This is a genomic window from Streptomyces sp. NBC_01092 (genome assembly GCF_045039535.1).
Lineage (GTDB): Bacteria > Actinomycetota > Actinomycetes > Streptomycetales > Streptomycetaceae > Streptomyces.
Genome location: NZ_CP108659.1, coordinates 3359661 through 3590346 on the forward strand (window position 1 = coordinate 3359661; position 230686 = coordinate 3590346).

General features: G+C 70.6%; 200 protein-coding genes, 4 tRNA genes, 1 pseudogene and 1 riboswitch (2 of these 206 only partly in view). Of the genes and pseudogenes, 117 read left to right on the forward strand and 88 right to left on the reverse strand.

Translation table 11 applies throughout. The annotated features are described in order from the left end of the window. Positions 1-1854: the 3' end of an FxSxx-COOH system tetratricopeptide repeat protein gene (gene fxsT / locus OG254_RS15040; protein ID WP_405581782.1), read on the forward strand. Its footprint begins 2208 nt before the window's first position; the window shows 1854 of its 4062 coding nt (coding positions 2209-4062); its start codon lies beyond the left edge, outside the window; its stop codon occupies positions 1852-1854. 79 nt (positions 1855-1933) lie between these two features. Here the strand turns inward: fxsT (OG254_RS15040) and OG254_RS15045 are convergent, their stop codons facing one another. Beyond that, on the reverse strand, positions 1934-2857 hold the full coding sequence (locus tag OG254_RS15045) for an alpha/beta fold hydrolase (protein WP_405581785.1): 924 nt from the start codon (positions 2855-2857) through the stop codon (positions 1934-1936). A 552-nt stretch (positions 2858-3409) separates the two neighbouring features. Next, positions 3410-3544, forward strand: a riboswitch (cobalamin riboswitch). A gap of 115 nt (positions 3545-3659) precedes the next feature. Between OG254_RS15045 and OG254_RS15050 the strand changes: the two genes are divergently transcribed. The 6 genes from OG254_RS15050 (at position 3660) to OG254_RS15075 (ending at position 10118) form a co-directional block, all read left to right on the forward strand. Further along, on the forward strand, positions 3660-4877 hold the full coding sequence (locus OG254_RS15050; RefSeq protein ID WP_405581788.1) for a prenyltransferase/squalene oxidase repeat-containing protein: 1218 nt from the start codon (positions 3660-3662) through the stop codon (positions 4875-4877). Continuing rightward, a complete protein-coding gene (locus OG254_RS15055; protein WP_405581791.1) occupies positions 4874-5539 on the forward strand; it encodes an SCO2322 family protein in 666 nt (221 codons plus the stop codon). The genes OG254_RS15050 and OG254_RS15055 overlap by 4 nt, the downstream gene beginning before the upstream one ends. Continuing rightward, the gene (locus tag OG254_RS15060) at positions 5532-6761 is read left to right on the forward strand and encodes an energy-coupling factor transporter transmembrane component T (protein WP_405581793.1); all 1230 of its coding nucleotides are present in this window, start codon (positions 5532-5534) and stop codon (positions 6759-6761) included. Before OG254_RS15055 ends, OG254_RS15060 begins: the two co-directional genes overlap by 8 nt. Beyond that, positions 6758-8533: an ABC transporter ATP-binding protein gene (locus OG254_RS15065; protein WP_405581796.1), complete on the forward strand. Its 1776-nt coding sequence runs from the start codon at positions 6758-6760 to the stop codon at positions 8531-8533. Before OG254_RS15060 ends, OG254_RS15065 begins: the two co-directional genes overlap by 4 nt. Then, positions 8530-9366, forward strand: coding sequence for an ECF transporter S component (locus tag OG254_RS15070; RefSeq protein WP_405581798.1), 837 nt, complete (start codon positions 8530-8532; stop codon positions 9364-9366). Before OG254_RS15065 ends, OG254_RS15070 begins: the two co-directional genes overlap by 4 nt. A gap of 335 nt (positions 9367-9701) precedes the next feature. Beyond that, positions 9702-10118, forward strand: coding sequence for a transglycosylase SLT domain-containing protein (locus tag OG254_RS15075; protein ID WP_405581800.1), 417 nt, complete (start codon positions 9702-9704; stop codon positions 10116-10118). An 81-nt stretch (positions 10119-10199) separates the two neighbouring features. Here OG254_RS15075 and OG254_RS15080 read toward each other — a convergent pair whose 3' ends face one another. Continuing rightward, on the reverse strand, positions 10200-10670 hold the full coding sequence (locus OG254_RS15080) for an RICIN domain-containing protein (RefSeq protein ID WP_405581802.1): 471 nt from the start codon (positions 10668-10670) through the stop codon (positions 10200-10202). A gap of 274 nt (positions 10671-10944) precedes the next feature. On the opposite strand from OG254_RS15080, the gene fxsT (OG254_RS15085) reads away from it, so the two are divergent. From fxsT (OG254_RS15085) to OG254_RS15105, 5 genes are all read left to right on the forward strand, one after another. Next, the gene (fxsT, locus tag OG254_RS15085) at positions 10945-13086 is read left to right on the forward strand and encodes an FxSxx-COOH system tetratricopeptide repeat protein (RefSeq protein WP_405581804.1); all 2142 of its coding nucleotides are present in this window, start codon (positions 10945-10947) and stop codon (positions 13084-13086) included. A 165-nt stretch (positions 13087-13251) separates the two neighbouring features. Further along, on the forward strand, positions 13252-14034 hold the full coding sequence (locus tag OG254_RS15090) for an SDR family NAD(P)-dependent oxidoreductase (RefSeq protein WP_405581808.1): 783 nt from the start codon (positions 13252-13254) through the stop codon (positions 14032-14034). A gap of 25 nt (positions 14035-14059) precedes the next feature. Beyond that, positions 14060-15301, forward strand: a complete 1242-nt coding sequence (locus OG254_RS15095; RefSeq protein ID WP_405581811.1) for a PAS domain-containing sensor histidine kinase — start codon at positions 14060-14062, stop codon at positions 15299-15301. Beyond that, positions 15302-15796: a hypothetical protein gene (locus OG254_RS15100; RefSeq protein WP_405581814.1), complete on the forward strand. Its 495-nt coding sequence runs from the start codon at positions 15302-15304 to the stop codon at positions 15794-15796. Beyond that, positions 15783-16595 carry a hypothetical protein gene (locus OG254_RS15105; protein WP_351187682.1) on the forward strand — a complete coding sequence of 271 codons (813 nt, stop codon included), beginning with the start codon at positions 15783-15785 and terminating at the stop codon, positions 16593-16595. Before OG254_RS15100 ends, OG254_RS15105 begins: the two co-directional genes overlap by 14 nt. Here the strand turns inward: OG254_RS15105 and OG254_RS15110 are convergent. Both OG254_RS15110 and OG254_RS15115 read right to left on the reverse strand, forming a co-directional pair. Beyond that, the gene (locus tag OG254_RS15110; protein WP_405581817.1) at positions 16571-17221 is read right to left on the reverse strand and encodes a 2OG-Fe(II) oxygenase; all 651 of its coding nucleotides are present in this window, start codon (positions 17219-17221) and stop codon (positions 16571-16573) included. The genes OG254_RS15105 and OG254_RS15110 overlap by 25 nt on opposite strands. 183 nt (positions 17222-17404) lie before the next feature. Further along, positions 17405-18640 (reverse strand): cytochrome P450, encoded by a 1236-nt coding sequence (locus tag OG254_RS15115; protein ID WP_405581819.1) that lies wholly within the window; start codon positions 18638-18640, stop codon positions 17405-17407. A gap of 248 nt (positions 18641-18888) precedes the next feature. On the opposite strand from OG254_RS15115, the gene OG254_RS15120 reads away from it, so the two are divergent. Further along, a complete protein-coding gene (locus OG254_RS15120; protein WP_405581821.1) occupies positions 18889-20058 on the forward strand; it encodes a steroid 3-ketoacyl-CoA thiolase in 1170 nt (389 codons plus the stop codon). A 100-nt stretch (positions 20059-20158) separates the two neighbouring features. Here OG254_RS15120 and OG254_RS15125 read toward each other — a convergent pair whose 3' ends face one another. Further along, entirely contained in the window at positions 20159-20404 is a 246-nt protein-coding gene (locus tag OG254_RS15125) for a DUF397 domain-containing protein (protein ID WP_405595003.1), read from the reverse strand. Between the two features lie 58 nt (positions 20405-20462). Next, positions 20463-21311 carry a helix-turn-helix domain-containing protein gene (locus OG254_RS15130; RefSeq protein WP_405581824.1) on the reverse strand — a complete coding sequence of 283 codons (849 nt, stop codon included), beginning with the start codon at positions 21309-21311 and terminating at the stop codon, positions 20463-20465. 92 nt (positions 21312-21403) lie between these two features. Here OG254_RS15130 and OG254_RS15135 point away from each other — a divergent pair, with 92 nt between their 5' ends. Beyond that, positions 21404-21907 carry an ATP-binding protein gene (locus OG254_RS15135; RefSeq protein ID WP_405581827.1) on the forward strand — a complete coding sequence of 168 codons (504 nt, stop codon included), beginning with the start codon at positions 21404-21406 and terminating at the stop codon, positions 21905-21907. Here OG254_RS15135 and OG254_RS15140 read toward each other — a convergent pair. The 7 genes from OG254_RS15140 to OG254_RS15170 all read right to left on the reverse strand — a co-directional run bounded on the left by OG254_RS15140 (position 21848) and on the right by OG254_RS15170 (position 28592). Further along, positions 21848-23224, reverse strand: coding sequence for a tryptophanase (locus OG254_RS15140; protein ID WP_405581829.1), 1377 nt, complete (start codon positions 23222-23224; stop codon positions 21848-21850). The two genes, OG254_RS15135 and OG254_RS15140, sit on opposite strands and share 60 nt — an antisense overlap. A gap of 89 nt (positions 23225-23313) precedes the next feature. Then, positions 23314-24450 carry a tryptophan dimethylallyltransferase family protein gene (locus OG254_RS15145; protein WP_405581831.1) on the reverse strand — a complete coding sequence of 379 codons (1137 nt, stop codon included), beginning with the start codon at positions 24448-24450 and terminating at the stop codon, positions 23314-23316. A gap of 298 nt (positions 24451-24748) precedes the next feature. Continuing rightward, positions 24749-26086, reverse strand: coding sequence for a cytochrome P450 (locus OG254_RS15150; RefSeq protein ID WP_405581833.1), 1338 nt, complete (start codon positions 26084-26086; stop codon positions 24749-24751). Continuing rightward, the gene (locus tag OG254_RS15155; protein WP_147996256.1) at positions 26083-26688 is read right to left on the reverse strand and encodes an ATP/GTP-binding protein; all 606 of its coding nucleotides are present in this window, start codon (positions 26686-26688) and stop codon (positions 26083-26085) included. Before OG254_RS15155 ends, OG254_RS15150 begins: the two co-directional genes overlap by 4 nt. Then, a complete protein-coding gene (locus tag OG254_RS15160; protein WP_147996255.1) occupies positions 26663-27040 on the reverse strand; it encodes a DUF742 domain-containing protein in 378 nt (125 codons plus the stop codon). The genes OG254_RS15155 and OG254_RS15160 overlap by 26 nt, the downstream gene beginning before the upstream one ends. After that, positions 27037-27438: a roadblock/LC7 domain-containing protein gene (locus OG254_RS15165; RefSeq protein WP_147996254.1), complete on the reverse strand. Its 402-nt coding sequence runs from the start codon at positions 27436-27438 to the stop codon at positions 27037-27039. Before OG254_RS15165 ends, OG254_RS15160 begins: the two co-directional genes overlap by 4 nt. Beyond that, positions 27435-28592, reverse strand: a complete 1158-nt coding sequence (locus tag OG254_RS15170; protein ID WP_405581836.1) for an ATP-binding protein — start codon at positions 28590-28592, stop codon at positions 27435-27437. The genes OG254_RS15165 and OG254_RS15170 overlap by 4 nt, the downstream gene beginning before the upstream one ends. Before the next feature lie 285 nt (positions 28593-28877). On the opposite strand from OG254_RS15170, the gene OG254_RS15175 reads away from it, so the two are divergent. Then, a complete protein-coding gene (locus OG254_RS15175; RefSeq protein ID WP_405581839.1) occupies positions 28878-30548 on the forward strand; it encodes a hypothetical protein in 1671 nt (556 codons plus the stop codon). Here the strand turns inward: OG254_RS15175 and OG254_RS15180 are convergent. Next, a complete protein-coding gene (locus OG254_RS15180; RefSeq protein ID WP_405581841.1) occupies positions 30502-32556 on the reverse strand; it encodes a bifunctional glycosyltransferase 87/phosphatase PAP2 family protein in 2055 nt (684 codons plus the stop codon). The genes OG254_RS15175 and OG254_RS15180 overlap by 47 nt on opposite strands. Positions 32557-32855: 299 nt before the next feature. On the opposite strand from OG254_RS15180, the gene OG254_RS15185 reads away from it, so the two are divergent. Next, entirely contained in the window at positions 32856-33974 is a 1119-nt protein-coding gene (locus OG254_RS15185; protein WP_405581843.1) for a DUF2330 domain-containing protein, read from the forward strand. A gap of 92 nt (positions 33975-34066) precedes the next feature. Further along, on the forward strand, positions 34067-34738 hold the full coding sequence (locus tag OG254_RS15190; protein WP_405581846.1) for an O-methyltransferase: 672 nt from the start codon (positions 34067-34069) through the stop codon (positions 34736-34738). A gap of 12 nt (positions 34739-34750) precedes the next feature. Here OG254_RS15190 and OG254_RS15195 read toward each other — a convergent pair whose 3' ends face one another. Beyond that, complete coding sequence (locus OG254_RS15195; protein ID WP_147996248.1) at positions 34751-35143, reverse strand: hypothetical protein; 393 nt, start codon at positions 35141-35143, stop codon at positions 34751-34753. Positions 35144-35241: 98 nt separating this feature from the next. Here OG254_RS15195 and OG254_RS15200 point away from each other — a divergent pair, with 98 nt between their 5' ends. Together OG254_RS15200 and OG254_RS15205 are read left to right on the forward strand one after the other, a co-directional pair. Then, positions 35242-35691 (forward strand): DUF1992 domain-containing protein, encoded by a 450-nt coding sequence (locus OG254_RS15200; RefSeq protein ID WP_405581849.1) that lies wholly within the window; start codon positions 35242-35244, stop codon positions 35689-35691. Positions 35692-35810: 119 nt separating this feature from the next. Continuing rightward, the gene (locus OG254_RS15205; protein WP_405581851.1) at positions 35811-36464 is read left to right on the forward strand and encodes a dihydrofolate reductase family protein; all 654 of its coding nucleotides are present in this window, start codon (positions 35811-35813) and stop codon (positions 36462-36464) included. Between the two features lie 197 nt (positions 36465-36661). On the opposite strand, the gene OG254_RS15210 is transcribed toward OG254_RS15205, so the two are convergent. Next, the gene (locus tag OG254_RS15210; RefSeq protein ID WP_405581853.1) at positions 36662-38719 is read right to left on the reverse strand and encodes a DHA2 family efflux MFS transporter permease subunit; all 2058 of its coding nucleotides are present in this window, start codon (positions 38717-38719) and stop codon (positions 36662-36664) included. A 326-nt stretch (positions 38720-39045) separates the two neighbouring features. On the opposite strand from OG254_RS15210, the gene OG254_RS15215 reads away from it, so the two are divergent. Beyond that, on the forward strand, positions 39046-39894 hold the full coding sequence (locus tag OG254_RS15215) for a peptidoglycan-binding protein (RefSeq protein ID WP_405581855.1): 849 nt from the start codon (positions 39046-39048) through the stop codon (positions 39892-39894). A gap of 193 nt (positions 39895-40087) precedes the next feature. On the opposite strand, the gene OG254_RS15220 is transcribed toward OG254_RS15215, so the two are convergent. Together OG254_RS15220 and OG254_RS15225 are read right to left on the reverse strand one after the other, a co-directional pair. Further along, positions 40088-40759 (reverse strand): HAD family hydrolase, encoded by a 672-nt coding sequence (locus OG254_RS15220; RefSeq protein ID WP_405581858.1) that lies wholly within the window; start codon positions 40757-40759, stop codon positions 40088-40090. Between the two features lie 192 nt (positions 40760-40951). Further along, positions 40952-41539 carry a TMEM165/GDT1 family protein gene (locus OG254_RS15225; RefSeq protein ID WP_405581861.1) on the reverse strand — a complete coding sequence of 196 codons (588 nt, stop codon included), beginning with the start codon at positions 41537-41539 and terminating at the stop codon, positions 40952-40954. A gap of 411 nt (positions 41540-41950) precedes the next feature. On the opposite strand from OG254_RS15225, the gene OG254_RS15230 reads away from it, so the two are divergent. The 5 genes from OG254_RS15230 (at position 41951) to OG254_RS15250 (ending at position 47993) form a co-directional block, all read left to right on the forward strand. Beyond that, positions 41951-42595 carry an HNH endonuclease family protein gene (locus OG254_RS15230; RefSeq protein ID WP_405581864.1) on the forward strand — a complete coding sequence of 215 codons (645 nt, stop codon included), beginning with the start codon at positions 41951-41953 and terminating at the stop codon, positions 42593-42595. Between the two features lie 109 nt (positions 42596-42704). Further along, positions 42705-44348 (forward strand): alkaline phosphatase D family protein, encoded by a 1644-nt coding sequence (locus tag OG254_RS15235; protein ID WP_405581867.1) that lies wholly within the window; start codon positions 42705-42707, stop codon positions 44346-44348. 323 nt (positions 44349-44671) lie between these two features. Beyond that, positions 44672-46612 (forward strand): FAD/NAD(P)-binding protein, encoded by a 1941-nt coding sequence (locus tag OG254_RS15240; protein WP_405581869.1) that lies wholly within the window; start codon positions 44672-44674, stop codon positions 46610-46612. 89 nt (positions 46613-46701) lie between these two features. Continuing rightward, positions 46702-47139, forward strand: coding sequence for a DoxX family protein (locus OG254_RS15245; protein ID WP_405581871.1), 438 nt, complete (start codon positions 46702-46704; stop codon positions 47137-47139). 248 nt (positions 47140-47387) lie between these two features. Further along, entirely contained in the window at positions 47388-47993 is a 606-nt protein-coding gene (locus OG254_RS15250) for a DedA family protein (protein WP_405581874.1), read from the forward strand. 113 nt (positions 47994-48106) lie between these two features. Here the strand turns inward: OG254_RS15250 and OG254_RS15255 are convergent, their stop codons facing one another. Continuing rightward, entirely contained in the window at positions 48107-48346 is a 240-nt protein-coding gene (locus tag OG254_RS15255; protein ID WP_147996239.1) for a DUF2277 domain-containing protein, read from the reverse strand. A gap of 94 nt (positions 48347-48440) precedes the next feature. Between OG254_RS15255 and OG254_RS15260 the strand changes: the two genes are divergently transcribed. Together OG254_RS15260 and OG254_RS15265 are read left to right on the forward strand one after the other, a co-directional pair. Continuing rightward, positions 48441-49346, forward strand: coding sequence for a ketopantoate reductase family protein (locus OG254_RS15260; protein ID WP_405581877.1), 906 nt, complete (start codon positions 48441-48443; stop codon positions 49344-49346). Between the two features lie 112 nt (positions 49347-49458). Beyond that, positions 49459-49899 carry a VOC family protein gene (locus OG254_RS15265; RefSeq protein WP_405581880.1) on the forward strand — a complete coding sequence of 147 codons (441 nt, stop codon included), beginning with the start codon at positions 49459-49461 and terminating at the stop codon, positions 49897-49899. A gap of 41 nt (positions 49900-49940) precedes the next feature. Here OG254_RS15265 and gap read toward each other — a convergent pair whose 3' ends face one another. Beyond that, entirely contained in the window at positions 49941-50939 is a 999-nt protein-coding gene (gene gap / locus OG254_RS15270) for a type I glyceraldehyde-3-phosphate dehydrogenase (protein WP_351187738.1), read from the reverse strand. A gap of 97 nt (positions 50940-51036) precedes the next feature. Beyond that, on the reverse strand, positions 51037-51993 hold the full coding sequence (locus tag OG254_RS15275; protein WP_405581884.1) for a GlxA family transcriptional regulator: 957 nt from the start codon (positions 51991-51993) through the stop codon (positions 51037-51039). Positions 51994-52149: 156 nt separating this feature from the next. On the opposite strand from OG254_RS15275, the gene OG254_RS15280 reads away from it, so the two are divergent. Both OG254_RS15280 and OG254_RS15285 read left to right on the forward strand, forming a co-directional pair. Further along, the gene (locus OG254_RS15280) at positions 52150-52488 is read left to right on the forward strand and encodes a hypothetical protein (protein ID WP_405581886.1); all 339 of its coding nucleotides are present in this window, start codon (positions 52150-52152) and stop codon (positions 52486-52488) included. Between the two features lie 113 nt (positions 52489-52601). Then, a complete protein-coding gene (locus tag OG254_RS15285) occupies positions 52602-53054 on the forward strand; it encodes a VOC family protein (protein WP_351187744.1) in 453 nt (150 codons plus the stop codon). A 97-nt stretch (positions 53055-53151) separates the two neighbouring features. Here the strand turns inward: OG254_RS15285 and OG254_RS15290 are convergent. Then, a tRNA-Val gene (locus OG254_RS15290) sits at positions 53152-53223 on the reverse strand. Positions 53224-53428: 205 nt separating this feature from the next. Here OG254_RS15290 and OG254_RS15295 point away from each other — a divergent pair. Then, complete coding sequence (locus OG254_RS15295; protein WP_405581889.1) at positions 53429-54202, forward strand: DUF4097 family beta strand repeat-containing protein; 774 nt, start codon at positions 53429-53431, stop codon at positions 54200-54202. Between the two features lie 74 nt (positions 54203-54276). After that, the gene (locus tag OG254_RS15300) at positions 54277-55716 is read left to right on the forward strand and encodes a hypothetical protein (RefSeq protein ID WP_405581892.1); all 1440 of its coding nucleotides are present in this window, start codon (positions 54277-54279) and stop codon (positions 55714-55716) included. Positions 55717-55760: 44 nt separating this feature from the next. Here the strand turns inward: OG254_RS15300 and OG254_RS15305 are convergent, their stop codons facing one another. From OG254_RS15305 to OG254_RS15315, 3 genes are all read right to left on the reverse strand, one after another. Then, positions 55761-56927, reverse strand: a complete 1167-nt coding sequence (locus OG254_RS15305; RefSeq protein ID WP_405581895.1) for an amidase domain-containing protein — start codon at positions 56925-56927, stop codon at positions 55761-55763. Positions 56928-57015: 88 nt separating this feature from the next. After that, complete coding sequence (locus OG254_RS15310) at positions 57016-58305, reverse strand: hypothetical protein (RefSeq protein ID WP_405581898.1); 1290 nt, start codon at positions 58303-58305, stop codon at positions 57016-57018. Between the two features lie 50 nt (positions 58306-58355). Continuing rightward, positions 58356-60527 carry a transglycosylase domain-containing protein gene (locus OG254_RS15315; RefSeq protein WP_405581900.1) on the reverse strand — a complete coding sequence of 724 codons (2172 nt, stop codon included), beginning with the start codon at positions 60525-60527 and terminating at the stop codon, positions 58356-58358. A gap of 252 nt (positions 60528-60779) precedes the next feature. Here OG254_RS15315 and OG254_RS15320 point away from each other — a divergent pair, with 252 nt between their 5' ends. Further along, a complete protein-coding gene (locus OG254_RS15320) occupies positions 60780-60998 on the forward strand; it encodes a zinc ribbon domain-containing protein (RefSeq protein WP_405581902.1) in 219 nt (72 codons plus the stop codon). A 3-nt stretch (positions 60999-61001) separates the two neighbouring features. On the opposite strand, the gene OG254_RS15325 is transcribed toward OG254_RS15320, so the two are convergent. From OG254_RS15325 to OG254_RS15335, 3 genes are read right to left on the reverse strand one after another with little or no spacing between them, the layout of a single operon-like run. Then, the gene (locus OG254_RS15325) at positions 61002-61814 is read right to left on the reverse strand and encodes an HAD family hydrolase (RefSeq protein WP_351187766.1); all 813 of its coding nucleotides are present in this window, start codon (positions 61812-61814) and stop codon (positions 61002-61004) included. Continuing rightward, a complete protein-coding gene (locus tag OG254_RS15330) occupies positions 61814-64396 on the reverse strand; it encodes a phosphoribosyltransferase domain-containing protein (protein WP_405581906.1) in 2583 nt (860 codons plus the stop codon). Before OG254_RS15330 ends, OG254_RS15325 begins: the two co-directional genes overlap by 1 nt. A gap of 50 nt (positions 64397-64446) precedes the next feature. Then, positions 64447-65616 carry an HpcH/HpaI aldolase/citrate lyase family protein gene (locus OG254_RS15335; RefSeq protein ID WP_405581909.1) on the reverse strand — a complete coding sequence of 390 codons (1170 nt, stop codon included), beginning with the start codon at positions 65614-65616 and terminating at the stop codon, positions 64447-64449. Between the two features lie 187 nt (positions 65617-65803). On the opposite strand from OG254_RS15335, the gene OG254_RS15340 reads away from it, so the two are divergent. Continuing rightward, positions 65804-66616, forward strand: coding sequence for a TerD family protein (locus tag OG254_RS15340; RefSeq protein WP_405581912.1), 813 nt, complete (start codon positions 65804-65806; stop codon positions 66614-66616). A gap of 45 nt (positions 66617-66661) precedes the next feature. Here the strand turns inward: OG254_RS15340 and OG254_RS15345 are convergent, their stop codons facing one another. From OG254_RS15345 to OG254_RS15370, 6 genes are all read right to left on the reverse strand, one after another. Next, positions 66662-67399: a Tellurium resistance gene (locus OG254_RS15345; protein WP_405581914.1), complete on the reverse strand. Its 738-nt coding sequence runs from the start codon at positions 67397-67399 to the stop codon at positions 66662-66664. A gap of 96 nt (positions 67400-67495) precedes the next feature. Further along, positions 67496-68644, reverse strand: coding sequence for a DUF475 domain-containing protein (locus OG254_RS15350; protein WP_351187776.1), 1149 nt, complete (start codon positions 68642-68644; stop codon positions 67496-67498). 123 nt (positions 68645-68767) lie between these two features. Next, positions 68768-69343 carry a TerD family protein gene (locus tag OG254_RS15355; RefSeq protein WP_147996227.1) on the reverse strand — a complete coding sequence of 192 codons (576 nt, stop codon included), beginning with the start codon at positions 69341-69343 and terminating at the stop codon, positions 68768-68770. A gap of 141 nt (positions 69344-69484) precedes the next feature. Next, a complete protein-coding gene (locus OG254_RS15360) occupies positions 69485-70060 on the reverse strand; it encodes a calcium homeostasis/redox stress adaptation protein (RefSeq protein ID WP_147996226.1) in 576 nt (191 codons plus the stop codon). Between the two features lie 150 nt (positions 70061-70210). Next, positions 70211-70669 (reverse strand): peroxiredoxin, encoded by a 459-nt coding sequence (locus OG254_RS15365; protein WP_351187779.1) that lies wholly within the window; start codon positions 70667-70669, stop codon positions 70211-70213. 118 nt (positions 70670-70787) lie between these two features. After that, the gene (locus OG254_RS15370) at positions 70788-71225 is read right to left on the reverse strand and encodes a DUF3052 domain-containing protein (protein ID WP_405581918.1); all 438 of its coding nucleotides are present in this window, start codon (positions 71223-71225) and stop codon (positions 70788-70790) included. A gap of 353 nt (positions 71226-71578) precedes the next feature. Between OG254_RS15370 and aceE the strand changes: the two genes are divergently transcribed. After that, positions 71579-74326: a pyruvate dehydrogenase (acetyl-transferring), homodimeric type gene (gene aceE, locus OG254_RS15375; protein WP_405581921.1), complete on the forward strand. Its 2748-nt coding sequence runs from the start codon at positions 71579-71581 to the stop codon at positions 74324-74326. A gap of 94 nt (positions 74327-74420) precedes the next feature. Continuing rightward, positions 74421-75176, forward strand: a complete 756-nt coding sequence (locus tag OG254_RS15380) for a potassium channel family protein (protein WP_405581924.1) — start codon at positions 74421-74423, stop codon at positions 75174-75176. A gap of 214 nt (positions 75177-75390) precedes the next feature. Here the strand turns inward: OG254_RS15380 and OG254_RS15385 are convergent, their stop codons facing one another. Both OG254_RS15385 and OG254_RS15390 read right to left on the reverse strand, forming a co-directional pair. Continuing rightward, positions 75391-75555 (reverse strand): hypothetical protein, encoded by a 165-nt coding sequence (locus OG254_RS15385; RefSeq protein WP_405581927.1) that lies wholly within the window; start codon positions 75553-75555, stop codon positions 75391-75393. A gap of 202 nt (positions 75556-75757) precedes the next feature. After that, positions 75758-77377 (reverse strand): MFS transporter, encoded by a 1620-nt coding sequence (locus OG254_RS15390; protein WP_351187785.1) that lies wholly within the window; start codon positions 77375-77377, stop codon positions 75758-75760. Between the two features lie 66 nt (positions 77378-77443). Between OG254_RS15390 and OG254_RS15395 the strand changes: the two genes are divergently transcribed. From OG254_RS15395 to OG254_RS15405, 3 genes are all read left to right on the forward strand, one after another. Next, the gene (locus OG254_RS15395; protein ID WP_351187787.1) at positions 77444-78070 is read left to right on the forward strand and encodes a TetR family transcriptional regulator; all 627 of its coding nucleotides are present in this window, start codon (positions 77444-77446) and stop codon (positions 78068-78070) included. 93 nt (positions 78071-78163) lie between these two features. Then, positions 78164-79381, forward strand: a complete 1218-nt coding sequence (locus OG254_RS15400; protein ID WP_405581931.1) for an alpha/beta hydrolase — start codon at positions 78164-78166, stop codon at positions 79379-79381. 57 nt (positions 79382-79438) lie between these two features. After that, positions 79439-80302, forward strand: a complete 864-nt coding sequence (locus OG254_RS15405; RefSeq protein ID WP_405595005.1) for a DUF4429 domain-containing protein — start codon at positions 79439-79441, stop codon at positions 80300-80302. A 46-nt stretch (positions 80303-80348) separates the two neighbouring features. On the opposite strand, the gene OG254_RS15410 is transcribed toward OG254_RS15405, so the two are convergent. Next, a complete protein-coding gene (locus OG254_RS15410) occupies positions 80349-81362 on the reverse strand; it encodes an aldo/keto reductase (protein ID WP_405581933.1) in 1014 nt (337 codons plus the stop codon). After that, the gene (locus tag OG254_RS15415; protein ID WP_405581936.1) at positions 81359-81832 is read right to left on the reverse strand and encodes a MerR family transcriptional regulator; all 474 of its coding nucleotides are present in this window, start codon (positions 81830-81832) and stop codon (positions 81359-81361) included. The genes OG254_RS15410 and OG254_RS15415 overlap by 4 nt, the downstream gene beginning before the upstream one ends. 152 nt (positions 81833-81984) lie before the next feature. Between OG254_RS15415 and OG254_RS15420 the strand changes: the two genes are divergently transcribed. Continuing rightward, the gene (locus tag OG254_RS15420) at positions 81985-82800 is read left to right on the forward strand and encodes a serine hydrolase domain-containing protein (protein ID WP_405581939.1); all 816 of its coding nucleotides are present in this window, start codon (positions 81985-81987) and stop codon (positions 82798-82800) included. Here the strand turns inward: OG254_RS15420 and OG254_RS15425 are convergent. Both OG254_RS15425 and OG254_RS15430 read right to left on the reverse strand, forming a co-directional pair. Then, positions 82772-85033: an MMPL family transporter gene (locus OG254_RS15425; RefSeq protein ID WP_405581942.1), complete on the reverse strand. Its 2262-nt coding sequence runs from the start codon at positions 85031-85033 to the stop codon at positions 82772-82774. The genes OG254_RS15420 and OG254_RS15425 overlap by 29 nt on opposite strands. A gap of 85 nt (positions 85034-85118) precedes the next feature. Beyond that, positions 85119-85772 carry a pirin family protein gene (locus OG254_RS15430; protein ID WP_405595007.1) on the reverse strand — a complete coding sequence of 218 codons (654 nt, stop codon included), beginning with the start codon at positions 85770-85772 and terminating at the stop codon, positions 85119-85121. Positions 85773-85859: 87 nt separating this feature from the next. Here OG254_RS15430 and fasR point away from each other — a divergent pair, with 87 nt between their 5' ends. The 5 genes from fasR (at position 85860) to fabF (ending at position 90821) form a co-directional block, all read left to right on the forward strand. After that, the gene (gene fasR, locus OG254_RS15435; protein ID WP_405581945.1) at positions 85860-87065 is read left to right on the forward strand and encodes a fatty acid biosynthesis transcriptional regulator FasR; all 1206 of its coding nucleotides are present in this window, start codon (positions 85860-85862) and stop codon (positions 87063-87065) included. Positions 87066-87154: 89 nt separating this feature from the next. Continuing rightward, on the forward strand, positions 87155-88066 hold the full coding sequence (locus OG254_RS15440; RefSeq protein WP_351187800.1) for an ACP S-malonyltransferase: 912 nt from the start codon (positions 87155-87157) through the stop codon (positions 88064-88066). A 15-nt stretch (positions 88067-88081) separates the two neighbouring features. Then, positions 88082-89113 (forward strand): ketoacyl-ACP synthase III, encoded by a 1032-nt coding sequence (locus OG254_RS15445; protein ID WP_405581948.1) that lies wholly within the window; start codon positions 88082-88084, stop codon positions 89111-89113. Between the two features lie 102 nt (positions 89114-89215). Beyond that, on the forward strand, positions 89216-89464 hold the full coding sequence (locus tag OG254_RS15450) for an acyl carrier protein (RefSeq protein WP_361477659.1): 249 nt from the start codon (positions 89216-89218) through the stop codon (positions 89462-89464). Between the two features lie 85 nt (positions 89465-89549). Then, positions 89550-90821 carry a beta-ketoacyl-ACP synthase II gene (gene fabF, locus OG254_RS15455; RefSeq protein WP_405581951.1) on the forward strand — a complete coding sequence of 424 codons (1272 nt, stop codon included), beginning with the start codon at positions 89550-89552 and terminating at the stop codon, positions 90819-90821. A 66-nt stretch (positions 90822-90887) separates the two neighbouring features. On the opposite strand, the gene OG254_RS15460 is transcribed toward fabF, so the two are convergent. Beyond that, positions 90888-91382 carry a DUF3145 domain-containing protein gene (locus OG254_RS15460; protein WP_030955030.1) on the reverse strand — a complete coding sequence of 165 codons (495 nt, stop codon included), beginning with the start codon at positions 91380-91382 and terminating at the stop codon, positions 90888-90890. A gap of 269 nt (positions 91383-91651) precedes the next feature. Here OG254_RS15460 and OG254_RS15465 point away from each other — a divergent pair, with 269 nt between their 5' ends. Both OG254_RS15465 and OG254_RS15470 read left to right on the forward strand, forming a co-directional pair. After that, the gene (locus tag OG254_RS15465) at positions 91652-92533 is read left to right on the forward strand and encodes an SGNH/GDSL hydrolase family protein (RefSeq protein ID WP_405581955.1); all 882 of its coding nucleotides are present in this window, start codon (positions 91652-91654) and stop codon (positions 92531-92533) included. Positions 92534-92543: 10 nt separating this feature from the next. Next, positions 92544-93521 carry an aldose epimerase family protein gene (locus OG254_RS15470; RefSeq protein ID WP_405581957.1) on the forward strand — a complete coding sequence of 326 codons (978 nt, stop codon included), beginning with the start codon at positions 92544-92546 and terminating at the stop codon, positions 93519-93521. Positions 93522-93597: 76 nt separating this feature from the next. Here OG254_RS15470 and OG254_RS15475 read toward each other — a convergent pair whose 3' ends face one another. Next, positions 93598-96072 (reverse strand): glycoside hydrolase family 3 protein, encoded by a 2475-nt coding sequence (locus OG254_RS15475; protein WP_405581959.1) that lies wholly within the window; start codon positions 96070-96072, stop codon positions 93598-93600. A 102-nt stretch (positions 96073-96174) separates the two neighbouring features. Here OG254_RS15475 and OG254_RS15480 point away from each other — a divergent pair, with 102 nt between their 5' ends. Then, a complete protein-coding gene (locus tag OG254_RS15480) occupies positions 96175-96756 on the forward strand; it encodes a TetR/AcrR family transcriptional regulator (protein ID WP_405581962.1) in 582 nt (193 codons plus the stop codon). Here OG254_RS15480 and OG254_RS15485 read toward each other — a convergent pair. Then, complete coding sequence (locus tag OG254_RS15485) at positions 96728-97129, reverse strand: RidA family protein (protein ID WP_405581965.1); 402 nt, start codon at positions 97127-97129, stop codon at positions 96728-96730. The two genes, OG254_RS15480 and OG254_RS15485, sit on opposite strands and share 29 nt — an antisense overlap. 49 nt (positions 97130-97178) lie before the next feature. On the opposite strand from OG254_RS15485, the gene OG254_RS15490 reads away from it, so the two are divergent. Next, complete coding sequence (locus OG254_RS15490; protein ID WP_405581968.1) at positions 97179-98126, forward strand: LysR family transcriptional regulator; 948 nt, start codon at positions 97179-97181, stop codon at positions 98124-98126. Positions 98127-98207: 81 nt separating this feature from the next. Beyond that, positions 98208-99467, forward strand: coding sequence for a pyroglutamyl peptidase (locus tag OG254_RS15495; protein ID WP_405581971.1), 1260 nt, complete (start codon positions 98208-98210; stop codon positions 99465-99467). Positions 99468-99705: 238 nt separating this feature from the next. On the opposite strand, the gene OG254_RS15500 is transcribed toward OG254_RS15495, so the two are convergent. Beyond that, entirely contained in the window at positions 99706-100542 is an 837-nt protein-coding gene (locus OG254_RS15500) for an EI24 domain-containing protein (RefSeq protein ID WP_405581974.1), read from the reverse strand. A gap of 208 nt (positions 100543-100750) precedes the next feature. Here OG254_RS15500 and OG254_RS15505 point away from each other — a divergent pair, with 208 nt between their 5' ends. Next, on the forward strand, positions 100751-103336 hold the full coding sequence (locus OG254_RS15505; protein WP_405581977.1) for a M14 family zinc carboxypeptidase: 2586 nt from the start codon (positions 100751-100753) through the stop codon (positions 103334-103336). A gap of 9 nt (positions 103337-103345) precedes the next feature. After that, positions 103346-104497: a serine hydrolase domain-containing protein gene (locus tag OG254_RS15510; protein WP_405581980.1), complete on the forward strand. Its 1152-nt coding sequence runs from the start codon at positions 103346-103348 to the stop codon at positions 104495-104497. A gap of 91 nt (positions 104498-104588) precedes the next feature. On the opposite strand, the gene OG254_RS15515 is transcribed toward OG254_RS15510, so the two are convergent. Next, positions 104589-105008 (reverse strand): organic hydroperoxide resistance protein, encoded by a 420-nt coding sequence (locus tag OG254_RS15515; RefSeq protein WP_405581983.1) that lies wholly within the window; start codon positions 105006-105008, stop codon positions 104589-104591. Between the two features lie 107 nt (positions 105009-105115). Further along, positions 105116-106114, reverse strand: a complete 999-nt coding sequence (locus OG254_RS15520) for an NADP-dependent oxidoreductase (protein ID WP_405581985.1) — start codon at positions 106112-106114, stop codon at positions 105116-105118. 102 nt (positions 106115-106216) lie between these two features. On the opposite strand from OG254_RS15520, the gene OG254_RS15525 reads away from it, so the two are divergent. Beyond that, positions 106217-106660: a MarR family transcriptional regulator gene (locus OG254_RS15525; RefSeq protein WP_351187826.1), complete on the forward strand. Its 444-nt coding sequence runs from the start codon at positions 106217-106219 to the stop codon at positions 106658-106660. Between the two features lie 349 nt (positions 106661-107009). Beyond that, the gene (locus OG254_RS15530; RefSeq protein ID WP_405595009.1) at positions 107010-108383 is read left to right on the forward strand and encodes a diacylglycerol/lipid kinase family protein; all 1374 of its coding nucleotides are present in this window, start codon (positions 107010-107012) and stop codon (positions 108381-108383) included. Between the two features lie 10 nt (positions 108384-108393). On the opposite strand, the gene OG254_RS15535 is transcribed toward OG254_RS15530, so the two are convergent. Further along, positions 108394-109296 (reverse strand): hypothetical protein, encoded by a 903-nt coding sequence (locus OG254_RS15535; protein ID WP_405581989.1) that lies wholly within the window; start codon positions 109294-109296, stop codon positions 108394-108396. A gap of 397 nt (positions 109297-109693) precedes the next feature. On the opposite strand from OG254_RS15535, the gene OG254_RS15540 reads away from it, so the two are divergent. The 8 genes from OG254_RS15540 (at position 109694) to OG254_RS15575 (ending at position 120016) form a co-directional block, all read left to right on the forward strand. Continuing rightward, positions 109694-110857 (forward strand): mandelate racemase/muconate lactonizing enzyme family protein, encoded by a 1164-nt coding sequence (locus OG254_RS15540; RefSeq protein ID WP_405581992.1) that lies wholly within the window; start codon positions 109694-109696, stop codon positions 110855-110857. After that, entirely contained in the window at positions 110854-111858 is a 1005-nt protein-coding gene (locus tag OG254_RS15545) for a zinc-binding dehydrogenase (RefSeq protein ID WP_405581995.1), read from the forward strand. The genes OG254_RS15540 and OG254_RS15545 overlap by 4 nt, the downstream gene beginning before the upstream one ends. Before the next feature lie 123 nt (positions 111859-111981). Then, complete coding sequence (locus OG254_RS15550; protein ID WP_405581997.1) at positions 111982-112944, forward strand: hypothetical protein; 963 nt, start codon at positions 111982-111984, stop codon at positions 112942-112944. 142 nt (positions 112945-113086) lie between these two features. Then, positions 113087-114199: a multiple monosaccharide ABC transporter substrate-binding protein gene (chvE, locus tag OG254_RS15555; protein ID WP_405582000.1), complete on the forward strand. Its 1113-nt coding sequence runs from the start codon at positions 113087-113089 to the stop codon at positions 114197-114199. A 33-nt stretch (positions 114200-114232) separates the two neighbouring features. After that, complete coding sequence (gene mmsA / locus OG254_RS15560) at positions 114233-115783, forward strand: multiple monosaccharide ABC transporter ATP-binding protein (RefSeq protein WP_405582003.1); 1551 nt, start codon at positions 114233-114235, stop codon at positions 115781-115783. Next, positions 115780-117024 (forward strand): multiple monosaccharide ABC transporter permease, encoded by a 1245-nt coding sequence (mmsB, locus tag OG254_RS15565; RefSeq protein WP_405582006.1) that lies wholly within the window; start codon positions 115780-115782, stop codon positions 117022-117024. The genes mmsA and mmsB overlap by 4 nt, the downstream gene beginning before the upstream one ends. Positions 117025-117083: 59 nt before the next feature. Beyond that, a complete protein-coding gene (locus OG254_RS15570) occupies positions 117084-118229 on the forward strand; it encodes an aldose epimerase family protein (RefSeq protein ID WP_405582009.1) in 1146 nt (381 codons plus the stop codon). A 182-nt stretch (positions 118230-118411) separates the two neighbouring features. After that, entirely contained in the window at positions 118412-120016 is a 1605-nt protein-coding gene (locus OG254_RS15575; RefSeq protein WP_405582012.1) for a pyridoxal phosphate-dependent aminotransferase, read from the forward strand. 19 nt (positions 120017-120035) lie between these two features. On the opposite strand, the gene OG254_RS15580 is transcribed toward OG254_RS15575, so the two are convergent. Further along, on the reverse strand, positions 120036-121004 hold the full coding sequence (locus OG254_RS15580) for an arabinan endo-1,5-alpha-L-arabinosidase (RefSeq protein ID WP_405582015.1): 969 nt from the start codon (positions 121002-121004) through the stop codon (positions 120036-120038). 114 nt (positions 121005-121118) lie between these two features. After that, a complete protein-coding gene (locus tag OG254_RS15585; protein WP_405582017.1) occupies positions 121119-121553 on the reverse strand; it encodes an ATP-binding protein in 435 nt (144 codons plus the stop codon). A gap of 130 nt (positions 121554-121683) precedes the next feature. Here OG254_RS15585 and OG254_RS15590 point away from each other — a divergent pair, with 130 nt between their 5' ends. Together OG254_RS15590 and OG254_RS15595 are read left to right on the forward strand one after the other, a co-directional pair. Beyond that, a complete protein-coding gene (locus OG254_RS15590) occupies positions 121684-122523 on the forward strand; it encodes a helix-turn-helix domain-containing protein (protein WP_405582020.1) in 840 nt (279 codons plus the stop codon). Continuing rightward, entirely contained in the window at positions 122520-122765 is a 246-nt protein-coding gene (locus tag OG254_RS15595; protein WP_405582022.1) for a DUF397 domain-containing protein, read from the forward strand. The genes OG254_RS15590 and OG254_RS15595 overlap by 4 nt, the downstream gene beginning before the upstream one ends. Here the strand turns inward: OG254_RS15595 and OG254_RS15600 are convergent. Both OG254_RS15600 and OG254_RS15605 read right to left on the reverse strand, forming a co-directional pair. Beyond that, the gene (locus tag OG254_RS15600) at positions 122747-125947 is read right to left on the reverse strand and encodes an NACHT domain-containing protein (RefSeq protein WP_405582025.1); all 3201 of its coding nucleotides are present in this window, start codon (positions 125945-125947) and stop codon (positions 122747-122749) included. The genes OG254_RS15595 and OG254_RS15600 overlap by 19 nt on opposite strands. After that, positions 125944-126282 carry a trypco2 family protein gene (locus OG254_RS15605; RefSeq protein WP_405582027.1) on the reverse strand — a complete coding sequence of 113 codons (339 nt, stop codon included), beginning with the start codon at positions 126280-126282 and terminating at the stop codon, positions 125944-125946. Before OG254_RS15605 ends, OG254_RS15600 begins: the two co-directional genes overlap by 4 nt. 138 nt (positions 126283-126420) lie before the next feature. On the opposite strand from OG254_RS15605, the gene OG254_RS15610 reads away from it, so the two are divergent. Further along, entirely contained in the window at positions 126421-127203 is a 783-nt protein-coding gene (locus OG254_RS15610) for an intradiol ring-cleavage dioxygenase (protein ID WP_405582029.1), read from the forward strand. Between the two features lie 72 nt (positions 127204-127275). Here the strand turns inward: OG254_RS15610 and OG254_RS15615 are convergent, their stop codons facing one another. Continuing rightward, positions 127276-127935, reverse strand: coding sequence for a DUF4360 domain-containing protein (locus tag OG254_RS15615; protein ID WP_405582032.1), 660 nt, complete (start codon positions 127933-127935; stop codon positions 127276-127278). Between the two features lie 270 nt (positions 127936-128205). Between OG254_RS15615 and OG254_RS15620 the strand changes: the two are divergent. Then, a pseudogene (locus OG254_RS15620) lies at positions 128206-128490 on the forward strand (protocatechuate dioxygenase); the annotation flags it as partial. 13 nt (positions 128491-128503) lie between these two features. Here OG254_RS15620 and OG254_RS15625 read toward each other — a convergent pair. From OG254_RS15625 to OG254_RS15645, 5 genes are all read right to left on the reverse strand, one after another. Continuing rightward, positions 128504-129388 carry a sulfite exporter TauE/SafE family protein gene (locus OG254_RS15625; RefSeq protein ID WP_405582035.1) on the reverse strand — a complete coding sequence of 295 codons (885 nt, stop codon included), beginning with the start codon at positions 129386-129388 and terminating at the stop codon, positions 128504-128506. Between the two features lie 70 nt (positions 129389-129458). Then, on the reverse strand, positions 129459-130985 hold the full coding sequence (locus tag OG254_RS15630; protein ID WP_405582038.1) for an alpha-N-arabinofuranosidase: 1527 nt from the start codon (positions 130983-130985) through the stop codon (positions 129459-129461). A gap of 102 nt (positions 130986-131087) precedes the next feature. Next, a complete protein-coding gene (locus OG254_RS15635) occupies positions 131088-131921 on the reverse strand; it encodes a carbohydrate ABC transporter permease (RefSeq protein ID WP_405582041.1) in 834 nt (277 codons plus the stop codon). Then, positions 131918-132856, reverse strand: coding sequence for a carbohydrate ABC transporter permease (locus OG254_RS15640; RefSeq protein ID WP_405582044.1), 939 nt, complete (start codon positions 132854-132856; stop codon positions 131918-131920). The genes OG254_RS15635 and OG254_RS15640 overlap by 4 nt, the downstream gene beginning before the upstream one ends. Next, positions 132853-134208, reverse strand: a complete 1356-nt coding sequence (locus tag OG254_RS15645) for an extracellular solute-binding protein (protein WP_405582047.1) — start codon at positions 134206-134208, stop codon at positions 132853-132855. Before OG254_RS15645 ends, OG254_RS15640 begins: the two co-directional genes overlap by 4 nt. A gap of 269 nt (positions 134209-134477) precedes the next feature. On the opposite strand from OG254_RS15645, the gene OG254_RS15650 reads away from it, so the two are divergent. The 7 genes from OG254_RS15650 to OG254_RS15680 all read left to right on the forward strand — a co-directional run bounded on the left by OG254_RS15650 (position 134478) and on the right by OG254_RS15680 (position 141937). Beyond that, a complete protein-coding gene (locus OG254_RS15650) occupies positions 134478-135095 on the forward strand; it encodes a toxin-antitoxin system, toxin component family protein (protein ID WP_405582050.1) in 618 nt (205 codons plus the stop codon). Further along, on the forward strand, positions 135092-136327 hold the full coding sequence (locus tag OG254_RS15655) for a DUF6545 domain-containing protein (protein ID WP_405582053.1): 1236 nt from the start codon (positions 135092-135094) through the stop codon (positions 136325-136327). Before OG254_RS15650 ends, OG254_RS15655 begins: the two co-directional genes overlap by 4 nt. 395 nt (positions 136328-136722) lie before the next feature. Continuing rightward, positions 136723-137313 carry an XRE family transcriptional regulator gene (locus OG254_RS15660; RefSeq protein WP_405582056.1) on the forward strand — a complete coding sequence of 197 codons (591 nt, stop codon included), beginning with the start codon at positions 136723-136725 and terminating at the stop codon, positions 137311-137313. Between the two features lie 132 nt (positions 137314-137445). Beyond that, complete coding sequence (locus OG254_RS15665; RefSeq protein WP_351187872.1) at positions 137446-137946, forward strand: toxin; 501 nt, start codon at positions 137446-137448, stop codon at positions 137944-137946. After that, entirely contained in the window at positions 137943-139178 is a 1236-nt protein-coding gene (locus OG254_RS15670) for an MAB_1171c family putative transporter (protein ID WP_405582059.1), read from the forward strand. The genes OG254_RS15665 and OG254_RS15670 overlap by 4 nt, the downstream gene beginning before the upstream one ends. Continuing rightward, positions 139175-140359 carry an MAB_1171c family putative transporter gene (locus tag OG254_RS15675; RefSeq protein WP_351187876.1) on the forward strand — a complete coding sequence of 395 codons (1185 nt, stop codon included), beginning with the start codon at positions 139175-139177 and terminating at the stop codon, positions 140357-140359. The genes OG254_RS15670 and OG254_RS15675 overlap by 4 nt, the downstream gene beginning before the upstream one ends. A gap of 177 nt (positions 140360-140536) precedes the next feature. Beyond that, positions 140537-141937 (forward strand): NAD(P)/FAD-dependent oxidoreductase, encoded by a 1401-nt coding sequence (locus OG254_RS15680; RefSeq protein WP_405582062.1) that lies wholly within the window; start codon positions 140537-140539, stop codon positions 141935-141937. A gap of 38 nt (positions 141938-141975) precedes the next feature. On the opposite strand, the gene OG254_RS15685 is transcribed toward OG254_RS15680, so the two are convergent. Together OG254_RS15685 and OG254_RS15690 are read right to left on the reverse strand one after the other, a co-directional pair. Next, positions 141976-142824 (reverse strand): SMP-30/gluconolactonase/LRE family protein, encoded by an 849-nt coding sequence (locus tag OG254_RS15685; protein WP_405582065.1) that lies wholly within the window; start codon positions 142822-142824, stop codon positions 141976-141978. Beyond that, positions 142821-143594: an IclR family transcriptional regulator gene (locus OG254_RS15690; RefSeq protein WP_147998857.1), complete on the reverse strand. Its 774-nt coding sequence runs from the start codon at positions 143592-143594 to the stop codon at positions 142821-142823. Before OG254_RS15690 ends, OG254_RS15685 begins: the two co-directional genes overlap by 4 nt. 262 nt (positions 143595-143856) lie before the next feature. On the opposite strand from OG254_RS15690, the gene OG254_RS15695 reads away from it, so the two are divergent. Then, positions 143857-145923, forward strand: coding sequence for a TerD family protein (locus OG254_RS15695; RefSeq protein ID WP_405595011.1), 2067 nt, complete (start codon positions 143857-143859; stop codon positions 145921-145923). Between the two features lie 12 nt (positions 145924-145935). Here the strand turns inward: OG254_RS15695 and OG254_RS15700 are convergent, their stop codons facing one another. Continuing rightward, positions 145936-146412, reverse strand: coding sequence for a hypothetical protein (locus OG254_RS15700; protein ID WP_405582068.1), 477 nt, complete (start codon positions 146410-146412; stop codon positions 145936-145938). Between the two features lie 176 nt (positions 146413-146588). On the opposite strand from OG254_RS15700, the gene OG254_RS15705 reads away from it, so the two are divergent. Then, on the forward strand, positions 146589-147173 hold the full coding sequence (locus OG254_RS15705; protein ID WP_405582071.1) for a DUF2269 domain-containing protein: 585 nt from the start codon (positions 146589-146591) through the stop codon (positions 147171-147173). A 7-nt stretch (positions 147174-147180) separates the two neighbouring features. Here the strand turns inward: OG254_RS15705 and OG254_RS15710 are convergent, their stop codons facing one another. From OG254_RS15710 to OG254_RS15720, 3 genes are all read right to left on the reverse strand, one after another. Then, positions 147181-147444: a hypothetical protein gene (locus OG254_RS15710; protein WP_405582074.1), complete on the reverse strand. Its 264-nt coding sequence runs from the start codon at positions 147442-147444 to the stop codon at positions 147181-147183. Positions 147445-147510: 66 nt separating this feature from the next. Then, positions 147511-148758: a PucR family transcriptional regulator gene (locus tag OG254_RS15715; protein WP_405582077.1), complete on the reverse strand. Its 1248-nt coding sequence runs from the start codon at positions 148756-148758 to the stop codon at positions 147511-147513. Positions 148759-148760: 2 nt separating this feature from the next. Further along, on the reverse strand, positions 148761-148913 hold the full coding sequence (locus tag OG254_RS15720; RefSeq protein WP_405582080.1) for a hypothetical protein: 153 nt from the start codon (positions 148911-148913) through the stop codon (positions 148761-148763). Positions 148914-149151: 238 nt separating this feature from the next. Between OG254_RS15720 and OG254_RS15725 the strand changes: the two genes are divergently transcribed. The 10 genes from OG254_RS15725 to OG254_RS15770 all read left to right on the forward strand — a co-directional run bounded on the left by OG254_RS15725 (position 149152) and on the right by OG254_RS15770 (position 161555). Continuing rightward, positions 149152-150138, forward strand: a complete 987-nt coding sequence (locus OG254_RS15725) for a DUF3068 domain-containing protein (RefSeq protein WP_405582083.1) — start codon at positions 149152-149154, stop codon at positions 150136-150138. Positions 150139-150356: 218 nt separating this feature from the next. After that, positions 150357-151511, forward strand: coding sequence for a glycosyltransferase family 4 protein (locus OG254_RS15730; protein WP_405582086.1), 1155 nt, complete (start codon positions 150357-150359; stop codon positions 151509-151511). Between the two features lie 41 nt (positions 151512-151552). Next, positions 151553-152341, forward strand: coding sequence for a class I SAM-dependent methyltransferase (locus OG254_RS15735; protein ID WP_405595013.1), 789 nt, complete (start codon positions 151553-151555; stop codon positions 152339-152341). Beyond that, complete coding sequence (locus OG254_RS15740; RefSeq protein WP_405582089.1) at positions 152338-156804, forward strand: alpha-(1->3)-arabinofuranosyltransferase family protein; 4467 nt, start codon at positions 152338-152340, stop codon at positions 156802-156804. The genes OG254_RS15735 and OG254_RS15740 overlap by 4 nt, the downstream gene beginning before the upstream one ends. Beyond that, positions 156801-158243: a condensation protein gene (locus OG254_RS15745; RefSeq protein WP_405582092.1), complete on the forward strand. Its 1443-nt coding sequence runs from the start codon at positions 156801-156803 to the stop codon at positions 158241-158243. The genes OG254_RS15740 and OG254_RS15745 overlap by 4 nt, the downstream gene beginning before the upstream one ends. Then, positions 158240-158977 carry a methyltransferase domain-containing protein gene (locus OG254_RS15750; protein ID WP_405582095.1) on the forward strand — a complete coding sequence of 246 codons (738 nt, stop codon included), beginning with the start codon at positions 158240-158242 and terminating at the stop codon, positions 158975-158977. Before OG254_RS15745 ends, OG254_RS15750 begins: the two co-directional genes overlap by 4 nt. Positions 158978-159001: 24 nt before the next feature. Continuing rightward, positions 159002-159937 (forward strand): hypothetical protein, encoded by a 936-nt coding sequence (locus OG254_RS15755; protein WP_405595016.1) that lies wholly within the window; start codon positions 159002-159004, stop codon positions 159935-159937. Continuing rightward, on the forward strand, positions 159934-160164 hold the full coding sequence (locus tag OG254_RS15760; protein WP_405582098.1) for a Trm112 family protein: 231 nt from the start codon (positions 159934-159936) through the stop codon (positions 160162-160164). The genes OG254_RS15755 and OG254_RS15760 overlap by 4 nt, the downstream gene beginning before the upstream one ends. 13 nt (positions 160165-160177) lie before the next feature. Continuing rightward, positions 160178-160981 carry an FkbM family methyltransferase gene (locus OG254_RS15765; RefSeq protein ID WP_405582101.1) on the forward strand — a complete coding sequence of 268 codons (804 nt, stop codon included), beginning with the start codon at positions 160178-160180 and terminating at the stop codon, positions 160979-160981. After that, the gene (locus OG254_RS15770) at positions 160947-161555 is read left to right on the forward strand and encodes a hypothetical protein (protein ID WP_405582104.1); all 609 of its coding nucleotides are present in this window, start codon (positions 160947-160949) and stop codon (positions 161553-161555) included. Before OG254_RS15765 ends, OG254_RS15770 begins: the two co-directional genes overlap by 35 nt. Here the strand turns inward: OG254_RS15770 and OG254_RS15775 are convergent. Beyond that, complete coding sequence (locus OG254_RS15775) at positions 161536-162411, reverse strand: RimK family alpha-L-glutamate ligase (protein ID WP_405582106.1); 876 nt, start codon at positions 162409-162411, stop codon at positions 161536-161538. The two genes, OG254_RS15770 and OG254_RS15775, sit on opposite strands and share 20 nt — an antisense overlap. Before the next feature lie 129 nt (positions 162412-162540). On the opposite strand from OG254_RS15775, the gene OG254_RS15780 reads away from it, so the two are divergent. The 3 genes from OG254_RS15780 (at position 162541) to OG254_RS15790 (ending at position 168485) form a co-directional block, all read left to right on the forward strand. Further along, positions 162541-163620, forward strand: a complete 1080-nt coding sequence (locus tag OG254_RS15780) for a MerR family transcriptional regulator (protein WP_405582108.1) — start codon at positions 162541-162543, stop codon at positions 163618-163620. 243 nt (positions 163621-163863) lie between these two features. Next, entirely contained in the window at positions 163864-167103 is a 3240-nt protein-coding gene (locus OG254_RS15785; protein WP_405582111.1) for a PQQ-binding-like beta-propeller repeat protein, read from the forward strand. 74 nt (positions 167104-167177) lie between these two features. Beyond that, entirely contained in the window at positions 167178-168485 is a 1308-nt protein-coding gene (locus OG254_RS15790; RefSeq protein ID WP_405582113.1) for a hypothetical protein, read from the forward strand. Between the two features lie 46 nt (positions 168486-168531). Here OG254_RS15790 and OG254_RS15795 read toward each other — a convergent pair whose 3' ends face one another. The 4 genes from OG254_RS15795 to OG254_RS15810 form a co-directional block, all read right to left on the reverse strand. Beyond that, positions 168532-168978, reverse strand: coding sequence for an NUDIX hydrolase (locus tag OG254_RS15795; RefSeq protein ID WP_405582116.1), 447 nt, complete (start codon positions 168976-168978; stop codon positions 168532-168534). Further along, positions 168956-169207: a hypothetical protein gene (locus tag OG254_RS15800; protein ID WP_405582118.1), complete on the reverse strand. Its 252-nt coding sequence runs from the start codon at positions 169205-169207 to the stop codon at positions 168956-168958. Before OG254_RS15800 ends, OG254_RS15795 begins: the two co-directional genes overlap by 23 nt. Positions 169208-169318: 111 nt before the next feature. Next, positions 169319-169792 (reverse strand): hypothetical protein, encoded by a 474-nt coding sequence (locus OG254_RS15805; RefSeq protein ID WP_405582120.1) that lies wholly within the window; start codon positions 169790-169792, stop codon positions 169319-169321. A 10-nt stretch (positions 169793-169802) separates the two neighbouring features. After that, the gene (locus OG254_RS15810; protein ID WP_405582123.1) at positions 169803-170990 is read right to left on the reverse strand and encodes a helix-turn-helix domain-containing protein; all 1188 of its coding nucleotides are present in this window, start codon (positions 170988-170990) and stop codon (positions 169803-169805) included. 473 nt (positions 170991-171463) lie between these two features. Here OG254_RS15810 and OG254_RS15815 point away from each other — a divergent pair, with 473 nt between their 5' ends. After that, the gene (locus OG254_RS15815; protein ID WP_405582125.1) at positions 171464-171829 is read left to right on the forward strand and encodes a hypothetical protein; all 366 of its coding nucleotides are present in this window, start codon (positions 171464-171466) and stop codon (positions 171827-171829) included. 411 nt (positions 171830-172240) lie between these two features. Here OG254_RS15815 and OG254_RS15820 read toward each other — a convergent pair whose 3' ends face one another. The 3 genes from OG254_RS15820 to OG254_RS15830 form a co-directional block, all read right to left on the reverse strand. Then, positions 172241-173500 carry an acyltransferase family protein gene (locus OG254_RS15820; RefSeq protein ID WP_405582128.1) on the reverse strand — a complete coding sequence of 420 codons (1260 nt, stop codon included), beginning with the start codon at positions 173498-173500 and terminating at the stop codon, positions 172241-172243. Next, complete coding sequence (locus OG254_RS15825) at positions 173497-175854, reverse strand: glycosyltransferase (protein WP_405582130.1); 2358 nt, start codon at positions 175852-175854, stop codon at positions 173497-173499. The genes OG254_RS15820 and OG254_RS15825 overlap by 4 nt, the downstream gene beginning before the upstream one ends. Positions 175855-176040: 186 nt before the next feature. Then, positions 176041-176748 (reverse strand): FadR/GntR family transcriptional regulator, encoded by a 708-nt coding sequence (locus tag OG254_RS15830; protein WP_405582132.1) that lies wholly within the window; start codon positions 176746-176748, stop codon positions 176041-176043. Between the two features lie 220 nt (positions 176749-176968). Here OG254_RS15830 and OG254_RS15835 point away from each other — a divergent pair, with 220 nt between their 5' ends. The 4 genes from OG254_RS15835 (at position 176969) to OG254_RS15850 (ending at position 182765) form a co-directional block, all read left to right on the forward strand. Further along, positions 176969-178351, forward strand: a complete 1383-nt coding sequence (locus tag OG254_RS15835; RefSeq protein ID WP_405582135.1) for an SLC13 family permease — start codon at positions 176969-176971, stop codon at positions 178349-178351. A gap of 69 nt (positions 178352-178420) precedes the next feature. Continuing rightward, complete coding sequence (locus OG254_RS15840) at positions 178421-179893, forward strand: acyl-CoA synthetase (RefSeq protein WP_405582138.1); 1473 nt, start codon at positions 178421-178423, stop codon at positions 179891-179893. Beyond that, positions 179890-181365 (forward strand): carboxyl transferase domain-containing protein, encoded by a 1476-nt coding sequence (locus OG254_RS15845; protein ID WP_405582141.1) that lies wholly within the window; start codon positions 179890-179892, stop codon positions 181363-181365. The genes OG254_RS15840 and OG254_RS15845 overlap by 4 nt, the downstream gene beginning before the upstream one ends. Before the next feature lie 338 nt (positions 181366-181703). After that, positions 181704-182765 carry a rod shape-determining protein gene (locus tag OG254_RS15850; protein WP_405582144.1) on the forward strand — a complete coding sequence of 354 codons (1062 nt, stop codon included), beginning with the start codon at positions 181704-181706 and terminating at the stop codon, positions 182763-182765. Between the two features lie 6 nt (positions 182766-182771). Here OG254_RS15850 and OG254_RS15855 read toward each other — a convergent pair whose 3' ends face one another. The 3 genes from OG254_RS15855 to OG254_RS15865 form a co-directional block, all read right to left on the reverse strand. Beyond that, a complete protein-coding gene (locus OG254_RS15855) occupies positions 182772-184136 on the reverse strand; it encodes a hypothetical protein (RefSeq protein ID WP_405582146.1) in 1365 nt (454 codons plus the stop codon). Positions 184137-184255: 119 nt separating this feature from the next. Next, complete coding sequence (locus tag OG254_RS15860) at positions 184256-185500, reverse strand: sensor histidine kinase (protein ID WP_405582147.1); 1245 nt, start codon at positions 185498-185500, stop codon at positions 184256-184258. An 18-nt stretch (positions 185501-185518) separates the two neighbouring features. Beyond that, positions 185519-186196 (reverse strand): response regulator transcription factor, encoded by a 678-nt coding sequence (locus tag OG254_RS15865; RefSeq protein WP_405582150.1) that lies wholly within the window; start codon positions 186194-186196, stop codon positions 185519-185521. Positions 186197-186616: 420 nt separating this feature from the next. Between OG254_RS15865 and OG254_RS15870 the strand changes: the two genes are divergently transcribed. Then, a complete protein-coding gene (locus tag OG254_RS15870; RefSeq protein WP_405582153.1) occupies positions 186617-186913 on the forward strand; it encodes a DUF1876 domain-containing protein in 297 nt (98 codons plus the stop codon). 183 nt (positions 186914-187096) lie between these two features. Here the strand turns inward: OG254_RS15870 and OG254_RS15875 are convergent, their stop codons facing one another. Next, a complete protein-coding gene (locus OG254_RS15875) occupies positions 187097-187777 on the reverse strand; it encodes a response regulator (RefSeq protein WP_405582156.1) in 681 nt (226 codons plus the stop codon). Beyond that, positions 187774-189447 (reverse strand): ATP-binding protein, encoded by a 1674-nt coding sequence (locus OG254_RS15880; protein WP_405582159.1) that lies wholly within the window; start codon positions 189445-189447, stop codon positions 187774-187776. The genes OG254_RS15875 and OG254_RS15880 overlap by 4 nt, the downstream gene beginning before the upstream one ends. Positions 189448-189544: 97 nt before the next feature. Between OG254_RS15880 and OG254_RS15885 the strand changes: the two genes are divergently transcribed. The 10 genes from OG254_RS15885 (at position 189545) to OG254_RS15930 (ending at position 200882) form a co-directional block, all read left to right on the forward strand. After that, positions 189545-190555 carry a Bug family tripartite tricarboxylate transporter substrate binding protein gene (locus OG254_RS15885; RefSeq protein ID WP_405582161.1) on the forward strand — a complete coding sequence of 337 codons (1011 nt, stop codon included), beginning with the start codon at positions 189545-189547 and terminating at the stop codon, positions 190553-190555. Beyond that, complete coding sequence (locus OG254_RS15890) at positions 190552-191088, forward strand: tripartite tricarboxylate transporter TctB family protein (protein ID WP_405582164.1); 537 nt, start codon at positions 190552-190554, stop codon at positions 191086-191088. Before OG254_RS15885 ends, OG254_RS15890 begins: the two co-directional genes overlap by 4 nt. Positions 191089-191095: 7 nt before the next feature. Next, positions 191096-192601: a tripartite tricarboxylate transporter permease gene (locus tag OG254_RS15895; RefSeq protein ID WP_405582167.1), complete on the forward strand. Its 1506-nt coding sequence runs from the start codon at positions 191096-191098 to the stop codon at positions 192599-192601. After that, positions 192598-192993, forward strand: a complete 396-nt coding sequence (locus tag OG254_RS15900) for a universal stress protein (RefSeq protein ID WP_405582170.1) — start codon at positions 192598-192600, stop codon at positions 192991-192993. The genes OG254_RS15895 and OG254_RS15900 overlap by 4 nt, the downstream gene beginning before the upstream one ends. 1 nt (position 192994) lies before the next feature. Continuing rightward, on the forward strand, positions 192995-194152 hold the full coding sequence (locus OG254_RS15905) for a DUF475 domain-containing protein (protein WP_405582172.1): 1158 nt from the start codon (positions 192995-192997) through the stop codon (positions 194150-194152). Positions 194153-194284: 132 nt separating this feature from the next. After that, complete coding sequence (locus OG254_RS15910; RefSeq protein WP_405582175.1) at positions 194285-196024, forward strand: VanW family protein; 1740 nt, start codon at positions 194285-194287, stop codon at positions 196022-196024. A gap of 187 nt (positions 196025-196211) precedes the next feature. Next, a complete protein-coding gene (locus OG254_RS15915; RefSeq protein ID WP_405595018.1) occupies positions 196212-197018 on the forward strand; it encodes an SDR family oxidoreductase in 807 nt (268 codons plus the stop codon). A 6-nt stretch (positions 197019-197024) separates the two neighbouring features. After that, positions 197025-198365 carry an NAD(P)/FAD-dependent oxidoreductase gene (locus tag OG254_RS15920; RefSeq protein ID WP_405582178.1) on the forward strand — a complete coding sequence of 447 codons (1341 nt, stop codon included), beginning with the start codon at positions 197025-197027 and terminating at the stop codon, positions 198363-198365. Positions 198366-198393: 28 nt separating this feature from the next. Then, positions 198394-199842: a cytochrome ubiquinol oxidase subunit I gene (locus OG254_RS15925; RefSeq protein ID WP_405582180.1), complete on the forward strand. Its 1449-nt coding sequence runs from the start codon at positions 198394-198396 to the stop codon at positions 199840-199842. Continuing rightward, positions 199842-200882 carry a cytochrome d ubiquinol oxidase subunit II gene (locus OG254_RS15930; protein WP_405582182.1) on the forward strand — a complete coding sequence of 347 codons (1041 nt, stop codon included), beginning with the start codon at positions 199842-199844 and terminating at the stop codon, positions 200880-200882. The genes OG254_RS15925 and OG254_RS15930 overlap by 1 nt, the downstream gene beginning before the upstream one ends. Positions 200883-200887: 5 nt before the next feature. On the opposite strand, the gene OG254_RS15935 is transcribed toward OG254_RS15930, so the two are convergent. From OG254_RS15935 to OG254_RS15950, 4 genes are all read right to left on the reverse strand, one after another. After that, positions 200888-202468 (reverse strand): GMC oxidoreductase, encoded by a 1581-nt coding sequence (locus OG254_RS15935; RefSeq protein WP_405582184.1) that lies wholly within the window; start codon positions 202466-202468, stop codon positions 200888-200890. Between the two features lie 96 nt (positions 202469-202564). Further along, the gene (locus OG254_RS15940; RefSeq protein ID WP_405582187.1) at positions 202565-203071 is read right to left on the reverse strand and encodes a gluconokinase; all 507 of its coding nucleotides are present in this window, start codon (positions 203069-203071) and stop codon (positions 202565-202567) included. A gap of 7 nt (positions 203072-203078) precedes the next feature. Further along, positions 203079-204023 carry a cyclase family protein gene (locus OG254_RS15945; RefSeq protein ID WP_405582189.1) on the reverse strand — a complete coding sequence of 315 codons (945 nt, stop codon included), beginning with the start codon at positions 204021-204023 and terminating at the stop codon, positions 203079-203081. Positions 204024-204026: 3 nt separating this feature from the next. Further along, complete coding sequence (locus tag OG254_RS15950) at positions 204027-205844, reverse strand: glycoside hydrolase family 15 protein (protein WP_405582191.1); 1818 nt, start codon at positions 205842-205844, stop codon at positions 204027-204029. Positions 205845-206003: 159 nt separating this feature from the next. Between OG254_RS15950 and OG254_RS15955 the strand changes: the two genes are divergently transcribed. From OG254_RS15955 to OG254_RS15985, 7 genes are all read left to right on the forward strand, one after another. Next, positions 206004-206948: a DUF389 domain-containing protein gene (locus OG254_RS15955; RefSeq protein ID WP_405582194.1), complete on the forward strand. Its 945-nt coding sequence runs from the start codon at positions 206004-206006 to the stop codon at positions 206946-206948. 22 nt (positions 206949-206970) lie between these two features. Next, the gene (locus tag OG254_RS15960) at positions 206971-208752 is read left to right on the forward strand and encodes a cation:proton antiporter (protein ID WP_405582196.1); all 1782 of its coding nucleotides are present in this window, start codon (positions 206971-206973) and stop codon (positions 208750-208752) included. A gap of 218 nt (positions 208753-208970) precedes the next feature. Beyond that, positions 208971-209732 (forward strand): DeoR/GlpR family DNA-binding transcription regulator, encoded by a 762-nt coding sequence (locus OG254_RS15965; RefSeq protein WP_405582199.1) that lies wholly within the window; start codon positions 208971-208973, stop codon positions 209730-209732. Between the two features lie 80 nt (positions 209733-209812). Further along, positions 209813-211168: an ABC transporter substrate-binding protein gene (locus OG254_RS15970; RefSeq protein WP_405582202.1), complete on the forward strand. Its 1356-nt coding sequence runs from the start codon at positions 209813-209815 to the stop codon at positions 211166-211168. 93 nt (positions 211169-211261) lie between these two features. Then, positions 211262-212221 carry a carbohydrate ABC transporter permease gene (locus OG254_RS15975; RefSeq protein ID WP_147999062.1) on the forward strand — a complete coding sequence of 320 codons (960 nt, stop codon included), beginning with the start codon at positions 211262-211264 and terminating at the stop codon, positions 212219-212221. Next, positions 212218-213105 (forward strand): carbohydrate ABC transporter permease, encoded by an 888-nt coding sequence (locus tag OG254_RS15980; RefSeq protein WP_405582204.1) that lies wholly within the window; start codon positions 212218-212220, stop codon positions 213103-213105. Before OG254_RS15975 ends, OG254_RS15980 begins: the two co-directional genes overlap by 4 nt. Further along, a complete protein-coding gene (locus OG254_RS15985) occupies positions 213102-214091 on the forward strand; it encodes a zinc-dependent alcohol dehydrogenase family protein (protein WP_405582207.1) in 990 nt (329 codons plus the stop codon). Before OG254_RS15980 ends, OG254_RS15985 begins: the two co-directional genes overlap by 4 nt. Positions 214092-214158: 67 nt before the next feature. Here the strand turns inward: OG254_RS15985 and OG254_RS15990 are convergent. From OG254_RS15990 to OG254_RS16000, 3 genes are all read right to left on the reverse strand, one after another. Beyond that, positions 214159-214235, reverse strand: a tRNA-Ile gene (locus OG254_RS15990). A 179-nt stretch (positions 214236-214414) separates the two neighbouring features. Continuing rightward, positions 214415-214487 (reverse strand) — tRNA-Asn (locus OG254_RS15995). Positions 214488-214492: 5 nt separating this feature from the next. Further along, a tRNA-Asn gene (locus OG254_RS16000) sits at positions 214493-214565 on the reverse strand. Between the two features lie 159 nt (positions 214566-214724). Between OG254_RS16000 and OG254_RS16005 the strand changes: the two genes are divergently transcribed. From OG254_RS16005 to OG254_RS16020, 4 genes are all read left to right on the forward strand, one after another. After that, a complete protein-coding gene (locus tag OG254_RS16005; RefSeq protein ID WP_351187982.1) occupies positions 214725-215033 on the forward strand; it encodes a YtxH domain-containing protein in 309 nt (102 codons plus the stop codon). Positions 215034-215184: 151 nt separating this feature from the next. Continuing rightward, entirely contained in the window at positions 215185-216639 is a 1455-nt protein-coding gene (locus tag OG254_RS16010; RefSeq protein WP_405582209.1) for an FGGY-family carbohydrate kinase, read from the forward strand. 174 nt (positions 216640-216813) lie between these two features. Beyond that, positions 216814-218547, forward strand: a complete 1734-nt coding sequence (locus tag OG254_RS16015; protein ID WP_405582211.1) for an ABC transporter ATP-binding protein — start codon at positions 216814-216816, stop codon at positions 218545-218547. Further along, positions 218547-220475 (forward strand): ABC transporter ATP-binding protein, encoded by a 1929-nt coding sequence (locus tag OG254_RS16020; RefSeq protein ID WP_405582213.1) that lies wholly within the window; start codon positions 218547-218549, stop codon positions 220473-220475. The genes OG254_RS16015 and OG254_RS16020 overlap by 1 nt, the downstream gene beginning before the upstream one ends. Positions 220476-220597: 122 nt before the next feature. On the opposite strand, the gene OG254_RS16025 is transcribed toward OG254_RS16020, so the two are convergent. The 5 genes from OG254_RS16025 to OG254_RS16045 all read right to left on the reverse strand — a co-directional run bounded on the left by OG254_RS16025 (position 220598) and on the right by OG254_RS16045 (position 227710). Beyond that, positions 220598-221908, reverse strand: a complete 1311-nt coding sequence (locus OG254_RS16025; protein ID WP_405582215.1) for an RNA polymerase sigma factor — start codon at positions 221906-221908, stop codon at positions 220598-220600. Between the two features lie 113 nt (positions 221909-222021). After that, positions 222022-223926: a DNA primase gene (gene dnaG / locus OG254_RS16030; protein ID WP_405582218.1), complete on the reverse strand. Its 1905-nt coding sequence runs from the start codon at positions 223924-223926 to the stop codon at positions 222022-222024. A 43-nt stretch (positions 223927-223969) separates the two neighbouring features. Continuing rightward, positions 223970-225235, reverse strand: a complete 1266-nt coding sequence (locus OG254_RS16035) for an NAD(P)/FAD-dependent oxidoreductase (RefSeq protein WP_405582220.1) — start codon at positions 225233-225235, stop codon at positions 223970-223972. Between the two features lie 155 nt (positions 225236-225390). Further along, positions 225391-226644: a deoxyguanosinetriphosphate triphosphohydrolase gene (locus OG254_RS16040; RefSeq protein WP_405582223.1), complete on the reverse strand. Its 1254-nt coding sequence runs from the start codon at positions 226642-226644 to the stop codon at positions 225391-225393. A 193-nt stretch (positions 226645-226837) separates the two neighbouring features. Further along, positions 226838-227710: a sirohydrochlorin chelatase gene (locus OG254_RS16045; protein WP_405582226.1), complete on the reverse strand. Its 873-nt coding sequence runs from the start codon at positions 227708-227710 to the stop codon at positions 226838-226840. A gap of 223 nt (positions 227711-227933) precedes the next feature. On the opposite strand from OG254_RS16045, the gene OG254_RS16050 reads away from it, so the two are divergent. The 3 genes from OG254_RS16050 to OG254_RS16060 form a co-directional block, all read left to right on the forward strand. Continuing rightward, a complete protein-coding gene (locus OG254_RS16050; protein WP_405582228.1) occupies positions 227934-228620 on the forward strand; it encodes a vancomycin high temperature exclusion protein in 687 nt (228 codons plus the stop codon). A gap of 422 nt (positions 228621-229042) precedes the next feature. Then, a complete protein-coding gene (locus OG254_RS16055) occupies positions 229043-229345 on the forward strand; it encodes a hypothetical protein (protein WP_405582231.1) in 303 nt (100 codons plus the stop codon). A 183-nt stretch (positions 229346-229528) separates the two neighbouring features. Next, positions 229529-230686 carry the 5' portion of a molybdopterin oxidoreductase family protein gene (locus OG254_RS16060; protein ID WP_405582234.1) on the forward strand. It continues 1011 nt past the right edge of the window, so the window shows 1158 of its 2169 coding nt (coding positions 1-1158); the start codon lies at positions 229529-229531; its stop codon lies beyond the right edge, outside the window.

Here is a 230686-nt window from a genome sequence, read left to right on the forward strand (position 1 = left end):
GCCGACACGGCCGGCCTGAGCCCCGACGACCGGCTCCTCGACGTCTCCAAGACCTGGAGCGTGGCCATCGGGCAACTCAACAAGAACTTTCCTCCGGCGGTTCAACTGCTCAAACTGGCCGCCTGGTTCAGCCCGGAGCCGATCTCCATGGATCTGCTGCAAAGCACGCAGATCGCGCAGTCCCTCACCGGTCAGAACAGCACACGTGATCAGGAGTTCCGGCCGCGCGCCTTCGACAGCACGGAAATGATCGCGCGCGCGTTCCAGGAACTGAGTCGACTCTCGCTCGCGACGGTGGACCGCAAGTCACGCAGTCTCCGCGTGCACCGCCTGGTGCAGATGTCCGTGCGCCTGAACATGACGAAGGAAGACCAGGAGGCCACGCGGGACGTCGTCTTCCGCACCTTGGTGGCCGCCCGTCCCGAACAGGACGACCCCGAGGACCACAACACCTGGGAGCGCTACCGCATCATCTGGCCTCACCTGGGAACCTCGTGGGCCCTGGCAGCACCCGACTACGGCATCCGCAAGCTGATCGTGGACCGGGTTCGCCAGTTGCGCCGCCGCGGCGAGCTGAAGCAGGCGTACGACCTGAGCACGCGCGTGCATCAGGGCTGGCGCGAACACAGCGGGCCCGACGAGCGCTGGGTGCTCCACATGGGCTTCCAGATCGCCAACATCCTTCGTGCCCAGGGCAGATACCAAGAGGCCCTGGAGCTGGACACGGACGTACTGCACCGCCAGGAAGCGGCCCTGGACAGCCCGCACGACCTTCACATCCTCATGACGTCCGGCGGTGTGGCTGCCGACCTGCGCGGTCTGGGCCGCTACAGCGAGGCACTGGACCGCGACCGGCTCAACCACGAGCAGTTCCTGGAGTTGTTCGGCGAAGACCATCCGCGCAGCCTCATGGCGGCCAACAATTACGCGGTGTGTCTACGAGTGTTGGGGCAGTACACGGATGCTCTGCGGCTGGACCGCAAGACAATGGAGACTCGAAACAAGATCCTCGGCCCGGAGCATGCCTACACCCGGGCATCAACCATCAGTTACGCCCGCGATCTGCTCGACTGCGGCGACTACGCCGGATCCGAGCTTCCGTTGCGGCGCACCTACGACCAATGCCTCTCCCATCAGCAGTTCGGCGCGTCCGCTCCCACCACCATCAACGCAGGCAAAGCGCTGTCGGGTGCCCTGCACCAGATGGGCCGGGCTCAGGAGGCGGAGGTCCTGACACGCACAGTGCTGTCCAACCTGCCCTCCGAGGAAGGGTCGGCCTCGCCCAACAGGTTGCTGCTCCACCTGGGCCTGGCCGGGATCCTGGGCGCGCAGGGTCGTACCGAAGAGGCCCTTGAGCTGGCCCGCCGGGTCCTGGACGACTGCCGTCGGTTCTTCCAAGACCAACACCCCTACACAGCAGCCTGCTACGCGAACCTGGCCGTGCTGCTCTACACGGCCAACGAGGCGGCTTCCTCCCTGGCACACGCCGAGCAAGCCGCAAGGGTCTTCGCGGCGATCTTCGACGACGACCACCCGTTCACCCTGATGTGCCGGGTGAACCTGGCCAATGCCCAGGCCGCACTGGGGCAGCGCGGACGGGCCCGCGCTACCTACGAGGAGGTACTGGACCGGCTTCGCGATGTCCTCAACGACGACCAGCACCCCGCCCCACTGGTCTGCGCGGCCAACCTCGCGGTGGTATTGAACGAGTTGGGAGAGAGCGAGGCGGCCGAACGGCTGCGCGAGGAGGTGCTGGGCGCGATCACTGCGCGGCTCGGGGCCGATCATCCCCGCGCTCTGGCCCTGCGCGAGTGGAGTCGGTCGGGCTGGGAGTTCGACCCGCACCCGATCTGATCTGCGATGTGCTCGCCGACGTCGGCGAGCACATCGCAGCGAACCACTTTCGCGGACACGGAGGGGCTGCCGAAACCCGCTACACGGCGGCCCCGAACCGCTCGCGAGCACGGTCACGCAGCCAAGCGAGTATTTCCGGTACGGCCGGCAGCGCGGCGAAGTGAGCCGCCCCCGGCTTCAGCACGGCAGTCGCTGAGGGAATGCGTTCGGCTAGCCATCGGAAGTGACCGACGGGCGAGAAGGTGTCGTGCTCACCGTGCCACAGCAGCAGCGGGACTTCGACGATCTTGCCTGGCTCGAAGCCCCAGTCCCGCCGGAAGGACAGCACGTCATCGAGCCACCCGAACGAGGAACGCACCACACTGGTCTCGTAGTTGGCGAGGAGCAGGCCTCGGATCCCACCGTGTCCCACCACAGCCTTGTCTGCCGTGGGCATCTCCGGAGTCAGTAGCCCCAGTAGTGATTCCGGCTTGTCACGAATGGCATCTGCATTGCTGGCAAGGTTGGCCTTGAGCCTTTCCAGGCACTCCTCGGAACCATCGCGGAGAGCCGCCCTGGCGGCCTTGTAGGCGATGACGTTGGACGGGGCCATCCCCTCGAACCAGTCGAGCCCATCTGCATCGGGAGGAGCGATGCTGACCAGCACGGCAGCACTGGCGACCCTGTCCGGAAGCAGCGCCGCACACGCCAACGCGTGCGGTCCGCCGCCGGAACGGCCGAGCACGGAAAACGGCCCGAGATTCAGCTGGTCGGCGATGGCCTCCACGTCCGCGGCGGCGTGACACACAGCGCGGCCTTTTAACCGCTGCGACTCCCCGTACCCCGGCCGGTCATAGGAGATGAGCCGGATGCCCAGCTTGTAGAGAACGCTGGTCCGTGGACGCGGCCCGACCCTGCTGCCCGGAGTGCCATGCAGCAAGAACACCGGGTGGCCCTTCGGGTCCCCCGACGTCTCGAAGAAGAGCAGCCTCTTGCCGTCGCCGCTCTTGACACTTCCCAACACCAGGTGTGCCTCCCGTCGCCAGCGCCGCGGCCGCCCGGAGCAGGACCCAGAGAATCAGCATCCCGCCCGTCAGAGCGCCAGTCGACACACAAACCAGCCGTCATTCGCGACGGACCAAGGGTTTTTCGAAAGACGCAATGTCATGGGGTGACGGTTGCGCGTCCCGAAGGGCCGCTCGCACCGACCAAACGGTAGAGGATTCCCACCCTCCGGCAGGTCATTCCAGCCACACCGATAGCCATTCGGCGCAAAATACATGTTTGGTTTGACACTTCAGTGATCACACCGCCGCACGGCGGCGATCATGCAGACCGAGGGCAGTACCCACATGATGGGGTCCCCCGACACGGCTCGCATCCTGACGTCGGCCGATACCGATCCGTCCGCAAGGAAGGGCCGACATCCCGGCCGGGATCATGCACACGCCCATCACGAAGCTCGGCAACCCCCTGCAACATCCATGGGCGAAATCCAGCCGAACCGGCCACCCTCGACCTCGCTCACCACCGGCCCGCCTCCGCCGCCCACCGCCCCCTCTCGGCCCCCGCCTACCCCCGGGTAGAGTGTCGCCGTCGTCATCACACCCGTACGTGGGAAAGCCGGTGCAAATCCGGCGCTGACCCGCAACCGTGAACCGGTCGTCGTCGAAGGCCGGTGAGCCGGATCGCCGCGTACGGGAAGTGACCGGCTCACGTGCCCCGGCAGTCCGCCGGAGTGCGGCACCGTCGAGGTATACGGAGCCGAGCCGCCGGGGGTCTCCCCTGTGCTGCCCGGTCCCCCTAGGGAAGGGCACCCGCCGATCATGAACGTCCGTCACAGCGCCGCGGTCCTGGCCGCCGCCGTCGTGATCGGCGCGGCCGCGCCGGCCATAGCCGCCGACTCCTCCCCCTCCGCCTCGCCGAAGCCGGCGTACCCCGCCGAGCTGTACGGCACCACCGACCCCACCTACGACGGTGTCTGGCGGCAGTCCCTCGCGATGCTCGCTCAGGACACCGTCGGGGTGAAGCCGGCCCCGAAGGCCGTGGACTGGCTGCTTGGGCAGCAGTGCGCGAACGGGGCCTTCGCGCCCTACCGTGCCGACGCCTCCGCCGACTGCGATGCCAAGACCCTCGTCGACACCAACAACACGGCCGCCGCCGTCCAGGCGCTCGTCGCCCTCGGCGGGCACGACGCCGCCACCTCCAAGGCCGTGACCTGGCTGAAGTCCGTCCAGAACAAGGACGGCGGCTGGGGGTACATGCCGGGCGGGGCCAGCGACACCAACTCCACGTCCGTGGTGATCGGTGGACTCGCCGCCGCCGGTGAGAAGCCTGCGTATGTCCGCAAGGACGGGCAGTCGGCGTACGACGCACTCAAGCAGCTCGCCCTGTCGTGCAAGGACGACGACGGCGGCGCCTTCGCCTTCCAGCCCGACAAGAAGGGCAAGCTGCTCGCCAACGCCGACGCCACCGCGGCCGGTGTCCTCGGCTCGCTCGGCAAGGGCCTCGTCGTGAGCCCCGGCAAGGAGACGCCCACTGCGGACTGCACCGACGGCGGCTACCCGTCCTCGCTTCAGGCCGCCGTCAACGGCGCCGCCTACCTCACCGACGCCCTCGCCAAGGACGGCCACCTCACTTCCGCCCTCCCCGGCGCCGAGGACCAGCCCGACTACGGCAACACCGCCGACGCGGTCGTCGCACTGGCCGCCCTCTCCGGTGCCGACGCCGCCGAGAAGCCGCTGCGCTGGCTGGAGCAGAACTCCGCGAAGTGGGCGAAGCAGAGCGGCCCGGCCGCCTACGCCCAGCTGATCCTCGCCGCCCACGCCACCGGCACCGACCCCCGCGACTTCGGCGGCGCCGACCTGGTCAAGCAGCTCAACGCCACCGGCCCCGCACCGCAGGCCGCGGCAAAGGCCACAAACGAGGAGAAGACCAAGGACGACAGTCCCTTCGGTGTCTGGTGGTACGTCGGCATCTTCCTCGTCGTCGGCGTCGGCATCGGCTTCCTGCTGAGCGGCCGCAAGAAGGGCCCCCAGGCGTGATCCGCCGCGTGCTCGCCCCGCTCCTGGCCGCGCTGGTCCTGCTGACCGGCGCGGCCCAGGCCGCTCAGGCGGCCGGCTACCGCTACTGGTCCTTCTGGGAGCGGCAGGGCGACACCTGGATCTACGCCACCCAGGGCCCCTCCCTCGCCCGCCCCTCCGACGGTGACGTCCAGGGCTTCCGGTTCGCGGTGAGCGAGGACTCGAAGGACGCGACGCAGCCCAGGGGCGCGGCCGAGTTCGCGGTGATCTGCGCCAGGACGCCCGCCGAGGACGGCAGGAAGCGGGTCGCCCTGGTCATCGACTTCGGTACGGCGGCCGACGCCCCGTCCGGCGAGACGCCCCCTGCCCGCCGTACGGCCTGTGCCCGGGTGGCTCCCGACGCGACCACGGCCGAGGCCCTCGCGGCCGTCGCCAAGCCCCTGCGCTACGACAGCAACGCCCTGTTGTGCGCGATCACCGGGTATCCGCAGAAGGGCTGCGGCGATCAGGTGTCGGGCGGCGGCGGGGAGACCGGGAAACCGACTGCGGCCGGACGGACCGCCACCGCGGCCGAGGACGACTCGGACGGCGGGCTCTCGCTGGGCCTGGTCGCGGGCGTCGCCGTGGTGGTGGTGCTCGGGGCTGCGGCGGTCTGGCAGGCACGGCGGCGCGGGGATGCCTGAGCGCGCCGCCGGCTCTGACGATGTGCGCCGCCTCGGGACGGGGACGGGAGGTTGGTCGTCCGCGGCGCCATCGTGGCTGGTCGCGCCCGCGCGGCGGAGCCGCACATGTCACGGCCCCGCGCCCCTTCGGGACGCTGCCGCCCCTCCCCTGCACCCCGGCGCCTGGTGGCTCTGGGCCCTCGCCCTCGGTACCGCCGCCACCCGCACCACCAACCCGCTCCTCCTCGCCCTCCTCATCGCGACCTCCGCGTACGTCGTGGCGGCCTGCCGCCCGAACGCCCCCTGGGCCCGCTCCTACTCCGTCTTCTTCAAGCTGGCCCTGGCCGTCCTCTTCATCCGGCTCGTCTTCGCCGTGCTCCTCGGCTCCCCGCTCCCCGGCACCCACGTGATCGTCACGCTCCCCGAGATCCCCCTCCCCGACTGGGCGCAGGGGATCCGGCTGGGCGGCAAGGTCACCGTCGAGACCGTCCTCATCGCCTTCTACGACGGCCTGCGCCTCGCGACGCTCCTCATCTGCGTGGGCGCGGCGAACTCCCTCGCCAACCCCACCCGCCTGCTCAAGTCCCTGCCCGGCGCGCTGTACGAGATCGGCGTGGCGGTCGTCGTCGCCCTCACCTACGCCCCCAATCTCATCGCCGACGTCCAGCGGCTGCGCGCCGCCCGCCGGCTGCGCGGCCGGCCCGACACCGGCGTCCGCGGCCTCCTCCAAGTGGCGCTCCCGGTCCTGGAGGGCGCGTTGGAGCGGTCGGTCGCCCTCGCCGCCGCGATGGACGCGCGCGGCTACGGCCGTACCGCCGACGTCCCGCGCCGCGTCCGCCGTACGACCACCGCGCTCACCCTCGGCGGCCTGCTGGGCGTCTGCGCCGGGACGTACGGGCTGCTCACCGCCGACGGCGGCACCTACGGTCTCCCGGTCCTCCTCGCCGGAGTCGTCGCCGCCCTCGCGGGCCTGCGCCTGGGCAGTCGGCGTTCCCCGCGCACCCGTTACCGCCCCGACCGCTGGGACGCCCGCGCCTGGCTGGTCGCAGGTTCCGGCGCGGCGGTCGCCGCCCTGCTGACCCTGGCCGCGGACCGCGCCCCTCAAGCCCTCAACCCCGGCGTAATCCCCCTCGTCGCCCCCACCCTCCCCCTGTGGCCCGCGGCGGCAGTCCTCCTCGGCCTCCTCCCGGCCTTCATCAGCCCCACAGCTCGCACTCCCGCCGCCCCCAAGGAGCCGTCGTGATCCGCTTCGAGAACGTCTCCGTGACGTACGACGGTGCCGCCGAACCCACCGTCCAGGGCGTCGACTTCGAGGTCCCGGAGGGCGAACTGGTGCTGCTGGCAGGCCCGTCCGGCGTCGGCAAGTCCACCGTGCTCGGCGCGGTGAGCGGGCTCGTGCCGCACTTCACCGGCGGCACTCTGCGCGGCCGCGTCACGGTGGCCGGCCGGGACACCCGTACGCACAAGCCCCGCGAACTCGCCGACGTGGTCGGCACGGTGGGCCAGGACCCCCTGTCCCACTTCGTCACGGACACGGTCGAGGACGAGCTCGCCTACGGCATGGAGTCGCTCGGCCTGGCCCCGGCCGTGATGCGCCGCCGCGTCGAGGAGACCCTCGACCTGCTGGGCCTCGCCGATCTGCGCGACCGTTCCATCGCCACCCTCTCCGGCGGCCAGCAGCAGCGCGTCGCGATCGGCTCGGTCCTCACCCCGCACCCGAGCGTCCTGGTCCTGGACGAGCCGACCTCGGCCCTGGACCCGGCCGCCGCGGAAGAGGTCCTCGCGGTCCTCCAACGCCTGGTCCACGACCTCGGCACGACGGTCCTGATGGCCGAGCACCGCCTGGAACGGGTGATCCAGTACGCCGACCGGATCGCCCTGATGCCCTCCCCCGGCCAGGCCCCGCTCCTGGGCACCCCGGCGGAGATCATGGCCGTCTCCCCGGTCTACCCACCGGTCGTCGCCCTGGGCCGCCTGGCCGGCTGGAGCCCGCTCCCCCTGACGGTCAGAGACGCCCGCAGAAGAGCGTCCGACCTGCGCGAACAGCTCGAGAACCGCACCACCGCAGCCCCTCAAGGGCCGGCCGGCCCACGGCAACAGCTCGACGAACAGGACAGCATCGCCGCTCAGGGGCGCGGGGAACTGCGCGACCAGCCACAACCGACGCGCAGCAGCCGGCAGCCCGCACCACCCACCCCGTCGGGCGTCCCCACCCCCCACCGCTGGTTCCGCCGCAAACAGACCCCCACCGCCCCGGCATCTCCCCATGCCGCCGAAGTACAGGCCCTCTCCGTAACCCGCGACCAGATCCGCGCCCTGCGCCACATCGACCTCACCGTCACCCCCGGCGAGACCGTCGCCCTCATGGGCCGCAACGGCGCCGGCAAATCCACCCTGCTCAACACCCTGGTCGGCCTGGTGGAACCCACCACCGGCTCGGTAGCCGTAGGCGGCACCGTCCCCCACCGCACCCCACCCCGAGACCTCGTCCGCCGAGTCGGACTCGTCCCGCAGGAACCCCGCGACCTCCTCTACGCCGACACGGTCGCTGCCGAGTGCACGGCCGCCGACGCCGACGCCGGCGCCGAACCCGGCACCTGCCGCGCCCTCGTCTCGGAGCTCCTCCCGGGCATCGCCGACGACACCCACCCCCGCGACCTCTCCGAGGGCCAGCGGCTGACGCTCGCCCTGGCTGTCGTCCTGACCGCCCGCCCTCCGCTGCTTCTCCTCGACGAGCCGACCCGCGGCCTGGACTACGCGGCGAAGGAACGCCTCGTAGCCCTGGTGCGCGATCTGGCCGACCGCGGCCACGCGATCGTGCTGGCCACCCATGACGTGGAGCTCGCCGCCGAGCTCGCCGACCGGGTCGTCCTGCTGGCCGAGGGCGAGGTGATCGCCGACGGCTCGACCGCGGACGTCGTCGTCTCCTCCCCCTCCTTCGCGCCGCAGGTCACCAAGATCCTCGCCCCGCAGGAGTGGCTCACGGTCACACAGGTGCGAAAGGCCCTGGCATGAGCGTTTCGAAAAGCCCGCGCCGAACACCCCGACCCGTCGACCTCGGCCCCCGCTCCATCGCCGCCCTCGCCCTCGTCAGCGCCGTAGGGATCGCCGCCCTGATGTGGCCCTTCCTCGCCCCGCCCGAGTCGGCCGTCATCGCGCACAGCGAGGACGCCCCCTGGTTCTTCGCCTGCCTGCTGGTGCTGCTCGTCGCGGTCGTCGGGGCGACGATCTCCGAGTCGGGGCTCGGTCCGAAGGCGGTCGCGATGCTCGGGGTGCTGGCCGCGACGGGCGCTGCGCTGCGGCCGATCGGCGCAGGCACCGCCGGTCTGGAGCCGATGTTCTTCCTCATGGTGCTGAGCGGCCGCGTCCTCGGCCCCGGCTTCGGGTTCGTGCTCGGCTCGGTCACGATGTTCGCGTCGGCGCTGCTCACCGGCGGGGTGGGCCCGTGGATGCCGTTCCAGATGCTCGCGATGGGCTGGTTCACCATGGGGGCCGGGCTGCTCCCTGACCGCGACCGGCTGCGTGGCCGGGGCGAACTCCTGCTCCTGAGCGCTTACGGCTTCCCGGCGGCCTTCGCCTACGGCGTCGTCACGAATCTGGCGGGCTGGACCTTCATGAAGGGGCAGGCCTCGTCCATCGCCTTCTCCGCGGACGCCCCCGTGTCCGTAAACCTGGCCCGCTTCGTCGCGTACTGCCTGGCCACCTCCCTGGGCTGGGACCTGGGCCGGGCCGTCACCACCGTCGTACTGACCCTGTTGCTCGGCCCGGTGATCCTCCGGGCCCTGCGCCGGGCCACTCGGCGGGCCGCTTTCGAGAGCCCCGTCACGTTCGACGCACCCGCACGGTGAGGGCCCACGCGCGGACCGTCACTCGCACGGTGAAGCACCCCACATGACCCACGTCACCTACGATCCACCCTAGTCGGACAAATCGGATGTCATGCACGCGTCCGCACCGCTCCTGACCTGCGAATAGAGAGCCACGTCACACGAGCCCCCCGCACCCCTCATACGACCACAACTAGCAAAAGCACTCATTGCGGACACCTTCCCGGGCTGTTTCTCTGGATGACGTCGCACGGCGCCGACGAGCCCACAGGGCCTCGGCGCCGACGCATGCCACCGCCTCGCATCGCGTGGTTCCGGCTTGCCCGCGACGCCCTGTCCCCGAAGAAAGGCTCCCCGTGTCCGCTGTTTCTCTCTTCCGCCGCACCTCCGCCCCGAAGAAGACCCTCGCCGGTGTCGTGCTGGCCGCCGCCACCGCCGGCACGCTGTTCGCCGCCGCGCCCTCGCAGGCCGCGACGACCGGGTCCTCCTCGGCGCAGACGGTCGCGAAGAAGATGATCTCGGACTCGGCCCAGTACCAGTGCTTCTCGAAGATCGTCGACCACGAGAGCGACTGGAACGTCAACGCCACCAACGCCTCGTCCGGCGCCTACGGCCTGGTCCAGGCCCTGCCGGGCAACAAGATGGCCTCCGCCGGCTCCGACTGGAAGACCAACCCGGCCACCCAGATCGAGTGGGGCCTGGACTACATGAAGGACCGCTACGGCAGCCCGTGTGGCGCCTGGGGCTTCTGGCAGTCCAACGGCTGGTACTGAGCCGAGCAGCCGACCTGAACCGAAGGCGGCGACCCCCGATCCCCGGGGTCGCCGCCTTCACTCATGAGGTCAGCCGATCCCTCACACCTGGTCGATCACCCAGCGGGACGCCGTCCCGATGGTGGGCTGGAAGACGACCTGGGCCCCGACCGTCCCGTTCGCGTCCAGGTACTTGCCGCTCTCGTTGTGCTTGATGGACTTCGCGGTGCCGGACGTGGTCGTCCACTTCTGGTACGCGCCACCGTTGCACGGGAACGTGTAGACATCCGCGCCGTTCCCGTCGAGGCAGTGGCCCGATGCCGGGTTCCTGAAGACGCCGCCGGCGATCTGCCACACCTGCTTCGCGCTGCGGTCACACCGGCCGAGGACAAGGTTTCCCTTGCCTCCCGAGATGTTCACCTGGAGGCAGGAGTTGCTGCTGTTGCCGTTGATCACCTGGTAGTTCACCGGCGCCGCCTGCGCCGAGGTCGCGCCGCCGACCAGCAGCGTCGAGCCGAATGCGATCGCCGCGCCCGCACCGGCGAGTCGAGTGAGGCTCCCCTTGAATTCCATGATTGATCCCCTCGTTTTCAGGACGACGCTCGTGTTCGTCACCGGAAGTGCTCCGGAAGTGCTGTGGCATCTGTGCCGCCGTATACGTTGAGGGGTAGCGCCGCTCGGGTACGGCAGTCTCGGAGGAGTCCGGATCCGCTGGGCTCCCCCGCTGGTCGAGCTACGTTTTTGGACTCCGAAGTCCGGACGACTCCGGAGAGCTGGACGGGGGAAAGCGGCGTACATGAGGGGACCGGGCTCACCGCAGAGCTGGTTTGTCGACCGGTTGCAGCGCTTGCGCACGTCTTCGGGGTCACCCACCCAGGCGCAACTGCTGGCCTACGACGAGACCAAGGTCCTCACTCGCTCGTCGCTGTCGGACCTGCTGGCGGGCAAATTCACCAAGCCGCCCCCGTGGGAGCGGATCGCGGCCTACGTGACCGCCTGCGTCCGCGCCGCGCACGCCGGCCGGATCGACCTCTCCCCCGAGGAAGAGCTCGCGCGACTGCGGGGCGACCATGCCACGCTCACCGACCTGTTCGAGACCGCCGTCAGGGAGGTCCGCGCACCGGCGGCGCGTCGCTCGGGCTCGCGGCCCCGTCCGGCGACCTATCGGCTGCCGCCGCGCAACACCAACTTCACCGGCCGCGACGCCGCATTGCGGGAGTTACGGCGGCGTCTCACCTCGGGCGATGACGGCGCGATGCAGGTCGTGCACGGGCTGGGTGGTGTCGGCAAGACGCAGCTTGCGGTCGAGTACGCCTACGTCTACCGGTCGGAATACCGGTTCGTGGCGTTCGTGGACGCCGAGGATCCCGATCTGGTGGTGTCGCAGTTCGCGTCGCTGGCCAGGGAACTGGGACTGGCGGAGGTGAGCTCCGATCAGGTCGTCCCGAGGGTGTACGGCAAGTTGCTGGAGCACGGGCCCTGGCTGATCATCTTCGACAACGGGGAGAGACCTGGCCCGCTCTTGGACGCGCTGCCGTCGGGTGACCTGGGGAGCAACGGCCACGTCATCGTCACCACCAGGCTGCGCGGCTGGTCGAGCAGAGCCGGCGTCATCGACCTGGAGGTGTTCACCAGGCCGGAGGCGGTGGAGCTGCTGGCCCGGCGGGTGTACGGCATGACCACCGTGGTGGCGGACCGGATCGCCGAGCACCTGGGGGACCTGCCGCTGGCGCTGGAGCAGGCGGCCGGGTACATGGACTACAACCAGACTGCGCCCGAGGACTACCTGGCTCTGCTGACGTCGCGGCTGGAGGACATGATCGCCCTGGGCGAGCCCCCGGACCGGCCGGCGGTGGTGGTTGCGACCCTGTGGCAGCTCAGCGTGCGAAAGCTGGAGATCGCGCAGCCGCAAGCGATGAGGCTGCTGGAGCTGTGTGCCCTGCTGGCGCCGGAGCCGATCCCGCTGGGCCTGTTCCGCGGCAGCGCGGAAACACTGGTCGCGGCCGCGGCCGACCCGGTGGCGTGGGACACGACGGTCGGTGCTCTGGCCGGCCTCGGGCTTGCGAGGCGCGGGGCCTCCTCCCTGGTGCTGCACCGGCTGATGCAGGCCGCCATCCGCGCCGCGATGCCGGACGACGTGCGCACCGAGGCCCGGGTGCGACTGTGCCGGGCGATGCTCGCGGCCGTGCCGCACGACATCCACGGTGACCCGGATGCACGCTCGCGCTGGCAGGAACTCCTCCCGCACGCGCTCGTGTTGACCAAGGACGACGAGCCGCCGGCCGAGTGCGCCGCGGAGACGGCGACGCTGCTGAGGCTGGCGTCGGCGTTCCTCCTCTCGATCGGCGACCACTCGGTGGCGCTGCCCCTGTGTGAGCGTGCCTTCGCGATCGACGAATCGCTCGAACAGAGGGACGCGGAAATCGGCTTCGACCTGATCACCTTGGCGCAGATCCACCGTGACCGCGGCGCGCCGGAGCGAGCGCGTCCGATGGCGGAACGTGCTCTGAGCCTGCACGAGTCCTGTCTGCCGGCGGACAGTCCCGCCATCGCGACGGACCTGGCCACCCTGGCGCGAATCCGACAACTTCTCGGTGATCAGAAGGCGGCGGTGCCCTTGGCCGAGCGGGCGCTGCGGATCGACGAGGCGGCGTACGGGCCGGACGACCCGTACGTGAGCTTCGACTTGATCGCACTGGCGAGTGTCCACCTCGACCTGGACGACCACGCCGTGGCCGTGCCACTCATCTCTCGGGCGCTACGGATCCGCGAGGCCAGTTACGCGCCGGACCACCTGTACATCGGGTACGCCCTGCTGCTCAAGGCCCGAGCCGTGGCCGCGTTGAACGACCCGACCGCGGCGAACCTCGCACGCCGGGGCGCGCTGATCCTGAACACCCGGCTGGGCAGCACCCACCCCAAAACCGAAAATGCCTTCGCTCTGACCAACGAGCTCGCGCTCACCCGTTTGACTCCCGAGATCATTTAATTCGCCGGACCGAACCGGAGGCAGTTGGAAGATTCCAGTCCGTTTCTCGCATGCCGAGAGTCCGGGAATTGACGCTAACCTGAGATGAGCTACCAGACGGGGGCGCATCGGTGAGCTCTCCGTCCGGCGGTCCAGCCCGAAGTCCGGCCTCCCAGCGGAGATGTGATGAACAGTCCACTCACGGTAGTGGTCACCGGTGCGGCGACCCCGGGAATCGGCGAGGCGGTCACCCGTCGCCTGCTCAGGGATGGCTATCGAGTGATCGGCACCTACGGGAAACAGGACAGCCGAAGCGCCGAACGGCTGCGCAAGGACCTGCGGGAGCTGGAGTGGGACTGCAAACTGATCCCCGTCGATCTGAGTGACCGAAGTGCTCTGGACGACTTCGTGAACGACCTCCACGAGGAGGCGTGCAGCGAGAAGTGGAACATCCACGCACTGGTCAACACCGAGTATTACTTCACTCGTGAGGATCCCGACAAGTTCGATCACGAGGAGTGGGACCGGAGCATGGCCGTCAATCTGACGGCACCCAACTTTCTTGTGCGGGAACTGGGTCTGAAGCTCGCGGATCAAGGCGCGATCGTGACGGTGACGAGCACCGAGGCTTTCGTCGGTTCGTATGGTGCTTCCGCCTACGCCGCATCGAAGGCCGCCATTCACAATCTGACCAAATCCTGGGCCAATACGATGCCCCGGGACATCAGAGCCAACGCGGTAGCCGCAGGGTGGATCGATGGGGCCCTGGACGAACAGGTAAACGACAAATCGAGCGAAGTCACCCCCCTGCGTCGTCCGGGTAAACCGGACGAGGTGGCCGCTGCGGTCGCCTTCCTTCTTTCCGAACAGGCAAGTTTTGTGAACGGCACCGTGCTGACGGTGGACGGCGGCTACACAGGCACCGACACCGTGTCGAAATTCGAGTATGAGCTGATGCGCAAGCCGTAGACCGATCGGGGCACATGGGGGTGGGGTGGCGGAAAACGTCAGTGCTCAGGGCCTTTCGGACGAGGGTGCGGAGCTGATCCATGCCCTGCTCGACCAGGTCCCGGTGAGCTTCTGGATGTCCCGCGGTCGAGACGGTGATTACGAGATCGTCCTCTGGAATGCCGCAGCCGGCCGTATCTACGGCTACAGCAAAGAAGAAGCGATCGGCACCAGCTTTCTCGACCTGTTCGTGGACGAACCTCAGAAGGACCAGGCCCGGGAAGACGCGGATCGCATCATCGCCGGCGTCCCCCTCGTCGTTCCGGCCGTGAACTGCATCGCGATCGACCGGGACAGGCAGGGCAACCCCGTCGCCCTGCTGACCAACGCCTTCCGGGTGGAGTTCCTGGGTGAGCTGTTCCAGGCCGAACTCGCCGTGGACCTCACTCCAAGCAGGTTCCTGCAGCACACCGATGCCTACTACCGGGCCAAGCGTGAGGGCCCCAACCACGCTCCGCTGCGTACCCTCGACGCATTCCTGGACCACATCACCGAACTGAACTCTCGCCAGCTGGCCCTCTGGGGCCGTACTTTCGCACACGAGATCCGCAGCGAACTGGTTCCCCTGCGCCAGGCGTTGTGGCAACTGGCGTCGGACAATCCGGCTCTGTCGGAGACGGACGAGTTCCGGGACATCGAGCGGTCGGTGAGAAGCCTGCGCCTGCTGTCGGACAACTTCCTGTCGTTCCAGGCAAGTTTCCAGCCGGACCTACGGACAGGCAGGACACAGGACTTCGCCCGTCGTGGCGGCTTCGATCTCCTCCGCACCGTGCGCGAGGTCATTTCTGAGTTCGCCTACTCCGCGACACAGCTCGACACGGACATAGCCCTACTGCCCGGGGATGCGAGTCTGCTGACACGCACAAGGCTGCTCGGCACCCGTGAAGCCTTCACCAACACCCTGCGCAATGTCCTGAGTAACAGTGTCAAGCACTACGACAGTTCGGGCACGGCCGACGACATGCGCATCACCGTCTCCCTGACACGCGGCAGGAGCTTCACGGAGATCACTGTCCGAAACCCCGGCCAGATTCCGCAATCCCAGCTCGACCACGGCTTTGAGCCGTTCTACAAGGACGCGCAGAACCCGTCGGAGGGCATGCACCTCGGGCTGTCCATCGCACACCAGTGGACCGAGGAGGTCGGCGGAAGGATCTCCATCGCCAACGAGGCCGACCAGGTTCTTGTCAGCATCATGTGGCCATGCGACTCCCATGGAGACGCGTAGATGTCGACACCGCAGACTCCACTGGCCGGAAAGACCGTCGCCTTCATCGACGACAGGTACGACATCAACCGGTACTTCTTCGCCGCCATCAGACGGGCCGGGGCACACCTGCGCCACTGCAACTCGCTGCGCCAGGCGTGTGTCCTGTTCGAGTCGCGCTCCGAAATCGATGCGGCGGTGCTCGACCTGCACATGAGCCTTCCCGAGCCGGTGCCCGAGGCTCTGGACACCTATGCCGCCATCTTCCGCGGAAATCACGCCGGTTACCGACTGGGCGTACAAGATCTCAATGCCGGCCAGGTACTGGGCATGTACCTCAGCGCCCAGAACGGCTCCCGCCGAATACCCTTCATCTATCTGTCGGCGGTAGCGGACTCGTTCGTCGCCATGGATGAGGCCCGCCCATGGGAAGGTCGACCCGCGTTCGACAAGTACGAGACAAGTCCACAGCAACTCGTCGCCGTACTCGAGGAGATGCTGCGTGCCGATCCTTGACGCATCGGCCACTGCCCGGGCGGCCGAACCGGCCTATGACTTCGTCTGGCTCGGGGAGAGCGAGGCCTGGTACACATTCCTCTGGCTGGCGTCGCTGGTTGTCACGGCTGTGCTGTGGAGATCCACGCGTGAACGCCTCGTGCCCCGGATTCTCCTGACGGTCTGCGGAACCTTCGGAGTCACGCTCGCCGCGCCGGCCCTGTACGGCATGGTCGTCAGGTTCACTGAATCGAAAGCCGGCGCGTCTGACCTTTCCATGGCCATTTTCAGCGTGGTGGCCACCCTGATCTCCGGGTACTCCCTCTATGTCGTCACTGTGGTGGATCGTAAGCGGGACGAGGTCGAGCAAAGCATCCGTGACGTGAACAGACTGATCGACGAGCTGAGCGCCCAGAACAGCGAACAGCAGCAGGACCTGGAGAACACTCGCCGACAGCTGGCCCTGCAGGACCTGCGCATCGCGCTCTTCCTCGCCGTGACCGACGAGATCGAAACTCTCGATGAGGACGGGGCCGCTCAGTCACGCAACCGGGCCATGACCCTGCGGCTCGTGCAACGGCTCCTGGCCCGGCACAACTTCTCCGAGATCGTCTTCGACCTGCGGGAACTGACGTCCGTCCTGCACCGCCGTCCCACCATGGTCTCGCCCGAGGTGAAGGCCCGGATCCGCTCCTACCTCGACCTCCTGATCCAATGCTCGGCGGCGACGGACGCCGAGCATGTTCCCTCCATCCGAGAACTGTCCGGTCGGCTGAACCGCCCGGACGAAACCCGTCAGCCCACGACGGGACTGCCGTAGAGGTAATCGTCGAGATCCTCCGGGCGCGTGGATTCCGGGCATTCCTCGGTGTAGTAGTTCATGGCTACGACGATTCGCGTGGCGCCACCCGTCACAGCACGCACATAATGCGGATTCGACCTGCCGTCGAAGAAGACTAGATGGCCCTTCTGCGGATAGATCACCGAGCAGTCTCGGTCCACTTCGGCCACGCTCCGCGACCGCACATCATTCGCGATGGCCAACTCACCGCCGGTTTCGGGCCGGTGGCTGGTCGCGTAGAGCAAGCACGCGATCGGATTGGTATCGACATGGCATTCGCTCCTGTCGCCACCCGGATCCTGAACGTTGAGGACGACTGCGTAGCGGCGATCCGTCGCCGCGATCACTGTACGCCGGGCAAAGTATTCCCCCAGCTCCCTGAACCAGCCGCGATAGAGGTCGACAATCCAGGGAAGCTCCTCCCACATCACGGCGCCCCGGACCGTGCTCGTCCGCAATGCTGGGGTTCCGTTCTGTTCCCGAGAGGTGGAATGCGGAGGCGTGAGGATCCTGTCTTTCTGATGCTTACGAACGACCTCCGCGAAGTCGGTGTCCCAGTGGACGGGAAGCTGCGAGGTCACATCGAAAGTCGTCCACCCGAACATGTCCCCCACCCTTCATGACCGCCGTATCTCCCCTACGGCCGCATGTTCAGGGTAGCCGGGCAACGTGGATGAAGTTCCCGTTCTCGGCGCGGTTGTCACGTATTTTCCGATGCAGAGTGCGTCGCGGGGGAGGCAGGAACGGGGCGTAGGGACAAGGGGTGCTCCTGCCTCCCTCGGGACGGGTCAGCCGGTGCTGACCCGGAGTTCCTTCACGCCGTTGATCCACGCGGAGCGCAGCCGGCGCGGGTCGCCGACCAGGCTCAGGTCCGGCATCGCGTCGGCCACCGCGTTGAAGATCAGGTCGATCTCCAGCACCGCCAGGGACTTGCCCAGGCAGTAGTGGGGGCCTCCGCCGCCGAAGCCGAGGTGGGGGTTGGGGTCACGGGTGATGTCGAAGGTGTCCGGATTCTCGAAGACCTCGGGATCGTGATTCGCCGAGGCATAGAAGATGCCTACCCGGTCTCCCTTGTTTATGCGCTTTCCGCCCAACTCCGTGTCCTGAGTGGCCGTGCGCTGGAAGGAGACCACCGGCGTCGCCCAGCGGACGATCTCCTCCGCGGCCGTCCCGGGGCGCTCCCTCTTGTACAGCTCCCACTGTTCGGGATGGGTGAGGAAGGCGTGCATGCCGTGGGTGATGGCGTTGCGGGTCGTCTCATTGCCGGCCACGGCCAGCATCAGTACGAAGAAGCCGAACTCGTCCGAGCCCAGGTTGCCTTCGTCCTCGGCCGCCACCAGCGTGCTGACGATGTCCTTCGCCGGGCACGCCTTTCGGTCGGCGGCCATGTTCATCGCGTAGGCGATGAGCTCGGTGGCCGACTCGGCGCCGACCTCCTCGGTGATGGCGTACTCGGGGTCGTCGTACGAGATCATCTTGTTGGACCAGTCGAAGATCTTGGCCCGGTCGTCCTGCGGGATGCCGATGAGCTCGGCGATGGCCTGGAGGGGCAGTTCGCAGGCGACCTCGGTCACGAAGTCGAAGGGGCCGGAGTGTTCCCGGGCGTTCGCGGCGATGTTGCGCGCCCGCGTCCGCAGGCGTTCCTCCAGGGCGCGGATGGCGCGTGGGGTGAACACACGCTGGACGATCTGGCGGACCCGGGTGTGCTCGGGCGGGTCCATGTTCAACAGAATCAGCCGTTGCGCGTCGATGGCGTCGCGCTCGATGTGTTCGTTGAAGCGGATGATCGCGGTGTTGAGGGTGGACGAGAACAACTCCGGGTGCGTCGACACGTACTTGACGTCCGCGTGCCGGGTCACCGCCCAGTAGCCCTCGTCCTGGAATCCGGCCACGTTGGCCGGCTGCGGGATCCAGCGGACCGGTTCGGCCAGGCGCAGCTCGGCGAACTCCGGGAGGGGTACGCGGTGGTGCAGCACATCGGGGTCGGTGAAGTCGAACCCGTCGGGAAGCGCTGGACAGGACATCGGCAGCTCCAGCCGTCTGACGGACCATCAGAACAGGGTTGCCGCGAAGGTAGTAACGGGTTCTACAAGTCGCAAGAGGCGCGGCACCCCCAATCCCGTGCGGAATTCGTGCAGATCTCCGCAGATCAAGACTCCGGAACGTGCACGACCCTTGCGGTGACGGAGGTCACGTCAGCAGACTGCGAAGGGAACTAGAACACGTACTAGTTCTGGCGGAAAGCCAGGAGAGCCGAGAGGACCCCGCACCCATGGCTGCCGAACCCGTGATCGTCGAAGCAGTGCGTACCCCCATCGGCAAGCGCGGCGGCGCGCTCGCCAACCTCCACCCCGCCTATCTCCTGGGCGAGACCTACCGTGAGCTCCTCGGCCGCACCGGCATCCCCGCCGACTGCGTCGAGCAGATCGTCGGCGGCACGGTGACCCACGCCGGCGAACAGTCCATGAACCCCGCGCGCACGGCCTGGCTGACCATGGGCCTGCCCTACGAGACGGCGGCGACGACCGTCGACTGTCAGTGCGGATCCTCTCAGCAGGCCTCGCACATGACGGCCAACATGATCACGGCGGGCGTCATCGACGTCGGGATCAGCTGCGGCGTCGAGGCCATGTCCCGGGTGCCGCTGGGATCGGGCTCCAAGCACGGGCCCGGCAAGCCCTTCCCCGACGAGTGGAACGTCGACCTGCCCAACCAGTTCGAGGCGGCGGAGCGGATCGCTCGCCATCGGGGGCTGACGCGGGAGAACGTCGACTCACTCGGGCTGATCTCGCAGGAACGGGCCGCCGCCGCCTGGGCCGAGGAGCGGTTCAAGCGGGAGACGTTCGCCGTCCAGGTCCCGACGACCGAGGAGGAGCAGCGGGCCGGGCAGGGCATGTGGCGACTCGTCGACAAGGACGAGGGCCTGCGCGACACGTCCATGGAGGCACTGGAACGGCTGAAGCCGGTCATGCCGACCGCCGTCCACACGGCGGGCAACTCGTCCCAGATCAGCGACGGGGCGGCGGCGATCATGTGGGCGTCCAAGCGGATGGCGCGGGCGCTGAAGTTGCGGCCGAGGGCGCGCATCGTGGCGCAGGCACTCGTGGGCGCCGACCCGCACTTCCACCTCGACGGACCGATCGACGCGACCAAGGCCGTGCTGGGCAAGGCCGGGATGTCCCTGAAGGACATCGACCTGGTCGAGATCAACGAGGCTTTCGCGTCAGTGGTGTTGAGCTGGGCGCAGGTCTTCGAGCAGGACCTGGAGAAGGTGAATGTGAACGGCGGCGCGATCGCCCTCGGGCACCCGGTGGGGGCCACCGGGGCCCGCCTGATCACGACCGCACTTCATGAACTGGAGCGGGCGGACAAGGAGTTCGCGCTGGTGACGATGTGCGCGGGTGGGGGGCTTGCCACCGGCACGATCATTCAGCGGCTGTAGCCTCGGGTCCCGTCTCGTTCGGCTGCGGCGCCGTCGTGGCTGGTCGCGCAGTTCCCCGCGCCCCTGGGCGGCGCTGCCGAACCGCAGTTCACCAGTCCGCTTAGTTGTCCGCCGCCCAGTCGATGAACGTGGTGAACGCGGCGGGGTCGAGGGTGATGATCGGCCCCGCCGGGTTCTTGGAGTCACGGACGGCGATGGTGGTGTGGGGGGTCTCGGCGATCTCTATGCACTCGCCGCCCTGGTCACTTCTGTGCGAGGACTTGCTCCAGGTCAGGGAACCTGTGGGCGCACACTCGACACAACTACCGCCCTGATCACCGCTATACGGCGATTTCCGCCACGCCATGGCTCCGAGGGGTACGCATTCGACGCAGGATCCGCCTTGATCGCTGCTGTAGCTGGACTTACGCCACTGGATCCCCGCCGGAATCGCGTTGCTCGCCATAGCGTTCCTCCATTACCCGCCGGATCAACTCCGCCGAGTCCTTGAGGGAGAGCGCGGCGGCTTGAAGATGATCGTAACGGAGCGAGCAGTCTCTGACGGTGTCCGGATTGGCGGTCGGATGCCCGCTGCCGTAGCCCTCGGTATAGACGATGGACGGGTCGCTCCCGAAGCGGAAGAGGTCGAACGGGCCTGTCAGTCCGGCGTGCGCGCCGACCGAGAACGGCAGCACCTGGATGTTGATCCGGGGATCATCCTCAAAGGACAGGAGGTGCACCAGTTGTTCCCGCATGGTCTGCGCGTCGCCGATCTGCTGGTGCAGGGCAGCCTCGCCAACGATCGCCCAGAAGACCGGGGGCTCCGCCTTCTCGAAGATGCGCTGACGTGCCAGTCGTACGGCGGTCCGGTCCTCCAGGTTGCTCTGATCCAGCACGCCGAGAACGGAACGCGCGTACCCGGGAGTCTGCAGCAGACCATGAACCATGTGCGTATGGAACGTACAGATCTCGATCGCCCGCGACTCCAGCTCCGCCACCTGCTGAAACCAGGCCGGAAGTTGACTACGCATCACCAGCCCATGCAGCCGGGACAGCAACCCACCCGTCCCCAGCGCGATGTCCGCCCGCTCACTGAACTGCAGTGTGGGCAGTTTGCGGGCGGTCTCGATCTGGCCGACCAAGGAGCCGGTGCAGTAGACGATGCCCCCCAGCTGTTTCTGGGTCAGGTCGGCGGACTCGCGATAGCGTCGTAGCTCGAAGCCGTAGTAGTCGAGTGGCGAGGCTCCCGGGTCGAGGGTGTTGATGTGGGTCACTCAGAGCTCCCTCTCACGCAACTGGGCCCACTCCGGGACCCGTTGTATCCGTTCCGTAGCCCAAAGTAGTCGCGCCAGGTCACGCTCGTACCGTGAACGGATACATTCCCCCCACCTACCTGGCGCCCCTGCGCCGCCAGTACCGCCTGCGCCTCACCGTCGGTGAGCACTCGGCCCGGCACATCCGCGCCATCGCGCGCTCGCTGCTGGACGAGTGGGAGATGCGCGAACTGTCCGACGCCGTGGAACTGGGCGTGACCGAGCTCGTCGCCAACGTCGTACGGCATGTTCCGGACCGGCGGTGCGAGGTGCTGATGGTCCGGCAGACGTCCGGGGTGCGGGTCGAGGTGTCGGACGCGTGTGCCCAACTGCCCAGACCGTCGCTGGAGTTGTCGACGGACGCCGAGAACGGTCGCGGGCTGCTCCTGCTGGATGCCGTGGCCGACAAGTGGGGTGTGGACGCCGCCGGGCGACGGGACGGAAAGACCGTGTGGTTCGAGTGCGGAACCACACGGTCGGGACTTACCGGCGCTGCGTCAGGACCCGTCGGCCCTGGCCGGCTCCAGCTTGATGCTGAAGTGGCGGAGGATCGGTGACTGCTCGGTGATCCGGTAACCGTGCACCGAGCTGGGGTCCTTGGCTATGTCCGCCAGGGTCTGGGCGACGTGGTCGTAGTGGCTGCGCGTGTAGACCCGGCGGGGCAGGGCGAGGCGTACGAGTTCGTACGGCGCCGACTTGATCGGGTTGCCGTGCTCGTCCTCCTCACCGAGGTAGAGGGAGCCCAGCTCCGCCGAGCGGATGCCGCCGCGGAGGTAGAGCTGGCAGGCCAGGGAGTGGCCGGGGTACTGGTGGGGCGGGATGTGGGGCAGCAGGCGCCCGGCGTTGAGGTAGAGGGCGTGCAGGCCGGCCGGCTCGACGATGTCGACGCCCGCGTCCCGGATGCGCTGGGCGAGGTGGCCGGCGATGTCGGCCCGCTCCGCCAGGTAGGAGGGCTCGGTGACCTCCAGCAGGCCCTGGGCCATCATGTCCAGGTCGCGCCCGGCGAGGCCGCCGTAGGTGGCGAAGCCCTCGGTCGCGATGAGGAGACGCTCGCACTTCTGGGCGAGCTCGGGGTCCTTGACGCCGATGAACCCGCCGATGTGGACGATGCCGTCCTTCTTGGCGCTCATGATGCAGCCGTCCGCGAGGCGGAAGGCCTCCTCGGCGACCTGGCGGGGGGTGCGGTCCTGGTAGCCGGGCTCGTGACGGGTCACCAGCCAGGCGTTCTCGGCGAACCGCGCGGCGTCGAGGATCATCGGGACGCCGTGGCGGCGGCATAGGTCGGCGGTCTGCCGCAGGTTCTCCATGGAGACGGGCTGCCCGCCTCCGCCGTTGTTGGTGATCGTCATCACCACCGCGGCCACCGGCGACTCGTTCGCGCTTCGCAGCACCTGCTCCAGCGCCTGGAGGTCGATGTTGCCCTTGAAGGGGTGCGGGCTGTCGAGGTCCTTGGCCTCGGGGCAGGGCAGGTCGCGGGCCTGGCAGCCGACCAGCTCCACATTGGCGCGGGTGGTGTCGAAGTGCGTGTTCGACACGACGGTGCTGCCCGGGGTGAGCAGCGAGGTGAACAGGATGCGTTCGGCCGCGCGTCCCTGGTGGGCGGGCAGGAGGTGCGGGTAGCCGGTGAGTTCGCTGACGGTCTCGTGCCAGCGGTAGAACGACCGGGAGCCGGCGTAGGACTCGTCGCCGTTCATGCCCGCGGAGAGCTGGGCGGCGGAGATCGCGCCGGTTCCCGAGTCGCTCAGCAGGTCGATGGTGACCTCGTCGGCGCGCAGGTCGAACAGGTTGTAGGAGACCCGTCGCAGGGCTTCCTCACGCTGCTGGGGGGTGGTGAGGGGGATGGGCTCGACGACCTTGATCCGGTAGGGCTCCACGGCTCCTTCTTTCTGATGTGCTCGGGCATTGCCGATACTGCGCGGGCGGCCTTGTGACGCTGCGCGGGCTTTTTCTCAGGACGCGCGGATCACTGAGCGGGAGGACGCACCGCATAGGCCTCCGAGGAGACGTACGCGGTGATGCGGGGTCGGCGGTCGCGCTCGTGCGCCAGAGCCAGGTACGCGATCAGGCCGGCGCCCTCGGAGAGTTGCCGCGTACTGAGGGCGGCGAGGGCGCGGCGCAGTACCGAGGGGTCCATGCCGAAGCGGGTCAGCACGGCCGTGGCGCGGGCGAGCGCCTCCTCGTCGTCCCTGACGTAGTCACGGACCGGGACGTGCAGGGTGAACCCGCTCGGCCGGCCGGACGTGGTGTCGGTGAAGGAGTGGCAGGTCAGCGCGGGACGCCGCGCCAGTCGTGGCTCCGGCCTGCCTCCCGACCCGGTGGGCGGGCGCCCTTCCGCGGCTAGGTGGAAGAAGGCCTCCACGTCCTCGCGTGCCGGGCCGGGCTGCGCGCGGTTCAGTGCGTACGCCTCGGATGCGGCGAGGCTCGGATGCGCGGTGTAGACCTTGACCCGGGGTGTGTCCCAGGTACCGAGGTCCAGGGCGAGGAAGGGATAGCCGGTTGTGTCGGGAAGCGCTTCGAACGCCTGCCGGTGACCGAGCCGGTGCAGTGCTTCCCGCACGGTGGCCGTGGCGTGCTCGGGTCCGGAGGCGGCGGGATTCAGGTAGACCTTGACGCCGGGGACTCCACCGGGACGTAATTCCAGCGCGTACCACAGGGCCAGGTCACCCTGCGGGGACGCGGGCAGGAACAGGTCCTCGATGCGGTCCAGCTGGGTGGTGGAGAAGTCCCAGCGGCGGGCCATGTCCCGGATGGCGGCGAGCCCTTGGCGCCCGTTGTCCGCCAAGTCGCCGGCCGTGCAGCCGGGTTCGACCAGGACGCGCAGGCCGGGAGCCGCGCCCGGCCGGAAGGCCAGGGAGAACTCGACCGGCGTGTGGTCGTCGGAAATGAAACTCGGCGTGGCGGGCGGCAGCGACAGTGAACGGCCGCACGCGTCCCCGAGGGACTCCAGGACGATGTGCGCGTACAGCGCCGACTCCGCTGGCGACGAGCCCACGACCGAGCCCAGGCGCAGCAGTTGGCCGACGACGTGATCGGCGAGTGTGGGGCTGTACTCGTAAGTGACCGGCGCGTCGGTGACCTGCGCCGTACTCGCCGTACTCACCGGACCTCCCGGGCAGGGGCAAAAAGATACCCGCCGGTGAAGGCGGGTATCCGGCCGTTGGGCCATTGCGCGTGGACGCCTATGCGGCCTATGGGGAAGGCCGACTCCTGAACGAACGTGTGGAGCGAGCGGGTGACGGGGCGCTGGGCACGAGTGGCAGCGGGGTTGAACTCCACAGCCCCTCCTTCATCATGTGACGACTCAGATACCCTGCGCAGTCATACCCTGGCGCTTTAACGTTCATGCAGTTGCCAGCGGCAGTTGCCTGTTACCTGTGTCACGCATGCGGAACCGGGGCTTACGCCCTGACCCACTTCAGGAAGGAACTCCAGAGCCCTCCGCGTTCCTTGTTCGAGGCAGTCGCGTCGGCGGCGGCTTCCTGTTCCGTCCGAGTCGGCTGGGGCTGCACCGAACGCCGCGGCGTGGTCGGCGTGAAGCGGGCCGGCAGCTGCGCCAGGGCGCGGTTGAACGGGCCGGGCCGCCAGGTCAGGCTCTCCTCCGGGACGGCGAGTTCGACGTCGGGCAGCTCGTTGAAGAGGTGCTCGATGGCCGCCAGGGTGATGAGCCGGGCCGGCTCCTTGGAGGGGCAGGCGTGCGGTCCCGCGCTCCAGGCGAGGTGCGCCCGGTTGCTGGTCTGCCCGCCCGCCGCCCGCGCCGAGGCGGCGTTGGCGGCCTGGAAGCCGACCAGCACCAGATCGCCGGCGCTGAGCTTGCCGCCGGCGAACTCCATGTCCCTGGCCGGGTAGTGGGGCGCGTAGTTGGAGATGGGCGGGTTGTGCCACAGGGTCTCGTCGAGGGCGTCTTCCAACAGCCCGTTCTGTGCGTACCGGTCGTTGGTCAGCAGCAGGTGCACGGTGTTGGCGATGAGGTTGCGCAGCGGTTCCGCGCCGGCGCCGATCAGCAGCACCAGCTGGTGGATCATCTCCGCGTCGTCCAACTTGGCCGGGTGCTGCATCAGCCATGAGGTGACGTCGTCGCCGGGCCGGGACCGCTTCAGCGCGACCAGTTCGGCCACGGCCTGGATGAGGACCTCGTTGGCCCGCTCGGCGTTGATGCCGTCGAAGATGCCGGAGACGCCGAACATGACCCGGTCGCCGATCTCCGCCGGGCAGCCGAACAGTTCGTTGAAGACGAACAGGGGGAGCTGCTTGGCGTAGTCGTTGAGCAGGTCGGCGGAGCCGCGGGTGCTGAACTGGGCGAGGAGGTAGTGGGCGATCCGGTCGACGTTCACGCTCAGCCGGTGGCTGTCGACCCGGGCGAAGCTCTCGGTGACGGCCTGGCGCAGCCGCAGGTGCTCGGCGCCGTCGGTGAACATGCAGGTGGGCCGAGGGCCGAGCAGCGGAAGGACGGGGCTGTCCGGGCTGATGCGGCCCTCGTTGAGGTCGCGCCAGCGGCGGGGGTCCTTGCGGAAGTCCCCCGGGTTCTGCAGGAGGTCGAGCGCCGCCGCGTAGTCCGTGACGAGGGTCGCCTCCACGCCCGGGGCCAGCTCGACGGGGGCCGTCGAGCCGTGGTGGCGCATGTAGTCGAAGTAGGCCTGGGGGTCGGCGGCGAACTCCGCCGTGTACATGGGTATCCGTTGGCCGCTGCCGTGCGCCGGGCAGCCCGGCGGCGGTGCGGGGAAGTCTTCGCTGGTCATGCGTGCTCCAGAGCGGCGCGTTCCTGTAGGTAGCGAACGAGAGTGATCAGCGCCTGCGCCGATGAGTTCTCGTCACGTGCGTCCATTACGACGACTGGGGTGTCCGGCAGCAGGTCGAGCGCTTCCCGCAGCGCCATCTCGGTGCGTTCCGGCGTGTGGTCGAAGCGGTTGACGGCGATGGCGTAGGACAGGCCGTACTGCTCGATCAGGTCGATCACGGCGAACGAGTCCGCCAGCCGTTCGGGGTCCACCAGGACCAGGGCGCCCAGGGCGCCGCGCGCCATGTCCTCCCAGATCTGGATGAACCGCTGCTGGCCCGGGGTGCCGAACAGATAGAGCACCACGTGGTCGCTGATCGTCAGCCGCCCGAAGTCCATGGCGACCGTGGTGGTGGTCTTGCTCCGCACGCCCTTGAGATCGTCGACCGCCTCCGCCACCCGCGTCATGTTCTCCTCGGTGGAGAGCGGGGGGATCTCGGAGATGGTGCCGATGAACGTGGTCTTGCCGACCGCGAAGTGCCCGACGACCAGGATCTTCACCGCTGTCTGCGCGGCGCCGCCCCGGACGTAGGCGTCCTCATCCAAAACGCGCTTGGAGTCCATCCAGCACCTCCTGGAGAAGCTGTTGGTCGACGAGACGTGCCCGGGGCACGGGCGCTCGGGTGATCAGGTATCCCCCCTCTGCCAGCGAGCTGAGGAGGATCTTCAGCACACCCAGGGGGAGCTGGGTGTGCCCGGCGAGCTCGGCGACGGAGAGGTAGCCGCCGGAGCACATGTCCAGGAGGTGTTGCTCTTCGGGGGAGAGCCGGGTCGGGCGCTGCCGTTCGTCGCTGACCGTCGTCACGAGGGTGATCAGGGAGAACTTGTCCTCGGCGGGCAGATCACGCCCGCGTGTGATGACGTACGGCCGTACTAACTCGGCGGCTTCCGACTCGTCGGGGGTGTTGTCAGTCATGAGCGGTGGCCGATGTCCTCACGGGGTGATGTGGCCAGTTCCTTGCCCAACTGGCCGACCAGCTGCTGCATACGGAAGGTGATGTCCGCCATGTCGATGTCGGGGGCCGCCGAGACGGCGAGGTAGGCGGCCTCGCCGGCGGAGATCAGAAAGACCCAGCCGCCGTCGAACTCCACCAGCGTCTGGCGCCACTGCATGTTCTCGCCGTCGCAGAAGAAGCCCAGGGACCGGCTGAGCGACTGCACGCCGCTCATCGCGGCGGCCACGGTGTCTGCCGAGTCCCGCCCGAGATCCTTCGTGCGGGCCATCAGCAGACCGTCGGCCGAGACCAGGACAGCGTGCAGGGCCCCGGGAATCTCCAGGGCACTGTCCAGCATCCATGACAGGTCGTTCTTCACGAGGTCGTCTCCGGTCCCTTGCGTCCGTCAGCGTGGCTCCCGCGCATCGCGTCCAGCGGTGCGGCGCGGCCGGTCTGGGTCCCCCGTTGGAAGGCGCTCATGATCGACGCCGTCTCCTCGGTGGAGCGGGCCGGTGAGCGCGCGGCGCCCGGACTGCTCGGGACGACGGCCATGGGCCGCTGCTTGCGCCGGCGCTTGGGCAGTCCGTCGGCGGTCGTCGCCGACGCGTCCGCGCCGGCGGCGTCCGCAGTTGCGTCGGCGTCGAAGGCCTCGGTCGGCTTCTTGGGCTCCGGCATGCTGGTCAACAGCTCCTCCGGCACGAGTACGACCGCGCGGACACCTCCGTAGGGGGAGGTGGAGTCGACGGAGACGGTGAAGCCGTAGCGCTCGCAGAGCGCGCCGATCACCGCGAAACCGAACTGCGGAGGGTTGCCCAGGTCGGAGACGCTCGCCGCGCGTTCCCCGGACAGCAGCTCCCCCGCCCTGGCCTTCTCCTCCTCGTTCATGCCGACACCCGCGTCGTCGACGACGATGCAGATGCCCTTGGGCACGGACCGGACGTTGATCTCGACCACGGTCTCGGGCGCCGAGTAGCTGGTGGCGTTGTCGAGGAGTTCCGCGACCGCGAGGGCGACCGGTTCGACCGCCCTGCTGGTGACGGCGTAGTCGACCTGCGAGAGGATCTCGACCCGCTGGTAGTGGCGGATCCGCCCCTGCGCGCTGCGGATCACGTCGTAGACCGAGGCGGGGTCGCGCTGCCGGCCGAGCCAGCCCTGGCACAGGACGGCGATGGACTGCGCCCGCCTGCCGAACTGGGAGTTCATGTGGTCGATCTCCAGCAGATCCCGGAGAATCGGTGAATCTCCGTATTTGGTCTGCAATTTGGAGATGACGAGTTGCTGTTCGGCAGCAAGGCCCTGAAGTGTCCGCATCGCGGACTTCAGCACGGTTTTCGTCTCTTCGCCGGCCCGTTCCTCGGTCTGCCGGACGATCGCGTCGTATCCGCCCTCCAGATCGACGTACGAGGACTTGAGCTCGTCGTTCCGCTTGCGTAACTTTCGTATCGCCTTCTGCTGGCGAACAATGATCGTGGCAGCAGCAGGGGCACCGACTACGAGCCCCCAGATCGCCGGATCCATCACGTATTGCGTCATAAGACTCTCTTTGAGCGACTGAAGCCCCGTTGCTGAAAACCCCCCGGTCGCTTCCGGGAGGCGGCAGTACACGCGGACTCACCGACAGGGACTCGCCCTTACTGCCGAGACGTTTCATCTCGGAGCTTGTGGCCTGCCTGGCAAGTGCTCGGAGCATATCACCGGACCTGGCTGACGATTCGTCAAATACCTTGCGAATGCCGCGAGTTGGCGGAGATTCGGGTGCCCCTCGATGAAGAATGTGTGTACTCGGCGGGCTCACCCGGACCGCGGCCGGTGCCGCCGATGAACGAACCGGCCCGATTCGGCGTCTTGGGTCACGTGGTCCCTGCCGAACTCACCCGTACAAGACCCGCGCCGCCGGCCGCTCCCGCCGAGCGCGGGCTCGCGCGCACGCTGTGGAACCGTCACCGGGTCCCGCTGCTCGCGACGCTCCCCGCCCTGCCCCTGTACGCGATCTGGTGGGCCTTTCTGGCCACCGGCGGCGGCGACCTCGCGGCGCAGTACGCCTGGGCCGGGTTCGCGGCGCGGCACGGCGATTCCGCTTACAACCTCTTCTGGTACGGCGGCACCCATACCGCCAACTACAGCCTGATATCCCCGTATCTGATGGCCGCCGTGGGCGTGCGCGCGCTCACCGTCGTCTCCGGTCTCGCCGCCGCCTGGCTGGCGGCCCTGCTCATCGAGCGGACGGGCCTGCGAAGACCCCTGGGGCCGGCCCTGCTCGCGTCGTTCGCCCTGTGGTGCAACGTGGCCTCCGGGCGCACCACCTTCGCGCTCGGCGTCGCCTTCGGACTCGCCGCGTGCCTGATGCTCACGCGGGAGCGCCGGGTCGTCCTCGCCGCCGCCTACGCCGCCCTGGCGACCATGGCCAGTCCCGTGGCCGGGCTGTTCCTGGTGGTCGTCGGAGCCGCGTACCTCGTCAGCCGCGACTGGTCCCGCGCCCTCGCCCTGCTCCTGCCGCCCGCCGTCGTCGTCGGCGTGACCACCCTGGTGTTCCCCTTCAAGGGCGAGCAGCTGATGTTCGCCGGGCGAATATGGCCGCCCTTCTTCCTGGGCCTGGCCGTCACCCTCCTCGCCCCGCGCACCTGGCGGGTCGCCCGCATCAGCGGTGCCGTCTACGCGGCGGGGACCGTCCTGACGTATCTCGTCGCCTCCCCCATCGGCACGAACGTCGAGCGCTTCGCCGAGCTGTTCGCGCCCGCCGCGCTGCTCGCCGTGCTGCTCGCCCAGCCACAGCTGGCGAAGCTGCGCCGGAACCTGCTGATCGCCGCCCTCGTCTTCTCCGTCGCCTGGGTGACCAAGAAGACCGCCGACGACCTGTACGTCTCCACGAAGGTGCCGGCCTGGGCCGCCGAGACCCACGGAGTGGTCCGCGCCCTGGACCACCTCGGCGCCGACCGCACCCGCGTCGAGGTCGTCCCGGCCCGCAACCACCGCGAGGCCAGCGGGCTCGCCCCGCACGTGAACATGGCCCGCGGCTGGAACCGGCAGCTCGACATGGAGCGGGCCCGGCTGTTCTACGACGGGTCCTTCTCGCCCGCCACCTACCGGGCGTGGCTGGACCGCTGGGCCGTCGGGTTCGTGGTGCTGCCGCTGGGCAGGCCCGACGGGTACGCCAAGGACGAGGCGCGGCTGGTGCGGGACCACCGTCCCGACTGGCTGGAGCCGGTGTGGCAGGACGCGCACTGGCGGGTGTTCCGGGTGAAGGACGCGCGGCCGCTGGTGAGCGACCCCGCGACCGTCGTGTCGACGTCCAGCGCCGACATCGTCATCCGCATGGCGCGGGCGGGCAGCGCCACCGTGCGCGTCGCCTACTCGCAGTGGCTGCGCGCGGACGGCGGCGGATGCCTCACCCCGCAGGGCGAGTTCACCCGGCTCACCGTCTCCGCGCCCGGCGAGTACCGGATCAGCTCGGAGTACGGTCCCTCACCGGAGCCGGGGAGTCGCTGCTGACCTTCTCGGCCTGTGCCGTCACCACCTTGGCGCGCGGGCCCTGGAAGAGGTACGTCACCCCGAAGCCGGCGCCCACGACGGCCGCGCCGCCGACCGCGTCCAGCACCCAGTGGTTGCCGGTGACGACGATCGCGGTGACCGTGAAGAGCGGGTGCAGCAGGCCCAGCGCCTTCATCCACCACCTCGGCGCCAGCATCACGATGACGATGCCGCACCACAGGGACCAGCCGAAGTGCAGGGACGGCATCGCCGCGTACTGGTTGGTGAGCTCGGTCAGCGTGCCGTAGTCGGGCTGGGAGAAGTCCTGCACGCCGTGGACCGTGTCGATGAAGCCGAGGCCGGGCATCAGGCGGGGCGGGGCGAGCGGGTAGAGCCAGAAGCCGATCAGGGCGAAGACGGTGGCGAAGCCGATCGCGGTGCGGGCCCAGCGGTAGTCGGTCGGGCGGCGCCAGTACAGGACGGCGAGGATCGCGAGCGGGACGCCGAAGTGGAACGACTCGTAGTAGAAGTCGAAGAAGCTCCGCAGCCAGTCGACCTTCACGACGGCGTGGTTGGCCCAGTACTCGATGTCGATGTGCAGGGCGCGTTCGACGGAGTGGATCTCCTCGCCGTGCTCCTCGGCGGTGACCCGGCCGGCCGAGTTGGAGCCGCCTGCCGCGGCGAGCCGGATCTGGGCGTAGGCGTAGTAGGTGACGCGGATCAGCAGCAGCTCGAAGAGCAGGTTCGGGCGGGAGACGACCCGGCGCAGGAACGGCACCAGCGGGATGTGCCGGAAGCGGGAGGGGACCTTGTCGGCGTACCGGGTCGGGACCGGTGTCTGCCAGTACGGCGAGGTGCGCGACAGGAACGGCACGACGGCGGCCGTGACGACGGCGGCCAGCAGCACCAGGTCGGCCCGCAGCGGATGCAGGATCACCTTGTCCGGCACCATCATCCGCGCGGGCAGGGTCATCACCAGGATGATCGCGACCGGCCAGACGTACCGGTCGGAGGTCCGTCTGCCGACCTGGCCGACGACCGCGAGCAGCACCCACAGCAGCTGGTGCTGCCAGGCGGTGGGCGACACGACGATCGCCGCGCAGCCGGTGACGGCGACGGCCAGGAGGAGCTGTCCGTCGTGGGCGTAGCGCACGGCCCGGCGCAGCGCGAGGACGGCGACGGCGGCGCCGAGGAGCAGGAAGAGGGCGATCTCCAGCGGGCCGGTCAGCCCGAACCGCAGCAGGGCGCCGTGCAGCGACTGGTTGGCGAGGTCGTCGGCCCGCCCGCCGAGGCCGACGCCCGCCATGTGGTGCACCCAGTAGGTGTACGAGTCACCGGGCATCGCCGCCCAGGCGAGCAGCGTGCACGCGGCGAACGTGGCGCCCGTGGAGAGCGCGGCCCGGCGCCGGCCGGTGAACCACAGCAGCGGGGTGAACAGCAGCAGGGTCGGCTGCAGGGCGGCCGCGACGCCGATGAGCACGCCGCTGGTGCGCTCGCCGCGCACGGCGAAGCAGCCGAGCAGGACGAGCAGGACCGGCATGATGCTGGTCTGGCCGAGGTAGAGGGTGTTGCGCACCGGCAGCGACAGCATCAGCAGGCTGATCGCGACGGGCGCGGCGAGCAGCGAGGTCCTGCGGCTCACGGGCTGGGGCAGGGCGCGGGCGGCGATCAGGCCGAGGGCGACGACGAGCAGGAGGGTGCCGAAGGTCCAGCCCCAGCCGAGGGCCTGCTCGGCGGCGCGGGTCAGCGGCTTGAGGACGAGCCCGCCGAACGGCGTACCGGTGAACTGCGTGGAGTCGTACAGCGAACCCTTCACATGCAGCACGCCGTCCGGCCCGACCCAGGTCTCCAGATCCGTCAGCCGCTCCCCGCGCGGCGTACTGAGGACGACGGCCACCTGCCGTACGGCGAGGATCGCGGCGACCAGCCACAGCCCGAGCCGCGCCACGCGGACGCGTGCCTGGACCGCGCCGACGGCCGTCGCGCCGAGCGCATCAGCCGTTCGCCCACCATGTTCCGCATTCGCCACGCCTCGTCGGCCTCCCGCCCCGATTCGTCCCACGCGTCCCATGCGTCATGAATCTTTTCGAACCCAGTGGGCCCGCACCACCCCGGGGAGGAGACGCCGGCCACCCCGGATTCACCTGACGTCCGCCCTCCTTTTGTCCGGATGACGATAGTCGGAGGGGGATTCGGCCGCCTCCGGTGGGGCGCGGCATGTCTCACATCGCGCCGCCCCGCCCCCGGATGGAGGATCACCGCCGTACCGTCTGAAGCTCTGGCGTCGGCCACGGCGGCGGGGCTCGCGGGACGGAGGGGCTGCACGCGATGGCGGACTTACTGCGCGGAGGGGTTCGGAGGCGGGCGCTCACCGTCGTCCTGGCGCTGCTCGCCCTCCAGCTCGGCCAGCTCGCGGCGCCCGCGTGGGCGTGCGGCTGCGGGGCCATGGTGCCCGGTGACGCGCGGCGGGTGGCCGTCGGCCGTGAGGAGTCCGTGGTCCGCTGGGACGGGACGAACGAGCAGGTCGTGATGCGGCTGACCGTCGACGGGGATGCCGAGCGGGTCGCGTGGATCATGCCGGTGCCACGGCGGGCGACGGTCCGGCTCGGCGACCCCGGGCTCTTCGACGAGCTGCACGAGGTCACCGCCCCCGTGCACCGCACGCGGTACCACTTCTGGCCCCAGGACGGTGACTGGCCCCTGGTGACCGGCGACGGCACGGTGGGCGCCCCGCGCCCGCCCGGCGCTGCCGGCGGACCTCCCGTGAGCGTCGTCGGCCGGCAGCGGCTCGGCCCCTTCGACGTGGCCCGGCTGACGGCCACCGACCCCGGCGCGCTGGACCGCTGGCTGGACAGCAACGGCTTCGCCCTGCCGCCCCGCCTGGCCGGGGCCCTGCGGCCGTACGTGCAAAAGCGCTGGGAGTACGTGGCCGTGAAGCTGGCCCCGCAGACCACCGGAACGGCCCTGACGGGTGCCCTGGACCCGCTGCACCTCACCTTCCGCACCGACGAGCCGGTCTACCCGATGCGCCTGTCACGCCTGGCCGGCACCCCGCAGTCCCTGGGCCTGTACGTGCTCGCCGCGCACCGGATGGAACCGGCGTCCGGGATCGGCGGCGAACGTCCCCGCGTCACCTACGCCGGACGGGTGACGGCGAGGACCGGCCCGCTGGCCGAGCTGGCGGCGGGGGCGCCGTTCCTGACGGCGATCGGCCAGGAGTTCCCGTACCCCGAGCGCATCCGGGGCGACCACGAGCTGCGCCGGGCGAGGGCCGACGACACCTTCCAGCAGGTGATCTACGAGGACCGGCTGCGCACGGTGGCCGGCGTCCCGGTCTGGCTGGTGACGGTGACCGCGGCACTCGCCGCGGCGATGGCCACGGCCGCGGTGCTCGCCGTACGACGCACCCGGCCCCGGCCCGGGCAGCCGCCTGCGCCGACCGGCTGAATCCACGATCCTGGAATTCCGGGAGTCCATCGGGGAACGGATAGTTGGCGGTGTTACTTAGCGCTTTAACCAGCCATACGAAAGGCAAGGCGATGAGCGAGTCGCAGGTCTGGGACGACGTCGACGAGTACTTCTCCGCCCACCTCTCCCCCGACGACGACGCCCTCCAGGCGGCCCTGCGCGACAGCGACGCGGCCGGACTGCCGAGCATCAGCGTCACCGCGACCCAGGGCAAGCTGCTGCGGCTCCTCGCCGAGATCCAGGGCGCCCGCAACATCCTGGAGATCGGCACCCTCGGCGGCTACAGCACCATCTGGCTGGCCCGCGCCCTGCCCGACGACGGCCGCCTGATCTCGCTGGAGTACAGCGCCAGGAACGCCGAGGTCGCCACCCGCAACATCGCGCGCGCCGACCTGGACAGGATCGTCGAGGTCCGGGTCGGCCCGGCCCTGGAGTCGCTGCCCAAGCTGGCCGACGAGAACCCGGCCCCCTTCGACCTGGTCTTCATCGACGCCGACAAGGCCAACAACCCCCACTACATCGACTGGGCGCTGCGGCTCACGAGCACGGGCAGCCTGATCATCGTCGACAACGTGGTGCGCGGCGGCCTGGTCGTCGACGCCGACAGCGACGCGCCGGACATCCGGGGCACCCGCGCCGCCATCGAACTGATCGGCAGCCACCCGAGGTTGAGCGGCACGGCGATCCAGACGGTGGGCGGAAAGGGCTACGACGGCTTCGCGCTGGCGCGGGTGCTGGCGTAGCCCTCCCGGGGCTCAGGCCTCGTGGTAGAAGCCGACGTTGACGCTGCGGGGCGCGGTGCGGTCGTGGATGACGATCTCGCCGCTGCCGCCCCTCGGCAGCGGTACGGTCCCGCCGTAGCCGATGGGCTGGGCGTACTGCCCCACGGTGAGCCGCACGTCGGAGGACGGGTCGGCCTGCGAGCCGCGCAGCCAGGACACCTGCCAGCTGCCGTCGGGCCCGCACAGGAACTCCAGATGGACCCGCGACACGAACAGCCAGTCGTCCGGCGTCGAGAGCCGGCACACCGCCTTGTCGCGGCCCACCCGCAGTACGGCGCCCGGCTCGCTGGGCGCGTCGGCCATGAGCATGCCGGCCGTGGCACCCTCGTCCGCCGCGGACACGGCGGCCATCGTGAGTTCGAGCACTGGCGCCCCTCCTGAAACGTCCTTGTACAGCGGCCGTTTTGGCCGCCGACGCCGCATGATAAATCGCCCGGCACCGCCGCGTCCGGCACAATGAACTCATGACCGAGCGAAAGCCTCCCGGTGTCCCGTTCGAGTCCTGGGTCGACAAGCAGATCCACGATGCGCAGGTCCGGGGCGACTTCGACCGGCTGCCCGGCGCGGGCGAACCGCTGCCGAACGACCTGGAAGCCCCGTACGACGAACTGTGGTGGGTCAAGCGCAAGATGGCCCGCGAGGGCCTGTCCGTCCTCCCCCCGGCCCTGGCCCTGCGCAAGGAGGCGGAGGACGCGCTGACAGCGGCGTACGCGGCTCCCACGGAACGGACCGTCCGGAAGATCATCACGGACGTCAACGCCAAGATCCGCGACATGCTCCTGAAGCCACCGCCCGGCCCTCCCCTGGGCCGCAAGCCCTACGACGTGGAAGAGGTCGTACGGGAGTGGCGGGAGAGGCGCCGGACGACGGGCGGGACGCATGTGCCGGACGCGTCGGGTGCGTCGGACACGTAGCAGCCTCGAACGGCGCCCACATCGCCCGGCCCGGCGTGTCGATTCGGCGGCTCCCCGATCGACGTCATGGTGAAAGCCCGCGCATGACGTAACCGACACACGGAAGGGATGGGGCACCCATGTCACTGGTCCGCGTCCACAACTTCGCCATCTCACTCGACGGCTTCGGCACCGGCGAAGGCCTGAGCCAAGAGGCTCCGTTCGGCCACGCCGGCGAAAGGCTGCACGAGTGGATGTTCGCCACCCGGTGGTGGCACGAACTGACCGGCCGCCCCGGCGGGAGCGACGGCCTCGACAACGCCTTCGTCCAGCAGTTCACGCCCGGAGTCGGCGCCGAGATCATGGGCGCCGGAAAGTTCGGCCACCCCGGCTGGCACGAGGACCCGCAGTGGAAGGGTTGGTGGGGCCCCAACCCGCCCTTCCACACACCGACCTTCATCCTCACCCACCACCCGCGCCCGTCGATCGAGATGGAGGGCGGCACGACCTTCCACTTCCTCGACGCCTCACCCGCCGAGGCCCTGGCTCAGGCCCGCAAGGCCGCGGGCGACCAGGACGTACGCATCGGCGGAGGCCCCACCGTCGTCCGCGACTTCCTGGCCGCCGGGCTCATCGACCACATGCACGTGGTGGTGGTCCCGATCCTCCTGGGCCGAGGCGCCCGCCTCTGGGACAACCTGGAAAGCCTCGAAGAGGCCTACGAGATCGAGACCGTCTCCTCACCCACCGGAGTGACGCACCTGACGTTCACCCGCTCCCCGGAGCACGACTAGCCGCGGGCGGCGCGAAGGGGACGTGCCGGGGGGTGTCCGCCCGCAGCGGCGGGCGTCAAAAAACAGTACCTCTCTGAGGCACAGCAACCGCCCGACCGAGGACGGACACCCCCGGCACGGCCCCGACCCACCCCACAACCGTTGGGCGCTACGCGCACCCTCACCGAACAGCAACGGGCCGCCGCAGGCACCCCCGCTCACCCACCGGACGCACCCGGCCGCTCCCGCTCCGACCCGCACAACTCCGAGTTCAGCTCCGTCACCAGCTGAACCAGATCGGTAGGCCGGTCCGGCCCCCACCAGTCCCCCAACAACTCCGCCAGCGACTCCTCCCGAACCCGGGCGAGCCGCTCGGCGACCTCCCGCCCCCGATCCGTCAGCACGAGATCGAGCCCCTCCCGGACACCGAGCCCCCGCCCCTCCACCTGCCGAGCCGCGTCCAGGATCACGGTCAGCGGCACGGTACTGCGCTCCGCGAGCACCCCCGGCTCCACCCATCCGTACCGCTTGATCCGCAGCAGCAGCCAACTGGCCGCGGGCAGCAGGTCGTACCCCGCCCGCTCGGTGATCGTCCGGTAGACCTCCCGCCGCCCCTCCCGCGTACCGAGCACGGACAACGCCCGGCACACCTCGTCGTACGACGACCGCTCGACGGGATTGCTGGCCAGCGTCTCGGTGACATCGGGCGCGGTGACCGACCCGCGCAGCTTGTCCTCCCGCAGGAACCAGGCCAGCGCGAACCCGAGCAGCGCGACCGGCGCGGCGTACAGGAACACGTCGGTGATCGCGGAGGCGTACGCCTGCAAGGCCGCCGGCCGTAGCGACCCCGGCAGTTCGCCGATCCCCCGCGGATCCGACTCCAGCCCCGCCAGCGAGACCCCCTCCGGCAGTTTGACCCCCCGGTACGCCTGCACGAGCTTGTCGTCGAGCCGGCTCGCGAAGATCGTGCCGAAGATCGCCACCCCGAACGAGGCCCCGATCGACCGGAAGAACGTCGCCCCTGAGGTCGCGACGCCGAGATCCTCGTACGGCACGGCGTTCTGCACGATCAGCACCAGCACCTGCATGACCAGCCCGAGCCCCAGCCCGAAGACGAAGAAGAACAGGCTCATCTCCCAGGTGGAGCTGTCCACTTCCAGCTGATGCAGCAACAGCAGACCCAGTACGGTCACTCCGGTCCCGGCGATCGGGAAGACCTTCCAGCGCCCGGTACGGCTGACGATCTGCCCGGACCCGGTGGACGCCAGGAGCATGCCGACGACCATCGGCAGCATGTGCACACCGGACATGGTCGGGCTGACGCCCTGCACGACCTGGAGGAACGTCGGCAGATAGGTCATCGCGCCGAACATGGCGAACCCGACGATGAAGCTGATGACCGCGGACAGCGTGAAGGTCCGCACATGGAACAGCTTCAGCGGCAGCACGGGTTCGGGAGCCGACCGCTCCACCGTTACGAACACCACCGCGAGCACCACCCCCAGCAGGGCCAGCCCGACGATCTGCACCGACCCCCAGCCCCATGTCGTCCCGCCGAGGGACGCCACCAGCACGAGACAGGTGGCCACGGACGCGATGAGGAACGTGCCGAGGTAGTCGATGACATGACGCGTCGACTTGTGCGGGATCCGCAGCACGGCGGCGATGACGGTGAGCGCGACGGCCCCGACGGGAAGGTTGATGTAGAACACCCACCGCCAGCTCAGATGCTCCGTGAACACCCCGCCGAGCAGCGGCCCGAGCACACTGCTCGCCCCGAACACGGCGCCGAACAGCCCCTGGTACCGGCCCCGTTCACGCGGCGGGACGATGTCCCCGACGATCGCCATGGACAGCACCATCAGCCCGCCGCCGCCGACGCCCTGAACGGCCCGGAAGGCGATGAGCTGAGCCATGTCCTGCGCCATGCCGCACAGCACGGAACCGACCAGGAAGATCACGATCGCGATCTGGAAGAGCCGCTTGCGCCCGTACTGGTCACCGAGCTTGCCCCACAGCGGGGTGGCGGCGGTGGACGCCAGCAGATACGCCGTCACGACCCAGGACAGATGCTCCAGTCCGCCGAGGTCGCTGACGATGGTGGGCAGCGCGGTGGACACGATCGTCTGGTCGAGCGCGGCGAGCAGCATCCCGAGGAGCAGCGCGCCGATGGAGACGAGGACGTTGCCGGGCACGTTCTCGTGCGCCGCGGCGCGCCGCTCCGGGGGCTGCGCGTCACGCACATTTCCCGTCATACCGTGCGCGTCCCCGGCCATGAAGACCTCCCGAAGGTCTCGTTACATCCTCCATCGTGATCGCTATGTGCCGTTACGGCCTGTCGAGTCCGATTGGAAGCACCCCTTCCGGGGGCTTGCGGAGAGAGCGTGAGGGACGTCTGCATAATCTGGGGAGTTCGCGAGGGAGGGACGAACGCGTGACAGAGCCGAGGGGCACCGAGGGGCCGGGGGGCCCTCAGAACCCGGGTAGCCCGAATGGTCACCTTTGCCCGCAGTGCGGTGCGCCGCGGGCCGCCGACAACACCCCGTCGTGCGGCTGCGGCGAGCGCGCGTCCGAGGCCCTCAGAGACGCCCGTACGACACAGGTGGCAGCGGCGGAGGACTTCGATCCGCTGCGCATACGGCCATACGTGGAGCTGGAGCGCGACAACCCCGCCGAGACGATGCAGCTGCGGCCGATAGACCCGCAGCAGCCGGCCCCACAACCCCCGACTCCGCCGGCGTCCGCGGCGACGACACCGAGCGCGCAGGACCTGAACCTGTTCGAGCTCGACACGGCGCCGGACGACGAGGACGACAGGGACGAGGTGCGCGGCACGGCTTCCCGGCACCGCCGCACGATCCTGCTCGGCGTGGGCGGAGGGCTCGTGGCCGTGATGACGGCGGCGGGCCTGGCGAGCGGCCTGTTCAGCTACGAGGCGCCGTCCCGGAAGACGGCACTCCCGGACGACGTACGGGCGAGCGTCCCGGCCGCGTCGAGCAGCGAGACGGAGGCCGGCGCTACGCCGACCGAGAGTGCGACGCGGCCGGAAGTGCCCCCGGCCTCCGCGTCACCGACCGAGAGGTCGACGCCCTCGCCGTCCCCGTCCCGGTCGACGGCGTCCCCGAGCGAGAGCCCGACCCCGTCGACGCAGCCGACGAACTCCCCCTCGCCCAGCGAGGCGGCGACCGGTTCCCAGCAGGAGTCCGCCGCTCCGCGCGAGCCCGCGCCGACGGTGCTGAGCCGGGGCGACCGGGGTCCCGAGGTCACCGAACTCGAACTCCGCCTCACCCAACTCGGCCTGTACACGAGGCAGGCCAAGGGCAACTACAACGAGGGCGTCGAGGACGCGGTCGCCCGGTATCAGTGGGCGCGGGGGGTCCAGCCGGAGGAGTACGGGGTGTACGACCTGGAGACCAGGGAGAGCTTGGAGTCGGAAACGACCGAGCCGTGACGCTGCGCTGCGGGGGCGGTTCGCCGTAGAGCTCGGGACCTCGGGTCCGTCGGCGGCTGCGGGCCGTCTGTGGCCGTTCGCGCAGTTCCCCGCGCCCCTGGGTCGGCGGCCGCGAGGCCGACCTCCAGGGGCGCGGGGAACTGCGCGACCAGCCGACACAACCCGCAGCCGCCATCGAACCGTCAGTCCCGAGCTATTGGGCGATGACCAACCGGATCCCGCCACCCGCCGCGGCCTCGACCCGCACCTGCCGCAAATCCGTCACCAGCACATCCGGCCCGTGAAAACCGGCCCGCGCCCCGACCCCCACAACCCGCATCCCCGCGGAGCGCCCCGCCTCGATACCGGCCGCGGAGTCCTCGAACACCACGCAGTCCGCGGGCGCGACGCCCAGCTCGGCGGCCCCCTTCAGGAAACCCTCGGGGTCCGGCTTGCTGGCGCCCACCGACTCCGCGGTGACCCGCACTCCCGGCTGCTCCAGCCCGGCGGCAGCCATCCGTGCCGTGGACAGCGGGACATCGGCCGACGTCACCAGCGCGTGCGGCAGTCCCTGCAGGGAAGCCAGGAATTCCGACGCCCCGGGAATCGGCACGACGCCGTCCACGTCCGCCGTCTCCTCGGCGAGCATGCGCGCGTTGTCCGCGTAGTTCTGCTCCATCGGCCGGTCGGGCAGCAGCAGCGCCATCGAGGCGTACCCCTGGCGTCCGTGCACGACCTTCATCACCTCGTCCCCGTCCAGCCCGTGCCGCTCGGCCCAGCGACGCCAGATCCGCTCGACGACGGCGTCCGAGTTGACGAGGGTGCCGTCCATGTCGAGCAGGAGGGCACGGGCGGTGAGCACGGTGGGCACGGTGGTGGCCGTCATCGGCAGCTCCAAGGCGAGGGGCACGGGGGTACAGGTGGCCCCCGGTGGAACAAGGTGGCCCCGCCCGCCGGTCAGGGAAAACAGGCGGGAACCACTTTGTTCCTCCACGGTACAAAACAGAACCCCGATCGCGCCACCGCCTGCGGGAACCGTTCACCGACCGTTCAGCTCGCACCGGGCCGGGCGCGAGGCTCAGCCGACGATCGCCTCCCACAGGCTCCACAGGCCCAGGGCCAGCATCAGCAGCGCGGCCACCTTGGTGATCAGCTTCAGCGGCACGCGCCGCATCAGCGCCTTCCCGCCGACGATGCCGAGCCCCGCCACGGCCCACAGCGCCAGCACCGCACCGATGCCGACCGACAGCGGATCGTCGTAGCGCGCCGCGAGGTTCGCCGTCATGATCTGGGTCAGATCACCGAACTCGGCGACCAGGATGAGCATGAACCCGGCCCCGGACACCTTCCAGAAGGACTGGTTCTCCGGCTTGCGGACCTCGTCGCCATCGTCGGCCCCGCCCTTCGTCATGAGCAGCACAGCCGCGCCGCCCAGGAAGAGCACACCGGTGAGCGCGTGCACGATCTGCTGCGGCAGCAGCGTCAGCACACTTCCGGCCGCCACGGCCAGCGCCACATGCACCGCGAACGCGGCGGCGACACCGGCGAAGACGTACGAGGCGCGATAGCGCGTACCGAGGACGAGCCCGGCGAGCGCGGTCTTGTCGGGCAGTTCGGCGAGGAAGACGACGCCGAAGACGACCGCCGTCACGGTGAAGCTGATCAAGGTTCCTCAATCGGTCGGGGCTGCCCCACCGAGAGCGATGTCACTGCGCTACGACACCTCGGCACGGCAGCACACTCGGCACCCGTGCCATACGGCACGGGCGTGCACTGCTTGCCGAAGGTCTCGCTGGCCGACCTCGGATACGAGGTCCGCCTCCGGGCGCCGGCTCAGACGAGCTGAGCAGTATGTCGACGGTCCGGCGAAGAGCTACTCCCCTTCTGCGCCGTCCATCGTACGCGACGGAGTCGAACGAGCCATCGACCGATTCACAGGAAGAAAGTCACACCCTCAACCTTGTCGTGTCATGAACGCGTCACTAGTTTCTTACCGCACGCACACCTCCCGGCAATGCGGCGCCGCGAGCATTCCTTAGCTCGCTCGCCAACACCCCCACTCCTCAAGGGAGTTAGCATGTCGAAGTTCTACGCGCGTCGACGGGTCAGCATACTCGCGGCCCTCAGCGGTCTCATAGCCTCTGTCGCGCTTTTCAACGCTCCGACCGCCTCCGCCGCGCTCCCCACCCCCGTCAGCGGCGCCACCGCCCGTAGCTACCTCGCCCAGCTCACCGTGGCCACCGAGGACCGCACCGGCTACGACCGCGACCTCTTCCCGCACTGGATCACCCAGTCCGGCTCCTGCAACACCCGCGAGGTCGTCCTCAAGCGCGACGGCACGAACGTCGTCCAGGACTCCGCCTGCGCCGCCGTCAGCGGCAGCTGGTACTCCGTCTACGAGGGCGCCACCTGGACCGCCGCCTCCGACGTCGACATCGACCACCTCGTCCCGCTGGCCGAGGCCTGGGACTCCGGAGCCGACAGCTGGACGACCTCGCGGCGCCAGTCCTTCGCCAACGACCTGACCCGCCCGCAGCTCATCGCCGTCACGGACAACGTGAACCAGGCCAAGGGCGACCAGGACCCGGCCACCTGGATGCCGTCGCGCACGGCCTACCGCTGCACCTACGTCCGCGCCTGGGTGCAGGTGAAGTACTACTACGGCCTCTCGGTCGACTCGGCCGAGAAGTCCGCCCTCACGAACTACCTCGCGAGCTGCTGACAGCCGCCTGACGCGGTACCGCCGGAGTTCGGCAAACCGTGATCTGCGGAACCTCGCCGTTCCCCTCCGTCGTTCCGTACCGTACGGGGCGACGGAGGAGGGCGATGACGTGGCGGAACTGCGCCTGGGGCCACTGCTGAGGTACGTCGACGACTCGGCCGCGACCGTGTGGGTCGAGGCGAGCCGCCCGTGCGCCGTCCAGGTGCGCGGGGCGGACGGGCTCGGCGGCGAGGCCCGTACCTTCCAGATCGCCGGCCATCACTACGCCCTGGTGCCGGTGACCGGTCTCACGCCGGGGACGACGACGCCGTACGAGGTCCTTCTCGACGGCGTGGGCGTGTGGCCGCTTCCCGGCTCCCCCTTCCCGCCCTCCGTCATCCGCACCCCGGCCGAGAGCGACCCCGTCCGGCTCGCCTTCGGCTCCTGCCGCTGGGCCGCGCCGCCCGCCGACGAGAAGGACCCGGTGGGGCCCGACGCGCTCGACACCCTCGCCGCCCGGATCGCGGCCGACCCCGGCGCCGAGCGGCCGGACGTGCTGGTGCTGCTGGGCGACCAGGTGTACGCGGATGAGACCTCCAACGCGACCAGGCGCTGGCTGGCCGCCCGACGCGATCTGAGCGAGCCGCCGGGCAACGAGGTCGCGGACTACGAGGAGTACACCCGCCTCTATTACGAGTCCTGGCTCGACCCCGAGGTGCGCTGGCTGCTGTCCACCGTGCCCAGCTGCATGATCTTCGACGACCATGACGTCATCGACGACTGGAACACCTCCGCCGCCTGGCTCGCCGACATGCGGGCCACCCCGTGGTGGCGCGAGCGCCTGCTGAGCGGGCTGATGTCGTACTGGGTCCACCAGCACCTGGGGAACCTGTCCCCGGCCGAGCTGGCCGCCGACCCGCTCTACGCCGCCGTACGCGAAACCCCGGACGGCACCGACGAGTTGCGCTCCTTCGCGTCCAAGGCGGACGCCGACCCGGCCTCGGTCCGCTGGAGCTACCGGCGCGACTTCGGGCGGGTACGGCTGCTGATGGTGGACACCCGGGCGGCCCGGGTCCTCGACGAGAAAGCGCGCTCCATGCTCAACCCCGGCGAGGCACAGTGGCTGCGCGAGCAGGCGCTCGACGCCCCCGGCTCCTGCGACCACCTCCTGATCGGTACGTCCCTGCCCTGGCTGCTGCCGCACCTGGTGCACGACGCCGAGGCGTGGAACGCCGCGCTGTGCCGGGGCGAGCGCGGTGAGCGCTGGGCGCGGTTCGGCGAGGATCTGCGGCAGCGGGCCGACCTGGAGCACTGGGCGGCGTTCCCGGGGTCCTTCGACGCGCTGGCCGGGCTGATCGCCGAGGCGGGGTCGGGAGCGGGGGCGCCGGCGACGGTGTGCGTGCTGTCGGGGGACGTGCATCACGCGTACGTCGCCGAGCCGACCTGGCCGGACGGCGAGGGGCCCGACACCGCCCGGGTCTTCCAGCTGACCTGTTCGCCCGTCCACAACGCCATCCACATGGCGGTCCGGCTCGGCTTCCGCTTCGGCTGGAGCGCGCTCGCCCGGGTGCTCGGGCGGCGGTTCGCGGGGCACGGGGGCTGCCCGAAGCCGCCGATCGACTGGCGCCGGACGGGCGGACCGTGGTTCGGCAACCAGCTCATGACCCTGACCCTGCGGGGCCGCGAGGCGCGGCTGCGGCTGGAACAGGCACAGGAGGGACGCGGAGGCCCTGCGCGGCTGCGGACGGTGACGGAAGCGGAACTCACGCCGTGAGGGTGCCGCGTTCGGTTCGTTGGCGACTGCGGGTTGTGTAGGGCTGGTCGCGCAGTTCCCCGCGCCCCTTTGAGGTTGGCTGCGGCAGAGCCCACCCAGGGGCGCGGGGAACTGCGCGACCAGCCCCCACCGGCCCGCAGCCGGCTACTGACCCGAAGTCCCCGAACTCGCCCCGTATTCGGCACATTCCGACCGCTTGCGACCACCGTGGCATGTGATGCTCGTGATGCATCCCACACTCGCTCCCCCCGGGTCTCGGCCTGCCCCGCTCCCGACGGCATGATGAGCCGGACCGTCCGCTTCCGCTCGGACGATTCGCTCCAATGCGCCCCACACGCCCGGGAGTCACCCCTTTGACCGCACCGACCCCCGCACCGACCCCGGTCTCCTCCAGGGTCTCCGTCGCCCTGGTCGGCGCCGGACCCCGCGGCACCAGCGTCCTGGAGCGCCTCTGCGCCTGCGCTCCCGACCTCCTCCCGCCCGGCGCGCTTCTCACGGTCCATGTGATCGACCCCGCACCGCCGGGCCCGGGCCGGGTGTGGCGGACCGCGCAGTCGCCCGAGCTGCTGATGAACACGGTCTCCTCGCAGGTCACCCTCTTCACCGACGAGAGCGTCGACTGCTCGGGCCCGATCCGGCCCGGCCCCAGCCTCCACGACTGGGCGGCCGGCGAGCTGGGCCCGGACGAGTACCCGACCCGTGCCCAGTACGGCCGTTACCTGGAGTGGGTGTTCGCGAAGGTCGTGCGCGAGGCGCCGCCCACCGTGCGCGTGCAGACGTACGCGGCCCGCGCGGTGCGGCTCGACGACGCGCCCGACGGCTGCCAGGTCCTCACCCTCGACGACGGCCGCGTCCTGCCCGGCCTGTCCGCCGTGGTGCTGGCACAGGGCCATCTGCCGGCGGCCGTCGACACCGCCCAGCGTCACCTCGTCGCCCACGCCGAGCGGCACGGCCTGCGGTACGTGGCACCCGCCAACCCGGCCGACGTGGACCTGTCGGCCATAGCCCCGGGCGAGCCGGTGCTGCTGCGCGGCCTGGGCCTCAACTTCTTCGACCACATGGCCCTGTTCACGACGGGCCGCGGCGGCCGTTTCGTACGGGACGCCGAGGGTCTGCGCTACCTCCCCTGCGGCAACGAGCCGCGCCTGTACGCCGGTTCGCGGCGCGGCATCCCGTACCAGGCGCGCGGCGACAACGCGAAGGGGCCGTACGGCCGCCATCTCCCGCTCGTCCTGACGCCGGAGGTGATCGCCGGCTTCCGCAAGCGCGCGGACTCGGGCGAGGCTCCGGACTTCCTCGCGGAGATATGGCCGTTGGTCGCGAAGGAGGTGGAGACCGTGTACTACGCGGCCCTGATACCGGCGACCGGGCGGGCCGGCTTCACCGAGCGCTTCCTGGCCGTGCCGCACGGCGACCCCCAAGAGGCTTGCCTGCTGGACGAGTTCGGGATCCCGGAGCGGGGGCGCTGGAGCTGGGACCGGGTCTCACGGCCGTACGCCGAGTGCGACTTCCCCGATCCCGGGCGCTGGCGCGCGTGGCTGCTGGCGTATCTGCGCGAGGACGCCGCCCAGGCCGCCCGGGGCAATGTGCACGGCCCGCTGAAGTCGGCCCTCGACGTCCTGCGGGACCTGCGCAACGAACTGCGCCTGATCGTCGACCACGGCGGCCTCGCCGGCACCTCCCGCCGGGACCATCTGGACCGCTGGTACACCCCGCTGAACGCCTTCCTGTCCATCGGCCCGCCCCGGCGGCGCGTCGAGGAGCTGGTGGCCCTGATGGAGGCGGGCGTGGTGGAGGTGCTCGGGCCGCGCCTCGATGTGCGGGAGGAGGCGGATGCGTGGGTGGCGCACTCCCCCGAGGTGCCGGGCTCGGTGATCCGGGCGACGACTCTGGTCGAAGCGCGGCTGCCGGAACCCGACTTGCGCCGCACGGCGGACGAACTGCTGGCCAGGCTGCTGAAGACGGGACAGTGCCGGCCGCACACCGTCGACGGCTACGAGACCGGGGGGCTGGACGTGACACCGCGTCCGTACCGGCTGATCGACCGCCAGGGGCAGGCGCACGCACGGAGGTTCGCGTTCGGGGTGCCCACGGAGGGGGTGCACTGGGTGACGGCGGCGGGGGCGCGGCCGGGTGTGGATTCGGTCACTCTCGCGGACGCGGACGCGGTGGCCAGGGCGGCACTACGTGCCGTTGTTCCCGGGACGGAAGGGGATGCCGGGACGCCAGTGTGGCCAAATGTTGAACTTGCAAGCATTGATTAGCCCAGCCTAACGTGGGGCGACCGTTCACTTTCCGTCCCCAGGCCGATGCTCACCGGCACCGGCCGCTCCAGACCGAGGGAGCCCCCCACATGACCGGACGCCTCAACAGCGCCCAGCCGTATGCCATCGGCCTGTTCCGCATCGTCGTCGGCCTGCTCTTCGCCTGCCACGGCGCCAATTCGCTCTTCGGCACGTTCGGCGGCGAGACCCCGGACGCCGGCACCTGGCCCAGCTGGTACGCCGCGGTGATCGAACTCGTCGGCGGCAGCCTGGTCCTGCTCGGCCTCGGCACCCGCGCCGCGGCGTTCATATCCTCCGGCGCCATGGCGTACGCGTACTTCAAGGTGCACCAGCCGCAGGCGCTGTTCCCGATCGAGAACAGCGGCGAAGGCGCCGCCATGTACTGCTGGGCGATGTTCCTGCTGGTCTTCACCGGCTCCGGCGCGTTCGGCCTGGACCGGCTGTTCGCCAAGCGCTCCGGGTCGCAGGACAGGGCGGCGGCCGACCAGACGCCGGTCGCGGCCTGACGGTCCGGCACGACGGCGCCCGTACCCGCGAGTCCCACGCGGGTACGGGCGCCGTTCGTCTGTGCCCGGCGGCAGCTGGGTGAACATGTTGTGCCGATGACACGAGCCCCCCATGAACCTGCTGTCACACCCCCGGCGTACGCTGTATGGCTGTCATAGGCCGCCCCTGCCGCACCCCCACGACGTCGCGGCACGGGTCCGGCCACGGGGGTAAACGGGGAGTTGTGGTGTTCGAGGGGATCGAGGACGTGGGATCGCTGACAGCGGGCCCATGGATCTATGTGGTGGTCGCGCTGTCGGTGCTGCTGGACGTGTTCCTGCCGGTCCTGCCCAGCGGCGTTCTGGTGATCACGGCGGCCACTGCCGCCGCCGCGGGATCGGGTGCCGCGACCGGTCAGGTCCCCGGCGAGGTCCCGGACATCCTGGCCCTGACGCTCTGCGCCGCGACGGCCTCCGTCCTCGGCGACCTGGTGGCCTACCGCCTCGCCTGGCGCGGTGGCGCCCGACTGGACCGCGCGATCGCCAGCTCCCGCCGCCTGACATCGGCGCAGGAACGTCTCGGCACGGCCCTGGCACGGGGCGGCGGCGCCCTGGTGGTGCTGGCCCGGTTCGCTCCCGCGGGCCGCTCGGTGGTCTCCTTCAGCGCCGGCGCCACGCATCGCAGCGCCCGCGACTTCCTGCCCTGGTCCGCCCTGGCGGGCCTCGCCTGGGCCGTCTACAGCGTGGCCCTGGGCTATTTCGGCGCCCAGTGGCTGGGGCCGACATGGATGGCCACCGCGGTGTCGGTGGCGGCGCTGTTCGCGGCGGGGGCGGTGGCGACGTACCTGGTGCGGCGCAAGCCCGCGCAGGCCTAGGCGTAGGAAGCCCGCGCAGGCCTAGGAAGCCCCGCATAGGCATAGGCATAGGCGTCGAGTGGGCGAAGGGCGTACGCCCGCCGCCCGCGACCACGACGGCCGGTGGGCCGGCGCTATCCGGCGGCCCTGCGCGCCGTCGCGGGGGCTCCTCGCACCTCCAGTCCGTCGAGCAGTTCGGCCGTGGCCTCGGCGATGGCGTCCACGGCCCGGTCGAAGACCTCCTGGTTGTGCGCGGCCGGGGCCCGGAAGCCGGAGACCTTGCGCACGTACTGGAGGGCGGCGGCCCGGATCTCTTCCTCCGTCGCCTCCTCGGGCAACACGGGCGGACGGAGTGTCTTGATGCTGCGGCACATGTCGACCAGTCTCCCTCGGGTCGGTGCCGGTCTGCCATGATCGGGTCCGTGGCGGCCACCGCTGAGGGCGGGGCCGACCGACGAGAGGATGCGTATGACGGCGAACGACGGACTCACCGTGGCGGTCCTGGGCCCCGGCGGCATCGGCGGCCTGCTCGCCGCGCTGCTGTCCAGGTCCGGCCACCGCGTCATCTGCCTGGCCGGCGACGAGACCGCGAAGACCCTGCGCACGAAGGGAATCCAGGTCCGCAGCGGCCTGTTCGGGGACTTCACGGCCCCGGTGGAGGCCGACACCGAGCTCCGCGAACCGGTCGACGCCTGTCTGATCGCGGTCAAGGCCACCGCCCTCGACGCGGCCCTGACCCGCGTTCCGCCCGCCACGCTGGGTGACGGGCTGGTCGTACCGTTCCTGAACGGTGTGGAACACCCCGAGCTGCTGCGCACCCGGTACCGCCCGGACCGGGTGGCCCCCGCCGCCATCCGCGCCGAGTCGACCCGGGTCGCCCCGGGGGAGATCGAGCACGGCACGCCCTTCGCCGAGATCGACCTCACCGGTGACCCGGTCCCCGACGACCGCCTGGCCGCCCTGGCACAGATACTCGGCGCGGCCGGCCCCACGACCAGGGTTCACGCCGACGAGGCGGCGACGCTCTGGGCGAAGATGTCCCTGCTGGCGCCCTTCGCCCTGCTCACCACCCGCTACGCCCTCCCGGTCGGCGACGTACGCACCCACCACCGCGAGGAGTTGCTGTCCCTCGTCGACGAGGCCACAGCCGTCAGCGGCGCCTGCGGCGGCCCCTCCGACCCGGCCCAGGCCCTCGCCCGCTACGACGCCTTCCCGTCGACCACGAAGTCGTCGATGCAGCGGGACGCCGAAGCGGGCCGCCCCCTCGAACTGGACGCCATCGGCGGCGCGTTGCTGCGGGCGGCGGAGCGGCACGGGGTGCCGGTGCCGGTGACGACCCGCCTGGTCGGCGAGTTGCGGGACGCGGGTCACTGAGGCCGGAGCCGGGGGCTCTTCGGCTCAGCGGGCGATGTCGAGAACGGCCCGGTGGCTCCGTCCCAGGGGCGGATACAGCCACCGTGGCCGCACCACATCGAGGAGGCCCAGCATGACGATCCGGCGGATGGACAACGTCCTCATCGTCGTCGACGACCTTGACGCCGTCGTCTCGTTCTTCGTCGAACTCGGCATGGAGCTGGAGGGCAGAGGGCCGGCCGAGGGGCCTTGGGTGGAGCGCGTGATCGGGCTCCACGGCGTCCGGCAGGAGATCGCCATGCTGCGGACCCCGGACGGCCACGGCCGCATCGAGCTCGCGATGTTCCACCAGCCGAAGGCGATCAGCCCCGAGCCGAAGGACGCGCCGGCGAACACGCTGGGCATGCGTCGCATCATGTTCGCCGTCGACGACATCGAGGACGTCATCGCCCGCCTGCGCACCCACGGCGCCGAACTCGTCGGCGAGCTGGCGCAGTACGAGGACGTCTACCGGCTCTGCTACGTCCGCGGCCCCGAGGGCATCATCGTCGGACTGGCCGAGCAGCTGGGCTGACCGGCGCGGTCGCCGGAGCGGGGTACCGCCCCGGCGTCCGGTCAGCTGCCGGCGAGGAGTTCGAGCGTGTCGATCACGCGGTTCGAGAAGCCCCACTCGTTGTCGTACCAGGCGACCACCTTGACGTGGCGGCCGTCGACGCGGGTCAGGGCCGAGTCGAAGATCGACGAGGCGGGATTGCCCACGATGTCGGAGGAGACGAGCGCGTCGTCGGAGTACTCGAGGACCCCGGCGAGCGGCCCCTCGGCCGCGGCGCGGTACGCCGCCAGCACGTCGTCGCGCGTCACGTCGCGGGCGACGGTCGTGTTGAGTTCGACGATCGAGCCCACCGGCACCGGCACGCGGATCGAGTCGCCCGACAGCTTGCCTTCGAGGTTCGGCAGCACCAGGCCGATCGCCTTGGCGGCGCCGGTCGTGGTCGGCACGATGTTGACACCGGCGGCACGGGCGCGACGGGGGTCGCGGTGCGGACCGTCCTGCAGGTTCTGCTCCTGCGTGTAGGCGTGCACCGTCGTCATGAACCCGTGCTCGATACCGGCGAGTTCGTCGAGGACCGCGGCCAACGGGGCGAGCGCGTTGGTGGTGCAGGAGGCGTTCGAGACGATCGTGTGCACGGCCGGGTCGTACGCGTCGGTGTTGACCCCGAACGCGAGCGTGACGTCGGCGCCGTCCGACGGCGCGCTGACGAGCACCTTCTTCGCGCCCGCGTCGAGGTGGGCGCGGGCGGCCTTGGCCGAGGTGAAGCGGCCGGTGGCCTCCAGGACGATGTCGACGCCGAGTTCGGCCCACGGCAGCTGCGCCGGCTCGCGCTCGGCCAGCACCCTGATCCGACGGCCGTCGACGACGAGGGCGTCCCCGTCGGCGGTCACCGGGCGCCCGAGCCGGCCGGCCGTGCTGTCGTAGGCGAGCAGCCGAGCGAGAGTGGCGGGTTCGGTGAGGTCATTGACGGCGACGATCTCCAGGGCGCTGTCGCGCTCCAGCAGTGCGCGCAGCACATTGCGTCCGATGCGGCCGAATCCGTTGATGGCGATGCGAGTCATAAGTGATGTCCCTTCCCTTCGCCACCAGGGTCGCCCGGGGCTCGCGCCGCTGACAGTGGCGGGATCGCCATGGTTCAAAAGGATCCCGCCACCCGGGCTACTCGCCCCGGGTGAAGGTGCGCCGGTACTCGCTCGGTGTGGTGCCGAGGATGCGCTGGAAGTGCAGGCGCAGGTTCGTGCCGGTGCCGAGCCCGACGTCTGCGGCGATCTGTTCGACGCTGCGCTGCGAGCGTTCGAGGAGTTCGCGGGCCAGGTCGATGCGGGCGCGCATCACCCACTGCATCGGCGTGTAGCCGGTCTCCTCGACGAAGCGCCGGGAGAACGTGCGCGGCGAGACCCCTGCCTGCCGCGCCAGTGTGTCGAGGGTGAGGGGCTCGCCGAGCCGGTGCAGCGCCCACTCCCGGGTGGCGGCGAACCGCTCGCCGAGCGGCTCGGGGACGCTGCGCGGCACGTACTGGGCCTGGCCGCCGCTGCGGTAGGGGGCGGCGACCAGACGCCGGGCCGCGTGGTTGGACGCGGCCACTCCGAGGTCGCCGCGCAGGATGTGCAGGCACAGGTCGATGCCGGAGGCGGCGCCGGCCGAGGTGAGGACACTGCCCTCGTCGACGAACAGCACGTTCTCGTCGACCTGGACGAGCGGATGCCTCGCCACGAGTGCCCGCGTGTAGTGCCAGTGCGTCGTGGCGCGCCTGCCGTCGAGCAGGCCCGTGGCGGCGAGCGCGAAGGCGCCCGTCGAGATGGCGGCGAGCCGCGCGCCCCGGTCGTGGGCGGCGATCAGTGCCTCGACGACGACCTGCGGCGGGTCGTCGCGGTCCGGGTGCCGGTAGCCGGGGACGAAGACGATGTCGGCCCACGCGAGCGCGTCGAGGCCGTGGGCGACGTAGTACGCGAGTCCGTCGCCGCCGGCCACGAGACCGGGTGCCGCCCCACACACCCGCACCTCGTACGGCATGCTCGCGCGGGTCGTGAAGACCTGCGCGGGGATGCCGACATCGAGCGGCTTCGCACCCTCCAGCACGAGGACGGCGACGCGATGCAGGCGGGGTGCGGGCACAGGAAGAGATTACGTGGGGCGTGACTTCGAGCCGCCCAGCCACGACGCCGGCCCCTGTGGGCGCGCAGCGGCCAACGAAGCGCTCAGTCACACCCGTTCGCATGAACCGCCCAAAGGCGCTCGCCACCCAAAATCGAACAGGCGTAGCATTGCGGCGTGGCTACGCCCTATGACTTTCCGAGTGACCTTCTCGCCGGTCAGGAGGAGCTGCATCAGGTCCGGGCCGAGCTGTCGGCCCTGCTGAAGCGGCTTCCCTGGTCGGTCGTGCCCCTGGACGGATTCAGCGACGACAACGGCTGGCGCAAGGTCGAGCGCCCCGCCTCCCCCGGTTGGACGGAGGACGACCAGGCCAAGGTGGAAAAGCTCCGTCGGCGCGAGCACGAACTCGCGGTGTTCGTCAGCGGCCACCGCTTCTGGTCGGCGACGACCGGGGCCGACCGGGTGGACGCCCGCACGAGGCTGAAGCACGCCCACGGGGCGCCCGAGGGGCCCTGAAACCCGAGGGGCCCCTGAACTACGACCGCCCCCTCCCGGCCGTATTCATTCGTGCCCCCGGACACCCATCCACCACTATGGATGGAAATGCCCGATTCACCTGGAGGCCTTGCATGCCCCGCGACGACTTCCCCGCTCCGGATTCCGGGCTCGTCCTCACGCACTTCCTGACGGTGGCCGACGTAGCCCGATCTCGCGCCTTCTACACCGACGTTCTCGGCGGTGAAGTGGTGCTGGAGGAGAACCCCTGCACCATCAAGCTCGGCAACGGATGGATCATCATGAACCCGGGCGGCGGCCCCACTCCGGACAAGCCGGACGTCACCCTGCGCCCGCCCACCGACCCGACCACGGTCAGCAGCTTCCTCAACCTCCGCGTCGCCGACATCGAGGCATGTCACCGGGAGTGGAGCGCGAAGGGCGCCGAATTCCTCACGCCACCCATCGACCGCAAGGCCGAGGTGCGGTGCTACTTGCGCGACCCGGACGGCTATCTCATCGAAGTCGGCCAGGCCACCGGCATGCGGCACGGCGTATACGCCGACCCGCCCGCCGGTACACGCTAGACAGTGATCAAGCCCGCGATGCGAGTGACGAGAACGGCCCCCCGGAGATCACTCCGAGGGGCCGAAAAACCCTAGCCGAGCTGGGGCTCCATACCTGTGGGCGCGGACGGTTTCGAACCGCCGACATCCTGCTTGTAAGGCAGGCGCTCTACCCCTGAGCTACGCACCCGAGAACGAGTCGACAGCCTACCTTGCCGGAGGCCGTGCCTCGCAAACCTGTTTCGGCGAAGGTCAGGGACGTCCTGGGGTTATCCCCACCATGGATCCGGGAGCGGCCCGGATCCCGGATGCGGCCCGGGGTCCGTACGGTCGAGGCATCGTCGCAGTCCTGGGCCGAAGAGGTCGGCCCGGGGAAGTCTCAGGGGGAGATCGTCATGGCCCGTACCGTTCCCGCACGCGCCGTCGCCGTTTCGGGGGTGGTCGTGGCGCTCGTCGCGGGTCTCGCCGCCTGTGGGGCCTCCGCCGCGGACGACAAGGAGCCCGAGCACCGCTCGTTCGCCCTGGAGGGCCGGACGCTGACCGTCGACTCGGACGACTCGGCGCTGGAGATCGTCGCCGCCGACTCGCACAAGGCCGGCACGGTGGAGGTCACCCGGTGGTTCCAGGGGTCCGTCGCGATCGGGTCGGATCCGAAGGTGACCTGGTCGATGGAGGACGACCGGCTGGTGCTGCGCGAGAAGTGCTCGGGCATGATCGCCGACTGCTCGGCCAAGCACCGGATCGAGGTGCCGCGCGGAGTCACCGTGAAGGTCGAGGACGGGGACGGCAGCGTGCGGGCGCGTGGGTTCAAGGACGCGCTGAGCGTGCACACGGGGGACGGGTCCGTCCATGTCACCGACTCCAGCGGTCCCCTGGACCTGCGCACGGGTGACGGATCCGTGCGGGTCGCGGACGTCACCTCGCGGCAGGTGAAGGCGCAGACCGGGGACGGCTCGGTGCGACTCGAACTGGGCACCGTGCCGGACCGGGTGGACACCCGCAGCGGCGACGGATCGGTGACGATCGAGCTGCCGCGGGCGACGTACCGCGTGACGACCGAGACGGGCGACGGATCGGTGGATGTGTCCGTGCCCCGGGACGACAAGAGCTCCCATGTGGTCTCCGCCCGCACCGGCGACGGAAAAGTCACGGTCCGAACCGCGAACTAACCGGCCCGTGTGTTCGTCCTAATCCGGTGGGAGAATGACACCGGGCAGGGTGAATGACAGCACGGGAGAGGGATGTGACGGCGACACCTCGACAGCCGGAATCGCCGTCAGAGCCACGTGGGCGGGGCCGCTTCGCGCGGGACGTCCCGAGGCCCGTGTCCCGGGTCCCCGGGCGCTCGCGCCGGGCCCTGCGTGACTCGCTCGCCGACACCCTCGCGCTGGTCGCCCTCCCCCTGGTCGTCGCCCTCACGCTGCCCGCCTCCTTTGCCGGCGGCGGCACCCGGCGCTGGTTCGGCGGGCGGTCGGAGAGCCAGCGGGCCGAGGCGCAGGCGGCGAAGGACGCCGCGGCGGCCGCGTTCTACGAGCTGGACACCGCCCAGCGGGATCTGCGGATCTCGATCGAGACGATCGCGGCCGTGGACGACTCCCCGGCCGCCCGGCGGGCGATCACCGACTTCGACGCGCTCGGCCGGCGGATCGACGAGGCCAGCCACCAGTACATCAACGCGGTGGACGCCCACGACCTCGACCGGGACGACCTGGAGGCCTCGACCGCGGTCCGCGCCCGTACGGAGCTGGCCAAGGCCAAGGACGATCTCGACAACGTCAAGCGCGAGCTGGACCGGTTCGCCGACGGGCTCGGGCCGCTGCTCGGCAAGGCCGAGACCCAGCTGGCCCGGCTCGTCCCGGCCGTGGAGCGCGCCCGGCAGGGCCTGCTCGCCGCTTCGAACGCGCTGGACGCGGTGCGGACATCGGGCCTGAAGGCCGACGACCTCGCGACGCGGCTCGCGGCCCTCGCCCCGGAGCTGACGAAGCTGAACCAGGGCGCCGGGCAGCATGGCGTCCCGCACACGCTGGAGCGCGCCGAGCGGGTCGCGCGGGAGGCGGAAGCGGTCCGGGTGGAAGCGGAGCGGCTGCCGGAGAAGGCGGCCGAGATCGACCACCGGCTCGTGTCGCTGCGGACCCGCGCACAGGCGCTCACCACCCGCGCCGAGCAGGTGGAGCCGGTGCTCAGCGAGCTGCGGCGGCGGTTCACCGCCGCCTGCTGGCAGGACCTCCAGGGCGTCCCGGACCTGGCCGGGGAGAATGTCCGGCAGGCGGAGCTGAAGCTGAAGGAGGCCCAGACCGCACGCGACGAGCAGCGCTGGCCGGACGCCACCGCGCTGCTGTCCACGGTCCGGGCGCTGCTGAACACCACGGACGAGTCGGTGTCGGCGGCCGGCGACCGGCTGCGCCGGCTGAACGCCGTGCAGAAGGACCCGCAGCAGGAGATCGACCGGACCCGCTTCGCGATCCGGGACGCCCAGCGGCTGGCCATGGCGGGCCGCAACACACCCGACCCGCGGCACGCGCGCCCGCTGGACGAGTCGGTCGCCCGGCTGGAGCGGGCGATCGGCACGCTGGAGGGCCGGCACCCGGACTACTGGCACTTCCTCACCGAGACGGAGGCCGTCCGGCAGTCCGTGGCCGGGGTGGTCTCCCAGATCCGCGAGGAGCGCGGCGCCGCACACTGAGCCCGCCCCGGCCGGCACCGGCGAAGGGGCGGGCCCGTACCGGGTCAGGTGCGGTAGGCGTAGAACGCCGCGTTCGAGTACGACGCGATGATGCTGGCCACCGAACGCCGGTAGGTGTTGGTGGAGTGGTACGTCAGATACGGCACGCCCTGCGGGCTGCGGTAGCTGACGACCATCGTGTGGTCCTTGGCCCCGTCCTTGTCGAAGTCCATCTGGAGCACGTCACCGACGTCCATCTGGTAGACGTTGGCGAGGCTGGTGGTCCGCTTGGAGTTCTGGGCGAACCAGGACCACTCGTTGACGCCGACGAACGAGTGCGACTGGATCTCGGCGTTGCCGAACCACCTGGTGTAGTCGTACACATAGCCCGGGACGTGCTTCCAGCCGCCCGCCTTCAGGGACTGGCTGACGAAGTTGGTGCAGTCGCCCCCGTCCCCGCGGCCGCCCAAGTCCGGGTAGTCCTTGTTGTAGTTGCTCCAGTGCTTCTCCGCGTAGGCGGCCATCGCCTTGTAGTTCAGGGCGGTGCCCGTGAGGGTCTTGGGCTTGGCCGGGGCGGGGTAGGTGGTCGCGGCGCGCGGGGCCGACGGCATGGTGTCGTCCACCGTGGGCGCCTTCACGGACCGCCCCGCGACCGTGTTCACCGCGATGCCCGGGTCGGTGTCGCGGACGGCGGTCAGCTGCCACTCGCCGCGCGGGCCGGCGGTGAAGGTGAGTTCGTGGTGGGCCTGGAACCCGGTGGTCCCCGGCTCGTCGCCGCGGACCTTGTCGTAGGTCAGGGTCGTGGTCTCGGTGACCTCGGCCTTGGCCGTACGGCCCGTCACGCGCGTGGCGTCCAGGGTGACGGCGGTGTCGGCCTTGCGGTACCGCTCGCCGAGCTGCGCGAGAAGGTCCTTGCGCCGGTCGAGCGTGGACCGGGCGGCGTCCTCGCCGCGGGCGACGCCGGCCGACAGCCGTACGTCGCCCAGGAAGCCGTCGGTCAGCGGCCGCGCGCTCCGCTCGACGTCGACCAGGGCCTGGGTACGGTCGGTGAAGACCGCGTCCGCCAGTCGCTGGAAGGCGGCCCGGGTCCCGGCGTCCACCGCCGGGTCGTCGACACTCGCGGCGCCGGCGCTCCAGGTCGGCAGCAGTGCCGCTCCGGCGGCGATCGAGGCGACGGCCGCCGCGACTATGGTGGCGCGGCGGCGCACACGGATCGGTGTTCTTGATCTCACGGGGATTCTCCTTGGCCCGGGGTGGTCGAACCCGGGCAGGAAATGTTTACACCTTCTCCCCAACTGTGAAGAACCCGGGGGTAGTTGACTACTTCACCACCGTCGACCAGTCCGGCGACTGCGCCGGGTCCAGGCCGCGCAGCCGTTGCAGGGTCTCGGGCTTCTGTACGTCCATCCAGTCGGCGAGCTCCTTGAAGGACACACACTTGACGTCCTTCTTCGTGCAGACCTTCTCGATGATCTCGTCGACGGCCTTCATGTAGATGCCGCCGTTCCACTCCTCGAAGTGGTTGCCGATGAACAGCGGGGCCCGGCTGCCGTAGTAGACCCGGTTGAAGCCGGCCATATAGGTGTCGAGGGTCTCCTGCTGCCACTCGGCGTGCCGGGCCGGGTCGCCGTCGGTCTCGCCGTCGGACTGGTTGTAGAGGAAGTTGAAGTCCATGGACAGGCCCTGGAAGTCGCCCTTCTCGTACGGGAGCATCTGGAGCGGGAAGTCCCAGATGCCGTTCTTCTTCGTGGGCCATATCTGGAAGTCGCCCGTGGAGCTGGCGTCGTAGCGCCACTTGTAGCTCTTGGCGGCCTTCAGCAGGTTCGCCTGGCCCTCCAGACAGGGCGCGCGGCCGCCGGTGACCTCCTTGCGGAAGTCGAACGGCAGCGGGTCGACGTCGGTGTAGCCGGTGTTGGTCTTCCAGCGCTCCACGAAGTCGTAGAACTGGTCGATCTCGCTCTTCCACTGCGCCACACTCCAGTCCTCGCCGCCCTTGGCGCCGCAGAAGTGGCCGTTGAAGTGGGTGCCGATCTCGTTGCCGTCCTGCCACGCCTTGCCGAGCTGCTCCAGCGTGGTGCGGATGTGCTCGTCGGTGGGGAAGCTGATCGCCGCCGAGCCCTTGGGGTGCTGGGGCGGCGAGTAGAGGTCCTTCTTGTCCTTGGGGAGCAGGTAGATGCCGGTGAGGAAGAAGGTCATGTGGGCGTCGTAGCGCTTCGCCATCTCCCGGTAGTGGGAGAAGAGTTCGTCGTCGCCCTGGAGCGCGCCGTCCCAGGAGAAGACCACGAACTGGGGCGGCTTCTCGCCGGGCTTGAGGGGTTCGGGCTTCAACTGGCCTTTCTGCGGGCCGGTGTAGGAGGTCGAACCGTCGCCGAGGACCTTGGTCCTGCCGTCCCACTCGGGTGCGCCGCTCGGCTCGGCGGAGGCCCGTCCGCCGTCGGGCCGGGAGGTGCCGGAGGACGCGGTCGGGGCGGTGCTGTCCATGCGGTTCAGGACCAGATAGCCGCCGACGAGGGACGCGACGACGAGCAGGGCCGCCAGGGTCAGCATTCCCGGAGGCGGGTTGCGGCGGGGTGCGCGGGGTCGGCGACGGCGGCCGGACGGAGACATCATGCGCGGCTCATTCTGCGAGGGGGGTGGGGGGTTGGGGGCCGGTCGCCGGGTCAGCGAAGACCCAGGGCGCCGGACCAGATGTCGTACGGGACGCTGCCGGCGGGGGTGCCGGCGATGCCCTTCAACGGCAGTGGTTCGAGGCTCTTGGTGAGATCGATGCGGTAGGCCACCACGGCCGTCGACACGGAGGCGGCCGTGCCGACGTACCAGGCCGCGGTGTCGTCCTGAGTGGTGCCGGCCTTCCCCGTCGCCCGCGCGGCGTTGGCGGCGATGGCCGGGTGGGCGAGGCTGAAGGCGGACCTGAGCGCGGCCTGGACCTGCTCGGCCACCCGCGCCGTCACCGCGCGGCCCGAGACGGGCTTCGTCAGCCTCACCTGGGAGCCGTTACGGCTGATCCGGGACACCGAGTACGGCTCGACATGGGTACCCGCGGCGGCGAACGTGGCGTACCCGCTCGCCATGCGGATCGCGCTGGGCGTGGCGCTGCCCAGGGACAGCGCCGGCACCTGGGGGCCGAAGCTGGAGGAGAGCAGCCCGGCGGCCTGCGCCGTCCGGCGCACCCTGTCCAGGCCGGTGTCCATGCCGAGCTGCATGAACGGCGTGTTCACGGACAGCGCGAGCGCGTCGTGCAGGCTGATCCGCCCGTAGTCCTTCCTGCCGTCGTTGTGCGCGGCGACCCGCTTGCCGCCGCGGTCCCAGTACGGCCCCTCCGGCGTCATCACCGGCACCCCGTCGTCGCCGTCGTACAGCGTCTGCGGGGTGACCTCGGTCGGGCCGCCGTCACGGGTCGTGTGGACGCCGCTCTGCAGTGCGGAGGCGTAGACGAAGGGCAGGAAGGCCGAACCGGCGGGCACGGTCGTCGCGTTGGACTCGTTGTAGCCCTGCGTACGGTGGTCCGGGCCGCCGTAGACGGCGAGGATCCGTCCGTCGGTGGCCACCGAGGCGGCGCCGTAGTGCGCGGCCCTCGCCGTGGCCGCGTCCTGCTTGCGCGCCTTGCCGCGGGCCTTGGTCACGGCGTCGGTGAGCGCGGTCTCCCGCTTCCGGTCGAAGGTCGTGTAGATCTGGTAGCCGCCGAGGTCGAACTGCTTGTCCGAGATGTGCGCGGCCTTCTTGGCGTACTGCGCGGCCAGCTCCACCAGGTAGTCGCTCTGCTTGCCGGTGTCGTAGCCCCTGGCCTGCTTCAACGGCTCCGGGAATTGGCGGTACTCGGCCCGCTCGGACGGCGACAGCCTGCCGATGTCGACCATGCGGTCGAGGATCCAGGACCAGCGCTCCACCGCCCGCGCGTGGTTGGCCTTGCTCAGCGCGGGGTCGTAGAGGGCCGCGCCCTTGAGGAGGGAGGCGAGGAAGGCGGCCTCGCTGACGTCGAGTTCGCCGACGTCCTTGCCGTAGTAGGCCTGGGCGGCGCGCTGCATGCCGTAGGTCCCGCGGCCGAACCAGCTGGTGTTGAGGTAGCCCTCCAGGATGTCGTCCTTGCTCATCCGGTTGTCGAGCTTGAGGGCGAGCATCGCCTCGGTGAACTTGCGGCCGGCCGAGCGGTCCTGACTGAGGTAGACGTTCTTGACGTACTGCTGGGTGATGGTGGAGCCGCCCTGGGTGTCGCCCTCGCCGAAGGTGCGCCACACGGCACGGGTGAGGCCGCTGACCGATATACCGGGGTCGCTGTAGAAGCTCGCGTTCTCGGCGGCGAGCACCGCCCAGCGGACGTCCTCCGGTATGTCCTTCAGGGGCATGTCCTGCCGGCGCACCCAGCCGGTGCGGGCCATGGGCGTCCCGTCGGACCAGAAATAGACGTTGTCCTGCTGGGTGGCGTACGAGTTGAGGTTCTTCGGGATGTCGGTGGCGGCGTAGGCCACGCCGAGGGCCGCGGCGCTCACGCCGAGGACGGTCAGCACGCCGCCGAGCCACTGCCGCCACGCGGGCACCCAGCGGCGCCAGCCGGTGCGGCCGGGGCGCGGGTACTGGGGCCGCAGACGGCGGACGTAGGGCGCGAGACGGGTTGCCCAGGGGCCCGCGGCGGCTTTGAGACGGGACAGGGCGACAGAGCGGGCGGCCCTGCGGCGGCGCCCGGGTGGTCTCCCGGGTGGTCTCCCGGGTGGTCTCCCGGGTGGGCGAAATGTGCCCTTTCCCGAAGGGACGTCTGCAGTGCGGGATAAACCCGCCTCGACCGTCCGCAATTGCACGGTCTCGTCCGGCGGGAGCGCGGGGACCTTTAACTGCATGGTCTCGTCCGGCTCCTGCCCAGCCCTGGTCACAGCTGCGCCCCTCCCCGCATTCGGTCGTGCCCGCGCGGAAGGGCATGGCCGCCGCGGTCAACGGCAGCGCGCCCCCTGCTTCCCCCGGCCTTGTGGCTCCTCGCGGCGATCGAAAAATATCAGTGCCCTTTTCAATTTCTCCACACAGGTACCGGACAGCGTGAATCGCAAAGGGCTGCAGAGGGGTGTGTATCCGGTCAGGCCGACTAACCTGTGACCATGCCTCGCTACGAATACCGCTGCCGCAGCTGCGGAGACACCTTCGAACTGAGCCGTCCGATGGCGGAGTCCTCCGCCCCTGCGAGCTGCCCGGCCGGCCATGAAGACACGGTGAAGCTTCTGTCCACGGTGGCGGTCGGCGGCACGGCAAACGCCCCCGCAGCGCCCAGGGCGGGCGGCGGGGGCGGTGGCTGTTGCGGCGGGGGCTGCTGCGGCTGACGCCTACTCGGGCGCCCTGGTCTCCTTCAGGAACTCGCGCAGGATCCGCTCCCCCGCCAGCACCCCGCGCTCCGGCAGCGCGCTGATCGCCGGAGCCGTCCAGTCGGCGTCGGCCAGCTCGCCGTGCCCCGGGCGCCAGCCCTTGTCGGCGGCCAGCAGCAGGTCGGCGTCGAGCAGGGAGTCACCGGCGGCCAGCGTGAGGTCGGCGCCGGTGCGGCGGGCCACCTCGTGCATGGCGGCGCTCTTGGTCAGCGGCTTCGGGACGGCGTAGATCTTGCGGCCCTGGAGCGAGACCGTCCAGCCCCGGTTCTCCGCCCACACCGCGAGCTCCTTCACCCACTCCTCGGGCAGCAGCTCGCGCTCGACGACGAGGTAGGCGAAGAGGTCCTCGGCGATGCGGTGCTTGCGCACCCACAACGGGTCCGCCGAGGCCATCAGGTGGTCCCGGATCTCCTCCAGCGGCGCGCACTCCTCCGCCAGCCGGGCCATGACCCGGGCGTTCCAGTCCGGGTCGGAGACACCGTCGACCAGCAGATGGCCGCCGTTGGCACAGATCGCGTACCTCGGCGCGGGGCCCGGCAGGTTGATGCGCTCGTACTGCTTGCGGGTCCGGGTCGTCGTCGGCACGAAGACCGCCGCGTCACCGAGGTCGGTCAGCAACTGGGCCGCCGTCTCGGTCATGTACGACAGCGGCCTGCTCTCGTGGACCTCCACGCACAGCAGCCTCGGTGCCCGCGCGTCCGGCATGGTCAGCGCGAGGGCCGCGGCGGAGTAGATCAGCGTACGGTCGAGGTCGCTCGCCACCAGCACCGGCATCAGACGTTCACCGCCTTGCCGTCGGCGCCCGTCGCGCCCCGCGTGTACTTGGGGTGGATCAACCCCACGCAGGTGTACGGCAGTTCGGCCACTTCCTCCACCGGTACTCCTCTTTGTTCGGCCAGCAGGCGTACATGGTCCAGGTCGGCGCCGGCTCCGGCCCGCGCCAGGATCTTCCAGGGCACCCGGCGCAGCAGCACCCGCGTGGTCTCGCCGACACCCGGCTTGACGAGGTTCACGTCGTGGATGCCGTACTCCTCGCTGATGCGCTCGACGCCCGCCCAGCCCTCCCAGGTCGGCTCGCGGTCGCCGGACAGCAGCTCCTTGACCGTCGCGTCGACGGCGTCGACGACCTCGGGGAAGCGCGCGGACACGGCGTCCAGGAAGGCCACGGAGACGTCGGCGCCGGCGAGTTCGCGGTAGAACTTCGCGCCGTGGAAGTCGTGCGGGCCGACCAGGTCGGCGCGCAGCACCGTACGCGAAATCAGGCCGGAGACCGTGGAGTTGAGGCAGGCGGACGGGATGAGGTAGTCCTCGCGGGTGCCGTACGTCCGCACGCACGAGCCCGGGTCGGCCAGGACGGCGATCTCGGGGTCGAAGCCGGTGATGCCGTCGGACACCTCGAACTCCCGTATCGCCGCGGCCAGTTCGCGGGTGATGGCACCCTTGCCGGTCCAGCCGTCGACGAAGACGACGTCGCGCGGGTCGTGGTGCTGGGCCAGCCAGCGCAGGGCGTTGGCGTCGATGCCGCGGCCGCGCACGATCGAGACGGCGTAGTGCGGGAGTTCGACCCCGTGCCGGAACTGCGCCCAGCGGCGCATGAGGACGCCGACGGGGGTGCCCGCGCGCGCCAGCGACACCAGCACCGGCCGGGGTGAGCGCTCGGCCAGCACGATCTCCGTCACCGCGCCGGCCGCCTGCGCCAGCCGCGCCGCCGACTCCTCCAGCGCGGTGTGGAACAGCTCCTGGTACTGCTCGCTGGGCTGGTACTCCATCGGCAGCGACTCCGCGTAGTGCGCGCCGCCGCTCTGGATGGCCTCCTCGCGCTCCTCGGTCGGCGCCTCCAGCGTCACGTCCGAGAGGTCCTGGAGCAGCCAGCCGACCTCGTCGGGGGCGTACGAGGAGAAGGCGGGGCCGCGGAGGGGCTCGGGCAGCATCGGGTGCCTTTCGGGAAGGGCCAGGGGCCCGGGGACGTACGACGGCACCACCGCCAGCAGGACCTGCGGGGCGTGGGCGGCGAGCCGCGCCAGCAGGCCGTCGGGCGCGTGCAGTTCGGGGGTGTCGGCGACCGAGTCGACGACGGCTATGACGGCGTCGAAGCCGGCGCCCGCGACGTTGTAGGCGTAGCGCTCGCCGGGGCCGTCGGCCGGGGTGTCGTGGGCCGGGAAGACCAGGCGAGTGCGTATCGCGTAGCCCGGGTCGTCGACCGCGAGGACGGGCGAGCGGGTGGTGGTGGAGTAGCGGACCTCGACGCCCTCGGCGACCTGCTCCAGCTCACGGGCGAGGCGGAGGGGGGTGTACATGAGCTCCTCGAAGCCGAGGACGAGCACGCGGTGCGCATCGGCGGGGAGCGCCTCTGCCAGGCGGGCTGCCATGGCGGGGAGGGCCGCTTCGAGGCGGGTGCGGTGCTGCGGGGTGAAGCCGTGCCGACCGCCGTCGGGGAGGCCGGGGGGCCAGTGCAGGTCTATTCGGGTGATGTTCGGGTGCGGGCCGGTGGGGGCTGGTCGCGCAGTTCCCCGCGCCCCTGGGGGGTTGGCGTCCTGGGCCGCTTCAGCGGCAACGCCGCTGCTTGGGGGCGCGGGGAACTGCGCGACCGGCCCCGACGGCGCCGCAGACGACAGACCACCGGCCCCGGCACTCTCCGCCTCGTACCGCGCCACCAACGCCTGCCCCTTCTCCAGCACCCCCTCCGGCAGCCGTACGGTCCCCGAGGCCGCCGCCACCAGGTCCACCCGCGCGCCGATCTCCCGCGCGAACTCCTCCAGCCGACCGGCGTCGGCCGCCGACCGCATGTCCACCAGCGCCACCACGACATACCGCCGCCGCGGATACCGCTCATGAAGGTCCCGAACGGTGTTCAGCACCGTGTTCCCCGTCGAGAACTCGTCATCGACCAACACCAGCGGCCCGTCACCGACCAGCAGCGCAGGATCCTCCGGCAGCAGCAGATGCGACGTGGCGTGCGAGTGCGACTCCTCGAAGCCGCCCGCCCGGGCGACCCCGGCGACCGGACGGCGGGTGGAGTGCAGATACGGGGCGAGCCCCACACCGTCGGCGACGGCGTGGCCGAGCCCCGTCGCCGTCTCCGCGTAACCGAGGACGACCGCCCTGGCGGCCTCCGCCGCGCCCAGAAGATCCCGCACCCGGCGGCCCAGGGCGAAGCCGGCGCCGTACACCACGGACGGTGACTGCGGTACGTGCTTGCCCAGCACGTTGGAGACCAGCAGATGCGCCCGCTTGGGGTTGCGCCGCAGGGCGAGCCCCAGCATCCCGGTGAGCTCGTCGTCGCCCACGAACTGGACCCCGAGCCGCTCGGCGACCCAGCTCCCGGACCAGACCCCGTCGTTCACTGCCTTGTTCATGCGTCCCTTGGATAGAAGCCGGTCGGCTCGTCGGAGCCGGTCGGCCAGGTTCAGGCCGGAATCCCGGCGGCGAGCAGCTCCACGAAGCCGATGTCCTCATTGGCCACACCGAACGCCTCGGCCCGCAGCATGGTCCGCTCGGCCCAGGCGCGATGAGGCTTCACCTCATTCATCTTGTTCGTGTACTGCGACCTGAGTACACCCCCGCCGCAGCGCTCGGGCTTCAGGATGTCCTGGGCGTCACTGAACTCCTCGTGACTGACCACGGACAGCGCGTGCACGGGCAGGACGTGGGAGGGGTGGATGCACGTCTTGCCGAGCAGGCCGTTGGCGTGGTCCATCGTGATCTCGCGCAGCAGGCCGTCCATGGAGTGCTCGATCAGGGCCTCGCGCAGCTCCTCGGCCTGGCCCTCCAGGAAGGGGCTGCGGCGCAGCTGGGGCTTGAACATACGTTCCTGCACCCGGAAGTACTCCCACACCGGCCCGGTCACCGTGAACCCGGTGCCGTCGGCCCGCCCCAGCATGTTCACCACGTCGGCGATCACGGAGGCGACGATCTGGACGTCGTACGCGGTCATGTCCGGGGCCCGCCGCAGCCCGTACGACGAGCAGAAGTCGGTGACGCCCAGGCGCAGCGCCAGCACCCGCTCCCGGTACTTGTCGACCGCACGGGAGACGCCCTCCAGGGTCTCCACGCGCGACTCCCGGTACATCAGCTCGGGCGACTCCAGCACCGGCATGGCGAAAAGTCGCCGCCCGCTCGCCGTCTCGGCGCTCGCGAGGGCCTCCAGGAAGGGCATGCCGTGTTCCTCGGTGAACTTCGGCAGCACGAATCCGGACAGCAGCCGGACGGCGGGGCCGAGCCGTCTTACGAGGTCGGGGATCTGCTCGGGTGTCCGGACCCGGATGAAGAGCAGCGGCAGATCGCCGGAACCCTCCCGTCCGGCGAGGTCGGCGAACTGCCGGACGAGGTTCTCCTCGCCCTCCGCGACGTCCTCGTCACCGATCGAGTCCTCCAGGCACAGCACCATCGAGACCACGCCGCGTCCGGTCTGTTTGACGATGTCGTCGGCGAGCCGCGGCCGCGTGGCCGGACTGTAGAGCGTGGCGCCCAGGGCCACGGAGAGCAGCCTGGCCGGAGAGTCGGCGGTGAACTCGCACGGCTCCTGGTGGAACAGGCGCTGCCGCACCTCCGGGGCGATGTGCCCGAAATGACGCATAGAACTCCCCCGTGATGTCTTCAGTGGTCCCTGTGACCCGTTCACAGGTGGCCGGTAATAGTACGTAGATACCCATGTCAGGGGTTCCCGACAGGCATGAATTTCTGGTAACGCGGACAAACACGACCCCGCACGGTCTGTGTACCCCGCGTTGTCGTGACCAGGACGGAGAAGGCAGGATGACCGCATGACGCACGCGATGTTGAAGGGGTCGAACGTCCCGCTCGAAGTCACGACGGTGCGCGCCGTGCTGCGCTGGACGCCCGGGCAGGGGGTCCCGGATATCGACGCCTCGGCTCTGCTCCTCGGCCCCGACGGACGTGTGCGCTCCGACGAGGACTTCGTCTTCTACAACCAGCCCCGGCACCCCTCCGGGAAGGTCTGGCGGCTCGGCAAGAAGCGACTCGCCGAGGGCCTCACCGACACGATCCAGACAGATCTCGCCGGTGTCGAGTCGAGCGTCGGTCAGATTCTGGTGGTCGCATCGGCGGACGGCGTCACCTTCGACCGCGTACGGGACCTGCGCATCCTGCTGTACGACGCGACGGCCACCGAGGGTGATCCGCTGGCGTACTTCGACATCAAGCCGGAGACGGGCCAGGAGACGGCCCTGATCTGCGGCGAGCTGTACCGCCGCGGCGAGGGCTGGAAGTTCCGCGCCCTCGGCGAGGGCTACTCGGACGGCCTCAAGGGTCTGGCCACGGACTTCGGCATCTCGGTGGACGAGTCGGAGACCATGGACGACCACGCTCAGACGCCCGAGGTCTCCCAGCCGCTGCCCCCCGAAGAGCCGACGACCACGGTCCCGCCCCAGCCGTCCTACGGCTACCCCCAGCAGCCCCAGCAGCCCCCGCCGACCCAGCCGGCGTACGGCTACCCTCAGCCGACCAGCCAGCCGGCCATGGCCCAGTCGGGCTACGGCTACCCGCCCCCGGTGACGGCCGTGGCAGCCCCTGACTTCCGCCTGCCGCCCCAGGGACCCCAATTCATCGGACGATGACCGGAGCGCCCCGTCAGGGGCGCGGGGCTGTGTCGATCTGCGCAGTTACTTCTCCGCCTTGGTCTTGTAACCCCGCCCCCACTGCAACCCCCACCCGAACAACCGGTCCAGCTCGGCCTGGAAGCCGTACACGAACTTCACCTCGCGCCGGACCCAGACCTCCCCCTTCACGTTCTCGATCATCACCACCGCACACGACCGAGCCTGCGGATGCCGCTCGTCGAGGCCTATCTCGATCCGAGGCCCGTTGCTCGGATACAGCGTGACGATCGCATGCGTACGGTCGAACGCCGGCGTCTGGTCGTAGATGTACACGAAGACCAGCAACCGCTTGATGTTCTCCCGGTGATCAAGGTTGACGTAGATCGTCTCCCCCGACGCCGACCCGAACCGGTCGTCCCCGCTGAGCTTCACGTACGGCGGACCGTTGGCGTCCCCGAGGAACCCGCCCAGCGGCTGCACGACGCCCTTCGTCCCGTCGGCGAGCTCGTACAGCGCCCCGAGGTCGAGGTCGACGTTGACCATGCTCTGGCTGTGTCCGACCACCTCCGGCGGCTTGAGCGCCTTGAACGGATGCCGCAGCAGACTCTCCCGCTGCGACCCCCCGATGTCGGACGTCCGCATCCGCCACGTCAGGTTGATCCGCAGATGCCCCGTGGCAGCGCCCTGCTTGGTGAGAGAAACCCGGTCGTGCCGCTTCGTCAGCTGGATCGAGTTCGACGACGCGCTGCCCGAGTCGAACTCGGCCGCCCGGCCACGCCAGAGTCCGTCCAGGAACCCCATTCCGCCCCCACGTTCACTTGAAAACCGCCTGGAAACACCGGCGGGGCGGCCGGAGCCCGGCCGCCCCGCACAGAGCGTTCCTCACCCGCAGGTGTGTCACACCCCGGACGAGACCTCAGTCTTCTCGTCCGAGCCCTCGGCTTTTCCCTCCGCGGCCGCCAGCGCGCGGTTTCGGCGGACCGAGGACCAGAAGGACCAGGCGATCAGGGCGACACCGATGAGGCCGGTGACGACCTCGGGGATCTCGTACTGGATGGTGACCAGCAGGAGCATGGCGAGCGCGCCGATCGCGTAGTGCGCGCCGTGCTCCAGGTAGACGTAGTCGTCGAGGGTGCCCTGGCGCACCAGGTACACGGTCAGCGACCGGACGTACATCGCGCCGATACCGAGACCCAGCGCCATCAGGACGATGTCGTTGGTGACGGCGAAGGCGCCGATCACGCCGTCGAAGGAGAAGGACGCGTCCAGGACCTCAAGGTAGAGGAACATGAAGAAGGCGGCCTTGCCGGCCAGGGCGACCGCCGTGCGGGGCTTGCCGGTGCGCTCCGCCTCTTCATCCGCCTCGTGCTCGCGTTCCTCCTCCTCTTCGAGCTTGTCCTCGAAGAAGCCGGAGAGACCGCCCACGATCATGTACGTGATCAGGCCGCCGATACCGGAGAGCAGGACCGTCTCCGCCTTGTCGACGTGCGCGCCGCCGTGCTGGTGGGCGTTGGCCGCGAAGGTCAGTGCCGAGATCAGCAGGACGATGAGCGCGATGCAGACCGACAGCATGTCGACCTTGCCGAGCTTGGCGAGCGGGCGCTCCAGCCAGCCCAGCCACTTGATGTCCCGGTCCTCGAAGATGAAGTCCAGGAAGATCATCAGCAGGAACATGCCACCGAACGCGGCGATCGCCGGGTGGGCGTCAGTGACGAGCTGCTGGTACTGGTCCTTGTCGCTGAGCGCGAGGTCGACCGCCTCGATCGGGCCCAGCGAGGCACTGATGGCGACGATGACGACGGGGAAGACCAGTCGCATACCGAACACGGCGATCAGGATGCCGACGGTGAGGAAGATCTTCTGCCAGAAGGCATTCATCTTCTTCAGGATCCCGGCGTTGACCACCGCGTTGTCGAACGACAGCGAGATCTCGAGGACGGAGAGGATCGCCACGATGCCGAGAGCTTCCCACCCCCCGAAGAGGACCGCTGCAACCAGGCCGAGCGCGGTGACCGCGAACGACCAGCCGAAGGTTTTCAGAACCACTGGCTACCCAATCCTTGTGTACGGGGCTCCCGCGCGCCGCACTCGGCTTTACGAAACTTTGAACCGAAGTCTAGTCGGCTCCCCGTCGCGCCCCACGGGGCCCCGGCTTTTGCTCATATCGCGTTATGAGACGTTGACTCCGAAGTCGAGCGCGATGCCGCGCAGACCCGACGCGTAGCCCTGCCCGACCGCCCGGAACTTCCACTCACCCTGGTAGCGGTAGACCTCGCCGAAGATCATGGCGGTCTCGGTGGAGGCGTCCTCGCTGAGGTCGTAGCGGGCGAGTTCCTGGCCGTCTGCCTGGTTCACGACGCGGATGAAGGCGTTGCTGACCTGGCCGAAGGTCTGGCCGCGCTCGTCGGCCATGTGGATGGAGACCGGGAAGACGATCTTGTCGCAGTGGGCCGGCACCTTGGACAGGTTGATCAGCAGCGACTCGTCGTCGCCGTCGCCCTCGCCGGTGAGGTTGTCGCCGGTGTGCTCCACCGAGCCGTCCGGGCTCTTGAGCTGGTTGTAGAAGACGAACCACTCATCGCCCAGTACCCGACCGCCGCTGCACACCAGGGCGCTCGCGTCGAGGTCGAAGGGGGCTCCGGTGGTGGAGCGCGCGTCCCAGCCGAGCCCGACCATCACCTGCGTGAGGTTCGGTGCGGCCTTGGACAGGGAGACGTTTCCTCCCTTGGCGAGCGTGACGCCCATGATGCTGGTCCTCCCCGCGTGATGCTTCTTTGGTTGTCCTGCACTCCCCCAGTAGGGGCACCCCCCAGGCGCCGTACCCGAACGGTACGGCGCCCGACTCCGCCAGCGGTGTCCTGGACGGTCACGTCCGGGATGCTGAACTCAGACGTTCACGCCGAAGTCCTGCGCGATGCCGCGCAGGCCCGAGGCGTAGCCCTGGCCGATGGCGCGGAACTTCCACTCCGCACCGTGCCGGTACAGCTCGCCGAAGACCATCGCGGTCTCGGTGGACGCGTCCTCGCTGAGGTCGTAGCGCGCGATCTCGGCGCCGCCGGCCTGGTTCACGACGCGGATGAACGCGTTGCGCACCTGGCCGAAGGACTGCTGGCGGTTCTCGGCGTCGTAGATCGACACCGGGAAGACGATCTTCTCGACGTCCGCCGGGACGCCGGCGAGGTTGATCTTGATCTGTTCGTCGTCGCCCTCGCCTTCACCGGTGAGGTTGTCGCCGGTGTGCTCGACCGAGCCGTCGGGGCTCTTCAGGTTGTTGAAGAACACGAAATTCGCGTCGCTGCCGACCTTGCCCTCCGCGTTCGTCAGCAGCGCGCTGGCGTCGAGGTCGAAGTCCGTGCCGGTCGTGGTGCGGATGTCCCACCCCAGACCGACGATGACCGCCGTGAGGCCGGGGGCCTCCTTGGTCAGTGATACGTTGCCGCCCTTGCTGAGGCTGACTCCCACGAGTCCTCCATTGGTGTCCAGGGGCGGGGAGCCCCGCCGTGCGTTTGATATCGGATCAACGAGTCGATCCTAGTGACGGGTTCCCGCGGCTTGCAGGCCTTGGTGCCCAAGAATCACAGGTGTCGGTAACCAGCGGGATCGCGGGCGCGATCAGAGGGTGTCGAGCGCCTTGACGTAGTCGCTCAGGTCGCGCGCGTCCGGCAGGGCGTTGACGACCGTCCAGCGGACGACGCCCTCCTTGTCGATGACGAAGGTGCCGCGCACCGCGCAGCCCTTGTCCTCGGCGAAGACACCGTAGGCCCGGCTGACCTCGCCGTGCGGCCAGAAGTCGCTGAGCAGCGGGTACTCCAGGCCCTCCTGCTCGCCGAAGACGCGCAGGGTGTGGATGGAGTCGTTGGAGACGGCGAGCACCTGGGTGTCGCGGTCGGAGAACTTCGGCAGGTTGTCGCGCACCTCGCACAGTTCGCCGGTGCACACGCCGGTGAAGGCGAAGGGGTAGAAGAGCAGAACGACGTTCTGGGAGCCGCGGAAGTCGGACAGCTTCACGGTGGCGCCGTGGTTGTCCTTGAGCTCGAAGTCGGGGGCCTTGTCGCCGACCTGGATCGCCATCGTCGTGAATGTCCCTTCGGTGGGGCTGTTCGGGTGGGACCCACCCTATGCAGCGGCCACCGGGGCCCGAGCAAGAGGCCGGGCCGGGCGTTTCGGCCCGACCCGGCACCGTCACCGGTTACTTCTTGGTCTTCGCGGCCTTGGGCGTCACCAGCCGGCTGCCACTCCAGTCCTTGCCGACGCTGACGCTCTTGGATGCCGACAGACCCGCCGTGGTCGCGGCTTCAGAGATGTCACTCGGCTCCACATAGCCGTCACGGCCGGTCTTGGGCGTGAGGAGCAGGATCGAGCCGCCTTCTTCGATGTACGTGGTGGCATCCACCAGCGCATCCGTCAGGTCGCCGTCCTCGTCGCGGAACCACAGCACTACGGCGTCTGCGACGTCGTCGTACTCCTCGTCCACCAGCTCGCTGCCGATGACTTCCTCAATGGCCTCGCGGAGCTCCTGGTCGACGTCGTCGTCGAAGCCGATCTCCTGGACCACCTGCTCGGGCAGGAACCCCAGCCTGACGGCAGGGCTAGTCCGCTCCTCCGCGTGGTCCGCGGTCGCGCTCACGGGTTGCCTCCTGATCATGTCTTGGGAATAACTCAGCCACGCGCGTGCGCGAAGCATTGGCCGTAGTCCACACGGGCGGGGCGGATCGCGCAAGTACCCGGCCGTTCAGACCGCCGAAACGGTGACGATCTGGAACGTGTCACCGCAACTCCAGGCACACCCTCATGGTCTCAAGGTGACGCGCACCACACCAATCTGCCCCGTTTGTGCGTTTGGGAACCATGAGTGGACTCTCCACCGTTCACCAGGCGCCGGTTACTTCACAGTAGAGATGACGTTTGCCGCCCCGAGGTACACGATGGTGAGCGGTGCAGACCCTCAGAAACACGGCCCTCTGACAGGTAAGGAACAGCGTGGCTTCCGGATCCGATCGCAACCCGATCATCATTGGCGGCCTTCCGAGTCAGGTTCCTGACTTCGATCCCGAGGAAACCCAGGAGTGGCTCGACTCCCTCGACGCCGCCGTGGACGAGCGCGGCCGGGAGCGGGCCCGCTATCTGATGCTGCGGCTGATCGAGCGGGCCCGCGAGAAGCGCGTGGCCGTGCCCGAGATGCGCAGCACGGACTACGTCAACACGATCGCCACCAAGGACGAGCCGTTCTTCCCGGGAAACGAGGAGATCGAGCGCAAGATCCTCAACGCGACCCGGTGGAACGCCGCGGTGATGGTGTCCAGGGCCCAGCGCCCCGGCATCGGAGTCGGCGGTCACATCGCCACGTTCGCCTCCTCCGCCTCGCTCTACGACGTGGGCTTCAACCACTTCTTCCGCGGCAAGGACGAGGGCGACGGCGGCGACCAGGTCTTCTTCCAGGGCCACGCCTCCCCGGGCATCTACGCACGCGCGTTCCTGCTGGACCGGCTCAGCGAGCACAACCTCGACGCGTTCCGCCAGGAGAAGTCGAAGGCGCCGTACGGCCTGTCCTCCTACCCGCACCCGCGGCTGATGCCGGACTTCTGGGAGTTCCCGACCGTGTCGATGGGCCTCGGCCCGATCGGCGCGATCTACCAGGCGCGGATGAACCGCTACATGGAGGCGCGCGGCATCGCGGACACCTCCAAGTCGCACGTCTGGGCGTTCCTCGGTGACGGCGAGATGGACGAGCCGGAGTCGCTCGGCCAGCTGTCCATCGCCGCCCGTGAGGGCCTGGACAACCTGACGTTCGTGGTGAACTGCAACCTGCAGCGCCTCGACGGCCCGGTGCGGGGTAACGGCAAGGTCATCCAGGAGCTGGAGTCGATCTTCCGCGGCGCCGGCTGGAACGTCGTCAAGCTGATCTGGGACCGCAGCTGGGACCCGCTGCTCGCGCAGGACCGCGACGGCGTCCTGGTCAACCGGATGAACACCACGCCGGACGGCCAGTTCCAGACGTACGCCACCGAGACCGGCGCCTACATCCGCGACCACTTCTTCGGCGACGACCAGCGGCTGCGCGCGATGGTCGAGGGCATGACCGACGACCAGGTCCTGCACCTGGGCCGCGGCGGTCACGACCACAAGAAGGTCTTCGCGGCGTTCTCGGCGGCCAAGGCGCACAAGGGCCAGCCGACGGTGATCCTCGCCAAGACGATCAAGGGCTGGACGCTCGGCCCCAACTTCGAGGGCCGCAACGCCACGCACCAGATGAAGAAGCTGACGGTCGACGACCTCAAGCGCTTCCGCGACCGGCTGCACCTGCCGATCGCCGACAAGGACCTGGAGGGCGGGCTCCCGCCGTACTACCACCCGGGGCGCGACTCCGAGGAGATCCAGTACATGCACGACCGCCGCCAGGGGCTCGGCGGTTACGTCCCGACGCGTGTGGTGCGCTCCAAGCCGCTGGCGCTGCCGGACGACAAGACGTACGCGACCGTGAAGAAGGGCTCGGGCCACCAGTCCATCGCGACGACCATGGCCTTTGTGCGGCTCCTCAAGGACCTTATGCGGGACAAGGAGATCGGCCGGCGGTTCGTGCTGATCGCGCCGGACGAGTACCGCACGTTCGGCATGGACTCCTTCTTCCCGAGCGCGAAGATCTACAACCCGCTCGGCCAGCAGTACGAGTCGGTCGACCGCGAGCTGCTGCTCGCCTACAAGGAGTCGCCGCAGGGCCAGATGCTGCACGACGGCATCTCGGAGGCGGGCTGCACGGCCTCGCTGATCGCGGCGGGTTCGGCGTACGCCACGCATGGCGAGCCGCTGATCCCGGTCTACGTCTTCTACTCGATGTTCGGTTTCCAGCGCACCGGCGACCAGTTCTGGCAGATGTCGGACCAGCTGGCGCGCGGATTCGTACTGGGCGCCACCGCGGGCCGTACGACGCTGACCGGTGAGGGCCTTCAGCACGCGGACGGCCACTCGCAGCTGCTCGCCTCGACGAACCCGGGCTGTGTCGCCTACGACCCGGCGTACTCGTACGAGATCGCGCACATCGTGCAGGACGGTCTGCGCCGGATGTACGGCGGCGACGCGGAGCACCCGCACGGCGAGGACGTCTTCTACTACCTCACCGTCTACAACGAGCCGATCCAGCACCCGGCCGAGCCGGAGCACGTCGACGTCGAGGGCATCCTCAAGGGCGTCCACCGGATCGCCGAAGGCACCTCGGGGTCGATCCCGGCGCAGATCATGGCCTCGGGTGTCGCCGTCCCGTGGGCGGTCGAGGCGCAGAAGATCCTCGCCGACGAATGGAACGTCAAGGCCGACGTCTGGTCGGCGACGTCCTGGAACGAGCTGCGCCGCGAGGCCGTGGCGTGCGAGGAGCACAACCTTCTCCACCCGGAGGAGGAGCAGCGGGTGCCGTGGGTGACGCGGAAGCTGAGCGGTGCCGAGGGGCCGTTCGTGGCCGTCTCCGACTGGATGCGGTCGGTGCCGGACCAGATCGCGCGCTGGGTGCCGGGGACGTACCAGTCGCTGGGCGCCGACGGTTTCGGCTTCGCGGACACCCGTGGCGCGGCCCGGCGCTTCTTCCACATCGACGCGCAGTCGATCGTGGTCGCGGTGCTGACCGAGCTGGCCAAGGAGGGGAAGGTGGACCGGTCGGCGCTGAAGCAGGCGATCGACCGTTACCAGCTGCTCGATGTGTCGGCAGCGGATCCGGGAGCGGCGGGCGGCGACGCGTAGCGTCTGTCGGCCAACTTGACGGGGTGGTGAGCCCGAGGCGCCTGTGGGTGACCTGCGGGGCGCACCACCCCTTCACATTTCCTACGATGCGCCCATGAAGCAAGCGCCCGCCCAACTCCGTTGGGAACGGCATACCCAGCGCCCCCTGTTCGGTCTGGCCCTGGCGTTCGCCGTGGCCTATGCCGTCCCGATCGTCCGGCCCGAGGCGAGCCGTGCCGTGGTGGACGTGTGTCTCGCGGTGGAGTGGGTGGTGTGGGGGGCGTTCGCGCTGGACTACGTCGTCCGGCTGGCGCTCGCCGAGGACCGCCGGGAGTTCATGCGCACGCACTGGCTCGATCTGTGCGCGGTCGTGCTGCCGCTGGTGCAGCCGCTGCGGTTGCTGCGACTGGTGTCCACGCTGCTGCTCGTCGGGCAGCGGGCGCGGATGGCGTCGCAGGTGCGGCTGACGACGTATGTCGCCGGGGCGGTGGTCGGGCTGCTGATGTTCGGCTCGCTGGCGGTGCTGTCGGTGGAGCGGGACTCCCCGAACGGGAACATCAAGACGCTGGGTGACGCGGTGTGGTGGTCGTTCACGACCATGACGACCGTGGGGTACGGGGATCATGCGCCGACCACGGGGGTGGGGCGGATGCTCGCGGTGGGTCTGATGCTGTCCGGGATCGCCCTGCTGGGTGTGGTGACCGCGAATATCGCCGCGTGGTTCATATCTCGCTTCGAGATGGACGACGTGGAGGAGCGACGTCAGACGGAGGCGATACGGGTGCTGACGGAGGAGGTCCGAGCACTCCGAGCGGAGGTCGCGGCGCTTTCGGGGGACGGGGAAAGGGTCAGCGACAAACAGGTGAGCTAGTCGGGTTGCCCGGAGCCGTGGCTGGGGGCGGGGCGTCGCGCAGCCCGGCGCTGACGGGGTGCCGCCCTGTTTGGGTCGGGCGCCGCCCCAGGCGGCACGCATGCCCGCAGGCCGGGTGGGTGGGGCGGGGCGTCGCGCGAGTCCGCACGGCTGAGTGGGTGGGGCATCGTGCGAGTCCGCACGGCTGAGTGGGTGGGGCATCGCGCGAGTCCGCTTAGGGCTGGGCGGGCGAGCGTCCGCGCAGCTGGACGGGCGGGCGTCGCGAGTCCGGGTGGCTGGGCAGGTGGGCGAGGCGGCAGCCCGCCTCGCTGAACCGTGTGCGCAGGGCGTGGGGAGTTGGCGTGAGTATGCCGACCTCAGGGGCGCGGGGGAACTGCACGACCAGCCACCACGCACCCGTCGCACACATACCCCGGCGCCGGGCCGGCGGCGCGCTGACCCCCTCCGGCAGCGCGCCGCAGGCCCTGGCTTGACCCACTGTGACCTGCGGCGAATTGCCGACGGGAGGGGTCTTCGGCCTTGTCACCCTGATAGGGGAACTCGGCCGCCGACCCCTCCCGTAGGAGCAGGAACCCGGCGCGTCAGATGTGCGCCGCGCCCGCACCCGCCTCCGCGTTCTCGCCGCGCTTGGTGAGGAACGCGACCCCGACCGCCACGACCGCCACACCCGCGGCGACGAGGGACGCGAGGCTCATCCCGGAGATGAACGTGTCGTGCGCCACATCCGTGATCTTCGCGACGATGGCGTCCGGCGTACCCGGTGCCACCGGCGCCACACCGACCTGGACCGCCTCGGAGGCCTGCGCCTCCTGCGCCGCCGTGAGCGGCGGCAGCCCCGCGGACGTCCAGTTGCCGGCGAGGTCGCTGTCGACCTTGGAGGCCATGACGGCGCCCAGGACGGCCGTACCGAGGCTGCCGCCGATCTGCATCGCGGCCTGCTGGAGACCGCCCGCGACGCCGGAGAGTTCCATCGGGGCGTTGCCCACGATGACCTCCGTCGCGCCGACCATGACCGGCGCGAGGCCGAGGCCGAGGAGGGCGAACCAGACCGACATGATGCCGCTGCCGGTGTCCGTCTCCAGCGTGGACATGCCGTACATGGCGATCGCGGTGAGCGCCATGCCGCCGGCCAGCGGCACCCGCGGGCCGAGCTTCGTGATCATCGCGCCCGCGAGCGGGGAGCCGACGATCATCATGCCGGTGAGGGGCAGCAGGTGCAGGCCCGCGTCGATCGGGCTCATGCCGTGCACGTTCTGGAGGTAGAACGTCACGAAGAACAGGCCGCCCATGAACGCGATGGCCATCAGGACCATCAGGACGACACCCGCGGAGAGCGCGACGGAGCGGAAGAGGCCCAGCGGGATCAGGGGCTCCTTGACCCTCTTCTCCCAGAAGGCGAAGAGCACGAAGCCGATCACCGAGGCGGCTATGAACGCCCACGTCCTACCGGCGCCCCAGCCCCACTCGGGAGCCTTGATCAGCGCCCAGACCAGGCAGAACATCGCGCCCGACAGCAGGGCTATACCCAGGAGGTCGAAGGAACGCGGGGCGTTCTCGGCGCGGTGGTCGAGCAGGATCAGCACGCCGAGGACGACGGCGAGGATGCCGACCGGCACGTTGATGAAGAACACCGACTGCCAGTTGACGTGCTCGACGAGGACTCCGCCGAGGATCGGGCCACCCGCGGTCGAGGCGCCGATGACCATGCCCCAGATACCGATGGCCATGTTGAGCTTCTCGGCCGGGAAGGTCGCCCGCAGCAGGCCGAGCGCGGCCGGCATCAGCAGCGCGCCGAACAGGCCCTGCAGCACACGGAAAGTGACGACGGCGCCGATGCTGCTGGACAGGCCGATCGCACCGGAGGCGGCGGCGAAGCCGATCACGCCGATGAGGAAGGTCTGGCGGTGCCCGAACCGGTCGCCGAGCTTGCCGGCGGTGATGAGGGAGACCGCGAGAGCGAGGAAGTACCCGTTGGTGATCCACTGGACCTGGGCGAAGGTGGCGCCGAGGTCCTTCTGGATGGCCGGGTTGGCGATGGCCACGATGGTGCCGTCGAGGGCAACCATCATGACCCCGACCGCGACGGTGATGAGGGTGAGCCAAGGGTGGCCGCGCAGCCCCTTGGCCGGCGCCGCGTCCGACGGGACTACTGGCGCGTCGCCTCCCGACCCCGTTTTGTCGAGGGTGGTCTGACTAGTCATGTGTTCGAGGCTAATGACAGCCGCTGACAATTGACAAACCAATTCACAAGTCGGTAACTGACACCTATGGAAACACTGCGCGAACGCAAGAAACAGCGCACCCGGGACGCGCTGCTGCGGACCGCGCTGGAGCTCTTCACCAGCCAGGGGTACGAGCACACGACCGTCGACGACATCGCGGACGCCGTCGACGTCTCACAGCGCACCTTCTTCCGCTACTTCGCCGGCAAGGAGGAGGCCGCCCTTGGGCTGCAGGAGATGACGGTGGCGCACTTCCTGGAGGCCGTGCGCGCACGCCCGCCGCACGAGCCCCCCATGGAGGCGCTGCGCCAGGCGGTGCTGGAGGGCTGGGACACGCTGCACGACGTGATCGAGGCCGTCGCACCCGTCGAGCTGTACCTGCGCATGTACCAGGTGGTCGAGTCGACGCCCGTGCTGCTCGCGGCACATCTGCGCAAGTCCGTGGAGATCGAGGAGGCCATCGCGCGTATCCTCGCCGAGCGCGAGGGCGTCGACATCGACAGCGATCCGCGCCCCCGGCTGGCGGTGGCCGTGTTCGGCGGAGTGATGCGGCTGACGGAGCGTCAGTGGAGCACCGGCGAGGACTACAGCCTCGACGCGATGCGGGCACTGACCGTCTCGCATCTCGAACAGGTGGGCCCCGCACTCAGCGAGAGCTGGCGAACACGCTGAGGTCATGGGCGTGTTCGCAGCGCCGTGATCGAAACGTGATACCTGTCACTTGGTTAACGCGAGACCCTCCCGTTCTCCTAGTGTGTCCTCCCAGTGACTTCCTTCGATACCTCCCCGCAACTGAACGTCTGGCGCGCTCTGCTCGCGCTGGCCGTGGTGTTCGTGATGCTGGCGACCACCGGCTGGACGGCCCTGCGCCACCACCGGAGCGCCGCACCGCTGCAGGCCTCGATCAGTGCCTGGGAGCACGGCAGCATCGCCGGCCACCACCTGCCGGCCGCGAACTCCTCCCCCACGCGGCTCGCCCGGTTCTTCGCCTCGCTCAGCGATGCACAGCGCACCAGCCTCGCCCACCGCTATTCGCTCGCGGTCGGCAACATGAACGGCGCGCCGGTCGAGCTGCGCTATCGCGCGAACCGCATCGCGCTCGACGAGGCCCGCAAGGTCGAACTCAAACGCATGGACGACCAGCGGCTCACGCCCGAGGGGCAGCGCGAGGCGGGCCGCCGTATGCATCGCTTCGAGGCGATGATGCGGCCTGACCGGCACATCCTTGCCTTCGACCCGGAGGGGGCGGGCCGCGCCGCCGAGGTGTTCGGCGACCTGCCCGGGGCCGAGCGGATCTCGGTCGTCGTCCCCGGCGTCGACACCGACCTGCTCACCTTCCAGCGCACCAGTCGCAAGTACTCGGCGCCGGTCGGCATGGCCGAGTCGCTGTACGCGGCCGAGCGTGCGACGAGCCCTTCGACACGGACGGCCGTGATCGCCTGGGCCGACTACACCACGCCGAACGGGCTCGGCATCGACTCGGCGACGGCGATGCGTGCGCAGTCCGGGGCCGTACGCCTGAACGCGCTGGTGCGGGCGCTGCCCGGCAGCTCGCCCGTCTCCCTGTTCTGCCACAGCTACGGCTCGGTGCTGTGCGGTCTCGCCGCGCACACGCTGCCCGAGCGGGTGGCCGACATAGCGGTGGCCGGCAGCCCCGGCATGCGGGTCTCGAAGGCCTCCCAGCTGGGCACCTCGGCGCAGGTGTGGGCGATGCGGGACGCCGACGACTGGGTGCAGGACGTGCCGTATCTGGAGGTCGGCGGGCTGGGGCACGGGGAGGACCCGGTGTCGTCGGTGTTCGGCGCGCGGGTGCTGTCCGCGCGGGAGGCGAAGGGGCACGGCGGCTATTTCGAGCCGGGCACGGACAGTGTCGAGAACTTCGCCGAGATCGGGGTTGGCGCATACGACGCGGTGCGCTGTGCGAACGACGCCGATGCCTGTCGGGCGGGTTTGTCCGACACGGCGTCGGCCGGACGCGCGTAGACACGCAGGAACTGCGGTGTGCGCGGGGTGGCGACGGAGGAGCACGTGCCGCATACGATGAGCCGCATGGGTGACGTACTGGCCGGATTTCATGCCGCCTGGGAGTTCGAGTCCGACTCCGTGCTCATCCGTTACGAACGAGGGATTCGAACACCCAAGCTGTTCCAGGCGCTCGGGGAGCGCCGTGTGCCCTATGAGGCGATCGCCGGTGTGACGCTGACGCCGGGCAGGCGCGGGAGGACCGTCGCACTGCGCATCGAGCCCCGACCCGGCGCCGATCCGCTGCTGGAGGCGGCGGCCGGGCAGCTGAAGGAGAGCGGCGATCCCTATCGGCTGGTACTGCCGGCCGAGCGCGAGACGCTGGCCGAGTACTACGGCGACGAACTGCGGTCCCAGCTGACGGAGTCCGGGCCGGCCGAGGAGTTCCTCGTGGGTGCGCCGGATGTGCCGTTGCAGTTCAAGGCGTATGACGCGAAGGCGACCTTCGACGGGAACGTCGTCCGGTTTCGATGGTTTTGGACCGGTGCGTCCTCGGCGAAGTGGAAGGCCGGGGATCAGAGCTTTCCGGTGGCCGAACTCAATGGGGTCGAGTGGCGCTCGCCCGAGGTGTTCGAGGGGCATCTACGGCTGCTGCGGCGCGACTGCGGCGACGGGCAGCCGGCGCAGGCGGACCAGGATCCGGCGGCTGTGGTGTTCGGGCTCGGGTACGGGCCGGTGCATGAGTCGTTGCCGTTCGCGGCGGCGGTGCTTTTCGCTGTGCGGCAGAGGGGGACGGCTGCCGCGGTGTCGGCCGGTGCGCCGAGGCGCGACCCGGCCGACATCGCGGAGAGGATCCGTCATCTCGGGGAGTTGCATGAGGCTGGGCTGGTGACGGACGAGGAGTTTTCGTCCAAGAAGGCCGAGTTGCTGGCGGAGCTTTAGGGCGCCCCAAAGGGGGTTGCAGACCCCGGCGGCTACAAGGGCACGCTCATTCCCTGCCCGCCGACGCGAAGGACATGTCCGCGTAGCGGTCGCCGGACACGTTGCCCGCGATGGGCTCCAGCAGCGCCAGTTCGTCCTTGGTCAGTACGATCCGCGTCGCCGCCGCGTTCTCCTCCACCCTGCCCGGCCTGCGGGTGCCCGGGATCGGGACGATCGGCAGGTCGTGGACCGATGCTCGCTGCTGGACCCAGGCCAGCGCGATCTGTCCGAGCGTCGCCCCGTGTGACTCGGCGACCTTGCGGATCGGGTCCAGGAGAGCCGCGTTCGCTGCCGCGTTCTCGCCGGTGTACCGGGGCTGCTGGCGGCGGAAGTCGCCGGTCGTCAGGTCCTCGGCCTTGGCGAAGGAGCCGGTGAGGAAGCCGCGGCCCAGCGGGGAGTACGGCACCAGGGTCACGCCCAGATCCCGGGCGGCCGGGACCACGTTCGCCTCGATGTCGCGGCTGAACAGCGACCACTCGGACTGCACGGCCGCGATCGGGTGCACGGCGTGGGCGTCACGCAGCTCGCGTGCCGTCACCTCGCTCAGTCCCAGGTGCTTGACCTTGCCCTCGCGGACCAGCTCCGCCATGACGCCGACCGTCTCCTCGATGGGGACGGTCACATCGCGGCGGTGCATGTAGTAGAGGTCGATCGCCTCGACGTTCAGGCGCTTCAGGCTCGCCTCGATGCACTGGCGTATGTAGGGCGTGTCGTTGCGGATGATCCGCTTGGTCGGGTCGTCCGGGTGGATCGCCAGGCCGAACTTCGTGGCGATCGCCAACTCGTCGCGGTGCGCCCGGAAGAACGGCGACAGAAACTTCTCGTTCTCGCCCGCCCCGTACGCGTCCGCCGTGTCGAACAGCGTGACGCCCAGCTCCAGTGCCCGCTCCAGGGTCGCCCTGGACTCGTCCGCGTCCGAGGGGCCGTACGCGAAGCTCATGCCCATGCAGCCGAGGCCCTGGACCCCGACCTCGGGTCCGTTCGCGCCCAGTCGTGCCGTCGCGATCCTGCTGTCGCTCATCCAGCCTTCTCCGTCTTCTCCTGCTCGTACAGACGCCCGGCGTCCGCGTAGAAACTGATCTTCCGGTCGAGCACGGCCAGCGTGTCCTGGAGCTCGGCGATCCGGGCGAGGACGTCGCGGCGGGTCGTCTCCAGCAGTTCGAAGCGCTCGCCGAAGGTGTGGTCGCCCTCGCGCACCAGCTCGGCGTACCGGACCATGTCGGCGACCGGCATGCCGGTCAGCCGCAGCTTGCCGACGAGGTCGAGCCAGTCCAGGTCACGGTTGCTGTAGCGGCGCTGGCCCGTGTGCGAGCGGTCCACGTGCGGCATGAGGCCGATCCGCTCGTACCAGCGCAGGGTGTGGGCCGTCAGGCCGGTGAAGGCGACGACCTCGCTGATCGTGTAGCTGTCCTGGCCTGCCGGCCGCCGGTGCGGGTGCGGCGGGGCCGCACAGCTGTCGGTCCTGGTGGTCGTGCTCTCCATCACCGTCATGCGCTCAACGCTATGGCCTTGGAGTGCGCTCCAAGCAAGCGGAAACGGTAAGAAACCCGCGGGACACGGCGTGATCACCGTAACTGGCACCGGCGTCCCCGGCACGGACCCCTCGATGCGGCTGTATCCGTGAGCGGCTTAGGCTCACAGGCATGTCCTTGCAGAGCCTCGCACTGATCGAGAACTGGCCGGTCCCCACCGCCGCGGCGGGTGTCGTACGCGCCGACGGCACGGTCCTGGGTACGCACGGCCCGGTCGGGCACCGCTTCCCGCTCGCCTCGGTCACCAAGCCGCTGGCCGCGTATGCCGTCCTCGTCGCCTATGAGGAGGGCGCGGTCGAGCTCGACGAGCCGGCCGGGCCGCAGGGCTCGACGGTGCGGCATCTGCTCGCGCACACCTCGGGGCTGGCCTTCGACGAGCACCGGGTGATGGCCCCGCCCGGGGAGCGGCGGCTGTACTCCAACGCCGGGTTCGAGGTGCTCGGGGACCATGTCGCCAAGGCGACGGACATCCCGTTCGCGGAGTATCTGCGCCAGGCCGTGCTGGAGCCGCTGGGCATGACGGCCACGTCCCTGGAGGGCTCCCCCGCGAAGGACGGAGTGTCGAGCGTCGAGGATCTGCTGCGGTTCGCGGCGGAGGTGCAGGCGCCCAGGCTGCTGGACCCGCGTACGGTCGCCGAGGCGATGACCGTGCAGTACCCGGGGACGAAGGGCGTGCTGCCGGGATACGGGCACCAGAACCCGAACGACTGGGGCCTCGGCTTCGAGATCCGCGACGGCAAGGCCCCGCACTGGACGGGCGCGTCGTCCTCGCCGCGCACCTTCGGGCACTTCGGGCAGTCGGGTACGTTCCTGTGGATCGACCCGGACGCGGGCGCGGCCTGCGTCGCGCTGACGGACCGGGCGTTCGGGCCCTGGGCGGTCGGGGCGTGGCCGGCGTTCACGGAGGCGGTGCTGGCCGGGCTGTAGGCCCACCCGTGGCATCGAGGGCCTCGTCCGTTCCCTCGGTGTCGATGTGCGGCAGGATCTTGTCCAGCCAGCGGGGCGTCCACCAGGCGTGTTTGCCCAGCAGCGTCATCACCGCGGGCACCATCAGCAGCCGGACCACCGTGGCGTCGATGAGCACACTGACGGCGAGCCCCAGGCCCAGCATCTTGACCACGATGTTGTCGCTGATGATGAAGGCCGCGAACACGCTCACCATGATCAGCGCCGCGCAGGTGATCACGCGCGCGGTGATCTCCAGCGCGTGGGCGACGGAGTCCTTCGCGTTCCCGGTCTGCAGCCAGGCCTCGTGCACCCGGGACAGCAGGAAGATCTCGTAGTCCATGCTGAGCCCGAAGATGATCGCGAACATCATCATCGGCACATAGCTCTCGATGGGCACCTTGCCGTGGACGCCGAGCGCGGGCCCGCCCCAGCCCCACTGGAACACGGCGACGACGACGCCGTACGAGGCCGCGATCGACAGGACGTTGAGGACGGCCGCCTTCACGGCGACGAGCAGGCCGCGGAAGACCGCGAGGACGATCAGGAAGGCGAGGCCCACCACGACGGCGATGATCAGCGGCAGCCGCTCCGCCACGATGTTGCGGAAGTCGACCTGGGCGGCCGTCGTCCCGGTGACGTAGCCCTTGGCGTCGGTGCCGGAGGCCGCGTCGGGGAGGGTGTGGTCGTAGAGCCGGTTCGTCAGGTCGGTGGTGTCCTTGTTCTGCGGGGACACCGACGAGTAGACCGTGCCGACCAGAACGTCGCCGTCCTGCGTCGGCGTCAGCGGGCTGACGAAGGAGGTACCGGACTCGTCGTTCAGGGCGGACTGGGTCTTCGAGGCCAGGTCGGAGCGCTGCGAGTCCGGTACGGAGGTCTGGTCGACGACGATGGTGAGCGGCCCGTTGGAGCCGGCCCCGAACGCGTCGGTCATCAGGTCGAAGGCCCGCCGGTCGGTGAAGGACGTGGGGTCCGCGCCGTCGCCGATGTGGCCGAGCTGGATCGAGAAGAGGGGGATGGCCAGCACCGCGACGGTGACGACGCCGGCGGACAGGTACCGCAGCGGATGGCGCTCGACGCGCTTTGCGTAGCGGTGCCAGGTGCCCTGGGACGTGTCGCTCCCGGCGTCGGTCTCGGCGATGGGCTTGCGTACGTGCCAGCGGTCGATCTTGCGGCCGGTCAGCCCCAGCAGGGCCGGGACCAGGGTCAACGCGCCGAGAACGGCCGAGACGACCGTGACGGCCGCGGCGACGCCGAGTTTGCCGATGAAGCTCACGCCGGACACCCACAGGCCCATCAGGGCGACGATCACCGTGGTGCCGGAGACCAGTACCGCGCGTCCGCTGGTGGCGGCGGCGTAACCGGCGGCGCGCACCGGGTCCGCGCCGTCGATGAGCTTTTGCCGGTGCCGGGTGAGCAGGAAGAGCGCGTAGTCGATGCCGACACCGAGGCCGATCATCGTGGCCAGGGTGGGCGAGACCGTGGCGAAGGTGAACGCGATGGCGAGCAGCCCGAGGCAGGCCAGCCCGCCGACGACCCCGATCAGCGCCGTGACCAGCGGCAGTCCGGCGGCGAGCACACTGCCGAAGCCGATCAGCAGGACGATGATGGCGACGCCGAACCCGATCAACTCGCTGATCCGGTCGTTGCCGGCGGGCCGCTCCAGCTCGCCGAGCGATCCGCCGTACTCGACGTCGACGCCGGCCTGTCTGAGCGGGTCCACGGCTTTGTCGACGCCGTTCAGATAGCTGTCGCCCAGCAGGGAGGGCTGCTCGTCGAAGCGGATGGTGATGTAGCCGGTCTTCCCGTCCGAGGACAGCGGCCCGACCTTCGAGGAGGTGGCGTCCAGCGGGTTCTGCACGGACAGTACGTGCGACAGCTTCTGGAGGTCGGACACGGCGGTCGACATCTGCGAGCCGAACGAGGTCAGGGACTTGTCCGCGTCGTGCATGACGATCTGGCTGCTGTAGCCGCCCGCCTGCGGATCGTGCTCCTTGAGGACGTCCAGGCCCTTCTCGGACTGCACGTCGGACAGGGAGAAGTTGTCCGAGTACTCCCCGCCGTGGATGTGGTTGAGAGCCTGGAGCACGCCGAGCGCCACGACCCAGGCGACGATCACGATCACGAAGTGGTGGGCGCACCACTCACCGAGCCGTCGCAGTCCCCCTTTTTTCGGGGCGTCGCCCCGTCCCCCTGTGCCTTTGGGTCTGGCCATGCACTCGGCTCTTCTCTGCCGGGCGGGTGTCCAACACCTCCATTTGACGCCGACACGACCACTTAGGCATCTCGGGCCCCACCCGCTACTCGGCCATCTCCCACATCAGCAGCTCCGCCGCGCTCACCCCGACCGCCTCCACGTCCTTGGCGTCGCTGATGCGCGCCGCGTCTCCGGCGTCCAGTTCCTCGCCGTCCAGGCGCACTCGGCCGCGCACCACGTGCACGTACAGATACGCCCCGTCCGGCACCGCAGTCCGCTCCCCCGCCCCCAGCCGCCGCACATGGAGCATGGCGCCCGCCTCCGGGACGGCGTACGGCGTGGAGTCGGCGATGCCGTGGACGGTCTCGTACGCCGGGTCGCCGCCCGCCGTCAGCGGGGCCAGCCAGGTCTGGAGGAAGGTCAGGGGCGTGCCGGCGTCGTTGCGCTCGACGTGCCGTACGCCGCCCGCCGAGCTCAGCCGCTGGACGTCGCCGGGGCCGACCCGGGTCTCGTGGCCGGTGGAGTCGCGGTGGGTCAGCTCGCCCTCGACCACCCACGTGATGATCTCGGTGTGGCTGTGCGGGTGCTCGTCGAAGCCGGCGCCGGGCGCGAGCCGCTCCTCGTTGCAGGCGATCATCGCGCCGAAGCGGAGGTTGTCGGGGTCGTAGTGCGGGCCGAAGGAGAAGGCGTGGCGTGACTCGATCCCCGAGGCCGGATCCCCTCCCGGATAGCGCTCCGCGGCGCGCCGTACGTCCATCACGGGCACCACCGTAGCCTCACCGGCGGGGGCTCACCTGCGACCCTCCGGCACGCGCCCGCGTCCGGATAAGGCAGTCTTGTCCCCGTGCCCGAACCCGAAGCTCGTAAGTCCCCTGCCGCCGCGCACGACGTCCATGCGCACTCCGCGACTCTGAAGCGGCTGGAGAAGTCCTCAGGTTCCCTCGCCGCGCAGGCCATCGCGCGGATGGACGAGACGCTGCCGTGGTACCGGGCGATGCCACCGGAGAACCGTTCCTGGATCGGTCTCGTCGCCCAGGCCGGTATCGCCGCCTTCACCGAGTGGTTCCGGCATCCCGACGCTCCGCAGGCCATCTCCACCGACGTCTTCGGGACGGCCCCGCGCGAGCTGACCCGCGCCATCACGCTGCGCCAGACCGTGGAGATGGTGCGCACCACCATCGAGGTCATGGAGTCGGCCATCGACGAGGTCGCCGCTCCCGGCGACGAGAGCGTGCTGCGCGAGGCGCTGCTCGTCTACGCCCGGGAGATCGCCTTCGCCACCGCCCAGGTCTACGCCCAGGCCGCCGAGGCACGCGGTGCCTGGGACGCGCGCCTGGAGTCGCTCGTGGTCAACGCCGTGCTCAGCGGCGAGGCCGACGAGGGTGCCGTGTCGCGGGCCGCGGCGCTCGGGTGGAACTCGCCGGAGCATGTGTGCGTGGTGCTCGGGACCGCGCCGGACGGCGACAGCGAGCTGACCGTCGAGGCGATCCGGCGGGCTTCCCGGCACGCCAAGCTCCAGGTGCTGACCGGGGTGCTCGGGGACCGGCTCGTCGTGATCGCGGGCGGCAGCGACAGCCCGCTCGCCGTCGCCAAGTCCCTGATCGGGCCCTTTGCCGCAGGTCCCGTCGTCGCGGGGCCCATCGTGCCGGATCTGCAGGCCGCCACCCGGTCCGCGCAGGCCGCGGCCGCCGGGCTGAAGGCGTGTTCCGCCTGGCAGGACGCCCCGCGCCCGGTGCTGGCGGACGACCTGCTTCCGGAACGTGCCATGGCGGGGGATCCCAGCGCGCGCGAGCAGTTGGTGGAGGAGATCTACAGACCGCTGGAGGAGGCCGGTTCGGCTCTGCTGGAGACGCTCTCCGTCTATCTCGAACAGGCAAGCAGTCTGGAGGGCGCCGCGCGGATGCTGTTCGTGCATCCCAACACCGTGCGCTACCGGCTTCGACGTGTGACTGACGTCACCGGCTGGTCGCCGTCCGATGTACGCTCCGCGTTCACCTTGCGCATCGCGCTGATCCTGGGGCGTCTGGCCGACGGCGATCTCCAGCTCTAGGCTTTTGTCGGGGGCCCACAAAACCCCCTCGTGTTCTTCGTCCTTGTCCCCACGGGCGGCGTGGCCCGTCCCCAAGAGAGAGTGTGAGAGTGCTCGTACTCGTCGCTCCCGGCCAGGGCGCTCAGACGCCCGGCTTCCTGACCCCCTGGCTCGAACTGCCCGGTGCCGCCGACCGCCTCGGTGCCTGGTCGGACGCCATCGGACTGGACCTCGCCCACTACGGCACGCAGGCCGACGCGGACGCCATCCGGGACACCTCCGTGGCGCAGCCGCTGCTGGTCGCGGCCGGCATCCTGTCCGCCGCGGCACTGGGTGACATTGCGCCCGGCGCCGTCGCAGGACACAGCGTCGGTGAGATCACCGCTGCCGCCTACGCGGGCGTCCTGGACGACACCGCGGCGCTGACCCTGGTGCGCAAGCGGGGGCTCGCCATGGCCGAGGCCGCCGCGATCACCGAGACCGGCATGTCGGCGCTGCTCGGCGGCGACCCCGAGGTGAGCGTCGCGCACCTGGAGAAGCTGGGCCTGACCCCGGCGAACATGAACGGCGCCGGGCAGATCGTGGCCGCGGGCACCATGGAGCAGCTCGCCGCGCTGAACGAGGACAAGCCCGAGGGCGTACGCAAGGTCGTCGCGCTGAAGGTCGCCGGCGCCTTCCACACCCACCACATGGGCCCCGCCGTCGACAAGCTGGCCGAGGCCGCCAAGGAACTCGTCCCCGCCGACCCGGGCGTCACCTACGTCTCCAACAAGGACGGCCGTGCCGTCGCCACCGGCGCCGAGGTGCTGGAGCGGCTCGTCGGACAGGTCGCCAACCCGGTCCGCTGGGACCTGTGCATGGAGACCTTCAAGGAGCTCGGCGTCACGGCCCTGATCGAGGCGTGCCCGGGCGGCACGCTGACCGGTCTGGCCAAGCGCGCACTGCCGGGTGTGAAGACCCTGGCGCTCAAGACCCCCGACGACCTGGACGCTGCTCGCGAGCTCATCGCAGAGCACGCCTGACAAGGAGCCCGGAGCATGGCGAAGCTGAAGCCCAGCAAGGGCGCCCCGTACGCGCGCATCCTCGGTGTGGGCGGTTACCGTCCGACCCGGGTGGTGCCCAACGAGGTGATCCTGGAGAAGATCGACTCGTCCGACGAGTGGATCCGTTCGCGCTCCGGCATCGAGACGCGGCACTGGGCGAACGACGAGGAGACCGTCGCCGCGATGTCGATCGAGGCGTCCGGCAAGGCGATCGCCGACGCCGGGATCTCCGCCGAGCAGATCGGCGGCGTGATCGTCTCGACCGTCTCGCACTTCAAGCAGACCCCGGCCGTCGCCACCGAGATCGCCGACAAGCTCGGCACGAACAAGGCCGCCGCCTTCGACATCTCGGCCGGCTGCGCGGGCTTCGGCTACGGCCTCACCCTCGCCAAGGGCATGATCGTCGAGGGTTCCGCGGAGTACGTCCTCGTCATCGGCGTGGAGCGGCTGTCCGACCTCACCGACCTGGAGGACCGGGCCACGGCCTTCCTGTTCGGCGACGGCGCGGGCGCGGTCGTCGTCGGCCCCTCCCAGGAGCCGCACATCGGCCCGACCGTGTGGGGCTCCGAGGGCGACAAGTCCGAGACGATCAAGCAGACGGTGCCGTGGAACGAGTTCCAGATCGGCAACGTCGACAAGCTCCCCCTGGACAGCGAGGGCAACGTCAAGTTCCCCGCGATCACGCAGGAGGGCCAGGCGGTCTTCCGCTGGGCCGTGTTCGAGATGGCGAAGGTCGCCCAGCAGGCGCTGGAAGCGGCCGGAATCAGCCCGGACGACCTGGACGTCTTCATTCCGCACCAGGCCAACGAGCGGATCATCGACTCGATGGTGAAGACTCTCAAGCTGCCGGAGCACGTCACGGTCGCCCGTGACGTGCGCACCACCGGCAACACCTCGGCCGCCTCGATCCCGCTCGCGATGGAGCGGCTCCTGGCGACCGGCGAGGCGAAGAGTGGCGACACCGCGCTCGTCATCGGATTCGGGGCGGGTCTCGTGTACGCCGCCACGGTCGTTACTCTCCCCTAGGCACTCCGTGCCGGATCATGTGAGCCGGCACGGGAAACGCACCACCTGCCGCTCACGCGGCGGACGCCAAACCCTCTGAGATATCTACGAAGGAGCGCCAAGATGGCCGCCACTCAGGAAGAGATCGTCGCCGGTCTCGCCGACATCGTGAACGAGATCGCCGGCATCCCGGTTGAGGACGTCCAGCTGGACAAGTCCTTCACCGACGACCTGGACGTCGACTCGCTGTCCATGGTCGAGGTCGTCGTCGCCGCCGAGGAGCGCTTCGACGTCAAGATCCCCGACGAGGACGTCAAGAACCTCAAGACGGTCGGCGACGCGACCAACTACATCCTCAAGAACCAGGGCTGATCCACCCACCGGCCCTCGGGCTGACTGCCCCGCCACCCGGCGGTGGCGCCGCTGAATCCTCGTATCCGTTGGAGAAAGAATTCCCGTGAGCTCGACCAATCGCACCGTGGTCGTCACCGGTATCGGCGCAACCACACCGCTGGGTGGCGACGCAGCCTCTACCTGGGAGGGCCTGATCGCCGGACGTTCCGGCGTCAAGCCCCTGGAGCAGGACTGGGCCGCCGAACAGGCGGTCCGTATCGCCGCGCCGGTCGCGGTGGAGCCGACCGAGGTCATCCCGCGGCCGCAGGCCCGCCGACTGGACCGCTCGGCGCAGTTCGCGCTGATCGCGGCCAAGGAGGCGTGGGCCGACGCCGGGTTCGAGGCCAAGGCCGGTGAGGACCCGACCGTCGACCCCGACCGCCTCGGTGCGGTCATCGCCTCCGGCATCGGCGGCGTGACGACGCTGCTCGACCAGTACGACGTGCTGAAGGAGAAGGGCGTTCGCCGCGTCTCCCCGCACACCGTCCCCATGCTGATGCCGAACAGCCCCTCCGCGAACGTGGGTCTGGCCGTGGGCGCCCGTGCGGGCGTGCACACGCCGGTCTCCGCGTGCGCCTCGGGTGCCGAGGCCATCGGCTACGCCATCGAGATGATCCGCACGGGCCGCGCCGACGTCGTCGTCGCGGGTGGCACGGAGGCGGCGATCCATCCGCTGCCGATCGCCGCGTTCGGCAACATGATGGCGATGTCCAAGAACAACGACGACCCGCAGGGCGCCTCGCGTCCCTACGACGTCGCCCGCGACGGCTTCGTCCTCGGTGAGGGCGCCGGCGTGATCGTCCTGGAGTCCGCCGAGCACGCCGCCAAGCGCGGTGCCCGCGTGTACGCCGAGGCGGTCGGGCAGGGCATCTCCGCCGACGCGCACGACATCGTGCAGCCGGAGCCCGAGGGCCGCGGCATCTCGCACGCGCTGCAGAACCTGCTGGAGCGCAACGACCTGGACCCGGCGGAGATCGTGCACGTCAACGCGCACGCCACGTCCACGCCGGCCGGTGACATCGCCGAGCTGAAGGCGCTGCGGAAGGTGTTCGGGGACGATGCCGACCACATGGCGGTGTCCGCGACGAAGTCGATGACCGGGCATCTGCTCGGTGGGGCCGGTGGTGTCGAATCGGTCGCGACCGTGCTCGCGCTGTACCACCGGGTGGCTCCGCCGACCATCAACGTCGAGAACCTCGACCCGGAGGCCGAGGCTGCCGCCGACGTCGTCCGTGGTGAGGCCCGCAAGCTGCCGGTCGAGGGCCGCATCGCCGCGCTGAACGACTCGTTCGGCTTCGGCGGCCACAACGTGGTGCTGGCGTTCCGGTCGGTCTGAGCGACCTCTGTACGTATGTGAAGGGCCCCCACCTTTCGAGGTGGGGGCCCTTCACATGTCCAAGTCTCAGACCACCTGGTGCAACCAGCGCACCGGCGCTCCCTCACCCGCGTACCGGAACGGCTCCAACTCGTCGTCCCACGGCTTGCCCAGAAGCTTGGCGATTTCCGCCTCCAGGTCGGTCTCGTCGCGCTGTGAGCGGGCCAGGGCTGCGCGCAGGCGGTCCTCCGGGATCAGGATGTCGCCGTGGATTCCCGTCACCGCGTGGAAGATGCCGAGTTCGGGGGTGCAGCTGTAGCGCTCGCCCTCGGCCGTGGGGCAGGGCTCGGCCGTGACCTCGAAGCGCAGCAGGTGCCAGCCGCGCAGGGCGGAGGCCAGCTTGGAGGCCGTGCCCGCCTCCGCCTGCCAGCTGAACTCCGAGCGCCAGGTGCCGGGCGCGGCGGGCTGCCGGATCCAGTCGAGGTTGACGCGCGTGCCGAGCACCCCGGCGACGGCCCACTCGACGTGCGGGCACAGCGCGCGCGGCGCGGAGTGCACGTACAGAACTCCACGTGTCGTCACCGGGACCTCCGGGCAGAGCGGACATCTTACGAACTGGCGGACGATAGTGGCCGGGCAGCCACGTTGATGGCGAGGCTACCGTGCGGCGGCGCAAGGAGTGTGACGTACCGTCCGTCCCAGTGCCGCCAAACGCCCGCCATTCACCCGGCAGGACGCTTGTACGGGTGTGAGCCGTTGCATCAGGCGGGCGGGAACCCTGGTGCGTTGTCATGGGTTGGAGACATCAGTGGGTTTAACCGACCGGGGCGAGCGAGGGGATGGACCAGGGCATGCAGAAGCGACGGCACGTCCCACGCGCTGTCCTGGCCCTGGTGACCACGGCCGTCGTCGGCGTCGCCGGCTGTGACGCCGTGGGCGGCGACTCCCCCGCCCCGTCCCGCACCGAGGCGCGCCCGTCGCCGAAGCCGACCCCCACGTGGGACCGCAGCCCGGCCTCCGTGGTGGCCGTCGGCGACTCCATCACCCGCGGTTTCGACGCCTGTACGGTCCTGTCGGACTGCCCCGAGGTCTCCTGGGCGACCGGCAGCAGTCCCGAGGTCGACAGCCTGGCCGTGCGGCTGCTGGGGAAGGCGAAGGCGGCCGAGCGCAGCTGGAACTACGCGGTGACCGGGGCCCGGATGGCGGACGTGCCGGGGCAGCTGGCCCAGGCGGTGACGCGCAGGCCGGAGTTGGTGGCGGTGATGGCGGGGGCGAACGACGCCTGCCGTGCGTCGACCGACGAGATGACGTCGGTGGCCGACTTCCGGGCGCAGTTCGAGGACGCGATGGGCACACTGCGGGACGCCCTGCCGAAGACGCAGGTGTTCGTGGCGAGCGTGCCGAACCTGAAGCGGCTGTGGGAGCAGGGCCGTACGAACCCGCTGGGCAAGCAGGTGTGGAAGCTCGGCATCTGCCCGTCGATGCTGAGCGACCCCGACTCCCTGACCACGCAGTCCAACCAGCGGCGCGACACGGTGCAGGACCGGGTAGAGGCGTACAACGAAGTGCTGGAGGAGGTCTGCGAGAAGGACCGCCGGTGTCGCTTCGATGACGGTGCGGTGTACGACTTCCGGTTCGGTACCGAACAGCTCAGCCAGTGGGACTGGTTCCATCCGAGTGTCAACGGTCAGGCACGGCTGGCGGAGATCGCCTACCGGACGGTCACGAACTAGTGTTCCGCTCATGAGCGAACACTTCGGCACACTTTCCGACGGCACCGAGGTCCACCGCTGGACCCTGGAGCGCGCGGGCGTGCGGGTGCGGGTGCTGTCGTACGGCGGGATCGTGCAGTCGGTCGAGGTGCCGGACCGTCACGGGCACCCGGCGGACGTGGTGCTGGGGTTCGCCGGTCTGGAGGGCTATCTGTCCCACCCGGAGCCCTATCTCGGCGCTCTCATCGGGCGGTACGCCAACCGGATCGCGGGCGGCCGCTTCCCGCTGGACGGCCTGACGTACGCGCTCGAACCCAACACCCCGCCCAGCTCCCTGCACGGCGGTGCGCGCGGCTTCGACAAGCGGGTGTGGGAGGTGGCCCCGGTCGAGCACGGGCTGCGGCTCAGCCGGGTCAGCCCGCATGGCGAGGAGGGCTTCCCTGGGCGGCTGGAGGTCTCGGTGACCTACACACTGGACGCCGGCGGCGCGCTGCGGATCGCGTACGAGGCGGTGACGGACGCGCCGACCGTGGTGAACCTGACCAACCACAGTTACTTCAACCTCGCCGGGGCCGGGTCCGGCGACGCGGGCGGGCACGAACTGCGGCTGGCGGCCTCCCGGTTCACCCCGGTCGACGACGACCTCATTCCGACCGGCGCCCTGGACGAGGTCGCGGGCACCCGCTTCGACTTCCGTGAGGCGCGCAAGGTCGGCGCCGGGTACGACCACAACTTCGTGCTGGACAAGGGCGTGACGGCGAACGCGCAGGAGGTCGCCGAGCTGTACGACGCGTCGAGCGGGCGTGCGCTGACGGTGGCGACCACCGAGCCCGGCCTCCAGCTCTACACCGCCGACCATCTGGCCGAGCCGTTCGCCCCGGGCGACGGCATCGCGCTGGAGACCCAGCACTTCCCCGACTCCCCGAACCGGCCGGACTTCCCGGGCACGGTGCTGCGGCCGGGCGAGGTGTTCCGCTCGGAGACGGTGTACGGCTTCTCGGCGCGCTGACCGGCGGCGAAAGCCACGAGCCCCGGTCCAGGTGTCAGGGCCTGGACCGGGGCTGTTCCTGGGTACTTCTCCCGGATCAGACGTTAATCGTCGCCGTCACCCGACGGTCGGCGATGGAGCGCCCCACCTGGATCTCGTACGAACCCTTCACAAGGGTCCATGAATTGGCCTTCTCGTCCCACACCTCGAAGGCCCGGCGCGGCAGTTCGACGACGGCCTCGCCCCGCTCCCCCGGCCCCGCCTCCACACCGGCGAACCCGGCGAGCCACCGCGCCGGCCGGTCGGCGTCCGGCTCGCTCGGCGCCAGATAGACCTGCACGACCTCGCGCCCCGCGCGCTCACCGGAGTTGCGGACGCGGACCGTGACCGTCGTGCCCTTGACCTCGGCGGACTCGTACGTCCAGTCGGTGTAGCCGAGGCCGTGCCCGAAGGGGTACGACGGGACCCTGCCGTCCTTCTCCCAGGCGCGGTAGCCGATGAAGACGCCCTCGGTGTACGGGAGTTCACCGGCCGACGGGACGACCTCGGTGACCGGGGCGTCGGTCAGGGAGCCCCAGGTGGTGGGCAGCCGGCCGCCCGGCTCGTGGGTGCCCGTGAGGACGTCCGCGAGGGCCGCGCCGCCCTCCTGGCCGGGGAACCAGCTCAGCAGCACGGCGGCGACGTCCTCGCGCCACGGCAGTTCGACCGGGGAGCCGGAGTTGACGACCACGACGGTGTGGGGGTTGGCGGCGGCGACGGCGCGCACCAGGTCGTCCTGGCGGCCGGGCAGCGTCAGGTCCGTGCGGTCGAAGCCCTCGGACTCGACGCGGTCGGTGGTGGCGACCACGACGACGGCGGTGTCGGCGTTCCTCGCGGCCTCGACGGCCTCGGCGATCAGCTCGTCCGGGTCGCGCTGCGGCTCCTGGTGGGAGAGCGTGAAGCCGACGACCTTCATCGGGATGCCCTCGGGGAACTCGACGACGTAGGTGAGGGAGACCTCGACCGGTTCACCGGCGGTGAGTTCGGGCCGGGCCCGCGGGACGGGGGCGCCGAAGAAGGAGATGAACGGGTCGTCCTTGGTGGGGCGCTGGACGTCGTCGAAGTACGTCGTGCCGTCGACCGTGAGCTCGAAGGCGCCGATGCCTTTGATGCCGAAGGTGTGCGGGCCGGTGTCGCGCGGGGTGAAGGTGCCGGTCAGTTCCACGCTGTGGAGCGCGGTGGGGGCACCCCCTGCTCGAGCGGAGTCGAGAGCTTGGGGGAAGGTGACGCCGTCGGGAAGGTCGGAACCCATCCACTGGATCTGGCCGTTCGGTGCCGACCTGGTGCCGATGACGTTGCCGTCCGCGTCCCGGCACACGGCGCGCAGCTCGAAGCCCTTGTCGGCGACGCCCAGTTCGGTGTTCGGGTCGGCGCCGACCGCGTAGGTCAGGGTGCCTGTGGGGAGGGCTGCGGTGAGGCCGTCGAGCGGGGAGACGACGCCGGCCGGGAAGACGGTGGCGGAGCCGCCGCCGAGGACGCGGGCGTCGCGGGCGGCGGCTCCGACGAGGGCGACCGTGCCGTTCGGCCGCAGGGGGAGGGCGCCCTCGTTGCGGACCAGGACGAAGGAGCGGCGGGCGATCTCGCGGGCCAGTTCCGTGCCGTCGACGGTCGCGGGAGGCTCGGTGACGACCGGCTCGGCACCGTCCAGGATGCCGACGCGGGCGGCGAGCCGCAGGACGTTGCGGACGGCGTCGTCGACCTTCGCCTCGGCCACCTCGCCGTCCCGTACGGCCTGGGCGAGGGCGTCGCCGTACACGGTCTGCGGGCCCGGCATGGCGACGTCGAGGCCACCCTCGATCGCGCCGACGGTGGACCTGGCGGCCATCCAGTCGGAGACGTTGTAGCCGTCGAAGCCCCATTCGCCGCGCAGGACCTCGTTCACGAGGTAGTGGTGCTCGGTCATCGTCGTGCCGTTGACCGTGTTGTAGGCGGTCATGATGCCCCAGGGGTGGGCGTTCTCGACGATGAGCTCGAAGGGCGCCATGTAGAGCTCGCGCAGGGCGCGTTCGCTGACGGTGTTGTTCACCGTGAAGCGGTCGGTCTCGGCGTCGTTGGCGACGAAGTGCTTGACGGTGGTGCCGACGCCGCCGGACTGGACGCCGCTGACGTAACCGGCACCGATCGTCCCCGTCAGATACGGGTCCTCGCTGTACGCCTCGAAGTGGCGGCCGCCGAGCGGGGAGCGGTGGAGGTTGACGGTGGGGGCGAGGAGTACGTGGACGCCCTTGCGGCGGGCCTCCTGGGCGAGGAGGGTGCCGGCGCGGCGGGCGAGGTCCGGGTCCCAGGTCGCGGCGAGGGCGGTGGGCGAGGGCAGCGCGACGGACGGGTCGTCGGCGGTCCAGCGCACGCCCCGGACGCCGATCGGGCCGTCGGACATGACGAGGGACTGCAGGCCGATCCCGGGGAGTGCGGGCAGCGTCCACATGTCCTGGCCGGAGAGCAGCCGCGCCTTCGCGTCGAGGTCGAGCCGGGCGAGGGCCGCCTCGACGACCGCCTCGCGTGCTGCATCGGCCTGGGTGCGCCTTCCCGCCATCGCGGTGCCTCCTCGTTGAGTGCGTGCTGTGGCTCCATCCTGCATCGACTACCTGTAGACCGGTAGGTTTCGTTATTTTTCTGTTATATTACGCTCCATGCAATGTCGTACGGTGACGCCATGAACGCGAGGGTCAGGAGCGAGGAGCGCCGCGCCGAGATCGTCCGGGCGGCCCTGGAGGTGATCGCCGAGCGCGGTTACCGGGGGGCGAGCCTGGGCGCGGTCGCGGAGCGGGTCGGGCTCACACAGCAGGGGCTGCTGCACTACTTCCCGACCAAGGACGCGCTGCTGGTCGCCGTGCTCAAGGAGCGGGACCAGTGGGACGCGGTGCCGGGCACCCGGTGGCGGATCGACCTGCTGGCCTCGCTCGTCGAGTACAACGCGATGCGGCCCGGCATCATCCAGACCTTCTCGGCGCTGCTCGGCGAGAGCGTGACGGAGGGGCATCCGGCGCGCGATTACTTTTCGCGGCGGTACGTCGAGGTCCGCGCGAGCATGGCCGAGGTACTGCGCACCGAGTACGGCGACCGGCTGCCGAACAGCCTGACACCGGAGCGCACGGCCCCCCTGCTGGTCGCCGTGATGGACGGCCTCCAGTACCAGTGGCTCCTGGACCCCGAGTCGGTGGACATGCCGGGCGCCTTCCGGGACTTCCTCAGCCTGCTGGGCGAGCGCCCGGACTGACGGCGGCGACGACCTCGACCTCCACGCGGGCCTGCGGCCTGAAGAGCCTCGGCACCTCGAAGGTCATGCTGGTGGGCGGGGTGCCGGTGAGGAACTGCCGCCGCACGTTGCCGTATTCCTCCAGCGTGGCGATGTCGGTGAGACAGGTGCGGATGTTGACGACGTCCGCCAGGGTCGCGCCGTGGGCTGCCAGCAGGGCGGCGATCGTCTCGAAGATGCCGCGGGTCTGCTCGGCGACGGTCGCCCCCTCGGCGATCTGCCCGGAAAGGAACAACAGGGCGCTGCCGTCGGCCTGTTCGACGCGGGCGACCTGGGAGTAGTACGGGCTGAGGGGCTGGGGCGCGGAGGCCGGGTTGCCGATGGTGATCTGCATGGCTTCGACGCTAAGTGCCGGCTTGCAATGCGACAAGCGAATGTCCAGCATGGCTGCCATGCCGGATCAGCATGAGTTTCCCGAGGTGTCCACGGTGTGGCTGAGGGTGTTTCTGGAAGTCGCGCGGCATGGCTCATTCACCGGCGCCGCCCGGACTCTCGGGTGGACCCAGTCCGCGGTGTCCCGGCAGATCTCTTCGCTGGAAGGGGCGTTGGGCGGAGCTGCGTTGTTCGACCGGCTGCCGCGTGGGGTACGGCTCAGCGAGGCCGGGCGGGTTCTCGTGCCGTACGCGGAGGCCGTCGCCGAGGCGTTGCACGGCGCCGTCCGGGAGCTGGCCGCGCTGCGTGAAGTGGCCGGCGGGCGGCTGCGGTTCGGCGCCTTCGCCACGGCCGACGCGGGACTTGTGCCGCAGGCCCTGGCCGCCTTCCGCGCCCGACACCCACGCGTCCACGTGACCCGCGAGGAGGGCTTCACCCCGGTGCTGCTCGACCGCCTGAGCGCCGGCCACCTCGACCTCGCCGTCGTCTCCACCACGGGCCGCGCCCCGTTGGAGGCGTACGAACTCCACCACCTCCTCGACGAGCGCCTGTACGTCGCCGTCCCCGCCGCCCACCCCCTCGCCCGCCACGAGGGACCCGTGCGGCTGAGCCGACTCGCCGACGCCGACTGGATCTCCGGTGGCTCCCGCCCCGAGGGCACCCTCCTCGACGCGGCGCTGCGGCAGGGCTTCCGGCCGCGCGTCGTGCACGTCGTCGGCGAGTGGACCGCGAAGCAGGGGTACGTCGCCGCCGGCCTCGGCGTGGCCCTGGTCCCGGCGCTGGCCGCCGCGTCCGTGCGCCCCGACATCCGTCTGGTGCCGGTGCTCGACGAGGGCGGCCCTGCGAGGGCCGTGTACGCGGCCACCGCGCGAGGGCGGTCGCTGACGCCTGCCGGGGTGGAATTCCTGGGTGCGCTGAGGGAGTCGGCGGTGACCGTGACCTCCCGCACCATGGCGTAGACCACTCCCGTCACGCGATACTTCCGGCGTCCCGCACGACGCACATGCAGCCCCCACCGTGACGGAAGGACCGGAACTCCCTTGAATTCCATACGTGTTCGGATCGGCGTCCTCGGACTCGCTCTGCTGGCCGGTCTCTCGGCCCCGACAGCGGGGAGCGCCGCGGCCGCCGAGACGGCAGCGGCGACGCCCACCGTCGAGGAGCAGCGGCTCGACAAGGCGGTCCCCCAGGAGATATTGCGCCGTTCCGGATTCGACGCCGCCGCGGCGGAGTTCGCCCGCGATCTGGAGGCGGCTCACTCCTACGCGCAGGCCCAGCGTGTCGTCGTACGCGAGGGGTCGGCGCTGTGGCGCAGTGCCGTCGCCAGGGCGCAGGGGCGGGGGCCTGCGGGGGGTGATTTGAGCCGGGACGACGATCGGCCGTTGTACTGGGCGCGGTTGTCGATGACGCGGGACGTGCGGACCTGGGAGCCGGCGTTCGGGCTGAGCGACGGTCAGCGGGGCGCGCTGCTGGGCGCGCTGGAGCGGACGTCGCGTGGGCAGAGCGACATCCGGTATCCGCACGGCGGGCTCAAGCGGGTTCTGGTCACCGGATTCGACCCGTTCACCCTCGACCGTGACATCCGTATCTCGAACCCGTCCGGAGCGACCGCGCTCGCCCTCGACGGCACGGTGATCGAGACGGCGGACGGTCCGGCGCGGGTGGAGACCGCCGTGTTTCCGGTGCGCTGGCTGGACTTCGCCGAGGGGACCGTGGAGCGGACGCTGCGGCCGCACTTGAAGGGGGTCGATCTGTTCACGACCGTGAGCCAGGGGCGGGTCGGGCGGTTCGACGTGGAGCGCACCAACGGGGCCTGGCGGGGCGGTTTCCAGGACAACGACAACATCGGCCGCACGGAGACCGTCCCCGTCGCCGATCCGGGCACGCAGCCGCAGTGGACGACCACGACCCTGCCGTACGCGCAGATCGTCGCCGCGAACTCCGGGCGCTTCCCGGTGTACGACAACACCAGCGTGACCGAGATCCCGGCGGGCGGTACGCAGGCCGTGGTGCGGCCGGACGGGCCGACGCCGGGCTCCACCGCGCGGGCCGGGGGCGGTGGGGACTACCTGTCCAACGAGATCGCCTACCGGGCCACCCTGCTGCGGGACCGGCTGGGGCTGCACGACGTGCTGCCGGGCGGGCATGTGCACACGCCGGTGCTGCAGTTCGGCACGGGGAACACGGATCCGGCGACCGGGGCGGTGACGGATCCCGACTTCGTGCGGAATCGGCTGGACATCATCGCGCAGGTGCGGGCGATCGTGGGCGTGGCGCTGGAGGCGACGTCGGCTTCCTAGGGCCTGTCCGGCGGATCAGGCCGGCTGCAAGGAACGGCGTCTCATCAGCGCAGGTGAGCGGGGCCTGGTGCGTCCAGCTGCAAGGCGGAGGAGGGAGTCGACGCGATGGGGGTCCCCCCGCTCGAGCGGAGCCGAGAGTGGGGGCAGTCGGCAACCGACGACAACGCCGCTGGGGGTACCCCCTCTGGGGGAGGGCGTGCCAGCCCCCGCGACGCCGGCCTGATCCGCCGGACAGGCCTTAGGCCCCGGACGTCGGTGCGGGCGTTGAGCCGGAGTAGGCCGACTGCCCGTCAAAAGGGGCGCCGTCCGCTTCTCCTCCCCCCTCGACGGTCTCCTCCCCCGTCAGCTCCCGCGCCATCAGCGTCGCCCCCGCCACGGCTCCCGGCATCAGGAACACCGCGACGAACGGGACCAGGAAGGCCGCGGCGAGGGGGGCTCCGAAGCCCCAGATCAGGGTCTTGCGGGAGCGGAGCATCGTCAGGCGGTCGCGGAGTTCGACGCGGCGGCGCTGGAGGGCGACGGCCGTGAGTTCCTCGGTGAGGAAGAAGCCGGTGACGAAGACGCCGATCACCGGTACGGCCGTCTGGCCGACGACCGGGATGAAGCCGAGGGCGAAGAGCAGCACGCCCCACACCCCGGCGCGCAGCACGATCCGCAGGCTGTCGCGGGCCGAGATCAGCAGCTCGTGCCAGAGCGGCAGGCCGGACTCGGGCGCCGTGCCGTCGGGGGACACGTCCCGGTCGACCTTCTCGGAGAGGTTCTCGTAGAAGGGCTGGCCGATCAGGAGCGTGACGGCGGTGAAGGTGATCACCGACAGGAGCAGGCCCAGGGCGAACAGGACCGCGGTGAGGAAGCCGCGGAACAGGCCCTGCCAGGGGCTCGACCAGTCGTCGGCGAACGGCGTCGACCACCCCACGAAGTCCTCGCCCCAGAGCGCGAGCCCGACCAGCGCCCCCGCATACAGGACAAGGGTGATCAGGCCCGGGAGCAGCCCGAACCCGTATTGCTTCCCGTGTCGGGCCACCCATCGCTGGCCCTTGAGGAGATAACTGAAACCGGCCCCAAGATCACGCATGTACGGCACTCTAGCCGGGACGTGTCACACCGGAGTCACGGCCGTTTCGAGGCACAGTCACCGGATCTCGAAGGTGTCGATCGCGATTCCCCTGCCCGCGAAATGGGCCGTCCGGGGCATCCGTGGCACCAACTCCCTCTTGTTGCGGTTGAGTCGAACAGGTACACCTCGCCGTACCGATCTCAGGAAGTTCCCGGAGGAGATACGCGTGCGCATCACGAGAACCGTTCCTGCGAGACCCGTTCCCATCGCCGCCGCCCTCGCCCTCGCGACGGCCGGATCCCTGCTGCTGACCCCGCCCACCGCGGCCGCCGAGCCCCGGCCCCCGGTCCACCGCGAGGCCGCGCTCGACGGGCAGGCCGCGCGGACGCCGGTGAGCGCGGCCCAGCGGGCCCTCGCCGCCGGGGCGGACTCCGAGGCCGCCGCCGAGGCGGTGCTCGGCGACGACAGCCGCGGCTACCCGCGCCGGCAGGTCCTCGCCCCCGACCCCGAGAACCCGGCCGACAAGTCCATCAAGCTCGGCCTCACCCCGTACCACGCCATCGCGCCGAAGCTGAACGCCCTCCAGGCCCTCGGCGACCGGGTGAGCGTCGAGGTCGCGGGCCGGTCGGCCGGCGGGCACCGGCTCTATCTCGTCACGGTCACCGCCCCGGAGAGCGCCGGCCAGGCCCGCGCCCAGGCGCGCATGCGCGAGCTCATCGAGAACGCGCCCGCCACGGCCGCCAAGTCGCCCGGGATCAAACGGAGTTACAAGGCGCCGGTCTTCCTCAACAACAACATCCACGGCAACGAGTGGGAGGGCACCGACGCCTCCCTGAAGCTCATCGAGCGGCTCGCCGCCGCCACGGACGGCAGGACGCGCGACCTCCTCGCCCACAGCCGCCTCTACTTCAACATCACCGCCAACCCCGACGGCCGTATCGCCGGAACCCGCGCGAACGCGGGCGGCTTCGACATGAACCGGGACTTCGTCACCGCCTCGCAGCCCGAGGTGCGGGCGATGCGGCGGATCATGATCGACAAGCAGCCGGCCGTCATGCTCGACCTGCACGGCTACGTCAACGGCACCCTCATCGAGCCCACGACTCCCCCGCACGGCGAGAACTACGAGTACGACCTGTTCCTGAAGAACACCTACGCCAACGCCCTCGGCATGGAGGCCGCCGTCAACGGCCTCGGTTACACGGCCGAGAAGGACGGCGTCGAGCCCGCGCAGATCCCGTTCCGGGACCAGGAGGAGGGCTGGGACGACTGGCCGCCGATCTTCACCCCGCAGTACGCGGCCTTCCACGGCACGGTCGCCGCGCACACGGTGGAGATCCCGCTGCCGGTGAACAACGCCGACTACGAGACGCTGCCCGTCAGCGAGCTGCGCCGCCGCTCGGCCATCAACGTGGACGTCGCGGGGGCCGCCCTGCGTGCCACCCTCGACTTCGTCCAGGCCAGGCACACGTCCCTGATCGCCGACCAGATCGAGGTCTTCCGGCGGGGTTCGGCCGGTGCGGCACAGGTGCCGGTCTCGCCGCAGACCGTGCCCGGCGTCCCCGGCATCGGCCCCGAGGACGTCTACACGACGACCTTCCCCCGCGCCTACGTCATCCCGGCCGGCCCCACCGCCCAGCGCTCGGCGCCCGCCGCCGCCCGCCTCGTCGACCACCTCCTCGCCAACGACGTCCGTGTCACCCGGGCGCTGCACTCCTTCCGGCTCGGCGGACGGACGTACGCGAAGGGCAGTTACGTCGTCGACCTGCGCCAGCCGAAGCGCGGTCTGGCGAACGTGCTGCTCGCCGACGGGCGGGACATCAGCGACAAGGTGTCGGTGATGTACGACATCTCGGGCTGGAGTCTGGGCCGGCTGTGGGGCGCGACGGTGGAGCCCGTGACCCGTGGGAGCCTCGCCGCCGCGCCGCTGCGGCCCGTGTCGGCCGCCACCCGCGTGGCGTACGTCGCCCCGCGCGGCGACCTGCGCCTGCGCCTGGACGACCCGCGCGAGATCGCGGCCGTCAACTCCCTTCTGCGGCAGGGAGTTTCGATACGACGGACAGCCGACGGAAGCGCGATCGTCCCGGCGTCGGCACGCTCCAAGGCCGCGGCGGCGGCGAAGACGTACGACGTCGTCTTCGACGCCACCACCGCCAGGGGCATCACTCCGCTGCACCGCACCCGCGTCGCCGCGGCTGTCACACCGGGTGAGCTGCTGGCGCTGCGGGAGATGAACTTCGAGGTCGCTCCGGTGTCGACGGCCGTGCTGAACGCCGGGTTCGACTGGTCGAAGGTGGACGTACTGTTCGTGTCGGCCGGACTGGACCACGACGACCTGAGCCCCGCGGCCCGCACGGCACTCGACGCCTTCCTCGACCGGCACGCTCTGGTCGGGCGGGGTGCCACCGGTGCCGCACTCAACGCGGCGGCCGGGCTGCTCGCCGTGAAGCCGGTCGAGGGCAACGGGGACGCCAACGGCGTGGTGCGCGTGGCGAACTCGCGCAGCGCCCTGATGCGCGGCGCTCCCTCGCACGGCTTCGTCTACGCGCCCGTGTGGTTCACCGACCTCGGTCCGGGCGTCCGGGTCGAGCAGGCGTACGCGACCGGGAATCCGCTCGTCTCCGGGCACTGGCGGCCGTCGCAGGACGGCTCCGGCGGGCCCTCGGCCGCGGCGGGGCGGGCCGCGGTGGTCAGCGGCCCGCGGGCGGTCCTGTTCGGCACCGAGCCGTTGTTCAGGGATCACCCGAAGGGGGAATTCGCCCAGGTGGGAAGGGCGTTGTTCGGCATGGCCCAGGCCAGTGGCAGCAGATGAGGAGAGCGGATGACGCAAGGGATCCACGGCACGGTCGCGGACGGCTTCGAGGCCGTGCGGGACGAGTTCGCCGCATTCGTGGCGGGGGAACTCCCCGACTACGAAGGACAGGTGTGCGCCTACATGCACGGCCGGAAGGTCGTCGACCTGTGGACCGGTGACGGCTGCGAGGCCGACTCCCTCTACGGCGTGTTCTCCTCCACCAAGGGCGCCGCGCACCTCGTGGTCGCGCTGCTCATCCAGGAGGGCACACTGGAGCCGGACCGGAAGGTGACGTACTACTGGCCGGAGTTCGGGGCCGAGGGCAAGGCCGCCATCACCCTGCGCGAGCTGCTCTCGCACCGGGCCGGGCTGGTCGGGCTCGACGCCGGGTTCACCCGGGACGAGATCGCCGACGACCGCGCCATCGCCGAACGCCTCGCCGACCAGCGGCCGTTCTGGCGCCCCGGCACGGCCTTCGGCTACCACGCGCTCGTGATCGGCGCGCTCTCCGGCGAGGTGGTGCGGCGGGCGACGGGCCGTTCACTCCAGGAGATCTACGAGGAGCGGATCCGGGCCCCGTACGGCCTGGGCTTCCACCTCGGGCTCCCCGAGGAGCTGGAGCCCCGGTACCGCTCCGTGCAGCCGATGGCGCCGACGCCGGAGCAGCAGGCGGTGCTGGACGCGACTCCTACGGGGCCGCACACGCTGGCCTCGATCGCCTTCAACACGCATGTGCCGGATCCGGGCGAGCTGGCCGACTACCCCAACTCCCGTGCCGTGCGCGCGAGCGGACCGGCGTCGGCGGGCGGCGTCGCCTCCGCGCGCGGGCTGGCCGGGATGTACGCGGCGGCGATCAGCGAGGTGGGCAGGCGCCCGCCCCTGCTGAAGCCGGACACGATCGCCGAGGTGGGCCAGATCCACTCCACCGGCTACGACCTGGTCGCCCGGGTCCACAGGTCCTACGCCCTGGGCTTCCAGGCGCTCTCCGACACCTTGTACCCCTTCCTCGGCGCCGGCACGTTCGGCCACAGCGGCGCCGGCGGCTCCCAGGCCTTCGCGGACCCCCGCAGCGGCCTGGCCTACGGCTACACCCGCCGCCGCTGCGCCTTCCCGGGCGGAGCGGCACAGGAGAACGAACGGTTGGTGAGGGCGGCACACAGCGCGGCGCTGGCGAGCTGAAGCCACCAGCAACGCCGCGCAACGGCCCACCAACACAGAGGCCGCACCCCACGTCCAGGGGTGCGGCCTCCGTCATACGCAACGAACGGTGTCAGACCAGCGTCACGCTGATGTTCCCGCGCGTCGCCTTCGAGTACGGGCAGACCTGGTGAGCCTTCTCAAGCAGGTCCCGGGCCGTGGCGGCGTCGACGTTCGGGATGGCCGCCGAGATCTCGACGATGATCCCGAAGCCGTCGTCGTTCTTGCCGATGCCGACCTCCGCGGTGACGGTCGAGCCGGAGATGTCGGCCTGCTCCTGGCGGGCGACGACGCCCAGGGCGCCCTGGAAGCAGGCGCTGTAGCCGGCCGCGAACAGCTGCTCCGGGTTGGTGCCGGCGCCGCTGCCGCCCATCTCCTTGGGCGGGTTCACGACGACGTCGAGCTTGCCGTCGTCGGTGGCGACACGCCCGTCGCGACCGTTCTCGGCGGTGGCGACGGCGGTGTACAGGACATCGCTCTGCTGGATGGACATGCGGTGTCTTCTCCTCCTCGGTCCGCCGCGACTCGCGCCCACGATCGACGACGGTTTCGGAAAGAAGTTACCGCATAACGGAAAATTGCAGAAGGCGACCGAGGACGTCAGAGCTTGACGATCATCTTTCCGGTGTTGTCGCCGCGCAGAACCCCGAGGAACGCCTCCAGGTTGTTCTCGATGCCCTCGACGACCGTCTCGCGGTACTTGAGCTGCCCCGAGGCGACCCAGGGGCCGACTTCCTGGACGAACTCCGGCTGGAGGTCGTAGTGGTCGCCGACCAGGAAGCCCTCGATGCGGCCCCGGGTCGCGATGAGGCGGGCGAGGTTCTTCGGGCCGGGGGCCGGCTCGGTGTTGTTGTAGACGGAGATCATGCCGCAGACGGCGATACGGCCGCCCTGGTTGAGGGAGCCGATGGCCGCCTCCAGGTGGTCCCCGCCGACGTTGTCGAAGTACACGTCGACACCGTCGGGAGCGGCCTCGCGCAGCTGCTCGCTCACCGGGCCGCTCTTGTAGTTGAAGGCGGCGTCGAAGCCGTACTCCTCCACCAGGAGCTTGACCTTCTCGTCGGACCCGGCGGACCCGATGACCCGGGAGGCGCCCTTGAGCTTGGCGATCTGGCCGACCTGGCTGCCGACGGCACCCGCGGCGCCCGACACGAAGACGGAGTCGCCCTCCTTGAAGGAGGCGGTGTGCAGCAGGCCGGCGTAGGCGGTGAGGCCGGTCATGCCGAGGACGCCGAGGTACGTGGACAGGGGCGCGGCGTTCGGGTCGACCTTGACGGCGTGCTTCGCGTCGAAGGCGGCGCACTCACGCCAGCCGAAGAAGTGCAGGACGTGGTCGCCGACCGCGACACCCTCGGCGTTGGAGGCGACGACCTCACCGACGGCGCCGCCCTGCATGACCTTGCCGAGCTCGAAGGGGGCGGCGTAGGACTTGGCGGCCGACATGCGTCCGCGCATGTACGGGTCGACGGAGAGGTACTTGTTCCGTACGAGCACCTGACCCTCGCCGGGCGTCGGCACCTCGGTCTCGACCAGGGCGAAGTCCTCGTCCTTGGGCCAGCCGACGGGGCGGGAGAGGAGGTGCCACTCGCGGTTGCTCATGGGGGGTGCGCCTTTCCGGTACGGGTATTTTTACTTCAGCATCTGAAACAACCATGCTCCTGAATATTTCAGGATGTCAAGTAACAGGGTTACCCTGAGAGCATGGCCACTCCACACAAGATCCGCCGTCCGGATGAACTGACCCTCGAAGTCGTCGACCTGATCGGCGCGGTCGTGGCCCGCTACCACGAGGAGTACGAGGAGGCCGCCGGCGAGCACGGCCTGACCGGCGCACAGGCACGGCTGCTGACCCTGCTGTCGCTGGAGCCGCTGCCCATGCGGAAGCTGGCACAGCGGCTGCGCTGCGAGCCGTCGAACGTGACCGGGATCGTGGACCGCCTGGAGGCACGGGGCCTGGTGGAGCGCCGCCCGGACCCGGCGGACCGGCGGGTCAAGCTGGCGGCCGTGACCGACGAGGGCCGCCAGGTGGCCCGCGGCCTGCGGGAATCCCTGCGTTTCGCCCGGGAGCCGCTCGCGGGGCTCTCCGAGGAGGAGCGGTTGTCCCTGCGGGACCTGCTGCGGCGGATGCTGGGCGCGCAGGCCTGACCGCCGGGCCGGTCCCCAGGGCCTGTCCGGCGGATCAGGCCGGCTGCAAGGAACGGCATCCCATCAGCGCAGGTGAGCGGGGCATGGCGCGTGCAGCTGCAAGGCGGAGGAGGGAGTCGACGCGATGGGGGTCCCCCCGCTCGAGCGGAGTCGAGAGTGGGGGAGTCGGCGAGTGACGACAACGCCGCTGGGGGTACCCCCTCTGGGGGAGGGCGTGCCAGGCCCCGCGACGCCGGCATGATCCGCCGGACAGGCCCCAGGCCCGGCGTCGCGCGCGGACGTGGCCGGATCACCCGGAGCAGGTGATGCGGAGCCGGGGCGCGGGCGGTGGGATGCCTGTGTGGTCGGTATGCGGAAGGTGGGCCGGGCGTCCGGCACGGCCGATCGGTCCGGTGCCGCGGGGCAACGGTGGACGGCGCGGCTGGCCTTGCTGGTCGCGGCCGGTGCGATCGCGCTGCTGCTGACGGCGGCCGGGGTCAGGAGCATCGCCCTGCTCCTCGTGGGCCTGGCAGGGCTCGGCGCGACGGCCGCAGCGCTGTGGTGGGCCCTCTCCCGTCGCGGCCTGATCCGGGCGCTGGCCGCCGTCCTCGTGCTGCTGACGCCAGCCGCGGTGCTGCTGGCCTACTCGACGGTGGGGCTGCTGTGGCCCGTGCTGTCGGCCCTCGCGCTGTGGGCCGTCGCGGCGCTGATCGGGCGGGCCGCCCTCGCCGCGGACGCCGACCGTCCGCGGACAGAACACCGTCCGGCGCCGAAGGCCGAGGCGCCGTTCCTCATCATGAACCCGCGTTCGGGCGGCGGGAAGGTCGGCAGGTTCGACCTCGTGGCCAAGGCCCGGGAGCGGGGCGCCGAGGTCGCCGTACTGGATCCGGCGCATCACCAGGACGTCGGGGAACTCGCCCGCCGGGCCGTGGCCGAGGGCGCCGACCTGCTCGGGGTCGCCGGCGGGGACGGCACGCAGGCGCTGGTCGCGGGCGTGGCCGCCGAGCGGGGTCTGCCGTTCGTGGTGATCTCGGCCGGCACCCGCAACCACTTCGCCATGGACCTCGGCCTGGACCGGGAGGATCCGTCGGCTTGCCTCGACGCGCTGACCGACGGGGTCGAACTGCGCATCGACCTCGGCCTGATCGGTGAGCGCGTGTTCGTGAACACCGCGTCCTTCGGGGCGTACGCGATGGTGGTGCAGAGCCCCGCCTACCGCGACGACAAGGTGCGCACCGTCCTCCGGGAGCTCCCGGATCTGCTGACCCATGATGTCGGCCCACGACTGACCGTGCGGGCGGGGCATGTGGCCATCGACGCTCCCCAAGGGGTACTGATCAGCAACAATCCCTACCAGTTGGGCGATGCGGCGGGTCTCGGCCGGCGGCCGCGGCTGGACTCCGGTGCCCTCGGTGTGCTCGGCGTGAGCGTGGAAAACGCCGCCGAGGCGGCCGGTCTGCTGCGCGGCCAGCAGGCGCGCGGGCTGACCGCGCTGGCCGCGACCGAGGTGGTGATCGACGCCGACGCTCCCGACATCCCCGTCGGCGTCGACGGCGAGGCGCTGCTGCTGCCCACCCCCGTCGTGTGCCGCATCCTGCCCGGCGCCCTGCGCGTGCGCGTACCTCGCGAGCGGCCGGGGGTCCCCGGAAGCAGGCCGCCGGTCGACTGGCGGGCCCTGCGGCGGCTGGCGTTCACGGGCAGCCGCACCTCACGCGGTCACGATCGTCCGGATTGGCGAACGTGAACGACAGGCCCTACGTGCACCACCACAGGAACCGGTTGCACGTCTCCGACGGCGACGGGTCCGGGGTGGGGTCCGAGGTGGTCGGTTGCGTCGTCGGTGCCGGGTCCTCGGCGGACGTGGGGGTGGGCGCCGGGTCCGAAGTGGACGGACCGGAGCCGCCGGTCGCCGACGACTGGGGGTCCTTCGTCGGGGTCCCGTCCTTGTCCTCGTCCTTCTTGTCCTTGGGGGACTTGGAGACCGAAGGGGATGCCGAGGGGTCCTTCGACGGATTGTCCGCGTCCGCTCCCGTGGCGCCCTCCGTCGCGTCCGGCGAGGGCGACACCTCGGCCTCGGCAGCGCCCTCCGCGGACTCGTCCCCGGCGGCGGCCGGACTGGCGCTCTTGCCCGGGGCGTCCATGCCGAGTTCCGCGAGGCTCAGGCCTCCGGCGGCCAGGACGAACCCTGCGGCGACGAGCAGGACCCGGCGACGGCGGCGCCGGTGCGCGGCGGCCTTGCGATCGCGACGGCTCGCACCGCCCGCCTCGGACTCCTCGTCCAGGTCGGCGTCGCCCTCGTCGTCGTACTCGTCGCTCTCGGCGTACTCGTCGCTCTCGGCGTACGCCTCACGCTCGTCGGGACCGCGCCTGCGGCCACGGCCTCGGCGCTGCGCCGCCCGGCGCGCGGCCCGTCCGCCGACCGGTGCGGCCGAGGCGACGGACTCGGCCTCCGGAGCGTCGGCGGCGTCATCGGCCGCCTCGGTCTCCTGAGGGCCCGGCTCGTCGTGCTGCCCGCCGTATCCGTCCGCGTCGTAACCGCCGCCGTACTGCCCGTCGTACTGCCCGTCGTACCCCTGGTACGAGCCCTGGTACGCCGTGGCTCCCGCCGCCCGGTCGGCCATCTGCGGGTACGCCTGGTTCGGGGCACTGGCGTACACCCGGAGATGTTCGACCGCGGCGCCGCACCCCGGGCAGGCGAGGGCGCCATTCAGGTGCCGTCGGCACGGGTGGCAGTAGTCCATGACGCGGGAAGACTAGGTTCCACAGACGCACAGTTCCTAGTCACAGCTGTGAAAGTTCTGTACGAAACAAACCGTTCCCGCATGGCGAGTTGACGGATATGCCACGACACGCCAGAGACGCCCCCCACGCTCCGCGACGGGGTGCCCGAAATCCGTATCGAAAGCGGTGTCGAAACCGTTATGCGTGCGACCCATTGACACCCCCACCACGCCCTCCCTACTGTCACGTCAGCATTTCGAACGTGTGTCGAAATTTCGAACACGCTCGGATGCGACACCGAAGAAGCCGACGACGCAGCAAGGGGCAACTGCCGTGCGCATCACCGGAATCAGCACACACGTGGTCGGGACGCCGTGGCGCAACCTGACCTACGTCCTGGTGCACACCGACGAAGGGCTGACCGGAGTCGGCGAGACCCGGATGCTGGGCCACACCGACGCGCTGATCGGCTATCTGCGGGAGGCCGAGGCCAACCACATTCTCGGTTCGGACCCGTTCGCTGTCGAGGACCTCGTCCGGCGCATGAAGTACGGCGACTACGGGCGCGCCGGCGAGATCGTCATGTCCGGGATCGCCGTGGTGGAAATGGCTTGCTGGGACATCAAGGGCAAGGCCCTCGGGGTGCCCGTCTGGCAGCTGCTGGGCGGCAAGGTCACCGACAAGGTCAAGGCGTACGCCAACGGCTGGTACACGACGGAGCGGACCCCGGAGGCGTACCACAAGGCCGCCCAGGGCGTGATGGAGCGCGGGTACAAGGCGCTCAAGATCGACCCCTTCGGCACCGGCCACTTCGAACTCGACCACGAGCAGACCCTGTACGCCGTCTCGCTCATCGAGGCCGTCCGGGACGCCATCGGCCCCGACGCCGAGCTGATGCTCGAGATGCACGGCCGCTTCTCCCCCGCCACCGCCGTACGGCTCGCGCGCGAGCTGGCCCCCTTCAAGCCCGCCTGGCTGGAGGAGCCCTGCCCGCCGGAGAACCTGAAGGCGCTGGAGAAGGTCGCCGCCAAGGTCGACATCCCGGTCGCCACCGGTGAGCGCATTCACGACCGCATCGAGTTCCGTGAACTCTTCGAGAGCCAGGCCGTCGACATCATCCAGCCCGACGTCGGTCACATCGGCGGCATCTGGGAGACGCGCAAGCTGGCTGCCACGGCCGAGACCCACTACGTGCTCGTCGCCCCGCACAATGTCGGTGGCTCCGTCCTCACCGCCGCGTCCCTCCAGGTCGGCTTCACCTCCCCGAACTTCAAGATCCTGGAGCACTTCAACGACTTCGCCGACGCGGAGATCAAGAAGGTCGTCAAGGGCGCCCCGCAGGTGAACCCGGAGGACGGCTGCTTCCACCTCTCCGACGCCCCCGGCCTCGGGGTCGAGTTCGACGCCGACGCCGCCGCCGAGTTCCCGCAGCAGCAGGCCCGCTTCGACCTGTGGGCCGAGGGCTGGGAGCAGCGCAAGCCCAAGGGCGCGCAGTGAGCACCGCCGTCGTCATCGAGGCGCCCGGCGAGCACCGGCTCACCGCGCACACGCCGCGCGAGCCGGAGGCCGGTGAGGCGCTGGTGCGCGTCCACGCGGTCGGCATCTGCGGCAGCGATCGCGAGGTGTACCAGGGCAACCGGCCCGAGGGGTACGTCCGTTACCCGCTCACGCCGGGCCATGAGTGGTCCGGGACCGTCGCCGCCGTCGGCGCCGGGGTGCCGGACTCGCTCGTCGGCCGCAAGGTCGTCGGCGAGGGCTTCCGCAACTGCCAGGTCTGCGACCGCTGTCACGCCGGTGAGACCACGCTGTGCGGTGCGGGGTACGAGGAGACCGGGTTCACCCAGCCGGGCGCCATGGCGGCCACTCTGACGCTTCCTGCCCGGCTGCTGCACGTCCTGCCGGACGGCTGCGACCTCACCGCGGCCGCGCTGCTGGAGCCGGCGGCCTGCATCGCCGCCGCCGCGCTCAAGGCGAACGCGCTGCCGGGTGAGCGGGTGGCCGTGGTCGGTACCGGCACGCTCGGGATGTTCGCCGTCCAGTTCCTCAAGGCGGGCTCGCCGGCCGAGCTGCTCGTGGTGGGCACGCGGCGCGACCGTGAGGCGCTGTCGCGGCAGTACGGCGCCACCGGCTTCCGCACCAAGGATCAGGAGCTCCCCGGCGACTTCGACGTCGTCATCGAGACCGCCGGGTCCGCCGACGCCGCGCGCGTCTCCGCCGCCCTGCTCAGGCGCGGCGGGCGGCTGGTCCTCACCGGGATCCCGGCGCCGGGTGCGCAGGGGCTCGACCCGACCGATCTCGTCGTACGGCAGCTGGAGGTGCACACCGTCTTCGGGGCGCCGCCGGACGCCTGGGCGCACACGGTGCGCGTGTTCGCGGCCGGGCTGCTCGATCCGCTGCCGCTGGTCACGCACGAGCTGCCGCTGACGGAGTTCCCGCAGGCGATCGAGCTCGTCGGGTCCGGCGATCCGAAGGTGGGCAAGGTCCTCCTCCGCCCCTGAGGCCCCCTCAGCCGTACGCCGGTACGGGGGCAACCTGACGGTCCCCGTACCGGCGTACACCCAAAGCCCCGCACACCCTGAGCCGCGAACCTCGTCCGACATTTCGAACAAGAAGGACAGCTTGTGACCGACGCTTCCGCAGCCCGCCGACCCGGTGAGCACGTGCTCGCCGCCCTCGGCCTGGGTGCGCCCGACCTCTCCCCCGCCGACGCCTCGCCCCATACGTTCCCGGGCGGCGGCCGCTGGCGCACCGAGATCCCCTCGTGCGAGGGTCCCGAAGCGCTGGCCGTCGCCCTGAAGGAAGCCTCGCTGCTCGACGTGCCGGTCCACCGGATCAGCCAGGGCAGCGGCGTGTGGATGCTGACCGACACCGAGATCACCGAGATGGTCGAGGCCACCGCCGAACGCGACATCGAGCTCTGCCTGTTCACCGGCCCGCGCGGCACCTGGGACATCGGCGGCTCCACGCGCACCGACTCGCGGGGGGCCGGACTGCGCGCACGCGGCCATGACGCCGTCGCCGGCTGCGTCGAAGACGCCGTACGGGCCACAGAGTTGGGCGTCAAGTGCCTGCTCGTCGCCGACGAGGGCGTGCTGTGGACGCTGCACCGGGCGCGGGCCGCCGGGATCATCCCGGCCGACACGACGCTCAAGGCGAGCGCGCTGATCGGGCCCGTCAATCCCGCCGCGTACGCGGTGTACGAGCAGTTGGGCGCGGACTCGGTCAATGTGCCCAGCGATCTGACGCTCGATCACCTCACCGAGATCCGGCGGGTCTCCGCCGCCCCCATGGACATGTACATCGAGGCCCCCGACGATCTCGGCGGCTATGTGCGGATGTACGAGGTCGCCGAGCTGATCCGGCGTGGCGCACCGCTCTATCTGAAGTTCGGGCTCTCCAAGGCCCCCGGCATCTATCCCTACGGACACCACATGCGGGACCTGACGCTGGCCACCGCCCGGGAACGCGTACGGCGCGGACGGCTGGCATTGGACCTGCTCGCACGGCACGGAGCTGACGGCGACATGGCGCCTCTCGGTTCACGGCTGCCCGGAACGCTGAAGCGATTCGAAACTCCCGCATAACGTTCCGGACAAACCCCCTTCACAGAAGCAGACGCAGTCGAACACAATCCCACACACCCTTCGTGTACCCGCACAGCCCTCGACACGCCTCGTCGCAACCGCCCAGACCGAGCCCTGCTCACACACATCAAGGATGATGATCATGCGTACTCGCAGAGCCGCACTCGCCGCCATAGCCTCCGCCGCATCCCTCGCCCTGACCCTGTCCGCCTGCGGCCAGAGCGGCGAGGGCGGCTCCAAGGACGACTCGGGCAGCTCCGAAGGCGCGACCATCGGCATCGCGATGCCGACCAAGTCCTCCGAGCGCTGGATCGCCGACGGCAACAACGTCGTCAAGGACCTGGAGTCCAAGGGCTACAAGACCAAGCTGGTCTACGGCGAGGACGACCCGGACCAGCAGGTCTCGCAGATCGAGAACCTGATCACGCAGGGCGTCAAGGCGCTGATCGTCGCGGCCATCGACAACAAGTCGATGAACAACGTGCTCCAGCAGGCCAAGGACGCGGACATCCCGGTCATCTCCTACGACCGCCTGATCCTCGGCACCGAGAACGTCGACTACTACGCGTCGTTCGACAACGAGAAGGTCGGCGAGCTCCAGGCCACCTACATGGTCGAGAAGCTCGGCCTGAAGGACGGCTCCAAGAAGGGCCCGTTCAACATCGAGCTGTTCGCCGGCTCCAACGACGACAACAACACCCGCTACTTCTTCGGCGGGGCGATGAACGTCCTGCAGCCCTACATCGACAAGAAGCAGCTCGTCGTCCGCTCCGGCCAGACCAAGCTGACCCAGGTCACCACCCTGCGCTGGGACGGCGGCACCGCCCAGAAGCGCATGGACGACATCCTGACCTCGGCCTACAAGAGCGAGCGCGTCGACGCGGTCCTCTCGCCGTACGACGGCATCTCCATCGGCATCCTCTCGGCGCTGAAGTCGGACGACTACGGCTCGAAGAGCAAGCCGCTGCCGGTCGTCACCGGTCAGGACGCCGAGGTCGCCTCGGTGAAGTCGATCATCGCCGACGAGCAGTCGATGACCGTCTACAAGGACACCCGCGAGCTCGCCAAGGTCGCCTCGGGCATGGTCGACGCCCTGCTCAACGACAAGAAGCCCGAGGTCAACGACACCAAGACCTACGACAACGGCTCGAAGGTCGTCCCGTCCTTCCTGCTGGAGCCGGTCGCGGTCGACAAGACCAACTACCAGAAGGAGGTCGTCGACTCCGGCTACATCAAGGAGAGCGACCTCAAGTAACCCGCCGGCCCACTCTGATTGGAAGGCACGACCATGGCGGGACCCGTCCTGGAAATGCGCTCGATCGTCAAGACCTTTCCCGGCGTCAAGGCGCTGTCGGACGTCACGCTGACCGTCCGGCAGGGCGAGGTCCACGCCATCTGCGGGGAGAACGGCGCCGGCAAGTCGACCCTGATGAAGGTCCTCTCCGGCGTCCACCCGCACGGCACCTACGAGGGGGACATCCTCTTCGAGGGCGAGGTCTGCGAGTTCCGGGACATCCGGGCGAGCGAGCACCACGGCATCGTCATCATCCACCAGGAGCTGGCGCTGTCGCCGTTCCTCTCCCTCGCGGAGAACATCTTCCTCGGCAACGAGCACGCCAAGGGCGGGTTCATCGACTGGCGGGAGACCCTGCGGCATGCCACCGAACTGCTGCGCCGGGTCGGCCTGTCCGACCACCCGGACACCCGTGTCGCCGACATCGGCGTGGGCAAGCAGCAGCTGGTGGAGATCGCGAAGGCGCTGTCGAAGAAGGTGAAGCTGCTCATCCTGGATGAGCCGACCGCGGCCCTGAACGACGAGGACAGCGGCAAACTCCTGGATCTGATCCTGGAGTTGAAGAAGCAGGGCATCACCTCGATCATCATTTCTCACAAGCTCAACGAGATCCGCAAGGTCGCCGACTCGGTGACGATCCTCCGTGACGGCCAGACCATCGAGACGCTCGATGTGAAGGCGCCGGAGACCACCGAGGACCGGATCATCAGCGGCATGGTCGGCCGGGACCTGGAGAACCGCTTCCCGGACCGCACGCCGCACGAGCCGGAGGAGGGCGCCGCCCCGGCGCTCGAGATCCGCAACTGGACCGTGCACCACCCGATCGACCAGCAGCGCAAGGTGGTCGACGATGTGTCACTGTCCGTGCGACGCGGGGAGATCGTCGGCATCGCGGGCCTGATGGGCGCCGGCCGCACCGAGCTCGCGATGAGCGTGTTCGGGCGGACGTACGGCCGCTACCACGGCGGCTCGGTCCTCAAGGACGGCAAGGAGATCCGTACGAAGACCGTCCCCGAGGCGGTGAAGCACGGCATCGCGTACGTCACCGAGGACCGCAAGCACTACGGCCTGAACCTCATCGACACCATCAACCGGAACATCTCGCTCAGCGCGCTGGGCAAGGTCGCCAGCCGGGGCGTGGTCGACGAGCACGAGGAGCGGCAGGTCGCCGAGGGCTTCCGCAAGTCCATGAACATCAAGGCGCCGACCGTCTTCGAGCCGGTGGGCAAGCTGTCCGGCGGCAACCAGCAGAAGGTCGTCCTCAGCAAGTGGATCTTCGCGGGTCCGGACGTGCTGATCCTGGACGAGCCCACGCGCGGGATCGACGTCGGCGCCAAGTACGAGATCTACACGGTCATCGACCAGCTGGCCGCCCAGGGCAAGGCGGTCGTCTTCATCTCCTCCGAGCTGCCGGAGCTGCTCGGCATGTGTGACCGCATCTACACGATGGCCGCGGGGCGGCTGACCGGCGAGTTCTCGCGGGCCGAGGCCTCGCAGGAATCGCTGATGCGTCAGATGACAAGGGACAAAGAGGTAACCCGATGAGCACGGATGTGACCGCCAAGACCCCGGCCCCCGCGCCGCCGGGGAAGAGCTCGGGGGCCGGAGGCGGCGGCCTGCTCCAGCTGGTGCTGGACGGCATGCGCCGCAACATGCGGCAGTACGGCATGCTGTTCGCGCTCGGCCTGATCGTGGTGCTGTTCGCGGTGTGGACCGACGGCGACCTGCTGCTGCCGCGCAACGTCTCCAACCTGGTGCTCCAGAACAGCTACATCCTGATCCTCGCGATCGGCATGATGCTGGTCATCATCGCGGGCCACATCGACCTGTCGGTGGGATCGCTGACGGCGTTCATCGGCTCGATGGCCGCGGTGTTCATGGTGAGGAACGATCTGCCATGGCCGGTGGCGGTGATCCTCTGCCTCGCCATGGGTGCCCTCGCGGGCGCGGCACAAGGGTTCTTCATCGCGTACGGCGGCATACCCTCCTTCATCGTGACCCTCGCGGGCATGCTGATCTTCCGCGGTCTCACCGAGATCTTCCTGGAGGGCCAGACCCTCGGCCCGTTCCCGGAGGGTCTGCAGAAGGTCGCCAACGGCTTCCTGCCCGAGGTCGGCCCGGACACCAACTACCACAACCTCACACTTCTGCTCGGCTTCGCGATGATCGCGCTCGTGGTCTTCCAGGAGTTCCGTGACCGCCGCCGCCAGCAGGAGTTCTCGCTCGACGTCCCGCCCTTCAACCTCTTCCTGCTGAAGCTGGTCGCGCTCGGCGCCGCCATCCTCACGCTGACGATGCTGCTGGCCAGCTACAAGGGCGCCCCGATCGTGCTGCTCATCCTGGGCGTGCTGCTCGTCGGCTTCGGCTACGTCATGCGCAACGCGATCATCGGCCGCCACATCTACGCGATCGGCGGCAACCTGCCCGCGGCCAAGCTGTCGGGTGTGAAGGACAAGAAGGTCACCTTCCTGGTCTTCCTGAACATGGGCATGCTCGCGGCCCTGGCGGGTCTGGTCTTCGCCGCCCGCTTCAACGCGGCCTCTCCCAAGGCCGGCCTCAACTTCGAGCTGGAGGCGATCGCGGCCTCGTTCATCGGCGGCGCGTCGATGAGCGGCGGCGTCGGCACCGTCCTCGGCGCGATCATCGGTGGCCTGGTCCTGGGCGTGCTGAACAACGGCATGAACCTCGTCGGCATCGGCACCGACTGGCAGCAGGTCATCAAGGGTCTGGTGCTGCTGGCGGCGGTCGGGTTCGACGTGTGGAACAAGCGCAAGGTCGGTTCGTAAGTCCATCGGGGCCCCGCCAGAACGGCGGGGCCCTTCCACTTCCTGAGCAGGAGCCGCACATGGACATGAGCAGACGTACGGTCATAGCCGGCGCCGCGGCGGCGGGGATCACCGCCGCGACCATCGGCAGCGCACACGCCACGGGAGGCGGGACGCCGGTGAAGTCGCTGTTCGGCAAACTCGCCGACGGCACGAAGGTCTACAGCTGGTCGCTGGCCAACGGCGGCACGCGGATGAAGGTCCTCTCGTACGGCGGCATCGTGCAGTCCCTGGAGATCCCGGACCGCCGCGGCCACTGCGCCAACGTCTCCCTGGGCTTCGACAACATCGAGGACTACGTCGCCAAGAGCCCGTACTTCGGCGCGCTGATCGGCCGCTACGGCAACCGGATCGGCAAGGGGCAGTTCACCCTCGACGGCAAGGCCTACCAGGTCAACGTCAACGACGGCGTGAACAGCCTGCACGGCGGCGCCAAGGGCTTCGACAAGCGGGTGTGGGACGTCGAGCCGTTCACCAAGGGCTCGGACGTCGGCCTGCACCTGTACTACACGTCCGTCGACGGCGAGATGGGCTACCCGGGCACGCTCAAGGTGAAGGTGACGTACACCCTCACCCGGCACGGCGACTGGCGCATCGACTACGAGGCCACCACCGACAAGGCCACCGTCGTCAACCTCACCAGCCACGTCTACTGGAACCTCGCCGGCGAGGGCAGCGGCACGATCGAGAACCACCAGCTGAAGATCGACGCCTCCCGCTACACCCCCGTCGACTCGGGCCTCATCCCCACCGGTGAGCTGGCCCCCGTCGCGGGCACCCCGTTCGACTTCCGCCGCGCCAAGGCCATCGGCGAGGACCTGCGCGAGGCCCACCAGCAGCTCCTGTACGGCAAGGGCATCGACCACAACTGGGTGCTCGACAAGGGCATCTCGCCGCGCCCCGAGTGGATCGCCACCCTGAAGGACCCGTCCTCCGGCCGCACCCTGCGGATGGCGAGCACCGAGCCCGGCCTGCAGTTCTACTCCGGCAACTTCCTCGACGGCACCCTGGTCGGCCCGTCCGGGCGCACCTACCGGCAGGGCGACGCGCTGTGCCTGGAGACGCAGCACTTCCCGGACTCGCCGAACAAGCCGTCGTTCCCCTCGACAGTGCTGCGACCTGGGCAAACGTACCGTTCGACGACGGTCCACTCGTTCAGCCGCTGACGTCCGAGACGTCGCCTCTGACTGATCTTCACAGGTGGCACACAAGTTCTTACCGATTTCTCAGTGGTTGAACAGCGCCACCCCAGTCTCCGTATGTAAGGGCGGCCCGTGCTCCCCCGCGCGGGCCACCCAAGACGACGGGCCCGGTCGTCCCCACCGGGCCCGCCCCCTACGGAGGTTCCATGGCCGACAACGTCACCTCGCTGTTCCGCAGCACCGCGGCACACAGCCCGTCGATGGCGGCGCTGACGCGTGAGGGCGGCGACGGGGCCGGTCCGGTCGACTTCTGCATTCCCTGCAACCCGTACTTCCCCACCCCGGAGATGTTCCAGGACATGGGGGCCCGGCTGCGGGACATCATCACGTACTACCCAAGCAGCGCGGACACGATCACGGCCGAGCTGTGCAGTCTGCTCCAACTCCCGCCGCAGTGCGTGGCGATGGGCAACGGCTCCACCGAGCTGATCACCTGGATCGACCACCTGATGGTCCGTGAGTCCCTCGCCATCCCCGTCCCCACGTTCGGCCGCTGGACCGACCAGCCCATGGAGACCGGCAAGCGCGTCGACATGTTCCCGCTCCAGGAGTCCAGCGGCTTCGCCCTGGACCTCGCGCAGTACGCCGAGTTCATCCGGGCCAGGGGGACCCGGGTGGCCGTGATCTGCAACCCGAACAACCCCGACGGCGGCTACCTCCACAAGCACGCGCTCGTGCAGTTCATGGACGCCATGGCCGACCTGGACCTCGTCATCGTCGACGAGTCGTTCCTGGAGTTCGCCGACGCCGAGCAGGAGCCGTCGGTCGTCCAGGAGGCGATGATCCGCCCGAACGTCATCGTCCTGCGCTCCCTCGGCAAGAACTTCGGCCTGCACGGCATCCGCTTCGGCTACCTCGTCGCCAACCCGGCCCTCGCGGGCAGGGTCCGCTCCATGCTGCCGAAGTGGAACCTCAACGCCTTCGCCGAGCACGTGGTGTTCATGCTCAAGAACCACGGCGCCGAGTACGCACAGAGCCTCCACCAGGTGCGCCGGGACCGCCTCGACATGGCCAGCCATCTGGCCCAGCTGCCCGGCCTGACGGTCTACCCGTCCCAAGGCAACTTCCTCTTCGTGCGCCTCCCCGTGGGCGCCGAGGGCACCGTGGTCCGCGACCGGCTGCTCACCGAGCACCGGATCCTGGTCCGCGAGTGCGGCAACAAGATCGGTTCGTCCAGTCGCTTCCTGCGACTCGTGGTGCGCCCCCAGGTGGACGTGCGTCGCCTGGTGTCCGGCCTGGAGCAAGTGCTCTACGGGTCCAGGAGGGGAGCCGCCGTGCCCGAGCTGGGTACAGGGACCAACTACAGCTCGGGTACGGCGGCCGTGGACCGGTTGGTCAGCTCCACGAACGGGGCCGGCATGCCGGGGCTCGCCGCGCAGGCGATGGCGGCGCCGATGCCTGCGGCGCCTCAGCCGCAGGGGGGCGGCATGCCGATGCCGGCGCCGGTTCCGGTCGCCCCGGCGGCCGCGGCGCCGACTCCCGCGCCCATGCCCGCACCGATGCCCGCCCCGATGCCCGCGCCGGCGCCTGTGGCACCTGCGCCGATGCAGTTCCCGTCGCCGGTTGCGCCGGCTGCGGCCGCGGCTCCTGCGATGCCCGGTCCCACCCCGCCGGGGGTGCCGGCTCGGGGTGGACTTACGGCGGCGCAGGTCCGGGGGACTACGGGGCCGGGGCTGACCCCCGCACCGGCGACCGGGTGGCCGAACAGCCAGAGTTGGCCGAATGCGGCGGGGATGGGGCAGGTCGGGTAGTTCCCCGCGCCCCTGAAGGTCAGTAGGCGACGGGCCATCCGGTGCTCCAGCTCAGGAGGTTGATGCCGAGCTTGGGGGTGCCGCTGTCGTTGCCGTCGTAGTAGTGGTAGACGATCAGGTCGCCGTCGACGTCGTTCGTGATCGACTGCCCGCCGGGGCCGATGACGCTGCCGTGCGATTCGAGGACCGGGCTCCCGCCGTTGCTCATCATCGGGATACCGCTCTTGTCGAGGTACGGGCCCGTGACGCCGGTGGCGCGGCCGACCTTCACCTTGTACGTGCTGCTCGTGCCGGCGCAGCAGGTGTCGTAGGACGCGAAGAGGTAGTAGTAGCCGCCCCGTTTGACGATGAAGGGCGCCTCGACGGCCTTGGTGCCGGTCGGGCGGGAGGCGAGCGAGTAGCGGGTGGTGTGGGAGGAGAGCTGCTTCCCGGTGGCGGGGTCGATCCGGATCATCTTGATCCCGGTCCACCAACTGCCGAAGGACAGCCACCACTTGCCGTCGTCGTCCACGAAGAGGTTCGGGTCGATGGCGTTGTAGTCGCTGGAGGAGCCGGACGTGTAGACGGTGCCGTAGTCGGTCCAGCTGCCCGGCTGTCCGGTCGTGGAGCCCGCCAGGCCGATGGCGGAGGTGTTCGAGCCGAACTTCGAGACGGAGTAGTACATCAGGTACTTGCCGCCGTGGTACGAGATGTCCGGCGCCCAGGCCTCCGGCACGGAGGAGTAGGCCGCCCACCAGCCGGGGCGGCTACCGAACGCGTCGGCGCCCGCGCTGAAGGCCGTGCGGTCGGACGACGTCTTGCCGGCGATGCCGCCGCCGGTGGCGTAGAGCAGGTACTGGCCGGAGGAGGTGCGGATCATCGACGGGTCGTGGGTGACGACGGATCCGGTGACCCGGCCGGGGTTGGGGTAGGCCGACGCCGCTGATGGGATGAGGGCGAGTAGGGCGGCTGCGGGGAGGGCGAGGAGGGTCGTGGGCTTGCGGCTCATGCGGGTCCTCCTTGCGGGTGGGGGTATTCATGTGTCCGATATCTCGGACGCTGCTCGCAAGTTCGAACGGGACCGTAGAATCGAACCCCTTGCGCGTCAATGGTTCGCGCAGCCTCACCTGCCGCCAAGCGACAGCCACCCCGGCAGGTCCACCTCCGCGCGGACCGTCTTGCCGGGCGGCTCCCTGTCCAGCACCTCCCAGCGGGAGGCCAGGGCCTCGACGAGAACGAGTCCGCGGCCGTGTTCGTCGAGCGGCTCCGGATGCCTTACGTCGCCCGGTTTCGGAGGACGCTGTTCAGTGAGGGTGTCACTGACCTCGATGCGGACACTGCCCGCGGGCAGGGACAGCCGCAGCTCGAAGTCCCGTCCGGATACGCGGCCATGGATGACGGCGTTGGCGGCGAGCTCGGCGACGATCACCGCGACGGCCTCGGAGACGTCGCTGCCGTACGGGATGCCCCATGCCTGGAGCTGGTTCAGGGTGAAGTGCCGGGCGAGGCGGGCGCCGCGGGGGGTGGCACTGAGGCGTTGGGTGAGCGGTGCTGACATGCGCTCAATTTGGCGGCCTCGTGGGGCAGTTCACCAGGTGAGTGGTGCGTACGGTGCCGGAGCGTACGCGGTTACGGACTGGACAGTACTCGTGACCGACCGTGACCATGTGTGCGGGAGGTGACCAACGGTGGTCGATGGTGCGGGTGCGGGAACGTGTGGCGAGCCGGAGTCGTCGGACAGTCTGCGGACGTTCGGGGCGGTTGTACAGGCCCTGCGGGAGCATGCGGGGTTGAGCCGGGAGGAGTTCGGGGATCTGGTTGGACTGTCCAAACACAGTGTGGCTTCGGTGGAGTTGGGGAGGCGGATGCCGGATCCGACGTTCCCGGAGCGGTCGGAGCCGGTGCTGGGGAATACGGGTGCCTTGACGAAGGCGGCGCGGCATCTGGCTCGACAGCCGGGGTTGGCGGCGTGGTTTCGGCGGTGGGCGCAGTTGGAGTCGACGGCGATCACGCTGTACACGTACGAATGCCGATTGATTCCGGGGCTGTTGCAGACGGAGGCGTACGCGCGGACTCTGTTCACGAACCAGCTGCCGCCGCAGAGCGACGAGCAGATCGAGGCGCAGTGGGTAGCGCGGGCGGAACGGCAGCGGCTGCTGCGGGAACGGCCGAACACGGCGTTCGCTTTCATCCTGGAGGAGCACCTGTTCCGGCGGCACACGGGCGGGGTGGAAGTCACGCGGGGGCTCATCGACCAGGTGCTGGAGATCGCTCAACTGCGGAATGTGGAACTCCAGATCATGCCGACGGAGCAGGAGACCCATGCAGGACTGGACGGCCCAATGCGCCTGCTGGAGACGCCGGAGAACAAGTGGTTCGCTTACTGCGAGGGGCAGGAAAGCGGCCAGTTCATCGCTGACTCAAAGGTGGTCAGCATGCTCCAGATGCGGTATGCCAGGATGCGCTCACAGGCTCTCACTCTCAAAGACTCCATGAGCCTGTTGCAGCGGATGCGAGGAGACCTATGAGCACCGGCGAACTGGCCTGGTTCAAGAGCAGCTACAGCGGCGGTTCCGGCGATGACTGCGTCGAAGTAGCGCTCGCCTGGCACAAGTCCAGCTACAGCAGCGGCGGCGACGGCGACTGCGTCGAGGTCGCCGCCTGCCCCGCCACCATCCACGTGCGCGACTCGAAGGACACGGAGGGTCCGCAACTCGCCCTCTCCCCCGCCACCTGGAGCGACTTCCTCGCCTACGCCTGCGGGAGTTGATGGAACCGCAGCCGGTCACCGAAGGCCTCCGCTCCCACGAGGTCGGGCTCGCTCGGTCCTGAACTCCACAACTCGACCCGCAGGTCAGGCCTACCGTGCAGGTCCCGCAGGTCGAGCGTGGCCGGCGCCGTCGTTCTCAGGCCCAGGGCCAGCCTTCTCAGGCCGGGGAAGACGCGGCTCAGCTCCCCGGTGTCCCGGTAGTCCCACAACCCGGTGAGCATCAGCCGCTCGACCCGGGGCAGCGCCTCCACCGGCTGAAGTTCGCGGAGTGAGTCGATCCCCAGCGCGATCCGGGTGAGCCGGGGCGCGCTGCGCGCGGAGCGGAGGATCCAGAGCGGGTTCCGGCAGTACCCCTCGACCGTCAGCGCCCGAAGATTCGGCCATGCCTCCAGCGCTCCGAGCCGGCCGAGACTCTCGATGCCCACCTCCAGGTGGCGCACGCCCGGATGCGGGGCGATGTCTCCCTGGGTGATTCCGGTCAGCCGGAGTGCCGTCAGGCCGAGGTCCCGTAGCGCGGAGAGGTCCCCCAGGGCTGGGCAGTCCTGTAGTTCGAGGACGCTCAGATCCGGTCGGCCGCGCAGGAAGCCGACGCTTTCGATCGCCTCGTTGTCCCAGATCGACAGAGATTCGAGGCGCTGGGCGGGGAGTTGGGCGTCCAGTTCCTCCGCCACGTACGAGCCGCGCACGGTGAGCTTGGCGACGGACCCCAGGCGAGACAGTCGTTGGAACTTCGCGGGCTTGTCGACCAGCAGGTCGGGCAGATGGGCCCCGTCCAGGACCTCGTCGACGTAATCCTCGAGCGGGTGGAGGTCCCAGGCCCTGGCGACCTCGCCGCGGATGTCCGGTTCCGGATGCGCAGCGCACTGCCTCAGCTTCTGCCGGGCCTTCGCGCTGCGTACGCGGCTGAGGAGCCGTACGGTGTTCAGGGCCACCTGGTCGCGCAGTTGCTCCGCGTCGGGCAGCAGTCCCACGACCCAGTCGCCCAGACCCGCGAGGTCCTCGGCCTCTTCACGGTCCCGGGGCGGCATGAGGGAACCGACCCGGTCCTTCACCATCTCCATCAGGCCGGAGTTCAGCGACTGGACGTTGAGCGCGCACCGTGCGGCCAGGGCGTAGAGGCGGTACTGCGCGGCGCGGTGCTCGGCGGCGTCCCCGCGGCCGAGCAGGTCGGTGATGAGATGGCCGGCGGCCGGACGTGCCGCGTGCCCGGCGGCCAGCACGATCAGGTCCTGCCAGTACTCGCTGAGGGCGTGCTGCGGGAGTTCCTCCAGGTAGCCGCTCTCGTGGAACTCCTTGGCCGCCAGGAAGTCCTGGAAGGTGCGGTGGATGAACTGGATCGCGTCGTCCGTCCGTTCCTGGAGCAGCCCGCTGCGGTCGAGCAGGAAGCGCAGGATCTTCTCCGGCGACCAGCCGTGTTCCTGGGTCTGGGGCATGTCCCGCATGGCAAGGGCCAGTTGACGGACGGCCTGCGCGTGCGTCAGTTGCTGCAGCCCCATGCGGACCAGCCACATGGCCAGCCGCTGGAGCAGGGTGTGCTGCTCGTCGGAGTCCAGTCGGACGTGATCGGCGTTGAGTACGCCCCGGCCCGCGTCGCGGCCCCCGAGGAGCATGGCGAGCGCGGCCCGGTAGAGCTGCCAGCGGGTGGTGGGCAGCAGCCCCCTGCGACGGCGGTGCAGCGCGCAGATCACGGCGCACAGCAATGGGGTACGGGCGAGGTCGCGCAGCGCGGGGTTGCGCTCCAGGTGGTGCGCCAGATCCTGTTCCAGGGTGGTGAGGAGCTCGTGTTCCTCGCGGCATTCGAGACGGGCCGCGTTGTGCCAGGCGTGCACGAAGGCGCGGATGTCGTCGTCGCGCATGGGCAGGAGGGTCAGCTCGGCGAAGCCGTCGCCTCTGAGCCACCGCTCCTCGACCGCGTTGGGGCGCACGGTCGCCAGGCACCGGGTGCCGGGATACCGGTCCAGGAGGGCGCACAGCCACCGCCGGGCCTCCTCCCGCTCCTCCGCCGGGACCTCGTCCAGGCCGTCCACCAGGAGCAGTCCGCGCCGTGCTTCCAGTACCCGGCGGGCCCAGCCGTCGGGCTGGCCGTCCGTGCTGACCCGCCCGGCGGCCAGGAGTTCCGACACCGTGGGGAAGCGTCCACCGCGCGCGTGCACCTCACGCAGCGGGATGACGAACGGGACCAGGCCGTTCAGTTCGGCGAGATCGTCGTTGAGCGTGCCGTTCGCGGCATGGGCCGCGAGCCACCAGACGAGGGTCGTCTTGCCGGCGCCCGCCTCGCCGCGCAGCAGGGCGAGGGGCCGGTCGGTCAGCAGGGTCTCGATGCGCTGGGCACTGTCCCACGCCGGGCCGTGCCGTCCCCGGCCGGGGATTGACGACGGGTAGGCGGCGGCCTCGGCTCGCAGGCTCAGATAGGCGGTGTCGAGGTCCCAGCGGGATTCGCTCCGGCCGAGTTCCTCGATGCCGAAGATCTCCGTCTTGCGGTACTGCGCGCTCAGGTCCTGCGCATACCGGCTCTCGAAGAGCTCGTCCCGGGGGTTGACCTCGGTGATCATCTGGAGCCGAGTCTGGAGGAACCCCATGGCTCCTTCCCGGATGATGCCCGACATCGGCGCCGCCTCGATCCTGAGGTGGTGACGGCCCTGAGGAACCTGCGTCACCACACCGAGCAGCACCGGGCCGGCGAAGACCGGGGCGCCGGACAGTCCGCCGAGCGGTGAGGTCCGGTGCCGGCGCTCATCGGCGGCCGGCTGGTCCAGTTCGCAGGTGACAGCGCCCTTGTTCCGTCCGGCCATGGGCAGCACAGTCACGCGGTACTGGTCGTACTCCAGGTCCTCGCCGTGCTCCCCGTAGCGCTGGATCTCGGGGAAGCCGACGATCTGGCAGTGCGGGAGCGGAGCGTCGGTGCCGAGCTTGCCGAGCCGGAGAGGGCCCATGGGCGCGGCGCACTCGGCGCTGATCACATCCACGAGAGAGATCAGGCAGGCGACGTCGAGTCTCTGGTTCGCCCAGCCGATCCGACAGGGCACCGGCTTCCCCGACGAAGGGTGGACCACCTCGACGGTCTCGCACCCCTCGACCACATGCCCTGCCGTGAGCACCGTCCGCTCGTCGAGCAACACCCCGCTCCCCTGCCCGCGCCCCCACACCACAACGGCCCGCTCCAGGGCCTGCTCCCCGATCACCGCGCGTCGTCACCGTCGCCGAACCGCCCGACGCTCCCCCGGCTCTCGTTGCGCACCTTCCACGGCTGCCCGGTCCTGGAGTCCACCGCCCTGAGCGTGAGGGCCACTCGATGCGTCCGAGTGGTACCGCCGCCGGCATCGGCTCCGCCCTCCACGACCCAGGCCTTCACCTTGACCCCGCCCGCGATCTCCTTGCGCAGCTCGACGCTGAACTCCAGCTCGATGTCGCCCACTTCGAAGGTCACGTCCTGGCCGGCCGAACGAGCCGCCGCGGTGATCAGTTCATCCCGTACCGCCTGCACGGCGTCGGCCAGTTCGATCCGATTGTCGGTCATGTGCCCAACGCTAGAGAGTCGCGGTACCACTCCGCCGTAGGTTGCCTGAACAGAGCTGTCCAGCAACGGACTTGACGTCCCATCACTTTGCCCAACTGACAGCCCGCCAACAGGATGACTTTCTACGGTGCCGTGCTCATGACAGACACCTCGACAGGCATCTCGACAGACACTTCGAAGGCACCCCCCACCGCGATCGGACGCCGCACCGTACTGATCGCCACCGGCGCCACCGCCGCGACCCTGGCCGTCGGCGCCGCCGCGCCCGAAGCCCCCACCGCCGCACCGGCCCCCGTCGCCGCAGCGGCCGTCTGCACCCTCACCAAGGAGATGACCGAAGGCCCCTACTACCTCGACGGACAGCTCGTCCGGGCCGACATCAGCGAGGACAAGACCGGCATCCCGCTGGAGCTCACCCTCACCGTCGTCGACGACAGCACCTGCGCACCCCTGAGCAGCGCCCTGGTGGAGATCTGGCACTGCGACGCCCTCGGCGAGTACTCCGGCTTCGTCGGCAACAACGGACACGACGAGCCCGACAACGGCACCTTCCTGCGCGGCGGCGTGCTCACCGGGTCAACCGGCGTCGCGCGCATCACGACCGTGTACCCCGGCTGGTACCGCGGCCGGTGCGTCCACATCCACGTCAAGGTGCACACCGACGTCACGCTCACCGACGACGGCTCGTTCACCGGCGGGCAGGAACTCCACACCGGCCAGCTCTTCTTCGACGAGACGACCACGACAAAGGTCGCCGCACTCGCCGTCTACGCCGCCAACACCGTCCCCCGCACCACCCTCGCCCAGGACGGCATCTACGACGACGGGGGCGCCGCGTCCGGGCTGCTGACCCTGACCGCGCTGGGCAGTTCGACCTCCGCCGGATACGCGGGGACGCTGACCCTGGGAGTGGCGAACTGACCCGACCCGCACCGACACCGAGCCGCGCCCGGCTGCCACCAGCGGGCGCGGCTCGGCTGCGTACCGGTGCCGCTACTGGCGCGGACACTCCTTCCACGCCAGGTGGTACACCGTGCTGATGTCACCGTCCGTCGAGTCCATGGTCATGAAGCTGACCTTGCTCGGAGAGGACGTGCCGGCGTTCACCCGGAGCTCGGTGTTGATGTTGAAGTTGCGCTGCTTTCCACAGGGCGCCCAGACCAGCTGGGCCCAGTCGGTCTCGTCGGTGGCCTGCCAGTTGTCGGCGAGGGGACCGCTGAAGTTGTGGTTGCGGAACTGCGTGTTCGGCGAGCCCTGGAAGTAGTACGAGGCTCTCTGCGTGGCGCTCGCGCCGGGCTGGAGGGACGCGAAGCCGCGGTAGTCGGCGCTGGCGATGGCGTAGGTGAAGCCGCCGGGGACGTGCACGACCAGGTTGAGCTGGCAGTTCTTACGGAACGCCGTGGGGTCGGAGTTGCCGCCGACCTGGGCGAGGTAGTCGCTGTAGGTCACGGTGAAGGCGGTGTTGTCCTCCGAGACGGCGACGGCGGTGGTGCCCTGGGGGCAGCCGGAGCCGTTCACCGTGGCGACCTTGATGACGATCTTGTCCGGCGGCGGGTCTTCGAACGCGGGGGCCGCCTGTGCGGGCAACGCGGCGGTCAGCAGAGCGGCCAGTGCGCCGCCGCTCAGCAGGAACCGCAGGAGTCCACGTCTCATGGATCTCTCCTTGGGGATGGGGGGTGGCTGCGCCCCCAGCCCCACATTTCAGCCTCGCCGCATCTTCGTTGAACCGTTGAACCTTTGAAGAAGCAGTGACTTTTCTGTGAAGGCCGAAGGCGTTCGCAGCGTAGGTAGCCGTGTGAGCGCCAGCCAGGGTGAACTCCAGCCATTTACAACGCAGTTGGGCAGTGGAGCCCCAGGCCGTTCACAGCCGCACATCCTGAACACCGAGGTCACCGAGGTCAGTACGCCCTCGAAGACGCCCTCGTGCACATCCATGTGCGGGTGCACACGGACGTGACGCTCACCGACGACTCGTACACAGGCGGCGACAGCATTCACACCGGGCAGCTGTTCTTCGACCCGGACATCATCACCGAGATCCAGGCGACCTCGCCGTATTCGGCGAACACCACCAAGGAGACCCAACTGGCGGACGACAGCATCTACGACGACGCAGGCGCGTCCTCCGGCCTGCTGACCCTCACGGCACTCGGCGAAAGCGTGTCGGACGGCTACAAGGCGACCTTGACAGTGGGCGTCAGCACCGCCTGGCAGGGCTCGGTCAGGTGCCGACGGGCTGCCGCTCCCCTACGGACTCGGCCACGTCCGCCTTCCTCTCCTTCAGATGGGCGCGGATCGAGTGGGCGAGGGCGGCGGCCCAGAGCACGAAGAGGGCGGCGTAGAGCGCGTCGTTCGGGAGCAGGGTGCGGGCGTTGGTCACGACGATCACTCCGCCGACCGCCGATCCCAGCACCCGTGGCGGCAGCAGGCGCACCAGCCAGGCGGCCAGCGGCGCGGCCACCAGGCCGCCCAGCAGAAACGCGGCGACCCAGACGGCGTCGATGCCCTGGGAGCCGAGGGAGAACAGGAAGCCGAGGCTTGCGGCGACCGCGACCAGGAACTCACTGGTGTCGATGGAGCCGATCACCTTGCGGGGTTCCATACGGCCCCCGGCCAGCAGCGCCGGAGTGCCGACCGGCCCCCAGCCGCCTCCCCCGGTGGCGTCGAGGAAGCCGGCGACCAGCCCCAGCGGGGCCAGGAACCGGAGCCTGAGCGGCTTGCCCAGCCGGTCCTTCGGCAGCCCCCGGAAGGTGAAGCGGACCAGGACGTACACGCCCAGCCCGAGCAGGATCAGGGACATCGCCGGCTTCGCGACCTCCGTCGACAGCCGGGACAGCACCGTCGCCCCGAGGAACGCGCCCACCGCGCCCGGGACGCCGATCCTCGCGACCACCTTCCAGTCGACGTTGCCGAAGCGCCAGTGCGCCGCCCCCGACATCAGGGTCGTACCGATCTCGGCGAGATGGACGGTGGCCGAGGCGGCGGCGGGACTGGTGCCCAGGGCCAGCAGCAGCGTGGTCGACGTCACCCCGTAGGCCATGCCGAGGCTGCCGTCCACGAGCTGGGCACCGAGGCCCGCGAGGGCGAGCAGGATCAGCGTGCGCATGGGGGCCGACAGTAGGGTCCCAAGCTGAGCGCAGCCTTGGGACCCCGTGAGGATTTCTCATCCGGCCCGCTCAGCCCGTCGGCCGGCCCAGCCTGATCACGTTCCACGACAGCGGTTCCAGTACGGCGGTGAGGCGGCCGTCCTCCAGCGCCGTGCCCTCGACCCGGTGCGGGGCGACGCGCTCGGGGTCGTCGAGGGTGTTGCGGGCGTCCGGGTCGGCGTCCGCGAGGGCGCTGTGCTCGATGACCCGCGTCAGGTCGAGGCCGTTCAGGGCGACGTCGAGCGGCAGCGCCTCGGTGCGGCTGCGGTTGACCGCGAAGACGGTGACCGTGCCGTCGTCGGCGCGTACGGCGGTGGCGTGCAGCAGGTCGGTCTCGCCGTACTTCTTCGTCTCGTACGTAGGTGAGTCGACCCGGACGTCGAGGACCTGGCCACGGCCGTGTTCTGCGGCCTGCGCGAAGGGGAAGAACGTCGTCTGCCGCCAGGCCGGGCCGCCCGGCTCGGTCATGATCGGGGCGATGACGTTCACGAGCTGGGCGAGGCAGGCGACGGTGACGCGGTCGGCGTGCCGCAGCAGGCCGATGAGGAGCGAGCCGAAAACGACGGCGTCGGTGACGCTGTAGTTGTCCTCCAGCAGGCGCGGGGCCTCAGGCCAGTCGTGCTGCTCGAACGTCTTCGCGCGCGCCTCCCACTCGGGCAGGTACCAGACGTTCCACTCGTCGAAGGAGAGGTTGATCTTCTTCTTCGACTTCAGCCGGGCGCCCACGTGGTCGGCGGTCGCGACGACGTTCTCGATGAAGGACTCCATGTCGACGGCGGAGGCGAGGAAGGAGTCGATGTCGCCGTTCTCGGGCCAGTAGTAGGCGTGGAGAGAGATGTAGTCGACGAGGTCGTACGTCTCCCCCAGGACCGTCGCCTCCCACTCGGCGAAGGTCGGCATGGACTGGCTGGAGGAGCCGCAGGCGACGAGTTCGACGCCGGGGTCGAGCTGGCGCATGGCGCGTGCGGTCTCGGCGGCGACGCGGCCGTACTCCTCGGCCGTCTTGTGGCCGGTCTGCCAGGGGCCGTCCATCTCGTTGCCGAGGCACCACAGCCTGATGGCGAAGGGGTCCTTGTCGCCGTGGGAGACACGCAGGTCGGACAGGGCGGTGCCCTCGGGGTGGTTGGCGTACTCCTGGAGTTCGAGGGCCTCGGCGACGCCGCGGGTGCCGAGGTTGAGGGCCATCATGGGCTCGGCCCGGGGGCCGATCTTGCGGAGGAAGTCGATGTACTCGGAGAGGCCGAAGCGGTTGGACTCCGTCGAGTGCCAGGCGAGGTCGAGGCGGCGGGGGCGGTCCTCGGCGGGGCCGACGGAGTCCTCCCACTTGTAGCCCGACACGAAGTTGCCGCCGGGGTAGCGGACGGCTGTGACGCCGAGTTCGCGGACGAGGGCGAGGACGTCCTGGCGCAGGCCCTTGTCGTCGGCGGTGGGGTGGTCCGGTTCGAAGATGCCGGTGTAGACGCAGCGGCCGAGGTGTTCGACGAAGCTGCCGAAGAGGCGGGGGTTGACTTCGCCGATGGTGAAGGCGGGGTCGAGGGTGAGGCGGGCGGTGTGCATGGACGCCTTTCGGGGTGGGTTCTTCTGTTTCGTTGGCGAGTGCGGGTGTGTGGGGGCTTGTCGCGCAGTTCCCCGCGCCCCTTGGGGCGTTCGGCCTGCCGCCTATTGGCCCGCCAGGCCCGTGTGGGCGACCCCCGCCACGATCTGCCGCTGGAAGAACACGAACACGACGATCAGCGGAAGCCCTGCCATCAGGCCGCCGGCCATGAGCTGGGCCCACTGGATGCCGTAGGAGTTCATGACCGTTGCGATGCCGTTCGGCATGGTCATCAGGTCGGGGTTGTTGGTCACCATGTACGGCCAGAGGAAGTTGTTCCAGGAGGCGATGAAGGTGAAGATGCCGACCGCCGCCAGGGAGGGGCGGGCGAGGGGGACGACGATGGTGAAGAAGACCCGCCAGCGGCCCGCGCCGTCGATGAACGCGGCCTCCTCCAGCTCGCGCGGGACGCCCTGGAAGAACTTGTAGAGGATGTAGACCATCGCGGCCGGGGCGCACTGGGGAAGGATCATGCCCCAGTACGTGTCGACCATCCCCATCTGCTGGACCGTGGTGAACAGCGGGACGCCGAGGACCGCCGGGGAGATCATCAGGCCCGCCATCACCACGCCCATGAGGACGGACTTGCCGCGGAACTCCGTGCGGGCGAAACCGTATCCGGCGAGTGCGCTCACGAGCAGCACCACCGACGTCACGCAGACCGAGACGACCAGGGAGTTCACGAACCAGTCGGTGATGTTGCCGGACTCGAACAGGGCCGTCCAGGCCTGGCCCGTCCAGTCCTTCGGCAGCAGGTGCGGGGGCACCTCGACGGCCTCGGTCTCCGACTTGAGCGAGGTGAACAGGCCCCAGGCGAACGGGGCGAGGAAGACGATCGAGACGGCCGCGCCGAGGAAGGTGAGCAGGATCTGGCTGGGTGTCCACGCCTTGGTCGTCATCGGGCGGCGCTCTCCTCACGGTTGCGCAGCAGCCACATCCTCGCGAGGGCGACGGCCGCGATGATCACGAAGAAGATGATGGAGATCGCGGAGGCGTAGCCCACGCGGTAGCTGGTGAAGCCCTCTTCGAGGGTGTACTGCACGAAGGTGCGGGTGGAGTTCTCCGGTCCGGGGCCGAAGTCCAGCATCACCACCGCCTGGTCGAACACCTGGAGCGAGGCGAGGATCTGAAGCGCGATGACCAGGCCGGTGATGTTGCGCAGCATCGGCAGGGTGATGTGGACCATGCGGTGCCAGGCGTTCGCGCCGTCGAGCTTGGCGGCCTCGTAGAGGTGGCCGGGGATGGACTGGAGCGCGGCGAGGTAGAGCAGGAAGCTGAAGCCGACCGTCCACCACAGGGTGGTGATGACGATGGCGAGCATGGCGTACGACTTGTCGGTCAGCCACGGGGTCTCGATGCCGAAGACATGGTTGATCATGCCCGTGCCGGGGTTGAACAGCCACTGCCACAGGTTGCCGGCGACGGTCGAGGGGAGGAGGAAGGGCGCGAAGAAGCACAGGCGCCACAGCCACTTTCCGCGCTCGATGTGGTGGGCGAGCATGGCGAGGAGGAAGGCGAGGACCGTGATGCAGGGGACGACCAGCAGCGTGAAGTACGCGCTGTGGCCGAGCGCGTCCCACATCAGCGGGTCCCCCAGGGCCTCGCGGTAGTTGTCGAGGCCGATGAAGCTCGCGCCGTCGCCGGTGATGTTGGCGTCCGTGAAGCTGAGGTGGATGCCGCGCAGCAGGGGCCAGATCACGAAGAGCGCGAAGAGGGCGAGGAAGGGCGCGACGAACCAGCCGCCGTGCTGGAAGCCCTGTTTGCGGCGGAGGGTGGCGCTGTCGGCGGCGGTCGTGACGCGGGTCGGTGCGAAGACGGTCTCGGCGGTCGTCATACGGCCGTACCTCCCTGCGCGGCGGTCTTGCCGTCCATGGGGTTCTTCATGGCGAGCAGCGTGCTGAGCTCGCTCCTCATCCGGCGTGCGACGACATCGGGCTTCGCGGAGCCCAGCGTCGAGGAGACGACGATCGGGCCGACGCGCTGGGCGAGGATGCCGGTGGAGCCCGCGAACCACACCTTCGGCTCGGTGGCCTGGTGGTCCATGGCCGAGGCGTACTCGTTCTGCGGTTGAAGCTTCTGGTACGAGGCGGTGGACAGGGTGGGTGTGTAGGCGGGGATATGGCCGCCGGCCGCCCACTGCCGGGCGTGCGTGACGATGTACGCGGCGAGCCGGTGGGCCCCGTCGTCGGCGGCGCCGCCCCGGTCGGACTGGTGGGGCAGGACGAAGGCGTGCGACTCGGCGTGGGTGGCCTGCTCGCCGAAGACGGGCGGCAGGGGGATGGCACCGTAGTCGAGCTTCGCGCCCGAGTAGACCGGCACCGACCAGTTGCCCTCCCAGGCGAAGGGGGCGCCGTTGATGAACTGTTCGGCGCCGACGGAGCCCAGGCCCGGGTCGGCGTACCCGTCGGTGACGTGCCGGCGCAGGAACTCCAGGACCCGGGTGGCCTTGTCGGTGTCGAAGGTGACCTCGGTGTTGTCCGCGTCGAACCAGGTGCCGCCGAGCTGGGTGTAGAAGGCGACGAAGAACCACCATTGGAAGTTCTGGTCGTTGACCCACATTCCGATGGTCTGCAGGCCCTTCCTGGTGGCCTTCCTGGCCTCCTTCAGCAGGCCGAACCAGTCGTCGGTCGAGGTGACCGGCACGATCCGGCCGTCGGCGCCGAGCAGGCCCGCCTTCCCCAGGACGTCCTTGCGGTAGAAGCAGAGCTGGACGTGGATGTCGAGCGGGAGGGCGTAGAGCTTGCCGTCGATGACGCCGCGCTGCCACAGGGCGGGGTTGAAGTCCCCTTCCCGTACGCCGTACTCGGCGAGCAGGTCGACGTCCCAGGCGTCCAGGAGACGGCCGGGTGAGAAGCCGGTGACCCGGCCCATGTGCATGACGCCGAGGTCGGGTGCGCGGTTGCCGGCGGCGGCCATGGCGAGCTTGGTGTAGAAGGGGTTGCCCCACTGGAGGGTGGAGTCCTTCACGTCGATGCCGGGGTGCGCGGCTCGGAAGGCGTCCAGCATCGCGATCATGTTGGAGCCGTCGCCGCCGCTGAACAGGTTCCAGTAGCGCACCCTGGTGTCCGCGCTGGAGGCGAGCGCGTCGGCGCCCGTACCCAGTGCGGCGAAGCCGAAGCTGCCGGCCACCGCCAATCCGCCCGCGGTGGCCAGAAGTTGCCTGCGATTCAGGTCAGGTCGTCCCATTGCCTGCCCTTACTGGTTCGAGATATCGAATTGCGCCCGTAACTTCGAACGGGACCGTAAGATGGAAGCGCTTTCCAGTCAATGGCTCGTGCATGAATTCCGGGCGATCCGGCGCCCCAAAGGGGCGCGGGGCTGTATCGATTTGCGGCTCCGCCGCGTGGGCGCGACCAGCCCCCGCAAACCGCGGACGACCAACAACCCATCCCGGCCCGACCCGCGGAGCGCTACGCTCGAACGGCCCGCCGAGCGGCGGGGGGACAGGGGGTGCGATGGACATCGCGGGCGCGCGCAGGAAGGCGGCCCGGGTCGCTTCGGCGTTACGGTCCCGGCGCTCTCCCGCCGCCACCGGGATGCGGGACCTGGCTTCCGATCTCAGCGCGGCCGTGCGTGCCAGACCCCACCCCCCGGCCGACGTCGATGCGTTGTGCCGCGCGCTGTGCGCGGAGATGAGCACCCGGCGCGGCGGGCGGCCCGTGGAGCTGCGGTTCGAGCGGTTCCCGGACGAGATCGAAGTGACCGGGCTGTGGGTGGAGTTCCAGGACTTCGACCTGGTCATCGTCGAGGAGCGGGCCGAGGCGGTGCAGCGACTGGTGGTCCTCGGCCATGAGTTGTGGCATCTGCACGCCGGGCACCGCGACCATCACAGCGCCGGCACCGCCGCCGCGCACGCGCTCGCCGGCACGCCGGGCTGGCGGGACACGGCCCTCACGGTGGCCGCGCGCAACGGCTCCCGGGAGCGGGACGAGGCCGAGGCCGACGACTTCGGGCACCGGCTGGCGGCCGCGTTCCGGCCGCTGCTGTCGGGCGAGGGCGGTGCGGACCTGCCCCTCGACCCCGTACAGCGCTCCCTCGGCTACCGGGGACGGAAGGGGGGTGCGACGCCGTGACGACGCTCGCGCTGACGCCCGTCGAGTTCGTCAACGAGTTCTATCCGAACTTCTGGTGGATCCCCGCCGGGATCCTCGCCGCCGCCCTGGGCATCAAGCTGCCCAGCATCATCCGGCTGTGGAACGACCCGCTGCTGCGCGCCGTCGGCGGGCTGCTGCTGCTCGCCTGCTCGGTGTTCGTGTTCGTGGCGCCGTCGACGATCGCCCGCGTCAACCGGCTGACGGGGATCGTGAACTTCTCCGGGCCCTGGGTGTACTCCCTGCTCACCGCGTTCTGCGCGTGCTGTCTGCTGCTGATCATCACCTGGCGCAGCGGCCTGTCCGACCGCTCCCCCCGCACCCGCCGCGCCATGCGCGGGGTGGTCGCCGTCTACTCCGGTGTGATCGTGGCGATGTGGGTGCTGTTCGCCCTGGCGGACGTGCCGGTGGAGCGGCTGCGGGACCTGGACACGTACTACGCCACCACCCCGTACGTGCGCGAGATGATCGTGCTGTATCTGCTCGCGCACACCACGGCCGCCCTGATCACCAACTGGCTGATCTGGAACTGGATCCGCACCGACGGACTCGACGCCTGGCTGCGCTGGGGCCTGAAGTTCCTCGGCGTGGGCTACACCCTGCAACTCGTCTTCGACGCCGCCAAGATCACCGCCGTGGTGACCCGTTGGGCCGGCCGGAACCTGGACTGGCTGAGCACGGCGGTGGCGCCGCCCATCGCCTGTCTGTCCGCCATCCTGGTCGCGGTGGGCTTCATCCTTCCGCACGCCGGCCAGTATCTGCACGACCGCTGGCGCATCCGGCTCGCCCACCACGAACTGCGGCCGCTGTACCAGCTGATGCGGTCCGTCAACGGCGGCGGCATCCCCTTCGCCCTGCGCGCCACCCCGGAGCTGCGGCTGATCCGCCGGGAGACGTTCATCCGCGATGTGCTGCTGCCACTGGCCCGGTTCGTGGACGAGGAGCAGCGCAGACGGTCCTACGACGCCGCCGTCGCGCTCGGCCTGCCGGCGCAGCGGGCGAAGGCGCTGGCCGCCGCGGTGGCGATCCTGGACGCCGTCGACGCCAGGAGCACGGCCCGCGAGGGCGACGGCACGGGCGGGACCGACACCACGGAACTGCTGCGGGACATCGGTGCCATGTCCCGGGCCCTGCGCGCCGCCGAGGACATCCGGGCGGTGCGGGAGCGGGCGCGCGTACAGGCCCGGCCGGACGGCGTGCGCGTCCCCAACTGAGCGGCGGCGAGCGGGGGTTGAGAACGGGGCGGGCGCCCCGGGCGCTGCTCCCCCAAGGCAGCGCCCGGACCCCCGTGACAGCCCGAGGCTGCCTCGCAGACGGCGAGCGTGCTCGCGTCCCCCGTCGAGGCGGCCTCGGCCTCATCCGGCCACGTCAAGAGGCGGGTGCGCAGCCGGAAGTCGCACCTCGTGAAAGGCGCACGTCGCGCAAGCGGAATGCGTCTTTCAGTGACGCGATCATTGCTCGCGGTCACCTTCACTGTCAACCATTGCTGCGAAAGAGAGCAGCTATTCCTGCCGTACGCCGCTGGCCGCGACCGGGGCGACCCGATACGCTCCCGTCAGCCCCAGCCACGGATCCGGCGAACGCGCCCAGGGAGAACAGGGAGACCTCGGTGAGAGACGCCCACGCTTCCCTCGCCGAACTGCGCGAGCGCCTGGAGGAACTGACCGGACGGCCGGACCGGCTGGCCGAAGTACTGGACGTGGCGGAGCTGTCGTACGCGACCGGCATCCCCGCGGACACCGTCGCCGCCCTGCTGGCGGGGCGCAGCGTGCCGGAGACGAGCCTGGACGAGCGCGTCCGGCAGCGGCTGGACTTCCTGCGCGAGACCCGGCGCCGCCCCGACGGCAAGCGCTACTCGCTCGACGAACTGGCCAAAATCGCCGGGACCAGCAGACAGTGGCTGAGCGAGTGGCGCCGCAGCGGACTGCCCAGTCTGGAGCACGCCGACCGGATCCGCCGCCACTTCGACCTGCCCGCCGGCTTCTTCACGGCGGACGAGGCGGAGGCGCTGCACACCGCGCTCCAGCCGGTGCTGGGAGAGCTGGAGGCGAAGGCCGATCCGCTGGCCCCGCTGCGCACCCCCGGGTTCTACCGGCTGGCCAGGCGCGCGCCGCACATGTCGCCGCGCAAGCTGCGGGCGCTGGCGGAATGGGCCGAGATGATCACGGAGCCGAACTCCGCGGAGGACGACGACCTCTGAGGACCCGCGTTGGCCGTGCACAGGCTCGGTTTCGGCCATCCCTGGCCGACCGCCGGTGCTGGAGGTGGCTGAGGCGACGTGGGGCTTGGCATATTGCACAGGGTCGAACGTCCAGCAGCCACGGGGAGAACCGTGCGTACGAACAGGGAGATGCGTCGTCTCGCCGACGCCCTCATCGGCCCCATGCGCGTGCCCGTCCCCGCGGACGCGGAGACCCTGTTCCAGGCGGTGGTGGACTCGGCCGTCCAGTGGCGCGGACGTCCGATCGTCGTCCACCGTGCGGTGTTTCCGCCGCACACCGCGAGCGGGCTGTGGCTGGAGCGCGAGACGCACGACGACGTCATCGTCGACAAGCGGGCCGCCGTATGGCACCAGATCGTGATCTTCTGCCATGAGGTGTGGCACATGCACCAGCGGTGCGGCACCGCGTCCGGCACGCAACCCGCCGCCGCGCGCACCGACTTCACCCTCGCCGACGAGCAGGAGGCGGACCGCTTCGGCATGCTGATGGGCCGTCGGCTGCGCACCTGGCTGGAGGCCTCGGCGGACTCCGTGTTCGCGGCCGGCGCCGACGGCGAGGACCTCGCCGGACGCATCGGGGCCGCGCTCAACTACCGCGGGACCACGAGATGAACGGCCTGCTCGGCTACGTCAGCTGCGCGGTGCTGTGGCTCGGCCTGGTGGTGAAGTCGCCGGACCTGATCCGCCATCGCCGCGACCCCTACCTGCTCACCATCTGCGCGGTGCTGGGCCTCGGCGGCCTCTGCTTCCTTCTCGGCGCCCCGCCCACCGTCGGCGGCGTCAACCGCCTCAGCGGGATCCCCAACCTCGCAGCGCCGCTGACGTACGCGGCGATCACCGCGTACAGCGCCGCCTCCCAGATCCTGGTCGCCCTGTGGCGCGGCGGGCCCGGCGTGCACCGCACCACCCGCCGCTGGGTCCTGGCCTACGCCGGTGTGGTGCTGTGCATCGCGGTGATGTTCCTGCTGGGCGACGCCCCGGTGGAGCGCCGGGAGGACCTGGACACCTACTACGCGACGACGCCGTATCTGCGCGAGATGATCCTGCTCTATCTCGCCGGGCATCTCACCGCCGTCACCGTCACCGCGTTCTCGGCGCTGCGCTGGGCCCGCGAGGTGCGCGGTCCGCTGCGCGCGGGGCTGATCACCCTGGGGGCCGGGGCCGTGTGCGGTGCCGGGTACAGCATGTCCAAGCTCGTCGCCGTGGCCGCCCGCTGGTCCGGGCAGGACTGGCCGGCGCTGGGCACGGACGTCGCGCAGGCCGCCGCCGGTCTCGGCGCCCTGCTGACGGCCACCGGCGTCCTGATACCGATGGCCGGGCCCCGGCTGGCCGAGTGGCGGCGGGCCTGGCGGACGTACGTACGTCTCGCACCCCTGGAGCGCGAACTGGACGACATCCTCACCCGGCGCCGGCTGCGCCTGCCGCGCCCGCGCTGGTCCTCCCCCGCCACCCGGCTGGTCTGGCGCCAGACCAGCATCCACAACGCGCTCAGCCACCTGGACGCCTACGTCGACCGGGAGTTGTACGACGAGACCCGCGAGGCCGCCCTGCGCACGACCGGCGACGCCGAGCGGGCCGCCGCGACAGCCTGGGCGGCGGTGATCGCGGCGGCGGCCGGGCTCTGTCTCGCGGACCAGGACGAGCGCGGGCGCAAGGCTCTCGGACCGGCGTCCGGGCGGGTCCGGCGGCCGGTGCACGCCGGGGAGTCGGAGTGGTTCCAGGAGCGGGCGCCCGGTCCCGACGCGCTCGTGCGGATCGCGGACGCGCTGGCCACCTCGCCGCTCGTACGCCGGGCCACGGCCGGGGTGCGGGCGATGACGGCGGAACGGAGCTCGGCCGTATGAGTCTCGTCGTCTATCTGGCGGCCGCCGTCCTCGCGCTGTCCGCGGCCGTGCTGCTGCGGCGCCCGCGTACGACGCCGGGGAAGCCGTCGGCCCTGCGCAACCCGCTGACCGTGTCCACGTGCGTGGCCATCGTCCTCGGCGCCGTCGTGTTCCTCTGTTCGGCGCCGATGACCCTGGCCGCCGTCAACGACCTCACCGGGATCCCGAACTTCGGCGCCCCGCTGACCTACGGGCTGCTCTCGGCGTACAGCTGCTCCCTACTGATCCTGCTGATCAACTGGCGGGGCGGGCCCCGGGAGCGGGTGCGGCGGCTGGTGCTGCGCAGCATCGCCGTGTACGGCCCGCTGATCGTGGCCGTCGTCGTGCTGTTCACGCTGGCGGACGCGCAGGTGGAGCGGCTGAACGACCTCGACACCTACTACGCCAACACCCCCGGCATGCGCGAGATGATCGTGCTCTATCTGCTCGGGCACAGCGCGGCCATCGTGGCGATGTCGGTGGTGTGCGTGCGGTGGGGCCGGGAGGTCACCGGGCTGCTGCGGGCCGGGCTGTGGCTGATCTTCTTGGGTGCGCTGCTGGACCTGGTGGGGTTCCAGCTGACCAAGTACACGGCCGTGGTGGCCCGTTGGACGGGGCACGACCTGGACTTCCTGTCCACCAAGGTCGCCCCGCCGATGGCCGCGCTGGCCGCGCTGCTCTGTTCCGCCGGGTTCGTGCTGCCGAGGCTGCTGCCGGCCGCCGTGGGGCACTGGCGCGGGCTGCGCGACTACCGGCGGCTGGACCCGCTGTGGCTGCGGGTGGGGTTCGTGTCCACGGCTCCCAAGCCGGCGTCCTCCTGGTGGCAGTCGCCCGCGGAGCGGCTGCACTGGCGTGAAGTGGCCATCCATGACGCCCTGTTGGCGCTGGCGCCGTACTTCGACGACCGGGTGCGCGAGCGGGCGCGGTCGGCCGCCCTGGCCGAGGGCCGCCCCGTGCACGAGGCGCGCGTCGCCGCGGAGGCCGCCATGCTCGCCGCCGCGGCCCGTCGGGCGGCGGCCCGCGAGGAGCCGCTCAGGACGCCGAGTACCTGCCGGCTGCACGCCACGGAGGTGTCCGGTGCGGGCGGTTTGGTGGAGTTGGCGCAGGCTCTGGGGGGAACGGCTGCCGCGGGCACGGTGCGTGAAGGTACGGTGAGAGCCTGAGCGCTCCGCTGGGGCGCCGCGAAGGGGAGTGCCACGAAGTGCCGTCGGTCCTCTGCCGTGCCGCCGTGGCTGGTCGCGCAGTTCCCCGCGCCCCTTCGGGGCGCTGCCGAACCGCTGTCGACACGCCAGGCGCCCCGGCTGACCGGCCTTCGTGGCCGCTGAGTGCGAGGGGTCGCAGTGTCGCGTAGAGCTGTCGTCATCGGTGCGGGACTGGCGGGCATGCTCGCCGCGGCGGCCCTGTCCACCGTCGCGGACGAGGTGGTCGTCCTCGACCGGGACGAGCTGCCCGACGGGCCCGAGCACCGCAAGGGCCTCCCGCAGGGACGCCACGCGCATCTGCTGATGGCCGGCGGCCTCGCCGCGATGGAGGACCTGGTGCCGGGCGTGAGCATGCGCAAGCATCTGCTCGCCGCCGGAGCGCGCGAGGTCCCGCTCGCCTCGGGCATGGTCGCCCTCACCCCCGAGGGCTGGTTCCGGCGCTGGCGGCATCCCGGACCGCAGATGCTGACGAGCACACGGGCGCTGCTGGACTGGGCGATACGGGTCGCGGTGCTGGCCAACACCGGGGTGGAGATACGCAAGGCGCAGGCGCTGGAGCTGACGGGCTCGTGGCAGCGGGTCACCGGAGTGCGCGTGGCGACCGCCGCCGGTACGGAGGAACTCCCGGCCGACTTCGTGGTGGACGCGAGCGGACGCGGCTCACGGGTCGTCAGATGGCTGGCGGGGCTGGGCATTTCGGACGTCCGCGAGAAGGCGGTGGACGCCGGTCTGGTGAACGCCACCCGGCTCTACCGCACCCCCGTGGGCGCCGAGCGCTTCCCCCTGACCATCGTGCAGGCCAACCCCTACCTGGGCCGGCCCGGCCGCAGCGGGATGATGCTGCCGATCGAGGGCGACCGCTGGATGGTGAGCCTCGCGGGCACCCGGGGCGGCGGTGAACCGCCGTCGGACCCGGAGGCCTTCCTGCGGTACGCCCTCGACCTGCCCGACCCGATCGTGGGCCGGCTGGTCTCCGGCGCCGAACCGCTCACCGACGTCCATGTCAGCCGCAGCACCAGCAACCACCGGCGGTACCTGGAGAAGACGCGGCACTGGCCCGAGCGCTTCGTCGTCCTCGGCGACGCGCTGGCCACCTTCAACCCGACGTACGGGCAGGGCATGTCGGTGGCGGCGATGGGCGCGCAGGTGCTGAGCGGGGAGCTGCGGCGCGCGGGCCTGGACGGGGCGGGCCTCGCCCGGCGGGTGCAGCGGGCGGCGGCCCGGTCGGTGGAGGCGGCGTGGACGATGGCGGTGAGCCAGGACGTGTGGTTCCCGGAGACGCGGGGCGGCTCGCCCGGGCTCGCGGACCGTGCGCTCACCGCGTACACCCGCCGCATGATCCGCACGGCGACCGGCTCGTACACGGCGGCGTCGGCGGTGTGGGACGTGACGAGCATGACGACGGGGCCGACGCGGCTGCTGCGTCCCTCGACGGTGCTGGCGACGCTGAGCGGCCCGCCGTTGCCGGCGGCGGTGGGGGCGCCGCTGACGAAGGAGGAGCGGGAGATCCTGCGGGAGCTGGACCGGACGGCGAGCTGACGCGCCCCACCGTCCGCAGCCGTTGGTCGTCTCTCTCGTCAGCCGGCGAAGGCGGGCTGGGCCAGCCCCTTCCCCGCGCCGGGTACGACCAGCAGCGAGCCCGACAGCGCGAGCGGCGCGGCCAGTCCGACGCGGGCCGTCGTGATGTACAGGTCGCTCAGGTCGGGCCCGGCGAACGCGCACGCCGTCACCCGGGGCACCGGGAGCTCGATCACGCGGTCCAGCTCACCGCTCGGCGTATAGCGGCGCACCGCCGCACCGTCCCACAGGGCCACCCACACGCAGCCGTCGGCGTCCACGGTCAGCCCGTCGGGGAAGCCGGCGCCGTCCTCGATCTCGACGAACGGCCGGCGGCCCACGACGCCCCCGTCCGCGTGGTCGAAGACGTCGACGCGCCGGGTGGGCGAGTCGACGTAGTACATGAGGCCGCCGTCGGGGCTCCAGCCCGTGCCGTTGCTGACCGCCACGTCGTCCAGGACGACGTCGACCGCACCGTCGCCGGTGAGCCGGGAGAGGGTGCCGCCGCCGGGGGCCTCGTCGTAGCGCATGGTGCCCGCCCAGAGGGAGCCGTCGGGGGCGACGGCGGCGTCGTTGGCGCGGCGGCCGGGGACGGCTTCGTGGTGCAGCCAGCGGAAGGTGTCGTCCGGATCGAGCAGTCCCACCCCGTCGCGCAGGTTGAGGACGAGCCCGCCGCCGACGCGGGGCTTGGCGGCGCCGACGTGCTGCGGGGTGGTTCGCACGGACCGGCGCCCGGAGACGGGATCGAAGGTGTGGACCCGCGACCGGAGGATGTCGATCCACAGCAGCCGACCGCTCCGCCCGTCCCAGGTGGGCCCCTCGCCGAGCTCGGCCTGCGCCAGTACCGCGACCTCGTACTGCGCGCTCATGCCACGTTCCGGTGTCCGAGGCGCTCCGACAGCTCGGCGGCGCCCTTGGCGGCGAGCTGCTCCAGCTCTGCGCGGCGCTCGTCGCTCCAGCGGATCATGGGGACGGAGATGGAGAGGGCGGCGACGACCTGCCCGGTACGGTCCCGCACGGGTGCGGCCACGCAGCTGACGTCCGGGTTGGACTCCCGGCTCTCGACGGCGATCCCCCGCTGCCGGATCCCGGCGAGGGCCTCGCGCAGGGCGCCGGGTTCGGTGATGCTGTTGGGTGTCATGGCGACGAGCTCGGCCCCGTCGGGGATACGGGAGCTGAGCTCCGGCTCGGGAAGCGAGGCCAGCAGCATCTTGCCGACGGACGTGCAGTGGGCGGGCAGCCGGCGTCCGGCGGCGGACACCATGCGCACGGCGTGCGTCGAGTCCACCTTGGCGATGTAGATGACGTCGGTGCCCTCGAGGATGGCCACGTGCACGGTCTCGTCGCAGGTCTCGGCGACGGACCGCGCGACCTGCTGCCCCTCGGCGGCGAGGTCGAGCTGCTCGGCATACCGGCTCCCGAGCTGGTACGGCCGTACGCCCAGGCGGTACCGTCCCGGCTGACCCGGAACCTGGACGATGTACGACCGGGCTGCGAGCGTGGTGACCAGTTCGTGCACGGTGGTGCGCGGCAGCTGGAGCTTGCGCACGATGTCGGGGGCGGACAGCGTGCCGTCCCCGTCGAGGAAGAGCTCGAGAATGTCGAGAGCCCGCGTCACGGCTGGTACGAGGCGTCCCACGTCCGGCCCCTTCCCTTGGGTGTCAGTCAGGCTGCGTTCGATATTTCAACAGCCGATCGGGATAACGAACACAGGCTACTCAAAGTCCTTTTCCCCGGGCAATGGCCGTGCGGGGACCAGCCCGAAAGCTCCTCGTAAGCGATAGATGGCCAGTACCGTTTACCCGTGTGCGGCACGTCACATCTGCCGCACGGGGAGGCGCCTGGGGGATCGCTGACGCATGCCCCCGGGTGAGCGATTTGAGGGGTTTTCTGTGCGTGAAATGATCAAGGGCTCGAATGTGGCGCTGCCGGCCCTGAGCGAAGACGTCGGCACGGTGATCGTCAGCCTGGGCTGGGTCAGCCCGACCGGTGAGGGCGACGCCGACGTGTCCGTCCTGCTGCTGGACGACAAGGGCAAAGTCCGCAGCGACGGGGATTTCTACTTCTACAACAACCCCGTGGCCGCCGACGGCAGTGTGCAGCTTCTGGGGAAGACGCCGACCGAAGACGGCAACGAGGACCGCATCTGCTTCGACCTCACGGCGGTCCCGCCCGGGGTCGAGCGGATCGTCGTGGCCGCGAGCCGGTACGGCGAAGCCCGCTTCGGCGAGCTGGAGAACGTGCAGGTGAGGCTGGCCGACGCGGCCGGCGAGAGCCTCCTGAGGTTCGCCATCGCCGACGTCGACGCGGTGAGCGCGATCATCTTCGGGGAGCTGTACCGGCGCGGGGAGGACTGGAAGTTCCGTGCCGTCGGGCAGGGCTACGACAGCGGCCTGGCCGGTCTCGCCACGGACTTCGGCGTCGACATCGACGACGACGCCGCGGAGGTGGAGGCGGAGGCCGCGTCCGGGGTGGAGGCGGCGGAAGCGGCCGACCCGGTCAACAGCACCGGGCAACCGGACCCCGTGGCTCCGGCCATGGCGGCGGCAACCCTGGAGGCGATTCCGGCCCCTCGGCCGCCGGACGTCACCGAGGGGGAGCCGGCGAAGCAGACGGCGACGGCGGACACGCGGCCGCGGACGGCGAAGAAGAAGGTCACGCTGCCCGGCGCGCCTCCGAAGTCGCTGGCCGAGAACGACTCCTGGAAGTCGGCCCGGCTGTTTCCCGTGTCGGCGCTCAAGAGCGACCGGGACAGGGAGATGCGCGCGACCTCGGTGCTGTTGTCGGTCATGGCCCAGGTACCGCGGTTCGGCAGGCGGCTCACCGCCGCGTTCGGGGCGCCGTCCGGCCGCATGGAGACGTTCACCGAGGTCTCCCTGCCCTACGGCGACACACCACGTCGCCCCGACGGAGTGATCCGTATCGAGCGGGCCGGCAAGCTGTGGACGGCGCTCGTCGAGACCAAGACCAACGGCAACGCACTCAAGGCCGACCAGGTGCAGGCCTACATGGACATCGCCGCCCGGCGCGGCTACGAGGCCGTGATCACGGTGTCCAACGACGTGGCGCTTGAGGGCAGCCCACTGGTCGACGTCAAGATCGACCGGCGGCGCAAGCACAAGGTGGCGATCTGGCACCTGTCGTGGGCCGAAGTGGCGCATCAGGCACAGCTGTTGATCCAGCACGAGGGAGTCGGCAACGCGGCGCGGACCTGGCTGCTCCAGGAACTGCTCCACTATCTCCAGCACGAGAACTCCGGCTGCCACGGCTTCCAGAGCATGGGCTCGGCGTGGGTGCCGGTGCGCAACGGCATCAGCGACGAGACCCTGTGCCAGGGCGAACCGCGGGCCCTGGAAGTGGTCGAGAACTGGGAGCGGCTCATCCGGCAGGTGTGTCTGCGGCTCGGCGGCGACCTGGGGCTGAAGGTGCTGCCCGCACAGCGCGCCAGGCGTGGCACCGATCCCGGAGCCCGCCGAATTCAGCAGGCCGACCAGCTGTGTCACGAAGGACGGCTCCAGGCGGAGCTTCGTGTGGAACAGGCCCCGGGCCTGCTGACGATCGGTGCCGATCTGCGTACCGGCAAGCTGCGCACGTCCGTCGAGATCCCCGCACCCGAGCAGGGCTATCCCCTGACCTGGGCCAAGCGTCTGGTCCGCCGCCTCGCCGAGGCACCGGCCGACCTGCACGTCGAAACCCTCGTGGAAGGAGCGACGGGCGGCCCCCGGGGCACGCTGGAGCGGCTGCGTCCGGAACCGGCGGACCTCTTGCCGAAGGGCGCCACCCGGATCACCGGCTTCCGGCTCTCCCTCTTCAAGGGCATGGGCAGCACCCGCGGTAACGCCGAGTCCGGGTTCATCCGCAGCGTGGACGACGCGGTGCACCGCTTCTATACGACGGTGGTGGTGCACCTGGACCGACCCGCACCGCGCCGAACGGCGGCGGCGAAGGAGACCGCCGGCGCGGGGTGACGCCGTACCGCTTCAGTCGCGCGGCTTCCCGGCCCTGACGTACGTCACGTCGAAGTCCGTCGTCCACCGCTCCCCGTCCGGGGACTGTTCCCAGCTGCCGTCGATGGTGTTGCCGTCGGGGCTGACGGTGACGGTGAGGCGTTGGTGGAAGCCGGGGGCCGCGCGCCACTGGTGCCAGGTGCGGCCGGTCATGGTGGCCTGGTAGACGCGGGCGACGGCGCGGCCGTCGGCGTACAGGACGGTGAACTCGTCGGACGTGTCGTCGTAGCCGATCAGGGCGAGGGTCGGGAAGGGGGCGTTCGGGCCCCAGGCGCCGGGGAGGGCGGTGTCGGGGCCGATGTCCGCGCGCTGGGCGAGGAAGGCGCCGCCCTCCGTCCAGGCGAACTCCGTCCGGATCGGGCCGACGGTACGGCCGGCGGCCCACAGGTCCCACTCGCCGACCATGACGTCCAGTCGGCGCAGGGCGGGGTGGGGTGTCGGTTGGCGCATCGGGGGTTCCTCCTGCTGCGGGGTCGGTGGTGATGACCGGGGGCGGGGCCGGAAGTCATCGGTCCTGCCCCGGCTCGCGGAGCAGGCGGGGGCGTGGCGGGTACGCCGACCTCAGTACGCGCGGTTACTCCCGCTGTCAGACGTGCTCGCCGCCCATGACCGGCACCGTGATGTCCATGCCTTCCACGCCCTCGGAGAACACGTCGTCCGCCTCGGCCAAGCGGCTGAGCCGGCCCGCCCGCCGGACCGCCATCGTCGTCCATGTCGTCGCCTCCGCGAGCTGGGTCGGGCTCACGCTCGGGCTGCTCGCGCTCGGGATCACCGCGGGCGGCACCGGGTCCGCGGTGACCGTGGAGGCGTCGGTGCGGGCCATGAAGCTGTTCGCCGACTGGCTGCTGCTGCCCGTCGCGTTCCTCACGCTGGTGAGCGGGCTGGTGCTGTCCCTGGGCACGCAGTGGGGGCTGGCGCGGCACCGGTGGGTCTACGTCAAGTTCTGGCTGACCCTCGCCACGACCACCGCGACGGTCTTCGCCCTGCGCCCGGGCGTGAACTCCGCGGTCGCCGCCGTCGCCGCGGGCGGGCCGCTGCCGGACGCCGGTGACGTCCTGTTCGGGCCGATCGTGTCCCTGTCGGCGTACGTCTTCATGACGGTGATCTCCGTCCTCAAGCCCTGGGGGCTGACCAGGCGGGGGCGGAGGCTGCGCGCCGCGTCCACCCGCCGGCCGGTCGACCACACCGAGCCGGCCCGTCCGGCGGCCTGACCGGCCCCTACAGGTACTGCCCGCCGTCCGCCCCCTTCCCCGCCCCCGGCCACACCTTCACCGCCGCCACATGGGCGAAGTTGATCAGCGCGAAGCCGTTCTCGGCGTCGTCCGGTGCGGTCAGTTCGAAGCGGAGGGTACGGCCGTCGTCCAGGGCCTCGTTGAGGGCCACGACCGCGGAGTCCAGGGTCGCGAAGTCGCCGGTGCGCACGGTCAGGGGTTCGCCCTTCACGGGCTGGAGCCAGATGTGTAACTCCGGGTTCGCGGGCATACGGCCACGATGCGCGCATCGGCCGTCACGCACAAGTGGCCCCGGCACCCGGCAACCCCCCACGCACTAGCGGCGCGTCGCGCCCAGCGCTCCCTTCAACCGCTGTGCCCGCAGCACCAGTTCGAGCTCGAAGCGGCGGTCCGGGTCGTCCATCTCGTCGCCCCACAGTTCACGGATCTGACGGAGGCGGTACCGGACCGTCTGGGGGTGCACGCCGAGCCGCGCCGCCACCTCCGGCGCCCCGCCCCTGGTCTCCAGCCACGCCAGCAACGTCTCCGCCAGCCGCCGCGCGTGCGTGGGCCCGCAAGTCTCCAGCGGCGCCAGACACCGCACCGCCAGGTCGTCGATGAGCTCCTCGGGCTGGAGCAGCACCAGCGCCTCCGTGTGCTCGGTGCAGTACAGGACCTCACCGGCCGGCAGCAGCCGCCGTTCCATCAGGCGTACGGCGGCCTCGGCCCAGCGCAGCGACTTCGCCGCGTCGGACAGGGGGACCGGCGGGCCGATCGCCCCGGACCAGCCGCACAGGGCCCGGTGCAGGAGTTCGGGGCGGCCGGCGGCGTCCGGTTCGGGGACGACCATGCGCGGCTGCTCGTACTCCAGGTCCAGCAGCACCCCCTGCCCCACGGCAGGTGCCACCGCCTCCCGCGCCGGCCGCAGCAGCACACCGACCGCGACCTTCTCCGGCAGCGGCCAGCCGATCCGGGCCGCCCGCTCCGTGAGGGCGTCCGCCGGATCGCCGCGGTGGTGCTCGGCCAGCAGCAGCTCCATCAGCCGGCGCTGCAGGCGCAGCCGCTCGCCCGCCTGGCGCGCCGCCGCCTCGGCGTAACCGCGCACCGACTGGTCGACGAGGCCGTCGAGATACTCGTAACCCGCGTCCACCAGCTCGTACATCGCGGGCGGCGGAATCTCGACGCGCTGGCCGATCTCGGCGAAGCGGCGCCAGGCCAGTCGTACGCCCATCCGGTAGATCGCCTGGAGCGAGTCGAGCGATCTGCCGTTGAGGCCCTCGCCGCGGCCGAAATCCTGGAAGACGCCGGGCGGGACGGTCGGGCGGCCCTCCGAGGTCTCCAGGTGCTGCACGAAGACCTCGATGGCGCGCCGGATGCCGACCAGGGCCATCGGCTCGCCCGACTCGTCGAGGACGACCGGCAGATGCGGGTACTCGCGCTGGATCTCGCGCAGGATCTGCTCGGCGAGGGCGGGCGCGTCCGCCATGACCAGCTCCGCGAACCGACGGACCTGGAAGCGGGGTACGTCACGCCAGGCCGAGCGGGTCGCGGCGGCGGGTGCGGCCGTCGAGCGGGTCGCGGCCACGGTCAACTCCCCTGGCCCGCTTGCTCGTAGGTGATCAAGGGCGTGTTCGGCTGGTCGGGGGTCGCTTCCAGCAGCGCGACGACACCGAGCGCGGCACCCACCGCAGTTACGGCGGCGAGCGCGACGGTCAGCGCGGCGGCGAGCAGTCTGGACATCGCAGGGTCAGCCTTCCTGTCCGAAGGTCCCGAAGGTCCCGGAAGTCCCGGAAGTCCCGGAGGTCGTCCCCACCCCGGTGTCGCCAGCCCGACCCCTGCCTGTCGGCCCAGTCTCGACAAGCTGTGACAGCCCGTCAAGACATTGACACTCCGTCAATGGACGCCTACGGTTCCCGGCCCAAGAACGGCCAGGCAACGACCGTGCATCGACCATGCGTCAACCCCCCAGGAGTGCCGGATGCGCCGTACAGCCTCACCTGTCTCATTGATCCTGCTGGGCCTCGGCACGTTTCTGCTGGTACTGGCGCCGATGCTGGCCTGGTACGTCACCCCGCGCGCCGCCGTGAACCCCATCGACATCGACACCACCGCGGTGTACAAGGGCACCGGAAGTGTCTTCGACACCGAGAAGATCGAGACTGTGCCGGACCGGACGATCACCGTCACCCAGCGGGTGCGCGGCGACGTGGCGGCGAGCGAGCGCGGCGGCGACGCCGTCTGGGACGTGATCACCACCGTCGACACCGACAAGTCGCTGCCGGCCGCGGACCCGCACGACGCGCTGGACTACACCCCGCACCGCTGGGTGATGGACCGTACGACGACCAGGCCGGTGCACTGCTGCGGCGAGAAGCCGTACATCGAGGGCGAGGCCTATCTGAAGTTCCCCTTCGACGTGCAGAAACGCTCCTACCAGTGGTGGGACAACACCGGCGGCACGACGGTCACCATGCGCTATGACGGCACCGAGAAGATCCAGGGCTACACGGGCTACCGGTTCACCGCCACGGTCGCGCCCCGCAAGGTCGGCACCCGGCTGGTCCCGGGCAGCATCGTCGACCAGCCGAACCGGCCGCAGGTGCTGGCCGAGGAGTGGTACTCCAACCACGGGTTCCGGCTGGTCGTGGACCAGCGCACCGGCCGGGTGATCTACGCCCAGACCGGGCCGCGCCGCACCCTGCGGGCGCCGGACGTCGAGAAGGACGCCGCGGTGCTGCTGGACAGCGAGAAGATCGCGTTCACCACGGCCACCCAGAAGGAGGCCGTGCGGCAGGCCCGGCAGGACACCGATCAACTGCGGCTGGTGGGCACGACGTTGCCCATCGGGGCGGCCGGGGCGGGATTCGCGCTTGCGGTGGTGGGGGTGGTTTTGGTGGTACGAGGGCGGAAGCAGCCGGAATCCCCTGGAACGGTCGAGATGCCCCAGCCCTCGCTCACAATGTGACGTGACGTCAGCTCTAATAAAGCCGGAAATTGTCACGCCGGTGAGTAGCCCTGGCGAACGGGTGGGCGAAAACTGTCCAACCCCACCCGGACACAGCCTGTCCACACCCCACGCACAACGACCGTAAAGCGCCCTAGGACCTTCGAATCCCCCCACAGGAACCCAAACCCTCCCTCCCCCACACTGAGTTCCGCACCCTGAGACGAGTTGGAGCACCTATGCCCCAGCACGTGCCCTCCCCGCTGCATGCCCCTCTCCCCTGGGCGTCGCAGCACCCTCCGGCGCACCCCCCACCTCCGCGCCGAATCGTTTTTCTCGCCCATCGTGACCTGGGCAACCGGTCCGCCGGCGGCTCCGAGCTGCTGGTCGACCGTCTCGCCGACGGCCTCACCCGGCTCGGCCACCAGGTCACCCTGCTGTGCGGTGGCCCCGCGGCCTACCGCGACTACCGGGTCGTCTCCGCGGGCGGCTCCTACGGCCACTACCTGCGCGCCAGATCCGCCTTCGCCCGTCAGGTCGGCGACTGCGATCTGCTGGTCGAGGTCTGCAACGGGATGCCGTACTTCGCCCCCCTCTGGCATCGCGGACCCACGTTGTGCCTCGTCAACCATGTGCATACCGATCTGTGGCAGATGCGGTTCGGCGGGCCGCTGGCGCCGGCCGCGCGGCTCGGGCGAAGACTGGAGCACTGGGCGCTGACCGGTGCGCAGCAGCGGAACCTGCTCGTCGCGGTGTCCCCCTCGACCGCGCACGCGCTGCGGGCGATCGGGGTCGAGCGGGAACGGATCCGGGTCGTGCACAACGGAGTCGAAGAGCCCGGGCCTCTGGGCGACCGCTCCCCGGAGCCGCTGTTCGTGGCCGTCGGGCGGCTCGTCGAGTACAAGCGGATCGATCTGCTGCTGCGGTTGTGGGAGCGGGTGCGGCCGGTCACCGGCGGCCGGCTTCTCATCGTCGGGGACGGGCCCGAGCGTGGCAGGTTGGAGGCGCTCGCCGGTCCCGGCGTCGAGTTCACGGGGCACGTCTCCGAGGCGGAGAAGCATCGGCTGTTGTGTGCGGCGTGGCTGTTGCTCCATCCGTCCGCGATCGAAGGGTGGGGGCTGGTCGTCACCGAGGCCGCGGCCCGTCAGACGCCGACCGTCGCCTTCGATGTGCCCGGACTGCGGGATTCCGTCATGGACGGGGAGACCGGGGTGCTCGCGCAGGGGGAGTCGTCGTTCGCTGCGGCCTGGTGCACGCTTGCCCTGTCGGGACATCGCCGGGAGCTGATGGGCAAGGCGGCTCGGGATCGGGCCGCACGCTATCGCTGGGATCGGACAGTGAGGCAGTTCCTTGCCGTTGCCTCGGAGGCCGTGCGGTGGGGCGGGGCGCCGTGACGCCTATTCGCCGTGTCGGTGAGGCCGTCTCGCGACTGCAGGTGCGTCGTGGCTGGTCGCGCAGTTCCCCGCGCCCCTATAGGCCAGTTGCACAGCCCCGAGCCGTCAAGGACCCCTCCTTTCGACGGTCTCTTGCCCTCTTTCGTGCGTTCATGCATGAACAGGACGACCCCGAAGCCTGCTATTCGCTTCTCGCCCGCGACGCCGTCGATCAGGTCGAGGCCTACGACGGATCCGTCGGCGGGCGAGTCGTCGTCGATGTCGGCGGCGGCAGTGGGTACTTCACCGAGGAGTTCCGGCAGCGGGGCGCCTACGCGTACCTCTTCGAACCGGATCTCCGCGAGCTCGGCGAGAAGCCGCCCGAGGGGGCCGTCGTCGCCGACGGGTATCTGTTGCCCCTGCGTGACGGCGTCGCGGACGTCACCTTCTCCTCCAATGTGCTGGAGCATGTGGCCGATCCGCAGACCTTTCTCAGTGAGCTGGCGCGGGTGACGCGGCCCGGCGGGCTGATCTATGTGTCGTTCACCAACTGGCTGTCCCCCTGGGGCGGCCACGAGTGGGCCCCTTGGCACTACCTCGGCGCCGAGCGGGCCCGCGCCCGCTTTTCGCGTCGTACCGGGCGGGCCGCCAAGCACACCCTCGGCGAGAACCTCTTCGCCGTGCACATCGGCACCACCCTGCGGCAGGTCCGTGCCCGTGACGACGTGGCGGTCGTCTCGGCGCGCTCCCGCTACTGGCCGTTCCTCGCGGAAGCCGTCGTGAAGGCGCCCGGCATACGCGAGTTCGCCACCTGGAACCTCCTCCTCATCCTCAGGCGGTGTCCACCATGACGACGACCACGGTCCAGGCTCCTCCCCCGGCGGCCGTGCCCACCTCCGCGCCCGCCTCGGGCCCGCCGGAGGGGCCGCGCTCGCGGCGCTGGCTGCTGGGGTTCTGGGCCGTGGTGTTCGTGCTGTTCCTGGCGGTGCAGCCGGGGCGGCAGACCTTCGACACCAAGCTGGGTGTGACCGTCGACCCGGGGCAGTTCCTGGCCGACCTCGGGCAGCTGTGGCACGACGAGGGCGGTTTCGGCGGGATCCAGGACCAGTACGCGGGCTATCTGTGGCCGATGCTGCCGTTCTACTGGCTGGCCGACGTCGTACGGCTGCCGGTGTGGCTGGCGGAGCGGCTGTGGCTGTCGCTCATCGTGTCGGTCGCCTTCTGGGGTGCGCTGCGGCTGGCGGAGCGGCTTCGGGTGGGCAGTGGCGGGTCGCGGCTGGTGGCGGCGGTCGCCTATGCGCTGTGGCCGGTCTTCACGATCGTCGTGGGGTCCACGTCGGCCGCCGCGCTGCCGGGGGCGTTCCTGCCGTGGGTGCTGCTGCCGCTGACCGACGAGCGGTACACCGCCCGGGTCGCCGCGCTGCGCTCGGCGCTGGTCATCCCCTTCATGGGCGGTGTCAACGCGGCCTCGACGCTGGCCTCGCTGCTGCCCGTCGGGCTGTATCTGCTGTCCCGGCCCCCCGGGCCGCGGCAGCGCAAGCTGATCGGGTGGTGGGTGCCGGGGGTGATCCTGGCGACCGCCTGGTGGGTGGTCCCGCTGCTGCTGCTCGGCACGTACGGGGAGAACTTCCTTCCCTACGTGGAGAGTTCGCAGACCACCACCGAGACCATGTCGGCGACGGAGGCCCTGCGCGGGGCCGGGAACTGGGTCGCCTATCTGCACTTCGGTGAGGCCTGGCTGCCGGCCGGCTGGACCGTCGCCGCGTCCGTCGTCGTGATCGTCTGTTCGGCGCTCGCCGCCGGGCTGGGGCTCGCGGGTCTTGCCCGGCGGGACATGCCGGAGCGGCGGTGGCTGGTGCTGACCGTGGTGACGGTGGCGCTGATTCTGCTCGCCGGGTACGGCGGGGCGTTCGGCGCCCCCTTCCACGGGGTCGTGCGGGACTGGCTGAACGGCGGCCTGGTCCCCTTCCGGAACATCTACAAGTTCCAGACGGGGCTCGCCCTGGCGCTGGTGCTGGGCCTCGCCCATCTGGTGGGCGTGGCGGCCCAGGCGCGCGGGGCGCGGCCGGTGCCGGGGCGGCGGTTCGCCGCGCTGATCGCGGCCGTGCTGGTGCTGCCGGGCCTGATGTGGCCGTATCTCAACGGCTCGATCCTCAGCCCGGGTTCCTTCAAGGAGATCCCCAAGTACTGGCAGTCCACGGCCGACTGGATGGAGAAGTACTCCCCCGACGCCCGCGCCCTCGTCGTCCCGGCGACCGCGCACGGCATCTACACCTGGGGCTCGACCATCGACCAGCCCCTCGACGTCCTCGCCGACTCGCGCTGGGCCCAGCGCGACTACGTCCCCTTCGGCACGCCCGGCAACCGGCGCGCGATGGACGCCGTCGAGCAGGCCCTGATGAGCGGGGGCGAGGTGCCGGGGCTCGCGGACTATCTGAGCCGGGCGGGCGTGTACTACGTCGTGGTCCGCAACGACCTCGACCCCGACCAGATCGGCGCCGTCCCGACCACGACCGTGAAGCGGACCCTGGAGCAGTCCGGGTACCGGCGGGTCACCGGCATCGGGCCGGTGATGACCGGCGGACGGATCGCCGAGGGCACCCCGCTCCAGGTGGAGGGGCTCTCTCCACGGCAGCGGGCGGTGGAGATCTACCAGCCGGCCGGCGAGGACGTGCCGCGTCCGCACCAGGCCGGGCTCCAGCCGGTCGCCGACACCGCCGTCGTCTCCGGCGGTCCGGAGACGCTGCTGCCGCTGGCCTCCGAACTGCGGGGCCGGGCAAGCGTGCTGACCGGCGACAACCACCCCGGGCTCGGCTCGCCGCAGGTGCAGGTGACCGGCGACGGGCTGCGGCGCGCGGACACGCGGTTCGGGCTCGTCAACGCCAACACGTCGTACACGTACACCCGCGGCGAGCGCAACGCGCCGGACGCCGCCCAGGACGCGGGCGAGAAGCCGCACCAGATCCTGCCCACGACCGGCCTCGGCCGCCAGACGGTGGCCGAGCTGCGCGGGGCGAAGTCGGTGACGGCGTCCTCGTACGGCAGCTGGCTCTTCCATCTCCCGCAGTTCGACCCGGTGAACGCCTTCGACGGGAACCCGGACACGGCGTGGACCGAGGGTTCGGAGGGCTCGCCGGTCGGTGAGTGGCTGCGGATCTCCTTCGCGGGCGGGTCGTACGACATGCCGTCGTCGTTCAAGGTGACGCCGTTGCCGCAGGAGGCGGTGCGGGCGGCGCCGACGCGGGTGCGGGTGGAGACGCAGAAGGGGGCGGTGAGCAGCTTCCTGCGGCCGGACGGTACGGCCCAGAGCGTCAAGGCGCCTGCGGGCGCGACGAGTTGGATGCGGCTGACGATCACGGACTCCGTGGCCCGGCAGGCCGGGCTGACCGGGGCGGGCTTCTCCGAGATCGCGCTGCCGGACGTGCAGGTGACCCGGCTGCTCCGGCTGCCGACGGACGCCGTCGACTCCGGCGCCGCCGCCGAGATCGTCTCGCTGTCCCGTACGGCCGACCCGACCGGCCTGTCGGCGACCGGCACGGAGGCCGGCCTGCACCGGCGCTTCACCACCTCCACCGCGGGGACGTACGAGATGCGGGCGAGTGCGGTGCCGGTCGCGGGCGAGGAGCTGGACGAGCTGCTGTACGAGGTGGCGCCGGAGCAGGCCAACCGGATCGTCGCGACCGCCGACTCCACGGCGCGGCTGGGAGCGGGGCTGTCGCCGCGCAACCTCACCGACGGCGACCTCACCACGGCGTGGATCGCGGGCGACCGGCCGACGATCCATCTGCGCTGGCCCGGCAAGCAGGCGGTCGGGGAGATCGTGCTGGCGCCGGCCGGTGGGCTCGCGACCCGTCCCACCGAGGTGCACATCAGCTCCCCGGACGGCGCGGCCATCGCGGGCGTGGACGAGAACGGCAACGTCCGCTTCCCGCCGATCACCACCGACCGTATGGACGTCACCATCACCGAGACGGCCCCGCTGACCCTCCACAACCCGGTGGTGGACGAGGACCTGCAGCTGCCGGTCGGCCTCACGGAGGCCTACATCCCGGCCCTCGACCAGTACCGGACCCCGCAGCCGAGGGACTCCCGGCCGTTCTCGCTGCCGTGCGGCAAGGGGCCGGTCGTCTCGGTGGACGGGGAGCTGTACCGGACGAGTGTGCGCGGGACCGTGAGCGATCTGGTGCAGCGGCGCCAGGTGGAGGTGACGCTCTGCCAACAGGGGCGGGACGACGCCGAGTTGCGGCTGCCCGCCGGGGAGCACCGGGTGGAGGCCGGGGACGCCGGGCCGCTCGCGCTGACCGGTGTGACGCTGACCCGTGGCACGGTCGCCGAGGCCACGACCACGGGACGCGACCTCGCGATACGGGACTGGCTCGGCGACCGCCGCACGGTGGCCGTCGGCACCGGCGCGGCGAGCTACCTGACGATGTACGAGAACTTCAACGACGGCTGGCACGCCAAGCTGAACGGCAAGGAGCTGACGCCGGTCCGGCTGGACGGCTGGCAGCAGGGCTGGCGGATCCCGGCGGGCACCGGCGGCAGGGTCGAGCTGTCGTACGAGCCTGCGGTGACGTACGAGGCCGGGCTGATCGGCGGCGCGGTCGCCGTCGCGCTGCTGGCCGGGCTGGTGCTGTGGCGCCGGCGCACGCCGAACCCCGACGAGCCACAGGCCGCCGCGCCGCTGCCGGGGCTGTGGCTCGGCACGGTGGCCGTGACGGTGGTGGGCGTGTTCGTCGCCGGATGGTTCGCGCTGCTGGTGCCGGCGCTGACGGTGGTGGCGTGGCGCAGGCACACCCTGCTGGTGCCGATCGCCTTCATCGCCCTCACCGGGGCGGGCGTCGCCGCGGCGGTCGGGGCCGGGGAGCCGGTGGGCGCCGGGGACGGCGCGTTCGGGCACACGGCCCAGGTGCTGGCGCTGGTCGGGTTGTTCGCGGGTGTGGTGGGCGTGCGGGAGCAGGCGGTCGGAGCGGCTTCGGTCGCCGGGGGCGGTGTTCCGGGCGGTGCTCCGCAGGCGCCGACGCAGCCGTTGCCGCAGCGGGTGCGGGGACAAAGTCCGCTGGGGACCGAGCCGGGACCTGGTTCGGCCGCGTCACGGTCCGAATCCGAGCCGGGACCTGATGCGGCCGCCTCACGGTCCGCGTCCGGGCCGACCGTCTCCGCACGCGGCCCCGGCGCACCGGACCCCGACCCACCGACCGCGCGTATCGCCCCCCGCAAGCCGCGCCTACGGGCGACCGACCCGCAGGACGCACCGGACCCCGGCCCCGCCCCCGGCAGGAAGGACGACTTCGGGAAGGGCGAGACCCCATGACCGCACTCCAACACCCCGCCCGCGCCGAAGGCCCCCTGCGGCCGCCGGCACGGGTCCCCTTCCCCGTCGTGGACGAGGTCGCCCGGCACTGTCTTCAGGAGGAGGAACCGGAGACCGTCCATATCGAGGTCCATCTGCCGGGGCGGCTGGACGAGGGGCGCCTGCGTGCGGCCTTCGGCGAGGCGCTGCGCCGGCATCCCCGGATTCTGATGCGGGAGGCGCCGGGGCGGTGGTACCGGCGCCGGTACGAGTGGGAGCTGACGGCGGAGCCGGACGTGGAGGTGGTGAGCTTCGCGGCGGCGGGGCGGGACGCCTTGCGGGACGCCCGGACCCGGGCGCTCACGCAGGCGCCGCCGTTGTCCCTGTCGCCGCCGATCAGGCTGGAGGTGGTGGAGGGAGGCGGGCCGGTCGAGGGCAGCGAGGCGACGGACGCCGTCGGTGGGCCCGGTGCGGGGCGCGGCAGTTCGCGCCCGACCGCTCCCCGGCCGGGCGGACCGCACGGCACCGTCCTGTTCCTCACCATCAACCACACCGCCCTCGACGGCCCCGCCTGCCTCCGCGTCCTCGCCACGGCCGCCGAGCTCTACGGCGGCCGGGACAACTCCCCCGCGGCCGCACCGGTCCGTACGACGCAGGCCCCGCCGCCGCCCGAGGAGACCCCGTCCAACTGGTCACCCCCCGCGCGGGTGGCGCCCGGCACCCCCGAGCCTCCCCCAAGCTCTCAACTTCGTTCGAGCAGGGGGGACCCCCACCCGGGCAACGGCCTGCTCGTCACGGAACTCCCCCTGCCGCACCGCCCCAAGGGCTCGCCCTACACGGTCAACGACCAGCTCATGGTCACCACCGCCCTCACCCTCGCCCACTGGAACAGGGAGCACGGCGCCCGGCCCCGCCCGCTGCGCATCACCATGCCCGTCGACGACCGCCCCCGGGACGCCACCATGCCCATCGGCAACGGCACCCGGCTGGTCGAAGTCCCCTTCACTCCCGAGGAGTTGGCCGCGCACGCCCCCGCCGACATGCCGGCCCTGCTGCACCGCACGGCCACCCGCACCCGCGCCCTGAAGTCCCTCCCCCGACCCCAGCTCGGCCACGGAGCGGCCCTCCTGACCGCCCCGGTCGCCCCCGTCGCCTGGCGCGCCGCCCTCACCCGCGGCCTGCGCAGAGCCGTCTCGCCCTGGACCTCGACGACTCTGCTCAGCAACATCGGCCGTATCCCGTACGCCCTGGACTTCGGCGCGGAGGCGGGCCGCGCGCACGCCGTGTGGTTCTCGGCGCCCGCCCGGATGCCGCGCGGCCTGACCGTCACCACCGCCTCCACCGCGGGCCGCCTCCATCTCGCCCTGCGCTGGTCGCGGACCCTGCTCAGCCATGGCGACGGCGCCCATCTGCGGGACCTGTTCGAGCACCACCTGCACACCACGGAGGTGACCCCGTGACGACGACCGCCCCACCCCCCAAGGACCTCCGCGACTTCTACGAGAACCCCGCCGTCCCCGTCGCCTCCGGCACCCCCCGCAGCCGCCGCCAGGCCCGCATGCTCGCCGCGGCCCTGGGACCGGGGAGCGCGGGACGTACCCGCACGATCATCGACATCGGCTGCGGCGACGGCACCGCGGCCGCCACCGCCGCCCCCTATCTGACCGGCCACCGCGTCATCGGCATCGACTGGTCCCAGGACGCCCTGCGCCGGGCCCGCACCCGGATCCCGTACGCGGTTCGCGGTGAACTCACCGACGGCGGGCTGCCGTTGCGCGCCGGGTCCGCCGACGCCGTGCTGTTCAGCGAGGTGATCGAGCACCTCGTCGACCCGGACGCCGCCCTGGACGAGATCCGGCGCGTACTGCGCCCCGGCGGCCATCTCATGCTCTCCACCCCGAACCTGGCCGCCTGGTACAACCGCGCCCTGCTGCTGGCCGGGGTGCAGCCGGTGTTCTCGGAGGTCAGCCTGCGGGCGATCCACGGGCGTCCGGGGCGGGAGGTCGTGGGGCATCTGCGGCTGTACACCGCGCGTGCGCTGCGGGAGTTCGTGGCCGCGTCCGGCTTCGAGGTCGTACGGCTGGCGGGGGCGCCCTTCCACGGTGTACCGCGTCCGCTGCGCCCGCTCGACCGGCTCCTCTGTGCCAGACCACCCCTCGCGTCGATCCTGCTGCTGCACGCACGACGGACCTAGGGGGCCGGGACCATGTGGTGGGGAGTGGCCGCGGCCCTGTTGGCGAACACCCTGTACAGCCTCGGTTTCGTCCTGGAGAAACGGGCGCTCACCGCCCTCCCGGAGGTGACGATCCGCCGGCCCGCGCGGCTGCTGCGGCTGGTGCTCGGCAGCCCGCTGTGGATCGGGGGTTCCGTGGCCCTCGCCGCCGGGTTCGCCGCCCAGCTCGTCGTCTACCGCACCCTGCCGATCGCCGCCGCGCAGGGCATCTTCGTCTCCGGGCTCGTCCTGCTCGTGCTGCTGTCCGCGCGGCTGCTGGGCGAGGAGACCAGCGGGCGGGAGCGGTACGCGCTCGGCGCGATCCTCGCCGCGCTGCTGATGGTCGTGCTGTCGCTGCGGGAAGGGCCGGGTGGAGGGGAAACGGTCGGCCAGGCCGCCCCGTACCCGCTGATCCTGCTGGTGTGCGTGCCGTCGCTGGCGGCGGGTGTGTGGCTGTACGGCTCCGCCGAGCGCAGGGCCCGCCACCGGCACCGGCTGCCGACGACCGGCGTCGAGTACGGGGTGGCGGTGGGGCTGCTGTACGGGGTCAGCTCCCTCGCGATCAAGGGGGTGTCGAGCCATCTGACGACGAGCGGATGGGGCGGCGCCCTGCTGGACCTGCTGCGCTCGCCGTACCCGTATCTCCTGCTCTTCACCGGCGCGTTCGGGCTGGTCATGTCGCAGGCGGCGCTGCAGCGCTGCCGGGCCTCGCTGATCGTGCCGGTGTGCACGACGGTGACCTGCGTGTACACGGCCGTGCTCGGCACGCTGTCGTTCGGCGAGGCGCTGCCCGAGGACCCGCTGCGGCTGGCGCTGCGGGTGGCGGGTACGGCGCTCGCGCTCACCGTACTGATGTCGATGCCCCGGCACGACCCGCAGCCCGCACCGTCTCCGTCTCCGCAACAACCCCCCATGGGTGCCAAGGAGTTGACCCCACCATGAAACCCGACGACCCGCTGCTGCAGATCCTGGCCTGCCCGCTCGACAAGGGGCCGCTGCACCTCGTCGTGCCCGAGGACGCGGCCGAGGACGCGTCCGAGGCGCTGTACAACCCGCGGCTGCGCCGCCGTTACCCGATCGTGGACGGCATCCCGCAGCTGCTGCCCGCCTCCGGGGAGCAGGTCCGCGACGACGAGCACGAGGAACTCCTCAAACGGATGGCTCCATGAAACGGAAGGCCCGATGACCCTGGCCGCGCGTATCGCCCCGCTGTTGCCCACCCGCCTGGTCGCCGCCGTCGCCCGGGCCGTGTACCCGCGCTTCGAGCCGGAGCTGGCCCGCCTTGCGGAGCTGTGTCCCGCCGGGTGCGGGACGGCCGTGGACGTCGGCGGGTGGTACGGCCCGTGGACGCGGCGGCTGTCGCGGCGGGCCCGCCGGGTGGTGACCGTGGAACCGGTCCCGCACCTCGCGCGGCTCCTCGCCGCGACGGCCCCGCCCAACGTCCGGGTCGTGCAGGCCGCGGCGGCCGAGCGCCCCGGCACGTCCCGGCTCTGGCTGCCGCCGCACGACGCGGGCGACCGGGGTGTGTCCTCCCTGGTCCGCCGGGACATCCATGCCACGGCGCTGCCGGTCAGCTGTGTCACGCTCGACGAACTCGGCCTGAAGGACGTCGGGTTCGTCAAGGTCGACGTGGACGGCAGCGAGCTGGCGGTGCTGCGCGGCGCGACCGCCATCCTGGCCCGCGACCGGCCCGCCCTGTTCATCGAGCTGGAGTCGCGCATCCAGCCGATCACCCCGGTGCTGACATACCTCTCCCTGCTCGGCTACGACGGCTGGGTCCTGCCCGGCCGCGACTGGGTCCCCCTGAGCCGCTTCCCTCTGGAGGCCCACCAGGAAGCGACCTCGTACGTCGTCACCCAGGGCCTGCTGCGCCGGGTCCTGCCCTTCCGCGGCCCGCGGTACGTCAACTCGGTCCTCTTTCTTCCCGACGGCCGCCGCCCGATCGGCGACGATGGAGCGCATGCCCTCCGCAAAGCACCCCGCTAGCCCCTTCACCCCCCGCGACTTCCAGCTGGTGCTGCTGCGCCGGATGGCCGACCACAATCCGGACCTGGTGGAGGACGCCCGCCGTGAACTGGGCGTCTCCCTCGCCGAGATGCGCGAGGCGAACAAGCGGTGGCAGGCGATGCTCCGCTCACCGAGGGCGCGCGCGGCCGCCTCCCGGTACCGCTCGGTGCTGGGCGCGCCCGAGTCGGTCCTCACCCGCAAGGTCGGCGACCTGGAGTGCGAGGCCTGGCTGTGGCCGGTCCCGCTCTGGCCCGCCCTGCGCTTCGAGGTGCTGCTCGCCCCGAACGGCGCGGTGTGGAACGAGTGGCTGGTCCGCGCCCCGGGAGCGAAGGGCCCCGCCCTTCACACCCTCGCCGACCTGACCCCCTGGTCCTGCACGGTCGACGAGGCCGCCCGCGCCTTCGCCCCCGCCCGGCCGCTGGAGGGCACGGCTCCGACACGGTGGGGACTGGCGTTCACCGCGCCGGACGAGCAGGGCGTACGGCGGGAGGCGGTCGCCGAGTTCAGCTGGGGGTTGTTGCAGCGGGTGGCGGTCAGGGGCGAGCCGAGTTGAGGATCGCCTCGACCACACGCGGGACGGACGCCGGGTGCAGCGACAGGAAGAGGTTCGGCTCGACCAGCTCCAGCTCCATGACCTGCGGCTGCCCGTCCGCCCCGTCGACGAGGTCCACGCGCGCGTAGAGCAGCTCCTCGGCCTCCGGTACGGCGGCCAGGGCACGCTCGGCGACGGTGAGTTCGGCCGGGGTCGGGGTCCAGGGCTCCAGGCCGGGGTGGGCGACCTTCCGCTCGTCGTAGGGCGTGCCCGGGGTGAGGACGGCTCCCTTGCGGCTCGCGTGCAGGAGGCGGCCGCCGTAGAACTGCAGCGCCCGTTCGCCGCTGACGTCGATGCTCTCGATATAGGGCTGCACCATCGCGGTGAATCCCTCGGCATGCATCCGCGCGAGCTGCCGTACGGCCGTGTCGTGCTCGTCGGGTGTGTAGCGGGCGGCGAAGCGGGCGCCCGCGCCGGAGGTGGGCTTGACCACGTACTCGTGGTCGACGGGGAGGCCGTCGATGCCGTCGCCGGGGGCGAAGTACCGGGTGGGCACGACGGGCACTCCGGCCTCGGCGAGCTCGCCGAGGTACCGCTTGTCCGCGTTCCACCGCACGACCCCCGCCGGGTTCGCGAGCCGGGTCGCCTTCCCGCACCGCTCCGCCCACACCAGGAACTCCGCCGCACGCCAGCTGTAGTCCCAGGTGGAGCGGATCACGGCGAGGTCGTAGCCGCCCCAGTCGGCCGTCGCATCGTCCCAGTACACGATGTCGGCCTCGGCCCCGGCCTGCGTCAGCGCCCGCACCAGCACGGGGAGGTCGCGGTCGACGCTGATCTCGGGGGCGGGGCGGCAGGTGACGAGTGCGATGCGGGGCACGCCGGGCTCCTCCGGGTCGGACAGGTGTGCGGCACGCAGGCTAACAAGCGCTCGCGGAACCGGAGCAAGCCGCTTGACCTTCACCTTTGGTGAAGCCACAGCATCGGTGCGAGGAACCGGAGGGGATCGATGCGCGAGGACATGCTGACGATCGGGGCCTTCGCGAAGGCCTGCCGGCTGTCGCCGAAGGCGCTGCGACTGTACGACGAGCTGGACCTGCTCAGGCCCGGCCGGGTCGACCCGGACACCGGCTACCGGTACTACGCCGTCGCACAGTTGGAGCGGGCCAGGCTGGTGGCATGGCTGCGGCGGCTGGGGATGCCGCTGGCCCGGATCCGTCAGGTGTGCGCGCTGCGTCCCGCCGACGCCGCCCGTGAGATCCGCGCCTACTGGGCGCAGGTGGAGGCGGAGACGGCCGCGCGGCGGGATCTCGCCGGGTTCCTCGTCGGACAACTGCTCGCAGAACCGAGGAAGGACACCACCATGCTGGAGCTTCGCTACTTCGCCCACTCGGACCAGGGCCGGGTGCGCCCCGCCAACCAGGACACCGCCTACGCGGGCCCCCGGCTGCTCGCGGTCGCCGACGGCTGCGGCCCCGCGGGCGCGCAGGCGAGCAGCGCGGCGGTGGAGGCGCTGCGCTTCCTGGACACGGCCGAACTCCCGGCGGGCGACGTGCTGAACCTGCTGGAGGAAGCGGTGCGGGGCGCCACAGAGGCGGTCCGCGACGCGACGGACGCCGACGAGGGGGACGGTACGACCCTGACGGCACTGCTGTGGACGGGCTCCCGGCTCGCCCTGGTCCACATCGGCGACTCCCGCGCCTATCTGCTGCGCGACGGCGCCCTGTTCCGCGTCACCGACGACCACACGGTGGTCCAGTCGCTGATCGACGAGGGCCGATTGACGCCGGAGGAGGCGACGACCCACCCCCAGCGCGCCCTGCTGCTGAAGGCTCTTCCCCCGGCGGCCGGGCCCGCGACGGTGGACCTCCGCCTGCGGGACGCCGAGCCCGGCGACCGCTATCTGCTCTGCTCCGACGGCCTCTCCTCGGTCGTCCCCGACGCCCGTATCCGCCACCTCCTCACCACGGCCCAGGCCCCCGACACCGCCGTCCACGCCCTGGTCGCCGCGGCGAACGAGGCGGGCGGGCCGGACAACGTCAGTTGTGTGGTGGCGGATGTGGTGGAGGGGGAGGCCGGCCCGCGTTAAGTCCGGCCGACCGTTCGGTGAATAGGTTGACGCACCGCACCGGTAACTTGTCTGATCAAGCTACCTTCCCTGCACATGGCGATTCTTCGAAGAGCAGCAGGTCTAGGCCTGGCTCTGCTCTACTTCCTCATGTGCTTGTGTGCACAGCCGGCTGCGGCACACGTGTCACCGCAGCATGGCGAACTTGTCGTTGCGACCAAGGATGACGTCACCAGTGGGCGGCTGATCGTCCACCGTGACGTGGTGTCGGCTCAGCAGGCGGGCGCCTGGGCGTCGCACCTGCTGAGCGCGGCGTGCCCGGCCACCGGTTCCGGCGTCGCCGGTGACACGGGCGGCGTCCCCGGCGGTGTGGTGGTCGAGCTCGCGTGGAGCTGCCACGTCGACCAACTCGACCTGAGCGCGATGCTGCAGCAGGGCGGGCTGGCCCAGGTCATCGTCGAGTTCGACGGCACCACGGTCGACGCCGACGCGCGGACCCCGCTCGTGGACGCGTCCGGCGCTCACGCGCTGCCCACCTTCCCGTGGGCACAGGTGGCGCTCGGCATCGCGGTGGCCGCCGCGCTGCTGTTCACGGTGTGGCTGATCCGCACCGGGCGGCTCCCGCTCGCCAAGCCGGCGGCCCGCGCACGCTCCGGCGGCCGGAGGTTCAGGCTGGCCGCCGTCGGCGCGGTGGCGCTGTCCTGCCTGGCTCCCACGATGGCCTCGGCGGTGCCGCTCACCGAGGAGGCCGCGGCGGCCACGGTCAGCGTCTCGGGCACGATCTTCAAGGACCGCAACGGCAACGGCCGGCGCGATACGGGCGAGGCTGCGATGCCCGGGGTCGACGTCACGGACGGCGCCGTCTGGACGAAGTCCGGCCCGGACGGCTCGTACACGCTGCAGAGCGACCCGAAACGCCGGGAGACCGACCTCGTCAGCGTCGTCTCCCCGAACGGCTACACCCCGGCGCTGCGCGCGGACTTCGTCCCGCAGTTCTTCCACAAGGTGCCGGACAGCGGCCCGACCACCGGCATCGACTTCGCCCTCGTGCCGGACCGGAACGCCGCGAACCCCACCGAAAAGTGGCTCATGTACTCCGACGGCGAGGTGTCCAACACCTCGGACAACGCCGCGCGCGACACGCTCCCGGAGTTGACCGGACAGGTCGCGGCGATGTCCCGGCTCGACGGCGCCACGATGACGATCACGACCGGCGATCTGACGGTCACCGACTACGCCGCGGAGCCCCGCCGGCAGGGCGGCTTCGACCTCCTGCGCAAGGGCCTGACCGACGGCAGACTGGGCATGCCCTTCTACCCGGTGATGGGCAACCACGACTTCGGCGGCACCGCCACCTCCACGGGCTACGCGGGCAGCATGGAGTACTGGCGCCGGAACATGGGCCCGGAGTGGTACAGCTTCGACCGCAACGGCCGGCACATCGTCGTCCTTGAGGACAACTACGACTCCAGCGGCCTGAAGCCGCAGCTGGAGTGGCTGCGCGAGGACCTCAGGCGGCACGCGGTGGGCAAGCAGGTGCTCGTCTTCGCGCACCGGTCGCTGTTCACGCAGTGGGGTCCCGGGGCCGGCATGCAGCCGACCGTCGACGAGCTGTCGAAGTACGACGTGCGGATGTTCGCCGCGGGCCACAACCAGCAGGCCGAGTACCGCCGTGGCGCCTTCACCCGCTCGGTCGAGGTCAACAACCAGGGCAAGTACGGCATCGACGGCTCGCACCCGGACTACAAGGTCCTCGATTTCAAGGGCATTTACGACAACCCGAGGACGAGCCGCGACGAGGACACCGGCTACGTCCAGGGCACGCACCGCCAGTTCGACGTCAGCAACGCCGTCGCGCTGGTCAGCCCGGCCCAGGGCAGTGTGCACGGCAGCAGCGCCCGGATCCCGATCCAGCTGTACGCCGAGGACGCCGGGCGCACCCCGGCCACGGCCTCGCTGACCATCCGCGACGCGCGTGGCCGCATCGCGTGGCAAGAGACGCGGATGAAGTTCGGTACCGGAGTCCGCAGGACCGGGATCGAGAACTGCTACACGCCTCCCGGCGGCGCCCCTGAGCCCTGTCCCAAGGCCCGGATCTCGTGGACCCGGGTCAGCGACCGCCTCCCCGACCTGCGGTCGGGCACCTACACGGCCAAGATGACCGCGGTCGACACCCGCGGCAAGTCATGGCCCGCCATCACCAACACCTTCACGGTGGTGCCCGGAGACCGGCTGGCCGCCCCGAAGACCGGCCAGGACTGGCTGCGTCAGGGCCGCGACGAGGCAGGGCGCTCCGCAAGCACCGACAACCCGGGCACCGAGCTCGACCTGAAGTGGGCGGCGGGCACCGGCGAGCAGTTCAACCTCAACGGGTCGGTCGTGGCGGACGGCAAGGTGATCGTCTCCTCCAGGGCCTTCGACTCGCCGAACCACATGATGCTGGCCTACGACATCAAGTCCGGCCGTGAGATATGGCGTACCTATCTGGACGGTGACGCCGAGTCGGCGCCGACGTACCACGACGGCAAGGTCTATCTGACCACCGCCGTCGGCCGGATCTACGCGCTCGACGCCGAGGACGGCCATGTCGTCTGGCAGACGATCGAGAACGAGCAGAAGCAGGGCGACACCGTACGCCGGTACGGCCGGGCCGGCGGTCCGGTCAGCGTCTTCGACCTGAACAGCGTGGACCGCACGGTCGCCGTCTACCAGAACTGGAACAAGATCCAGTGCCGCGACGCCAAGAGCGGAGACCTGCTCGGCGGCTTCAACGGCGCCACGAACTGGGGCCAGTTCCACAGCACGGCGGTCCGACAGCCCGGATCCGACGTCGCCTACCTGCAGACGGACTCCAGCAGCACGGTCGTCGCGATGAACCTCTCGACCTGCAGCCAGCTGTGGGTGAAGAGCACCGAGGGCGGCATCGACAGCCACTCCTCCCCGGTCCTCACCGATCCGGCAAGCGGGGCCCCGCAGTTGGTGACCGTGACCCAGAGCGGTGTCCGCGGGCACGACCTGACGACCGGTGACGTCCAGTGGAAGTCCGCGGCGAACGACCCGTGGATCTGCGAGTCCGGCCGCGCTCCGCTCACCAGCGCCGCCGTCCGGGGCGACATCGCCTACGTCGCCGGCCGCGACGGCGTCGTCCGCGCGTACGACACCAGCGCGGCCGACCCGTCCAAGCCGCTCTGGGAGACCAAGGTCGGCTACCTGCCCGGCAGGAGCCCGATGGACATCGAGTGGCGGGTCGCCCAGGGGTGCACCGAGGGCCCCGGATCCCCGACGATGCACGCCCTGGTCACCGAGGAACTGGTGTACGCGGGCACCCGGGACGGCCGCCTGATCGTCCTGGACCGCGCCACCGGCAGGCGACTGACCGAGTACAACCTCGGCGCCAGTGTGACCTCGGCGCTCTCCGTCAGCGGTGACTGGGTCTTCGCCCTCACCGACGACGGCACGCTCCACGCCCTGGCCGCACGCCACCTGCGCGGCTACGGCCACTGACAACCGTCCGTGAGGTGCCTGCCCAGCCAGGGCAGGCACCTCACGGCGCCCCACCCCCCGAGGGGACCACCTCCATGCACACCCTGCGCACCACCCTCCGCATGCACGCCGCCCGTCTCGCACTGATCGGTCTGACCGCCGCGCTGGCGCTGCTCGGTGCCGCGGGCCCGGTCCAGGCCCACCCCTTCGGCACACCGCCGGTCGCCCGGGTCACGGCCGAGGGCCGCGCCCTGGAGATCATCTGGTCGGCCCAGCAGGACGACCTCGACGTCCTGCACAAGGCTGCCAAGGGCGACGAGGCGGCCTACCTCGGCTCACACATCACCGTGCGGCAGAAGGGGCGCGGATGCGGGCTGGGCACGGTGGACACCCTGCAGATCGCGAGCAAGGGCGCCCTGATCCCCTACACCTGCCCCGAACCCGTGGACACGGTCACCGTGACGATCACGGCGCTGACCGACGTCAACTCGGCCTACCGCACGATCTCCGTGACCCCCAAGGGCGGCGGCGGTCTGCACACCGCGAACAGCCCCGCCCGCACCCTCGACTTCGGCGCGGCGGGCTCCGCCACGACCCCGTCCACGGGGCCGGCCACCATGTGGACCACAGACCTTGCGGCCCTGATGGACCACGGCCTCGTCCTGCCCCTGGCGCTTCTCGTCGCGGCAGCCGCGGGCGCCTTCCACGCCCTGGCCCCCGGGCACGGCAAGTCCCTTGCCGCCGGGTACCTCGTAGGAGGCCAGGGCAGGGCGCGGGACGCGGTGTGGCTCGGCGCCATCGTGGCCGTCATGCACACCGCGTCGGTCGCCGTGCTCGCGGTGAGTTGGTGGCTCGCCGCCGAGAACGCACCGGACGTCGCAGCGGTCACCAACTGGCTGCAGTTGATCGCGGCCCTGGTCGTGGCCGTGGTCGGCATAGGCCTGCTCCGCCGGCACCTGAGCAACCGCAAGCACGGTCACAGCCATGGCCATTCCCATGCCCACGACCACGGGCATGACCACGACCACGACCACCACGACCACAGTCACCACATCCCGACGTCCCAGTCCCTGCTCACCTGGCGGGGCATCGTGCTGCTCGGCACATCCGGCGGCCTGCTCCCCTCCCCGTCCGCGTTCCTCGTGCTGCTCAGCGGGCTCCTGACCGGCCGGGTCGGCACGGCGGTCGCGATGGTGGCGGCGTTCGGAGCCGGCATGGCGCTGACCCTGACCGGCGTCGGCCTCGCGGTCCTGCGCGGCCGGGACGCGTTCGTCGCGCGCGCCTCGGCCTCACCCGTGCTGCGCACCTGGAGCAGCCGCATCCCGGTCGTCGCCGCCGGGGCGGTCGTCATCGGCGGCACCATGGCAACAGCCGTCGCCGCCGGCCGCGTCCTGACACCGTGACACCACGCCCCTAGCGGTTCGGCAGCGCCGCCCAGGGACCCTCAACCTAGGAGTCGGCGGTTGTCCTGCCCGCTAGAAGCAGTGCCAGGGGGCCACCCTGCAAAAGGAAGCGGCCCTCGTCGACAGCCCTGAGGGTTTCTTCCATCGACCACCACATGAGCTTGAAGTCCGCTTCCCACGGCATGAGTTGCTGGCGGCCGCACGTGAGTTGAGTGGCCTCGAAGAGATGCACCCTGGCGGTGGAGTCCAATGCCATGGCGTACGAACCCAGGTGCCGCCAGGACTTGGCGGTGATGCCGGCTTCTTCGAGGAGTTCGCGGCGGGCGCACTGTTCCGGTGTCTCGCCGGGCTCCGCCTTGCCTCCGGGAAGAAACAGGTGCTCGCCCCCATGCTGGGCGAAGTCTGCGGTCAGGATGGCGACCTGTCCGTGATCGTCACGGGCGACGATCACGGAGGCGTCAGGCTTCGAATCACTGCCGTGGGCTTGGGTCATGCTCCGTGAGGGTAGTAGCGGGTTCCATCAGCCTGGCGGCGAACGGCACGTTCAGCACGGTCGGATGAGCGATCCCCCGGCCGTGGTAGCCGTCCTCGCCGAAGGCGTCGCCGTGGTCGGCGCACATGATGATCAGCTGTTTCCTCTGCCGGGTGAGGCCGTCGCCCAGGCAGCCGAGGTGTTCGTCCGCGCACGCGTCGCCGGCGGCGCGGTCTACCAGCTCCGCCAAGCCCGTTCCCCGCGGCGGCTCTGGCAGAAGGACGGCAGGAAGGGCTGACCCTTGCATGCCGACGGCCCGCCCCGAATGCGGTCTCGGGGGCGGGCCGCGTACGGGGGCCGGTCAGCGTGAGGCGCCTTCCGGCCACAGCACCCGGACGGGGACGCCGGTCCGCTCGGCGTACGCCACGACGTCAGCCGTGCCGCCGTACCCCCATGCCGGTTTCCCGTCCCAGACGGCGAACAGCTCGTCAGCGAGCCCGACGAGAGTTTCAGAACCTGTCATGTGCGCCTCGGAGTCGGACGCGGTCATGCCGGTCTCATGGACGTCGCTCGCGCGGGACATCAGCGCGTCGTACGTGGAGTGGTGCCACTCCGGCAGGCTGTCGCGGTACTCGGTTGCCGGGATGACGATCTCAAGGCGTCCGCCGACGGACAGCACGGCCTCGGCGAACCATGCATCCGGGCCGTCCGCGATGCACGAGACCGCCACCAACTCCGCCGCGTCGTACCCTCTCACCGCATCAGCCAGGAGCGTCCGCACGCGTTGCTCAACCTCTGTGCTCAGTCCGCGGTGACCGGTGATCCCCACCCGCATGTCTTTCCTCCTACAGATAGACGCCGTGCAACCGCTCGTCGAACTCGCGCACCGCCTTGGGCGGCGAGCCATTGGTCAACGACCGGCGCACGGCACGCGCCCTTTCCACGATCCGGCCGGAACGGTAGCGGAGACCCGATTCAAGCGCGCGGGATGCGAGTGCGAACGCGGCGTCAACGCGCCCGGCGGCGAGGTGACCAGCCGCGATGTCCAGCACTAGGAGCGCGCGTTGTTTGTCGTGGCCGGTCGCGAGGGCTTCGGTGTCCTCGGACAGGACCCAATCCGCAAGGCGGAGCCGTGCCCCACAGGCGACCCGCGCAGCGGCGACCTTGGCCGGGGTGAAGGTGAACACCCACGGCCAAGGCGGCGCCTCCTCGGGCAGGTTCTCAGCTCCCGCGCGAGCCGCCCTCAGCGCCTTGTCCGCAGAGCGTCGGTCACCAGCCACCGCGTACGCAAGAGCTTCGACGGACGACAGCCACGCATCCGCGACGGCCGGGCGGGAGGACCCGAGTACGCGCCGAGCCCGACGAGTGAGGTTCAGGGCCTCCACCCCGTTCCCGGCGTGCGCCTCGAACTGGGCATGGCTCCCCGTCTGGTAGGCAGTCAGCAACGGGTCACCGGCCGACCGTGCCGCCTTGATCGCCGACCCGTACCAGGAACGGGCCGATCCGTTGTCGCCCGTGTCCCACGCGAGCCACCCGGCGAAGCTCGCAACCTCGCTGCCGACGGCGGCCAAGCGTCTCCGCTCCGCGTCGCCGGTCGCCGTGTGCGTGATGGTCTGGATCAGGCGCATGTGGGCGCGCACGGCCTCCGACAGGTCCCGGCTGGGCGTGGTGCCGTCGAGTCTGCGATATGCCGTGGTCGAGAGCCTGAGGGCTGCGGCCTGCCCGCCGGCCCCGTCTGCGGTATCAGGGAGGACGGCCAGGGCGGGGGCTGCGGCTGCGGCCACCGCTCCGCCGATGAATCGTCGTCGGTTCACGTCGTCACCGTCGTTCTGTGGCCCCGACGGTCGACTGCCGGCGAGTCCCACCAGTGCCGACGGAATCTCCAGGTGCGCCGCTGCCGCCGCCAGGGTGTCCGTGCTGTACGCGCTCGTGCCCTTCTTCTCCAGACGAGACACGGCGGACTGGCTCATGCCGAGGGCCTGGCCCAAGGCCGTTTGCGTCATCCGCCGATCGGTGCGGACGAGTTCGATCACTCGTCCGTAGTCCCCGGTCCTGGATGCTTCCCGGACCGGCCCCGTCTGGTAATCCACTGTGCACCCCCACGCTAAGAGTCTCTGCGGCGGCGCGCTCCTACCCGTACCCGCTCAGCGCATATCCGTATGCGGGTGCCGCATGAGTGATGGTCGCATGACTGCTGGTGATCGTTGACTGTCTGTCAGTACAACACCCGTCCCCATACCGGGAGTTCAGGGGCATGTGAGATAGCGCGCCGCCCCTCGTCCCCCGTAGGTAGCGGCCCTCTTCCCCCACCCCCTGACCAAGGTGTGACGATGAAAGCAGCAACGGAACGGCCCAGCGGAATGACGTTGAAGGTGTACCGGCTCGGGCCGGACGGGACCCGCACAACGATGCGGGAGAAAACGGCGGTCATCCCGGCGGAGGTGCCCGGTCCTACAGGAGCGTGGCCCAACTGTCAGTGCCCACATCACCGCGAAAGGGCCGCTCAATGAGCACCCGCACCGCCGTGTTGTACGTGTGCGTTGACCGGGGACGGCCGGCCTCGAAGTTGCCCACGGAGCGGGCCATCGAGGAGGGCCTCGTGTTCGCGGACGAGCGCGACCTACGCCGCCTGGTGGGGACGATCACCGACCCGTACGGGGAGCCGGACCCTCGCCACCGCGAGGGCTGGCAGCGCGTGTGCAGGATGGCTGCGCGGGGCGAGATCACCGACGTCATCACCCGCTGGCCCGCCGCTCTCGCCCCGGAGTCCCACCATGAGCTGAGGTTCCGCGAGACGGAAGCCCTGGCCGAGCACGGTGTCACGATCCGGTACTCGTGGGAGCCGCTGGCGGCGCTGAAGGCTGCCCCGTGATACTCGACGGCTCAGACAAGGAGCCGGCGGAGGCCACCCGGCCGCCACGTCGGCGCCGATGAACCCCGGATCGGCTGGCGGCAGGTCACCGCACAACTCCTCTTCGTCGTCTCGGTCACTGCCTTCGTGCTCGCCCTGCGCGCCAATGGCGGCGCCGACTGGTGACTTCCGACGGCCGGGAGGTGACTCCCCTTCCTGCCCCGCCACGGGTCCAACTCGGTCCCGCCCCGTGGCCCCACTCCCACACCCGGCCACCGGGGCAGGACGGCGCAAGATCCCTTCCCGCTCCCCTGATGAGGAGGCCGTATATGCCGCACGCCGCCCTGCCCGAACCGGGAGCGATGTTCGAACTGGCCGCCGACCGGATACGACACATGGCAGCCGAGCAGTGGCCCGGCGAACCCGTGACGCTCACCGCACCGCGGGCTCAGCCTCCCGCCGCGGCTCCGGCTCCGGCTTCGGCTCCGGGTAGAACTCCCGGGGACGTCCCTTCTTGTCCCGCAGTGCGGACAGCAGGCTGCCCGGGTACTCCACCGCCCAGTAGCTCACCGTCGCCACCAGGACCCCGGCCGCGAGTACGAACACCGCTGCCAGTGGGAAGCCCGCCTGGGAGCGGGGCAGGGCGCCGGTGTCGTAGAGGAGCAGCATCAGCGGCTCGTGCCAGATGTACAGGCTGTAGCTGACCAGGCCCACGCCCGTCAGCCATCGCGCGCGCAACAGGGCGTGCCAGCGGGGGTGGGCCGTCGTGCGGACGTGGAGCGTGCCGTAGAGCAGGGCGAACCAGAGGAGCGCGGCCAGCGGGTGGTAGTAGGTGTGCCAGGGGTTTTCCGCTTCGGAGTAGTACGAGAGGGCGTACAGGCCGGCTGCCGCGGTCACCGCCATCGCGGTCGCCGTGCGCGCGCCGACCCGGCCCCGCTCGCCCAGCGCCACCAGCAGCACCGCCAGCAGCATCCCCGCCGCGAAGCCGCCGAGGCGGGCCTGGGGGCCGAAGTACACGGGCCAGTTGGTGTGCGGGACGCCGAGGGCGTGGTGGGCGACGGCGATCCAGGCGACCGGGGCCAGGTAGAGCGCCGCGCAGCCCGACGCGCACAGGGCGACACGGGCTCGGCGGGTGCTCAGGCGGCGGCAGGCACGGATCGCCGGGGGGCCCACGGCGACCAGGGTGAGGTAGAACGCGATCTCCAGGGAGAGCGACCAGGTCGGGCCCAGGGTGTAGAAGATGCGCTTCTGGTCGAAGACGTGCGTGAAGGTGAGGTGCTCCAGCAGGTCCCGCCAGTCGCCGGGGAGGGTCGGGTTGCGCAGGGACCAGACGAGGAGGACGGCGAGAAAGTAGAGCGGGAGGATCCTCGTGGCGCGGCGGAAGAGGAAGTCCCGGCCCGGGCGGGTCCTGTCCTCGCCGTCGATCGCGGCTCGGGCGTAGGAGAGCGTCAGCAGGTACGCCGACATGACGAAGAACAGGTCGATGACCTCCAGGGAGATCAATGCCCCGAGGTAGGGATTGTCGACCGGCGCGTGGGCGCCCTGGGCGTCGTACACGTAGTACTGCTGCCAGACGTGGAAGACGACCGTGCTGAGGGCGGCCAGGCCTCGGAAGCCCTGGAGTTCGACGCTGCGGGAGCCACGGGAGCCACGGGAGGGCTTCGGCGGCTGCGGGGCGGGGGTGCTCGTCACCGGCCGTTCACCGCCTTCGCCGCCGCCGCCGCGCGGGGCGTGACCCGCCAACGCCGGTCTCCCAGCAGCTCCTTGAGGTGGGACTGCCGGGCCACGATGTTCTTGAAGTGGGTGTAGAAGACGGTGGAGATCAGGGCGTGGCGCCAGAACCAGCCGCGCCTGCGGCGCAGTTCGGGCAGGGCGAGGCGGCCCGCGAACGCCGTCTGCACGAGGCCCGCCGAGAGCGTGAAGCCGAAGGCGAGCAGGCAGGCGGGGGTGGCCCAGTCGATGCGGTCCGCTCCTCCGGCCCGCAGAGCCGAGTGGAGGAGGATCGGGAGGATCTGGAGGGAGAGCCAGGGCTGGATCTCGCGCCAGCCCAACAGGACAACGAGGCCCGTTTTTTGACGGGGTGTGAAGTTCGGGTGGCGCAGTGCCTGCCAGAGGTGGCGCAGGGACACCTGCAGCCAGCCCTGCGCCCAGCGTGAGCGCTGGTTCCACAGGGGTTTGAGCCGGGTGGGCGCCAGCTCCCGCGAGATCAGGGTCCGGTCGGTGGCGATGCGCGCGCCTTCCCGCAACGCGCGTAGCGTCGAGTCGATGTCCTCCGTCAGCATCGAACCGTGCATCCGGATACGGGCCAGCATGTCGGTGCGCCAGAAGCCGTTGGAGCCGCCGAAGATGCCGAAGCCGTACAGACGGGTGCGGCCCGGGTGGCTGACGGCGTAGATCGCCTCGAACTCGGCGGCCACCTGCCGGGCCACCCAGGAGCTGTCGCCGTTGCGGATCACGCAGTGTCCCTGGACCACGTCGTAGCCGTGGGACAGCCAGTCCCAGGCATGGCGGAAGGCGTCCGGCGCGGGGTGGTGGTCGGCGTCGAAGATGCCGACGAACTCCCCGCGCACGCGGGTGACGGCGGCGTTGATGTTCTGCGCCTTGGAGGTGCTGCCGGCCACCGGGAGCAGCACCAACCGCCGGTCGCGGCGGGCGATCGCGCGCAGGGTGTCCTCCACGGGGAGCGGGTGCGGGGTGTTGTAGGCGAGAACGATCTCCAGGTCGCCCGGGTAGTCGAGGCGCAGGAAGGACTCCACCGTGTCGACGATCGTCGCGGCCTCGTTCGGCAGGTAGGCGGCGATCACCGCGCTCGCGGGCGGATACGGCTGCGCGGGCGCCGCGGGCCGGGTGGGCGCGTCGAGCGAGAAGAGGCATTCGAGGAGGATCAGCGAGGCGGACAGGACCAGTCCGGCCACCACGACCCAGTACACCGCCGAGGCGATGTCCCAGCCGAGCACCGCGTACGCCTGCTCGTACAGCGCGAACGGCACGCCCACGCCGATCAGCAGCGCGAGCAGCGGGGAGAGGGCGAGCAGGAGGGGGCGTACGACCTTCCTGGCGCGGCGGCGCGGCGCGGCGGCCCGCATCCACGGCTCGTAGCGGACGGGCCGCAGGTCGCGGTGGCGCAGCGCCTCGGCGACGGCGTCGGCGGCCTGCCCGACGACCCGGTCGGCCCGCAGGCCGTCGGTGTCCGTGAGGGGGAGCCAGCCGACGGCCGGGGTCAGCCGTACGTTCTCGTCGGCGACGACGAAACGGGTACTGGCGACGGCCGTGGCGAACTCCCGCAGCGCCTGGCGCGCCGTCTCCTCGTCGACGCCCGGCATGAGGACGAGCAGCCGCCCTTCCTCGTCCCGGCCGAGCCGGCCGCTGCCGTCGCCGAGCCGCTCGGCGACACCGGCGAGGCGTTCGGCGACCTCGCGGCGCACCCGCGCCCCGAACCGTTCCTCCAGCGCGTCCGCCTCCGCCACGGCGACCACCGCGAGGACACCGTCGCGGCGTCCGGGACGGCTTCCGGGGCGGCGCAGTTCGCGGTCGAGTTCGTCGCGGAAGTGGGGTGCGGAGTACAGGCCGGTGCGCGGGTCGCGGGCCAGCCGGTCGACGGGGACCGGGACCCGGTGCAGCTTGGCGGCGATCCGGGCCGACAGTTCGACGGGGTCGGCGGCCTCGGGCAGGCAGTCGTCGGCGCCGCTGCGCAACAGGCGGGCGACACCGGCGGGTTCGCGGTCGGCGGTGACCATGACGAGGGGCAGGACGTGGCCCTGGGGTGCGGTGCGTATCTCCTGGACGACCGCCACGGCCTGTTCGACGCCGCCGTGGCCGTCGAGGGCGACGATCGCGTCGGGCGGGGTCTGCTGGACGCTGCGGCCCACTTCGCCCGGGGCGGCGTGGGTGACCGCGTAGCCCGTGGATTCGAGGGTGCGGGTGAGCCGTTCGCGTCGGGGGCCGGGGGTGCCGACCGCGAGGACGTGGCCTTGTGGCGGCCCGTCGGTCGGCGGGCAGGCCGGAGTGTTCCGGGGCGCGGGTGTGCGCCTCAGTTCGGTGTGCATGTATGTGGGTCCAATCCTGTTCGGATGTGGGGGGAGGACCTTTTGTCGGTAGCTAGCCTCGCCAGGCGCCGTGACGCCACATCTGCGGCGGTGTAAAAGCCTGATTTCCTTTACGTGCCCACGCCAAGGAGATGAGGGGAATCGCGTGACCGGGTGTGAGAGCACCGGGCAGTGTGGAACCCGCGGTCAGCGTTCTCCGTCCGGCTCCCAGTCCAGCAACCGCACCTTCGCGACCGTACGGACATGGCGGCGCATCGCGGCCGCGGCCTGGGCGGGGCGGGCGTCGGCGATGGCGTCGAGGATGGCCTGGTGCTGGGCGAGGGAGCGGGCGGGGCGGTGGGGCTGGCGCAGGGACTCGGTGCGGCTCTCGGCGATCTGGTCGGCGATGGAGCGCATGAACTCGGCGAGGATGCTGCTGTGCGCGGCGGCGGTGACGGCGGCGTGGAAGAGGCGGTCGCCCTCCACTCCGTGGCCGTCGTCCCCGATCTCCTTCGCCATGTGCGCGAGGGCCGACCGCATCGCCGCGAGGTCCTCGTCCGTGCGGCGCTCGGCGGCGAGTTCGGCGAGTTTCGTCTCCAGGGCCTCGCGGGCCTCCAGGACGTCCGGGAGGCGCCGACGGCGCTCGACCATCCGCTCCACGGGCTCCAGATCGAGGCTGTCCCGGACGAGATACATGCCGCCCCCGTGCCGCACCTCGACCAGGCCCTGCACCTCCAGGACCACGATCGCCTGCTTCACCGAGGCCCGGCTCACGCCCAGCCGCTGGGCCAGGTCGCGCTCGGTGGGGAGGCGGTCCCCGGCGCCCAGGCCGCCCTCGGCGACGTAGGTACGCAGCCGGTCGAGCACCTGCTCGTAGAGGCGCTGCTTGGCCATGGGGCGCAGGGCGTCGGTCACGGGGTCCCCCTTCTCGTCGGGAGCGTAACACCGGGCGGGCGCGCGGTCGGGCCGGTTCAGTGGTCAAGTGGCTGAGCCAATTCTTGCGCGACCCCTTGACGTCACCGGCCCGCGCGCCCACGCTGTCCAGCCATCACCCCGAATTGGCTCAGCCACTTTGCCAATCGGACCGTGTGGACCCCGCCCGCAACCGCTCCGGGACCCAAAGACGGGAGCCCGTATGTCCCCCGAACTCATCTCGATCCTCGTCCTCGTCGTGGTGTTCGTCATCGCGACGACCCGCTCGATCAACATGGGCGCGCTCGCCTTCGCCGCCGCCTTCGGAGTCGGCACGCTCGTCGCCGACCTCGACGCGGACGGCATCTTCGCCGGCTTCCCCGGCGATCTGTTCGTCGTCCTCGTCGGCGTCACGTATCTGTTCGCCATCGCCCGCTCCAACGGCACCACCGACTGGCTGGTGCACGCCTCCGTCCGCCTCGTGCGCGGCCGGGTGGCCCTCATTCCCTGGGTGATGTTCGCCCTGACCGGCGCGCTCACCGCGATCGGCGCCGTGAGCCCCGCCGCCGTGGCGATCGTCGCGCCGATCGCGCTCAGCTTCGCCGCCCGGTACGGGATCAGCCCGCTGCTGATGGGCGCGATGGTCGTGCACGGCGCGCAGGGCGGCGGCTTCTCACCGATCAGCATCTACGGCTCGATCGTCAACGGCATCGTCGAGCGCGAGAAGCTGCCCGGCAACGAGGTCACACTGTTCCTGGCCTCCCTCTTCGCCAACCTCGTCATCGCCGGGGTGGTGTTCGTCGTGTGCGGAGGGCTCGGGCTGTGGCGGCAGGGCGCGGAAGGCGCCCTGAAGGGGCGCGGGGCTGCAATCGATTTGCGGCTACCGCCGCGCGGGCGCGACCAGCCACAACGCAGCGGCACAGGGACTACGACAGATCCCGGCACTCACCCCTCCCCCACAACGACCGCGACCGCCACCCGCGAAACGGCCCCCGCCCCCACCGTCCCCCTCACCCCACCCCGAATCGCGACCCTCCTCTCCCTCGTCGCCCTCGTCATCGCCGTCCTCGTCTTCGACCTGGACGCCGGTCTGACCGCGATCACCCTCGCCGTCGTCCTGAGCACCGCCTGGCCGGAGGACAGCAAGAAGGCGGTCGGCGAGATCGCCTGGCCCACCGTGCTGCTGATCTGCGGCGTGCTCACCTACGTCGGCGTACTGGACGAGATGGGCACCATCACCTGGGCCGGCGAGGGCGTCAGCGGCATCGGCGTACCGCTGCTGGCCGCCGTACTGCTCTGCTACATCGGCGCGATCGTGTCGGCGTTCGCCTCCTCCGTCGGGATCATGGGCGCGCTCATCCCGCTCGCCGTGCCGTTCCTGGCGCAGGGCGAGATCGGGGCGGTCGGCATGGTGGCCGCGCTCGCGGTGTCGGCGACCGTCGTGGACGTGAGCCCCTTCTCGACGAACGGCGCGCTGGTGCTGGCCGCGGCACCGGACGTGGACCGCGAGCGTTTCTTCCGGCAGCTGATGGTGTACGGAGGGATCGTGGTGGCGGTCGTGCCCGCGGTGGTGTGGCTGGTGCTGGTCGTGCCGGGCTGGGGGTAGGCCGGTGGACGACAACACTCGGTGGACGACAACACTCGGTGTCCGTTGAACAGTTAAGGAGTACGACGCGTGTCCTCTCTCTTCCCGGCCCTGACGGGCGGTCCGGCGGGGCGAGTCGCCCTGAGCTTCGGCGACCGTTCCCTGACGTACGGCGAACTCGGCGCCGCCGCCGGTGCGCTCGCGGCGCGGATCGGCGGGGCGGGCCGGGTGGCCGTCTGGGCGACCCCGGCGCTGGAGACCGCCGTGGCGGTGGTGGCGGCGCTGGAGGCCGGTGTCGCCGCCGTACCGCTCAACCCGAAGTCCGGGGAGAAGGAGCTCGGGCACATCCTGTCCGACTGTGCGCCGACGGTGGTGCTGGCCGCCGCGGGGGACGAACTGCCCGCCGCTCTGGGCGACTTGGAGCGCGTCGACGTCGACGTGCGGGGCGTGGGCCCGCTCCCCGACCGGCAGGCGTCCGGCGAGGATCCCGCCCTGATCGTCTACACGTCCGGCACCACCGGCCCGCCCAAGGGCGCCGTCATCCCCCGCCGGGCCGTCGCCCACACGCTGGACGCGCTCGCCGACGCCTGGCAGTGGACCGGCGAGGACGTACTGGTCCACGGCCTGCCCCTGTTCCATGTGCACGGCCTGGTCCTCGGCATCCTCGGCCCGCTGCGCCGCGGCGGCTCGGTGCGCCACCTGGGCCGGTTCAGCACGGAGGGCGTGGCCCGTGAGCTGCACGAAGGCGCGACCATGATGTTCGGCGTGCCGACGATGTACCACCGCGTCGCCCAGGCCCTCCCGGAGGACCCGGGCCTTGCGCAGGCGCTGGGCAAGGCCCGCCTGCTCGTCTCGGGTTCTGCGGCGCTCCCCGTGCACGACCATCAGCGGATCACGGCCGCGACCGGGCAGCGGGTCGTCGAGCGGTACGGCATGACGGAGACGCTGATGAACACCAGCGTCCGCGCGGACGGCGAGGCCAGGGCCGGGACGGTCGGCGTGCCGCTGCCGGGCGTGGAGCTGCGGCTGGTGGAGGAGGACGGGACCCCTCTCACGTCGTACGACGAGGAAGGGGCGCCGATCACGCCGTACGACGGCGAGACGGTCGGCGAGATCCAGGTGCGCGGCCCGAACCTCTTCACGGAGTACCTCAACCGTCCCGATGCCACGGAGGCCGCGTTCACAGCGGACGGCTGGTTCCGGACCGGCGACATGGCGGTGCGCGAGCCCGACGGGTACGTCCGTATCGTCGGCCGCAAGGCCACCGACCTGATCAAGAGCGGGGGTTACAAGATCGGGGCGGGCGAGATCGAGAACGCGCTCCTCGAACACGCGGGGGTGCGGGAGGCGGCGGTGACCGGGGAGCCGGACGCGGACCTGGGCGAGCGGATCGTGGCGTGGATCGTCCCGGCGGACCCCCAGTCCCTACCCTCCGCGGCCGAGTTGGCGGACCACGTCGCCGCCCGTCTGGCGCCGCACAAACGCCCGCGCAGGGTCCACTACCTGGACGCCCTCCCCCGCAACGACATGGGGAAGATCATGAAGCGGGCGCTGACCTCATGACGGAACGGCTCGCGGCACGGCAGGTCGTCGCCCTGATCACCGACGGCTCCTCCTTCACCGAACTCCCCTACCCGGACCGGGACTCCGGGCCGGACGGCCCCCTCGGCTGGTACGGCTACGACGCCTCGCGGGCCCGCGCCGTCGAGCGCACCGGCGAGGCGGAGTCGGTGGTCTGCGGCACCGGCACGATCGAGGGCACGCGCGCGGTCCTCATCGCGTTCGAGTTCGGCTTCCTGGGCGGCTCACTGGGCGAACGCACCGGGGACCGGCTGGAGGCGGCGTACACCTACGCCCGCGCCCGCCGCCTGCCCGTCGTGCCGCTGGTGGCGACGGGCGGCAGCCGTATGCAGGAGGGCATGCTCGCCCTCACCCAACTCCAGCGCGTGGCACGGCAGTCCGCGCTCACGCGCGAGGCGGGCCTGCCCCAGATCGCGGTACTCCGGGACCCGACGACGGGCGGCGGCTGGGCCACCCTCGGCGCCGGCGCCGACGTGATCCTCGCCCTCCCCGACGCCCAGGTCGGCTTCGCGGGCTCCCGCGTCCGCCCACCCGACGCGGACCCGGCGGCGTACACGGCGCAGGCGCAGGTGGCCGCGGGGGCGGTGGACGCGGTGGTGCGGCCGGGGGAGGTGCGGAAGGTACTCGGGGTGTGGCTGCGGTTGCTGGCGGGGCCGACGGGGGGTGCGGGCGTGCCCCCGGCGGACCGGCGCCCGACGGACCGACGCCCGCCGGGGGCGAAGGCTCCAGGGGCGACGGCTCCAGGGGCGACGGCTCCAGGGGCAGACAGCAGGCTCAGCGCGACAGCCACCCCGGCCGACCGGTCGGCGCCGCTTCCCGCCGCCCTCGGCGTGTCGGATCTCCCCGCGACCGGCTGGGACGCCGTCCGCAGCGCCCGCGCGCCCCGGCGTCCGCGCGCGGAGGCCTACCTGTCGGCCTACTTCACCCACCGCGTCGCGATCAGCGGAGACCGGTGCGGCGGCACCGACCCCGACGGCATGCTGTGCGGCTTCGGGGAGCACGACGGCCGCACAGTCGCCTACGCCGCGCAGACCGGCACGGCCACCCGCCCCGCCGGCTACCGCACCGCCGCCCGCCTGATCCGCCTCGCGGACCGGCTCGGGATCCCGGTGCTGACCCTGGTGGACACGCCGGGCGCCGCGAATGACGCGGAGGCGGAGCGGCAAGGGGTCGGGGCGGCCATCGCGGACCTGTTCGGTGCGGTGGCGTCCGCACGCACACCGATCACCACCCTCCTCATCGGCGAGGGCGGCTCGGGCGGAGCACTGGCCCTCGCCGCACCGGGCAACACCTGGGCCACACCCGACAGCTACTTCTCGGTGATCGCCCCGGAACTGGCGGCGGCGATCCTGAAGCGGGGGCCGGGGGAGGTGGAGGCGACGGCGGATCAACTCCGGATCAGGCCACAGGACTTGGTGGAGCTGGGGGTGGTCCGAGGGGTCGTCGAAGGGTAGGGAGAAGGGTAGGGAGGGGAGACCGACCGGCCGCCCGGATCGAGTGCGGCGGCAAGGTGTCGGGCGCCTGGTCGTCAGGACCGGCCGCCCGCTCCTTTACTCCAGGCCGCCCACTCCCCCTGACTGCGACACGCTGTCTGACGCCGCATCAGAATCAAAAACCCCCATTCAGCGGCACCCCACCCGGCCCCCTCCAAAAGGCGACCCCCTCCCGGCCGCCCGCACGATGCGATTAGGGCCGCCACCCGCCGGCCCCGCACACACGACCCGACACACACCGAGCGAGGCCCGCCACCCACCCGGCGGACCCATGGTCTGCGTTTTCCGGGAGGACCCCCATGACCGCCACTCTGGAGCAGCTGCGCCGCTGCCACTTCGCCGTCGACCTGGGGGCGGCCAGGACCCGCGTCTTCGTCAAGGGCGCCGGACTCGTCGTCGACCAGCCGTCCGTCGCCGCCGTCAACACCCGGACCGGCGCCCTCATCGCGGTCGGCGAGTTCGCGGAGCGGATGACCGGCCGCACCCCGGACTACATCCGCGTCATGCGGCCCGTCTCCGGCGGCACCGTCGTCGACATCGAGATGGCGCAGCGCATGCTGCGGCACCTGCTCGGCGACAAGATGCGCCGCGCCCTGCGCCGCAAGCCGTTCCTGCGCGCGGCGGCCTGCACGCCGCACGACGCCGACCCGCTCGCCCAGCGCGCGGCGATCGAGACCCTGGTCGGTCTCGGCGCGCGGCGCGTGGAGCTCGTCGACACCCTCATCGCCGCCGCCGTGGGCTGCGGACTGCCCGTGGAGCAGCCCGAGGCCAGCATGATCATGGTGTGCGGGGCCGCCGCGACCGAGGTCGCCGTGCTCTCCCTCGGCAGCATCGTCACCGCCGAACGGGTCAGGGTCGGCGGCGAGGCCGTGGACCACGCGATCGTGCAGCACCTGCGGCACGAGCACGAGCTGATGCTGCCCAGCCAGAACGTACGGCCGCTCCAGCTCGCCCTGTCCGGCAACGGGCTCAGCCCCCACGGCCCGGCCTCCACCGAGATCCACGGCCGTGACGTCTGCACCGGCCTCGCCCGCTCCGTCCAGGTCGACACCGCCGCCGTGCGGGACGCCATCCAGACTCCGCTGACCGCCGTCCTCGACAGCATCGGCAAGGTGCTGCGCGCCTGCCCGCCCGACCTGGTCGCCGACCTCGCCGACCGGGGCATCATGATGGTCGGCGGCAGCGCGCTGCTGCCCGGCTTCGACCAGATGCTGCGTCAGGCGACCCGGATGCCGGTGCACATCGCCGAGCGGCCCGACATCTGCGCCGTGCAGGGCCTGGGCACCATGCTGGAGGGCAGGATCGAGCGCATGGAGCTGAATCCGACCGAGTCGGCCCCACCCCTCGACGACAGTGCGTGACCGGCGTCAGCCCCTCACCTCGGCAATGTCCTCCACCAGGCTCGGCGCCACCTGCCCCGCCGCCTCCATGTCCTTGCGGTCGGCGGCCTCCCGGGCCTCGCGCAGGTCGGCCGTGACAGCGGCCGCGTCGGCCTCGGCGACGTCGTCCTTCAGCCGCTCCCAGGCGAGTTCGAGGCTGGTGACGTCACCCGCGACGGCTCCCTCGGCCCCGGCCTCCGCGTCGATCCCCAACTGCCGTGCCCACATGTCGAACCGGTCCAGGTCCACCGTCCGCACCGGCTCGTAACGCAGCCGCAGATCCGACGTGTTCTGCGCCACCCGCAGCGCGGCGCCGAGCGTCTCCTCCTCGTCCCCCGCGCCCACGGCCTGCGCGAGCGCGCCGAGGTCGCGGGTCATCTGCGTCTGAAGCAACTTCGGTACGGCGTCGGAGTCGCGGTAGGCCGTCCACGCATTCCGCGCCGCGCCCAGGTCGGCGTCGGTGACCTCGCCATCCTGCACGGCCCGTGCGGCGCGGTCGAGAGACGCCAACTCCGTTGGCAGGGGCCCCGGTTGGGTGTCCGTCGGCGCGGCGAGCGACACCGCCTCCAGGTCGCCGCCCGCGTTCCCGGTGGAGAACTCGCCGTAGCCGGGTGCGAAGGTCTTGTCCTCGGTCGAGCCGTCCATATGCAGTTCGTTCACGGTGATCGCGCCCTCGACCTTCCCGTAAGGCCCGTCGACGGTCTGGTCGACCTCCTTCACCGTGACCTCCTCGAAGACGACGCCGGGGAGATTCTCCGGCCGGTACACATCGCCCTGCTTCGGGTCCGCCGGCATGATCATCGCGGGGGGTGCCTTGTCCTTGCCGGCCTGCCAGGTGCCCTCCGTGTCCGCGACGACGCCGTCCTCATAGTTGAAGACGTCCTCGCCGAGGTACCACACGGCGCCGTCGTCGGCCTGGGCGAACCAGTCCAGGGCGACCTCGTGGATCCGGCCGTCGGAGTAGGCGGCGTACTGCTGGATGATCGCCTGGACTGTCTGGCCGTCGAGCTTGATGGTCTTGGTGCCGGGCAGCAGGCTCACCTCGGTGCGGAAGGGCGCGTCGTCCACCTGGCCGCCCATGATGACCTGGTCGACATCGCTGTTGGGGTGGAGCGGGTTGGTGACCTCGGTCGGGTTGGAGAATGTCGGCTCGGCCCGGTCGACCCGCTCGCTTTCGGGCGCGAGCGGCAAGCATTCCTTGCCCGTCTCGCCGGTTTTCTCGTCGATGACGTGCACACAGTCGGTCGAGCCCGTCCCCTCCGACCCACCGGCGCTCCCGGAGCAGGCACCGGCCATCAGTACGACAGCGCCCGCGACGGCCCCCGGCCACAGGATCCTGCGATGAGCGTTCACGGCTGCCTCCTCGATGCCGGTCCGATACCCCGAGGGTCCTCCGCGACCGCTGAACATCCCCTGAACGCCCCTGAACGCGGTGTCAGGAGGCCCAGCAGAGCCCGTCTCGTCCGGCAGCCTCACTCCCCCGCCGACGGCAACATCACCACGAACCGAGCCCCGCCCAGCACCTCACTCACCCCCACCTGCACCCGCCCCCGATGCGCCCCGGCAACCTCCGCCACGATCGCCAGGCCCAGCCCCGCGCCGCCCGCGCCCCGGGCTCGGGAGTCGTCGAGGCGTACGAAGCGGCCGAGGACCCGCTCCCGGTCGGCGGCCGGGATGCCGGGGCCGTCGTCCTCCACCAGCAGCCGTACCCACCCGTCCCCGGCGTCCGTCAGCGCGAACGTCACCCGCGTGCGGGCGTGCCGGGCCGCGTTCTCGCCGAGGTTGCGCACCAGGCGCCCCAGCGCGTCCTCGTCGCCGGTCACCCGGGCCGCGCCCACCGCCGTGCTGTCGACGCGCACGCCGGGCGAGGCCGAGCGCAGCCGCCGCGCCTCCGCGAGGACCAGGTCGTCGAGGTCCACCGGCCGCCGCCCGCCCCGCAGCAGCGCGCTCTCGTCGGCGCGGGCGAGCAGCAGCAGGTCGTCGACGAGGCGCTGCATCCGTACGGCCTCGTCGAGCACGGTCCCGGCCAGGGATCCGGTGTCGCTGCGCTCGGGGTGGGCGAGGGCGACCTCGGCGTGCTGGCGGACGGTGGCCACGGGTGAGCGCAGCTCGTGGGAGGCGTCGGAGACGAACCGGCGCTGCGCGGCCTCGGCGCGGGCCACGCGGCGCAGGGCGCGGCCGACGGCGATCCAGGTCGCGGCGGCCGCGAGGACGAGCAGGACCGGCAGGCCGATGAGCAACAGCCAGGTGACCGTGTTCGTGGCGTCGGAGACTCCCGCGGCGTCCCGCCCCGCAAGGACGACCAGCTGGCGGCCGTCGTCCCGGGCGCCGACCGCCACCACCATGAAGGGGTCGTCGTCGAGCGGGGTGTCGACGGAGGCGCTCTCGCCGGGGTCCAGGCGGGCCAGCGCCGGCTGTCCCGCCACGTTCTCGCTGGCCGCGACGACGGCGCCGTCCGCGTCGACGACCTGCAGGAACTCCTCGTCGGGCGCGGACACGGTCGGCGCGGGCACCCCGCGTCCCGCCTCGATGACCCGCGCCACGTCGGAGGCCCGGGCCCGGGCGGCGTCCCGGACGTCCGCGCTGAGCTCGGTGCGCAGCCCTACGACGAGCCCGATCCCGGCGGCGACCAGGGCCACGGCCACGGCGAGCGCGGCGACGGCCGTGGCCCGGACCCGTACCGCCCGCAGCCGGTGCTCGTACCGTTCGCTCGTCATCGGGCGCCAGAGCTCCCGTCACCCGTCATCGGGCACGAGCCGGTACCCGTGCCCCCGCGACGTCAGCAGCGACTGCCGGCCGAAGGGCCGGTCGACCTTGTTGCGCAGCCGCCGTACGTACACCTCGACGATGTTCGGGTCGCCCTCGAAGTCGTCGCCCCACACGTGGTCGAGGATGGTCCGCTTCGTCACCGCCTCCCCGGCCCGCCGCAGCAGGTACTCCAGCACCGCGAACTCCCGCGCGGTGACCTCGATGTCGTGGCCGGCGCGGCTGACGGTCCGGGCGGCGGGGTCGAGCAGCAGATCACCGGCGGCGAGCACGGCGGGCCGCTCCCGTGCGTCGCGCCGCAGCAGTGCCCGCAACCGGGCCAGGAGTACGGCGTAGGAGACGGGCTTGGTCAGATAGTCGTCGGCGCCGGTGTCGAGGCCCTCGATCTCGTCCCACTCGCCCTCCTTGGCGGTGAGCATGAGGATCGGCGTCCAGCAGCGCTCGGCGCGCAGGGTCCGGCAGACGCGGTAGCCGTTGAGCTTCGGCAGCATGACGTCGAGGACGATCGCGTCGTAGCTGTTCTCACGGGCCAGCCACAGCCCGTCCACGCCGTCGAGCGCGATGTCGACGGCGAAGCCCTCGGCCTCCAGCCCGTCCCTGAGCCCGGCAGCGAACCGCTCCTCGTCCTCGACGACCAGCACCCGCATGCCCTCACGCTACGTCGGCGAGGGCTCGTAGGCCCGGTGTCAGTACGGCAGAATCCGCCCCGAGGGGGTGCGCCGGTCGATCTCGCCCCTGGTGTCACGGGGAGCGGCGGGCCGGCGGGTGACACGAACGCGAACGTGGGTCTGGCGGTTCATGGCGCCCTCCTCGTATCTCAAGTCCGTTGCGACCAGCCTTCTCTGCGCAACCTTTCGGCACATCGTGCCCACGGAGGCACTTGTCATGCCTCCGCGGCAGGAGCGGATGCCTGCCGGGCTACTTCCAAGGGAGGAGGACGCCCCCGACTCACCTCGGGGTACCACCGCGCACGCCGCCCGGCGCCCCGCGCTGGACCCGCCCCGCGAACAGGCGCACGCTCGTCAGTAGGGCCCCGGGCCGCCCACCGGCGTACGGAGGTGATCTCGATGGAAGACAAACACTGGACCGTCCGGATCCACATCATCGAGGACGGCGACGACACCCGCGCCGAGGCCGTGCTGACCACTCAGGACACGCCGCAGGACCTGATGGCCGTGACCGGCCGGGGTGTGGCCCACCGCAGCCCCGTCGACCGGCCGGTCCCCGAGATCGGCGACGAACTCGCCGCCAGTCGCGCCCTGGAGGACCTGGCCATCCGGCTGCACGACGTCGCGTCCGACGACATCGTGGACCTGGCCGGCCCGGCCGACCAGGAGGGCAGCCTGGCATGGGAGCGGCCCTAGGGCCTGTCCGGCGGATCATGCCGGCGTCGCGGGGCCTGGCACGCCCATCTGCCGCGTTGTCGTCACTCGCCGACGCTCCGCGTCGACTCCCTCCTCCGCCTTGCAGCTGCACGCACCAGACCCCGCTCACCTGCGCTGATGAGATGCCGTTCCTTGCAGCCGGCCTGATCCGCCGGACAGGCCCTAGACGTCCAACCAGCTGTACCGCCGCTCCGGCCGCCCCGCCTGCCCGTATCTGAGGGACACCTCCGCGCGGCCGGTGACGCTGAAGTGCTCCAGGTACCGTCGGGCGCTGACCCGGGACACCCCGGAGCGGGCCGCGCACTCGGCGGCGGAGAGGGTGCCCTCGGCCGCCCGTAGCTCGCGTTCGATGAGTTCGGCGGTCTCCACGCTCATGCCCTTGGGCAGGGCGGCCGACGCCGCGGCCGGCGCCGCGCCCCGGGCCAGCGCCCGGTCGACGTCGGACTGGCCGCTGACCACCGCGGCGTGGAGGTTGCTGCGCCGGGCGGCGTACTGCTCCAGGCGCGTCCTGAGGTCCTCCGCGTCGAAGGGCTTCAGCAGGTAGTCGACGACGCCCTGGCGTACGGCGCCCCGGACCGCCTCGGACTCGCGTGCCGCGCTGATCACCATGACGTCGCAGTCGTGCCCGGCGGTGCGCAGCCGGGGGATGATCTCCAGGCCGAACATGTCGGGCAGGTAGAGGTCGAGCAGCACCAGGTCGGGTTGCAGCTCGCCGACCGCCGTGAGCGCCTGCTCGCCGCAGTTCGCGGTGCCGATCACCCGGAACCCGTCGACGTCGTTGACGAATCCGCGGTGGATCCGCGCCACCATGAAGTCGTCCTCCACGATCAGCACATCGATCATCGGACTGTCTCCGTCGCTCGGTCGGCCGGTCGGCCGACGGACATCCGGGCGGTGAACATGGCGCCCGCCAGCGTGTTGGCGACCGACACCTCACCGCCCCGGCGTTTGCACACCAGCCGGGTCAGCGCCAGGCCGATCCCCCGGTCGCCGCCCTGCGCGGCCTTGGTGGTGAACCCGTGCGAGAACACCTCCTGCGCGAGCTCGGGCGCCACGCCGGGCCCCGAGTCCCGTACGACGATCTCCACGCTGGAGGCGTCCTGGCGCAGCTCCACCTCGACCCAGGGGGCGTCCTCCCCGGCTCCGGAACCGCTCGCGGCCGCGTCGACCGCGTTGTCCACGAGGTTGCCGAGCACGGTCGCCACGTCCGCGGAGTCGGTCGGCTCCAGCCGGTCCAGGGAGGTGCGCTCGGAGATCTTCAGGCGCACCTTGCGTTCCGCGGCGAGCGCCGACTTGGCCATGAGCAGCGCGGCGACCGCCCGGTCCCGGACCCGGCTGGTGAGGTTCAGGTCGAGCGACTCGCGGTGCTTGCGCAGGGCGCGGACGTACCGTACGACCTCGTCGTGCTCGCCGATCTGGATGAGCCCGGAGATGGTGTGCAGCTGGTTGGAGAACTCGTGGGCCTGGGCGCGCAGCAGCTCGGTGGTGCTGCGGAAAGACCCCAACTCCCGTTCCAGCTGGGCGAGTTCGGTGCGGTCGCGCAGGGTCGTCACCGAGCCGAGGCGGCGGCCGTCCTTGGTGACGTCCATCCGGTTCATCACCAGGACCCGGCCGCGGCGTACGACGACCTCGTCGCGCCGGTCCGTGCCCTCGGTCCCGGCCAGGACGTCGTACAGCCGCCCCTCGATGCCGAGGTCGGCCAGGCTCATCCCGACGCAAGTCTCGGGGAGGTCGAGGAGTCCGCGGCCGACCTCGTTGACCAGGGTCAGCCGCTGGTGCGGGTCGAGGGCCACGACGCCCTCGGCGAGCCCGAAGAGCATCGCCTCCCGGTGTTCGGCGAGCCCGGCGATCTCGCGCGGCTCCATGCCGAAGGTCTGGCGTTTGATCCGCCGGGCCAGCAGCCAGGAGCCGGCCAGGCCGAGGACGCTGGCGACGCCGAGGTAGACCAGCAGATAGGACGAGGCGCCGACCAGCCGCTGCCAGACCGAGGGCGAGGTCCGCCCGATCATCACCGTGCCCAGGTGATCCCCGGCGTTGTCCGCCTCCACATCCGCCCCGAGCACCGGCGCCTGCGCCACCAGCTGGGTGACGCCGTCCACGGGCAGCTCGCCGGACCAGCCGACGGCCTCGGCGACCTGCGGTCCGTCGACCGGCATGCTCGTCCCGACCAGCGTCGGGTCGGTGGCGGCGACGATCTCGCCGCGCGAGTCGGCGACCATGGCGGAGGTGACGCCGGACCTGGTCAGCGTGGACTGCAGCAGCGGCGCGAGCATCTCGGCGGGGGCGGGCCGCACGAGCTGGGTGCGGACGAGGGGGTTGCCCGCCATCTCCTCGGCGAGCGCGGTCACCCGGCGTCCCTCGACCCGGTCGAAGGTCGCCTTCGACTGCGCGAGCGACACCGCGGCGACGGCGACGAGCACGATCACGACAATGGCGAGCTGCCATCTGAGCAGCTCACCGGCGAGCGTGTGGCGACGCTGCTTCCGTGCCGGTGACCGTGACGTTATGACCACTATGAACTCAACCTTCAATGGTCACACAAGCGAGACGGGGTGTCCCAGGAACCGCACAATCATGGCGCCGGAACGGGCCGAGCGAAAGAGATGAGCCATGAGAACTCGACGAGCCGCACTTGTCGGAGCACTGGCCGCCGTGTCGATGATCGCGGTCAGCGCCTGTGGCGCCACCGCCGACAAGGAGGAGTCCGGGGGCACGGGCGGGGCCGACAAGCCCTTGACGGGCCTTCGCCTCATGGTGCCGAACACGCCGGGCAGCGGTTACGACCTCACCGCCCGCACCGTCACCCAGGTCATGCAGGACACCGACATCGCCTCCGGTGTGCAGGTGTTCAACCTGCCCGGCGCCAGCGGCACCGTCGGCCTGCAGCGCCTGGTGAACGAGAAGGGCAACGGCAAGATGGCCATGCAGATGGGCCTGGGTGTCGTCGGAGCCTCGTACACCTCCAAGTCGGAGGCGACGCTGACCGACACCACGCCGATCGCGAAGCTGATCGAGGAGGCCGGCGCGATCGTCGTGCCGAAGGACTCCCCGTACAAGACGATGGACGACCTCGTCACCGCCTGGAAGAAGGACCCCAAGAAGCTCGCCGTGGGCGGCGGTTCGTCGCCGGGCGGACCCGACCACCTGCTGCCGATGCAGCTGGCGAAGGCCGTCGGCATCAAGCCGAAGGACGTCAACTACGTCTCCTACGACGGCGGCGGTGAGCTGCTTCCGGCCATTCTCGGCAACAAGATCGCCTTCGGGGCGAGCGGCTTCGGCGAGTTCCTCGACCAGATCGAGGCCGGCCAGGTCCGCGTCCTGGCGGTGACGAGCGAGAAGCCGATCGACGCGCTGAAGGACGCCCCGACCCTCAAGGACTCCGGCATCGACCTGGTCTTCACCAACTGGCGCGGCATCGTGGCCCCTCCCGGCATCACCGCCGAGCAGGAGAAGAGCTGGGTCGACTCGATGACCAAGATGCACGACTCGGACGAGTGGAAGGCGCAGCTGGAGAAGAACGGCTGGGTCGACGCCTTCGTCGCCGGTGACGAGTTCGGCACCTTCCTGACCGAGCAGGACAAGGCGGTCGCCGACCTGCTGACCGAGCTCGGTCTGGCATGAGCTCGACGGTGGAGGACCGGACCGTGGAGGACGCCCCTCCACCCCGGGAGGGCGGGGACCGCGCGCAGTACGGCGTGTGCGTGTTCCTCGCCCTGCTGGGCACCGCAGTGATCGTGGACGCCCTCGGCATCCCGCACATCACCAGCGGCACCGACCCGGTCGGCCCGCGCGCGGTCCCGCTGATCCTGGGCACGCTGCTGGTGCTGCTCGCGGCGCTGTACGCCGTCGACGTGGCCCGGGGCGGCCACGGTGAGCCGGAGGCCGGCGAGGACGTCGACCTGTCGGAGGGCGCGGACTGGCGCACGGTGGCACTGCTGGTCGCGGTGTTCGTGGCGAACGCGCTGCTCATCGAGCGGCTCGGCTGGGTGATCAGCGGCGGCCTGCTGTTCTGGGGCACGGCGTTCGCGCTCGGCAACCGCCACTACGTCCGCAACCTGCTGATCGCCGCGACGCTCTCCCTGACGACCTTCTACGCCTTCGCGATCGGCCTCGGCGTGAACCTCCCCGCCGGTGTCCTGCAAGGAATCCTGTGAGGCCGCGATGGACAACCTGAACAACCTCATGCAGGGCTTCGCGGACGTCATGGCCCCGCTGAACCTGCTGCTCGCCCTGGTCGGCGTGGTCATCGGCACCGCGGTGGGCGTGCTGCCGGGCATCGGCCCGGCGATGACGGTGGCGCTGCTGCTGCCCGTCACCTACGGCATGGAGCCGGTGCAGGCGTTCATCATGTTCGCGGGCATCTTCTACGGCGGCATGTACGGCGGCTCGACGACGTCGATCCTCCTCAACACCCCCGGCGAGTCGTCGTCCGTGGTCACCGCCATCGAGGGCAACAAGATGGCGAAGGCGGGCCGGGCCGCCCAGGCGCTCGCAACGGCGGCGATCGGCTCCTTCGTGGCGGGCACCATCGGCACCCTGCTGCTGGTGCTGATCACCCCGTTCGTCGTGGACTTCGCGGTCAGCCTGGGCGCCCCCGACTACTTCGCGCTGATGCTGCTGTCGTTCATAGCGGTGACGTCGGTGCTGGGCTCGTCCCGTATCCGGGGCTTCATCTCCCTCCTGCTGGGCCTGACGATCGGCCTGGTCGGCATCGACTCGGTGTCGGGCCAGCAGCGACTCACGCTCGGCATACCGCAGCTGGCCGACGGCATCGACGTCGTCGTGGTCGCCGTCGGCATCTTCGCGGTCGGCGAGGCGCTGTGGGTGGCCGCGCATCTGCGGCGCAAGCCGGCCGAGGTGATCCCGGTGGGCCGCCCGTGGATGGGCAGGCGGGACTGGAAGCGGTCCTGGAAGCCCTGGCTGCGCGGGACGGCGTACGGCTTCCCGTTCGGGGCGCTGCCGGCCGGCGGCGCGGAGATCCCGACCTTCCTGTCGTACGCGACCGAGAAGCGGCTGACCAAGCACCCCGAGGAGTTCGGCAAGGGCGCGATCGAGGGCGTGGCGGGCCCGGAGGCCGCGAACAACGCCTCCGCGGCGGGCACGCTGGTCCCGATGCTGGCGATCGGGCTGCCGACGAACGCCACGGCGGCCGTGATGCTGGCGGCCTTCCAGTCGTACGGCATCCAGCCGGGGCCCCTGCTCTTCGAGCGCGAGGCGAGCCTGGTCTGGGTCCTGATCGCGAGCCTGTTCATCGGCAACCTGCTGCTGTTGCTGCTGAACCTGCCGCTGGCCCCGGTCTGGGCGAAGCTGCTCCAGATCCCGCGGCCCTACCTCTACGCGGGCATCCTCTTCTTCGCCACGATGGGCGCCTACGCCGTCAACGCCCAGCCTCTCGATCTGTTCATCCTCCTCACCCTGGGCCTCCTGGGCTTCGCCATGCGACGCTTCGGGCTGCCGGTCCTGCCGCTGATCGTCGGCGTGATCCTGGGCCCGCGCGCGGAGCTCCAGGGCCGGCGCTCCCTCCAGCTGTCCGGCGGTGAACTGTCGGGGTTGCTGGGCGGGCCGGTGTCGTACACGGTCTACACGGCGATCGCCCTGGTCCTGGTGTGGCCGCTGATAGGCCGGTTCGTCAAACGTCCCCTGTCCCGTGAGGGAGTACGAGCATGACCATCCTGGTGGGATACGTCCCCTCCCCCGAGGGCGAGGCGGCCCTGCGCGCGGCGATCGACGAGGCCCGCCGCCGCGACGAGAAACTGCTGGTGGTGAACACGACCCGGGGCGACTCCCTGGTCGACTCCCGCTTCGCCCAGGAACCCGACCTGACCCATGTCCGTGAGGACCTCGCGGCCCTGGGTATCGACTTCGACGTCCGTCAGGTGCTCGGCGCCCGCGACGCCGCCGAGGAGATCATCGACCTGGCGGAGACCAAGAACGTCTCCCTGGTGGTGATCGGCCTCCGGCGGCGCAGCGCGGTCGGCAAGCTGATCATGGGCTCGGCGGCCCAGCAGATCCTGCTGGGCGTGGACTGCCCGGTCCTCGCGGTGAAGGCGGAGGGCTGAAATGCTCCTGCGGACCTTCGGCTGGTCGTTCGCCGTCACGGCGCTCGGCCTCGCCTTCGCCGGGTGGCAGTGGGGCTGGGAGGCGTTCGGGATCGTGCTGATCCTGGCCGTCCTGGAGATCTCGCTGTCCTTCGACAACGCGGTCGTCAACGCCGGGATCCTGAAGCGGATGAACGCCTTCTGGCAGCGGATCTTCCTCACCGTCGGCATCCTGATCGCCGTCTTCGGGATGCGGCTGGTCTTCCCGGTGGTGATCGTCGCGATCAGCGCCAAGGTGGGCCCCGTCGAGGCGGTCCGGCTCGCTCTGGACGACCCCGACCGCTATCAGGACCTGGTCACCGACGCCCATCCGGCGATCGCGGCCTTCGGTGGCATGTTCCTGCTGATGATCTTCCTCGACTTCGTCCTGGAGGACCGCGAGATCAAGTGGCTGGCCTGGCTGGAGCGCCCGCTCGCGAGGCTCGGCAAGATCGACATGCTGGCGGCGTGCCTCGCGCTCGTCGCCCTCCTGGCCACGGCGTTGACCTTCGCCACGCAGGCCCACGTGAGCACCGGCCACGCGGACAAGGCGAGCACCGTCCTGCTTTCCGGGGTCGCGGGGCTGATCACCTACCTCGTGGTCGGGGGCCTGTCCGGCTACTTCGAGGACCGGCTCGAACACGAGGAGGAACACGAGCACGAGGAGGAGGAGAAGGCCAGGTCCGAAGGCCGACCCATGGTTGCCCTCGCCGGCCGGGCGGCGTTCTTCCTCTTCCTCTACCTGGAGGTCCTGGACGCGTCCTTCTCCTTCGACGGCGTGATCGGCGCCTTCGCCATCACCAACCACATCTTCTGGATGGCGCTCGGCCTCGGCATCGGCGCGATGTACGTCCGCTCCCTCACGGTCTACCTGGTCCGCCAGGGCACCCTCGACGACTACGTCTACCTGGAGCACGGCGCCCACTACGCCATCGGCGCCCTCGCGGCGATCCTGCTGATCACCATCCAGCACCAGATCAGCGAGATCATCACCGGCCTGATCGGCGTCGTCCTGATCGCCGCGTCCTTCCTGGCCTCCGTCCGCCGCAACAAGGCGCTGGAGGCGGCGGGAGCGCGCGAGCCGACGCCGGACGACAGTGACGCGAAGGACGAGAAGGCGGAGGTGCAGTCAGGAGCGTGAGAGGCCGGCCGGGCTCCCGGGCGGGACACGAGGCGTGATCTGGGACAAACGTGGCCTACGACATAGGCGTTTTCGCCCGATTATGGCTAGCTGGATGTGTTTGCCTCCGTCGATCGCCCGCCCGGGAGACCCATGCGCCTGCGCGCCCCCTCCGTCCCGCGAACCTTCTCGGCTCGCCGGATCACCTCGCTTCCGCCCCTGGCCCTGGCCGGCGGCGCCCTCACCGTCGGCATCGGCGGCCTGTATCTCGCCGGGCTGCTGGTCGCGGGCGGGGACATAGAGCACGGCACGACGGTGCGCGGCGTGGACATCGGGGGCCTGAGCCGCGCGGAGGCCGTCAAAAGGCTGGAGGACCGGCTGGGCCCGGCCGACGCCCGCGACCTGAGGGTGACGGTCGGTGACCGCAGGACCACGGTCGAGCCGCGGCAGGTGGGCATCACCTTCGACTACGACAGGACGGTGGACCGCGCGGGCCGCACCGAGAACGCCGACCCGTTCAGCGTGATCGGCGGCCTCTTCAGCTCGGGCGGCGCGGTCGAGCCGGCCGTACGCGTCGACGAGGACAAGGCCCACGCCACCCTGAAGAGGATGGCGAAGGCGCTCGACCAGAAGGTCCGGGAAGGCGCCGTCACGTTCGACGACGGCCAGGTGAGGCCGGTCACCCCGCAGAGCGGCTACGCCCTCGACACGGACGCCGCTGTCGACCCCCTGCGCGACGCCTTCCTGAAGGGTGACGCCAAGGCCGTCACGGCCCTGCCCACCCATGAGACGAAGCCCAAGGTCACCGAGCGGGAGCTGCGCCGGGCGGTGCGCGAGTTCGCGGAACCGGCGATGTCGGCGCCGGTCACCCTCAGCGTGGCCGACCGGCGCTTCGCGATCGAGCAGCCGGTGCTGGGCGAGCACCTGACGATGCGCGCGGACGACGCCGGCCGGCTCACGCCGAAGCTGGACGCCGAGGGCTTGCGCGCCGACCCCGCGGTGGCCCGCGCCCTGTCCGGCCTGCCCGCCCGGGCACACAACGCCGAGCTGCGTCTGGTCGGCAACCGGGTCGGGGTGGCCGAGGACGGCCGGGCCGGCCATGTCGTCACCAACAAGGCGCTGGGCAAGGCCGTACTGCCGCTGCTCACGCAGCGGGGCGCCGCCCGCAGCGGCGAGGTCGCCACGCTGGTGGCCGAGCCGCAGGTGACCCGCGCGAACGTCGAGCGGCTGGGGCTGCGGGAGGAGATGTCCTCCTTCACCGTCAACTTCGAACCGGCGCCGTACCGCACGAGGAACATCGGCCGGGCGGTGGAGCTGATCAACGGCTCCGTCGTCATGCCGGGCAAGACCTGGAGCTTCAACAGGACGGTCGGCGAGCGCACCGAGGCCAACGGCTTCGTCGAGGGCGTGATGATCCTCAACGACGAGTTCACCAAGGCCCAGGGCGGCGGTGTCTCCGCCGTGGCCACGACCGTCTTCAACGCGATGTTCTTCGCCGGCGTCAAGCCCGTGGAGCACGGCGCCCACTCGTTCTACATCGAGCGCTACCCGGAGGGCCGTGAGGCGACCGTCGCCTGGGGCAGCCTGGACCTGAAGTTCAACAACGACTCGGGCAACGCCATCTACATCCAGGCCCGCTCCACCGACTCCTCCGTGACCATCTCCTTCCTCGGCACCCGCAAGTACGACGACATCGGCTCCATCAAGGGCCCGCGCACGAACGTGAAGCAGCCGGAGCGCAAGGTGAGCACCGACGAACGGTGCGTCCCGCAGACTCCGTTGGAGGGCTTCGACGTCACCGTGCAACGCGTCTTCGTCGTCGGCGGCGACGTGGTGAAGCGCGAGCCGTTCCGCACGCACTACGACCCCCGCGACGAGATCGTCTGCGAGTGACGCCCCGGGCGGGAGCCCGGTCCGGCTCGTGGGCCGATCGTGTGGCGTGCCCCGTCGAACACGGCCGCGTGGCGCGCCGGTCTGCCGCCCCCGCGGTGCCGGGTGCTTATGTCGGGGCGCGCTTGCGTTCCGATACGCCGAAGGAGAGACCGTGGCGGCAGGAAGTGTCGAGAACAGCGGCCCGGTGATGGCCGCGCAGCTGCTGAAGGGCCAGAAGGCCCTCGTCACCGGTGCCAACTCGGGAATCGGCCTGGCGACCGCCGTCGCCCTGGGCCGGGCCGGAGCGGACGTCGTGGTGAACTACGTCGTCGGTCAGGACGAGGCCGAGCAGGTCGTGGCACAGATCAAGGACTTCGGGGTCCGTTCCTACGCCCACCAGGCCGACGTCTCCGACGAGGCGGACGTGGTCGCCATGGTGGCGCGGATGGTCGAGGAGTTCGGCACCATCGACATCATGGTGGCCAACGCGGGGCTCCAGCGGGACGCGGCCGTGGTGGACATGACGCTCGCCCAGTGGCAGAAGGTCATCGACGTCAATCTGACCGGCCAGTTCCTGTGCGCGCGCGAGGCCGTCAAGGAGTTCATGCGGCGCGGAGTGGTGGAGGAAGTGTCCCGGTCGGCCGGGAAGATCATCTGCATGAGCTCGGTCCACCAGCTCGTTCCGTGGTCGGGGCACGTGAACTACGCCTCCTCCAAGGGCGGTGTCAGCCTGCTGATGCAGACCCTCGCCCAGGAGCTGGCCCCCCACCGCATCAGGGTCAACGCGGTCGCCCCGGGCGCGATCCGCACCAACATCAACCGGGACGCCTGGTCCACCCCGGAAGCCGAGGCCGACCTGCTGCGCCTCATCCCCTACCGCCGGGTCGGCGATCCGGACGACATCGCCAACGCCGTCGTCGCCGTGGCGTCCGACCTGCTCGACTACGTCGTGGGCACCACGCTCTACGTCGACGGCGGAATGACCCTCTTCCCCGGCTTCGCCACCGGGGGCTGATCCCCGATGCAGGATCACGTCACGCCCCGCCGGGTGGTGATCCTCGGCGGGGGGTTCGCGGGGCTGTTCGCGGCCCGCGCGCTGCGCCGGTCGCCGGTCGCGGTGACCGTCGTCGACCGGCGCGCCCACCACCTCTTCCAGCCCCTGCTCTACCAGTGCGCCTCCGGAATCCTCTCCGAGGGACAGATCGCACAGCCGCTCCGCGACGTTCTGCGCCGCCACCACAACGTGCGCTGCCTGCTCGCCGAAGCCACCGACGTGGACGTGCAGGCCCGGCTGGTCCACCTGCGCCTGCCCGACGGCAGGGCCATGGAGCTTCCCTACGACGACCTGATCGTCGGCGTCGGTATGCGGCAGTCCTACTTCGGCCACGACGAGTTCGCCGCCCACGCCCCGGGCATGAAGACGCTGAACGACGCGCTGGACATCCGTCGGCGGATCTACCAGGCGTTCGAGATGGCCGAGACGGCCACCGGCGCCCGGGAACGACAGCAGTGGCTCACCTTCGCGCTGGTCGGCGGCGGGCCGACCGGTGTCGAACTCGCCGGGCAGATCAGGGAGATCGCCGGCCACACACTGGAGCGCGAGTTCCGCACGATCGACTCCGCCGAGGCGCGGGTGCTGCTCTTCGAGGGCTCCGACGAGGTGCTCAGCGCGTTCGGCCGCCCCCTCGCCGAGCGCGCGGCCCGAACCCTGCGGGGACTGGGGGTGGAGCTCCACCTCGGCACGAGGGTGACCGACATCGATGCCCACGGTCTGATGGTGCGTCACAAGGACGGCGCGGTCACCAGGTACGAGGCACGCACCGTGCTGTGGACGGCCGGGGTCGAGGCGCCGCCCGTCGCCACCGCGCTGGCGCGGGCCACCGGCGCCACCCAGGACCGGGCCGGTCGCATCGCCGTCGAGCCCGATCTCACCCTCCCCGGCCACCCGGAGATCCGGGTCACCGGCGATGTGATGAGCCTGGACAAGCTGCCCGGTCTGGCCGAGGTCGCCATGCAGTCGGGTGCCTACGCCGGCCGGGCCGTGCGCCACGCGGTGGAGGGCCGGACGAAGAAGCCGAAGCCCTTCAAGTACGTGGACCTCGGCAGCGCCGCCTATATCTCCCGGGGCCGGGCCGTCCTCAAGACCGGCCCGCTGCACCTGTCGGGTGTGCTCGGCTGGCTCGCCTGGCTCTTCATCCACGTGGCCTTCCTGACCGGCTTCCGCAGCCGGCTGGGAGCCGTCCTCAGCTGGTCCGTGGCGTTCGCCACCAACGCACGGCGTGAACGTGCCTTCGCCATGTCCGACGCCGACGCACCGGCCGAGCCGGCACCCGAGCAGAAGGCGCCCTCGCCGTCTGCCTGACCGTTCCCCGCAGACCTTCGAGGCGCACATGCTCAGCACAGCGGCCCTTCTGGCGGACACCCCGCCCCAGCTCCTGCCGGCCCGGGAGTTGATGGCGTTCACCCTGGCCTCGCACATCCTGCTCGTCCCGTTCGGTGTGGCACTGCCGTTCATCACGGTGCTCATGCACTACCGGGCGCTGCGCCGCGACGACGCCGTCGCCCTGCAGCTCGCGCGGCGCTGGTCGGCCGTGATGGCCGTCCAGTTCGCCATCGGCGTCGTCACCGGCACCGTGCTGTCCTTCGAACTCGGGCTGCTGTGGCCCGGCATGATGGGTCGTTGGGGCGACGTCTTCGGCCTGGGCTTCGGCGTCGAGGCCTGGGCGTTCTTCCTGGAGGCGATCCTGATCGCGATCTACCTCTACGGCTGGCACCGTCTCAAGCCCTGGACCCATTTCTGGCTGGCGGTGCCGCTGCCGCTGACCGCGCTGATGGGGGCGTTCGGGATCATCGCGGCGAACTCCTGGATGAACACGCCGCAGGGGTTCCGGCTGGACGCCGACGGCAATCCCGTCGACGTCGACGTACGTCAGTCGATCTTCACTCCGATCTTCGGCCCGGAGTACTGGCACTTCGTCGTCGCGATGTTTCTGACGGCCGGTTATGTGGTCGCCGGCGTGTACGCGGTCGGCTGGCTACGGGGGCGTCGTGACCGGTATCACCGGCTGGGCTTCACGCTCCCCTTCACGGTGGCGGCGATCCTCACGCCCGTGCAGTTCATGCTCGGTGACTCGGCCGCGCGTGCCGTGTTCCACAAGCAGCCGGTCAAGTTCGCGGCCATGGAGCTGGTCTGGAAGACGGACACCCACGTCCCCGAGTACCTGTTCGGGCGGCTGAACTCCGACGGGACGATCTCCGGCGGACTGAAGGTCCCCCAACTGGACTCCATCCTGGCCGGCTTCAAGCCCAGCACCAAGGTCACCGGACTGACCTCGGTACCGGCTGCCGACCGCCCGAACGCCGTCCAGGCCACCATCGCCCACTGGGCCTTCGACATCATGGTCACCATCGGCAGCCTGCTGATCCTGCTCGCGCTCTGGTACGGCTGGTGCTGGCTGCGCCACCGGGACCTGCCGCGCAGCCGCTGGTTCTTCCGCTGCGCGGCGGTTGCCGGCGCCGCGTGCCTGGTCACCGTGGAGTGCGGCTGGATCGCCACCGAGGTCGGCCGACAGCCCTGGATCGTCTACCACCACATGAGGGTCTCGGAAGCGGTGACCGACACCGGCGCCGGATCGCTGTGGGCGATGCTCGGCGTCGTGATCGTCGTGTACGTGGCCGTCTTCGCCTCGTTCCTCGCGGTCGTGCTGAAGATGCGCACCCGTTGGCGCATCGCCGACGAGAGCCTGGTCGCCGCACCACCCCCTGAGGCCGACACCCCTTACGGGCCGAGGAGCGAGCCCGAGTCCGCGTCGGCCGGGCGCGCGGGCGGTGCGTCCTGATGGCCGATCTCATCGCCTGGGTCATGGTCCTCGCGATCGCCGCCTACGCCTGCGCCGGCGGTACCGACTACGGCGCCGGCTTCTGGGACCTCATGGCCGGGGGCGCGGACCGCGGCAAGCGGCCCCGCTGGCTCATCGATCACGCGATGGCGCCGGTCTGGGAGACCAACAACGTCTGGTTGATCTTCGTCTTCGTCGTCATGTGGACCGGTTTTCCGACCGTGTTCCAGGCGGTCTTCGAGGCGATGTGGCTGCCGCTCACGCTCGCGGCGGTCGGCCTGGTCCTGCGCGGTGCCGGGTTCGCCCTGCGCAAGCCCGCCCGGCGCCTGGCCCGACGGCGGCTCTACGGTGCGATGTTCGCCGTCGCGTCACTGCTCACGCCGTTCTTCCTCGGGGCGGTCCTCGGCGGCATCGCCGCGGGCCGGGTGAAGGTCGGGACGACCGCCTCCGCGGACGCCTGGGCCCACCCGGTCTCCGTCCTCACGGGTCTGCTGGCCATCGCGGCCACCGCGTTCCTCGGGGCGGTGTTCCTGTGCGCCGACGCCCGCCGGTTCGGCGCCGACGACCTCGTGGACTACTTCCGGCTCCGTGCCTTCCTGGCCTTCGGCGCCGTCGTCGTCCTGGCACTCATCGCCCTGCCCGTCACCCGCAGTGACGCCAGGTATGTCTGGGACGGCCTCACCGGAGGATGGGGCCTGTGCCTGGTCGTCCTGGCCGGGGTCTGCGGTCTTGCGACGGTACTGCTCCTGCTGCGCCGGGAGTACCGCTGGTGCCGCTACACCTCGGTGGGCAGCGTGGCCCTGGTCGTCTGCGCCTGGGGCCTCGCCCAGCGGCCCTACCTGCTGCCCACCTCGCTGACCGTGGAGCAGGCGGCCGGCGCCGCTCACACCCTGCGCTGGCTGGCCCTCGTCACCCTCATCGCGATCGTGCTGGTCGGCCCCGCGCTGGTCCTGCTCTACCGGCTCGACACCCTGGGCAGGCTGGAGCCGCTCACCGACGCCGACACCCGGGCCGCCCGGGCACCCGGGGACGACCTGTAGCGGCGTCAGCGCAGCCGGGCGGCGATCTGGTCGCCGACGCGCAGGGCGTTCGCGATGGCCGTCAGTGACGGGTTGACGGCTCCGATGCTCGGAAAGAAGCTCGTGTCGACCACGTAGAGGTTGTCGAGCTCGTGGGCCTTGCAGTGGACGTCCAGCGCCGAGCCGGCCGGGTCGTCGCCGAACCGTACGGTGCCGGCCTGGTGCGCCGTGGCGCCGATGGGCATGCCCTTGTGCAGGTAGATGCTGTGCGACAGCAGATGGTGCTCGTGAAGCCCCAAGCGGCTCAGCATCCCCTGCAGTTTGTGCTGGAGGCGCGTAAGCCCGGCGATGTTGTTCTTCTCGTCGAGCGCCAGATGGATGGCGTCGTTGCCGTCCAGGGTGACGCGGCTCTCGGGCAGCGGGAGGTCCTCTCCGCAGAGCCAGAAGTCGACGGCGTGGTGCGCCAGCATCTCGAACGGCATGTCGGGCGCGGCCGCGCCGGCCCAGCGCGGTGCCTCTCCATGGATCTGGTCGGCGTCCGACTTGCCGAGCATCTGGATGCCACCGAGCGGATAGTCCCAGTCGTCCGCGCCCAGATACCAGTCGTGCAGGGCAAGGGTCTTCTGGAACTTCGTGGGGTTCGGCTCCTTCGACACCGCCATGAGGGCGAGATTGTTGTGCCGCATGTAGTGGCGTCCCACCACGTCGGAGCCGTTGGCCAGGCCGTTCGGATGCCGTTCGTTGGCCGAACGCAGCAGCAGCACGGCCGAGTTGACCGCACCGCAGGCGACGACCACGATGTCGGCGCTGAACCGCTCGGTCGTTCCGTCCCCGAGCTCGGCCACGACCCTGGTGACGGTGTTCCCGCTCGCGTCGGTCTCCAGGCGTCGTACGTTGGCGCCCGTCACCAGCGAGACGTTGCGGTGCTTCAGCGCCGGATCGACGCAGATGACCTGCGCGTCCGACTTGGCCCCGACCAGGCACGGGAAGCCGTCGACGCGGTCGCAGCGGATGCAGACACTGGAGTGCGTGGCCCGGCCGTCGTCGTCCTGGGTGAGGTTGACGCCGATGGGCAGATGGAAGGGGTGCAGCCCCTCCTTCTCCAGGTCGTCGCTGAGCTGCTGGATACGCGGCTCGTGTGCCACGGGCGGGTGCGGGTAAGGACCGCTGGCGGGGCCCTCGGTGGGGTCCTCGCCGTGCCGGCCGTGCACCAGGTAGAGCTGCTCGGCCTGGGTGTAGTACGGCTCCAGATCGTCGTAGCGGATCGGCCAGGCCGGTGAGATGCCGTCGTGGTGGCGCAACTCGCCGAAGTCCTCGGGCCGCAGCCGGAACAGGGCGGCGCCGTAGAACTTGGTGTTGCCCCCGACGTAGTAGTTCACCTCTGGGGGGAACTCGTTGCCGTGCTTGTCGTACCAGAACTCGGGGGCACGGTACTTGCCCTTGACGAAGACGGCGGTGGAGTCCCAGTTGTCCCGCTCCCGCGGCAGGTAGTCGCCGCGCTCCAGGATCAGGATCCGCTTGCCGGTGGGAGCCAGACGGTGGGCGAGTGTGCCGCCGCCCGCTCCCGTACCGATGATGACGACGTCGTAGTGCTGATCGCCGGCCATGCGAAGGTCCTGTTCTAGGGAATATTCAGTACCTTCGTTCACGCTAAGGGGCGGTTCCGGTACCGGCGACTCGGCGAAAGCCGGACCGGCGCCCGTTCACCCGAGCGCTCGCAGGGCGTGCGCCGCCCGGTCGACGACGGCCCGCGGGTCGGCTGCCGCGTCGACGGTGAGCCCCGGCTCGTCCGGTCGCAGCGGCTCAAGGGTGGCGTACTGGGACTCCACCAGCCGGGCCGGCATGAAATGACCCGTCCGTCCGGCGACCCGTTGACCGGCGGACACCGGGTCGAGGGTCAGATGCAGGAACCACACGCCCGCGCCCGCCCCGCGGAACATGTCCCGGTACTCGCGTTTCAGGGCCGAACACGCCATCACCCCGCCCCGGCCGGAGTCGGTCGCCGCCCGGATCCAGGCGGCGAGGGACACCAGCCACACCCGGCGGTCCTCGTCGTCGAGTGGGCGGCCGGCGGCCATCTTGGCGCGGTTCGCGGGCGGGTGCAGGTCGTCCGCCTCCAGGAAGGGCAGCCTCATCCGTCGCGCGAGCAGTCTGCCCACGGTGGACTTCCCCGATCCCGAGACACCCATGACCACGACGACCGCGATCATCCTGACCTCAGAGGACGGCGATCGGGTTGACCGGTGAGCCGGTGGCGTCGGGCAGCCTCAGCGGGGCGATCACGCAGAGGAACGACCAGCGCCCTTCCGCCTCGCAGGCCGGCGCCAGATCCTCGAACTGCAGGTAGTCCAGCAGATGAAGACCCATGGCGTGGACTGCCAGCACATGGACGGGGAAGTCGACGCCCTCGGTGGAACTTGGGGCGGTGTCGTTGTTCCCGTCGCCGCCGAGCACGGCGACCCGCCGATCGGCCAGGAACTCCAGCGCGGACGGATGGAGGTCGGCGCGTGCCCGCGCCGCGTGCCATGCGCCCAGCTCGGCGCGGCGGCGACGGTGGCCCACGCGGACGAACAGGAGATCCCCCTCGGACACGCGGACGTGCTCCGCGGTCTCGGCCGCCGTGAGGTCGTCGGTGGTCACATGGTCGCCCGGTTCGAGCCAGGCCACGCCGCGCGTGCGCGGGATGTCCAGCAGCACTCCGCGTCCGACGATCCCGTCGTGGGCCGCCTCGATGGAGAGCTCCGTGGCGCCACGCGAGGTGACGCTGCTCGCGGGCACGCCGCCGTGCAGGGTGCCGTCATAGATCACGTGGCACAGGGCGTCGATGTGGCTGTCCGCGTCGCCGTGCACGTTCATCGCGAAGCGGTCCATCGCGAAGTCGAGCCCGTCCGTGGCGCGTTCCTCCGGCCGACCGTTCATCCGGTGCCTCGCCGGCTCCGGATTGTCCGGGCCTGCCTGCGTCTCCACCGGCGCGGCGAGCGAGACCGTCCGGCCGGTACTGACCTCGCGGGTGGCGGCCAGCACCCTGGCGGGAGTGAGTGCCTCCAGGGCACCCCGGCCGCCGGCGGCCCAGGCGGCACGCGAGGCCAGGCGCCGGTACTGCGCGTCGAACTCGGCCGCGGTCAACCGCGTCTGTCCTGCGGGGCCGGCTCGGGGGGCCATGGGTCAGCGACCGTCCACCGCGTCGAGTGCCTCGTCGAGCGTTTTGGCGGCCATGATCGGCGACAGGTGGGTGAACGCCTGGGGGAAGTTGCCCAGTTGCTCCCCGCTCGGGCCGATCTCCTCGGCGAACAGGCCGACAGGGTTGGCGTAGGTCAGCATCTTCTCGAAGGTGTAGCGGGCCTGGGCCGTCCGCCCGGCCTGGGCCAGTGCGTCGACGTAGGCGAAGGTGCGCAGGCTGAAGGTGCCCTCCGAGCCACGCAGTCCGTCCGGCGAAGCCGCCGGGTCGTAGCGGTAGACGAGGCTGTCGGAGACGAGCTTGCGGTCCATCGCGTCGAGGGTGGAGAGCCAGGCCCTGGCCCCGGGGGCGATGAACCCGACCCTGGGCATGAGCAGCAGCGAGGTGTCCAGGACGTCACCGTCGTAGTGCTGGACGAAGGCGCGCTCCTTCTCGCTCCAGCCGCGTTCGATGACCTGGTCGAACACGGCGTCCCTCGCCCTGCGCCACCGCTCCAGGTCGGCGGGCCTGCGGAAGTACTCGGCCAGGCGCATCCCGTGGTCGAAGGCGACCCACGCCATCACCCGGCTGTAGGTGAAGTCCTGACGGCCGCCGCGGGTCTCCCAGATGCCCTCGTCCGGCCGGTCCCAGGCGTCGGCGAACCAGTCCAGCGTCCTGGTGAGTGCCTGCCATGCCTCGAAGTTCGCCTGGTGCGCGATCTCGCATCCCTCGTTCAGCGCGTACAGGGCCTCGCCGTAGATGTCGAGCTGGAGCTGGTCGGCGGCTCCGTTGCCGATGCGTACGGGGAACGAGCCCCGGTAGCCCTCGAAGTGATCGAGTGTCTCCTCCGGCAGGTCGGGGCTGCCGTCGATGCGGTACATCGTCTGGAGCGGCTCGTCCTTGCCCTCGCGCTCCCGCAGCCGGTCCACCAGCCAGTGGACGAAGGCGGTGGCCTCCTCGACGAACCCCAGGTCCAGCATGGCCCGCACGGACAGCGAGCCGTCGCGTACCCAGGTGAACCGGTAATCCCAGTTGCGCTCTCCGCCGACCTGCTCGGGCAGGCCCATGGTGGCCGCCGCGACCAGAGCGCCGGTGGGGGCGTAGGTGAGGAGCTTGAAGGTGATGGCCGAGCGGTGCACCAGCTCGGGCCAGCGTCCCCGGTAGCGGGACTGACGCAGCCAGGTCTGCCAGAACCGGGAGACTTCCTGGATCTGTTCGTCGAGCCCGTCGACGGTGGGGGGTGCGGGCGCGGCGCCGCCCGAGGCGCAGACGGTGAACACCGCGCCCCCGGATTCACCGGACTTCAGCGTCACCTTTCCGCGCACGTCCTTGCCGTCGCGCCCCAGCGGGAACGTGCACTGCAGGTGCCCGTCGATCCCGGCGGACCGGAACACGGCGTGGTTCTGGCCGAGTTCGAGTTCGTGCTCGGCGCGGCCGTAGTCGAAGCGCGGCCGGCAGTCGAGCGTGAAGTCGACGCTCCCCCGGACGACACGGATCACGCGGACCAGCGTGTGCCGGTCGGTGGCGGTGCGCGTCCGGTCCGGGGGCATGAAGTCCATCACCTCGCCCACCCCGTCCGGTGACATGAACCGGGTCACCAGGATGGCGGTGTCGGGATAGTAGAGCTGCTTGCACGTCCCCGCGGGGTGTTCGGGTGCCAGCCGCAGGTACCCGCCGCCGTCGTGGTCGAGGAGGGCCGCGAAGATGCTGGGCGAATCGAACCGGGGAGCGGCGAACCAGTCGACGACGCCCTGCGACGGGACCAGCGCCGCGGTCTGCAGGTCGCCCACCAGGCCGTGCTCGGCGATGGGAGGGTAGCGGTCCATCACTACTCCCAGATGTCGGCAAAGGCCTCTTTGTCCACTATCCGGTAATCCCGTCGGCCCTGCCATGTCGACGCGGTCGAGTACGGCTCGCCCGGCCGCCCTCAGCTTGCTGCCCCTCCGCCACCGGGGGTTACTGACGGTGAACAACGGAGGCCGTGGATGGAGATGATTCACCTCCGCCTGGTGAGTCCGGTCGATCTCACTCCTCGGGCGGTCGGGCTGCTCACCGACGACCGCTACGTCTTCAACCTGGTCGTTCTGCACGGACTGGCGATGAACCCCGACGGCGACGCGATCGAGTGCGACATCCTGACCGGCGCCGCCAACGCCGTACTGCGCGGACTGCGCGGTCTGGACCTCGACCGCCGCGGATCCATCGTGATCGAGCCGGTCGAGATGGCGCTGTCCGGTTCCGCGGCCGAGGCGGAGCAGAAGCAGCTCGGAGCGCTCGCTCACGCGCCCGTCTGGGAGGAGGTCGAAGCGCGCATCCGCGCCGAGGGCACCTATCGCCCGAGCTTCTACGTCTACCTGACCATCGCCGGCATCCTCGGGGCCGTCGGCATCATCACCAACTCGCAGATCCTGATCGTCGCGGCGATGGTCGTCGGGCCGGAGTACGGCGCCATCACCAGCGTCGCGCTGGGCATCGACCGCGGCAGTCGCACCAGGGTCCGCCAGGGCCTGTTCGCCCTGACCGCGGGATTCCTGCTGGCCATCGCGGTGACCTTCCTCTTCTCCTGGGCGATCCGGGGGCTCGACTTTCAGCCCGAGGCGTTCGAGCTGGGCATCCGACCGGTATCCACCCTGATCGACGCCCCCAACTTCTTCTCCGTCGTCGTCGCGGTCCTGGCCGGCGTGGTGGGGATCATGTCGCTGACCCAGGCCCGTACGAGCGCCCTGCTCGGCGTCTTCATCTCGGTCACGACCATCCCCGCCGCCGCCGACGTCGGCGTCTCGTGCGCGTTCTCCAGCTGGAGCGAGGCGCGCGGAGCGTTGATCCAGCTCCTCCTCAACATCGTGCTGCTGATCCTGGTGGGCGTACTGGCTCTCAGATTCCAGCGGGCCGTCTGGCGCTCCATCAGCCGGCGCAGCGGGCGCTCCTGAAGCGGAACCGGAAGGGTCATCCGTGACGACGAACCAGGTGCTCGTGGGAGTGGGCCTGACCCTGGTCCTCGCGGTCGGGTCACAGGTCCTGGCGAGCCGCCTGCGCATCCCCGCACTCATCGTGCTGCTGCCGGTCGGCTTCGCCGCCGGTGCGCTGATCGACGAGGTCAACCCGGAGCGGCTGCTGGGGTCGGCGTTCTCGCCTCTGGTGTCACTGGCCGTCGCCGTGATCCTCTACCACGCCGGCCTGGAGCTGAATCTGGCGCGGCTGAAGGGGCACACCCGCCGCGTCGTCGTCAGGCTGATCTGGATGGGGATCCTCCTCACCTGGCTCCTCGGTGCGCTGCTCGCCGCGCCGTTGCTGGACATGTCCCGGTCGGCGGCCGTCATGCTCGGCGCGATCCTCGTGGTGTCGGGGCCCACGGTCGTCGGACCGCTGCTCAGCTTCGTGCGGCCGAAGGACCGGCTCCAGCACATCCTGGTCTGGGAGGGCTCGCTGATCGACCCGATCGGCGGCATTCTCGGGGCGCTGGTCTTCCACGGGGTCGTGGCGGACGCGAAGCACCACGTCGGCAGCGGGGCCCTGGGCTTTCTGGCCAGCGTGGGCATCGGAGCGGCCGGTGGGGTGGTCGGGGCGGGCCTGCTGTGGGGTCTGTTCCGTGTGCTGCGGCTCGGCGAGGTGCTCGGCACCACGGCTCAACTCGCCGCGGTCATCGGTGTGGCGGCCTTCTGCGACGTCCTGCGCGACGACGCGGGACTCATCGCCGCCGTGCTGATGGGGCTCGCCGTCGCCAACCTGCCCGGCCTCGACGTCCCGGTCCGCCGGCCGTTCTTCGAGACCCTGGTCAGCCTGATCATCGGCCTGCTCTTCATCTCCATCTCGGCCACCGTCACCCCGCAGTCACTGCGCCACGTGGGCCTGCCCGCCCTCGCGCTCGCCGCCGTCCTGGTGCTGGCCGTCAGACCGCTGGTCGCCGCGGTGTCCACCCTCGGCACGGACCTGACCCGCGGCGAAAGGGGCTTCATCGGCTGGATGGCGCCGCGCGGCATCGTGGCGGCCGCCACGGCGTCCACGTTCTCGGCCACCCTCGTCGCCAAGGGGATCGGCGGTGCGTCGAAGATCCTCCCCGCCACGTTCGTGGTCATCGTGACGACGGTGACGCTCTACGGCCTGACCGCTTCCGTCGTGGCCCGGCGGCTGGACGTCGTACGTCCCTCCCGCTCACGTCCGCTGCTGGTCGGCGGTGACCCATGGGTGATCGACCTCGGTCTGGCCCTGAAGTCGGCGGGACTGGAGGTCCTGATGTGGGCGGGGCACGAGCAGCAGCGCGAACGCATCGAGCAGGCCGGGATCGAGCTCGCGTCCGGCGAGCTGCTCGCCGCCGTCACGGGTGAGCGGGCGGAACTGGAGGGCATCACGGCGGTGCTCTTCCTCACCGCCGAGGACGACTTCAACGCACTGGCGGCGGCGATTCTGCGCGGCAGCGTGGAGGGTACGGTCCACCAGCTCGGCGCACCGCCCGAGAGCCACGGCGTGGTGGCGCCGTTCCTCGGCGGCGAGGTCCTGTTCGGCGCGCATCTGACCTGGCCGGTCCTCGCCCGCCGGTACGAGGAGGGGGCGGCCCTGCTGTCGCGGCCCGCCGACGAGGGTGCGCTGCCGCCCGGTTGCGACCTGCTGTTCGTGGTGCGCCCGGACGGTCGCCTCGATCCGGTCACGGAAGCCGGGACGCCGCCGGCGGGGCCGGGGGACACGCTCGTGCTGCTGGTGCCGGGCCGGTTGCCGCAGCGACGTCAGGTGTCCTGATCCTTTCGGGAAGGCGGGCAGAGAACGGGCCACCTCGGTCAGCGAACGGGCGGCAGCCGCCGTCGCCACGGAGCCCCCAACCTCATCATGCAGGCATTTCACACTCCTAAAAACGGGCACTTTCGGTCATAAACCGCTCCACGACGAACCTGTCAGCACGCGCATTCGCCTTGTAGAAATTTGGCCACGCGCAGAGCGTTGAAACGAAAGGTGTCGCCGTGGACGCCGAAGAACGAAGACGCGGAATTCTGGAAGCGGCACGCCGTTCCGGATCCGTGGATGTCGGAGAACTCGCAGCCGGCCTCGGTGTCTCCAAGGAGACCGTGAGGCGCGATCTCAGCCTGTTGGAAAGGCATGGACTGGTCCGCCGCACCCACGGCGGTGCCCATCCCGTGGAGAGCGCGGGCTTCGAGACCACCCTCTCCTTCCGTACGACCATGCACGTCCCCGAGAAGTCGCGGATCGCGGCCGCCGCCGCCGAACTGCTCGGGGACGCCGAGACCGTCTTCATCGACGAGGGCTACACCCCGCAGCTCATCGCCGCCGCACTCCCCCGCGACCGGCCACTGACCGTGGTCACCTCCTCGCTGGCCACCGCCGGTGACCTGGCTTCGGCCGAGAACATCAGCGTGCTGCTGCTCGGCGGCCGGGTACGTGGCGGGACGCTGGCCACGGTCGACCACTGGGCTACCCGCATGCTGTCCGGCTTCGTCATCGACCTGGCGTACGTCGGCGCGAACGGCATCTCCCGCGAACACGGACTCACCACGCCCGACCCCGCGGTCAGCGAGGTCAAGGCCCAGGTCCTCAGGGCCGCCCGGCGCCGGGTGTTCTCCGGGGTCCACACGAAGTTCGGTGGCGTGAGCTTCTGCCGCTTCGCGGACGTCACGGAGTTCGAGGCGATCGTCACCGACACCGGGCTGCCCGTCTCCGAAGCACACCGCTACTCCCTGCTGGGCCCCGAGGTCATCCGGGTCTGAGCCGCAGTTCCACTCCCCATCCCACCCTCGCAGGCCGGGGGCCTGGTCCCCCACGCCCTCGCAACACCCTGGAGTCAGTCATGCGCGCACGAAGAATCACCCACATCCTCATCACGGCCACCGCCACCGGCTCGCTGCTCGCCGCCTGCAGCGGGGCGGGGGGCTCCGGCGGCTCCGGCGGCGACGGGCAGAGCATCAACGTGCTGATGGTCGGCAATCCGCAGATGGAGGACATCGCGAAGCTCACGAAGGACACCTTCACCAAGGACACCGGCATCAAGGTGAACTTCACGATCCTTCCCGAGAACGAGCTGCGCGACAAGGTGACCCAGGACGTCGCCACCCAGGCCGGCCAGTACGACGTCGCCACCATCGGCGCCTACGAGGTACCCATCTGGGAGAAGAACGGCTGGCTGCACGAACTCAGCTCCTACGCCGACAAGGACACGAGCTTCGACAAGGCCGACCTGCTCAAGCCGATGGTCACCTCCTTGTCCGGCTCGGACGGCAAGCTCTACGCCCTGCCGTTCTACGGCGAGTCCTCCTTCCTCATGTACAACAAGGACGTCATGGAGGCGAAGGGCGTCACGGTGCCCGAACACCCCACCTGGCAGCAGATAGCCGACATCGCGGCCAAGGTCGACGGCGCCGAGCCCGGCATGCGAGGCATCTGTCTGCGCGGTCTGGCCGGCTGGGGCGAACTCGGGGCGTCCCTGACGACCGTGGTCAACACCTTCGGCGGCACCTGGTTCACCAAGGACTGGAAGGCCGAGGTCAACAGCCCGGCGTTCAAGAAGGCGACGAACTTCTACGTCGACCTGGTCAGGAAGCACGGCGAGGCGGGAGCGGCACAGGCCGGCTTCACCGAGTGCCTGAACGCCATGAGCCAGAAGAAGGTCGCGATGTGGTACGACGCGACCAGTGCGGCCGGGTCGCTTGAGGACCCCAACGCCAGCAAGATCGCCGGGCATGTCGGCTACGCGTACGCGCCGACCGTCGAGACCAAGAGCAGCGGCTGGCTGTGGAGTTGGGCGTGGGCCATGCCCAAGACCACGAAGAAGGCCGACGCCGCCTCGAAGTTCATGCTGTGGGCCTCCGGCAAGGACTACGAGAAGCTCGTCGGCGAGAAGCTCGGCTGGTCGCGCGTCCCGGCCGGCAAGCGGGCCAGCACCTACGAGATCCCGGAGTACCAGAAGGCGGCCGCGGCGTTCGGTGACATCACCCTGAAGTCCATCGAGGGAGCCGACCCGGCGAACCCGGGCCTCCAGCCCAGGCCGACCGTGGGCGTGCAGTACGTGGCCGTCCCCGAGTTCCAGGACCTGGGAACCAAGGTCACCCAGGAGATCTCCGCCGCCATCGCCGGCAAGAGCGGCGTGGACAAGGCACTCGACGACGGCCAGAAGCTCGCCGAGGAAGTGGCCAAGAACTACCGGTGACCGTCGGACCACCGGCGACCTTCACCGCCCGGCCGGCCTCGGCGCCGGCCGGGCCCCCCTCCCCACCCCCGCCGTCACCGGCAGAGGAAAGCCATGACCACGCTCACCGCTCCACCCAAGACAGCACCACCGCCCAGCCGCCGGCGCACGTCCGCGGGCGCCGGCAAGTGGCGGCGCCGCATCCCGCTGCTGCCGGCGCTGGTCTTCACCATCGTCGTCACCCAACTGCCCTTCGTGGCCACGCTCGTCATCTCCACCCTCCAGTGGAACGTCCTCAAGCCGGGCGAGCGGCACTTCGTCGGCCTGTCCAACTTCCGGTTCGTCTTCACCGACGAGCGGCTGCGCACGGCGGTGCTCAACACCGTCGTACTCACCGCGTCGGTGGTGCTCATCAGCGTGGTCCTCGGCCTCGGTCTGGCGATGCTGCTCGACCGCCGGTTCCTGGGCCGCGGTCTGGCGCGGACGATGCTCATCGCGCCGTTCCTGGTCATGCCGGTCGCGGCGGCGCTGCTCTGGAAGCACGCCATCTACAACCCCGACTACGGCCTGCTCAACGGCACCCTCAACGCCGTGTACCGCTTCTTCGGCGCGGAGAACGGCCCCACGATCGACTGGGTGTCCACGTACCCCATGCCCGCCGTCGTGATCTCGCTGGTGTGGCAGTGGACGCCGTTCATGATGCTGATCCTCCTGGCCGGTCTGCAGGCACAGCCCGGTGACGTCCTGGAGGCGGCCCGGATGGACGGGGCGTCGGCCATGGCGACCTTCCGCTTCATCACCCTGCCGCACCTGCGCCAGTACATCGAGCTGGGCGTCCTGCTCGGCACGATCTACGTCGTGCAGACCTTCGACGCGGTCTACACCATCACCCAGGGCGGCCCCGGCTCCCGGACGACCAACCTGCCCTACGAGATCTACCTGACCATGTTCCGCAAGTACGAGTACGGCCAGGCGGCCGCCGCCGGCGTGGTCGTCGTACTCGGCTCGATCGTGATCGCGACCTTCGCGCTGCGCACCATCGCGTCGCTGTTCCGCGAGGAGGTGTCCCGATGACCGCACACGCGGCAGCCGCCGCTCCCGGCGCGAGACTCAAGAAGCTGATCCGCCGCCACGACGACCACGGCGGTGCACCACGCCTGTCACCCCTGTGGACCTTCGTGGCCTGGCTCGCGACGCTGGCGTTCTTCGCGCCGGTGGCGTGGATGGTGCTCACGTCCTTCCACCAGGAGGCGGACGCGGCGACCAACCCACCCAGCCCTCTCGCCCCGGTCACCCTCGACCAGTACAAGCTGCTGTTCAGCCGCGACATCACCCCGTTCCTGCTCAACTCGGCGATGGCGAGCGTCATTTCGACGGTGCTGGTGCTCGCGCTGGCGGTGCCGGCGGCCTACGCACTGTCCATCAAGCCGGTCCAGAAGTGGACCGACGTGATGTTCTTCTTCCTGTCCACCAAGTTCCTGCCGGCCATCGCGGCCCTGCTGCCCGTGTACCTGATCGTCAAGGACGCCGGGATGCTGGACAACGTGTGGACGCTGATCGTCCTCTACACCGCGATGAACCTGCCGATCGCGGTCTGGATGATGCGCTCGTTCCTCGCCGAGGTGCCCAAGGAGATCCTGGAGGCCGCCGAGGTCGACGGCGCGGGCCTGCTGACCGTGCTGTGGCGGGTCGTGGCGCCGGTCGCCATGCCGGGACTGGCCGCCACCTCCCTGATCTGCTTCATCTTCAGCTGGAACGAGTTCATGTTCGCCGTGAACCTCACCGCGACGAACGCGTCCACCGCGCCGGTCTTCCTCGTCGGCTTCATCACCAGCGAGGGCCTCTTCCTCGCCCGGCTCTGCGCCGCCGCCACGCTGGTCTCCCTGCCGGTCCTCATCGCAGGCTTCGCCGCCCAGGACAAACTGGTCCGCGGCCTGTCCCTAGGAGCAGTCAAGTGAAAGCCGCTGTCATCGAAGCCCCCGGCAAGGTCACCGTCACCACGGTGCCCGACCCCACTCCCGGCCCGCGCGAGGTCGTGATCGACGTCGCGGCCTGCGGACTGTGCGGAACCGACCTGCACATCCTCCAGGGCGAGTTCGCCCCGACCCTGCCGGTCGTGCCGGGCCACGAGTTCGCCGGCGAGGTCGTGGGCCTCGGCAGCGAGGTCACCGAACTCGCCCTCGGCGACCGGGTCGCCGTGGACCCCTCGCTGTACTGCAACGAGTGCCGCTACTGCCGGACCGGACGCAACAACCTGTGCGACCGGTGGCAGGCGATCGGGGTGACCCGGTCCGGCGGCGCCGCCGAGTACGCCCTCGCGCCCGTCGCCAACTGCGTACGGCTGCCCGACCACGTGGACACCCAGGACGCGGCACTGATCGAGCCGCTGTCCTGCGCGGTGCGCGGCTACGACGTACTCAGCAGCCGGCTCGGCTCCCATGTGCTGATCTACGGCAGCGGGACGATGGGCCTGATGATGCTGGAGCTGGCCAAACGCACCGGCGCCGCCTCGGTGGACGTCGTCGACATCAACGCGGAACGGCTGGCGACGGCCCAGAAGCTGGGCTGTTCCCAGGCGGCACTGTCGGCGGAGGACTTGAGCCGCCCCGCCGGCTGGGACGTGGTCGTCGACGCGACCGGCAACGCCGCCGCCATCCAGGACGGCCTGGACCGGGTCGCCAAGGCGGGAACCTTCCTCCAGTTCGGCGTCTCCGACTACGCGACGACGGCCACCATTTCGCCGTACCGCATCTACAACCAGGAAATCACCATCACCGGCTCCATGGCGGTGCTGCACAGCTACGAACGCGCGGCCGAACTGTTCGCCACCGGGGTGCTCGATCCGCAGCTGTTCATCAGCCACCGGATGCCGCTGACTCAGTACCCGGAGGCACTGGCGCGTTTCGCATCCGGCCAGGGACGAAAGATCGTCGTGGTGCCCTGATCCGCACCGGACGGGGGCCGCGTGCCCGGCACACTCCGCAGTTCAGAACGTTTCTCTGACCTGCTCTTGGTGGGGCGGGTGGGACTCGAACCCACGGCCGACGGATTATGAGTCCGCTGCTCTAACCGGCTGAGCTACCGCCCCATAGCGGCGTGTCGCGTACAAGTGTGCGCGCCGTCTGCCGCAGCATAGCCGCTCATACGATCTCCTGCTTCGCATGGTCGACTTCGCATGCCCTGAAGGACTCCGCCGCGACCTGCACGGTTCCCGCGGCAGGTGATCAGACATGAAAAAGGACCCCCACGGGGGTCCTTGTTCAGCTGCTCCCCCGACTGGACTCGAACCAGTAACCTGCCGGTTAACAGCCGGCTGCTCTGCCAATTGAGCTACGGAGGACCGAGCTCCCCCGACTGGACTCGAACCAGTAACCTGCCGGTTAACAGCCGGCTGCTCTGCCAATTGAGCTACGGAGGAATGCCTCGTTGCATCGAACGTACCTACCTGGGTAATCGCCAGGGGGCGTGCGCTCGCTGCGACACATACATTAGCGCAAGCAGGGGGGTGCTCCGCCAATCGGTTCCCTCCGGCACCGACGCCGCACCAGGGACCTACCTCAAGGGAAGGGTGGCAGCCATGCGCTACCGGCTCACGTTCGTCATCGGACTCGCCGTCGGTTACGTCCTCGGCACACGCGCCGGACGCGAGCGCTACGAGCAGCTGAAGAAGACCGCCCGGGAGATCTCCCAGAACCCCGCGGTGCGCAACACCGCGGAGTCGGCGGCACAACAGGGCCGTGTCTTCGCGGGCAAGGCGTACCACACGGTCAGCGAGAAGGTGGGCGACCGAGTCCCCGAGACGGTGGCCCAACGGGTCCGCAGCCTCCGCGAGCGCAGCGCCCACAACGGAGGCGCGGAGGACGACTGGGGCACGAGCAACACGTGACAGCACCTCCTGGACGCCGGTCACGGCAACGCCGCAAAGGGGCGCGGGGCACTGCGCGACCAGCCCTCCACGACCCGCACCCGAAATCAAACACGCACCCCTACGACGCCCACGGCCCAAGCAAGCGCAGCGCTACGGCACAATTTGGGCCATGGGGATAGTCGCCGGGTTGGACAGTTCGCCCGATTTCACGCGCATCGTCGTCTGCGACACGGATACAGGCGCCGTGCTCAGGCAGGGGTACGCCCCGCACCCGGTGGAGTCGCCGGAGGGCGGCGCGCGCCCCTCCGACGTCGACCCGCAGGCCTGGCTGCTCTCACTCGGTGAGGCGGCCACCGGCGGGCTGCTCGAAGGTGTGCAGGCCATCGGCGTGTCCGCGCAGCAGAACGCGGTGGTGCCGCTCGACGCGCAGGGCAACACCGTGCGCCCCGCGATGGTGGGCGGCGACAAGCGCGCCCAGGTCGCGGCGGCGGATCTGATCGACGCGCTGGGCGGGCGCGAGGCGTGGGCGCAGGCCGTGGGGTGTGTGCCGCAGGCCCCGCAGCCGGTGACCAAGCTGCGCTGGCTGGCCAAGACCGAGCCGGAGAACGCGGTACGCACCGCCGTCCTCATGCAGGCGCACGACTGGCTGGTGTGGCAGCTGCTCGGCCGCCCTGTGAGAAGGACCACGGACCGCGGCGGGGCCTCGGGCACGGGCTACTGGTCGGCGGCGACCGGCACCTACCGCGGCGATCTCGTCGAGCTGGCGCTCGGCCACCAGGCGATGCTGCCCGAGGTGATCGGGCCGGCCGAGGCGGCCGGTACGACGCCGGAGGGGCTGCTGATCTCCGCGGGGACCGGCGAGACCATGGCCGCCGCCTTCGGGCTCGGCATCGGGCTGGGCGACGCCGTCGTGTCGCTCGGCGCGTCCGGTTCCGTGATGGCCGTGCACCCCGAGGCGCTCGTCGACAGCTCCGGGATGATCACCTCCCTGGCCGACGCGACCGGCATGCACCTCCCGGTCGTCACCACCCTCAACGCCGTACGCACCCTGCGCGGCGCCGCCGAACTGCTCGGTGTGCCCGATCTGGAGGGCCTGTCCGACCTGGCGATGAAGTCGACGCCGGGCGCGCACGGCCTGGTGCTGCTGCCCTATCTGGAGGGTGAGCGGACGCCGAACCTGCCGCACACCGCGGGCACGCTGGCGGGGCTGCGGCGGGAGTCGATGAAGCCGGAGCACCTGGCGCGGGCCGCGTTCGAGGGCATGCTGTGCGGCCTCGCGGACGCGCTCGACGTGCTGCGAGGCCGGGGTGTCGACGTGCGGCGGGTCTTCCTGCTCGGGGCGGTCGCCGAGCTGTCCGCGGTGCAGGCGGCGGCGCCCGCGCTGTTCGGGACGCAGGTCGTCGTGCCGCAGCCCGCGGACTACGCGGCGATCGGCGCCGCCCGGCAGGCCGCCTGGGCGCTCGGGGTGTCGCAGGGCTCGCTCGACCCGCGCACCCCGCCGATCTGGCAGGGCGCGGCGGCGCAGGTCCTGGATCCCGGTGAGGAGCTGGCGGTGGGCCAGGCGGTGCGCCAGCAGTTCGTGTCGGTGCGCGAGCAGACGCATCCCGGGGCGTTCCGGTCGTAGGAACCGGGCGCTCCGGATCTCCCGGAAGGTAAGAGCCCGGTAGGAACCGGACCCGGAAGGCCGTACAGGGCGGCGCTGACGGGTTAATCGGTTGAGGTAACACCGCTGGAGTGTTCGACGATAGGGGCCAGGGGCAACCAATGCGGCCCCATCGCCGACTCCGAGAGAAGCAGCGTGCTCATACGACTTCTGCGGACCCACCTCAGTCCGTACCGAAAACCCATCACCTTGCTGGTGCTGCTGCAGCTGCTGCAGACCTGCGCCACTCTCTACCTGCCCACGCTGAACGCGGACATCATCGACCAGGGTGTCGTCACCGGTGACACCGGCTACATCCTCAGCTACGGCGCCCTGATGGTCGGCATCTCGCTGGCGCAGGTCGTGTGCAACATCGGTGCCGTCTACTACGGCGCCCGGACCGCCTCGGCGCTGGGCCGGGACGTGCGGGCCGCCGTCTTCGACCGGGTGCAGTCGTTCTCGGCACGTGAGGTCGGCCACTTCGGCGCGCCCTCGCTGATCACCCGGACGACCAACGACGTCCAGCAGGTGCAGATGCTGGCGCTGATGACCTTCACGCTGATGGTGTCGGCGCCCATCATGTGCGTCGGCGGGATCGTGCTGGCGCTCGGTCTGGACGTGCCGCTGTCCGCGGTGCTGGTGGCCGTGGTGCCCACCCTGGGCATCAGCGTGTACTTGATCGTGCGGCGGCTGCGGCCGCTGTTCCGGACCATGCAGGTGCGCCTGGACACGGTGAACCGGGTGCTGCGCGAGCAGATCACCGGCAACCGGGTGATCCGCGCGTTCGTGCGCGACGAGTACGAGCAGCACCGGTTCGGCAAGGCCAACACGGGGCTCACCGAGATGGCGATGGGCACCGGCAATCTGCTCGCGCTGATGTTCCCGATCGTGATGACGGTGGTGAACCTGTCGTCGATCGCGGTGGTGTGGTTCGGCGCCCATCGCATCGACAGCGGCGGGATGCAGATCGGTGACCTGACCGCGTTCCTCGCCTATCTGATGCAGATCGTGATGTCCGTGATGATGGCCACCTTCATGTTCATGATGGTGCCGCGCGCGGAGGTGTGCGCCGAGCGCATCCAGGAGGTCCTGGACACCTCCTCCAGCGTGGTGCCGCCGGTCGCGCCCGTGCGGGAGCTGCGCAGGCACGGTCATCTGGAGCTCCAGGGCGCGGGCTTCCGCTATCCGGGTGCCGAGGAGCCGGTGCTGAAGGCGGTCGACCTGGTCGCGCTGCCGGGTGAGACGACGGCCGTGATCGGCTCGACCGGCAGCGGCAAGTCGACCCTGCTGGGGCTCGTCCCCCGGCTGTTCGACGCGACCGACGGCCGGGTGCTGGTGGACGGGGAGGACGTCGCGACGATCGATCCCCAGGTGCTGGCCAGGACCGTCGGGCTCGTCCCGCAGAAGCCGTACCTGTTCGCCGGGACCGTGGCGACCAACCTTCGCTACGGCAATCCGGACGCGACGGACGAGGAGCTGTGGCAGGCGCTGGAGGTGGCGCAGGCCAAGGAGTTCGTGTCGCGGCTGGAGGGCGGGCTCGACGCGCCCATCGCGCAGGGCGGGACGAACGTCTCGGGCGGTCAGCGCCAGCGGCTCGCGATCGCCCGCACCCTGGTCCAGCGTCCGGAGATCTATCTCTTCGACGACTCCTTCTCGGCGCTCGACTACGCCACCGACGCCGCCCTGCGTGCGGCGCTCGGGCGCGAGACGTCCGAGGCGACCGTCGTGATCGTCGCCCAGCGGGTGGCGACCATCCGGGACGCGGACCGGATCGTCGTGCTCGACGAGGGCCGGGTCGTCGGCGCGGGCCGGCACCACGAGCTGATGGCGGACAACGAGACGTACCGGGAGATCGTGCTCTCCCAGCTGACGGAAGCGGAGGCTGCCTGATGGCCGGGCCCATGGGACGGATGATGGCCGGCGGCGGTCCCGATCAGCGCTCGCTGGACTTCAAGGTGTCGGGCAGGCGGCTCGTCGCCCAGTTCAAGCCCGAGCGGCTGACGATCTACGTGCTGCTGTTCTGCGTGGTCGTGAGCGTGGGGCTGTCGGTCGCCGGGCCGAAGATCCTCGGTGAGGCCACCGACCTGGTCTTCGCGGGCATCGTCGGGCGGCAGTTCGCGTCCGGGATGACCAAGGAGCAGGTCCTGGCGGCCATGCGGGAGCGCGGCGACGGCCAGATCGCCGACATGCTGCGCAGCACCGACTTCACGCCGGGCCAGGGCATCGACTTCGGCGCGGTGGGGAACGTACTGCTCTTCGCGGTGGTCGTGTTCGTCGTCGCCGGTCTGCTGATGGCGGTGGCGACGCGGCTGGTGAACCGGGCCGTGAACCGCACGATGTACCGGATGCGCGAGGACGTGCAGACGAAGCTGTCGCGGCTGCCGCTGTCGTACTTCGACAAGAGCCGGCGCGGCGAGGTGCTCTCCCGGGCGACCAACGACATCGACAACATCGGGCAGACGCTCCAGCAGTCGATGGGGCAGCTCATCAACTCGGTGCTGACCATCATCGGTGTGCTGGCGATGATGTTCTGGGTGTCGTGGCTGCTCGCGCTGGTCGCGCTGGTGACCGTGCCGCTGTCGTTCGTCGTCGCCACGCGCGTGGGCAAGCGTTCGCAGCCGCACTTCGTGCAGCAGTGGCGCACGACCGGCAAGCTCAACGCGCACGTCGAGGAGATGTACACCGGGCACACCCTGGTGAAGGTGTTCGGGCGGCAGGAGGAGTCGGCGAAGCAGTTCGCCGAGCAGAACGACGCGCTGTACGAGGCGGGCTTCAAGGCGCAGTTCAACAGCGGTGTGATGCAGCCGCTGATGCTCTTCGTGTCGAACATCAACTACGTCCTGGTCGCGGTGGTCGGCGGTCTGCGGGTCGCCTCGGGCTCGCTGTCGATCGGTGACGTGCAGGCGTTCATTCAGTACTCGCGGCAGTTCTCGATGCCGCTGACGCAGGTGGCGTCGATGGCGAACCTCGTGCAGTCGGGTGTCGCCTCGGCCGAGCGGGTCTTCGAGCTCCTCGACGCGGAGGAGCAGCAGGCGGATCCCGTGCCGGGCGTACGGCCGGAGGAGCTGCGGGGCCGGGTGGCGCTGGAGCAGGTGTCCTTCCGGTACGACCCGGAGAAGCCGCTGATCGAGGACCTGTCGCTGGCGGTGGAACCCGGGCACACGGTCGCGATCGTCGGGCCGACGGGGGCCGGCAAGACGACCCTGGTCAACCTGCTGATGCGGTTCTACGACGTGTCGTCCGGGCGCATCACCCTCGACGGCGTCGACATCTCCCGGATGTCCCGGGACGAGCTGCGGGCCGGGATCGGGATGGTGCTGCAGGACACCTGGCTGTTCGGCGGCACGATCGCGGAGAACATCGCGTATGGCGCCTCCCGGGAAGTCACCCGGGGTGAGATCGAGGAGGCCGCGCGGGCCGCCCACGCCGATCGGTTCATCCGTACTCTGCCCGACGGGTACGACACGGTGATCGACGACGAGGGGTCGGGGGTCAGCGCGGGCGAGAAGCAGCTGATCACCATCGCGCGGGCGTTCCTGTCCGACCCGGTGATTCTGGTCCTTGACGAGGCGACGTCCTCGGTCGACACCCGTACGGAGGTTCTGATCCAGAAGGCGATGGCGAAGCTGGCGCACGGGCGTACGTCGTTCGTGATCGCGCACCGGCTGTCGACCATCCGGGACGCGGACACGATCCTCGTCATGGAGAACGGCTCGATCGTGGAACAGGGTGCGCACGGGGAGCTGTTGGCGGCCGACGGGGCGTATGCGCGGTTGTACAAGGCGCAGTTCGCTCAGGCGGTGGCCGAGGTGGACTGACGTCTGCGGGTCCGTCGTGGCTGGTCGCGCCCACGCGGCGGAGCCGCATATTCATACAGCCCCGCGCCTCTTCAGGGGCGCGGGGAACTGCGCGATCAACCCCCACCGGCCCGCGGACGGCATCAGTCCAGATAGCCCCTCAGCTGGTCCGCGAACGCATGGTCGCGCAGCTTGTTCAGCGTCTTCGACTCGATCTGGCGGATGCGTTCCCGCGTCACGCCGAAGATCCGGCCTATCTCCTCCAGCGTGCGCGCGCGGCCGTCCGCCAGCCCGTAACGGAGTTGCACGACCTTGCGCTCGCGCTCGCCCAGAGTCGACAGCACCGCCTCCAGGTGCTCCCTGAGCAGCAGGAACGCCGCCGACTCGACCGGCGACGCCGCGTCGCCGTCCTCGATCAGGTCACCGAGGGCGACATCGTCCTCCTCGCCCACGGGCGCGTGCAGCGACACCGGTTCCTGCGCCAGCCGCAGCACCTCGCTGACCCGCTCGGGCGCCAGGTCGAGGTGGGCGGCGACCTCGTCCGGCGTCGGTTCGTAGCCGCGCTCCTGGAGCATGCGGCGCTGGACCCGGACGACGCGGTTGATCAGCTCGACGACATGGACCGGCACACGGATGGTGCGGGCCTGGTCGGCGAGGGCGCGGGACATGGCCTGGCGGATCCACCAGGTGGCGTACGTGGAGAACTTGTAGCCGCGGGCGTAGTCGAACTTCTCGACCGCCCTGATCAGGCCGAGGTTCCCCTCCTGGACCAGGTCGAGCATGGTCAGCCCACGGCCGACGTACCGCTTGGCCACGGACACCACGAGCCGCAGATTCGCCTCGATGAGGCGGCGCTTGGCCATGCGGCCCAGCACGACCAGACGGTCCAGGTCGAGGGCGAGCTGGCTGTCCAGATCGGGGGTGCTGCCGAGCTTCTCCTCGGCGAACAGCCCGGCCTCGACGCGGCGGGCGAGGTCGACCTCCTCGGCCGCGGTGAGCAGGGAGATGCGGCCGATCTCCCGCAGGTACTGGCGGAACAGGTCGGAGGAGGGACCGCTGTTGTCGGCGGCGCGACTGCGGGCCGGCAGCGGTGCTTCCACCGGCTCGGCGGCCTCGGGGGCGTCCAGCGCCTGGGCCGGGGGCTCCGCCGGCTCGGCCGGGGCCTCCGGCTCCGACTCGGGGTGGTGCACGACACGGCTCTGCGGCGGCACCGCGACGAGAACGTCGGTCTCCGCGTCCGGCTCCGCGCCGTCCGTACCGGTGTCGGTCTGAATGAGGGTCTGGGTCTGCACGGGGGCGACCTCCAGGATGATCGCTGCCGAGGCGTACGGCAGCGCTGCTTCAAGGGCGGAGTCGGCGGCCTTGCCGCTGTCCGTCCCGTACGCGATGAGCGGAACCGCGGGGGTGTGGGACCCGTGGGGAACGGATCGGCCGCGCTCCGAGGACTCAGGCACCGGAACCCAGTGTGGAGTACGACACATCGCCGCCACGAGGGGCGTGCGGTGACTTTTTGCAATCGGGCCGTGACCCCGCGGTTACCCTGCCGTCCGGAGAAGCGCGGCGCGGCTCAGAGCGCTGCCGCGCCCCGCCCCCGCAATGCCTGGTCGTACTGCTGCAGCACCCACAGTTCGTTCTGCACGGCGCCCAGTTGGGCGGGGTCGCCGCCCGCGCCGAGGCGGGTGAGCTGGCTCTGAACATCGCGGACGCGGCGTTCCACGGCACGGCGGCGGACGGTGACGAGCTGTTCGCCGGCGTAGTTCTCGTCGACGGTCCTGCGCAGGATCGCCTCGACGGCCAGCTCCGTGACCATCGCGCGGACCTGGTCGTCGGGGGCCGCGTCACGGACGCGGACCAGGTACTCCTGCCCGTCCTTGATGCCGTACTCCGCGCCGCCCGCGTCCATGATCGCCTGACGTACGGCGGCGTAGGGCACGGCGGTGAACTCGTCGACGCCGTACGCGTCGAACGCCGGGGAGACCAACTCGGGGCGCTGGAGGGCGAGTTTGAGCAGCTCGCGCTCGGTGGCGTAGACGGGGTTGCGCAGGGTCAGGGCCGGGCCGGAGGCGCGGGGCGTCGGGGCGGCGTCGTACTGCTGCTGTGAGCCGCGGGAGGTGGGCGCCTGGCCCCTGCCGCCGCGATCGCGCGCCCACCGCGCCAGCTGGGCCACCCGCTTGACCACGAACTGCGTGTCCAGGATGCCGAGCATGCCCGCGAGCTGGACCGCCACCTCGTGCTGGGCGCCGCTGTTCTTGATGCGGGCGACGATCGGCGCCGCCTCGTCCAGCGCGGCCGCGCGGCCGGCCGGGGTGTCGAGGTCGTAGCGGACCACGATCTGGCGCAGCGCGAACTCGAACAGCGGGGTGCGCGGTTCGACGAGGTCGGAGACCGCCTCGTCGCCCTTCGCCAGGCGCAGATCGCAGGGGTCCATGTTGTCCGGCGCGATGGCGATGTAGGTCTCCGCCGCGAACTTCTGGTCGTCCTCGAAGGCGCGCAGGGCCGCCTTCTGGCCGGCCGCGTCGCCGTCGAAGGTGAAGATGACGCGGGCCGAGCCGTTGTCCATCAGCAGGCGGCGCAGGATCTTGATGTGGTCGCCGCCGAAGGCCGTGCCGCAGGTGGCGATCGCTGTCGTGACCCCGGCGAGGTGGCAGGCCATGACGTCGGTGTAGCCCTCGACGACGACGGCCCGGCTGCTCTTCGCGATGTGCTGCTTCGCCAGGTCGATGCCGTAGAGGACCTGGGACTTCTTGTAGAGCGCCGTGTCGGGCGTGTTCAGATACTTCGGCCCGTTGTCCGCCTCGTACAGCTTGCGGGCGCCGAAGCCCACGACGTCCCCGGCGATGTCGCGGATCGGCCACATGAGGCGGCCCCGGAAGCGGTCGATGGGACCGCGCCGGCCCTCCTGCGACAGCCCGGACAGCAGCAGCTCCTTGTCGGTGAAGCCCTTGCCGCGCAGATAGCGGGTGAGGTGGTCCCAGCCCTGAGGGCTGTAGCCGACGCTGAAGTGGACGGCGGCGGCCTGGTCGAAGCCGCGCTCGGCGAGGAAGATGCGGCCGGTGTCCGCCTCGGGGCTGGTCGCCAGCTGCTCCGCGTACCAGTCGGCGGCGATCTTGTGGGCCTCGACCAGGCGGATGCGTTCGCCGCGCTGGTGGGAGGGGTTGTAGCCGCCCTCCTCGTAGCGCAGGGTGATGCCGGCCTGGGCGGCGAGCCGCTCGACCGCCTCGGAGAAGGAGAGGTGGTCGACCTTCATCACGAACGTGATGGTGTCGCCGCCCTCCTGGCAGCCGAAGCAGTGGAAGAGCCCCTTGCTCGGGCTGACCTGGAAGGACGGCGACTTCTCGTCGTGGAACGGGCAGAGCCCCTTGAGGTTGCCTCCGCCCGCGGGGCGCAGCTGGAGGTACTCGGACACCACGGCGTCGATCGGGACCGCGTCCCGTACCGCCTTCACGTCCTCGTCGTTGATCCGTCCTGCCACGCGTGAATTCTACGGTGGTCCACGGACATCTCCGGATGGAGCTTCAGGCGATCAGGTTCTCAAGGCCCACATGCGGGTCCGCCAGAGCCTCCGTGTTCACCTGGGCCCTTGACCGGATCAGCTGCTGGATCGGCTCTGTGACGTCCCACACGTTCACGTTCATCCCGGCCAGCACCCGGCCGTTCTTCATCCAGAACGCGATGAACTCCCGCTTGCCGGCGTCCCCACGGATCACCACCTCGTCGTACGACCCCTCGGGCGCCCACCCGCTGTACTCCATCCCCAAGTCGTACTGGTCGGAGAAGAAGTAGGGCACCCGGTCGTAGGTGACGTCCCGGCCGAGCATCGCCCGCGCCGCCGCCGGTCCGCCGTTGAGCGCGTTGGCCCAGTGCTCCACGCGCAGCCGGGTGTCGAACAGGGCGTGCGGGAAGGACGCCACATCGCCGGCCGCGAAGATGTCGGGGTCGGAGGTGCGGAGCCGTTCGTCCACCACGACCCCGCGGCCGTGGGCGCGGTCGGCGATCTCCAGCCCCGCCGCCTCCGCGAGGCCGATGCGCGGGGCCGCGCCGATCGCCGCGAGGACGTCGTGCGCGGGGTGCTCCTCGCCGTCGTCGGTGCGCGCGGCCAGCACCATGCCGTCCTGGCCGACGATCTCCGTCAGCCGCCGCCCGAACTGGAACCGCACCCCGTGCTCACGGTGCAGCTCGGCGAAGACCGCGCCCAGCTCGGGGCCGAGGGCGCCGTGCAGCGGGGTCGGGCCCGACTCGACGACGGTGACCTCGGCACCGTACTCACGGGCGGCCGCCGCGACCTCCATGCCGATCCAGCCGGCGCCGGCGATCACGATGTGCCCGTTGTCCCGGCCCAGCGAGGTGAGGACGCCCTTGAGGCGCTCGGCGTGCGCGAGGCGGCGCAGATGGTGGACGCCGGCCAGGTCGGTGCCCGGGATGTCGAGGCGGCGCGGCTCGGCGCCGGTGGCCAGCAGGAGCTTGTCGTAGTGGACGACGGTGCCGTCCTCGCCGAACCGCACCGTCTTCGCCGTACGGTCGATTCGGTCGACGGTCTGGCCGAGGTGCAGTTCGATGTCGTTGCGCGCGTACCAGGCGGGTTCGTGCACGAAGACGCTGTCGCGCTCCTCCTTGCCGAGGAGGTAGCCCTTGGACAGCGGCGGCCTCTCGTACGGGTGGTCGCGCTCGTCGCAGATCAGTATCACCCGCCCGGTGAAGCCCTCCGCTCGGAGCGTCTCGGCCGCCTTCGCGCCGGCGAGTCCTCCTCCGACGATGACGAATGTCTGATCCGCGTCGACCACTTGATGCCTCCTCGTAAGCGTGCCGCCACATGAGCGTCCCGCACGCAGCGTGATGCGGGAAGAGGGGGTGACCCGATCAGGCCACGCAGGGTCACTTTCGAGTACCCGTTCGCCCCCGGTGTCTCATCCGTCGCGCGCGGGTGACGGCACCGCGCTCAGGCCCGCGCTGTGAGCCGCGTGTGCAGGGCGCGCGCCGACGCGTCCGTCAGGGACGCGATCTGGTCGACGATCACGCGCTTGCGGGCGCGGTCGTCGGGCGCCTCGTCGAACAGGGCGCGGAACTGCGGGTCCAGTCCCTCGGGCGCGCGGGCGGTGAGCGCCTCGGCCAGTTCGGCGACGACGATCCGCTGGTCGGCGCGTAGCCGCTCCTGCTCGGCGCGCTGCATGACGTACCGGTCGGCGACGGCCTTGAGGACCGCGCACTCCAGACGGGTCTCGTGCGGTACGACGAGTTCGGCGCCGTAGCGGGTGAGCCGTCCGTCGCCGTACGCGGCGCGCGTGGCGCTCTCGGCGGCCAGGCAGAAGCGGCCGATGAGCTGGCTGGTGGCGTCCTTGAGGCGGGCCTGCGCGACGGCGGAACCGTCGTAGCCGTGCGGCCACCACGGTGCGTCCTGGAGCCGGTCGAGGGCGGCGGCGAGCTCGGCCGGGTCGGTGTCCTCGGGGACGTAGCGGCCGATGGCCACGGCGAAGATCTCGCGGCGTTCGGGGTCGGCGTGCAGGCAGTTGGGGTCGATGTGGCCGGCGTGCAGGCCGTCCTCCACGTCGTGCACGGAGTACGCCACGTCGTCGGACCAGTCCATGACCTGGGCCTCGAAGGTGGTGCGGGAGCCGGGGGCGTCCTTGCGGACCCAGTCGAAGACGGGCCTGTCGTCCTCGTAGACGCCGAACTTCGGGGACTTGGGGTCGGTGGGGTGGGCGCCACGGGGCCAGGGGTACTTGGTGGCGGCGTCGAGGGTGGCGCGGGTGAGGTTGAGGCCGACGGAGCCCTCGGGGGTGAACCGCTTGGGTTCGATGCGGGTGAGGAGTCTCAGGGACTGGGCGTTGCCCTCGAAGCCGCCGCAGTCCTCGGCGAACTCGTTCAGCGCGACTTCGCCGTTGTGGCCGAAGGGTGGGTGACCCATGTCGTGGGAGAGGCAGGCGGCTTCGACCAGGTCGGGGTCGCAGCCGAGGGCCGCGCCGAGTTCGCGGCCGACCTGGGCGCACTCCAGGGAGTGGGTGAGGCGGGTGCGGGGGCTGGGGTCCCAGGCCTGGCTATGGGTTCCCGGTGTCACGACCTGGGTTTTGCCGGCGAGCCTTCTGAGTGCGCCGGAGTGCAGGATGCGGGCGCGGTCGCGTTGGAAGGCGGTGCGGCCGGGGCGCTTGTCCGGCTCGGGGGCCCAGCGTTCGAGTGACGGCAGGTCGTACGGCATGTCTACGACAGTACGGGCAGGTGGTGACAAACGGAGTGCGGCTTTGCGTCTGCCGGGTGCGCCCTTGCGTCTGCCGGGTGCCTGTCGAGTGGCGAGTGCGGGTGGTTTGGTGGCTGGTCGCGCCCACGCGGCGGAGCCGCAAATCGATGCAGCCCCGCGCCCCTGAGAGAAGGTCGGACTGCTCCCCGGCGTCTTAAGCGGTCGCCAGTTCTGGTGCTGTCGTGACCGGCGTCGCCGCCATCCTGTCGTAGCGGTGCAGGAGCAGGCTCGCCATTGCCGGATGCGTGCCCAGCGGCGCCGAGGCGATCCACGGTGCCTTCTGCGCGCACTCCGTCGCGAAGCGGCCCGGTGCGGTGAAGTAGGAGGCGATCGCCACCCTTGTGCGGCCTCGGGCCGCCAACTCGGCCAGTGCGTCCTGGACCGTCGGGGCCGCCGTCGTCGCGTAGGCCGGGATCACCGGGACGCCCAGGCGGCCCGCCAGGAGGTGGGCCGTGCGGGACGTGTCCACCTTCGACTCGGGGTCTCGGGAACCCGCCGCCGCCAGGATCACCGCGCTCTCGCGGCGCGTGGGCTCGTCCATGCGGGTGCGCCAGCCGGCCTCGACCAGGCGGGTGTACAGGGCCTCCACGAGCAGGGGGTGCGGGCCGAGTGCGCCGGCCACGCGTGCGCGTACCCGCGATGCGGCGGCCATCTCGGGGATGTCGCGCTTGATGTGGTAGCCGCGACTGAGGAGGAGCGGGACGAGGATCGCCTCGCGGTCGCCGAGGGACGCGAGGGTGTCCGGGAGCAGGGGTTCGTTCAGCTCGATGTGGCCGAGGTGGACCGGCAGGCCGGGGCGCAGGGCGCGGACCTTGTCGAGGAGCGCGCGCACCGTGCTCAGGGCGCGCGGGTCGCGGCTGCCGTGGGCCACGACGACGAGCGCGGGCGGCTGGGGGCGCCGGCTGCCGTCGAGCGAGACGAGGCTGAGCTGGCTGGCGAGCTGGCTGCTGATCCGGTTCATGAGGTGCGCCGTACTGTCGAGGTGGGCCGTCGTGGACTCGTTGTGAAGGGGGTTCGACGCCGTCATGAACCGATGGTGGCGGCGGGACGTTGCCGCCCCGTTTCACAGGAATGACGCGTTCTTACGCCCGGTTCACGGTGCGGTACCCGGGTGGTGTGAGGTGGCGTGACCTGCGGTTTCGCTTGCCGGAGTGAAGCTGCTCACGTCGCGTGGAGTGAACCACGGCGGCCGACAGGGCGTCCCTGACTGTCGAGAACGGGCCGTGAGCCGACCGGGGAGGGACCGTCCGATGCGCCGACCGAAGCTGGGCCGACCGAGACTTCCGCGTACCCGCGCCGGGCAGCGGCGGCTGGTGCAGGCCCTGGTGGCCGGATGTGTGCTGGCGCTGCTTCCGGCCACCTGGATGCACCTCGTCACCGGTGACCGGCTGCGGACCACGGCGGACGTGCCGCGCACCGACGTGGCCGTCGTCTTCGGCGCCGGGCTGTGGGCCGGTGAGCCCTCCCCGTACCTCGCCCACCGGCTGGACGCGGCGGCCGAGCTGTACCGCGCGGGGCGGATCAAGGTGGTCCTGGTCACCGGCGACAACAGCCGCAAGGACTACGACGAGCCCGACGCCATGCGCACGTATCTGACCCGGCACGGCGTGCCCGACACGCACATCGTCAGCGACTACGCCGGCTTCGACACCTGGGACTCGTGCGTGCGGGCCAAGAAGATCTTCGGCGTGGACGAGGCGGTGCTGATCAGCCAGGGCTTTCACATTCGGCGAGCGGTCGCGCTGTGCGAGGAGGCGGGGGTGGCGTCGTACGGCGTCGGGGTGCAGGACAGGCACGACACGACCTGGTACTACGGCGGCACCCGGGAGATCTTCGCGGCCGGCAAGGCAGCCCTGGACGCGGTGTTCGAGCCGGATCCCCGGTTCCTCGGGCGGCGGGAGGCCGGGGTCGCGAACGCGTTGGCGGCGCAGCGGTAGGGCCTGTCCGGCGGATCGGGCCGGCTGCAAGGAACGGCATCTCGTCAACGCAGGTGAGCGGGGCCTGGTGCGTCCAGCTGCAAGGCGGAGGAGGGAGTCGACGCGATGGGGTCCCCCCGCTCGAGCGGAGTCGAGAGTGGGGGAGTCGGCAACCGACGACAACGCGGATGGGGGTACCCCCCTCTGGGGGAGGGCGTGCCAGGCCCCGCGACGCCGGCATGATCCGCCGGACAGGCCCTAGGGGCGATCGGCGCCCGAAACGGTCGGGGGATGCCCTCGCGCGCAGGTTTTGACGCGCGCACGCCAGCCAACCGTGTGAAGAGACCGGTGAGAGCTTTCCGTAGTCGTCCGACTACTCATAGCGTCCGTCTCAGTGCGGCGGCGGATCGGGCCGCCGCCGCGTCTGGGGGAAAGGACACCTGATGACTCGTCTTCGCTCTCTGTTCGCCACGGCCGCAGCGGTGGTGCTGATCACCGGTGCGGCAGCCGCGGGGACCGCCACCGCGGCCGAGGCCGAGGCCGGACAGCCGAGGGAGCCGGGCTGCGCCAAGCTCTGGGGCTACGGCCCCGGCTGGGCGGACATCTACAACGAGTGCGGGTACACCATCTTCGCCAGCGTGGAGGTCGACGGTTTCGACCCGTCATGCATCCAGATCGGTCCCGGCGCGATCGGGACGATCGGCCTGGAGCCAGGCGACGTCCCGTACTACGCGTACGAGTGCTGACCCAGGGCGTCCTCTGACCAAGGACCATCCCTGAACGGGCGGGAGCCGGGCCGTGGCCCAGCTCCCGCCCTCCTGCGTGTCGGGGGGCCTCACGGTGGCCGGGCGGCGACGGGGAGGTCACCGTCCCGGCCGCGTAACCGGGAGCCGCCGTGCGCGAAACACGCCCGAAGCACGCTGAACGGCATGCAGAACTCCGCGACGCCCACCCACTGCCCGTACTGCGCCCTGCAGTGCGGAATGAACCTCACGCCCCAGCAGGACGGGGGTGTCGCGGTGGTCGAGCGCCCTGACTTCCCGGTGAACCGGGGAGCGCTGTGCGGCAAGGGCCGTACGGCTCCCGCGGTGCTGGCCTCGGGCGTCCGTCTGACCTCGCCCCTGGTGCGGTCGGGCGGCGCGCTCGTGCCGGCCACCTGGGACGAGGCGCTCGACCGCGTCGCCGAGGGCCTTCACCGCACGCGTACGGAACATGGCCCGGACGCGTGCGGGGTCTTCGGCGGGGGCGGTCTGACGAACGAGAAGGCGTACAGCCTCGGCAAGTTCGCGCGGATCGTGCTCGGCACCTCGCAGATCGACTACAACGGCCGCTTCTGCATGTCGTCCGCGGCGGCGGCCGGGATCAAGGCGTTCGGCCTCGACCGGGGACTGCCGTTCCCGCTGGAGGACATCCCGAGGACGGGCTGCGTCATCCTCGTCGGCTCCAACCTCGCGGAGACGATGCCGCCGGCGCTGCGCTTCTTCACCGAGCTGCGCGAGAACGGCGGCACGCTCGTCGTCATCGACCCGCGCCGCACGAAGACCGCCGAGCAGGCCGACCTGCACCTGGCACCCCGTCCCGGCACCGACCTCGCCCTGGCCCTCGGCCTGCTGCACCTGGTCGTCGCCGAGGGGCGGGTGGACGAGGAGTACGTCCGGGAGCGCACGGCCGGCTGGGAGGACGCCCGGGCCGCCGCGATGGCGCACTGGCCGGAGTACGTGGAGCGGATCACGGGGGTGTCCGTTCCCCAACTCCGGGAAGCAGTACGGCTGTTCTGCGAGCCCGAGCACGCGATGGTGCTCACGGCGCGCGGGCCCGAGCAGCACTCCAAGGGCACGGACACCGTGGGCGCCTGGATCAACCTGTGCCTGGCGACGGGACGGGCGGGCCGGCCGCTGTCCGGGTACGGCTGTCTCACCGGGCAGGGCAACGGGCAGGGCGGGCGCGAACACGGCCAGAAGGCCGACCAGTTGCCCGGATACCGCAAGCTCGACGATCCGGCGGCGCGCCGGCATGTCGCCGAGGTGTGGGGCGTGGATCCGGACAGCCTGCCGGGGCCGGGGCGCAGTGCGTACGAGTTGCTGGAC

Coding starts and splice junctions, on each gene's coding strand:
- OG254_RS15050 (WP_405581788.1), top strand. CDS start 3,660: ATGAACGTCCGTCACAGCGCCGCGGTCCTGGCCGCCGCCGTCGTGATC.
- OG254_RS15060 (WP_405581793.1), top strand. CDS start 5,532: ATGCCTGAGCGCGCCGCCGGCTCTGACGATGTGCGCCGCCTCGGGACG.
- OG254_RS15070 (WP_405581798.1), top strand. CDS start 8,530: ATGAGCGTTTCGAAAAGCCCGCGCCGAACACCCCGACCCGTCGACCTC.
- OG254_RS15080 (WP_405581802.1), bottom strand. CDS start 10,670: ATGGAATTCAAGGGGAGCCTCACTCGACTCGCCGGTGCGGGCGCGGCG.
- OG254_RS15090 (WP_405581808.1), top strand. CDS start 13,252: ATGAACAGTCCACTCACGGTAGTGGTCACCGGTGCGGCGACCCCGGGA.
- OG254_RS15100 (WP_405581814.1), top strand. CDS start 15,302: ATGTCGACACCGCAGACTCCACTGGCCGGAAAGACCGTCGCCTTCATC.
- OG254_RS15110 (WP_405581817.1), bottom strand. CDS start 17,221: ATGTTCGGGTGGACGACTTTCGATGTGACCTCGCAGCTTCCCGTCCAC.
- OG254_RS15115 (WP_405581819.1), bottom strand. CDS start 18,640: ATGTCCTGTCCAGCGCTTCCCGACGGGTTCGACTTCACCGACCCCGAT.
- OG254_RS15120 (WP_405581821.1), top strand. CDS start 18,889: ATGGCTGCCGAACCCGTGATCGTCGAAGCAGTGCGTACCCCCATCGGC.
- OG254_RS15125 (WP_405595003.1), bottom strand. CDS start 20,404: ATGGCGTGGCGGAAATCGCCGTATAGCGGTGATCAGGGCGGTAGTTGT.
- OG254_RS15150 (WP_405581833.1), bottom strand. CDS start 26,086: ATGACCAGCGAAGACTTCCCCGCACCGCCGCCGGGCTGCCCGGCGCAC.
- OG254_RS15155 (WP_147996256.1), bottom strand. CDS start 26,688: ATGGACTCCAAGCGCGTTTTGGATGAGGACGCCTACGTCCGGGGCGGC.
- OG254_RS15160 (WP_147996255.1), bottom strand. CDS start 27,040: ATGACTGACAACACCCCCGACGAGTCGGAAGCCGCCGAGTTAGTACGG.
- OG254_RS15170 (WP_405581836.1), bottom strand. CDS start 28,592: ATGACGCAATACGTGATGGATCCGGCGATCTGGGGGCTCGTAGTCGGT.
- OG254_RS15175 (WP_405581839.1), top strand. CDS start 28,878: ATGAACGAACCGGCCCGATTCGGCGTCTTGGGTCACGTGGTCCCTGCC.
- OG254_RS15185 (WP_405581843.1), top strand. CDS start 32,856: ATGGCGGACTTACTGCGCGGAGGGGTTCGGAGGCGGGCGCTCACCGTC.
- OG254_RS15190 (WP_405581846.1), top strand. CDS start 34,067: ATGAGCGAGTCGCAGGTCTGGGACGACGTCGACGAGTACTTCTCCGCC.
- OG254_RS15200 (WP_405581849.1), top strand. CDS start 35,242: ATGACCGAGCGAAAGCCTCCCGGTGTCCCGTTCGAGTCCTGGGTCGAC.
- OG254_RS15205 (WP_405581851.1), top strand. CDS start 35,811: ATGTCACTGGTCCGCGTCCACAACTTCGCCATCTCACTCGACGGCTTC.
- OG254_RS15210 (WP_405581853.1), bottom strand. CDS start 38,719: ATGGCCGGGGACGCGCACGGTATGACGGGAAATGTGCGTGACGCGCAG.
- OG254_RS15220 (WP_405581858.1), bottom strand. CDS start 40,759: ATGACGGCCACCACCGTGCCCACCGTGCTCACCGCCCGTGCCCTCCTG.
- OG254_RS15230 (WP_405581864.1), top strand. CDS start 41,951: ATGTCGAAGTTCTACGCGCGTCGACGGGTCAGCATACTCGCGGCCCTC.
- OG254_RS15240 (WP_405581869.1), top strand. CDS start 44,672: ATGCGCCCCACACGCCCGGGAGTCACCCCTTTGACCGCACCGACCCCC.
- OG254_RS15245 (WP_405581871.1), top strand. CDS start 46,702: ATGACCGGACGCCTCAACAGCGCCCAGCCGTATGCCATCGGCCTGTTC.
- OG254_RS15255 (WP_147996239.1), bottom strand. CDS start 48,346: ATGTGCCGCAGCATCAAGACACTCCGTCCGCCCGTGTTGCCCGAGGAG.
- OG254_RS15260 (WP_405581877.1), top strand. CDS start 48,441: ATGACGGCGAACGACGGACTCACCGTGGCGGTCCTGGGCCCCGGCGGC.
- OG254_RS15265 (WP_405581880.1), top strand. CDS start 49,459: ATGACGATCCGGCGGATGGACAACGTCCTCATCGTCGTCGACGACCTT.
- gap (WP_351187738.1), bottom strand. CDS start 50,939: ATGACTCGCATCGCCATCAACGGATTCGGCCGCATCGGACGCAATGTG.
- OG254_RS15285 (WP_351187744.1), top strand. CDS start 52,602: ATGCCCCGCGACGACTTCCCCGCTCCGGATTCCGGGCTCGTCCTCACG.
- OG254_RS15295 (WP_405581889.1), top strand. CDS start 53,429: ATGGCCCGTACCGTTCCCGCACGCGCCGTCGCCGTTTCGGGGGTGGTC.
- OG254_RS15310 (WP_405581898.1), bottom strand. CDS start 58,305: ATGATGTCTCCGTCCGGCCGCCGTCGCCGACCCCGCGCACCCCGCCGC.
- OG254_RS15315 (WP_405581900.1), bottom strand. CDS start 60,527: ATGCAGTTAAAGGTCCCCGCGCTCCCGCCGGACGAGACCGTGCAATTG.
- OG254_RS15320 (WP_405581902.1), top strand. CDS start 60,780: ATGCCTCGCTACGAATACCGCTGCCGCAGCTGCGGAGACACCTTCGAA.
- OG254_RS15325 (WP_351187766.1), bottom strand. CDS start 61,814: ATGCCGGTGCTGGTGGCGAGCGACCTCGACCGTACGCTGATCTACTCC.
- OG254_RS15330 (WP_405581906.1), bottom strand. CDS start 64,396: ATGAACAAGGCAGTGAACGACGGGGTCTGGTCCGGGAGCTGGGTCGCC.
- OG254_RS15335 (WP_405581909.1), bottom strand. CDS start 65,616: ATGCGTCATTTCGGGCACATCGCCCCGGAGGTGCGGCAGCGCCTGTTC.
- OG254_RS15340 (WP_405581912.1), top strand. CDS start 65,804: ATGACGCACGCGATGTTGAAGGGGTCGAACGTCCCGCTCGAAGTCACG.
- OG254_RS15345 (WP_405581914.1), bottom strand. CDS start 67,399: ATGGGGTTCCTGGACGGACTCTGGCGTGGCCGGGCGGCCGAGTTCGAC.
- OG254_RS15355 (WP_147996227.1), bottom strand. CDS start 69,343: ATGGGCGTCACGCTCGCCAAGGGAGGAAACGTCTCCCTGTCCAAGGCC.
- OG254_RS15365 (WP_351187779.1), bottom strand. CDS start 70,669: ATGGCGATCCAGGTCGGCGACAAGGCCCCCGACTTCGAGCTCAAGGAC.
- OG254_RS15380 (WP_405581924.1), top strand. CDS start 74,421: ATGAAGCAAGCGCCCGCCCAACTCCGTTGGGAACGGCATACCCAGCGC.
- OG254_RS15390 (WP_351187785.1), bottom strand. CDS start 77,377: ATGACTAGTCAGACCACCCTCGACAAAACGGGGTCGGGAGGCGACGCG.
- OG254_RS15395 (WP_351187787.1), top strand. CDS start 77,444: ATGGAAACACTGCGCGAACGCAAGAAACAGCGCACCCGGGACGCGCTG.
- OG254_RS15405 (WP_405595005.1), top strand. CDS start 79,439: ATGAGCCGCATGGGTGACGTACTGGCCGGATTTCATGCCGCCTGGGAG.
- OG254_RS15410 (WP_405581933.1), bottom strand. CDS start 81,362: ATGAGCGACAGCAGGATCGCGACGGCACGACTGGGCGCGAACGGACCC.
- OG254_RS15415 (WP_405581936.1), bottom strand. CDS start 81,832: ATGACGGTGATGGAGAGCACGACCACCAGGACCGACAGCTGTGCGGCC.
- OG254_RS15420 (WP_405581939.1), top strand. CDS start 81,985: ATGTCCTTGCAGAGCCTCGCACTGATCGAGAACTGGCCGGTCCCCACC.
- OG254_RS15425 (WP_405581942.1), bottom strand. CDS start 85,033: ATGGCCAGACCCAAAGGCACAGGGGGACGGGGCGACGCCCCGAAAAAA.
- OG254_RS15430 (WP_405595007.1), bottom strand. CDS start 85,772: ATGGACGTACGGCGCGCCGCGGAGCGCTATCCGGGAGGGGATCCGGCC.
- OG254_RS15445 (WP_405581948.1), top strand. CDS start 88,082: ATGGCGAAGCTGAAGCCCAGCAAGGGCGCCCCGTACGCGCGCATCCTC.
- OG254_RS15450 (WP_361477659.1), top strand. CDS start 89,216: ATGGCCGCCACTCAGGAAGAGATCGTCGCCGGTCTCGCCGACATCGTG.
- OG254_RS15465 (WP_405581955.1), top strand. CDS start 91,652: ATGCAGAAGCGACGGCACGTCCCACGCGCTGTCCTGGCCCTGGTGACC.
- OG254_RS15470 (WP_405581957.1), top strand. CDS start 92,544: ATGAGCGAACACTTCGGCACACTTTCCGACGGCACCGAGGTCCACCGC.
- OG254_RS15475 (WP_405581959.1), bottom strand. CDS start 96,072: ATGGCGGGAAGGCGCACCCAGGCCGATGCAGCACGCGAGGCGGTCGTC.
- OG254_RS15480 (WP_405581962.1), top strand. CDS start 96,175: ATGTCGTACGGTGACGCCATGAACGCGAGGGTCAGGAGCGAGGAGCGC.
- OG254_RS15485 (WP_405581965.1), bottom strand. CDS start 97,129: ATGCAGATCACCATCGGCAACCCGGCCTCCGCGCCCCAGCCCCTCAGC.
- OG254_RS15490 (WP_405581968.1), top strand. CDS start 97,179: ATGGCTGCCATGCCGGATCAGCATGAGTTTCCCGAGGTGTCCACGGTG.
- OG254_RS15500 (WP_405581974.1), bottom strand. CDS start 100,542: ATGCGTGATCTTGGGGCCGGTTTCAGTTATCTCCTCAAGGGCCAGCGA.
- OG254_RS15510 (WP_405581980.1), top strand. CDS start 103,346: ATGACGCAAGGGATCCACGGCACGGTCGCGGACGGCTTCGAGGCCGTG.
- OG254_RS15515 (WP_405581983.1), bottom strand. CDS start 105,008: ATGTCCATCCAGCAGAGCGATGTCCTGTACACCGCCGTCGCCACCGCC.
- OG254_RS15520 (WP_405581985.1), bottom strand. CDS start 106,114: ATGAGCAACCGCGAGTGGCACCTCCTCTCCCGCCCCGTCGGCTGGCCC.
- OG254_RS15525 (WP_351187826.1), top strand. CDS start 106,217: ATGGCCACTCCACACAAGATCCGCCGTCCGGATGAACTGACCCTCGAA.
- OG254_RS15530 (WP_405595009.1), top strand. CDS start 107,010: ATGCGGAAGGTGGGCCGGGCGTCCGGCACGGCCGATCGGTCCGGTGCC.
- chvE (WP_405582000.1), top strand. CDS start 113,087: ATGCGTACTCGCAGAGCCGCACTCGCCGCCATAGCCTCCGCCGCATCC.
- mmsA (WP_405582003.1), top strand. CDS start 114,233: ATGGCGGGACCCGTCCTGGAAATGCGCTCGATCGTCAAGACCTTTCCC.
- mmsB (WP_405582006.1), top strand. CDS start 115,780: ATGAGCACGGATGTGACCGCCAAGACCCCGGCCCCCGCGCCGCCGGGG.
- OG254_RS15570 (WP_405582009.1), top strand. CDS start 117,084: ATGGACATGAGCAGACGTACGGTCATAGCCGGCGCCGCGGCGGCGGGG.
- OG254_RS15575 (WP_405582012.1), top strand. CDS start 118,412: ATGGCCGACAACGTCACCTCGCTGTTCCGCAGCACCGCGGCACACAGC.
- OG254_RS15580 (WP_405582015.1), bottom strand. CDS start 121,004: ATGAGCCGCAAGCCCACGACCCTCCTCGCCCTCCCCGCAGCCGCCCTA.
- OG254_RS15585 (WP_405582017.1), bottom strand. CDS start 121,553: ATGTCAGCACCGCTCACCCAACGCCTCAGTGCCACCCCCCGCGGCGCC.
- OG254_RS15595 (WP_405582022.1), top strand. CDS start 122,520: ATGAGCACCGGCGAACTGGCCTGGTTCAAGAGCAGCTACAGCGGCGGT.
- OG254_RS15605 (WP_405582027.1), bottom strand. CDS start 126,282: ATGACCGACAATCGGATCGAACTGGCCGACGCCGTGCAGGCGGTACGG.
- OG254_RS15610 (WP_405582029.1), top strand. CDS start 126,421: ATGACAGACACCTCGACAGGCATCTCGACAGACACTTCGAAGGCACCC.
- OG254_RS15615 (WP_405582032.1), bottom strand. CDS start 127,935: ATGAGACGTGGACTCCTGCGGTTCCTGCTGAGCGGCGGCGCACTGGCC.
- OG254_RS15625 (WP_405582035.1), bottom strand. CDS start 129,388: ATGCGCACGCTGATCCTGCTCGCCCTCGCGGGCCTCGGTGCCCAGCTC.
- OG254_RS15630 (WP_405582038.1), bottom strand. CDS start 130,985: ATGCACACCGCCCGCCTCACCCTCGACCCCGCCTTCACCATCGGCGAA.
- OG254_RS15635 (WP_405582041.1), bottom strand. CDS start 131,921: ATGACGACCAAGGCGTGGACACCCAGCCAGATCCTGCTCACCTTCCTC.
- OG254_RS15640 (WP_405582044.1), bottom strand. CDS start 132,856: ATGACGACCGCCGAGACCGTCTTCGCACCGACCCGCGTCACGACCGCC.
- OG254_RS15645 (WP_405582047.1), bottom strand. CDS start 134,208: ATGGGACGACCTGACCTGAATCGCAGGCAACTTCTGGCCACCGCGGGC.
- OG254_RS15650 (WP_405582050.1), top strand. CDS start 134,478: ATGGACATCGCGGGCGCGCGCAGGAAGGCGGCCCGGGTCGCTTCGGCG.
- OG254_RS15670 (WP_405582059.1), top strand. CDS start 137,943: ATGAACGGCCTGCTCGGCTACGTCAGCTGCGCGGTGCTGTGGCTCGGC.
- OG254_RS15675 (WP_351187876.1), top strand. CDS start 139,175: ATGAGTCTCGTCGTCTATCTGGCGGCCGCCGTCCTCGCGCTGTCCGCG.
- OG254_RS15685 (WP_405582065.1), bottom strand. CDS start 142,824: ATGAGCGCGCAGTACGAGGTCGCGGTACTGGCGCAGGCCGAGCTCGGC.
- OG254_RS15695 (WP_405595011.1), top strand. CDS start 143,857: ATGATCAAGGGCTCGAATGTGGCGCTGCCGGCCCTGAGCGAAGACGTC.
- OG254_RS15700 (WP_405582068.1), bottom strand. CDS start 146,412: ATGCGCCAACCGACACCCCACCCCGCCCTGCGCCGACTGGACGTCATG.
- OG254_RS15705 (WP_405582071.1), top strand. CDS start 146,589: ATGCCTTCCACGCCCTCGGAGAACACGTCGTCCGCCTCGGCCAAGCGG.
- OG254_RS15710 (WP_405582074.1), bottom strand. CDS start 147,444: ATGCCCGCGAACCCGGAGTTACACATCTGGCTCCAGCCCGTGAAGGGC.
- OG254_RS15720 (WP_405582080.1), bottom strand. CDS start 148,913: ATGTCCAGACTGCTCGCCGCCGCGCTGACCGTCGCGCTCGCCGCCGTA.
- OG254_RS15725 (WP_405582083.1), top strand. CDS start 149,152: ATGCGCCGTACAGCCTCACCTGTCTCATTGATCCTGCTGGGCCTCGGC.
- OG254_RS15730 (WP_405582086.1), top strand. CDS start 150,357: ATGCCCCAGCACGTGCCCTCCCCGCTGCATGCCCCTCTCCCCTGGGCG.
- OG254_RS15740 (WP_405582089.1), top strand. CDS start 152,338: ATGACGACGACCACGGTCCAGGCTCCTCCCCCGGCGGCCGTGCCCACC.
- OG254_RS15745 (WP_405582092.1), top strand. CDS start 156,801: ATGACCGCACTCCAACACCCCGCCCGCGCCGAAGGCCCCCTGCGGCCG.
- OG254_RS15760 (WP_405582098.1), top strand. CDS start 159,934: ATGAAACCCGACGACCCGCTGCTGCAGATCCTGGCCTGCCCGCTCGAC.
- OG254_RS15765 (WP_405582101.1), top strand. CDS start 160,178: ATGACCCTGGCCGCGCGTATCGCCCCGCTGTTGCCCACCCGCCTGGTC.
- OG254_RS15770 (WP_405582104.1), top strand. CDS start 160,947: ATGGAGCGCATGCCCTCCGCAAAGCACCCCGCTAGCCCCTTCACCCCC.
- OG254_RS15780 (WP_405582108.1), top strand. CDS start 162,541: ATGCGCGAGGACATGCTGACGATCGGGGCCTTCGCGAAGGCCTGCCGG.
- OG254_RS15790 (WP_405582113.1), top strand. CDS start 167,178: ATGCACACCCTGCGCACCACCCTCCGCATGCACGCCGCCCGTCTCGCA.
- OG254_RS15795 (WP_405582116.1), bottom strand. CDS start 168,978: ATGACCCAAGCCCACGGCAGTGATTCGAAGCCTGACGCCTCCGTGATC.
- OG254_RS15805 (WP_405582120.1), bottom strand. CDS start 169,792: ATGCGGGTGGGGATCACCGGTCACCGCGGACTGAGCACAGAGGTTGAG.
- OG254_RS15815 (WP_405582125.1), top strand. CDS start 171,464: ATGAGCACCCGCACCGCCGTGTTGTACGTGTGCGTTGACCGGGGACGG.
- OG254_RS15825 (WP_405582130.1), bottom strand. CDS start 175,854: ATGCACACCGAACTGAGGCGCACACCCGCGCCCCGGAACACTCCGGCC.
- OG254_RS15835 (WP_405582135.1), top strand. CDS start 176,969: ATGTCCCCCGAACTCATCTCGATCCTCGTCCTCGTCGTGGTGTTCGTC.
- OG254_RS15845 (WP_405582141.1), top strand. CDS start 179,890: ATGACGGAACGGCTCGCGGCACGGCAGGTCGTCGCCCTGATCACCGAC.
- OG254_RS15850 (WP_405582144.1), top strand. CDS start 181,704: ATGACCGCCACTCTGGAGCAGCTGCGCCGCTGCCACTTCGCCGTCGAC.
- OG254_RS15860 (WP_405582147.1), bottom strand. CDS start 185,500: ATGACGAGCGAACGGTACGAGCACCGGCTGCGGGCGGTACGGGTCCGG.
- OG254_RS15865 (WP_405582150.1), bottom strand. CDS start 186,196: ATGCGGGTGCTGGTCGTCGAGGACGAGGAGCGGTTCGCTGCCGGGCTC.
- OG254_RS15870 (WP_405582153.1), top strand. CDS start 186,617: ATGGAAGACAAACACTGGACCGTCCGGATCCACATCATCGAGGACGGC.
- OG254_RS15875 (WP_405582156.1), bottom strand. CDS start 187,777: ATGATCGATGTGCTGATCGTGGAGGACGACTTCATGGTGGCGCGGATC.
- OG254_RS15885 (WP_405582161.1), top strand. CDS start 189,545: ATGAGAACTCGACGAGCCGCACTTGTCGGAGCACTGGCCGCCGTGTCG.
- OG254_RS15890 (WP_405582164.1), top strand. CDS start 190,552: ATGAGCTCGACGGTGGAGGACCGGACCGTGGAGGACGCCCCTCCACCC.
- OG254_RS15895 (WP_405582167.1), top strand. CDS start 191,096: ATGGACAACCTGAACAACCTCATGCAGGGCTTCGCGGACGTCATGGCC.
- OG254_RS15900 (WP_405582170.1), top strand. CDS start 192,598: ATGACCATCCTGGTGGGATACGTCCCCTCCCCCGAGGGCGAGGCGGCC.
- OG254_RS15905 (WP_405582172.1), top strand. CDS start 192,995: ATGCTCCTGCGGACCTTCGGCTGGTCGTTCGCCGTCACGGCGCTCGGC.
- OG254_RS15910 (WP_405582175.1), top strand. CDS start 194,285: ATGCGCCTGCGCGCCCCCTCCGTCCCGCGAACCTTCTCGGCTCGCCGG.
- OG254_RS15915 (WP_405595018.1), top strand. CDS start 196,212: ATGGCCGCGCAGCTGCTGAAGGGCCAGAAGGCCCTCGTCACCGGTGCC.
- OG254_RS15920 (WP_405582178.1), top strand. CDS start 197,025: ATGCAGGATCACGTCACGCCCCGCCGGGTGGTGATCCTCGGCGGGGGG.
- OG254_RS15925 (WP_405582180.1), top strand. CDS start 198,394: ATGCTCAGCACAGCGGCCCTTCTGGCGGACACCCCGCCCCAGCTCCTG.
- OG254_RS15930 (WP_405582182.1), top strand. CDS start 199,842: ATGGCCGATCTCATCGCCTGGGTCATGGTCCTCGCGATCGCCGCCTAC.
- OG254_RS15935 (WP_405582184.1), bottom strand. CDS start 202,468: ATGGCCGGCGATCAGCACTACGACGTCGTCATCATCGGTACGGGAGCG.
- OG254_RS15940 (WP_405582187.1), bottom strand. CDS start 203,071: ATGATCGCGGTCGTCGTGGTCATGGGTGTCTCGGGATCGGGGAAGTCC.
- OG254_RS15945 (WP_405582189.1), bottom strand. CDS start 204,023: ATGGCCCCCCGAGCCGGCCCCGCAGGACAGACGCGGTTGACCGCGGCC.
- OG254_RS15950 (WP_405582191.1), bottom strand. CDS start 205,844: ATGGACCGCTACCCTCCCATCGCCGAGCACGGCCTGGTGGGCGACCTG.
- OG254_RS15955 (WP_405582194.1), top strand. CDS start 206,004: ATGGAGATGATTCACCTCCGCCTGGTGAGTCCGGTCGATCTCACTCCT.
- OG254_RS15970 (WP_405582202.1), top strand. CDS start 209,813: ATGCGCGCACGAAGAATCACCCACATCCTCATCACGGCCACCGCCACC.
- OG254_RS15975 (WP_147999062.1), top strand. CDS start 211,262: ATGACCACGCTCACCGCTCCACCCAAGACAGCACCACCGCCCAGCCGC.
- OG254_RS15980 (WP_405582204.1), top strand. CDS start 212,218: ATGACCGCACACGCGGCAGCCGCCGCTCCCGGCGCGAGACTCAAGAAG.
- OG254_RS16005 (WP_351187982.1), top strand. CDS start 214,725: ATGCGCTACCGGCTCACGTTCGTCATCGGACTCGCCGTCGGTTACGTC.
- OG254_RS16010 (WP_405582209.1), top strand. CDS start 215,185: ATGGGGATAGTCGCCGGGTTGGACAGTTCGCCCGATTTCACGCGCATC.
- OG254_RS16020 (WP_405582213.1), top strand. CDS start 218,547: ATGGCCGGGCCCATGGGACGGATGATGGCCGGCGGCGGTCCCGATCAG.
- OG254_RS16040 (WP_405582223.1), bottom strand. CDS start 226,644: ATGCCGTACGACCTGCCGTCACTCGAACGCTGGGCCCCCGAGCCGGAC.
- OG254_RS16045 (WP_405582226.1), bottom strand. CDS start 227,710: ATGACGGCGTCGAACCCCCTTCACAACGAGTCCACGACGGCCCACCTC.
- OG254_RS16050 (WP_405582228.1), top strand. CDS start 227,934: ATGCGCCGACCGAAGCTGGGCCGACCGAGACTTCCGCGTACCCGCGCC.
- OG254_RS16055 (WP_405582231.1), top strand. CDS start 229,043: ATGACTCGTCTTCGCTCTCTGTTCGCCACGGCCGCAGCGGTGGTGCTG.